194 protein-coding genes, 5 tRNA genes, 6 pseudogenes and 1 riboswitch (2 of these 206 only partly in view) are annotated in these 227,950 nt (G+C 70.3%); of the genes and pseudogenes, 130 read left to right on the top strand and 75 right to left on the bottom strand.

Annotated features, from left to right (window positions below):
- Together ACFYOY_RS01240 and glgX are read right to left on the bottom strand one after the other, a co-directional pair.
- Nucleotides 1–512: the 5' end (the start) of an ABC transporter ATP-binding protein gene (locus ACFYOY_RS01240; RefSeq protein ID WP_388584048.1), read on the bottom strand. 1,342 nt of this gene lie to the left of the window's left edge; the window shows 512 of its 1,854 coding nt (coding positions 1–512); the start codon lies at nt 510–512; its stop codon lies off the left edge, out of view.
- 34 nt (nt 513–546) lie between these two features.
- Nucleotides 547–2,874 (bottom strand): glycogen debranching protein GlgX, encoded by a 2,328-nt coding sequence (gene glgX / locus ACFYOY_RS01235; protein ID WP_351880471.1) that lies wholly within the window; start codon nt 2,872–2,874, stop codon nt 547–549.
- A 360-nt stretch (nt 2,875–3,234) separates the two neighbouring features.
- Here glgX and ACFYOY_RS01230 point away from each other — a divergent pair, with 360 nt between their 5' ends.
- From ACFYOY_RS01230 to ACFYOY_RS01210, 5 genes are all read left to right on the top strand, one after another.
- Nucleotides 3,235–4,446, top strand: a complete 1,212-nt coding sequence (locus tag ACFYOY_RS01230) for an Ig-like domain-containing protein (protein ID WP_351880474.1) — start codon at nt 3,235–3,237, stop codon at nt 4,444–4,446.
- Between the two features lie 158 nt (nt 4,447–4,604).
- Nucleotides 4,605–5,372 carry an enoyl-CoA hydratase/isomerase family protein gene (locus ACFYOY_RS01225; RefSeq protein ID WP_059144091.1) on the top strand — a complete coding sequence of 256 codons (768 nt, stop codon included), beginning with the start codon at nt 4,605–4,607 and terminating at the stop codon, nt 5,370–5,372.
- Between the two features lie 277 nt (nt 5,373–5,649).
- Nucleotides 5,650–6,153 (top strand): ATP-binding protein, encoded by a 504-nt coding sequence (locus tag ACFYOY_RS01220; protein ID WP_162953114.1) that lies wholly within the window; start codon nt 5,650–5,652, stop codon nt 6,151–6,153.
- Between the two features lie 462 nt (nt 6,154–6,615).
- Nucleotides 6,616–7,242, top strand: coding sequence for a peptidoglycan recognition family protein (locus ACFYOY_RS01215; protein ID WP_351880479.1), 627 nt, complete (start codon nt 6,616–6,618; stop codon nt 7,240–7,242).
- A gap of 144 nt (nt 7,243–7,386) precedes the next feature.
- Nucleotides 7,387–7,617, top strand: a complete 231-nt coding sequence (locus ACFYOY_RS01210) for an EF-hand domain-containing protein (protein ID WP_059144094.1) — start codon at nt 7,387–7,389, stop codon at nt 7,615–7,617.
- An 81-nt stretch (nt 7,618–7,698) separates the two neighbouring features.
- Here the strand turns inward: ACFYOY_RS01210 and ACFYOY_RS01205 are convergent, their stop codons facing one another.
- The 3 genes from ACFYOY_RS01205 to ACFYOY_RS01195 all read right to left on the bottom strand — a co-directional run bounded on the left by ACFYOY_RS01205 (nt 7,699) and on the right by ACFYOY_RS01195 (nt 10,058).
- On the bottom strand, nt 7,699–8,007 hold the full coding sequence (locus ACFYOY_RS01205) for a hypothetical protein (RefSeq protein WP_078643828.1): 309 nt from the start codon (nt 8,005–8,007) through the stop codon (nt 7,699–7,701).
- Between the two features lie 47 nt (nt 8,008–8,054).
- On the bottom strand, nt 8,055–8,723 hold the full coding sequence (locus ACFYOY_RS01200) for a glycoside hydrolase family 25 protein (protein WP_351880484.1): 669 nt from the start codon (nt 8,721–8,723) through the stop codon (nt 8,055–8,057).
- A 603-nt stretch (nt 8,724–9,326) separates the two neighbouring features.
- A complete protein-coding gene (locus tag ACFYOY_RS01195) occupies nt 9,327–10,058 on the bottom strand; it encodes a hypothetical protein (protein ID WP_351880487.1) in 732 nt (243 codons plus the stop codon).
- 158 nt (nt 10,059–10,216) lie between these two features.
- Between ACFYOY_RS01195 and ACFYOY_RS01190 the strand changes: the two genes are divergently transcribed.
- Entirely contained in the window at nt 10,217–10,729 is a 513-nt protein-coding gene (locus ACFYOY_RS01190) for a hypothetical protein (protein ID WP_351880490.1), read from the top strand.
- A gap of 47 nt (nt 10,730–10,776) precedes the next feature.
- Here the strand turns inward: ACFYOY_RS01190 and ACFYOY_RS01185 are convergent, their stop codons facing one another.
- A complete protein-coding gene (locus ACFYOY_RS01185) occupies nt 10,777–12,102 on the bottom strand; it encodes a hypothetical protein (protein ID WP_388584039.1) in 1,326 nt (441 codons plus the stop codon).
- A gap of 319 nt (nt 12,103–12,421) precedes the next feature.
- Here ACFYOY_RS01185 and ACFYOY_RS01180 point away from each other — a divergent pair.
- From ACFYOY_RS01180 to ACFYOY_RS01170, 3 genes and pseudogenes are all read left to right on the top strand, one after another.
- A pseudogene (locus tag ACFYOY_RS01180) lies at nt 12,422–13,744 on the top strand (diacylglycerol/lipid kinase family protein); the annotation flags it as partial.
- Between the two features lie 825 nt (nt 13,745–14,569).
- Nucleotides 14,570–15,394 carry a helix-turn-helix transcriptional regulator gene (locus tag ACFYOY_RS01175; protein ID WP_351880496.1) on the top strand — a complete coding sequence of 275 codons (825 nt, stop codon included), beginning with the start codon at nt 14,570–14,572 and terminating at the stop codon, nt 15,392–15,394.
- A complete protein-coding gene (locus ACFYOY_RS01170; protein ID WP_351880499.1) occupies nt 15,391–15,615 on the top strand; it encodes a DUF397 domain-containing protein in 225 nt (74 codons plus the stop codon). The genes ACFYOY_RS01175 and ACFYOY_RS01170 overlap by 4 nt, the downstream gene beginning before the upstream one ends.
- Nucleotides 15,616–16,224: 609 nt before the next feature.
- Here the strand turns inward: ACFYOY_RS01170 and ACFYOY_RS01165 are convergent.
- A complete protein-coding gene (locus tag ACFYOY_RS01165; protein WP_351880502.1) occupies nt 16,225–16,644 on the bottom strand; it encodes a hypothetical protein in 420 nt (139 codons plus the stop codon).
- Nucleotides 16,645–16,650: 6 nt separating this feature from the next.
- Nucleotides 16,651–21,852 (bottom strand): DUF6531 domain-containing protein, encoded by a 5,202-nt coding sequence (locus ACFYOY_RS01160; protein WP_388584034.1) that lies wholly within the window; start codon nt 21,850–21,852, stop codon nt 16,651–16,653.
- A gap of 193 nt (nt 21,853–22,045) precedes the next feature.
- Here ACFYOY_RS01160 and ACFYOY_RS01155 point away from each other — a divergent pair.
- Nucleotides 22,046–22,611 (top strand): annotated as a pseudogene (locus ACFYOY_RS01155) (Uma2 family endonuclease).
- Between the two features lie 4 nt (nt 22,612–22,615).
- On the opposite strand, the gene ACFYOY_RS01150 reads toward ACFYOY_RS01155, so the two are convergent.
- Nucleotides 22,616–23,242: a TetR family transcriptional regulator gene (locus tag ACFYOY_RS01150; protein ID WP_351880508.1), complete on the bottom strand. Its 627-nt coding sequence runs from the start codon at nt 23,240–23,242 to the stop codon at nt 22,616–22,618.
- A gap of 98 nt (nt 23,243–23,340) precedes the next feature.
- On the opposite strand from ACFYOY_RS01150, the gene mca reads away from it, so the two are divergent.
- Complete coding sequence (gene mca / locus ACFYOY_RS01145; protein ID WP_351880511.1) at nt 23,341–24,240, top strand: mycothiol conjugate amidase Mca; 900 nt, start codon at nt 23,341–23,343, stop codon at nt 24,238–24,240.
- On the opposite strand, the gene ACFYOY_RS01140 is transcribed toward mca, so the two are convergent.
- The 6 genes from ACFYOY_RS01140 to gcvT form a co-directional block, all read right to left on the bottom strand.
- Entirely contained in the window at nt 24,200–25,054 is an 855-nt protein-coding gene (locus tag ACFYOY_RS01140; protein WP_351880514.1) for an RNA polymerase sigma-70 factor, read from the bottom strand. The genes mca and ACFYOY_RS01140 overlap by 41 nt on opposite strands.
- A complete protein-coding gene (locus ACFYOY_RS01135; protein ID WP_351880517.1) occupies nt 25,051–25,608 on the bottom strand; it encodes a carboxymuconolactone decarboxylase family protein in 558 nt (185 codons plus the stop codon). The genes ACFYOY_RS01140 and ACFYOY_RS01135 overlap by 4 nt, the downstream gene beginning before the upstream one ends.
- A gap of 148 nt (nt 25,609–25,756) precedes the next feature.
- Nucleotides 25,757–27,139 (bottom strand): L-serine ammonia-lyase, encoded by a 1,383-nt coding sequence (locus ACFYOY_RS01130; protein WP_137967541.1) that lies wholly within the window; start codon nt 27,137–27,139, stop codon nt 25,757–25,759.
- A 107-nt stretch (nt 27,140–27,246) separates the two neighbouring features.
- Entirely contained in the window at nt 27,247–28,512 is a 1,266-nt protein-coding gene (glyA, locus tag ACFYOY_RS01125; RefSeq protein WP_351880520.1) for a serine hydroxymethyltransferase, read from the bottom strand.
- Between the two features lie 25 nt (nt 28,513–28,537).
- The gene (gcvH, locus tag ACFYOY_RS01120) at nt 28,538–28,918 is read right to left on the bottom strand and encodes a glycine cleavage system protein GcvH (RefSeq protein WP_059144105.1); all 381 of its coding nucleotides are present in this window, start codon (nt 28,916–28,918) and stop codon (nt 28,538–28,540) included.
- Nucleotides 28,919–29,123: 205 nt separating this feature from the next.
- Nucleotides 29,124–30,251: a glycine cleavage system aminomethyltransferase GcvT gene (gene gcvT, locus ACFYOY_RS01115; protein WP_388584027.1), complete on the bottom strand. Its 1,128-nt coding sequence runs from the start codon at nt 30,249–30,251 to the stop codon at nt 29,124–29,126.
- 169 nt (nt 30,252–30,420) lie between these two features.
- A riboswitch (glycine riboswitch) is annotated at nt 30,421–30,531 on the bottom strand.
- Nucleotides 30,532–30,700: 169 nt separating this feature from the next.
- Between gcvT and ACFYOY_RS01110 the strand changes: the two genes are divergently transcribed.
- The 11 genes from ACFYOY_RS01110 to ACFYOY_RS01060 all read left to right on the top strand — a co-directional run bounded on the left by ACFYOY_RS01110 (nt 30,701) and on the right by ACFYOY_RS01060 (nt 42,141).
- On the top strand, nt 30,701–31,399 hold the full coding sequence (locus ACFYOY_RS01110; RefSeq protein WP_351880526.1) for an AAA family ATPase: 699 nt from the start codon (nt 30,701–30,703) through the stop codon (nt 31,397–31,399).
- A 245-nt stretch (nt 31,400–31,644) separates the two neighbouring features.
- Entirely contained in the window at nt 31,645–32,451 is an 807-nt protein-coding gene (locus ACFYOY_RS01105; RefSeq protein ID WP_388584024.1) for an enhanced serine sensitivity protein SseB, read from the top strand.
- 111 nt (nt 32,452–32,562) lie between these two features.
- Nucleotides 32,563–33,357, top strand: coding sequence for an enhanced serine sensitivity protein SseB C-terminal domain-containing protein (locus ACFYOY_RS01100; RefSeq protein WP_351880529.1), 795 nt, complete (start codon nt 32,563–32,565; stop codon nt 33,355–33,357).
- A gap of 480 nt (nt 33,358–33,837) precedes the next feature.
- Nucleotides 33,838–34,842, top strand: a complete 1,005-nt coding sequence (locus ACFYOY_RS01095) for an ABC transporter permease (RefSeq protein ID WP_211123545.1) — start codon at nt 33,838–33,840, stop codon at nt 34,840–34,842.
- 134 nt (nt 34,843–34,976) lie between these two features.
- Entirely contained in the window at nt 34,977–36,737 is a 1,761-nt protein-coding gene (locus tag ACFYOY_RS01090; RefSeq protein ID WP_351880532.1) for an ABC transporter substrate-binding protein, read from the top strand.
- 160 nt (nt 36,738–36,897) lie between these two features.
- Nucleotides 36,898–37,872 (top strand): ABC transporter permease, encoded by a 975-nt coding sequence (locus tag ACFYOY_RS01085; RefSeq protein ID WP_351880535.1) that lies wholly within the window; start codon nt 36,898–36,900, stop codon nt 37,870–37,872.
- A complete protein-coding gene (locus ACFYOY_RS01080) occupies nt 37,869–39,011 on the top strand; it encodes an ABC transporter ATP-binding protein (protein WP_351880538.1) in 1,143 nt (380 codons plus the stop codon). The genes ACFYOY_RS01085 and ACFYOY_RS01080 overlap by 4 nt, the downstream gene beginning before the upstream one ends.
- Before the next feature lie 20 nt (nt 39,012–39,031).
- Nucleotides 39,032–40,108, top strand: coding sequence for a dipeptide ABC transporter ATP-binding protein (locus tag ACFYOY_RS01075; protein WP_351880541.1), 1,077 nt, complete (start codon nt 39,032–39,034; stop codon nt 40,106–40,108).
- 52 nt (nt 40,109–40,160) lie between these two features.
- Nucleotides 40,161–40,820: a trimeric intracellular cation channel family protein gene (locus tag ACFYOY_RS01070; protein WP_351880544.1), complete on the top strand. Its 660-nt coding sequence runs from the start codon at nt 40,161–40,163 to the stop codon at nt 40,818–40,820.
- Nucleotides 40,821–40,909: 89 nt separating this feature from the next.
- Nucleotides 40,910–41,266 carry a metalloregulator ArsR/SmtB family transcription factor gene (locus ACFYOY_RS01065; protein ID WP_351880547.1) on the top strand — a complete coding sequence of 119 codons (357 nt, stop codon included), beginning with the start codon at nt 40,910–40,912 and terminating at the stop codon, nt 41,264–41,266.
- A complete protein-coding gene (locus tag ACFYOY_RS01060; RefSeq protein WP_388584017.1) occupies nt 41,263–42,141 on the top strand; it encodes an SRPBCC family protein in 879 nt (292 codons plus the stop codon). The genes ACFYOY_RS01065 and ACFYOY_RS01060 overlap by 4 nt, the downstream gene beginning before the upstream one ends.
- A gap of 101 nt (nt 42,142–42,242) precedes the next feature.
- Here the strand turns inward: ACFYOY_RS01060 and ACFYOY_RS01055 are convergent, their stop codons facing one another.
- Nucleotides 42,243–43,097, bottom strand: coding sequence for an alpha/beta hydrolase (locus ACFYOY_RS01055; protein ID WP_351880553.1), 855 nt, complete (start codon nt 43,095–43,097; stop codon nt 42,243–42,245).
- A 133-nt stretch (nt 43,098–43,230) separates the two neighbouring features.
- On the opposite strand from ACFYOY_RS01055, the gene ACFYOY_RS01050 reads away from it, so the two are divergent.
- Both ACFYOY_RS01050 and ACFYOY_RS01045 read left to right on the top strand, forming a co-directional pair.
- Nucleotides 43,231–44,400, top strand: coding sequence for a cysteine desulfurase family protein (locus tag ACFYOY_RS01050; RefSeq protein WP_351880556.1), 1,170 nt, complete (start codon nt 43,231–43,233; stop codon nt 44,398–44,400).
- Between the two features lie 212 nt (nt 44,401–44,612).
- Nucleotides 44,613–46,049 carry a hypothetical protein gene (locus ACFYOY_RS01045; protein ID WP_351880559.1) on the top strand — a complete coding sequence of 479 codons (1,437 nt, stop codon included), beginning with the start codon at nt 44,613–44,615 and terminating at the stop codon, nt 46,047–46,049.
- Nucleotides 46,050–46,086: 37 nt separating this feature from the next.
- Here the strand turns inward: ACFYOY_RS01045 and ACFYOY_RS01040 are convergent, their stop codons facing one another.
- Nucleotides 46,087–46,764, bottom strand: a complete 678-nt coding sequence (locus tag ACFYOY_RS01040) for a peptidoglycan recognition family protein (protein WP_351880562.1) — start codon at nt 46,762–46,764, stop codon at nt 46,087–46,089.
- Nucleotides 46,765–46,983: 219 nt separating this feature from the next.
- Here ACFYOY_RS01040 and ACFYOY_RS01035 point away from each other — a divergent pair, with 219 nt between their 5' ends.
- From ACFYOY_RS01035 to ACFYOY_RS01025, 3 genes are all read left to right on the top strand, one after another.
- The gene (locus ACFYOY_RS01035) at nt 46,984–47,895 is read left to right on the top strand and encodes a TIGR03619 family F420-dependent LLM class oxidoreductase (protein ID WP_351880565.1); all 912 of its coding nucleotides are present in this window, start codon (nt 46,984–46,986) and stop codon (nt 47,893–47,895) included.
- A 70-nt stretch (nt 47,896–47,965) separates the two neighbouring features.
- Complete coding sequence (gene mnmA / locus ACFYOY_RS01030) at nt 47,966–49,117, top strand: tRNA 2-thiouridine(34) synthase MnmA (RefSeq protein ID WP_351880568.1); 1,152 nt, start codon at nt 47,966–47,968, stop codon at nt 49,115–49,117.
- Between the two features lie 130 nt (nt 49,118–49,247).
- Entirely contained in the window at nt 49,248–51,002 is a 1,755-nt protein-coding gene (locus tag ACFYOY_RS01025; RefSeq protein WP_351880571.1) for a methyltransferase domain-containing protein, read from the top strand.
- Between the two features lie 56 nt (nt 51,003–51,058).
- On the opposite strand, the gene ACFYOY_RS01020 is transcribed toward ACFYOY_RS01025, so the two are convergent.
- A complete protein-coding gene (locus ACFYOY_RS01020; protein WP_388584010.1) occupies nt 51,059–51,973 on the bottom strand; it encodes a MerR family transcriptional regulator in 915 nt (304 codons plus the stop codon).
- Nucleotides 51,974–52,462: 489 nt separating this feature from the next.
- On the opposite strand from ACFYOY_RS01020, the gene ACFYOY_RS01015 reads away from it, so the two are divergent.
- The 10 genes from ACFYOY_RS01015 (at nt 52,463) to gatB (ending at nt 65,400) form a co-directional block, all read left to right on the top strand.
- Nucleotides 52,463–53,677, top strand: coding sequence for a glycosyltransferase (locus tag ACFYOY_RS01015; protein ID WP_388584008.1), 1,215 nt, complete (start codon nt 52,463–52,465; stop codon nt 53,675–53,677).
- Nucleotides 53,678–54,325: 648 nt separating this feature from the next.
- Entirely contained in the window at nt 54,326–54,853 is a 528-nt protein-coding gene (locus ACFYOY_RS01010) for a TIGR00730 family Rossman fold protein (RefSeq protein ID WP_351881019.1), read from the top strand.
- 133 nt (nt 54,854–54,986) lie between these two features.
- Nucleotides 54,987–55,676, top strand: a complete 690-nt coding sequence (locus ACFYOY_RS01005; RefSeq protein WP_351880580.1) for an SDR family oxidoreductase — start codon at nt 54,987–54,989, stop codon at nt 55,674–55,676.
- A gap of 337 nt (nt 55,677–56,013) precedes the next feature.
- Nucleotides 56,014–57,030 carry a methionine synthase gene (locus ACFYOY_RS01000; protein WP_351880583.1) on the top strand — a complete coding sequence of 339 codons (1,017 nt, stop codon included), beginning with the start codon at nt 56,014–56,016 and terminating at the stop codon, nt 57,028–57,030.
- A gap of 15 nt (nt 57,031–57,045) precedes the next feature.
- Nucleotides 57,046–59,244, top strand: coding sequence for an NAD-dependent DNA ligase LigA (ligA, locus tag ACFYOY_RS00995; RefSeq protein WP_351880586.1), 2,199 nt, complete (start codon nt 57,046–57,048; stop codon nt 59,242–59,244).
- Between the two features lie 291 nt (nt 59,245–59,535).
- A complete protein-coding gene (locus tag ACFYOY_RS00990) occupies nt 59,536–61,644 on the top strand; it encodes a putative bifunctional diguanylate cyclase/phosphodiesterase (protein ID WP_388584004.1) in 2,109 nt (702 codons plus the stop codon).
- Between the two features lie 203 nt (nt 61,645–61,847).
- Nucleotides 61,848–62,144, top strand: coding sequence for an Asp-tRNA(Asn)/Glu-tRNA(Gln) amidotransferase subunit GatC (gene gatC / locus ACFYOY_RS00985; RefSeq protein ID WP_014055099.1), 297 nt, complete (start codon nt 61,848–61,850; stop codon nt 62,142–62,144).
- A gap of 5 nt (nt 62,145–62,149) precedes the next feature.
- Complete coding sequence (gatA, locus tag ACFYOY_RS00980) at nt 62,150–63,643, top strand: Asp-tRNA(Asn)/Glu-tRNA(Gln) amidotransferase subunit GatA (RefSeq protein ID WP_351880592.1); 1,494 nt, start codon at nt 62,150–62,152, stop codon at nt 63,641–63,643.
- Nucleotides 63,640–63,879: a hypothetical protein gene (locus ACFYOY_RS00975; RefSeq protein ID WP_014055101.1), complete on the top strand. Its 240-nt coding sequence runs from the start codon at nt 63,640–63,642 to the stop codon at nt 63,877–63,879. Before gatA ends, ACFYOY_RS00975 begins: the two co-directional genes overlap by 4 nt.
- 15 nt (nt 63,880–63,894) lie before the next feature.
- Nucleotides 63,895–65,400 carry an Asp-tRNA(Asn)/Glu-tRNA(Gln) amidotransferase subunit GatB gene (gene gatB / locus ACFYOY_RS00970; RefSeq protein ID WP_351880595.1) on the top strand — a complete coding sequence of 502 codons (1,506 nt, stop codon included), beginning with the start codon at nt 63,895–63,897 and terminating at the stop codon, nt 65,398–65,400.
- Nucleotides 65,401–65,488: 88 nt separating this feature from the next.
- Here gatB and ACFYOY_RS00965 read toward each other — a convergent pair whose 3' ends face one another.
- The gene (locus ACFYOY_RS00965) at nt 65,489–66,979 is read right to left on the bottom strand and encodes a M81 family metallopeptidase (RefSeq protein WP_388584000.1); all 1,491 of its coding nucleotides are present in this window, start codon (nt 66,977–66,979) and stop codon (nt 65,489–65,491) included.
- Between the two features lie 128 nt (nt 66,980–67,107).
- Here ACFYOY_RS00965 and ACFYOY_RS00960 point away from each other — a divergent pair, with 128 nt between their 5' ends.
- The 3 genes from ACFYOY_RS00960 to ACFYOY_RS00950 all read left to right on the top strand — a co-directional run bounded on the left by ACFYOY_RS00960 (nt 67,108) and on the right by ACFYOY_RS00950 (nt 73,050).
- The gene (locus ACFYOY_RS00960) at nt 67,108–69,435 is read left to right on the top strand and encodes an MMPL family transporter (RefSeq protein WP_351880601.1); all 2,328 of its coding nucleotides are present in this window, start codon (nt 67,108–67,110) and stop codon (nt 69,433–69,435) included.
- Nucleotides 69,436–69,584: 149 nt separating this feature from the next.
- Nucleotides 69,585–69,776 (top strand): hypothetical protein, encoded by a 192-nt coding sequence (locus tag ACFYOY_RS00955; RefSeq protein ID WP_351880604.1) that lies wholly within the window; start codon nt 69,585–69,587, stop codon nt 69,774–69,776.
- Between the two features lie 112 nt (nt 69,777–69,888).
- Nucleotides 69,889–73,050, top strand: a complete 3,162-nt coding sequence (locus ACFYOY_RS00950) for an AAA family ATPase (protein ID WP_388584562.1) — start codon at nt 69,889–69,891, stop codon at nt 73,048–73,050.
- Nucleotides 73,051–73,197: 147 nt separating this feature from the next.
- On the opposite strand, the gene ACFYOY_RS00945 is transcribed toward ACFYOY_RS00950, so the two are convergent.
- From ACFYOY_RS00945 to ACFYOY_RS00935, 3 genes are all read right to left on the bottom strand, one after another.
- A complete protein-coding gene (locus tag ACFYOY_RS00945) occupies nt 73,198–73,365 on the bottom strand; it encodes a DUF6191 domain-containing protein (protein WP_165449194.1) in 168 nt (55 codons plus the stop codon).
- A 165-nt stretch (nt 73,366–73,530) separates the two neighbouring features.
- Nucleotides 73,531–74,706 (bottom strand): PQQ-dependent sugar dehydrogenase, encoded by a 1,176-nt coding sequence (locus ACFYOY_RS00940; RefSeq protein ID WP_351880607.1) that lies wholly within the window; start codon nt 74,704–74,706, stop codon nt 73,531–73,533.
- A gap of 119 nt (nt 74,707–74,825) precedes the next feature.
- A complete protein-coding gene (locus ACFYOY_RS00935; protein ID WP_351880610.1) occupies nt 74,826–75,824 on the bottom strand; it encodes an aldo/keto reductase in 999 nt (332 codons plus the stop codon).
- 76 nt (nt 75,825–75,900) lie between these two features.
- Between ACFYOY_RS00935 and ACFYOY_RS00930 the strand changes: the two genes are divergently transcribed.
- The 8 genes from ACFYOY_RS00930 to ACFYOY_RS00895 all read left to right on the top strand — a co-directional run bounded on the left by ACFYOY_RS00930 (nt 75,901) and on the right by ACFYOY_RS00895 (nt 88,312).
- The gene (locus ACFYOY_RS00930; RefSeq protein WP_208905711.1) at nt 75,901–76,899 is read left to right on the top strand and encodes a 2-hydroxyacid dehydrogenase; all 999 of its coding nucleotides are present in this window, start codon (nt 75,901–75,903) and stop codon (nt 76,897–76,899) included.
- A 346-nt stretch (nt 76,900–77,245) separates the two neighbouring features.
- Nucleotides 77,246–80,167: a putative bifunctional diguanylate cyclase/phosphodiesterase gene (locus ACFYOY_RS00925; protein WP_388583994.1), complete on the top strand. Its 2,922-nt coding sequence runs from the start codon at nt 77,246–77,248 to the stop codon at nt 80,165–80,167.
- Nucleotides 80,168–80,391: 224 nt separating this feature from the next.
- Nucleotides 80,392–82,242: an acetolactate synthase large subunit gene (locus ACFYOY_RS00920; RefSeq protein ID WP_351880616.1), complete on the top strand. Its 1,851-nt coding sequence runs from the start codon at nt 80,392–80,394 to the stop codon at nt 82,240–82,242.
- Between the two features lie 34 nt (nt 82,243–82,276).
- Nucleotides 82,277–82,801, top strand: a complete 525-nt coding sequence (ilvN, locus tag ACFYOY_RS00915; RefSeq protein WP_037948468.1) for an acetolactate synthase small subunit — start codon at nt 82,277–82,279, stop codon at nt 82,799–82,801.
- Nucleotides 82,802–82,932: 131 nt separating this feature from the next.
- A complete protein-coding gene (ilvC, locus tag ACFYOY_RS00910) occupies nt 82,933–83,931 on the top strand; it encodes a ketol-acid reductoisomerase (RefSeq protein WP_059144139.1) in 999 nt (332 codons plus the stop codon).
- Between the two features lie 272 nt (nt 83,932–84,203).
- Entirely contained in the window at nt 84,204–85,805 is a 1,602-nt protein-coding gene (gene serA, locus ACFYOY_RS00905; RefSeq protein ID WP_351880621.1) for a phosphoglycerate dehydrogenase, read from the top strand.
- Nucleotides 85,806–86,015: 210 nt separating this feature from the next.
- Nucleotides 86,016–86,777 (top strand): TetR/AcrR family transcriptional regulator, encoded by a 762-nt coding sequence (locus tag ACFYOY_RS00900; protein ID WP_388583990.1) that lies wholly within the window; start codon nt 86,016–86,018, stop codon nt 86,775–86,777.
- 44 nt (nt 86,778–86,821) lie between these two features.
- On the top strand, nt 86,822–88,312 hold the full coding sequence (locus ACFYOY_RS00895) for an MFS transporter (protein ID WP_351880627.1): 1,491 nt from the start codon (nt 86,822–86,824) through the stop codon (nt 88,310–88,312).
- Between the two features lie 66 nt (nt 88,313–88,378).
- Here ACFYOY_RS00895 and ACFYOY_RS00890 read toward each other — a convergent pair whose 3' ends face one another.
- Entirely contained in the window at nt 88,379–88,906 is a 528-nt protein-coding gene (locus tag ACFYOY_RS00890) for a peroxiredoxin-like family protein (protein ID WP_351880630.1), read from the bottom strand.
- 113 nt (nt 88,907–89,019) lie between these two features.
- On the opposite strand from ACFYOY_RS00890, the gene ACFYOY_RS00885 reads away from it, so the two are divergent.
- Both ACFYOY_RS00885 and ACFYOY_RS00880 read left to right on the top strand, forming a co-directional pair.
- Entirely contained in the window at nt 89,020–89,634 is a 615-nt protein-coding gene (locus tag ACFYOY_RS00885; RefSeq protein WP_351880633.1) for a TetR/AcrR family transcriptional regulator C-terminal domain-containing protein, read from the top strand.
- Nucleotides 89,635–89,815: 181 nt separating this feature from the next.
- Nucleotides 89,816–90,328 (top strand): Uma2 family endonuclease, encoded by a 513-nt coding sequence (locus tag ACFYOY_RS00880; RefSeq protein WP_351880636.1) that lies wholly within the window; start codon nt 89,816–89,818, stop codon nt 90,326–90,328.
- 16 nt (nt 90,329–90,344) lie between these two features.
- On the opposite strand, the gene ACFYOY_RS00875 is transcribed toward ACFYOY_RS00880, so the two are convergent.
- Entirely contained in the window at nt 90,345–91,301 is a 957-nt protein-coding gene (locus ACFYOY_RS00875; RefSeq protein ID WP_351880639.1) for a glycoside hydrolase family 6 protein, read from the bottom strand.
- A gap of 219 nt (nt 91,302–91,520) precedes the next feature.
- Nucleotides 91,521–93,164, bottom strand: a complete 1,644-nt coding sequence (locus tag ACFYOY_RS00870; protein ID WP_388583985.1) for an MFS transporter — start codon at nt 93,162–93,164, stop codon at nt 91,521–91,523.
- A 96-nt stretch (nt 93,165–93,260) separates the two neighbouring features.
- Between ACFYOY_RS00870 and ACFYOY_RS00865 the strand changes: the two genes are divergently transcribed.
- A complete protein-coding gene (locus tag ACFYOY_RS00865; RefSeq protein ID WP_351880645.1) occupies nt 93,261–93,902 on the top strand; it encodes a helix-turn-helix domain-containing protein in 642 nt (213 codons plus the stop codon).
- Between the two features lie 6 nt (nt 93,903–93,908).
- Here ACFYOY_RS00865 and ACFYOY_RS00860 read toward each other — a convergent pair whose 3' ends face one another.
- A complete protein-coding gene (locus tag ACFYOY_RS00860; protein ID WP_351880648.1) occupies nt 93,909–95,150 on the bottom strand; it encodes a helix-turn-helix domain-containing protein in 1,242 nt (413 codons plus the stop codon).
- A 164-nt stretch (nt 95,151–95,314) separates the two neighbouring features.
- Here ACFYOY_RS00860 and ACFYOY_RS00855 point away from each other — a divergent pair, with 164 nt between their 5' ends.
- From ACFYOY_RS00855 to ACFYOY_RS00845, 3 genes are all read left to right on the top strand, one after another.
- A complete protein-coding gene (locus tag ACFYOY_RS00855) occupies nt 95,315–96,241 on the top strand; it encodes a proline dehydrogenase family protein (protein ID WP_351880651.1) in 927 nt (308 codons plus the stop codon).
- Between the two features lie 56 nt (nt 96,242–96,297).
- Entirely contained in the window at nt 96,298–97,929 is a 1,632-nt protein-coding gene (gene pruA / locus ACFYOY_RS00850; protein WP_351880653.1) for an L-glutamate gamma-semialdehyde dehydrogenase, read from the top strand.
- Nucleotides 97,930–98,471: 542 nt separating this feature from the next.
- Nucleotides 98,472–98,594, top strand: a complete 123-nt coding sequence (locus ACFYOY_RS00845; RefSeq protein WP_087684456.1) for a hypothetical protein — start codon at nt 98,472–98,474, stop codon at nt 98,592–98,594.
- Here the strand turns inward: ACFYOY_RS00845 and ACFYOY_RS00840 are convergent.
- The gene (locus ACFYOY_RS00840; protein WP_351880656.1) at nt 98,588–100,171 is read right to left on the bottom strand and encodes a metallophosphoesterase family protein; all 1,584 of its coding nucleotides are present in this window, start codon (nt 100,169–100,171) and stop codon (nt 98,588–98,590) included. The genes ACFYOY_RS00845 and ACFYOY_RS00840 overlap by 7 nt on opposite strands.
- A 128-nt stretch (nt 100,172–100,299) precedes the next feature.
- Between ACFYOY_RS00840 and ACFYOY_RS00835 the strand changes: the two genes are divergently transcribed.
- The 5 genes from ACFYOY_RS00835 (at nt 100,300) to ACFYOY_RS00815 (ending at nt 106,786) form a co-directional block, all read left to right on the top strand.
- Entirely contained in the window at nt 100,300–101,343 is a 1,044-nt protein-coding gene (locus ACFYOY_RS00835) for a 3-isopropylmalate dehydrogenase (protein ID WP_388583979.1), read from the top strand.
- Between the two features lie 200 nt (nt 101,344–101,543).
- Entirely contained in the window at nt 101,544–102,629 is a 1,086-nt protein-coding gene (locus ACFYOY_RS00830; protein ID WP_351880662.1) for a branched-chain amino acid aminotransferase, read from the top strand.
- Between the two features lie 346 nt (nt 102,630–102,975).
- Complete coding sequence (gene cimA, locus ACFYOY_RS00825; RefSeq protein ID WP_351880665.1) at nt 102,976–104,574, top strand: citramalate synthase; 1,599 nt, start codon at nt 102,976–102,978, stop codon at nt 104,572–104,574.
- A gap of 332 nt (nt 104,575–104,906) precedes the next feature.
- Nucleotides 104,907–106,490 carry an acyl-CoA carboxylase subunit beta gene (locus tag ACFYOY_RS00820; protein ID WP_351880668.1) on the top strand — a complete coding sequence of 528 codons (1,584 nt, stop codon included), beginning with the start codon at nt 104,907–104,909 and terminating at the stop codon, nt 106,488–106,490.
- Between the two features lie 56 nt (nt 106,491–106,546).
- Nucleotides 106,547–106,786: an acyl-CoA carboxylase subunit epsilon gene (locus tag ACFYOY_RS00815; protein ID WP_137967584.1), complete on the top strand. Its 240-nt coding sequence runs from the start codon at nt 106,547–106,549 to the stop codon at nt 106,784–106,786.
- 160 nt (nt 106,787–106,946) lie between these two features.
- Here the strand turns inward: ACFYOY_RS00815 and ACFYOY_RS00810 are convergent, their stop codons facing one another.
- From ACFYOY_RS00810 to ACFYOY_RS00775, 8 genes are all read right to left on the bottom strand, one after another.
- Nucleotides 106,947–107,525 (bottom strand): ATP/GTP-binding protein, encoded by a 579-nt coding sequence (locus ACFYOY_RS00810; protein WP_078610434.1) that lies wholly within the window; start codon nt 107,523–107,525, stop codon nt 106,947–106,949.
- On the bottom strand, nt 107,506–108,168 hold the full coding sequence (locus tag ACFYOY_RS00805) for a DUF742 domain-containing protein (protein ID WP_351880672.1): 663 nt from the start codon (nt 108,166–108,168) through the stop codon (nt 107,506–107,508). Before ACFYOY_RS00805 ends, ACFYOY_RS00810 begins: the two co-directional genes overlap by 20 nt.
- 82 nt (nt 108,169–108,250) lie before the next feature.
- Nucleotides 108,251–108,664, bottom strand: coding sequence for a roadblock/LC7 domain-containing protein (locus ACFYOY_RS00800; protein ID WP_020868201.1), 414 nt, complete (start codon nt 108,662–108,664; stop codon nt 108,251–108,253).
- A gap of 10 nt (nt 108,665–108,674) precedes the next feature.
- Nucleotides 108,675–111,707: a nitrate- and nitrite sensing domain-containing protein gene (locus tag ACFYOY_RS00795; protein ID WP_351880676.1), complete on the bottom strand. Its 3,033-nt coding sequence runs from the start codon at nt 111,705–111,707 to the stop codon at nt 108,675–108,677.
- Nucleotides 111,708–112,040: 333 nt separating this feature from the next.
- Nucleotides 112,041–112,625 carry an ATP/GTP-binding protein gene (locus ACFYOY_RS00790; RefSeq protein WP_078643928.1) on the bottom strand — a complete coding sequence of 195 codons (585 nt, stop codon included), beginning with the start codon at nt 112,623–112,625 and terminating at the stop codon, nt 112,041–112,043.
- Nucleotides 112,606–113,016 (bottom strand): DUF742 domain-containing protein, encoded by a 411-nt coding sequence (locus tag ACFYOY_RS00785; protein ID WP_014055140.1) that lies wholly within the window; start codon nt 113,014–113,016, stop codon nt 112,606–112,608. Before ACFYOY_RS00785 ends, ACFYOY_RS00790 begins: the two co-directional genes overlap by 20 nt.
- Nucleotides 113,017–113,122: 106 nt before the next feature.
- On the bottom strand, nt 113,123–113,536 hold the full coding sequence (locus ACFYOY_RS00780; protein ID WP_093464907.1) for a roadblock/LC7 domain-containing protein: 414 nt from the start codon (nt 113,534–113,536) through the stop codon (nt 113,123–113,125).
- 9 nt (nt 113,537–113,545) lie between these two features.
- Entirely contained in the window at nt 113,546–117,472 is a 3,927-nt protein-coding gene (locus ACFYOY_RS00775; protein WP_351880679.1) for a nitrate- and nitrite sensing domain-containing protein, read from the bottom strand.
- A gap of 592 nt (nt 117,473–118,064) precedes the next feature.
- On the opposite strand from ACFYOY_RS00775, the gene ACFYOY_RS00770 reads away from it, so the two are divergent.
- The 8 genes from ACFYOY_RS00770 to ACFYOY_RS00735 all read left to right on the top strand — a co-directional run bounded on the left by ACFYOY_RS00770 (nt 118,065) and on the right by ACFYOY_RS00735 (nt 121,346).
- The gene (locus ACFYOY_RS00770) at nt 118,065–118,280 is read left to right on the top strand and encodes a hypothetical protein (RefSeq protein ID WP_351880682.1); all 216 of its coding nucleotides are present in this window, start codon (nt 118,065–118,067) and stop codon (nt 118,278–118,280) included.
- A gap of 121 nt (nt 118,281–118,401) precedes the next feature.
- Nucleotides 118,402–119,193, top strand: a complete 792-nt coding sequence (locus ACFYOY_RS00765; protein ID WP_351880685.1) for a fumarylacetoacetate hydrolase family protein — start codon at nt 118,402–118,404, stop codon at nt 119,191–119,193.
- Nucleotides 119,186–120,673 (top strand): glutamate--tRNA ligase, encoded by a 1,488-nt coding sequence (gene gltX / locus ACFYOY_RS00760; RefSeq protein ID WP_388583971.1) that lies wholly within the window; start codon nt 119,186–119,188, stop codon nt 120,671–120,673. Before ACFYOY_RS00765 ends, gltX begins: the two co-directional genes overlap by 8 nt.
- A gap of 179 nt (nt 120,674–120,852) precedes the next feature.
- A tRNA-Gln gene (locus tag ACFYOY_RS00755) sits at nt 120,853–120,924 on the top strand.
- A 47-nt stretch (nt 120,925–120,971) separates the two neighbouring features.
- Nucleotides 120,972–121,044 (top strand) — tRNA-Glu (locus ACFYOY_RS00750).
- Between the two features lie 31 nt (nt 121,045–121,075).
- Nucleotides 121,076–121,148, top strand: a tRNA-Glu gene (locus ACFYOY_RS00745).
- 13 nt (nt 121,149–121,161) lie between these two features.
- Nucleotides 121,162–121,233: transfer RNA gene (locus ACFYOY_RS00740), tRNA-Gln, on the top strand.
- Nucleotides 121,234–121,270: 37 nt separating this feature from the next.
- Nucleotides 121,271–121,346 (top strand) — tRNA-Glu (locus ACFYOY_RS00735).
- A gap of 53 nt (nt 121,347–121,399) precedes the next feature.
- Here the strand turns inward: ACFYOY_RS00735 and ACFYOY_RS00730 are convergent.
- Complete coding sequence (locus ACFYOY_RS00730; protein ID WP_351880691.1) at nt 121,400–122,041, bottom strand: MerR family transcriptional regulator; 642 nt, start codon at nt 122,039–122,041, stop codon at nt 121,400–121,402.
- 94 nt (nt 122,042–122,135) lie between these two features.
- Here ACFYOY_RS00730 and ACFYOY_RS00725 point away from each other — a divergent pair, with 94 nt between their 5' ends.
- On the top strand, nt 122,136–122,627 hold the full coding sequence (locus ACFYOY_RS00725; protein ID WP_351880694.1) for a DUF4188 domain-containing protein: 492 nt from the start codon (nt 122,136–122,138) through the stop codon (nt 122,625–122,627).
- A 21-nt stretch (nt 122,628–122,648) separates the two neighbouring features.
- Here the strand turns inward: ACFYOY_RS00725 and ndgR are convergent, their stop codons facing one another.
- Nucleotides 122,649–123,365 (bottom strand): IclR family transcriptional regulator NdgR, encoded by a 717-nt coding sequence (gene ndgR, locus ACFYOY_RS00720; RefSeq protein WP_030834082.1) that lies wholly within the window; start codon nt 123,363–123,365, stop codon nt 122,649–122,651.
- Between the two features lie 142 nt (nt 123,366–123,507).
- On the opposite strand from ndgR, the gene leuC reads away from it, so the two are divergent.
- From leuC to ACFYOY_RS00700, 4 genes are all read left to right on the top strand, one after another.
- The gene (gene leuC / locus ACFYOY_RS00715) at nt 123,508–124,938 is read left to right on the top strand and encodes a 3-isopropylmalate dehydratase large subunit (RefSeq protein WP_388583966.1); all 1,431 of its coding nucleotides are present in this window, start codon (nt 123,508–123,510) and stop codon (nt 124,936–124,938) included.
- A gap of 6 nt (nt 124,939–124,944) precedes the next feature.
- A complete protein-coding gene (gene leuD / locus ACFYOY_RS00710) occupies nt 124,945–125,538 on the top strand; it encodes a 3-isopropylmalate dehydratase small subunit (RefSeq protein WP_237516568.1) in 594 nt (197 codons plus the stop codon).
- Nucleotides 125,539–125,662: 124 nt separating this feature from the next.
- Entirely contained in the window at nt 125,663–125,908 is a 246-nt protein-coding gene (locus ACFYOY_RS00705) for a hypothetical protein (protein ID WP_014055151.1), read from the top strand.
- 125 nt (nt 125,909–126,033) lie between these two features.
- Nucleotides 126,034–126,606 carry an HU family DNA-binding protein gene (locus ACFYOY_RS00700; RefSeq protein ID WP_351880701.1) on the top strand — a complete coding sequence of 191 codons (573 nt, stop codon included), beginning with the start codon at nt 126,034–126,036 and terminating at the stop codon, nt 126,604–126,606.
- Between the two features lie 290 nt (nt 126,607–126,896).
- On the opposite strand, the pseudogene cofC reads toward ACFYOY_RS00700, so the two are convergent.
- Nucleotides 126,897–127,511: pseudogene (gene cofC / locus ACFYOY_RS00695) on the bottom strand (2-phospho-L-lactate guanylyltransferase); the annotation flags it as partial.
- Between the two features lie 171 nt (nt 127,512–127,682).
- Between cofC and ACFYOY_RS00690 the strand changes: the two are divergent.
- The 3 genes from ACFYOY_RS00690 to ACFYOY_RS00680 are packed head-to-tail and all read left to right on the top strand — an operon-like array spanning nt 127,683 to nt 130,652.
- Nucleotides 127,683–128,447: a lysophospholipid acyltransferase family protein gene (locus ACFYOY_RS00690; RefSeq protein ID WP_388583962.1), complete on the top strand. Its 765-nt coding sequence runs from the start codon at nt 127,683–127,685 to the stop codon at nt 128,445–128,447.
- Nucleotides 128,444–129,445, top strand: coding sequence for an NAD(P)H-dependent glycerol-3-phosphate dehydrogenase (locus tag ACFYOY_RS00685; protein WP_351880707.1), 1,002 nt, complete (start codon nt 128,444–128,446; stop codon nt 129,443–129,445). The genes ACFYOY_RS00690 and ACFYOY_RS00685 overlap by 4 nt, the downstream gene beginning before the upstream one ends.
- Before the next feature lie 34 nt (nt 129,446–129,479).
- Nucleotides 129,480–130,652, top strand: a complete 1,173-nt coding sequence (locus tag ACFYOY_RS00680) for a D-alanine--D-alanine ligase family protein (RefSeq protein WP_351880710.1) — start codon at nt 129,480–129,482, stop codon at nt 130,650–130,652.
- Between the two features lie 11 nt (nt 130,653–130,663).
- Here the strand turns inward: ACFYOY_RS00680 and ACFYOY_RS00675 are convergent, their stop codons facing one another.
- Both ACFYOY_RS00675 and ACFYOY_RS00670 read right to left on the bottom strand, forming a co-directional pair.
- Nucleotides 130,664–131,107, bottom strand: coding sequence for a DUF3515 domain-containing protein (locus tag ACFYOY_RS00675; RefSeq protein ID WP_351881025.1), 444 nt, complete (start codon nt 131,105–131,107; stop codon nt 130,664–130,666).
- Between the two features lie 74 nt (nt 131,108–131,181).
- Nucleotides 131,182–131,415, bottom strand: a complete 234-nt coding sequence (locus ACFYOY_RS00670) for an Lrp/AsnC family transcriptional regulator (RefSeq protein ID WP_014055158.1) — start codon at nt 131,413–131,415, stop codon at nt 131,182–131,184.
- Between the two features lie 137 nt (nt 131,416–131,552).
- Here ACFYOY_RS00670 and ACFYOY_RS00665 point away from each other — a divergent pair, with 137 nt between their 5' ends.
- Entirely contained in the window at nt 131,553–132,521 is a 969-nt protein-coding gene (locus tag ACFYOY_RS00665; protein ID WP_078643951.1) for a thiamine-phosphate kinase, read from the top strand.
- Between the two features lie 139 nt (nt 132,522–132,660).
- Nucleotides 132,661–133,491 (top strand): bifunctional hydroxymethylpyrimidine kinase/phosphomethylpyrimidine kinase, encoded by an 831-nt coding sequence (gene thiD / locus ACFYOY_RS00660; protein ID WP_351880714.1) that lies wholly within the window; start codon nt 132,661–132,663, stop codon nt 133,489–133,491.
- Between the two features lie 111 nt (nt 133,492–133,602).
- Here the strand turns inward: thiD and rpmB are convergent, their stop codons facing one another.
- Nucleotides 133,603–133,788, bottom strand: a complete 186-nt coding sequence (gene rpmB / locus ACFYOY_RS00655; protein ID WP_009714771.1) for a 50S ribosomal protein L28 — start codon at nt 133,786–133,788, stop codon at nt 133,603–133,605.
- A gap of 265 nt (nt 133,789–134,053) precedes the next feature.
- Between rpmB and ACFYOY_RS00650 the strand changes: the two genes are divergently transcribed.
- From ACFYOY_RS00650 to mutM, 9 genes are all read left to right on the top strand, one after another.
- Entirely contained in the window at nt 134,054–135,820 is a 1,767-nt protein-coding gene (locus tag ACFYOY_RS00650) for a DAK2 domain-containing protein (protein ID WP_351880718.1), read from the top strand.
- Between the two features lie 128 nt (nt 135,821–135,948).
- Nucleotides 135,949–138,108: an ATP-dependent DNA helicase RecG gene (gene recG / locus ACFYOY_RS00645; RefSeq protein ID WP_351881028.1), complete on the top strand. Its 2,160-nt coding sequence runs from the start codon at nt 135,949–135,951 to the stop codon at nt 138,106–138,108.
- 197 nt (nt 138,109–138,305) lie between these two features.
- On the top strand, nt 138,306–138,893 hold the full coding sequence (gene rsmD, locus ACFYOY_RS00640; protein WP_059144173.1) for a 16S rRNA (guanine(966)-N(2))-methyltransferase RsmD: 588 nt from the start codon (nt 138,306–138,308) through the stop codon (nt 138,891–138,893).
- Nucleotides 138,890–139,399, top strand: a complete 510-nt coding sequence (gene coaD / locus ACFYOY_RS00635) for a pantetheine-phosphate adenylyltransferase (protein WP_059144174.1) — start codon at nt 138,890–138,892, stop codon at nt 139,397–139,399. The genes rsmD and coaD overlap by 4 nt, the downstream gene beginning before the upstream one ends.
- 107 nt (nt 139,400–139,506) lie before the next feature.
- Nucleotides 139,507–140,619: an ATP synthase F0 subunit B gene (locus tag ACFYOY_RS00630; protein ID WP_351880723.1), complete on the top strand. Its 1,113-nt coding sequence runs from the start codon at nt 139,507–139,509 to the stop codon at nt 140,617–140,619.
- Between the two features lie 169 nt (nt 140,620–140,788).
- Entirely contained in the window at nt 140,789–141,412 is a 624-nt protein-coding gene (locus ACFYOY_RS00625; protein WP_351881031.1) for a YceD family protein, read from the top strand.
- Between the two features lie 2 nt (nt 141,413–141,414).
- The gene (gene rpmF, locus ACFYOY_RS00620) at nt 141,415–141,588 is read left to right on the top strand and encodes a 50S ribosomal protein L32 (protein ID WP_009714764.1); all 174 of its coding nucleotides are present in this window, start codon (nt 141,415–141,417) and stop codon (nt 141,586–141,588) included.
- Nucleotides 141,589–141,607: 19 nt separating this feature from the next.
- Nucleotides 141,608–142,444 (top strand): ribonuclease III, encoded by an 837-nt coding sequence (rnc, locus tag ACFYOY_RS00615; RefSeq protein WP_351880726.1) that lies wholly within the window; start codon nt 141,608–141,610, stop codon nt 142,442–142,444.
- A 118-nt stretch (nt 142,445–142,562) separates the two neighbouring features.
- Nucleotides 142,563–143,483: a bifunctional DNA-formamidopyrimidine glycosylase/DNA-(apurinic or apyrimidinic site) lyase gene (gene mutM / locus ACFYOY_RS00610; protein ID WP_351880729.1), complete on the top strand. Its 921-nt coding sequence runs from the start codon at nt 142,563–142,565 to the stop codon at nt 143,481–143,483.
- Here mutM and ACFYOY_RS00605 read toward each other — a convergent pair.
- Complete coding sequence (locus tag ACFYOY_RS00605) at nt 143,411–143,872, bottom strand: helix-turn-helix domain-containing protein (protein WP_351880732.1); 462 nt, start codon at nt 143,870–143,872, stop codon at nt 143,411–143,413. The genes mutM and ACFYOY_RS00605 overlap by 73 nt on opposite strands.
- Nucleotides 143,873–144,018: 146 nt before the next feature.
- Nucleotides 144,019–144,963 (bottom strand): CAP domain-containing protein, encoded by a 945-nt coding sequence (locus tag ACFYOY_RS00600; protein WP_388583952.1) that lies wholly within the window; start codon nt 144,961–144,963, stop codon nt 144,019–144,021.
- A gap of 191 nt (nt 144,964–145,154) precedes the next feature.
- On the opposite strand from ACFYOY_RS00600, the gene ACFYOY_RS00595 reads away from it, so the two are divergent.
- The 4 genes from ACFYOY_RS00595 (at nt 145,155) to ACFYOY_RS00580 (ending at nt 151,917) form a co-directional block, all read left to right on the top strand.
- Nucleotides 145,155–145,436, top strand: coding sequence for an acylphosphatase (locus ACFYOY_RS00595; protein WP_351880738.1), 282 nt, complete (start codon nt 145,155–145,157; stop codon nt 145,434–145,436).
- A gap of 372 nt (nt 145,437–145,808) precedes the next feature.
- Nucleotides 145,809–146,018: a hypothetical protein gene (locus tag ACFYOY_RS00590; protein WP_351880741.1), complete on the top strand. Its 210-nt coding sequence runs from the start codon at nt 145,809–145,811 to the stop codon at nt 146,016–146,018.
- Nucleotides 146,019–146,256: 238 nt separating this feature from the next.
- Nucleotides 146,257–150,282, top strand: coding sequence for an AAA family ATPase (locus tag ACFYOY_RS00585; protein ID WP_388583948.1), 4,026 nt, complete (start codon nt 146,257–146,259; stop codon nt 150,280–150,282).
- A 216-nt stretch (nt 150,283–150,498) separates the two neighbouring features.
- On the top strand, nt 150,499–151,917 hold the full coding sequence (locus ACFYOY_RS00580; RefSeq protein WP_351880747.1) for a sugar porter family MFS transporter: 1,419 nt from the start codon (nt 150,499–150,501) through the stop codon (nt 151,915–151,917).
- Nucleotides 151,918–151,959: 42 nt separating this feature from the next.
- Here ACFYOY_RS00580 and ACFYOY_RS00575 read toward each other — a convergent pair whose 3' ends face one another.
- Nucleotides 151,960–152,946, bottom strand: a complete 987-nt coding sequence (locus tag ACFYOY_RS00575) for an LLM class flavin-dependent oxidoreductase (RefSeq protein ID WP_351880750.1) — start codon at nt 152,944–152,946, stop codon at nt 151,960–151,962.
- 203 nt (nt 152,947–153,149) lie between these two features.
- On the opposite strand from ACFYOY_RS00575, the gene ACFYOY_RS00570 reads away from it, so the two are divergent.
- The 5 genes from ACFYOY_RS00570 to ftsY all read left to right on the top strand — a co-directional run bounded on the left by ACFYOY_RS00570 (nt 153,150) and on the right by ftsY (nt 158,308).
- Complete coding sequence (locus tag ACFYOY_RS00570; protein WP_351880753.1) at nt 153,150–153,548, top strand: hypothetical protein; 399 nt, start codon at nt 153,150–153,152, stop codon at nt 153,546–153,548.
- 136 nt (nt 153,549–153,684) lie between these two features.
- A complete protein-coding gene (locus ACFYOY_RS00565; RefSeq protein WP_351880756.1) occupies nt 153,685–153,993 on the top strand; it encodes a hypothetical protein in 309 nt (102 codons plus the stop codon).
- Between the two features lies 1 nt (nt 153,994).
- Nucleotides 153,995–156,127 carry an ATP-binding protein gene (locus ACFYOY_RS00560; protein WP_351880759.1) on the top strand — a complete coding sequence of 711 codons (2,133 nt, stop codon included), beginning with the start codon at nt 153,995–153,997 and terminating at the stop codon, nt 156,125–156,127.
- 274 nt (nt 156,128–156,401) lie between these two features.
- Nucleotides 156,402–157,052, top strand: a complete 651-nt coding sequence (locus ACFYOY_RS00555; RefSeq protein ID WP_014055179.1) for a response regulator transcription factor — start codon at nt 156,402–156,404, stop codon at nt 157,050–157,052.
- Between the two features lie 35 nt (nt 157,053–157,087).
- A complete protein-coding gene (gene ftsY, locus ACFYOY_RS00550) occupies nt 157,088–158,308 on the top strand; it encodes a signal recognition particle-docking protein FtsY (protein ID WP_161559900.1) in 1,221 nt (406 codons plus the stop codon).
- A 154-nt stretch (nt 158,309–158,462) separates the two neighbouring features.
- Here the strand turns inward: ftsY and ACFYOY_RS00545 are convergent, their stop codons facing one another.
- The gene (locus tag ACFYOY_RS00545) at nt 158,463–159,134 is read right to left on the bottom strand and encodes a bifunctional DNA primase/polymerase (RefSeq protein WP_059144190.1); all 672 of its coding nucleotides are present in this window, start codon (nt 159,132–159,134) and stop codon (nt 158,463–158,465) included.
- 451 nt (nt 159,135–159,585) lie between these two features.
- On the opposite strand from ACFYOY_RS00545, the gene ACFYOY_RS00540 reads away from it, so the two are divergent.
- The 5 genes from ACFYOY_RS00540 (at nt 159,586) to ffh (ending at nt 167,640) form a co-directional block, all read left to right on the top strand.
- Nucleotides 159,586–161,100 (top strand): hypothetical protein, encoded by a 1,515-nt coding sequence (locus ACFYOY_RS00540; protein ID WP_388583941.1) that lies wholly within the window; start codon nt 159,586–159,588, stop codon nt 161,098–161,100.
- Between the two features lie 207 nt (nt 161,101–161,307).
- Entirely contained in the window at nt 161,308–162,594 is a 1,287-nt protein-coding gene (locus ACFYOY_RS00535; protein WP_208517716.1) for an ammonium transporter, read from the top strand.
- Nucleotides 162,591–162,929, top strand: coding sequence for a P-II family nitrogen regulator (locus ACFYOY_RS00530; protein WP_014055184.1), 339 nt, complete (start codon nt 162,591–162,593; stop codon nt 162,927–162,929). Before ACFYOY_RS00535 ends, ACFYOY_RS00530 begins: the two co-directional genes overlap by 4 nt.
- Nucleotides 162,930–163,031: 102 nt before the next feature.
- A complete protein-coding gene (locus tag ACFYOY_RS00525) occupies nt 163,032–165,611 on the top strand; it encodes a [protein-PII] uridylyltransferase (protein WP_388583937.1) in 2,580 nt (859 codons plus the stop codon).
- Nucleotides 165,612–166,095: 484 nt separating this feature from the next.
- Nucleotides 166,096–167,640 carry a signal recognition particle protein gene (gene ffh, locus ACFYOY_RS00520; RefSeq protein ID WP_351880771.1) on the top strand — a complete coding sequence of 515 codons (1,545 nt, stop codon included), beginning with the start codon at nt 166,096–166,098 and terminating at the stop codon, nt 167,638–167,640.
- An 88-nt stretch (nt 167,641–167,728) separates the two neighbouring features.
- On the opposite strand, the gene ACFYOY_RS00515 is transcribed toward ffh, so the two are convergent.
- Nucleotides 167,729–168,631, bottom strand: a complete 903-nt coding sequence (locus ACFYOY_RS00515; RefSeq protein WP_351880774.1) for a methyltransferase domain-containing protein — start codon at nt 168,629–168,631, stop codon at nt 167,729–167,731.
- Nucleotides 168,632–168,938: 307 nt separating this feature from the next.
- Between ACFYOY_RS00515 and proS the strand changes: the two genes are divergently transcribed.
- The 15 genes and pseudogenes from proS to ACFYOY_RS00440 form a co-directional block, all read left to right on the top strand.
- Nucleotides 168,939–170,354 carry a proline--tRNA ligase gene (proS, locus tag ACFYOY_RS00510; RefSeq protein WP_351880777.1) on the top strand — a complete coding sequence of 472 codons (1,416 nt, stop codon included), beginning with the start codon at nt 168,939–168,941 and terminating at the stop codon, nt 170,352–170,354.
- 178 nt (nt 170,355–170,532) lie between these two features.
- A complete protein-coding gene (locus ACFYOY_RS00505) occupies nt 170,533–171,126 on the top strand; it encodes a hypothetical protein (RefSeq protein ID WP_014055189.1) in 594 nt (197 codons plus the stop codon).
- A 155-nt stretch (nt 171,127–171,281) separates the two neighbouring features.
- Nucleotides 171,282–171,725 carry a 30S ribosomal protein S16 gene (gene rpsP, locus ACFYOY_RS00500; protein WP_093464964.1) on the top strand — a complete coding sequence of 148 codons (444 nt, stop codon included), beginning with the start codon at nt 171,282–171,284 and terminating at the stop codon, nt 171,723–171,725.
- A gap of 2 nt (nt 171,726–171,727) precedes the next feature.
- Nucleotides 171,728–171,967, top strand: coding sequence for an RNA-binding protein (locus ACFYOY_RS00495; RefSeq protein ID WP_003980229.1), 240 nt, complete (start codon nt 171,728–171,730; stop codon nt 171,965–171,967).
- Between the two features lie 81 nt (nt 171,968–172,048).
- Nucleotides 172,049–172,675: a ribosome maturation factor RimM gene (rimM, locus tag ACFYOY_RS00490; RefSeq protein ID WP_388583932.1), complete on the top strand. Its 627-nt coding sequence runs from the start codon at nt 172,049–172,051 to the stop codon at nt 172,673–172,675.
- On the top strand, nt 172,672–173,502 hold the full coding sequence (trmD, locus tag ACFYOY_RS00485) for a tRNA (guanosine(37)-N1)-methyltransferase TrmD (protein ID WP_351880784.1): 831 nt from the start codon (nt 172,672–172,674) through the stop codon (nt 173,500–173,502). The genes rimM and trmD overlap by 4 nt, the downstream gene beginning before the upstream one ends.
- Nucleotides 173,503–173,634: 132 nt before the next feature.
- Nucleotides 173,635–173,985: a 50S ribosomal protein L19 gene (rplS, locus tag ACFYOY_RS00480; protein WP_014055193.1), complete on the top strand. Its 351-nt coding sequence runs from the start codon at nt 173,635–173,637 to the stop codon at nt 173,983–173,985.
- Nucleotides 173,986–174,055: 70 nt separating this feature from the next.
- Complete coding sequence (lepB, locus tag ACFYOY_RS00475; protein WP_388583928.1) at nt 174,056–174,892, top strand: signal peptidase I; 837 nt, start codon at nt 174,056–174,058, stop codon at nt 174,890–174,892.
- Complete coding sequence (lepB, locus tag ACFYOY_RS00470; protein ID WP_388583925.1) at nt 174,885–176,075, top strand: signal peptidase I; 1,191 nt, start codon at nt 174,885–174,887, stop codon at nt 176,073–176,075. The genes lepB (ACFYOY_RS00475) and lepB (ACFYOY_RS00470) overlap by 8 nt, the downstream gene beginning before the upstream one ends.
- A 46-nt stretch (nt 176,076–176,121) precedes the next feature.
- Entirely contained in the window at nt 176,122–176,958 is an 837-nt protein-coding gene (lepB, locus tag ACFYOY_RS00465) for a signal peptidase I (RefSeq protein WP_388583923.1), read from the top strand.
- 96 nt (nt 176,959–177,054) lie between these two features.
- Nucleotides 177,055–177,825: a signal peptidase I gene (lepB, locus tag ACFYOY_RS00460; RefSeq protein ID WP_014055197.1), complete on the top strand. Its 771-nt coding sequence runs from the start codon at nt 177,055–177,057 to the stop codon at nt 177,823–177,825.
- Complete coding sequence (locus tag ACFYOY_RS00455; protein WP_351880798.1) at nt 177,818–178,348, top strand: NUDIX hydrolase; 531 nt, start codon at nt 177,818–177,820, stop codon at nt 178,346–178,348. Before lepB (ACFYOY_RS00460) ends, ACFYOY_RS00455 begins: the two co-directional genes overlap by 8 nt.
- Before the next feature lie 39 nt (nt 178,349–178,387).
- The gene (locus ACFYOY_RS00450) at nt 178,388–178,696 is read left to right on the top strand and encodes a DUF2469 domain-containing protein (RefSeq protein WP_004944840.1); all 309 of its coding nucleotides are present in this window, start codon (nt 178,388–178,390) and stop codon (nt 178,694–178,696) included.
- A gap of 93 nt (nt 178,697–178,789) precedes the next feature.
- Nucleotides 178,790–179,149, top strand: a complete 360-nt coding sequence (locus ACFYOY_RS00445; protein ID WP_351880802.1) for a YraN family protein — start codon at nt 178,790–178,792, stop codon at nt 179,147–179,149.
- Nucleotides 179,149–180,261 (top strand): annotated as a pseudogene (locus tag ACFYOY_RS00440) (YifB family Mg chelatase-like AAA ATPase); the annotation flags it as partial. The gene ACFYOY_RS00445 and the pseudogene ACFYOY_RS00440, both read left to right, overlap by 1 nt.
- 1,060 nt (nt 180,262–181,321) lie before the next feature.
- Here the strand turns inward: ACFYOY_RS00440 and ACFYOY_RS00435 are convergent.
- The gene (locus tag ACFYOY_RS00435; protein ID WP_388583916.1) at nt 181,322–183,076 is read right to left on the bottom strand and encodes an ATP-dependent helicase; all 1,755 of its coding nucleotides are present in this window, start codon (nt 183,074–183,076) and stop codon (nt 181,322–181,324) included.
- Nucleotides 183,073–184,809, bottom strand: coding sequence for an ATP-dependent endonuclease (locus ACFYOY_RS00430; RefSeq protein ID WP_388583914.1), 1,737 nt, complete (start codon nt 184,807–184,809; stop codon nt 183,073–183,075). The genes ACFYOY_RS00435 and ACFYOY_RS00430 overlap by 4 nt, the downstream gene beginning before the upstream one ends.
- An 810-nt stretch (nt 184,810–185,619) precedes the next feature.
- Here ACFYOY_RS00430 and ACFYOY_RS00425 point away from each other — a divergent pair.
- Complete coding sequence (locus tag ACFYOY_RS00425; protein WP_388583911.1) at nt 185,620–186,342, top strand: hypothetical protein; 723 nt, start codon at nt 185,620–185,622, stop codon at nt 186,340–186,342.
- A gap of 147 nt (nt 186,343–186,489) precedes the next feature.
- Entirely contained in the window at nt 186,490–186,699 is a 210-nt protein-coding gene (locus ACFYOY_RS00420; RefSeq protein ID WP_388583909.1) for a hypothetical protein, read from the top strand.
- 109 nt (nt 186,700–186,808) lie between these two features.
- On the opposite strand, the gene ACFYOY_RS00415 is transcribed toward ACFYOY_RS00420, so the two are convergent.
- From ACFYOY_RS00415 to ACFYOY_RS00340, 16 genes are all read right to left on the bottom strand, one after another.
- Nucleotides 186,809–187,216 carry a hypothetical protein gene (locus ACFYOY_RS00415; protein WP_388583906.1) on the bottom strand — a complete coding sequence of 136 codons (408 nt, stop codon included), beginning with the start codon at nt 187,214–187,216 and terminating at the stop codon, nt 186,809–186,811.
- Nucleotides 187,213–189,336: a hypothetical protein gene (locus ACFYOY_RS00410; protein WP_388583903.1), complete on the bottom strand. Its 2,124-nt coding sequence runs from the start codon at nt 189,334–189,336 to the stop codon at nt 187,213–187,215. The genes ACFYOY_RS00415 and ACFYOY_RS00410 overlap by 4 nt, the downstream gene beginning before the upstream one ends.
- Nucleotides 189,336–192,170, bottom strand: coding sequence for a hypothetical protein (locus tag ACFYOY_RS00405; RefSeq protein ID WP_388583900.1), 2,835 nt, complete (start codon nt 192,168–192,170; stop codon nt 189,336–189,338). The genes ACFYOY_RS00410 and ACFYOY_RS00405 overlap by 1 nt, the downstream gene beginning before the upstream one ends.
- Nucleotides 192,167–193,639, bottom strand: coding sequence for an integrase (locus ACFYOY_RS00400; protein WP_388583898.1), 1,473 nt, complete (start codon nt 193,637–193,639; stop codon nt 192,167–192,169). Before ACFYOY_RS00400 ends, ACFYOY_RS00405 begins: the two co-directional genes overlap by 4 nt.
- A gap of 63 nt (nt 193,640–193,702) precedes the next feature.
- Nucleotides 193,703–194,830, bottom strand: a complete 1,128-nt coding sequence (locus ACFYOY_RS00395; protein WP_388583896.1) for a hypothetical protein — start codon at nt 194,828–194,830, stop codon at nt 193,703–193,705.
- Nucleotides 194,831–194,933: 103 nt separating this feature from the next.
- A complete protein-coding gene (locus tag ACFYOY_RS00390) occupies nt 194,934–195,164 on the bottom strand; it encodes a hypothetical protein (RefSeq protein WP_388583893.1) in 231 nt (76 codons plus the stop codon).
- Between the two features lie 6 nt (nt 195,165–195,170).
- Entirely contained in the window at nt 195,171–195,620 is a 450-nt protein-coding gene (locus ACFYOY_RS00385) for a hypothetical protein (protein WP_388583890.1), read from the bottom strand.
- A gap of 222 nt (nt 195,621–195,842) precedes the next feature.
- Entirely contained in the window at nt 195,843–198,149 is a 2,307-nt protein-coding gene (locus ACFYOY_RS00380; RefSeq protein ID WP_388583887.1) for a hypothetical protein, read from the bottom strand.
- Nucleotides 198,150–198,241: 92 nt separating this feature from the next.
- Nucleotides 198,242–198,742 (bottom strand): hypothetical protein, encoded by a 501-nt coding sequence (locus ACFYOY_RS00375; RefSeq protein ID WP_383143341.1) that lies wholly within the window; start codon nt 198,740–198,742, stop codon nt 198,242–198,244.
- Between the two features lie 2 nt (nt 198,743–198,744).
- Nucleotides 198,745–199,416 carry a hypothetical protein gene (locus ACFYOY_RS00370; RefSeq protein WP_388583884.1) on the bottom strand — a complete coding sequence of 224 codons (672 nt, stop codon included), beginning with the start codon at nt 199,414–199,416 and terminating at the stop codon, nt 198,745–198,747.
- A complete protein-coding gene (locus ACFYOY_RS00365; RefSeq protein WP_388583882.1) occupies nt 199,404–199,604 on the bottom strand; it encodes a hypothetical protein in 201 nt (66 codons plus the stop codon). The genes ACFYOY_RS00370 and ACFYOY_RS00365 overlap by 13 nt, the downstream gene beginning before the upstream one ends.
- Nucleotides 199,604–201,157, bottom strand: coding sequence for a hypothetical protein (locus ACFYOY_RS00360; protein WP_388583879.1), 1,554 nt, complete (start codon nt 201,155–201,157; stop codon nt 199,604–199,606). Before ACFYOY_RS00360 ends, ACFYOY_RS00365 begins: the two co-directional genes overlap by 1 nt.
- Nucleotides 201,154–201,333: a hypothetical protein gene (locus tag ACFYOY_RS00355; protein WP_388583876.1), complete on the bottom strand. Its 180-nt coding sequence runs from the start codon at nt 201,331–201,333 to the stop codon at nt 201,154–201,156. The genes ACFYOY_RS00360 and ACFYOY_RS00355 overlap by 4 nt, the downstream gene beginning before the upstream one ends.
- A complete protein-coding gene (locus ACFYOY_RS00350) occupies nt 201,330–201,563 on the bottom strand; it encodes a hypothetical protein (protein ID WP_388583873.1) in 234 nt (77 codons plus the stop codon). The genes ACFYOY_RS00355 and ACFYOY_RS00350 overlap by 4 nt, the downstream gene beginning before the upstream one ends.
- Nucleotides 201,560–202,087 carry a hypothetical protein gene (locus ACFYOY_RS00345; RefSeq protein WP_388583870.1) on the bottom strand — a complete coding sequence of 176 codons (528 nt, stop codon included), beginning with the start codon at nt 202,085–202,087 and terminating at the stop codon, nt 201,560–201,562. Before ACFYOY_RS00345 ends, ACFYOY_RS00350 begins: the two co-directional genes overlap by 4 nt.
- Before the next feature lie 8 nt (nt 202,088–202,095).
- A complete protein-coding gene (locus tag ACFYOY_RS00340; RefSeq protein WP_388583868.1) occupies nt 202,096–202,461 on the bottom strand; it encodes a WhiB family transcriptional regulator in 366 nt (121 codons plus the stop codon).
- Between the two features lie 253 nt (nt 202,462–202,714).
- Here ACFYOY_RS00340 and ACFYOY_RS00335 point away from each other — a divergent pair, with 253 nt between their 5' ends.
- The 3 genes from ACFYOY_RS00335 to ACFYOY_RS00325 all read left to right on the top strand — a co-directional run bounded on the left by ACFYOY_RS00335 (nt 202,715) and on the right by ACFYOY_RS00325 (nt 204,655).
- Nucleotides 202,715–203,533, top strand: coding sequence for a GntR family transcriptional regulator (locus tag ACFYOY_RS00335; protein ID WP_388583865.1), 819 nt, complete (start codon nt 202,715–202,717; stop codon nt 203,531–203,533).
- 70 nt (nt 203,534–203,603) lie between these two features.
- A complete protein-coding gene (locus ACFYOY_RS00330) occupies nt 203,604–203,867 on the top strand; it encodes a hypothetical protein (protein ID WP_388583862.1) in 264 nt (87 codons plus the stop codon).
- A gap of 146 nt (nt 203,868–204,013) precedes the next feature.
- Nucleotides 204,014–204,655 (top strand): hypothetical protein, encoded by a 642-nt coding sequence (locus ACFYOY_RS00325; protein ID WP_388583859.1) that lies wholly within the window; start codon nt 204,014–204,016, stop codon nt 204,653–204,655.
- Here ACFYOY_RS00325 and ACFYOY_RS00320 read toward each other — a convergent pair.
- Nucleotides 204,644–205,240 carry a YdcF family protein gene (locus ACFYOY_RS00320; protein WP_388584557.1) on the bottom strand — a complete coding sequence of 199 codons (597 nt, stop codon included), beginning with the start codon at nt 205,238–205,240 and terminating at the stop codon, nt 204,644–204,646. The two genes, ACFYOY_RS00325 and ACFYOY_RS00320, sit on opposite strands and share 12 nt — an antisense overlap.
- Before the next feature lie 296 nt (nt 205,241–205,536).
- Here ACFYOY_RS00320 and ACFYOY_RS00315 point away from each other — a divergent pair, with 296 nt between their 5' ends.
- Nucleotides 205,537–205,875, top strand: coding sequence for a hypothetical protein (locus ACFYOY_RS00315; RefSeq protein ID WP_388583857.1), 339 nt, complete (start codon nt 205,537–205,539; stop codon nt 205,873–205,875).
- A gap of 107 nt (nt 205,876–205,982) precedes the next feature.
- Here the strand turns inward: ACFYOY_RS00315 and ACFYOY_RS00310 are convergent, their stop codons facing one another.
- The 7 genes from ACFYOY_RS00310 to ACFYOY_RS00280 form a co-directional block, all read right to left on the bottom strand.
- On the bottom strand, nt 205,983–206,714 hold the full coding sequence (locus ACFYOY_RS00310; RefSeq protein ID WP_388583854.1) for a hypothetical protein: 732 nt from the start codon (nt 206,712–206,714) through the stop codon (nt 205,983–205,985).
- Between the two features lie 74 nt (nt 206,715–206,788).
- Nucleotides 206,789–209,512, bottom strand: coding sequence for a hypothetical protein (locus tag ACFYOY_RS00305; RefSeq protein WP_388583851.1), 2,724 nt, complete (start codon nt 209,510–209,512; stop codon nt 206,789–206,791).
- A gap of 460 nt (nt 209,513–209,972) precedes the next feature.
- Nucleotides 209,973–211,103 carry a hypothetical protein gene (locus ACFYOY_RS00300; RefSeq protein WP_388583848.1) on the bottom strand — a complete coding sequence of 377 codons (1,131 nt, stop codon included), beginning with the start codon at nt 211,101–211,103 and terminating at the stop codon, nt 209,973–209,975.
- Entirely contained in the window at nt 211,100–212,035 is a 936-nt protein-coding gene (locus tag ACFYOY_RS00295; protein WP_388583846.1) for an NAD(P)-binding domain-containing protein, read from the bottom strand. The genes ACFYOY_RS00300 and ACFYOY_RS00295 overlap by 4 nt, the downstream gene beginning before the upstream one ends.
- The gene (locus ACFYOY_RS00290; RefSeq protein WP_388583843.1) at nt 212,032–213,246 is read right to left on the bottom strand and encodes a phosphotransferase; all 1,215 of its coding nucleotides are present in this window, start codon (nt 213,244–213,246) and stop codon (nt 212,032–212,034) included. The genes ACFYOY_RS00295 and ACFYOY_RS00290 overlap by 4 nt, the downstream gene beginning before the upstream one ends.
- Before the next feature lie 30 nt (nt 213,247–213,276).
- On the bottom strand, nt 213,277–213,732 hold the full coding sequence (locus ACFYOY_RS00285; protein ID WP_388583841.1) for a hypothetical protein: 456 nt from the start codon (nt 213,730–213,732) through the stop codon (nt 213,277–213,279).
- Nucleotides 213,729–214,178, bottom strand: coding sequence for an ATP-binding protein (locus tag ACFYOY_RS00280; protein ID WP_388583838.1), 450 nt, complete (start codon nt 214,176–214,178; stop codon nt 213,729–213,731). Before ACFYOY_RS00280 ends, ACFYOY_RS00285 begins: the two co-directional genes overlap by 4 nt.
- A 241-nt stretch (nt 214,179–214,419) precedes the next feature.
- Between ACFYOY_RS00280 and ACFYOY_RS00275 the strand changes: the two genes are divergently transcribed.
- Nucleotides 214,420–216,012, top strand: a complete 1,593-nt coding sequence (locus ACFYOY_RS00275) for a helix-turn-helix domain-containing protein (RefSeq protein WP_388583835.1) — start codon at nt 214,420–214,422, stop codon at nt 216,010–216,012.
- Here ACFYOY_RS00275 and ACFYOY_RS00270 read toward each other — a convergent pair.
- The gene (locus ACFYOY_RS00270) at nt 215,973–216,527 is read right to left on the bottom strand and encodes a GNAT family N-acetyltransferase (RefSeq protein ID WP_388583832.1); all 555 of its coding nucleotides are present in this window, start codon (nt 216,525–216,527) and stop codon (nt 215,973–215,975) included. The two genes, ACFYOY_RS00275 and ACFYOY_RS00270, sit on opposite strands and share 40 nt — an antisense overlap.
- 265 nt (nt 216,528–216,792) lie before the next feature.
- On the opposite strand from ACFYOY_RS00270, the gene ACFYOY_RS00265 reads away from it, so the two are divergent.
- Entirely contained in the window at nt 216,793–217,215 is a 423-nt protein-coding gene (locus ACFYOY_RS00265) for a hypothetical protein (RefSeq protein WP_388583829.1), read from the top strand.
- Between the two features lie 116 nt (nt 217,216–217,331).
- On the opposite strand, the gene ACFYOY_RS00260 is transcribed toward ACFYOY_RS00265, so the two are convergent.
- Nucleotides 217,332–221,447 carry a hypothetical protein gene (locus ACFYOY_RS00260; protein WP_388583827.1) on the bottom strand — a complete coding sequence of 1,372 codons (4,116 nt, stop codon included), beginning with the start codon at nt 221,445–221,447 and terminating at the stop codon, nt 217,332–217,334.
- A gap of 44 nt (nt 221,448–221,491) precedes the next feature.
- On the opposite strand from ACFYOY_RS00260, the gene ACFYOY_RS00255 reads away from it, so the two are divergent.
- The 5 genes and pseudogenes from ACFYOY_RS00255 (at nt 221,492) to ACFYOY_RS00235 (ending at nt 225,537) form a co-directional block, all read left to right on the top strand.
- Nucleotides 221,492–221,743, top strand: a complete 252-nt coding sequence (locus tag ACFYOY_RS00255; protein WP_388583824.1) for a hypothetical protein — start codon at nt 221,492–221,494, stop codon at nt 221,741–221,743.
- A 282-nt stretch (nt 221,744–222,025) separates the two neighbouring features.
- Nucleotides 222,026–222,541 (top strand): annotated as a pseudogene (locus ACFYOY_RS00250) (ATP-binding protein); the annotation flags it as partial.
- Complete coding sequence (gene dprA, locus ACFYOY_RS00245) at nt 222,541–223,941, top strand: DNA-processing protein DprA (protein WP_388583821.1); 1,401 nt, start codon at nt 222,541–222,543, stop codon at nt 223,939–223,941. The pseudogene ACFYOY_RS00250 and the gene dprA, both read left to right, overlap by 1 nt.
- Before the next feature lie 129 nt (nt 223,942–224,070).
- Nucleotides 224,071–224,904: an RNA polymerase sigma factor WhiG gene (gene whiG, locus ACFYOY_RS00240; RefSeq protein WP_351880811.1), complete on the top strand. Its 834-nt coding sequence runs from the start codon at nt 224,071–224,073 to the stop codon at nt 224,902–224,904.
- Between the two features lie 93 nt (nt 224,905–224,997).
- Nucleotides 224,998–225,537 carry a TetR/AcrR family transcriptional regulator gene (locus ACFYOY_RS00235; protein ID WP_078644001.1) on the top strand — a complete coding sequence of 180 codons (540 nt, stop codon included), beginning with the start codon at nt 224,998–225,000 and terminating at the stop codon, nt 225,535–225,537.
- 275 nt (nt 225,538–225,812) lie between these two features.
- Here the strand turns inward: ACFYOY_RS00235 and ACFYOY_RS00230 are convergent.
- Nucleotides 225,813–226,220: pseudogene (locus tag ACFYOY_RS00230) on the bottom strand (peptidoglycan DD-metalloendopeptidase family protein); the annotation flags it as partial.
- Between the two features lie 545 nt (nt 226,221–226,765).
- On the opposite strand from ACFYOY_RS00230, the gene rpsB reads away from it, so the two are divergent.
- Nucleotides 226,766–227,707: a 30S ribosomal protein S2 gene (gene rpsB, locus ACFYOY_RS00225; protein WP_351880814.1), complete on the top strand. Its 942-nt coding sequence runs from the start codon at nt 226,766–226,768 to the stop codon at nt 227,705–227,707.
- A gap of 110 nt (nt 227,708–227,817) precedes the next feature.
- On the top strand, nt 227,818–227,950 hold the beginning of the coding sequence (gene tsf / locus ACFYOY_RS00220) for a translation elongation factor Ts (RefSeq protein WP_351880817.1). Its footprint extends 704 nt past the window's final position; the window shows 133 of its 837 coding nt (coding positions 1–133); it begins with the start codon at nt 227,818–227,820; the stop codon falls past the right edge of the window.

Below are 227,950 nucleotides of genomic sequence, written 5' to 3'. Positions count from 1 at the left end.
ATGGCGAATCCGGCCAGGATGGTGACCCCGTTGACCACCAGGAAGGTGAGCGGGAAGGCCAGGAACATCCGCAGCAGCATCAGATCGGTCGTGGCCCGCGACAGCAGCTGGCCGGAGGCCCAGCGGTCGTGGAAGGAGACCGGCAGCCGCTGCAGATGGCGGTAGAGATCGGCGCGCATCCCGGCCTCGACGGAGGCCAGGGGCCGCCCCACCAGCCAGCGCCGCAGCCCGAAGAGCCCGGCCTCGGCCGTGCCGAGGGCGAGCAGCAGCACACCGCCCAGCCAGACTCCGCCCGGGTCCCGGTGGGCCACCGGCTCGTCCACCATCCACTTGAGGACAAGCGGGATGACCAGCCCCAGACAGGAGGCGACGACCGCCACCCCGGCCGCGCCGAACAGCCGCACCCGCACCGGGCGCACATATGGCCACAGCCGCAGGAGTGAACGCGTGGCGGAGCGGTGCCGCGGGGCGGCACCGCCTTCTTGGGCCCGGGGTTCACTCGTCACAGCCATCAATGGGGAGACTACGGTCCGCCACCGACAGCACTCACTCGGTTTTTTGGCGTAGGTCCGTGGCGTCGAGGGCGCGCAGCAGCAGAACCGAGCGCGCTGGAAGCTCGATGGGGGCGCCCGCCGCGAGCCGTGTGCCCGGGGGCGCCTCCTGGTTCTCACGGGCCGTGTCCAGAAGGAGCTCGTACCCCCGGGCCCAGGGCGGTCCGGGCAGGGTGAAGGAGAGCGGCCGCGGGCCCGCGTGCAGCAGTGCCAGGAAGCTGTCGTCCGTGACCGGGGCGCCGTGCGGATCGCGCTGGGGCAGATCGCGGCCCGACAGATAGGCCCCGAGGGCGGTCGTCGGCGCGTACCAGTCGGATTCGGTCATCTCGGTGCCGTGCGGGGTGAACCATGCCAGATCGCGCAGCCCTTCCGGAGGCCGGGCCAGGCCGGAGAAGAAGGCCGGGCGGCGCAGCACCGGATGGGCCCGGCGCAGCCGTATCAGCCGGGCGGTGAGCTCGGTAAGGGCGCGCCAGCCGGGGTCGTCGAGCAGCGACCAGTCGAGCCAGCCGGTCTCGTTGTCCTGGCAGTACGCGTTGTTGTTGCCGCCCTGGGTGCGGCCCAGCTCATCGCCCGCGACCAGCATCGGCACCCCGGTGGACAGCAGCAGGGTGGCCAGCAGATTGCGCAGCTGGCGGCGGCGCAGCGCGCGGATCTCCGGGTCGTCGGTCTCGCCCTCGGCGCCGCAGTTCCAGGCGCGGTTGTCGGGGGTGCCGTCGCGATTGCCCTCCCCGTTGGCCTCGTTGTGCTTGCGCTCGTAGGAGACCAGGTCGCGCAGGGTGAAACCGTCGTGCGCGGTGATGAAGTTGACCGAGGCGTACGGGCGGCGGCCGCTCCACGCGTACAGATCGCTGGAGCCCGAGAGCCGGTAGCCCAGATCGCGGGCGTCGGGCAGCGCCCCGCGCCAGAAGTCCCGCACCGCGTCGCGGTAGCGGTCGTTCCACTCCGCCCACAGCGGCGGGAAGGCGCCCACCTGATAGCCGCCGGAGCCCACGTCCCACGGCTCCGCGATCAGCTTGACCCGGCGCAATACCGGATCCTGCGCGATCACGGCCAGGAAGGGCGAGAGCATGTCCACGCCGTGCGCGGCGCGGGCGAGCGCGCTGGCCAGGTCGAAGCGGAAGCCGTCCACCCCCATCTCGGTGACCCAGTAGCGCAGCGAGTCGGTGATCAGCCGCAGCACCTGCGGCTGCAGGACGTGCAGGGTGTTGCCGCAGCCGGTGAAGTCGGCGTAGCGGCGGGGGTCCTGCTGCAGCCGGTAGTAGCCGCGGTTGTCGACACCGCGCAGCGAGAGGGTGGGGCCCAGCTCATTGGCCTCGGCGGTGTGGTTGTAGACGACGTCGAGGATCACCTCGATCCCGGCGGCGTGCAGGGCGCGCACCATCCGCCGGAACTCCCCGACCTGCTGGCCCCGGGTGCCGCCGGCCGCGTATCCGGCGTGCGGCGCGAAGTAGCCGATCGAGTTGTAGCCCCAGTAGTTGCGTAAGCCCCGCCGCAGCAGATGGTCCTCATGGGCGAACTGATGCACCGGCAGCAGCTCGACCGCCGTGACCCCCAGCCGGGTCAGGTGCTCGATCGCCGCCGGATGCGCCAGCCCCGCGTAGGTGCCGCGCAGTTCGGGCGGCACCCCTGGGTGGCGCATGGTGAAGCCGCGCACATGGAGTTCGTAGATCACTGACTCGGCCCAGGGCGTCTTGGGCCGCCGGTCCTCCGTCCACTCGTCGGGCGCGCCCTCCGTCGTGTCGTCCCCGACGACCACGCCCTTGGGGACGTACGGGGCGGAGTCGCGGTCGTCCCGGACGGTGTCGGCCACATGCTGCTGTGGCCAGTCCCGCATATGTCCGTAGACCTCGGCGGGCAGCGCGAAGTCCCCGTCCACGGCGCGGGCATACGGATCCAGCAGCAGCTTCGCCGGGTTCCAGCGGGCGCCGGTCCAGGGGTCCCAGCGGCCGTGCACGCGGTAGCCGTACCGTCGGCCGGGCAGCACACCGGGGACGAAGCCGTGCCAGACCTCATGGGTGAGCTCGGTGAGCGGACAGCGCAGCTCGTGGCCGTCGTCGTCGAACAGACACAGGTCGACGGCCTCCGCACCGCCCGCCCACAGCGCGAAGTTGGTGCCCCACACCCCGTCCGGCCCCCGGCAGGGGCGGGCACCGAGCGGCTCCGGGCTGCCCGGCCGGACGGCGGGGCCCGCCGCCGGGGCGGTGCTCCGGTCGGGCCGCGGGGCGAGCGCCGTGGGGCGGTGGCCGACGAGACGGCCCACCGCCGTCGCCGAGGGGCGTCCGGGGACGCCGTCGCGTGTCTCCTGCCCGGCTGCACTGGACACATCGGCCTCCGCGGCTCGTGGCCAACCGCCCCCGCCCCGACGGAGGGAAGACGGGCAGCACCTCATGGCGGGCCGGCGGGCCCCGCGGTGTCCCGTACCGCACGGACCCTGGCCCACGCTCTCCCACCTGTTCTGCCCGCAATCGCGCCGACTCGCACGTTTCCCCGCACTCCACCGCTGCCCGGCATGGGCCGATCGTCCCGTGCCCCGCTCCCGCCTGCGACTGAACCGTGACCAACGAGGGGAAGTCCACTGTCGGCGGCGTGTGATTACCTATCGCCAGGCGCGCCCTGCGCGTGATCGGGCTTGCCGCGGGGGCGCGGCTCCGGGGGAGGGAGAGCTGTTGTGACGGTGCGGTGGATGCCGAGGGCGGCGCGCGGCGGCCGTAAGGGGCTTCTCGCGCTGCTGCTCGGGGCGTTGCTCATGGCAGTGGCCGCGTGCGGCGGAGGCGGCGGCTCCGACGACGGTAAGAAGGGCAAGGACGGCAAGGGCGACGGCCGGCCCAAGACCTCGCGGGCCGTGGTGACGATCGCGCCCAAGGACGGCGCGAAGGGCGTGGACACCAGCGGTGCGCTGAAGGTCACCTCGGCCAAGGGCTCCCTGTCCTCGGTCAAGGTCAAGGACGCCAAGGGCGCCGCGGTCGAGGGGAAGGTCGGCGAGGACGGAAAGAGCTGGCTGCCCGCCGCCCATCTCCGCTCGGACACCACCTACACCGTGGACGCGGTCGCCAAGGACGCCGACGGCCTGACCACGACCAGGCACGCGACCTTCACCACCCTGCGCCCCAAGCAGACCTTCGTGGGCATCTACACCCCGGAGGACGGCTCGACGGTCGGCGTCGGCATGCCCGTCTCGCTCCACTTCAACCGCGGCATCACCCACCCGGCGGCCGTGGAGAAGGGGATAAAGGTCAGCGCCTCGCCGTCGGTGCCGCTCGCGAGCCACTGGTTCGGCAACGACCGGCTGGACTTCCGTCCGGAGAAGTACTGGAAGCCCGGCACCAAGGTGACGCTCAGTCTGGATCTGGACGGGGTGGAGGGCAGGCCGGGGGTGTACGGCGAGCAGCGGAAGTCCGTGACGTTCACCATCGGCCGCAGCCAGATCTCGGTCGTCGACGCCAAGTCCAAGAAGATGACGGTCAAGCGGGACGGCAAGACCATCAAGACCATCCCCATCACCTCGGGCGCGCCCGGCCATGAGACCTACAACGGCAAGATGGTGATCAGCGAGAAGCACCCGGTGACGCGGATGGACGGCGCCACGGTCGGCTTCGACGGGGAGTACGACATCAAGGACGTGCCGCATGCGATGCGCCTGTCGACCTCCGGCACCTTCATCCACGGCAACTACTGGGCGGGCCGGGCCACGTTCGGTTCATCCAATGTCAGCCACGGCTGTGTGGGCCTGTTCGACCAGCGCGGCGGCGGGGACTCCTCCACCCCGGCGTCCTGGTTCTTCCGCAAATCGATCATCGGCGATGTGGTCATCGTGAAGAACTCGCATGACGAGACCGTCCAGCCGGACAACGGGCTCAACGGCTGGAACATGTCCTGGGAGAAGTGGAAGGCATGACCCCGCGCCGGAGCCGGGGCGCCCTGGCGTCCCGCCTCCGGTCCCCAAGCGTGCCCGCGCCCCCGGCGTCCCCGCGTCCTTGGGCGCCCCCGCGGCCCCGCCTTGTGGCACCGCCCCCGGCTCACCGCTCCCGTGTTAGCGGGCGCTAACCTGCGCTCATGACTGTGAATCTCGAGGTTGCCGACGGCGTTGCCACCTTCCGCCTTGACCGCCCCCCGATGAACGCGCTCGACACCGCCACCCAGGACCGGCTGCGGGAGCTCGCCGCCGAGGTGACCCACCGCGACGATGTGCGCGCCGTGGTCATCTGGGGCGGCGAGAAGGTGTTCGCGGCCGGCGCGGACATCAAGGAGATGCGGGAGATGGACCACGCCGCGATGGTGGCCCGCTCCGGTGATCTGCAGGAGTCCTTCACCGCCGTGGCCCGGATCCCCAAGCCCGTGGTCGCCGCCGTCACCGGCTACGCCCTCGGCGGCGGCTGTGAGCTGGCGCTGTGCGCCGACTTCCGGATCGCCGCGGAGAACGCCAAGCTGGGCCAGCCCGAAATCCTGCTCGGCCTGATCCCGGGCGCGGGCGGCACCCAGCGGCTGGCCCGGCTGGTCGGCCCGGCCAAGGCCAAGGACCTCATCTTCACGGGCCGTCAGGTCAAGGCCGACGAGGCGCTCACCATCGGCCTGGTGGACCGGGTCGTACCGGCCGAGGAGGTCTACGAGCAGGCCCATGCCTGGGCGGCGAGGCTGGCCCGGGGCCCGGCGATCGCGCTGCGCGCGGCCAAGGAGTCGGTGGACCGGGGGCTGGAGACGGACCTCGACAGCGGCCTCGCCATCGAACGGACCTGGTTCGCCGGGCTGTTCGCCACCGAGGACCGGGAGATCGGGATGCGCAGCTTTGTCGAGGACGGGCCGGGTAAGGCCACGTTCCGCTGACATCCGACCGGTTCCGATCGTCTCGGCCGGGGTCACGGAGTCGGGTATGCCCCGTGCGAGCGAATTTTCTTCGCCAACGGTCGGCCCTTGGATGACCCGTTCCGGTACGCTGGGTGATCACGCGTACGCGCGGTGACATCGCTGGTCAGTCGGGGTGTTGTGGTGCCCCAACTGCCGTTGGCATATGTCGGATCGGGTTTGTGGAGCCTGGGGCTCCGGTGTTCGGGATCCCATGGTTCCGCCCCGGATGGCCTTTTGGGCGGCCATGATGGGGGGCATGGCGGGCTTGGAGGGAATGGAGCAGCCGCAGCAGCGCACTGGTACGGCTGCGGTGCGGGGGGTGCCGTCCGTCGAGGACGAGCGGGCCCGCAGGGCGCTTGACCTCTTTGGAAACCCCGCGGCCGAGGAGGTGCGGCTGCCCTCCCGTCCCGAGTCCGCGGCGACCGCCCGTCGGCTGGCCGAATTCGTGGTGGCGCGCGACTGGGGGCTGGGTCTTCAGCTTGCCGAGCACACCGTGTTGCTCGTCTCCGAGCTGGTGGGCAACGCCGTACGGCACACCGGCGCCCGCACCTTCGGGCTGCGGATGCTGCGGCGGCGCGGCTGGATCCGGATCGAGGTCCGCGACCCCTCCCGGGGACTGCCGTGTCTGCTACCGGTGGGGGAGCTCGACACCAGCGGGCGCGGGCTGACGCTGGTCGACCAGCTCTCCCAGCGGTGGGGGGTCGATCTGCTGCCGTGCGGCAAGACGACCTGGTTCGAGATGCGCGTGGCCGAAAACTGACCGGGATGAGCGCCGGTGCGGACCTCGGCGCCGGGCGTGCAAGGCTCCCAGCGTGTGAAAAGAGGTCCCCGTGTCGTCGTACGCCGACGACACGGGGACCTCTTTTCGTCCCCGGCCATGGCACGAAAGGGGTGTTCGTCATGGCATCCGGGGGAAGCGACCTCGCTCGGGTCAATGGGGCCGCGGCCCCGACTATCGCAGAGACGGTAGATCACTTCCAAGCCAATCCAAGGTGAGCTGCAACACTTGCCTTACTAATGGCGGGTAGAGGGGCAATTTTCCTTTGTTGTCGACCTCCTTCTGATGAATCTCCAGTGGTCCAGACCGTGACACGAAATCTTTCTTTGCTCGTCGGTTCTTGGCATGGCCCTGCCCAGCACTCACCATGGAACAGCGCTACGCGCGTCACACCCCCCACGTATCACCCCCCTTTGTCCCGGCTACGCCATTCGGGAGACCCCCATGGAAGCGCACGGCCGCACCTCCACCCGGCGCGCCCTGCTCCGCTCGGGCGCCTATCTCGCCACCGCCGCCACCGGACTCACCGCCACCGCCGCTACCGCCACCGCCGCCCACGCCGACGACAGACGTCGCCGCCGCGCGGCTGCCTATCCCCCCACCCACTGGATCCCCGCCTCCTCCTCCAACTACCGCGTCTCCAGCCGCCCGACCTCGTATCCGATCGACTTCATCGTCATCCATGTGACGCAGGAGACCTTCCCGGACGCGATGAAGATCTTCCAGGACCCGGCCAAGCAGGTCTCCACGCACTACATGGTCGCCTCGGCCGACGGCTACATCGGGCAGTTCGTCCGGGAGAAGGACGTCGCCTGGCACGCCGGCAACAAGGACTACAACAACCGCAGCATCGGCATCGAGCACGAGGGCTGGGTGGACGACCCCAAGTGGTTCACGGACGAGATGTACGCCTCGTCCGCCGCCCTGGCCTCGGCCGTCTGCGACCGCTTCGGCATCCCCAAGACCCGCGACCACATCATCGGCCATGTGGAGGTCCCCGGAGCCGACCACACCGACCCCGGTCCGCTGTGGGACTGGGACCGCTATATGTCCCTGGTCAACAAAGCCTGATCCGCGAACGCAGCGAACCTGGCGAACCTACCGAACGCCGCGCGTGCCGCTTATGTCGTGTACATCGCGACGCGGTCGAAGGGCCGGCCAACGCCGACCGCTAATCTGTGCGGGTCAAGCACACGCACGGAAGGGGCGGAACAGGTGGCGGATATCGAGGCGGCGCGCAAGGCGTTCGAGCGGTATGACCTCAACGGTGACGGCCAGATCACCGCGGCCGAATACAAGAGCGTGATGGCGCAGCTGGGGGACCCGTATGTCACGGAGCCCGTCGCCCAGGCCGTCATCAACGCCCACGACGGCAACGGTGATGGGCTGCTCACCTTCGACGAGTTCTGGGCCGCCCAGAACAAGGACGGCAGCAAGACCGGCTGACCGGGCCGCCTGGCGGCAAGGCAACGAGCCGCACGGCAGCCGTATGGCCGCAACGGGCCGCATGGCGGCACGGCCGGCGCGTCAGCGCCAGCCGCGCCGCTGTGCGCTCGCCCGCCGTCTGCGGTCGTTGCACAGCAGACAGCGGCCGTAGCCGGGCGGCAGCGGATCCTCCGGATCCCCGTACAGCGGATCGACGGCCCCGCGCGGATGCTCCGGGCAGCCCGTGGCACCGCGCTCGGCGGTCAGCGACCCCGCGGCGGCGAGCGCCCGGCGCAAGGCGTCGGTGAGCAGCTCGGTCTCCGGCCCGGAGGGCGCGGCGTCCAGCGAGAAGGCGATGTCCGACGCGGTGGTGAGCGCGCTGCGGAGTTCGCGCAGGTCTGCGTAACTCATACCGGGCAGCGTAGGCGCACCCACCGACAACACCCCCGAGGGCCCGGTCAGGCCCGGTCCTCCCGCGCCTCCTCGCCACTCTCTCCCGCGCCCGCGTCGTCCGCACCCTCCGCCAGGTGGACGTCCTCGGCGTCCTCCGTTTCCTCCGCGGTGAGCGCCGCCCGGCTGGGATCGGCCCACGCCTGCAGCGCGGCCTTGCTGGAGAAGTTCGCCACGTCCTTGTCCAGCGGGCGGTCGGTGTACTGGTGGATCCGCCACTTCGCCTTGATGCGCGGCTTGCCCGCCGTCACATAGTCCGCTATCCACAGGCCGTCCCCGGCGTAGGACGTGGTGTCGTAGTTGAGCCAGAAGCTCCGGTTGCAGTAGAGCATCACGCGGTGCGTGGGACGCAGCTTCTTGACCTCGCGGATGAACCGGTCCTTCTCGGCGTTGCTGGCGCGGGTGCCGGAACCGGTGGTCTCCCAGTCCACGGCAAGCAGATCGTGCTTCTGGGACGCGCACTTCTCGACGAAGTACTGCGCCTGCGCGGTGATGTTGCCCGGCCACAGGAAGTGGTAGAAGCCGACGACGCATCCCGCCTTCCGCGCCCGGGACGCCTGTGAGGCCTGCTTCGGGTTGATGTACGACCGTCCTTCGGTGGCCTTGATGAAGACGAAGGCCAGCCCGTCCGGGTCGAAGGTGGACTGGTACGAACTCACGTCGATGCCGTGCAGCATGGCGCCTACCTCGGGTCAAGAACGAGTGAATACACGGGTGTTATTCCCCCTCTCGTACGGAGGACCCTACTGGGATGGGATCTCGGTCCGCAGGCGTTCGGGGCCACGTCGGGGACGCCGGAGCAACGGACACACCAGAGAAGGGGACGGCCACAAAGAGAAGCGGACCCGAGGGTTTGGCCATCCCCCGGGCCCTGTGATGCCGCCCAACTGCGCACGCCCCCCGGATGGGAACGGGTCAATCTGATGTCGTCGTGTTCTTCCGTTGAACTACCGCTCCACGAAGCGGGGCGGGCCGGATTCGAACCGGCATCCGACGACCAAGCCCGTGCCCGGTCGGTGAGGCGATCGGCGGCGAATGCTGAGGCTGGAGCGAGAATCTGAGATTGAACGCGTGCCACGGGCGCACGGCCCGCTCGAAGACCGGGGGCTAATCCCGGCTATCTCCTGAGGCGGACCGTCCCCTCTCGTGACCAAGTGCTCGGAGAGGTGGTCAATACCTCCCAACGCAACCACGTGCATCACGACGAGCTTCAGTTTCAGCTTGCGCTCCTCGCGCACCCCGCACCGCCGCTTGACCCGGCGGCCGGGGAGTCCATGACGCTACCCGAACAGGTAGCCGAAGACCACCTCGCCCACGCGCTGATCGGCGACGTCGACGCCATTGGCCTCCTCGCGGGCGTACTTGACCGCCTGCTGGAGCTTCTCCACCCGGTCGAGCAGCTCATTGACGCGCCGCGCCGGGAGGGCCCCGGAGAACTTCACCGTCGTCCAGTAGCCGACGGGGATGTCCTCGTAGTACACCTCGACCTGCGCCGGGTGCTTCTCCGTGGCCTCCGCCTTCACGTGGTTCCTGGGCACCTTCTTCGTACGGACGGTCCGCACGGCCTCGGTCTTCCAGCTGTCCGTCGACGGGTCGAGCGACCACGACTCGGCGGCGTCCAGGGTCGGCAGCCTGCGGATGAAGGTGGCGAGATCCGTCAACTGCTTCTCCAGGAACAGCAGATACGAGACCGGCACATCACGCAGCAGCGTCCGCCCCTCGACCTCGATGTCCGCGCGGGCCTCGCAGTTCGTCCAGTCCTTGGTGGCGGTCACATCGAACAGCCGGGTCAGCGTCGTCGCGGTATCGCGAAGGACGTCCTCCGCCTTCACCTGCACCCGCGTCGACTCGGGCGGCAACTGCTCGCCCTCCTCGTCCTTCGGCTGATACGTACGGGAAATCCCCGCCAGCAGCGCGGGCTTGTCCAGACGGCGCTGGGACGCCGTCAGGTCGGCTTGCGTCTTGGACTTGACGCCCTTCTCCACTGCGATGATCTGATTGAGTTTCGCCACGTGAGGGACGCTAGCAGTGCGCGAGGGCCGCCCTCGAACGATATTCGAGTGCCCTCTGTTCGAGGGCACTCCGAGCACCCCGGGACCGGTCCCGCACGGGCCGTGCCAGCGTGATCCCGCTGAGGAAGGACCTCAGGTCGACCCACGGGAGCCGAGCCATGCGCGGGACACCCTTCACCCGACGACGCGGCACACTCGCCGCCTCAGCCGCCTGCGCCTCTTTCGGCGCGGCCGCCGTGCTGCTGCTCACGGGATGCGGCACCGATGACGCGCCAACCAAGGCGGCCTCGCACAAACCGCCCACGGCCATCACATCGGCGACCCCGAGCCCCAAGACCCCCAAGGCTTCTACGAGCCCCGCCACCCCCTCGGCTCCGCCAACCGACCACAGGCTTCCGGTACAGGTCCCCTCGGACGCCAGCGACCAGGCCAAGGAAGACTTGATGGGCCTCCGCGCACTTGAACTCCAAAGCGCCCTACGCGATATCGACCCCGCGCTCGGGGCCGCCGCGGATGTCAGCAAGGCTGGAGAGCAGTGCTTCGACCTCCGCCGAAAGGCGGCAAACCCCGATGAAACAGCGGCACGACGCTTCAGCACCGCACAGCACAAGGTGACCGTGGCCAACGGCAAACGCATCAACGCGCTGCTGCGCCAGGACTACTGCTCCTGAGAGGCGCTGACAGAGGCTGCGAGCGCCTCAGCACTACAAGGCGCGCATTACCGGCGTCCCACCAGGCCGTCCGCCGCGGGGCCGGACGCCCCGGCAAGAACGCCGAGCAGCGCCAGGACCCCCACGACGATGCCGAGGACGAGGCCGACGGACGCCGGGGTGGGGTGGTTCCACAGCATCAGGGCCAGTGCGCCGCCCGTGATCACGACGCCGGTGGTCCAGGCCCGGTGACTGTCCAGCCAGCGGCCGAAGCCCCCGGTGCGGGCTCCGACGCGGGCCAGGCCCCGGCCGATGGCGCCGGTGCCGCGCGCCGCGGCCGAGCGGACGGCGCGGGCTCCGCGCCCGGGGCCGTACAGATACGCGGCGAGCGCGGTGACGATCGCGACGACGAGAAGGGTGCGGGTGCTTTCGCGCAGGAAGCGTACGAGCGTGTCGAAGATGAACGCCGCCGGGCCCCGGGGCAGGGTCGCGGGCGGGACGGAGTCCAGGTAGACGCCGCGCACCACGGCCAGGCCGACCAGTAGCGCGACCATCATCACCGCCGCGCCGATCCCGGCGGCCAGCAGCATGAGCCGATGTGCGGGGGAGACCCACACGGCGAGCGCGGCGAGCACGATCGTCACGGCGGGCAGCCAGGTGCCGACGATGTCGAGGAGGCGCATCGCGCCTTGCGCCTCGTCCAGCTTGTCCGTCCGCACCAGCGTGAACTGCCGGTCGATGTGAGGGATCTTGGCGGCCTTCTCGTAGCCCGCCCGGACGAGGCGCTGTTTGACGTTGTCGACAAGGGTGCCGATGTCCAGGACGACCGCGTTCCCACGGGCCTGGACCGCGCTGGTGCCCTCGCCGGTGAGGACCTTCACGACGGCGGCGTGGGCGCGGCGGTTGGCCGCGTCCCAGACCAGCGGGAACTGATCGCTGGTGATCACCTTGTGCACCACGCGGTGCACGGCGTCGTTGAGGGCGCTCTCCAGCGGCCCGCCGAGCATCCGGGTGCCGTCCACGACGACGGACGGGGCTCCGGTCTTGTCGAGATTCCTGGCGAGCTGGGCGGCGATGGCGGGCACATCGACCTGGCCGACCACGCGTTTGGTGAGCCGGTTGGTGACGGTGGACTGGACGGAGGGGTTCCTGGCGATCGGGGCGACGGTCTGGACGTACCGGTGAGGGTCGGTGATCTCCTCGTGCAGCCAGGTGGCGACGACGGCGAGCGGGGAGAGCAGGACCGCCAGGACGAGCAGCACACACGCGCCCGCGTGGCGAAGCCGCCGGTGGCGTACGGTCGCGGCCCCGCGCAAGCGCTCGTACTCCCGTCGCTCGCTCCCGCTCAGCGGGTGGGGCTCGGCGGGGCCGGAGGCGTCGGCGGACGGATCCATGGGTCCTCCCTCGCGCGGGGCGGAGGGAAGCGCCACCGGACGGAGGCGTCGCCGGGGAGTGGCGGCGTCACGGCGCTGGTCACCCCGGCGGGCGTGGCATCTCCTCGATCCGCGGTCCGAGGTTCTGGAAACGCGGCGACGGGCCGTTTCGATTCGCGGCCGGGAGCCGGGAGCCGGGAGCCGGGAGCCGGGAGCCGGGAGCCGGGAGCCGGGAGCCGGGAGCCGGGAGCCGGTGCGGTGGCGCGGTGGCGAGCCCCGCGCGGGGTACCCGTCAGACCGCCCTACCCGACGCCTCACGCCCCGGCCCCCGGGAGGTCACATGACGTCGGCGGCACCCTGGACGGCACGCCTGGCCTTGGTCGCGGGCGCCATGGCGGTGATGATCCTTCTCCTGTTCGCCGGGGCGCGGAGCGTGGTGCTGGTCGCGGTGGGGGTGGGCGGGACGGCGGTCACGCTGGCGGGCGTGTGGTGGATGCTCGTCCACAGAGGGCCGGTCAGGGCGCTGGCCGCGGTCCTGGCGGTGGCGGCGCCGGTAGCCGTCCTGGTCCTCTACGCGCTGGCCGGGTTGTTGTGGGTGGTGCTGGTCTCCCTCGCGCTCTGGGTGCTGGCGGTTGCCTCGGGGCGGTTCGCGCTGGCGGAGGAGACCGGCCCCCGGCGGCCGAGGGAACGCCGGGTCGCACCGCCGGAACGACCGTTCCTGATCATGAATCCGCGCTCCGGCGGCGGGAAGGTCGACCGATTGGGCCTGCCGGAGAAGGCGGAGGCGCTGGGCGCACGGGTGTCCGTCCTGGACCCGGATCACCCCGACCCGGTCGACGGGGTGGTCGGGCTCGCACGCCGCGCCGTCGAGGAGGGCGCCGATCTGCTGGGCGTGGCGGGCGGCGATGGCACGCAGGCGCTGGTGGCGGGTGTGGCGGCCGAGCGCGGTGTCCCCTTCATGGTCATCCCCGCCGGGACCCGCAACCACTTCGCCCTGGACCTCGGGCTGGACCGGGACGATCCGTCGGCCTGTCTGGAGGCGCTCACCGACGGTGTCGAGCTCCGCGTCGACCTGGGGTTCATCGGTGACCGCGTGTTCGTGAACAACGCCTCGTTCGGTGCCTACGCGGCCGTCGTCCAGAGCCCCGCCTACCGCGACGACAAGGTCCGCACCACCCTTCAGCTCCTCCCCGACCTGCTGACCCACGAGACGGGGCCGGATCTCGTGGTGAGGGTGGGAGAGCTCGTCATGGACAGACCGCAGGCCGTCCTGGTGAGCAACAATCCCTACCGCGCGGGGGACCCGGCGGGCCTGGGGCGACGCGAGCGGCTGGACTCCGGAGTCCTCGGCGTGCTGGGCATCACGGTCGAATCCGCGACACAGGCGGCCGGGCTGCTGCGCGGCCGCAACGCGCCCGGACTGGTCTCCGCGACCGCCGGGGACGTGGCGGTCGAGGCGCGGGAGCCGGCCGTCCCGGTCGGCGTGGACGGCGAACCCCTCACCCTGCGGACTCCCCTCCACTGCCATATCGCGCCGGGCGCCCTGTGCGTACGGGTCCCGAGACACCGCCCGGGGGTACCGGCCGGCAGACCGGCCATGGACTGGCACAGGGTGCGGCGACTGGCGCTGACCACCGTCAGGACAGCGGCGGGGCGCGGACCGCACCGATCACGGTTACGGCGCGTGCGCGTGCCGCGCGTCTCCCTCCCCGTCCGCTCCCTCCCCGTCCGCCGGGAAACGGAGGGCCCCTGCGTCGGCTGTCCACTCGACCCCGCCTCGCTCCGGCCGGAGGAACGCGACGCGACCGCTGGTCATCTGGTGGTCGACGCACAACTCGGCGACGCCGTGCACCGCCTGCACCACGCCGGTACGGCCACTGGCCGGGTCGTACGCCACTTGGCCGGGGGCGGGCACTGGACGGTTGGGCTGTGGCTGATGGAGCTGGCGGTTCATACGGCTCGTCCTTCGGGCTGCCGTGGGATGCGGGCGGTGTGGGCGGGGTGGCGTCGGCGCAGTACCTCGTAGTCGGTGGCCTTGCTGTAGTCCCCGGCTTGTTTGGCCTGTTCGCGCAGTGCCGCGTAGTGGCGGCAGGTGGGGCAGGTGTCGTTCAACGGTCACTCTCCGGTGGGTGTGGGTGTGGGTGTGAGGGAGAGGCAGGGCGGCTGGTGACGCCGCGCGAGGTCTTCGGGGAGCGCCCCGCAGAAGAGGACGTACGGGGTCCCTCCCGCCGGTGGCTCGGCCGGGCCCACCGAAACCCAGCCACGTCGCCGCGCCACTTCCCGCATCTCGCGGGTGACTCGGTCCGCGACGCGGTGGCGGGTGGATTCGGTGATGTGTTCGGAGGGAAACACCATGGGGGGTTCTTCCTGACCTGGATGTGTCTTGCGAGCTTTAATCACTCTGTGTACTCCCAGCGTTGCCTTGCGGGGCCGCGCGCAACAGGGATCGGGGCACACCAAGAGGCTTGGGGTGAGGGGAGAACCACAGGTGAGCGAGGTCAGGGAAGGCCAGGAACTGCCCAGCGGGGCGGCGTTCCTCGGAGCCGAGGTACGGACTTGGCGGTTACAGGCGGAGCTGAGCCAGCGGGAGTTGGGCTTGAAGGCCAACTACGGTCAGCAATATGTGGCCAAGGTGGAGGCGGGGGAGCGCTTGGCCAGCCCCGAGTTCGCCGACGCGTGCGATCGGGTCTTCGGTACGCCGGGCACGTTCGTGCGCCTGCGAGAGCGGGCCAGTCAGCATGGCTATCCGGACTGGTTCGTGCCGTACGTGCAGTTGGAGCGGCAGGCGGTCAGCATTCTGGACTACTCGGCGACGCTCATCATGGGGATGGTGCAAACGCCCGAATACGGGCGGGCGGTGTTCCGGTCCGCACATCCTCGGGATACCGCCGACCAGATCGACGCAAGGGTGGCCAGACGATTGCAGCGACGAGAGGTGATGGAGCGGGATGCGCCCCCGTTGCTGTGGTGCGTCCTGAGCGAGGCGTGTCTACGCACCGAGGTGGGAGGAAGGGAAGTGATGCGCGCCCAACTCGTCCACCTCCTAGCCGAAGCAGAGTCTCCGCACATCACACTTCAGGTGCTGCCGTTCTCGGCCGGAGCACCTCCGGTGCCGGGTAGCTTCACTCTTCTGACGTTCGACGATGGACCGAGCATTGTGTACGCAGATACAGCCATGGCAGGTCAGACGATCGATTCATCGGCAGAAGTGGAACTCGCGACTGCCAGGTACGACCGAATCAGGGCTTCGGCTTTGTCGCCGGACGATTCGCTGGCCGTGATCCGCAGACTGATGGAGGACTACACACGATGAACACCGCCCTCGACCTGTCCGGTGCTGAATGGGTCAAGTCCAGCTACAGCAGCGGCGACGAAGGCCAGTGCGTGGAGTTCGCGCCCTCCATAGCCACCACTGCCGGTGTCGTCCCCGTCCGGGACAGCAAGCACCCGGCAGGCCCCGCCCTCGTCTTCCCTGTGGAGGCGTGGACTTCGTTCACGAGTGCCGTGCGCAGCGGAGAGTTCCCGGCCATCTGAAGCGCCGCACCGAGCGGCCTCGTCGTCCTCGCATGCCCACGCGAGCAACGGGGCCGCGCCCCATAGCACCTTCCATGTGTTAAGAGCTGTCGCGTCGTCGGCGTGGGGTATGTCGAGAATCCAGTCTCTTAGGCCTGCGCCACGAAGCCGTAAGGAAGTAGATCCACCACACCGGGTTGATGAAATTGAACCAGTTCTTCCTGCTCTTCAGGTGCTTTTCCCAGTAGGCATCTTGTTCTTCCACTGAGCCAGTGAGTTCGGCAGGGCAGTATCCAAAAGTCGGAACAAGGTCTCGTACGGTGGGTAGCCGCCACAGGTGGAGAACGTAGACCATCCAAGCGCCATGCGACGCTGACAGCCCGGAAGGTCTCACATCGACTCGTGCACCGTGGCAGCAGACTTCTACCCCTCTTGACATAAGACCGGGTCGCATGGAGCGCAGTGCTTCGAACACGTTGTCGCCCGCGGCTGTGGCTTCAACGCCATGAGGTGATTCCAGGCGCAAGTGCCATGGGCCGTCTCCCTCGACTGTTATGTTCCACTGCAACTCCCGCCCTTCGCGTTGCACATAGAGCGGACGCACTTCGTCAGGAGCGGCTCCCGAATTATTCACATTGAGTAGTAGCCTCGTGGAAAGACAGAGACCCCGTGTACCTCTTCATCCGGATCGTCCGGCGCGGGCGTGAAGAGGGCAAAGCCGAGGTCGGGGAACTCGATCCCCTGATCATCTTCTGTTCCCTCAATCCCGTGTTCTCTCAGGTCGCCGAGAACATGCCTGTAGGGGCGGCCAAAGAGCGAGATTCCTTGATGTGTCACCTGTGCTTCTGGCGTGACCTCGATGAATTCCAGTGAATCCTCTGGGTCGAAGGACAGGAGTAGCCCCTTCTCCGTGAAATGGTCAGTCGGGCTATCAGAGTCACCCCGCTGGAATGACGTGAAGGAGCCTAGCCTCTCGCGCAGGCCGGTCCTGGACTCACCGAATCGGGCAGAGTCGAGCCCTTCGTTCGGGACGATTGTGTAACGCGCCACTCTGTTTCACCAACCCTTGGGGAGGAAGTAGATCATTTCCTTGATCGCGCCGTCATATTTATTGCCGAACTGGCGCTTGATATCCGTGATGTCCATATTAATGGCATCGCGGTAGCGGTTCTGGCTAATGAGATTTCTCTGCTGTGCTCGATGTGACATCGCGGCCCTGCTGCGCCCCCAGCTGGCCGTCCTGTAATGATCCACCTTATCCATTTGAATTGCAGGCCCCCGATCGCGTGGGATGCCATTGATTGAATCTGGGGGCATGTGGTTGATCTCGGTCCCCGGAATGTTCCTCTTGTAGTCGGTGGCCGGGTCCTTGAGCTGCTTGTACCTACCTCCTCGGTATACGTGGCCTGACGGGGCGTAATCCGGGGCCAGGCCGAAGGGATCGATCCAAGTATGGGGGTTGTGGACGTAGGCGACCGGGTTCGGATCCGGTGTGAGGCCGAGGGGGTCGGGGGTGAGGTAGCGGGCGGTTTCGGGGTCGTAGTGGCGGTGGAGGTTGTAGTGATGGCCGGTCTCCAGGTCGTGGTACTGGCCGGGGAAGCGGAGGGGGGTGTAGGCGGTTGCGTCGGAGTTCCAGGTAGTGGCGCCCCAGAGGGTCGTGCGGGACTGCCAGGCGGTGTGGCCGGTGGCGTCCACGAGGTGGGTAGGGGCGCCGATCAGGTCGGTGATGATCGCGTAGAAGCGGGTGTCGATCTCGTGTTGGGGCGCGTTCGCGGTTGGGGCGTAGCGGGTTGTCTGGGCGAGCGGGGTCAGGCCGGACTCGTCGTGGTCCCAAGTGAGGTTCTGCTGGCCGGTCCACTCGGTTGAGGTCGTGCTCTGTTCGATTAGGGCGGCCGCGTGCCAGGTGAAGTGAGTCTCCTCGGCGACCATGCCATCGGGTGCCAGGCATTGTTTGGCGGTGCGCCGGCCGAGGGGGTCGTAGCGGTAGCGCCAGGTGGTGCCGTCGGGGGTGACTACGTGAGTGAGGCGGTCTTCGGCGTCCCAGGTGTAGCGCCAGGTGTCGGGCTTCTTCGACAGCCGGGTCTTCTGACGCAGGGTGGTGCGGCCCGCGGCGTCGTATTCGTAGCGGGTGGTGCCCGCGGTCTGTATTCGGGTGCCGGTGTAGGCGCGTTCGCCCCCCGCGTCCGCGCCCGGGTGTTGCTGCGGCCAGGTGGCGTGGGTCTGGTTGCCCGCCGGGTCATAGGCGTAGGACTCCTGCCAGGCGGCCGCCTGTACTTGGGTGACGCGGCCGACTGGGTCCAGGGTGTAGCGGTTGGGGCCGGTTGTGGTGTCCTCGATGCCGGTGAGGTAGCCGTCGTGGCGCCAGGTGTAGGTGCGCTGCAGCAGGGTCTGCGGACCTGCGGTGTAGGACTGGCCAATGAGGCGGTCTGCCGGGTCCCATGCCTGAGTCAGGGACAGTCCTCCGGTCCAACTCCGTTGGGTTTCGCGGCCTGACGGGTCATGGGTGACGGTCAGGTCCCTGCCGCCGGCGGTCAGGGTGGTGCGGTTGCCCGCCGCGTCGTAGGCGTAAGTAGTCTCCGCTCCGGCCGGGGTACGGCGGCGGACAAGCTGCCCTGCCGGGTCGTAGGCCAGGCGCAGGGTGCGGCCGCCCACCGTCTCGGACAGCATGCGGCCGACAGGGTCGTAGGCCCGGGTCAGCTCGGTGTCCGGGCCGATGGCCTCGAGTAGGTCTCCGGCCGGGCCCCAGCGGAAGGTCGATACCTGCCCGGCGGCATCCTGGGCCACCAGGCGGCCGAGCGCGTCGTAGACGTAGCCGGTCCGTTGGCCCAGCGGGTCGGTACGCGAAATGAGTTGGCCTGCCGCGTCGTGCTCGTAGGTCACTCTACGGTCGTCGAAGTCCGTCTCCGCTATCAGATGGCCTGCCGGGTCATAGGCGTAATCCCACGTCAGCCCCTGGGGGTTGGTGACCTGGGTCAGCCGTGTCGCCGCGTCGTGGGTGAAGGTGTAGCGAACCCCATCCGGACCCGTGCGGGCGGCCAGCAGGTCGAAGTGGGTGTACTCGTACACGGTCGTGCCGCCGACGGGGTCGGTGTGCGTGGTGCGGTTGCCCTCGCCGTCGTACGTCCAGGACTCCGCCGAGCCATCCGGCCCGGTGCGGCGCAGGAGTTTGCCTTCCGGACTCCATACGTAGCGGGTCACCGCGCCCAGCGGGTCGGTCTCGGCCACGACGCGACCGAACGCGTCCCGCTGGTAGTGGGTGGTGGCTCCCAACGGGTCGGTGATTTCGGTCGGGAGCCCGGCCCCGTCGCAGCGCACCCGGGTCGTCGCGCCCAGCGGGTCGGTGACGGCGAGCAGACCTCCGCGCTCGTCGTAGGTATAGCGGGTGGTGGCGGCGAGCGGGTCGGTGAGCGTGGTGCGGTTGCCCGCCGCGTCGAAGGTCTGCCGCCATACCGCGCCGCCCGGATCGGTGATCCGCAGAGGGTTGCCCTGTGCGTCGAGCACCGCGCTGATCTCGCTGCCGTCCGGCCGGATCACGGCCGTCAGATGTCCGTGCTCGTCGTAGCGAAAGCCGGTGGTGCGGCCCAGCGGGTCGGTCTCGGCGATCGTACGGCCGGCCTGGTCATACGCGGTGCGGCTGACCGCGCCGCCCGCGTCGATCTCCGCGACGACCTGGTGTGCCTCGTCGATCAGGTAGCGGGTGACCGCACCGTCCGGTGAGGTCAGGGTCGTGACCTTCAGGCCGGGGAAGGCCGGGTCCGCCCCGTCGTAGCCGATGCGGAGGGTGTAGTGGCCGCCCTCACCGCCCTCGGCGATCACCCGGTCCTGCTCGTCGTAGGCGTAGGAGTACCAGCGGTTGTTGGTGTCGATCCAGGACGTGATCCGCCCGGCCCGGTCGTAGACGAAACGTAGTGGAAGCCCCGAGGAGCCCGTTGTCCCGGTGAGATGGCCGTCGGTGTAGCCGTAGCCCATCACCCGGACCTCACCCACGTACAGGCCGGTGATCCGCTCGCCGTCCGACGTCAGACGCAGCCGGTATCCACCGCTGTGGACGATCTCGGCGGGCGCGCCGGAAGCGTCGTCGTAGGTGAAGGTGATGCGGTTGCCGTTGCGGTCGGTGATCTCCCGCAGGAGCGCGAGCGCCTCGTCGCGGTACGGGGTGAAGGTGCGGACGAGCCCGGCATCCGGGTCGGTGAGGGTGTACGTACCGCCGTCCGCCGTCCGTACCAGCGGCCACCGCGGACCCTCCGCGGGCATGACCGCGGCGCCGCCCGGCACCGGATGTGGATAGGCCAGCAGCAGACCGTCCTCGGTGAAGAAGATCACGCCCTGCTCGTCGAACTCCAGCCGCTGGTCGGCCGTTGAGGCCCAGGTCGGACCGAACCACCGCCCGGCGCGGTACCCGGAGTCCACCCGGCGGGAGAACACCAGCGGCAGCACACCAGGCAGCTCCACATCCGTCTGCGGCAGGAACATCCGCCCCGTCGCCACGTCCACCGGATCCGTACGACCATGCCGCACCCGGTCCCAGGTACGGGAGAACACCCCCCGGCCACGGCTGCGGAGAGCGCCGCGCGCCCATTGCGTCGCCTCACGCGCCGCCAGCCTGGCCCCGATGCGTGAGGCGATCGGGGCGAGGGCGCGCGGGGCGAGGCCCATCAGCAGGGTCTCCGCCAGCCCTCCGCCCATGGCGAGCTCCAGCGGCAGCGCGTAGGGCATGGCGAACATGGCGAGGGTGAGCAGGAGGGGGAGGCCGGTCTCGAGGAGCTTTTCCAGGAGGAAGCGGTCGGTGCCGAGGATGCGGTAGCCCGCCAGGGGAGCCTCGCCGTCCGCGATGGCCGACCAGCGGGACAGCAGCAGGACGCCGACGACCAGGGAGCCCGTGCAGACGGCGATCCGGAACTGGACCAGGGCGAGCGCCTCGCCCAGAGGGGACGCGCCCGCGGTCCGGTAGCCGCGTACGGCGGAGATCAGGCGCCACAGGGTCAGGACCAGCCCGGCCAGGCCGACACCGACGAGGATGCGCAGCCCGGCGCCCCCGGTGAAGTGCTCCTGCAGATCCTTCGTGGACGGGAAGGAGCCCACCGCCAGATACAGCAGGGAGGGGACGGCCAACAGCAGGCTGAGCACCAGAAGAACCTTCTCGTGGCGCGGCCAGCGGGGGCGCTGCTCCCGGGCCCGGCGCCACAACTGCCGTAAGGTCACGCCACGCCATGCCTCCTGACTGCGCGTCACGTCCATACGGCGGGTCTGCTGGGCGACCGACTCGCGCAGCGGCTCCAGCTTCTCCGCACGGGTTCGAGAGTGGGCCGTGGCGTACAGCAGCGCTCTGCGCTGCCGCGCGTAGCCCAGGGTGATGATCCAAGTAGCCGGTAGACGCAGCAGGGCGTACCCGATGAGAGCCTCGAGGGCGGTCCGGCCCTGGCGTTCGGCAGCCAGCACAACATCAGGCTGGTGCCGCCGGCCCAGGCGGGACCGGCGCAGATCCCAGATCCACGCGACAGCGAGGCACCCCAGGATGATCCACAGGCCCCAGTCCTCGGCCAGCCTCTCCCGCCACTCCATCGCGGTGTCGTCGCCCGGGAAGGCCGCGGCGTAATTGGTCACCCAGTGGATCGCCACCGCCCCGGCCAGTGGCACCAGGGCCGCGACCCGGGTCAGGACGCGGGCGCCACACCACAGCAAGCCCACCGCCAGCCCGCCGAGCGCGCTGGCGAAGATGTGTACCTCGTAGGGGAGTGTCGGCCCCCCGACGTCGACGGTGCCGGTAGATGAGGGGAACCAACTGCCGAGGATCTGTCCGAGGCCGGGAACGTACGGGGGGTCGAACAGTCCCCCCGCGATCTGCCAGCCCCCCTCATCCGTGGGAACGGCCTTACCCGCGGACTCGGCGTACATCAGAAGCTTTTCCAGCAGACCGAACCCCGCCCCGGCGGCGCCGCCCAGCACCACGAAGTCCGCCAGCCCCCACTGCATCCGCCTGCGCAGTGCCCACCCGGCGACCAGGAGCGGTGCGATCTTGACCAGCTCCTCCACCACCGGAGCCGTCGTCCACGACACCACATCCATGACGCCGGACAGCGATTTCTCCCGCGCGGTCGCCAACTGACGTGCCACCAGGAGTTCCAGGGCCATCGAGAGCACGCCGCAGCCGTACGCACCCACCCCGAAGGCGAGCAGCACCGTCGGCCACCGCACCGTCCGCACCGGCCAGGACAGCAACAAGAGTTGCAACACCGCCCATATGGACGCAGCAGCCATCCAGAACGCCACGCCCCGCAGCCCCCTCCGATGTTGTCAATGATCCGTCACGCTAAGTCGAACAGCAGTGACATACAAGGGGCGGCCAACCGGCCTGGGGCGAGGATCAGTGCGTCCCGAATAGGGGGCGCCTGCCCCGGTACGTTGAGGCCAGCAGAATCAGCCCCATCGCACAGGTTCAGGGAGGTGAGTCATGACCGCCGAGATGGTCGCCCCCGCGTGGATGCACGAGCAGATCACGGCTGAGCAGTACGACTCCTGGTCCGAGGAGCAGTGCGCGGGCATTGAGGTCGTGGACGGGATGGTCGTGGTGAGCCCCAGCGCGTCGAAGCGGCTCAACCGCCTGGCTCGGATCCTTGCCAACGCCCTGGAAGGCGCGGCAGGCCCTGGCTGGAACGCCGATACCCACTTCGACGTCCGGCTCCAGGACGTGCCGCTCACCAATCGTCGTCCGGACGTGGTCGTGTATCGGGCGGAAACGATCGACGTCACGCCCACCCGTCCCGAGCATGTGCTCTGGTCGCCGAGGTCGTGTCGCCCGGTTCGGAAACCACCGACCGCATGGTGAAGGTGGATCAGTACGCCAAGGCCGGCATTGCCTTCTACTGGCGGATCGAGCAGGCGGCCGCCGGTGTCCCGCTCGTCTACACCTATGTCCTCGACCCCGCGACGAAGACCTACCGGGAGGGAGACGTGTTCACCGGTGTGGTGAAGGTCGCGGCTCCGTTTCCGGTGCGGATCGATCTCGGTCAGCTCTGACGGTTCAGCGCACCGCGTACTCGCCCAAGGACGGCTCCAGCAGGGCGAAGACCTTCTTGGCTGAGCGGGTTGCCGCGGTGGCGATTTCCTCGTTGGGGTGGCCTGCTCGGGTCAGGTCCTGGACGTGGTGGAACAGGGTGCGGTGGGTGGCGGTGAGGAGGGCGGCGGCGGCTCGGGGGGTGGGGTCGTCGGGGGTGGTGGCGGTTTCGGTGGTGAGGACTTCGGCCAGGGCCTCTTCGCGTTGGTCGTGCAGTTCGCGGAGTCTCGCGGTCAGGGTGGGGCTGTCGGCGAGCATGCGGGCGAACTCCGGGCTGGAGAAGCCGACGACGGGGTCGTGACGTTCGACCGCGGCCAGGTATGCGCGGCGTAGTGCCGTCAGGGCCGATACGCCGGTCGGGCGGCCCGCGACCGTCCGGGCCAGGGCGGTGGTGATGGTCTCGTGGTAGTCGAGAGCCAGGTCTTCCTTGCGCGGGAAGTAGTTCGTGACCGTCATCTTGGCCACCTGGGCGGCCGTCGCGATCTCGGCGATCGTCACTGTCTCGAAGCCGCGCTCCATGAAGAGCCGGGTCGCGGTGTCGGAGATCATCTGGCGCGTCTGCCGCTTCTTCAACTCACGCAGTCCTGCTGTCATGGCCCCATCCTCGCATGGGCGGGCCTAAGATTGAGATTGACCTAAATTTAGGTTCGGGCTAATTTCCCTTTGTCGGTTACCACGAACCATCCCGAGGAGTGCGCTTGAACCTGCGTCTGATGAGCGTGCACGCCCACCCCGACGACGAGTCCAGCAAAGGTGCGGCCACGCTGGCCAAGTACGCCGCCGAGGGGGTGGAGGTGCTGGTGGTCACCTGCACCGGAGGGGAGCGTGGCGAGGTGCTCAACCCTGCCCTGGACCGGCCGGGTGTGCGGGAGAACCTTGCCGCGATCCGGCGGGCCGAAATGGTCGAGGCCCGTCGGATCCTCGGCGTGCGGCAGCACTTCCTGGGGTTCGTCGACTCGGGGCTCCCGGCGCCGGGCGAGCCGCTGCCCGAGGGCTGCTTCGCGCTGGCGCCGCTGGAGGAGGCGGCCGGGCGCCTGGTGGGGCTGATCCGGAGCTTCCGCCCGCATGTGCTCGTCACCTACGACGAGACCGGTGGCTATCCGCACCCGGACCACATCAGGACCCATCAGGTGACGGTCGCCGCCTTCGACGCGGCGGGGGAGGCGGGCCGCCATCCCGAGGCGGGGGCGCCATGGCGGCCGCTGAAGCTGTACTACCAGGGCGGCTTGTCGCGGCCGTGGTTCCAGGCCTTGCACGACGCCATGACCGCGCGGGGCATGGACTCGGGGATGGGGGCCGTGCTGGCGGAACTGCCCGAGAAGGCCGGGCTGGAGATCACCACGCAGGTGCCGTGCGCGGAGTACTTCGAGACCAGGGACCGGGCGCTGCTCGCCCATGCCACGCAGATCGACCCGAACGCCGGGTTCATGCTTCATGATCGTGACGTTGAGCGCGAGGTCTGGCCCACTGAGGACTATCTCCTCGCCCGGTCCCACGTCGACGTCGCCCTTCCCGAGGAGGATCTGTTCGCCGGTGTACGCCCCCAGCGGCCTACGGCAGTAGGTGGCGCAGCTTGTCCGGGTTGCGGATGATGCGGATCTCGGTGATGCGCCCGTCCTCGATCTCGGCGCAGGCGACGGTGTCCGGGCGGCCCGCGACGGTGAGGAGCAAGCCCGGGCGGCCGTTGACGTCCACCGCGTGCACCCGGGGGTCGTCCATGGGCTGGGCGATGACGGCGGCGAGGAAGCGGGCGACCTTGTCGGCGCCGTGCTGGGGGCGCAGGGCGGCCTTCACCTTGCCGCCGCCGTCGCTCCACGCCGTGACGTCGGGGGCCAGCAGCTCCATCATCCGGTTGAGGTCGCCGCCGAGGCAGGCGGCCAGGAACTCGTCGGTGATCTGGCGCCGCACCTCGACCGGTGTGTCGTAGCGCGGTCGGCGGGCCTGGACGTGTGATCTGGCCCGGTGGCCCACCTGCCGTACGGACGCCTCGCCGCGCTCCAGCATTCCGGCGATCTCCTTGAACGAGAAGCCGAAGACTTCCTTGAGGACGAAGACCGCCCGCTCCAGCGGGGAGAGAGTTTCGAGGACGACGAGCAGGGCGAGCGAGACCGACTCGGCCAGCTCCACCTCCTCGCCGGCGTCGGGCTGGGTGACCAGCGGCTCGGGCAGCCAGGGGCCGACGTACTGTTCGCGGGTGGCGGCGGCGGACGTGAGCCGGTTGAGCGCGAGGTTGGTGACCGTACGGGCCAGATAGCCCGCCGGATTGTCCACGGGGGTGGTCACCTGACTGCAGCGCAGCCAGGTGTCCTGCACCATGTCCTCGGCGTCGGCGACGCTGCCGAGCATGCGGTAGGCGATGCCGAACAGCATCCGCCGGTGGTGTTCGAAGGTGGTCGCGTCGATCACGTCCGTGACGGTACCTCGCAGGCGTCCGAGAAGCCCTGGCTGGTCAGGCCGAAGGCGCTGTTGATGCGCGAGCGGTAGTTCTCCAGGGCGACCATGGCGGTGAGTTCGACGAAGGCGGCCTCGCCGAGCTGTTCGATCAGGGTGGCCGCGAGTTCGTCGGTGACGCGGGGTTCGGTTTCGGTCATCGCTTCGGCGTAGTCCAGGACGAGCAGTTCCAGCTCGGTGAAGGCGTCCTGGTGGTCGCGCCACCGCGGGACCTTGGAGATCTTGTCCATCGGGAGGCGGAGGGCGTCGGCCTCCCAGTGGCCGAAGTCCATGCACCACGAGCAGCTGATCCTGGCCGCCGCGGCCATGACCGCGAGGTGCTTGAGGCCCGGCTCGAGGCGGTTCCACTTGGCGGCACCGCGCTCCTGCCGGACGTAGGAGAGGAGCACCCGCCCGTTGTGGCCGACGGCCAGGCCGGGGTCGAGCACCTTGCCGTAGGTGCGCCGGGAGTACCAGGCGCCTATGCGGTTGAGCAGCGTGCTGGGCGGTGTGAGCGAGATACGGGCCATGGCGGGTTCTCCATCGTGTCGCGGCTGGGGTCGAAAGACCTTCCGCAGGTGCGACAGAGCAGGCCGCCGGAGTGTGACATCCGGCGGGCACTCATCCGAAGCGGCCGGCTCCGGCCAGCTCAGCCGGACCCAGCCGGAGCCGCCGCCCTCAGCACTCGATGACGTTCACCGCGAGCCCGCCGCGCGCCGTCTCCTTGTACTTGACCTTCATATCGGCGCCCGTCTGCTTCATCGTCTTGATGACCTTGTCGAGCGAGACATGGTGGCGGCCGTCGCCGCGCAGGGCCATCCTCGCGGCGGTGACCGCCTTGACCGAGGCCATGCCGTTGCGCTCGATGCAGGGGATCTGGACCAGGCCGCCGATGGGGTCGCAGGTGAGGCCGAGGTTGTGTTCCATGCCGATCTCGGCGGCGTTCTCCACCTGTTCCGTGGAGCCGCCGAGGACCTCGGCGAGGCCGCCGGCGGCCATGGAGCAGGCGGAGCCGACCTCGCCCTGGCAGCCGACCTCGGCGCCGGAGATCGAGGCGTTCTCCTTGAAGAGCATGCCGATGGCGCCCGCGGCGAGGAGGAAGCGGATGACGCCGTCCTCGTCGGCGCCCGGCACGAAGCGCGTGTAGTAGTGCAGGACGGCGGGGATGATGCCCGCCGCGCCGTTGGTGGGGGCGGTGACCACGCGTCCGCCCGCCGCGTTCTCCTCGTTGACCGCCATGGCGTAGAGGGTGATCCACTCCATGGCGCGGGCGGCCGGGTCGCCCTCGGAGCGCAGGGCGCGGGCGGCGGTGGCGGCGCGGCGGCGGACTTTGAGGCCGCCGGGGAGGATGCCCTCCTGGGACATGCCGCGGGCCACGCACGCCTCCATGACGTGCCAGATCTCCAGGAGGCCGTCCCGGATCTCCTTCTCCGTGCGCCACGCCTTCTCGTTCTCCAGCATCAGGGCCGAGATGGACAGGCCCGTCTCCTGGGAGAGCCGCAGCAGTTCGTCGCCGGTGCGGAAGGGATGGGTGAGGACGGTGTCGTCGAGCTTGATGCGCTCCTCGCCGACCGCGTCCTCGTCCACCACGAAGCCGCCGCCGACCGAGTAGTAGGTCTTCTCCAGCAGCGGATGGCCCTCGGCGTCGTACGCGAGCAGCGTCATGCCGTTGGCGTGGTACGGCAGGGAGCGGCGGCGGTGCAGGATCAGCTGGGTCGACGCGTCGAAGTCGATCTCCTGGCCGGGGCCGATCTCGGCGCCGAGCAGCCGCAGCCGCTTGGTGGTGCGGATGCGCTCCACCTCACCGTCGGCCGCCTCGACGTCGACGGTGCGCGGGGAGTTGCCCTCCAGGCCCAGCAGCACGGCCTTCGGGGTGCCATGGCCATGACCGGTGGCGCCCAGCGAGCCGAAGAGCTCGGCGCGCACGGAGGCGGTGTGGGCCAGCAGGCCCTCGTTCTTCAGCCGGCGGACGAACATCCGCGCGGCCCGCATCGGGCCGACGGTGTGCGAGCTGGACGGGCCGATGCCGATCGAGAAGAGGTCGAATACGGAGATGGCCACCGGGGGACTCCTTCGTCTGCACGCAGGGGAGGCGTGCGGGCCGTGCGGGGGTGGTGCGGGCCGTGCGGCGGGGGCGCGCCAGGGCGGGCGCGCCCCCGTGTCCAGGGTTACTTGGACAGATGGGCGTACAGCGGGTGCTTGTCGGCCAGGGCGGTGACCCGGGCCTTCAGCGCCTCCGCGTCGTAGGACGGCTTGAGCGTCTGCGCGATCACGTCGGCGACCTCGCGGAAGTCGTCCGCGGTGAAGCCGCGCGTGGCCAGCGCCGGGGTGCCGATCCGCAGACCCGAGGTGACCATCGGGGGCCGCGGGTCGTTCGGGATCGCGTTGCGGTTGACCGTGATGCCGACCTCGTGGAGCCGGTCCTCGGCCTGCCGCCCGTCCAGCTCGGAGTCGCGCAGATCGACCAGGACCAGATGGACGTCGGTGCCGCCGGACAGGACGGCGACGCCCGCCTCGCGCACATCGGGCTGGGCCAGGCGCTCGGCGAGGATCCTGGCGCCCTCCAGTGTGCGCTCCTGGCGCTCCTTGAAGGCCGAACCCGCGGCGACCTTGAAGGAGACCGCCTTCGCCGCGATGACATGCTCCAGCGGGCCGCCCTGCTGACCCGGGAAGACCGCCGAGTTGATCTTCTTGGCCAGGTCGGCGGTGGAGAGGATCACGCCACCGCGCGGACCGCCCAGGGTCTTGTGGGTGGTGGTGGTCACCACATGGGCGTGCGGTACGGGCGAGGGGTGCAGCCCGGCCGCCACCAGACCCGCGAAGTGGGCCATGTCGACCATCAAGTACGCGCCGACCTCGTCCGCGATCCGTCGGAAGGCCGCGAAGTCCAGCTGGCGGGGGTAGGCCGACCAGCCCGCGATCACCAGCTTGGGGCGGTGCTCCTTGGCCAGCCGCTCGACCTCGTCCATGTCGACCAGACCGGTCTCGGCGTCCACGTGGTAGGGCACCACGTTGTAGAGCTTGCCGGAGAAGTTGATCTTCATGCCGTGGGTCAGATGGCCGCCGTGCGCCAGGTTCAGCCCCAGGATGGTGTCGCCGGGGGAGAGGAGGGCGAACATCGCGGCCGCGTTGGCCTGGGCGCCCGAATGCGGCTGGACGTTCGCCGCCTCGGCGCCGAAGAGCTCCTTCACCCGGTCGATGGCGATCTGCTCGACCACATCGACGTGCTCACAGCCGCCGTAGTAGCGGCGGCCGGGGTAGCCCTCGGCGTACTTATTGGTCAGGACCGAGCCCTGGGCCTCCATGACCGCCGCCGGGGCGAAGTTCTCCGAGGCGATCATTTCCAGGGTGGACTGCTGGCGGTGGAGTTCGGCGTCGACGGCGGCGGCGACGTCCGGGTCGAGCTCGTGCAGGGAGCTGTTGAGAAGCGACATCAGGGTCCCGATCGGAAGAGGAGGGTCAGTTTTCGGCGAAGGCGGTGTACGCGTCGGCGGAGAGCAGTTCCTCCGGCTCGCCCGTCACCCGCACCTTGAACAGCCAGCCGCCCTCGAAGGGGGCGGAGTTCACCAGCGCCGGATCGTTCACCACGTCCTCGTTGATCTCGGTGACCTCACCGGAGACCGGCGAGTACAGGTCGCTGACCGACTTGGTGGACTCCAGCTCTCCGCAGGTTTCACCGGCGGTGACGGTCGAGCCGACGTCCGGGAGCTGGACATAGACGACATCGCCGAGCGCGTTGGCCGCGAATTCGGTGATGCCGATCGTCGACACGCCGTCCTCGTCGGCGGCCGACAGCCACTCGTGCTCCTTGCTGTAGCGCAGCTGCTGGGGGTTGCTCATGGTCCGATTCTCCTGGATACGGGGGAGTGCTTGGGAAACGGGTCTTAGCTGGTGGGATGCGACACCGGTGGGTGTGGTGCCGGGGGTGTGACGCCGGTGGGTGTGGTGCCGGCGGGATGTGACGCCGGTGGGTGCGGCGCCGAGGGACTCGGTGCCGGTCCATGTGATGACGCCGGTGGGGCGCGACGCGTTGCGGCGGGACCGCTCAGCGCTCGCGCCGGTAGAAGGGCAGTGCCACGACCTCGTACGGCTCCCGGGTGCCCCGGATGTCCACCGAGACCCCCTCGGTGCCGGGCTTCGCGTACTCCGGGTCCACGTACGCCATCGCGATCGGCTTGCCCAGCGTCGGCGAGGGCGCGCCGGAGGTGACCTGGCCGATCTGTGAGCCGTCGGCGGCCACCACGGCGTATCCGGCGCGCGGCACCCGGCGGCCCTCGGCGACCAGGCCGACCAGCGTGCGCGGGCTGACGGTGTCCGCCTCGCGGGACGCGGCCTCCAGGGCCTGGCGGCCGACGAAGTCGCCGGGCTTGTCGAACTTCACCACCCGGCCGAGCCCCGCGTCGAAGGGGGTGGTGTCGGTGGTCAGCTCATTCCCGTACAGCGGCATCCCCGCCTCGAGACGCAGGGTGTCCCGGCAGGACAGACCGCAGGGCACCAGGCCCACCGGGGCCCCCGCCTCGGTCAACGCCTCCCAGACCCGCTCGGCGTCGTCCGGCGCCAGGAACAGCTCGAAGCCGTCCTCGCCCGTGTAGCCGGTGCGGGCGATCATGGCGGGGACGCCCGCGACGGTGCCCGGCAGCCCGGCGTAGTACTTGAGCCCCTCCAGGTCGGCGTCGGTCAGGCTCCTGAGGATCCCGGGGGACTCGGGCCCCTGGACGGCGATCAGCGCATAGGCGTCCCGGTCGTCCCTTACGGTCGCCTCGAAACCGCCGGCCCGCTCGGTCAGCGCGTCCAGCACCACCTGGGCGTTGGAGGCGTTGGCCACGACCAGGAACTCCTCGTCCCCGAGGCGGTAGACGATCAGGTCGTCCAGGATGCCGCCCTCGTCGTCGCAGATCATGGTGTAGCGGGCGCGGCCCACGGCGAGCGCGGACAGCCGGCCGACCAGTGCGTGATCCAGGGCCTCTCCGGCCTGCGCACCGATGAGAGAGATCTCACCCATATGGGAGAGGTCGAAGAGCCCGGCGCGGGTGCGCACCGCGGTGTGCTCGTCGCGCTCGCTGCCGTAGCGCAGCGGCATGTCCCAGCCGGCGAAGTCGGTCATGGTGGCGCCGAGCGCACGGTGCCGTGCGTCCAGCGCGGTACGGCGTGGGGTGGGCGGGGCGTCGGTCACGATTCAGGCTCCAGGAGATCGGGGTCGCGCGACGGCGAGGACGGACGACAAGGACGCGTGCGTCCTCCCCATCTGTCATCGGAACCTGAGAGGTTCGCCGTGACGCCCGTAAGGGGCCTGGCTTGCACCTTGGGTGGAGCCGCGCCCGCGGCTCGCTTTTCAGATCTGCCTCGTCCACGCGGTATCGGGGCCTGAGAGATTCAAGGGAGGACTTGCTCCTTCGGCGCCCCGGACACCCGGCACAGCTGCCGGTGACCAAGGACTCTCCCGCGCGGATTCAAGCGGCCGGTATGGAGTTGCGCGCACATCATCGCATGTGTGGCCGAGAAAGGAAGCCCCGATCGGGGCGGCTCCGGCCGGATCGGGCAGAGGCAGCCTTGATGGACATTACCTTTTCTTGACACTCTGCGGGTACGAGCAGCGTTGACCGACCTGGGAGGACGATCACGGTGCATGGGCAGGGAACATACGAGACCGCACAAAGGCTCCTGCCGGCACGGCGTGGCCGCATCCCCTCCGGGTCGACGGCCATCCCCGGCCGGCGCATCGCGGTGCACGATCTGCGCGGCCAGGTGCGAGGCGGCGGTGCGGACCGGCGTGAGCTGCGCTTCCCGGTGGGGGACGTGCTGGTCGCCTCGGGGCTGCCGGGCGCCGGCAAGAGCACGCTGATCAATCGGACGGTGCCCCTCTTGGACGGGACGGGCACGGTCGTCATCCGGGTCGACTCGCAGAACACCCGGGAGGCGTGGGAGCGCCGGATGCCCGGCTGGCTGCCGTACGCGCTCTACCGCCCGCTGGTCCGGTACGCCCACTACGCCGGGCTGCGCCGGGCGCTGCGCTCGGACGTCAGCGTCGTGGTGCACGACTGCGGCGCGCTGCCGTGGGTCCGCCGCTGGCTGGCCCGGGACGCGCGGCGCCGGGGCCGCAGTCTCCACATGGTGCTGCTGGACGTGGACGCCACGGTGGCCCTGGAGGGCCAGGCCGCCCGTGGCCGTGGGGTCTCCGGCTATGCCTTCGGCCGGCATCGGCGCGCGATGCGGCGGCTGATCGCGGGGATGGAGGAGGGGCGGCCGCCGGAGGGGTGCGCCTCGGCGGTGCTGCTGGACCGCTCGACCGCGAGCGAGCTGCGCTGCATCTCCTTCGAGTGAGCCCGGCACCAGAAGTGAGCCCCGCACGGGAGGGGATGGGGGGTTCCCGCTCCCCGGGGAGGAAGGGAAGACGCCGGGTGACCTTGGCCGGAAATCGGCCACCGGGGCATCACTCAGTGTGACGGTGGCCCGGGGCCGGGCGAGGTGGGGAAGTGCTGTGGAGATGACGCCGCCCCCGCTGGCCCCGGGCCGCCCAGCCGCTAGGGTGCTTTGGGCAGGTAGGACGAGATGGCGGTTGGACGAAGATGAGCTTCCCGGAGCAGTACGGCATGGCCCCGGCTCACGGAGGATTCCCCGACGGCGCGCAGACCGCGTTTCCGGCGTTTCCCGGCAATGAGCTCGAAGAGGTGATGGCCGCCTCGATCGACGTCCCCGGGGCCGGAGCGCGCATCGTCGAGACGCTCTCCCGCAGCCATGTCTGGGTTCCGCTGCCCAACGGCGGTGGCCCGGGCAGCCCGAGCCTCGATCTGCCCACGGTGGAGATCGAAGGCGCCGCGTATGTCCCGGTGTTCAGCTCCGAGCAGCAGTTCCTGCAGCTCGTCGGCTCCCATATGTCCTTCACCATCGCCCCGGCCGTGGAGTTCGCCCGCGGCCTGCCGCCCCAGCTCGGCATCGCGGTGAACCCCGGTGGCGCGGTGGTCGTACCGCTGCCTCCGCCCGCCGTCCGCGAGCTGTGCCGTGCCGGGCGTAGCGAGCTCGACGGCCCGGCCACCGGGGGCAGGGTGCGGCTCTTCGAACCGGACTGGCAGGACGAGCCGGTGGACTTCCTGGCCGCCGCCGGGATCGAGTTCGCCAAGGACACCGGGGTGCGGACCGCCCGGCGCGCGCTGGCCAGCGTCGAGGGCGACGAGCCGGCGCTCTTCGTCGGCGTGCAGCTCGACGCCCCCGGCCCCGAGGGCCAGGCGCGCGCGGTGGACGCGCTGGGCCGCGCCCTCGGCGTGGTGCCCGTGCGGTGGAAGGTCCAGCTGGTGCTGCTGGATGTGGCGCAGGGGGATCCGGTGGTCGACTGGATGATGGGGCGCGTACGGCCGTTCTACGACCGTGACCTGTGACTCACCCCAGGGTCCGCTACGGGGGCCCGTAAGCTGGTTTGATGACCAGGAGGGGTGCGAGCACGCTCCCCGGTGAGGTGCGGACAAGGGCGAGAGAAGGGGCGGACCCAGGTGAGCGCGGGCGCGGATTGGGGGGCGGCGGCCGGCCAGGTTGAGCGAGCGTTGCAGCAGGTCGCTCCCGGCCGGTACGACGCCTATGAGGCGCTGCTGCAGGCCATCGGAGAGGGCCAGGTCTGGATGCTGCTGTGGCACGGTGCGCCCGGCACGCCCGAGGCCCAGTACGGGAACATGGATGTGGACGGCCTCGGTTACGCCCCGTGCGTGACCTCCGCGCAGGAACTGGCCGCCAGTGGCTGGAACCGTGCGCATGAGGTGGTCGACGGACGCCTCATCGCCGACTCTCTCTACCGCGACCGCTACGGCCTCTGGCTCAACCCCCACGCCCGCGGCGGCGGAGTGGGCATCCCGTGGCCGGATCTGCGCCGGATCGCGGGCGGTCTGGACCGGCTGCCCGCCGGGCCGCTGCGGCTGAGCGAACCCGCCATCGACATCCCGCAGTTCTACGCCCTGCTGGGGCAGAACGCGCATCGCACCACCGCGGTGCGGTCGCTGCGGCGGGTCTGGGTGCAGCCCGCGCTGGGCGCTCCGTATCTGGCCATCGGGCTGGATCTCTACGACAGCAGCGCACCGGCGGTGCAGTCGGTGCGGGTGATGATGGAGCAGTCGATCACCGCCGTGCCGGACGGGCTGCCGGTCTCCACGGTCGCGCTCTCCGACGAGTACGACCCCGTCGCCCTGTGGATGCGGGCCAACGCCCGGCCCTTCTTCGACCGTGACGCCTATGGCACCGCCCCCGCCGCGCCGTCCTACGGCTACGGCTACCCGCCGCCGCGTCCCGCCTACTGATCCGCTGCCTCGCTGATCCGTCACCGACCGGCCGACTCGTCGACCCGCTGATCCGTCACCGACCGGCCGACTCGTCGACCCGCTGATCCGTCACCGACCGGCCGACTCGTCGACCGCTGATCGGCCACCGACCTGCTGGTCCGCGCACCGATTGACGGGATTGCCCACCCGGCCTTCCGGGCCTTTGGGGCCGAACATCCCAAAGCGGGCGCGAGGTTACTGCTGCGTTCTCGTGTCGCGACCGTCCGTATAGCGGAGCGGTACTCCCCACATCACGGTTAGGCATCCATTGCCCGGGAGTACTGGCGGGTGATCACAAACGCGTTGAAGACTCCCGCTCCAAGGGGTGCGGTTCCTGCGTACGACCCCTTCCTGAAGGGTTCCGTACCAGAACGCGACTTTCACCCGGGTTGTGAACAAAGCCGCTACAGCGGCGAGTCGTGGGCCGGTCACCACCGGTCGAGAGGGGTCTCCACCACGATGACGGCACCATTGCACGGCACGAGCACGGACAGCGATCCGGTCGCGACTGCCGATGTAGCGGCGGATGTGGTCAAAGCGTCCGTCGAAGGCAGATCGCTGCGGCAGATCGCCTGGACACGCCTGAAGCGGGACAAGCTCGCGCTGGCGGGTGGCATCGTTGTCGTCTTCCTGGTCCTGGTGGCGATCTTCGCTCCACTGATCGTGAGCCTGCTCGGGCATCCGCCCAATGAGTTCCACCAGGAGGAGATCGACCCGCTGTTCGGCACCCCGAAGGGGTCCATGGGCGGTATCAGCTCGGACTTCCTCTTCGGCGTGGAGCCGTCCAACGGCCGCGACGTCTTCAGCCGCGTCGTCTACGGCGCCCGGATCTCGCTGCTCGTGGCCTTCCTCGCGGCGGTGGTCGCGGTGGTCCTCGGCACCATTTTCGGCATCATCGCCGGGTACTTCGGCGGCTGGGTGGACTCGGTGATCAGCCGGGTGATGGACATGCTGCTGGCCTTCCCGCAGCTGCTCTTCATCATCTCCCTGGTCTCGGTGCTCCCCAACGACCTGCTGGGACTGACCGGCAGCGGGGTGCGCATCGCCATCCTGGTCTCGGTCATCGGCTTCTTCGGCTGGCCGTACGTGGGCCGCATCGTGCGCGGCCAGACGCTGTCGCTGCGCGAGAAGGAGTACATCGAGGCCGCGCGGAGCCTGGGCGCCGGCCGGCGCTACATCCTCTTCCGAGAGCTGCTGCCCAACCTGGTGGCGCCGATCACCGTCTACGCGACGCTGATGATCCCCACCAACATCCTCACGGAGGCCGCGCTCAGCTTCCTCGGCGCGGGCGTGAAGCCGCCCACCGCCTCTTGGGGGCAGATGCTCTCCAAGGCGGTCGGCACCTATGAGGACGACCCGATGTTCATGATCATCCCGGGTGTGGCGATCTTCGTCACGGTGCTGGCCTTCAACCTCTTCGGCGACGGCGTCCGCGACGCGCTCGATCCGAAGGGCACCCGATGACGGCGCGGCGCACGACACGCCCCGCGGACCGGTCGTACCCGAATGCATCAGCCCCTGCCGTATCCGGCAGCCGGCTCCCCGAAGAATTCCGCGGCGCCATGCCTAGGACCGCTACCCCGGAGGTTGCAACAGCTATGAAACAGCTCTCGAGAAGCAGGCGGATCGCCGGAGCGGCGGCTGTCGTCGGCGCCCTCCTGGCCACCGCCGGCTGCGGTGGTGGCAGTTCCGACGAGGAGGGCTCGGGCGCCGGGTTCAACGCCGCGGTGAAGGGTGTCGCAGCCAAGTCCGCCAAGAAGGGCGGCACCCTCAAGTTCATCAACAAGCAGGAGTTCGACTCCCTCGACCCGCAGCGTCAGTACTACGGGTTCGCCTGGGACTTCTCCCGCTTCTACGCGCGCCAACTGATCTCCTACGCGCCGAAGCCGGGCAACGCCGCGAACGAGCTGGTCCCGGACCTCGCCACCTCCACCGGCAAGATCAGCAACGGCGGTAAGACCTACACCTACACCCTGCGCGACGGGATCACCTGGGAGGACGGCTCCCCGATCACGTCCAAGGACGTCAAGTACGGCATCGAGCGCATCTGGGCCAAGGACGTCGTCTCCGGCGGCCCCGGCTATCTGCGCCAGGTCCTGGACCCCAAGGGCGAGTACAAGGGCCCGTACAAGGACAAGTCCAAGGACAAACTGGGCCTGAAGGGGATCCAGACGCCGGACGACAAGACGGTCGTCTTCAACCTCGCCAAGCCCAACGGTGACTTCGAGCAGATGCTCGCGATGCCGACCGGCTCCCCGGTGAAGGCGGACAAGGACACCGGCGCCAAGTACACCAACCGGCCGTTCTCCTCCGGTCCGTACAAGGTCCAGTCGTACAGCCCGGGCAAGAGCCTGTCTCTGGTCCGCAACAGCAGCTGGAAGAAGGCGTCCGACCCGATCCGCCCGGCCCTGCCGGACAAGATTTCGGTCACCTTCAACTCCAACCTCGAGGCGATAGACCGGCTGCTGATCAAGGGCGACTACGACGTCTTCCTCAGCGCCACCGGTATGACCCCCTCGGGCCGTAACGACGCCCTCAAGCAGCACAAGGGCAACGTCGACAACATCACCACCAGCTTCGTCCGGTACGTCGACTTCACCACCAAGGTCAAGCCGTTCGACAACATCCACTGCCGCAAGGCGGTCGTCTACGGCACCGACTACAAGTCGCTCCAGACCACCCGCGGTGGCCCGCAGGCCGGTGGTGACCTCGCCACCAACATGCTCCCCAAGAGCGTCAAGGGCTCGGACGACTACGACCCGTACGGCATCCTGAAGCGCGGCGGCAAGGCCGACCTGGCCAAGGCCAAGGACGAGCTCAAGCAGTGCGGCAAGCCGAACGGCTTCTCCACCAGCATCGTGGCCCGCAACGACCAGCCCGCCGAGGTCGACGCCGCGGAGGCGCTGCAGGCGTCGCTGAAGAAGGTCGGCATCAGCCTCAACGTGGAGCCGATCCAGGGCAGCACCTCCGCCAGCATCACCGGTTCGCCGTCGGTGATGAAGAAGCGCGGCTACGGCCTGTCCATGACCGGCTGGGGCCCGGACTTCCCCACTGGCCAGGGCTTCTCCCAGCCGCTGATCGACGGCCGTTTCATCGAGCAGACGGGTAACTACAACGTCTCCGAGACCAACGACCCGGCGATCAACCAGTACTTCGACGACGCGCTCAAGGAGACCGACCCCAACAAGGCCGGCGCGATCTACCAGAAGATGAACCACAAGGTCAGCGACCTGGCCGTGCAGATGCCGTTCATCTACGAGAAGAACATCACCTGGCGCAGCTCGCGGCTGACGAACGCCTTCTCGTCGGCGGCCTACAACGGCCGCTACGACTACTCCCAGCTGGGCGTCGTCAAGTGACGGCAGGTCACCTGACCCGCCGCACCCCCCTCCATCGCCGCACCCGATAGGCCCGAAGGGCAGGTGATGGCCGCGGGTGGTGGCCCGTGATACCCCTCAACCGGGGTATCACGGGCCACCGCCCGGGCCGCGCACAGTGCTTGCTTATCTCATCCGGCGCTTGTTCGCCGTCGTCGTGATGCTGTTGGTCGTCACCCTCACGACCTTCGCCATCTTCTTCGTGATCCCGAAGTGGGCCGGTGCCGATCCCGCGCTGCTGTTCGTCGGCAAGCAGGCCGACCCCGCGGCCATCGAGGGCATCCGGCAGAAGCTCAGCCTCGGTGATCCGGTTCTGGTGCAGTTCTGGCACTTCGTCCAGGGCCTCTTCGTTGGCCGGGACTACGCCAGCGGCACGGACGTCACCCACTGCCCGGCGCCCTGCTTCGGCTACTCCTTCCGCACTGAGCAGGCGGTGTGGCCGCAGCTCACCGACGCCATGCCGGTCACCCTCTCGCTCGCCGCGGGCGCCTGTCTGCTGTGGCTGGTCGGCGGCATCACCACCGGTGTCGTCTCCGCGCTGCGCCGGGGCACCCTGTGGGACCGCTCGGCGATGACGGTCGCGCTGGCCGGTGTCTCGCTGCCGATCTACTTCACCGGTCTGCTCTCGCTGGCGATCTTCAGCTACTCGCTGAAGTGGGTCAACGTGGACTACAAGGCGTTCGGTGACGATCCGGCGATGTGGTTCGAGAGCCTGATCCTCCCGTGGGTCACGCTCGCCTTCCTCTACGCGGCGATGTACGCCCGGCTCACCCGGGCCACCATGCTGGAGATCATGGGCGAGGACTACATCCGCACCGCCCGCGCCAAGGGCCTGCGAGAACGGGTGGTCATCGGCCGGCACGCGATGCGCTCGACCTGGACCCCGGTCCTCACCCTGCTCGGCCTCGACCTGGGCGCCCTGCTGGGCGGCGCGGTCCTGACCGAGACCACCTACAACCTGCCCGGCCTCGGGCGGCTCGCGGTGAACGCGATCACCGAGAAGGACCTGCCGGTCATCCTCGGCGTCACCCTGATCGCGGCCGTCTTCATCGTGGTCGCCAACCTCGTCGTGGACCTTCTGTACGCCGTCATCGACCCGCGAGTGAGGCTCGGATGACCGACCTGACCAAGCCCTCCGGACAGCCCGGGAACGGCGATCTGCCGGCCACCGGCACCGCCGCCGTGGGAGAGGTGGCCGCGGCGGGCTCGCCCGCCCCCACCGCCTTCCTCGAGGTGCGCGATCTGCACGTCCACTTCCCGACCGACGACGGTCTGGTGAAGTCCGTGGACGGGCTCAGCTTCCGGCTGGAGAAGGGCAAGACCCTCGGCATCGTCGGCGAGTCCGGCTCCGGCAAGTCCGTCACCTCGCTCGGCATCATGGGGCTGCACACCGCCGGGCAGTACGGCCGCCGCAAGGCGCGGATCTCCGGTGAGATCTGGCTCAACGGCCAGGAGCTGCTGGGCGCCGACCCCGACGAGGTGCGCAAGCTGCGCGGCCGCGAGATGTCGATGATCTTCCAGGATCCGCTGTCCGCGCTGCACCCGTACTACACCATCGGCCGCCAGATCATCGAGGCGTACCGGGTGCACCACGAGGTCACCAAGGACGTGGCCCGCAAGCGCGCGATCGAGCTGCTGGACCGCGTCGGCATCCCGCAGCCCGACAAGCGCGTGGACAGCTATCCGCACGAGTTCTCCGGCGGTATGCGCCAGCGCGCCATGATCGCGATGGCGCTGGTCAACAACCCCGAGCTCTTGATCGCGGATGAGCCGACCACCGCCCTGGACGTCACCGTCCAGGCGCAGATCCTCGACCTCATCCGGGATCTGCAGAAGGAGTTCGGCTCCGCGGTCATCGTCATCACCCATGACCTGGGCGTCGTCGCCGAGCTCGCCGACGATCTGCTGGTGATGTACGGCGGCCGCTGTGTCGAGCGCGGCCCGGCCGAGAAGGTCTTCTACGAGCCCCAGCACCCGTACACCTGGGGGCTGCTGGGCTCCATGCCCCGTATCGACCGCGACCAGACCGAGCGGCTCATCCCGGTCAAGGGCTCCCCGCCCAGCCTCATCAATGTGCCGTCCGGCTGCGCCTTCCACCCGCGCTGCCCGTACGCCGATGTGCCGAAGGACAACATCACGCGCACCGAGCGGCCGGAGCTCAGCGCAGCCGGGAGCGGCGGGCACTTCTCCGCGTGCCATATGTCGCAGGAGGAGCGCACCCGGATCTGGACCGAAGAGATTGCGCCGAAGCTGTGACCGACACGAAGGATCCGAAGATGACGGTCCCGGAGAAGGCGACGACGTCGCCCGAGCCCCTGCTCAAGGTGTCGGGTCTGGTCAAGCACTTTCCCATCAAGAAGGGGCTGCTGCAGCGGCAGGCCGGTGCGGTGCAGGCGGTCGACGGGCTCGACTTCGACGTCCGGCCGGGGGAGACCCTGGGCGTGGTGGGCGAGTCGGGCTGCGGCAAGTCCACCATGGGGCGGCTGGTCACCCGGCTGCTGGAACCCACCTCGGGCAAGATCGAGTTCGAGGGCAAGGACATCACGCATCTGAACACCGCTCAGATGCGGCCGATGCGCCGTGACGTCCAGATGATCTTCCAGGACCCGTACTCCTCGCTGAACCCCCGGCACACCGTCGGCGCGATCGTCAGCGCGCCCTTCCGGCTCCAGGGCGTCACCCCGGAGGGCGGCGTCAAGGCGGAGGTCCAGCGGCTGCTGGAGCTGGTCGGGCTCAACCCCGAGCACTACAACCGCTATCCGCACGAGTTCTCCGGCGGCCAGCGGCAGCGCATCGGCATCGCCCGGGCGCTGGCCCTCAAGCCCAAGCTGGTCGTCGCCGACGAACCGGTCTCGGCGCTGGACGTGTCGATCCAGGCGCAGGTGGTCAACCTGCTGGACGACCTCCAGGACGAGCTGGGCCTGACGTATGTGATCATCGCGCACGATCTGTCGGTCATCCGCCATGTCTCGGACCGGATCGCGGTGATGTACCTCGGGAAGATCGTCGAGCTGGCGGACCGCAAGGACCTCTACGAGCGTCCCATGCACCCGTACACCAAGGCGCTGCTGTCCGCGGTGCCGGTGCCGGACCCCAAGCGGCGGGCCAAGCGGGAGCGGATCCTGCTCAAGGGCGATGTGCCCTCGCCGATCTCCCCGCCGTCCGGCTGCCGCTTCCACACCCGGTGCTGGAAGGCGACCGAGGTGTGCAAGAGCCAGGAGCCGCCGCTGGTGACACTGGCCACCGGCCACCAGGTGGCCTGTCACCACCCGGAGAACGCAGCGGACCAGGCGCCGCAGGAGAAGCCCGGGGCCGAGGCGGCACAGAAGGTGACGAAGAAGACCGAAGGCTGAGACGGGACGGGGTCCGGACGGGACCGGGGTCATCCGCGGATAACAATGTCGGGTGCTCATCGAACTGTTCACCCCGTCCGTCCAGCACGCGCTCGAAGTCGCCGGGATCTTCGTCTTCGCGATGTCCGGCGCGCTGCTCGCCGTGCGGAAGAACTTCGATGTCTTCGGCATGGCGGTGCTCGCCGAGGCCACCGCGCTGGGCGGCGGTATCTTCCGCGACCTGGTGATCGGCGCGGTGCCGCCCATCGCCTTCACCGATCTCGGCTATTTCCTCACCCCGCTCGTGGCCACCGGCATCGTCTTCTTCCTCCACCCCGAGGTGGAGCGGATCACGGCGGCGGTGGGGGTCTTCGACGCGGCGGGCCTCGGGCTGTTCTGCGTCGAGGGCACGATGAAGGCGCATGACTTCGGGCTCGGCGTCACCGCGTCCGTCACCCTCGGCATGGCCACGGCGGTCGGCGGCGGTGTGATCCGCGACCTGCTCGCCCATGAGGTGCCCTCGCTGCTGCGCTGGGACCGGGACCTGTATGCCGTCCCGGCCATCCTCGGCTCCTCGATAGCGGCGCTGCTGCTCCACTTCGACGCCCTCACGGCGGCCACGAGCGCGCTCGCGGCCGCCGTGACCTTTGTGGTGCGGCTGCTGGCGATGCGGTTCGGCTGGCGGGCGCCGCGGGCCTGGAACCGGCGCAGTACGGCGACGGAGGAGACCTGACCTGCCTGAGGCGCTCGGGGCGGGTGCGCCGGGTGTGGCTCAGTCTGCATGCCCTTGCGGTTATATAGCCGGGTCGTTATGTTGAGGTCATGGCCATACCGTTCGATGTCCTCGCGGAGCCGAGTCGTCGGCAGATCCTGGACCTCCTGCTGGAGCGGCCCCGCCTGGTCGGTGAGCTGACCGAGCATCTGGGGCTCACCCAGCCGGGCACCTCCAAGCACCTTCGGGTGCTGCGCGAGGCCGGTCTGGTGCGGGTCCGCCGGGACGCCCAGCGCCGCTGGTACGAGCTCTGCCCGGAGCCGCTCGCCGAGGTGGACGCCTGGCTCGCGCCGTACCGTCGGCTGTGGACCGGCCGTCTCGACGCGCTCGAACGACACCTGGACACGATGCCGGAGTCCCTCGACGCGACCGGCGAACCCGACGTACCCGACGGAGAAGCGCCATGAAAGACACCCTTGCCCAGACCGGCGGCGGCCGCTCGGCCCTGCGCCTGGAGCGCCGGCTCGCCCATCCCCCGGAGAAGGTCTGGCGAGCGCTGACCGACCCGGCCCAGCTCGTCCACTGGTTCCCCTCCCAGGTCCAGGTCGAGCTCAAGATCGGCGGCCGGATGGGCTTCGTCTTCCCCGGGCGCGAGGCCCCGGACATGGACGGCGTCGTCACCGAGCTCGACCCGCCCCATGTCTTCGCCTTCACCTGGGGCGAGGACGAGCTCCGCTGGGAGCTGCGCCCGGAGGGCGACGGCTGTGTGCTGACCCTCACCCACACCTTCGGCGACCGCTTCGGCGCGGCCAGCTTCGCCTCCGGCTGGCACGCCTGCATCACCGGGCTGGCGGCCCTGCTCGGCGGCGAGGAGATCGCCCACGGCGACATGGCCGAGCTGCACGAGAAGTACGTCGAGGCGTTCGGCCTGGCCGAGGGGGCGGTGGAGACCACCGAGGACGGCGGCTGGCGGCTGCGCTTCGAGCGCCAGCTGGTCCGCCCCGCCGAGACGGCCTGGCGGGCGCTGACCGGCCCCGCCGACGACACCCCGGAACCGGCCGCCGGGGCACCGGTCCCCTTCGGCTTCCGTACGGACGCGGTCCCGGCGGGCCCGATCACCGAGGCGCATCCGCCCCGGGTGCTCGCCTATGCCTGGGAGCGCGCCGGCCGCCCCGCCGGGACGGTCCGCTGGGAGCTCACCCAGGGCACCGGCCACGGCGCCCGCCTCATCCTGACCCAGACGGGCCCGGCGGACGCGGAAACGGAACGCACCGAGGCCCAAACAGCTTGGCGCCACCACATCGGCCTCCTGGCCGCCAAACTGCTGAAGGTAAAGAGCTAGGTTGTGGGCAATCGTTCGTCCCCCAGCTACCGCTGGGAGGTGCCCCCTGGCGGAACGGGTGGGCACAACCCACCCGCCGGCCCGCACCCGCGAAGGAAAGCTCAGCCGAGGAACCCGCTGAGCGTAACGGCCAGCTCGGCAGGGGCGTCCTCCTGCACCAGGTGCCCCGCACCCTCGATCAGCCGAAACCGCGCTCCCGGAATGCGAGAGGCAAGCTCCCGCCCCCGCTCCACCGGAATCCAGGCATCCTCCGCGCCCCAGCAGACCAGCACGGGCAGGCGGATCTCCTCGTAGCGGCCCTCGACCTCATCCGTGAACCGCTGATCGTTCTGCGCGATCTGCCGGTAGAAGGCGGGCTGGTCCTCCGGACCGCACCAGCCGTCCACGATCCGCTCCAGCACCTGCGGAGGAAGTCCTGGGGCGCTTCCTGAGCGGACGTACTCGCGCACCAGACCCCGGTGCAGCTCGGGCGGCAGTTGCCCGAAGACCTCGTGGTGGGCGCCGAACAGCCGGTACGTAGGCGAGCCCCAGGGCGCCAACGCCACCACGTCCACCAACGCCAGCCGGCGATACCGCGCACCGTGCAGCAGATGCGCACGCAGCGCGACACACCCGCCGAAGTCATGGGCGACGACGGCCGGTTCCGCCCCGGCGCCGGTCAGCCCCCACACGTCGAGCAGCTCGCCGAAGACCCGGCCCTGGGCGGCCAGCGAGACGTCCTGGTCGGCCCGCTTCTCGGAGACCCCGTAGCCCGGCATGTCCCAGACGAACACCCGGTGCCGGTCGGCCAGCGCACGGGCGACGCCCCGCCACACATACGACGAGAACGGCGTGCCGTGCAGCAGCACGACCGGCGGCGCGTCCGGTGCGCCGAGCGCGGCCCAGCGGACCTCGCCGGAGGAGCTGCGGTAGGTGCGGTCCAGCGTCCACTCGGTCTTCCACTCAGTGCCTGTCATGAGTAAAAACGTAGACGGTCCTTACTTCCGCTGTCGAGGGCCCTCGCGATGCGGTGCGAAAGAGGCGGCGGGAAGACCGTGCGTACGCGCACCCGCTACGCACCCCACAACGCCTCGTAGAATCGAGGCCACCATGGTTTATCTCGACCACGCCGCCACCACTCCGATGCTCCCGGAGGCGGTGCAGGCGATGACCGCCCAGCTCGCCGTCACGGGCAACGCCTCCTCGCTGCACGCCGCCGGCCGGCGTGCCCGCCGTACCGTCGAGGAGTCGCGTGAATCCCTTGCCGCCTCGCTGGGCGCCCGCCCGAGCGAGGTCGTCTTCACCGCCGGCGGGACCGAGGCCGACAACCTCGCGGTCAAGGGGCTCTACTGGTCCCGCAGGCACGCCGATCCGGCCCGTGTCCGGGTGCTCGCCAGCCCCGTGGAGCACCATGCCGTGCTCGACGCGGTCGACTGGCTCGCGGAGCACGAGGGCGCCCGGGTCGAATGGCTGCCGGTCGACGCCCTCGGGCGGGTCCACCCCGACGCGCTGCGCGAGGCGATCACCCGCGACCCTTCGGACGTCGCCCTCGCCACCGTCATGTGGGCCAACAACGAGATCGGCACCATCCAGCCGGTCCGCGAACTCGCCGCGGTCGCCGCCGAATTCGGCATTCCGCTGCATGCCGACGCGGTCCAGGCGTTCGGTCAGGTCGAGGTCGACTTCGCCGCCTCGGGGCTGGCCGCGATGACCGTCAGCGGCCACAAGATAGGCGGCCCCTACGGCATCGGCGCGCTGCTGCTCGGGCGTGAGCACACGCCCGTGCCCGTGCTGCACGGCGGCGGCCAGGAGCGCCAGGTGCGCTCCGGGACCCTCGACACGCCGGCCATCGCCGCCTTCGCCGTCGCCGGTGCGTACGCCACCGAGCACCGCGAGGAGTTCGCCCGGGAGATCGGCGCCCTGCGCGACGCGCTGATCACCGCCGTCCGTACGGCCGTGCCCGACGCGGTTCTCGGCGGCGACCCCGATCCGGCGGGCCGGCTCCCCGCCAATGCCCACTTCTCCTTTCCCGGCTGCGAGGGCGATTCGCTGCTTCTGCTGCTGGACGCGCAGGGCATCGAATGCTCGACGGGCTCGGCCTGCACGGCCGGTGTCGCCCAGCCCAGCCATGTGGTCCTGGCCACCGGCAGCGACTCCGACCTGGCCCGCGGCACCCTGCGCTTCTCGCTCGGCCACACCTCGGCCAAGGCCGATGTCGAGGCCGTCGCGGAGGCGATCGGCCCGGCCGTGGAGCGGGCGCGCGGGGCGGGGCTCAGCTGACGGGGCGGGGCTCGGCCGATGTCTCCGCCCCGGACCGCCACATCATAACCACGGAATTCGAATTGTCCTGGCGGTCATTTCACATAACCTACGGAACACTTATCTCCGCTTGAAATGGCGGAGAGTCGTGGGAAAGGATTTCCCCGTCAACGGACCTGGCATGCGCGGAAAGCGCACAGGTTTTCTTCACGGGGAAATCCAGGAGTTCATCGATGTCGCAGCCTTCGCTGCCGCCGCACCACCCGTCGCACCAGCCCCCGCAGCCACAGGGGGCGCAGCGGCCGCCGTCGCGGGGGCGGCGTGCCAAGCCCGCCCTGAAGCTGATCGCGGGCGGAGCCCTCGCCGTCGCCCTGGTGACCGGCTGCGGGTCCGGAGACGATGACGACAGCGGTAAGAACGGAGGGTCGTCCCAGGGCGCCCAGGCGAAGACGCTGGGCAAGGTCGCCATGCCGAAGGTCGGCAAGGAGACCAACACCATGGGCACCTGGGTCACGGACACGACCTTTGTGAAGGGCGACGTCAACAAGATCGTCGGCTACTCGCTCGACGGCGCCAAGTCGCGGTGGGAGATACCGCTCGGCGGGCAGCTCTGCTGGGCCTCGCCGCATATGACCAGGGAGGGGCTGACCGCGGTCCTGTTCCGGGACGGCGCGGGCGAGGACGCGCTGTGCACCCGGGTCGGGCTGGTCGACCTGAAGAAGGGCAAGCTGGTCTGGCAGAAGGAGGGGTCGGACAGCGAGGGCAACGCCGGGGTGCAGTTCGACGAGGTCACCATCGGCGGTGGCACCGTCGCCGCGGGCGGCACCGGCGGCGGGGGAGCCTGGTCGCTGGACGGCAAGCCGCTGTGGAAGCCGGCCTACCTCGCGGACTGCGACGACAACGGCTACGCGGGCGGCGATGACAAGATCGTCGCGATCCGCGGCTGCGACAGCGAGGACTCCAGCACCGAGCGGCTCGAGGTCCAGACGGTGGACCCGAAGACCCGCGAGGTGACCTCGTCCTACAAGCTGGACGAGAAGGTCGAATACGCGCATGTGATCTCCACCGCGCCGCTCGTCGTGGCCGTCGACACCGGCGACTCGGACGCCGGGACGGGCACCACGGACATCCTGACCATCGACGACAGCGGCAAGCAGGGCAAGCTGCTCAGCACGATCGACGTCCTGGCCAAGGGATACCAGCCCAACTGCCCGGCCACGAGCGTGGAGGGCTGTGCCGAGCTCGCCCTCGACAAGGCGAGCAGCACCCTCTACCTCTCCTCCGAGGTGGACGTGGACCACGGCGGCCCGGGGGAACGGATCAGCGGCCTGAATCTGAAGACCGGCAAGGAGACCGGGAAGACGAAGATGGCGGAGAGCAGGTCGCTGATCCCCATCCAGACCGATGACGACGGCGCCCTCCTCGCCTATCTGGGCTCCATGTACAGCGAGGCCGGCGGGGTCGTGCGCGTCGACCCCAAGACCTTCGAGATGGAGACGCTCCAGACCCATCCGGACGACATGAAGGACGCGGAGTCCGGCATGGACGTCTACGGGGACTGCACCATGATCTACACGGGTAAGAAGCTCTACATCGGCGACAACCGGGCGAGCAGGCCCGCCAGCGGCGACGGTGCGGGCCGTCCGCTGGCCGTCGTCTTCGGCGTCTGAGCCGTCCTCGGCGTCTGAACCGCCGTTTCCGGGCCTCTTACGTCGATGTCCGCGCCACGCGCACCGCTCGCACCGCCCGTATATAGCGATCCCAGTCCCAGTGGCGGCCCGGGTCGGTGTGATCGGTGCCCGGCACCTCCACATGGCCGACGATGTGCTCACGGTCCCGCGGTATGCCGTACCGCTCGCAGATCGAGGCGGTCAGCCGTGCCGAGGCGCGGTACATCGCGTCCGTGAAGGAGCTCGGCTTGCTCACGAACCCCTCGTGCTCGATGCCGATGCTGCGCTCGTTGTACGGGCGGTTGCCCGCGTGGAACGCCACATCCAGCTCACGCACCATCTGGACGATATGCCCGTCGCGGCGCACCACATAGTGCGCCGCGGCGCGGTGTCCGGGGTCCCGGAAGACCCGCACCGCGTCGTCGTAGCTGCCCTGGACCACATGGATCACCACCCGGTCGATGGGGTAGTCGTCCGGCCGGTCGGCCCACCGCCAGTTCGCCCCCGAGGCCGCGATCCACTCCGCGCCCGGCTGGTCGACCGCGCCCGCCTTGCGCGGCTTTTCGATCCCGGGCAGCCGCCACCACATCCGGGACAGCTCGTCCCGCGCGGCATAGCCCGCGACCCCGGCCGCGCCGAGCCCGGCCGCCGTGCCCCCGATCAGGAGGGTGCGCCTGCTGACGCGGCGTCCACCGCCGGTCGTGGTCTCGCTCACGGAACGCTCAACGCGCGGGGGAGGGCATCCGGTTCCGGCCGACGGGATCATGGCCAGAAGCCTTCGTTCCCAGCGGCGGCCCTCTGGCCGTCCGGGTAGATGAACGTTGAACTGTCTCTGAGCTATCGCTGCGTCCGGGTCTCCGTACCTCGGAACGTGTCCATACCTTGGAACGTATCCACCGGAATGTGTCCATCCGCTCGACGAGGAGCTGACGGTATGCGCATCGGATTCGCCCTTCCCCAGTTCGGCCCCCTGGCCCATCACCCCGAGGACATCGCGCGGTTCGCGCGCCGGGCCGAGGAGCTCGGCGCGGACAGCCTGTGGGTCGGGGACCGCCTGCTCGCCCCGGTGGACCCGATCGTCGGCTACGCGGGCACCGATGTGATCCCGCCGGAATTCCGCGCCGCGCTGGATCCCTTCACCGTGCTGGCCACCGCCGCCGCGGCCACCGAGCGGGTCCGGCTCGGCACCGATGTCATCAACGCGCCCTGGTACCCGCCCGCGGTGCTCGCCCGCACCCTCACCACCGTCGATCTGCTGAGCGCGGGCCGGCTGCTGGTCGGGCTGGGCACCGGCTGGTCCCCCGAGGAGTACGAGGCGGTCGACATCCCCATGGCCGAGCGCGGACGGCGCCTCGACGAATGCCTCGACGCCCTGGACGCCTGGTGGACCCGGAACCCGGTCGAGTACCGCGGGGACCACTGGACGGTGCCCGCCTCCCACGTCGACCTCAAACCGGCCTCCCGCCCCCATCCGCCCGTCTACCTCGCCGCCTTCGCGCCCGCGGCCATGCGCCGGGTGGCCCGGCGCGCCGACGGCTGGCTGCCCATCGCGGTCGTCCCCGCGGCGCCCGGCGCCCCCGACCCCATCGCCACCCTCGCCGAGGGGCTGGGCGGGGTGCGGGAAGCGGTCGAGCGGGAGGGCCGGGACCCGGCGGCGTTCGACGCGATCCTGCGCGTCAACCCCAGCGCCGACGCCTCCGTGGACGACATCGCGACGACCCTGGTCCGGGCCGAGCGGGAGGCGGGCATCCAGCACGCCTTCGTCGATCTGATCTATCTCGGGAAGGACACCGACCAGACCCTCACCCTCGTCCAGCGGGTGCTGGAGGGGGCCCGCGCGAGCTGAGCCGGGCGGTGGCCGACCGCTACTTACCCATTTAGTCGTTGCACAGGGAGCGACTTATGCTGGTCGGGTTATGACTGACTTCCCCGGTGCGCCCACAGGTCCCCGCGACGGCCGTCGGCTGCGCGTCCTCGCCGCCATGTCCGGCGGTGTGGACTCCGCGGTCGCCGCCGCGCGAGCGGCCGAGGCGGGCCACGATGTGACCGGCGTCCATCTCGCGCTCTCCGCCAACCCGCAGTCGTTCCGCACCGGCGCCCGTGGTTGTTGCACCATCGAGGACTCGCGGGACGCCCGGCGCGCCGCCGATGTGATCGGCATCCCCTTCTACGTGTGGGACCTCGCCGAGCGCTTCCGTGAGGACGTGGTCGAGGACTTCATCGCCGAGTACGAGGCGGGCCGTACCCCCAATCCGTGTCTGCGCTGCAACGAGAAGATCAAGTTCGCCGCCCTGCTGGACAAGGCGCTCGCCCTCGGCTTCGACGCCGTCTGCACCGGGCACTACGCCATGATCGTGGAGCACGCGGACGGCGCGCGTGAGCTGCACCGCGCCAGCGACATGGCCAAGGACCAGTCCTATGTGCTCGGCGTGCTCGACGAGCGCCAGCTCGCCCACGCGATGTTTCCCCTCGGCGACACCCTGACCACCAAGGACGAGATCCGCGCGGAGGCGGAGCGGCGGGGCCTGGCCGTCGCCAAGAAGCCCGACAGTCATGACATCTGCTTCATCGCCGACGGCGACACCCAGGGCTTCCTGGCCGGTCATCTCGGCACGGCCGAGGGCGACATCGTCGACGAGGACGGGCGCAAGCTGGGCACCCACGAGGGCGCGTACGGCTTCACCATCGGCCAGCGCCGGGGGCTGCGCATCGGCCATCCGGCGCCCGACGGCAAGCCGCGCTATGTCCTGGACATCTCGCCGGTGGACAACACGGTCACGGTCGGCCCGGTCGAGGCCCTGGACGTCACCGCCCTGACCGCCATCAAGCCGCGCTGGTGCGGAGCCCCTCCGGCGGGCCCCGGCAGCTACACCGCCCAGCTGCGCGCCCATGGCGGCGAGACCGAGGTGACAGCCGAGCCGATCGGGGTATCCGGGCTTCGGGTGACCTTCGCCGAGCCGGTGCGGGGCGTGGCCCCGGGGCAGGCGATCGTGCTCTACGACGGCACCCGGGTCGTGGGCTCCGCCACCATCGCCACGACCGAGCGCGCCCCGGCGGTCGCCTCCTAGACGGGTCGCCGACCCCGGGGGATATCCGCTTTTGGTAAGAAAGAAGCTGAAAGTCAGGATGGGGTGGATTATCTCCGTTTGGCGCGATCGGTTTCTCTGAAATTAACGTGCGCCCGGCCATTCCGGTGGCATGCGTCACGTGAATCTGGGAATGCGCCACGCGGACACGGGTGCCGTGGTCCGCTGTCTCAGCACCGGAGGTTCCGTTATTTCTGCGCAACCTGTACAGAAATTTGGCAACAATCCAGTTGATGTCAGGGACACTGATCACTACACAGAGGAGTACGTACCCAGCTTCGTCGAAAAGTGGGACTCGCTGATCGACTGGGACCGAAGGTCGGAGAGCGAGGGTACGTTCTTCATCGACCTGCTGCGCGAGCGCGGCGTCAAGAAGGTCCTCGACGTGGCCACGGGGACCGGCTTCCATTCCGTCCGGCTGCTCGAGGCCGGATTCGAGACCGTGAGCGCCGACGGCAGCGGCGAGATGCTCGCCCAGGCGTTCGCCAACGGGCTCAAGCACGGTGACCACATTCTCCGCGTCGTCCAGGCCGACTGGCGCTGGCTCAACCGCGACGCCCACGGCGAGTACGACGCCATCGTCTGCCTCGGGAACTCCTTCACACATCTGTTCTCCGAGCGCGACCGGCGCAAGGCGCTCGCGGAGTTCTACGCCATGCTCAAGCACGACGGAATCCTGGTCCTGGACCAGCGCAACTACGACGCGATCCTCGATCGCGGCTACAGCAGCAAGCACGTCTACTACTACTGCGGGGAAGACGTCGCCGTCGAACCGGAGTACGTGGACGAGGGGCTGGTGCGCATGCGCTACAGCTTCCCCGACGAATCCGTCTACCACCTCAACATGTTTCCGCTGCGCAAGGACTACACGCGCAGGCTGATGCAGGAGGTCGGCTTCCAGCGGATCGAGACGTACGGCGACTTCCAGCACACCTACCGGACGGAGCGGCCCGACTTCTTCATCCACGTCGCGGAGAAGGAATACATCACGGCGGACGAGCCGGCCGGACCGGCCGGTCCGGCCACCGGCGACGGGGAGTACGCGGGAGCCGTCGGCACCGCCCGCGACTACTACAACTCCTCGGACGCCGACGCCTTCTACTGGCATGTCTGGGGCGGCGAGGACATCCATATCGGCATCTACGACCGGCCCGACGAGCCGATCGCCGAGGCCAGCAGGCGCACCGTGGCCCGGATGGCCGGGAAGCTCGACCTGACCGAGTCATCCGTCGTCCTCGACCTCGGGGCGGGCTTCGGCGGCTCCGCGCGCTATCTGGCGGAGACGTACGGCTGCCATGTCGTCGCGCTCAACCTCAGCGAGGTGGAGAACGAGCGCCATCGCGCGCTCAACGCCGAGCGGGGGCTGACCGAGGCCATCGAGGTGCTGGACGGCTCCTTCGAGCGGATCCCGCTGCCGGACAACAGCGTCGACGTCGTCTGGTCCCAGGACGCGTTCCTGCACAGCGGCAACCGCGCCCGCCCCCTGGAGGAGGCCGCCCGCGTCCTGCGCCCCGGCGGTCACCTCATCTTCACCGACCCCATGGCCGCCGACGGCTGCCCCGCCGAAACCCTCCGCCCCATCCTGGACCGCATCCATCTGGAGACCATGGGGTCGCCCGAGTTCTACCGCCATGAACTGGCGCGGCTCGGCTTCACCGAGGTCGGCGGCGGCTTCCAGGAGCACCGCGAGCAACTGATCACCCACTACGCCCGGGTTCTGGAAGAAACCCGCCGCCAGGAGGCCGACGGCCTGACGGAACACGTCAGCGCCGACTACCTCACCCATATGAAGAAGGGCCTCAGCAACTGGGTCGACGGCGGCACAAACCGCCATGTGACCTGGGGCATCTTCCACTTCACCCGCTGATCCCCGCCGGGTGGCCGGTGTGGCGGGTTGTCCCGCCACCGGCCACCCCCGGGCGCTCACCCGGTGTTCGTGGTCAGGGAGAGGCCCGAGACCTGCTGGTGCAGGGCGGCGAGCGGTGCCGCGAGGTGTCCCTGGCCGGAGGCCGCGGACGGTGGCGGGGTCTCGCCGGTGACGGCGAGGGCCTGTCGCCAGTAGCGCAGCGAGAACGAACCGGCGCGCGTGCCGCGGCGGAACAGGGCGCGCAGATGCGCGCGGAACGCCGGTGTGTCGTCATGGCCGTCGACGCGGGCGTAGGTGCGCACGAAATGGCCGAGCGCTTCGGCGCGCCGCTCCGGACAGCCGGAGACCAGGGCCTCTCCGGCCAGTGCGCAGGCGTCCAGGAGACCGGCGTAGAACGACGCGACGTCGCCGACCTGGTGGGGCTGCGGTTGCCGGCGCCGGTCGTCCGCGGTGGCCACGGCGTGGAGTTGGGCGTAGGCGAGGACGGTCGGGGCGGCCGGTGGCGCGGGCACCGCGCCGTCGACGACGGCCTGGGCCAGGCGGCGCGGCAGACCGGCCGGGAGCGCCCAATGCCAGTACCGCACGAGCCGATCGTGGGCGTCGTCCGGGCTGCCCACCCCGGCGAGCAGGGTGAGGCGGCGCAGCCGTTCCGGCGCGGGGCAGTCGTCCAGCGCGCGGAGCACCTCCCGGCGCCATGTCGCCTCACGCAACTGTTCCTGGACCGCGTCCAGTTCGCGGCTGACGAGTTCGGCCAGCGAGCGTTCCCCCGCCATGACCGCGGCGATCGCGGCGATGGGGGTGCCGAGCGCACGGAGGCGCTGGATCAGCCGGAGCCTGGGCAGCGCGTCCGCGGCGTATCTGCGGTGGCCGCCCGGGCTGCGTCCGCTCTCGGGCAGCAGCCCGATGTCCGAGTAGTAGCGGATCGTCTTCACCGGCAGTCCGGTGCGCGCGGCCAACTCGCCGATGCCCACCGTGTTCCCGCCCTGCGTGCTGCCCGTGTTCCTGCCTTGTGTGCCGGCCGTGTTGCCGCCTTGCGTGTCGCGCGTGTCCCCGCTCTGCGTGCCGCGCGTGTCCCCGGCTTGCGTGCTGCCCGTGTTGCCGCTCTGCGTGCCGCGCGTGTCCCCGGCTTGTGTGCCGGCCGTGTTGCCGCCTTGGGTGTCGCGCGTGTCCCCGCTCTGCGTGCCGCGCGTGTCCCCGCTCTGCGTGCCGCGCGTGTCCTCGCTTTGCGCGCTGCGCGTGTCCCCGGCTTGTGTGCCGGCCGTGTTGCCGCCTTGCGTGCTGGCCGTGTTGCCGCCCTGCGTGTCGCGCGAGTTGCCGCCTTGCGTGTCGCGCGTGTTCCCGCCCCGCGTGCCGCCCGTCACCGCCGCTTGAACCTCCCCCGCGCAGGAGCCCTTAGCGTCCGTCGCGAACGCCGTCGTCCGAGTATGCGCCGGGCCGCACTCGCCGAGGAGGATCATCACATGCGGATTCTGATCGTGACCGCCGGTTCGCGAGGGGACGTCGCCCCGTACACGGGCCTGGGGCGGCGTCTGCTGGCGGCCGGTCACGAGGTGGCCGTGGCCGCCCATCCGCCCTTCGCCGGGCTCATCGGCGGATGCGGCCTGGACCACCGGCCGCTGCCGGGCGATCCGCGGGAGCTGATCCGCACCAGGGCGCGGGCCGCGTCGTGGGAGGAGACGCGGGCGGCGATGGCGGCGTTCCTGGACCGGCTCGCCGACGGGGTGGTGGCGGCGGCGGACGGGGCCGAACTGGTGCTCACCGCGTTCGGCCCGGCGGCGCTCAGCCGGGCGGCCGGCGAGGCGTACGACGTCCCCGTCATCGGCACCTATCTCGTACCGGCCTGTGCCACACGGGAGTTCGCGCTGGCCGGCGCGCCGGGCGGCGACGACCTGGGCCCGGACGGCAACCTGGCGGCGGGCCGGAGGCTGTTGGCGGATGCCGAGGCGCTCCAGGCGGGGGCCGTGGCGGGGCTGCGCACCCGGCTCGGGCTGCCGACCGCCACCTCGCAGCCGACGGGAGCGGACATCCGGCCGGTCTTCCACGGCTTCAGCCCGCTGGTCGTACCGCGCCCGGCCGACTGGCCGCCCCAGGTCGAGGTGGCCGGCTACTGGTGGCCCGCCCGGCCGCTCGACTGGCGGCCCCCGGCCGAGCTGGTCGACTTCCTGCAGGCCGGTCCGCCGCCGGTGTTCATCGGGTTCGGCAGCATGGCGCCGGGCGAGGGGGAGCGGCTGGGCGAGCTGGTGACGGCGGCGGTGGCCCGGGCGGGAGTGCGCGCGGTGGTGCAGGCGGGGTGGGCCGGGCTGACCGCGGCCGGCGATGACGTCCTTACGGTCGGCGAGCTCCCGCACGACTGGCTGTTCCCCCGCACGGCCGCCGTCGTCCACCACGCCGGAGCGGGCACCACCGCGGCCGGACTGCGCGCTGGGGTACCCGCGGTGCCGGTGCCCGCCATGGCCGACCAGCCGTTCTGGGCGGCGCGGCTGCACCGGCTCGGAGTCGCCCCCCGGCCGCTGCCGCTCGACGCGCTGACCGCCGAGTCCCTCGGCACGGCGATCACGACCTGCCTGACCGAACCCGCCCTCCGGCGCCGGGCGGCCGAGCTCGCCGACGCGATCGGCGCGGAGGATGGCGTCGCGGCGGTGCTCGCCCATATCGGCGTGGTGGGCAGGGGGTAAGGCCGGGCACGCCGACAGGGCGGCTTTTCCTCGGCGGCCCCGGCTCCTCCTGGCCCAGCACGCACCATGACGAGGCCCGAGTGCGCTGTCCCGCACCAGCGGGTGTCCGACGGGTCTTGACGCCTGCGGCGGGCTGCTCCCCTCCCGCCCCTTCCCGAAACTGGGGCTCTGCCCCAGGCCCCGTAACTGGGGCTCCGCTCCAGGCCCCGAAATCGGGGCTCTGCCCCAGGCCCCGGTCCGGGGCTCCGCCCCTTCCCTCAGCATCGGTATGCGGCTCCGCCGCGTGACAGGCATTCGCCCCTGAGCCCCTGGTAACGGGAAGAGGCGGGAAGGGGAAAGCATCGCTATGCGGCTCCGCCGGACACCCCGTAGAACGCCGTCGCCGCGCCGCCTCCCTGACCACCCGCCTTCCCCGCGTCCCGCCTTGGGCGACTGCGGATGGCGAGCCCTGCGGTCTCTCCGCATACGGCCACGGTTCGGTGACCACTCCGGCCGACCGGATCGACGCCGTGTGGATCGGCCACGGGCGCGGGCGTGCCGCCCGTACCCGGCTGACGGCGGCCGAACCCACGGCGCCGCACGGTGCCGCACGGCGCGCTCCGCGCGCGGCGGCTGAGGGTGTCCGACCCGGCTCTTAGAGTGGCGGGCATGAATATCTGCGTCTTCTGCTCCGCCGCCGACCTCGACGACCGCTACACCGCCCCCGCCCGCGAATTCGCCGAGCTGATCGGCAAGGGCGGGCACACGCTGGTCTGGGGTGGGTCCGATGTCGGGCTGATGAAGGTGATGGCGGACGGGGTGCAGGAGCACGGGGGGCGGCTGGTCGGGATCTCCGTGGAGTTCCTCGCCGCCCAGGCCCGGGAGAGCGCCGACGAGATGGTGATCGCCAAGGACCTCGCCGAGCGCAAGGCGGAGTTGCTCGCCCGCGCCGACGCGGTCGTGGTCATGGTCGGTGGCACCGGGACGCTGGATGAGGCGACCGAGATCCTGGAGCTGAAGAAGCACGGGCTGCACATCAAGCCGGTGGTGCTGCTCAACGCGGCGGGGTTCTACGACGGACTGAAGCAGCAGTTCCAGCGGATGCAGGAGGAGCGGTTCCTGCCGATTCCGCTCAGTGAGCTCGTCTTCTTCGCGGAGAGCGGGGCCGAGGCCATGTCGTATCTGGAGTCCGTCTGAGCCCTGTTCCGTTACCGGACCCGTTACAGGATCGGAGCGCTCGGCGGGAAGTCCGCCCGGGTTTCGGGCATGGGATCGCGCCAAGCCGGGACGGTCGTCGGGGCACGTCCATCGGTGAGGCAAGCTGGGGAGCATGGGAACGCATCTGATCACTGGAGCAGGCTCGGGCATCGGCGCGGCGGTCACCGAGCGGCTGGCCGAGCGCGGCGAGGAGCTGTGGCTGCTCGCACGGGACGCCGGGCGGGCGAACGAGCTGGCGGAGCGGTTCCCGGGGGTGCGGACGGTCGTCGGCGACCTGGGCGACCCGGACCGGCTCTCCTGGGCGCTGGGCCACCAGACGCTGCCCGACCGGCTCGACTCGCTGCTGCACATCGCCGGGGTGGTCGACCTGGGCGAGGTCGGGGAGCTGACCCCGAAGGCGTGGACCCGCCAGCTCGCCGCCAACCTCGTGGCGCCCGCCGAGCTGACCCGCCTGCTGCTGCCGCAGCTCCGGCTGGCCCAGGGGCATGTCATCTTCGTCAACTCCGGGGCCGGGCTGCGCGCCAACGCCCAGTGGGCCGCGTACGCCGCCAGCAAGCACGGACTCAAGGCGCTGGCCGACGCGCTGCGCTGGGAGGAGAGCGGCAACGGCCTCCGGGTGACCACGGTCTACCCGGGGCGCACGGCCACTCCGATGCAGGTGAAGGTGCACCAGCAGGAGGGCAAGGAGTACGACGCGGAGCGCTGGATGGAGCCCGGGACCGTGGCGACGACCATCCTGACCGCGCTCGATCTGCCGCGCGACGCCGAGATCACCGACCTCCAGGTGCGGCCGCGCGGCTGAGCCCCTCTCGGCGGGGGAGGGGGCAGTCAGCCACCTGCCGCTGCCCGCTCCCGCCGCCCGGCCGCATACGCTCCCAGCGGATCGGCGGCAGTCGGCTGCGGTGCGGAGCGCTCTGAAGGGGCGCGGGGCTGTGTCGATGTGCGGCTCTGCCTCGCGGGAGCGACCAGCCACGACGGCGCCGCGGTCGATCGACGGCGCCTCGGCACGTCCAGCGGAGCGCTTAGGCTTCCCGGGTGAGCCAGAGGGGCGCGAAGAACTGCGGCGACCAGCCACGACGGCGCCGCAGACGAACGACGGCACGTCGGGGCACTCCCAGCGGAGCGCTTAGGCTTCCCGGGTGAGCGAGAAGAGCACCAATACGCACCACTGGGGCCCGGGGGCCGCGAGCGGCGTCGGGTCGATGCCGGGCGGCGACGCGCGGGAGGCCGTGAAGACCGTCACCGGGTCGCTGGAGGCCCTGCCGTATCTTCCGGAGCTGCCCGCGCGGGGGCCCGGCGCGGACATGATCGGGCGCACCGCCGGGATGCTGGTCGAGCTGTACGCGCATGTGGAGCCGAGCGGCTGGCGGATCAGCGACCGGCCGGGCCGGGACACCCGGCGGGCCCGTGCCTGGATGGGCGAGGACCTCGACGCGCTGGAGGAGTTCACCCAGGGGTACCAGGGGGCGCTCAAGGTGTCGGCCGTGGGCCCCTGGACCCTGGCCGCCTCCCTCGAACTGCGCGGCGGTGAGGTCGCGCTGAGCGATCCGGGCGCCTGCCGCGATCTGACGGCCTCGCTCGCCGAAGGGTGCCGCGCCCATCTGGCGGAGGTGCGCCGCCGGGTGCCGGGCGCCGAGGTGGTGCTGCAGCTCGACGAGCCGTCGCTGACCTCGGTGCTGCGCGGGAGCGTCCGCAGCGCCAGCGGCTACCGCACCCACGCCGCCGTGGACCGGGGCGTGGTCGAGGGCGCGCTGCGGACTCTGGTGGAGGCGGCCGGCGGGCCGGTGGTGGTGCACTCGTGCGCGCCTGCCGTGCCGTTCGGGCTGCTGCGGCGCGCGGGCGTCGAGGGGATCTCCTTTCCCCTGTCGCTGCTCACGGAGAGTGAGGAGGAGGCGATCGGGGAGGCCGTGGAAGGCGGTACGGCGCTGCTCATCGGCGCGGTACCCGGCACCGACGCCCCATTGTCGGACCCTGCCGGTAGCGTCAGTGGTGTCAGGACGTTGTGGCGCAGGCTGGGGCTGTCACCGGAGACTCTCGCGGAATCCGTGGTGATCACCCCGTCGTGCGGGCTCGCGGGCGCGTCGCCCGGGTACGCCCGCGCCGCGCTGGCCCACTGCGTCCAGGCGGCGAGATCGCTCGCGGACAACCCTGAGTAACGGGAGGACGACACGGTGGCCGGCGAACAGCAGTCGAAGGTCCCCGCCGAGGTGCGGGAGAGGCACGCCAGGCTCGCTGAGCAGATCGAGGAGCACCGCTTCCGGTACTACGTGAAGGACGCGCCCGTCGTCAGCGACGCGGAGTTCGACAAGCTCATGCGCGAGCTGGAGGCGCTGGAGGAGGAGACCCCCGAGCTCCGTACGCCCGACTCGCCGACCCAGAAGGTCGCGGGGGCGTACGAAACGGAGTTCACCGAGGTCGAGCACCGCGAGCGGATGCTCAGCCTGGACAACGCGTTCGACGACGAGGAGCTGACCACCTGGGCGGACCGCATCGCCAAGGAGCTGGGCAGCGGCGCGTACCACTTCCTGTGCGAGCTGAAGGTGGACGGCCTCGCGGTCAACCTCACCTATGAGCACGGGCGCCTGACCCGCGCCGCGACCCGTGGCGACGGCCGCACCGGCGAGGACATCACCCCCAATGTGCGGACGATCGCCAAGATCCCCAACCGGCTGACGGGCGACCGGATCCCGGCGCTGGTGGAGGTGCGCGGCGAGGTCTTCCTGGCCCGTGAGCGGTTCGAGGAGCTGAACGCCGGGCTGGTGGAGGCGGGCAAGCCGCCGTTCGCCAACCCCCGGAACGCGGCGGCCGGTTCGCTGCGCCAGAAGGACCCGAAGGTCACCGCGTCCCGGCCGCTGGACATGGTGGTGCACGGCATCGGCGCGCGCGACGGCTTCGACATCGACCGGCTGTCACAGGCGTACGAGCTGCTGCACGAGTGGGGGCTGCCCACCGCCGCCCACTTCAAAGTGGTGGACACGATCGAGGCCGTGCGCGAGTACATCGCGTACTACGGGGACAGCGAGCACCGGCACTCGGTGGAGCACGAGATCGACGGCGCGGTCGTCAAGCTGGACGAGATCCCGTTGCAGGGGCGGCTCGGCTCCACCTCGCGGGCGCCGCGCTGGGCGATCGCCTGGAAATTCCCGCCCGAGGAGGTCAACACCAAGCTGGTCGACATCCGGGTGGGCGTGGGGCGCACGGGGCGGGTGACGCCTTATGCGGTGGTCGAGCCGATCACGGTCGCGGGCTCGGAGGTCGAATTCGCGACGCTGCACAACCAGGATGTCGTCAAGGCCAAAGGTGTGCTGATCGGTGACACCGTGGTGCTGCGCAAAGCGGGCGATGTCATTCCGGAAATCCTGGGCCCGGTCGTCGATCTGCGGGACGGCAGCGAGCGGGAATTCGTGATGCCGGCCACCTGCCCCGAGTGCGATACGCCGCTGCAGCCCGCCAAAGAGGGCGATGTCGATCTGCGGTGTCCCAACAGCCGGTCCTGCCCGGCGCAGTTGCGCGAGCGGATTTTCTATCTCGCCGGGCGGAAATCCCTGGACATCGAGAACCTCGGCTATGTCGCCGCGGCCGCCCTCACTCAGCCGCTGGAACCGACCGATCCGCCGGTGAAGGACGAGGGTGATCTGTTCGACCTGAAGATCGAACAATTGCTGCCCATTCGGTCGTATGTACTGGACCCGGACAGTGGGCTGCCCAAGCGCGATCCGGAGACCGGCGAGGAGAAGGTCGTCACCTTCTTCGCCACCCAGAAGGGCGAGGCGAAGAAGAACGCCCTGGCGATGCTGGCCAATATCGAGGCCGCCAAGGAGCGCCCGCTGGCCCGGATCATCACCGGTCTTTCGATCCGTCATGTCGGCCCCGTCGCCGCCACCGCACTCGCCCGTGAATTCCGCTCGCTGGACCGGATCGCCGAGGCGGGCGAGGAGGAGCTGGCGGCCGTGGAGGGGGTGGGGCCGACCATCGCCGCCTCGGTCAAGGAGTGGTTCGCGGTCGACTGGCACCGCGAGATCCTCGAGAAATGGCGGCGGGCCGGGGTGCGGCTGGAGGAGGAGGGCGGTGAGGACGAAGGCCCTCGTCCGCTGGAGAGCCTCACCGTCGTCGTCACCGGAACGCTCCAGTCGTACACCCGAGATGGGGCCAAAGAGGCGCTGCAGAGCCGTGGTGCCAAAGTCACCGGATCGGTTTCGAAAAAGACCGATTTCGTGGTAGTCGGCGACAATCCGGGCTCGAAGTACGACAAAGCCATGCAGGTGAAGGTTCCCGTGCTCGATGAGGACGGATTTGGCGTCCTGCTCGAACAGGGACCGGACGCGGCGAGAGAGGTCGCGATGACGCCTCCGGAAGAGTCGGCGGAGTAGCACGGATGGCCCGTGGAGCGGAGGTTGGAGTAGCCGCTCCACCCATCCGGCGCAGTGGTCCGGCCATCTTGTCCGCCCGGTGGGTGCAAAGCTGGCCGGATTACGACTGGGAGCACTTCCCGGGTACAGCCGGCGGGCATCACCCTTACAGCGCATAGCAGAAGGTCATGGATCGTCGGGCGGCATTCGGGGAACCGTCGCCGATCGCCGCCCGTCTTCCCCTTCTGCCGCCTACTGTTGAGGTGTGCGCCCGCCGTGGCGCTGGCACCGCCGGCTGTGAGAGGGACGGGTATGAAACCGACCGAAAGCGCCGCCCCGGCGTCGCGGCTGCGCCGGGCCGTGCTGCCCGCGCTGCCGGCCGCGGCGGTCGCCATGGCGGCTTTCGCACTCGGCATCGGGGTATTCCGAGTGCTCGACGCGGGCAATGCGCTCTTTCCCGACGGCACCGTGGGCTGGTCGCTCGCCGTGCTCACCGGAATCATCGTCGGCCATCTGGTCGCCCTCGGGCGCGACCGCTGGTGGGGCGGCACCGGTTCCGGGGCCGCGTTAACCCTGGCCGCGCTGCTGCTCTACGGCTGGATTCCGGCCGTGCTGGTCAGCCTCGCCGTGGTCGTCCTGGTCGGCGCCGCCCGCCGGCACCGATGGCGGCAGGCCGCCCTGCACGGCGCGGTCGACATCCTCGGGGTCGGCGCGGCCGCTCTCACCCTCGCAGCCTTCGGCACCACCCCCTCGGTCGAACACCCCTGGCGCACCGACACCTGGGACGTCTCCGCCATCCCTCAGACGGCCCTGGCCGCCTTCGTCTATCTCGCGGTGACCCGCGCCCTGCTGTGGTGCTCCCTCGCCCCGCCCGGCGCCGGACTGCCCACCGTCGCCCGCACCGCCCTCTTCCGGCAGACCCTCGTCGGCATCGCGCTCCTCGGCATCGCCCCCCTCATCGTGGTCGTCGCCGGGGACACCCCGCTGCTGCTCCCGCTGTTCGCGGTGCCGCTGGTCGCCCTGGACTCCACGTTGTGGATCGCCCGGGTCCGCGCCGAGGAGCAGCTGCGCGACCCGCTCACCGGGCTGCCCAACCGCCAGTGGCTGCTGGAGCGCACCTGGACCGCGCTGGACGAGTCCGAGCGGGCCGGCACCCGCACCGCGCTGGTGCTGCTGGACCTCGACCGCTTCCGTTCGGTCAACGACACCCTGGGCCATCTGGCCGGTGACCGGCTGCTGCTGCAGATCGCCGAGCGGCTGCGGCTCGCCCTGCCCCGCGGGGCCGAGGTGGCCCGGCTCGGCGGCGACGAGTTCGCGGTGCTGCTGCCCACCACCGACTCGCTCACCAGCGCCCAGCGCAGCGCCCGCGTCCTCGTCGGCGACCTCGGCTCCCCCCTCGACCTGGACGGACTGACCCTGGTGCTGGAGGCCAGTGCCGGGGTCGCCGTCTACCCCGACCACGCACTGGACGCCGAGGGGCTGCTGCGCCGCGCCGACGTCGCGATGTACCAGGCCAAGCGGGACCGCAGCGGAGTCGAGCTCTACGAGGCCCGGCGGGACGGCAACACCCCCGACCGGCTCGGTCTGCTCGGCGATCTGCGGCGGGCCCTGGACGCGGGCGACGTCGAGCTGCACTACCAGCCCAAGGTCGGCTTCGACGGGCATGTGGCGGGCCTGGAGGCGCTGGTGCGCTGGGTCCACCCGGACCGGGGCAGGGTGCCGCCGGACGAGTTCATCTCCATGGCCGAGAGCTCCGGGCTGATGCCCCGGCTGACCGAGTATGTCCTGGAGACGGCGCTGGGCCAGGTCGCGCGCTGGCGCGCCGACGGCCTCGAGGTGCCGGTCGCGGTCAATGTCTCGCCGCGCGATGTCCACACCCCCGGCTTCGCGGGCGCGGTCGCCGGGCGGCTGGCCCGGCACGGCGTCCCGGCGGGCGCCCTGCAGCTGGAGATAACCGAGCACGTGCTGCTGGAGGACCCGCAGCGGGCCGCCGACACCCTGGCCGGGCTCACCGGCCACGGCGTGAAGATGTCGCTCGACGACTTCGGGACGGGCTATTCCTCGCTGGTCCATCTGCGGCGGCTGCCGGTGAGCGAGCTCAAGATCGACCGTTCCTTCGTGGCCCGGCTGGCCGTGGACAACGAGGACGCCGAGATCGTCCGCTGTACGGTCGACCTCGCCCACTCGCTGGGCCTGCTCGTGGTGGCCGAGGGCGTCGAGGACGACGAGACCTGGGAGCGGCTGCGGGATCTGGGCTGCGACGCGGTGCAGGGCTGGCTGGTGGCCGCCGCGATGCCGCCGGATGAGACGACGGCGTGGCTGCGGGCGCGAGGCGAGGGCGGCTGGCACCGCGAGACGGCGGAGCCGTCGGACCAGGCGTCCGCCCCCGCGGAGGAAGACGCGGATCAGCCCGTGACATGAGGGTGCTGCCCCCGGGCGTTTCGTCGTCGGCCGCGGGCTGGTGGGTGCGTTGTGCCCACCCGTTCCTCCCCCAGCTACCGCTGGGAGGTGCCCCCTCGCGGAGGGAGCCATGACGCGGGTGCACCAAAGCCTTTCGCGCGCCGTGTGTGGAGAGCCATAGGATTGGGGCCGAAACACTCCACACTCACTTTGAGGATCGCTGCATGCCTGGCATCACGCGCGAGGAGGTCGCCCACCTCGCCCGGCTGGCGCGTCTGGAGCTGAAGGCCGAAGAGCTCGACCACTTCGCCGGACAGCTGGACGACATCATCGGCGCGGTCGCCCGCGTCTCCGAGGTCGCCGACCAAGACGTACCGCCGACCTCTCACCCGCTGCCACTGACCAACGTCATGCGCGCGGACGAGGTCCGTCCGTCCCTGACCCCGCAGCAGGCCCTGGCCTGCGCCCCGGCCCAGGAGCAGCAGCGTTTCAAGGTGCCGCAGATCCTGGGGGAGGAGTGACCACCGTGACCGACCTGACCAGGCTCACCGCGGCCGAGATCGCCGCCAGGATCGCCTCCGGCGAGGTCACCGCCGTCGAGGTGACCGAGGCGCATCTGGCCCGTATCGAGGCCGTCGACGAGAAGGTGCACGCCTTCCTGCACGTGGACCGTGAGGGGGCGCTCGCCCAGGCGCGCGCCGTCGACGAGAAGCGGGAGCGCGGTGCGGAGCTGGGCCCGCTGGCCGGTGTTCCGCTCGCGCTCAAGGACATCTTCACCACCAAGGGGATCCCGACCACGGTCGGTTCCAAGATCCTCGAAGGATGGATCCCGCCGTACGACGCGACGGTGACCCAGCGGCTGCGGGACGCGGACGTGATCATCCTCGGCAAGACCAACATGGACGAGTTCGCCATGGGGTCCTCGACCGAGAACAGCGCGTTCGGCCCCACCGGCAACCCCTGGGACCTCACCCGCATCCCCGGCGGCTCCGGCGGCGGCTCCTCCGCCTCGCTGGCCTCCTTCCAGGCCCCGCTCGCCATCGGCACGGACACCGGCGGCTCGATCCGCCAGCCGGCCGCCGTCACCGGCACGGTCGGGGTCAAGCCGACGTACGGCGGGGTCTCCCGCTACGGCATGGTGGCCTTCTCCTCCTCGCTCGACCAGGGCGGCCCCTGCGCCCGCACCGTGCTGGACGCGGCGCTGCTGCACGAGGTCATCGCCGGGCACGACCCGATGGACTCGACCTCCATCGACGAGCCGGTCCCGGCCGTCGTCGAGGCCGCGCGCAGTGGCAGCGTGCGGGGCATGCGCATCGGCGTCGTCAAGGAGTTCGCGGGCGAGGGCTACCAGGCCGGCGTCATGCAGCGCTTCAACGAGTCGGTGGAGCTGCTGCGGGAGCTGGGCGCCGAGATCGAGGAGATCTCCTGCCCGTCCTTCGACAAGGCGCTGGCCGCGTACTACCTGATCGCGCCGTCCGAGTGCTCGTCCAACCTGGCCCGCTTCGACGCCATGCGCTACGGCCTGCGGGTGGGCGACGACGGCACGCACTCCGCGGAGGAGGTCACCGCGCTCACCCGCGCGGAGGGCTTCGGCGCGGAGGTCAAGCGCCGGATCATGCTCGGCACCTATGCGCTCAGCTCCGGCTACTACGACGCGTACTACGGCTCCGCGCAGAAGGTCCGTACGCTGATCAAGCGTGACTTCGAGAAGGCGTTCGAGCGAGTCGACGTGCTGATCTCGCCGACCACCCCGACCACCGCCTTCCCGATCGGCGAGCGCGCCGATGACCCGATGGCGATGTATCTGGCCGACCTCTGCACGATTCCCACGAACCTCGCGGGGAACGCGGCCATGTCACTGCCCTGCGGTCTGGCGCCGGAGGACGGTCTGCCGGTCGGACTGCAGATCATCGCCCCCGCCATGGCCGACGACAGGCTCTACAAGGTCGGCGCCGCGGTCGAGGCCGCGCTCGCCGACAAGTGGGGCCACCCGCTGCTCGAGGAGGCACCGTCACTATGAGTGCGATCAAGAAGGCCAAGGGCTTCAAGAAGTCCAGGCCCGGCACCTACCTGTCCATCGCGGGCTCGCTGTTCGGCGCGGTCAGCGTGGCGAAGCAGGTCAAGAAGGCCCGCTTCGAGAACGACAAGCTGCAGCTGGCCGACGCGGTGGTCTCGGCCGCCGCCATCGTCACCGGCGTCGCCCTGCTCGTCCGCGAGCTCAAGCGCATGGGCGACGACGACGTCCTCGCGGACTGAGAGGTTAGTTTTTCCGTGACCGTCACTGAACTGGTGTCGTACGAGGACGCCCTGGCCGCCTACGACCCCGTGATGGGGCTCGAGGTGCATGTCGAGCTCGGCACCAAGACCAAGATGTTCTGCGGGTGCTCCACGGCGCTGGGCGCCGAGCCCAACACGCAGACCTGCCCCACCTGCCTCGGCCTGCCCGGCTCGCTCCCGGTGGTCAACGCGACCGGCGTCGAGTCCGCCATCAAGATCGGGCTCGCGCTCAACTGCGAGATCGCCGAATGGTGCCGCTTCGCCCGGAAGAACTACTTCTATCCGGACATGCCGAAGAACTTCCAGACGTCGCAGTACGACGAGCCGATCGCCTACAACGGCTATCTGGACGTCGAAGTCGACGGGGAGGTCTTCCGCGTCGAGATCGAGCGCGCCCATATGGAGGAGGACACCGGCAAGTCCACCCATGTGGGTGGCGCGACCGGCCGTATCCATGGCGCTCAGCACTCCCTGCTCGACTACAACCGGGCCGGTATCCCGCTGATCGAGATCGTCACCAAGCCGATCGTCGGTGCCGGGGAGAAGGCCCCGGAGGTCGCCAAGGCGTATGTGACCGAGCTGCGCGAGCTCATCAAGTCGCTCGGGGTCTCCGAGGCGCGGATGGAAATGGGCCAGATGCGCTGCGATGTGAACCTGTCGCTGCGCCCGCACGGCGTCGAGAAGTTCGGCACCCGCTCCGAGACCAAGAACGTCAACTCGCTGCGGTCGGTCGAGCGGGCGGTGCGCTTCGAGGTCCAGCGCCATGCCGCGGTGCTGGGCGACGGTGGCACGATCATCCAGGAGACCCGTCACTTCCACGAGGAGGACGGCTCCACGACCTCCGGCCGGGTCAAGGAGGAGGCGGAGGACTACCGCTACTTCCCCGAGCCCGACCTGGTGCCGGTCGCCCCGTCCCGTGCCTGGGTGGAGGAGCTGCGCGGTGGGCTTCCCGAGCTGCCGCGGGTGTACCGCAACCGGCTGCGCGAGGAGTGGGGCCTGTCCCGGCACGAGATGCAGTCGGTGCTCAACGCGGGCGCGATCGACCTGATCACCGCCACCATCGACGAGGGCGCCCCGGCCGACCAGGCCCGTAAGTGGTGGATGGGCGAGCTGGCCCGTCGCGCCAACGAGGACGGTGTGGAGCTCGCGGCACTGCCGATCACCCCGACGCAGGTCGCCCGGGTGTGCGCGCTGGTCAAGGAGGGTTCGCTCAACGACAAGCTGGCCCGCCAGACGATCGAAGGCGTCCTCGCGGGCGAGGGCGGCCCGGACGAGGTCGTCGCCAAGCGCGGCCTGAAGGTCGTCTCGGACGAGGGTGCGCTCGGCACCGCCGTGGACGAGGCGATCGCGGCCAACGCGGCCATCGCCGACAAGATCCGCGGCGGCAAGGTCGCGGCGGCGGGTGCGCTGGTCGGCGCGGTCATGAAGGCCACGCGCGGCCAGGCGGACGCGGCGCGGGTGCGTGAGCTGATCCTGGAGAAGCTGGGCGTCGAGGGCTGACGCTCGTTCCTGGGTCCGTGACGGCGGCGGGGTGCGCGAGAGCGCACCCCGCCGCCGTCGTGTGTGCCCACCGCCGTCTCATGTATCGCTAGAGCAGCAGCGGCTCCAGATGCGGGACCTCGAACCCCTCGTCGTCGAACGGGTACAGCGGCCGTTCGAGGCGCCGGTGGCCCAGCCGCGCCAGATCCTGGTCGACGCCGCCGGGGGTGAGCGCGAGCCGCCAGTCCGCCGCCAGCTCATACAGCTCGGGCTCCAGATAGCCGATCTTGACGACGACGAGGTCATGGCCGCGCGGGTCCAGCTCGCCGAAGTCGGCCAGGGTGTGGAACGGTTTGCGGCGGCTGACCAGGACCACCGTGACGCCCCCGCGCCGTACCGCCGCGAGGTCCCCGCCGACCGGGTCGTCCCGGCGCAGGGCGATCACCTCGCCGGTCAGGTCGCAGGGCTCGGCGTGGTCCGCCGTCCCCCGGCTGATCCCGCCGCCGACGCGGAGCCGGACCGTCGCGCCCGGCCCGGCGGCGAAGCACTCCGCGACAGCCGCCGGATCGGTGATCCCGGTGTGCAGGGCGGTGGCGCGGCCGGCCGCCAGATCCTCGTTGGCCAGCAGCCGGCCGAGCATATAGGCGAGGTCCCCGGCGCCTCCGGCCGTGGGATTGTCGCCGGAGTCGCTGATCAGGAAGGGGCGGGCGGAGGAGGCGACGGCCTCGGCGATGCACGCGTCGGCGCCGCCGGCGGGGCCGACGAAGGCGAAGTCGCGGCGCATATCCCAGTACTCGCGGGCCAGGGAGCGGGTCTGCTCGACCGCGAGCACGGGGTCGTCGCCGGTCACCACCACGGCCGCCCGGCAGCGCGGCTCGTCCGCCCAGGCGTAGCCCACCCAGATGGCCGCGTCCAAGACACCGCCCATCGCCTCCACGGCAGCCAGCCGCTCGTACAGCGACTTGGCGGGCTCCAGACGGGTGCTGGTGCGCTCACCGGGCAGCAGCACCGGGATCTGCACCCAGGCCAGATGCGGGCGGCCCCGGCCGGAGTCGAGGCGCTCCACCAGCTTGCGGGCGGCGCGCTCGCGGGTCTCCCAGGCGTCCTCGTGCGGGGCGAGACGGTGGGCGGTGAGCAGATCGAGCCGGCCGGCGAAGCGGCGGGAGACATTGCCGTGCGGGTCCATGGCGGCGGAGATCAGCGCGTCGGGCCCGATCGCTTCCCGTACGGCCTCGGTGAGATCGCCCTCGGCGTCCTCCAGGCCCACCACGCTCATCGCGCCGTGGATGTCGTACACCAGCCCGTCGAGCGGACCGGCCCGGCGCAGCCGCTCGATCAGCTCGCCCTTGATCCGGTCGTAGGTATCGCGCTCGACCGGGCCGCCGGGGAGCGCGACGGCGTGGAGAAGGGGCACCCACTCGGCGCGCGCGGCCAGATCGCCGTCCGGCCGGGTCCAGGCGTAGCGGTCCAGCAGCTCCGCGTCGCGGGTGACGCGGAAGTCGTCGTAGGCGGTGCGGTGCGGGCTGAAGGTGCTGGACTCGATGTGCATACCGCCGATGCCGATACGCGGGCGGCGGCCTCGGGACGCGGCAGGAGTCATGCTCTCCGACTTCCCGCTCATTCATGTGGTGAAGCCCACAAACGGGACAAAGGATCTTATCCGCCTGACAGAGTGCTCAGGTCACAACCACATTACGCCGCCCCTGGCGCCCGAACCGGAAGGCAGCCATGGCCGCACTCGCCCGCTGGTGTCTCAGGCGCCGCGCCCTCGTCATCGCGCTGTGGCTGGCGGCCTTCGCGGGGGTCGCCGCGGCGGCGGCCGTGACCGGGTCCGCGTACTCGAACGACTACGACATCCCCGGCACCGACTCCTCCAAGGTCTCCGCCCTGCTGGAGCGGCGGCTGCCGGACCGGGCGGGGGACAGCGACACCATCGTCTGGCACACCGAGGGCGGCGCGGGCACCGTACGCGCGCCGGAGGTCGAGCGGCGGATGACGGCGGCGCTGCGGCAGGTCGCGGACCTGCCCGGCGTCGCCTCCGTGACCGGCCCCTACGGCTCCGGTGACACCAGCCGGATCAGCGCCGACCAGCGCACCGCCTACGCCACCGTGGTCTTCCGTGAACCCGCCGCCGACCTGGGTGAGGCGGAGGTCCGCCGGGTGCTGGACACGGCGCGCTCCGCCGCCTTGGGGGCCGGGGGCCTGGAGGTCGAGATGGGCGGTGCGGGCGCCGGACTCACCGAGCGGACCGGACCCGCCCATCTGAGCGAGGCCATCGGGGTCGGCGTGGCCGCCGTGGTCCTCTTCCTCGCCTTCGGCTCGCTCGCGGCGACGCTGCTGCCGATCGCCACCGCGCTCATCGGCGTCGGCACCGCGTACGCGGCCATCGGGCTGCTCGGCCACGCCATGACCATCGCCGACTTCGCGCCCATGCTCGGCATGCTGATCGGCCTCGGGGTGGGGATCGACTACGCGCTGTTCATCGTCACCCGGCACCGCAGGGGGCTGCGGCGCGGGCTGACCGTCGAACAGGCCGCACAGCGCGCGGTGGTCACCTCGGGGCGCGCGGTGGTCTTCGCGGGGGCGACCGTCTGTCTCGCGCTCCTCGGCATGCTGGTCCTGCGGCTGTCCTTCCTCAACGGGGTGGCGGTCGCGGCGGCGCTCACCGTCGCCCTTACGGTCGCCGCCTCGCTCACCCTGCTGCCCGCGCTGCTCGGCCTGATCGGCATGCGGGCCCTGAGCCGGCGGGAGCGCAGACGGCTCGCCGAGCGGGGGCCGGAATCCACGGCGACCAACGGCCTGTGCGCCCGCTGGGCGGTCTGCGTCGAACGCCGCCCCAAGCTGCTGGGCGCGGCCGCGGCTGCCCTCATCGCGCTGCTCGCGCTCCCCACCTTCTCGCTCCACCTGGGCACCTCGGATCAGGGCAACGGCCCCTCGGCCTCGACCACGCGACGGGCGTACGACCTGCTGGCCGACGGGTTCGGGCCGGGTTTCAACGGGCCGTTGACGCTGATGGGCAGCATCGACGGGGCCGACGACCGTATGGCCTTCACCCAACTGCCCGAGGTCCTGCGCACCATCGACGGGGTCGCCTCGGTGAGCGCCGCTGACCTGGGCGGGGGCGGCGACACCGGCGTCATCACGGTCGTCCCCACGACGGCACCGCAGTCGCGGGCCACCTCCGACCTCGTCGGACGGCTGCGCGCCGAGGTGCTGCCCCGGGCCGAGGAGGGCAGCTCGCTTCGGGTGTACGTCGGCGGGCTGACCGCGGGCTACGACGACTTCGCCGCGGTGATCGTCAGCAAGTTGCCGCTGTTCGTGGGGGTGGTGGTGGCGCTGGGATGCGCGCTGTTGCTGCTCGCGTTCCGCAGCATCGGCATCCCGATCAAGGCGGCGGTCATGAATGTGGCCGCCGTCGCGTCGTCCTTCGGCGTGGTGGTCGCGATCTTCCAATGGGGCTGGGGGAGTGAACTGCTGGGGCTGGGCAGGGCGGGCCCGATCGAGCCCTTCCTGCCGGTGATCATGGTGTCGGTGCTCTTCGGGCTCTCCATGGACTACCAGGTCTTCCTGGTCAGCCGGATGTACGAGGAGTGGCGGCGCACCCGCGACAACCGCACCGCGGTCCGGGTGGGGCTCGCCGAGACCAGCCGGGTCATCAACTCCGCGGCCGTCATCATGATCGCGGTCTTCTCGGCGTTCGTGCTCAGCGGTGACCGGATCATCGCCATGTTCGGCATCGGGCTGGCGGCCGCGGTCGCCCTGGACGCCTTCGTCCTCCGTACGCTCCTGGTGCCCGCGCTGATGCATCTGCTCGGGGGCGCCAACTGGTGGCTGCCGGGCTGGCTGGAGCGGCTGCTGCCGAAGATCAGCATCGAGGCGGAGGGCGACGGAGAGGGCGACACGGAGGGCGGCGGCGAGGGACGGGCGTCCGGACCGGTGCCGGTGCCGGCGTCGCTGCCGGGACAGTCGGGGAGCGGGGCGGCGCGGGCCGGTACGGCACGGTCGCCGGTTCCCCAAGGAGCCTCCTCTGCCCCTAAGGACCCGTCTCTGTCCTAAGGACCTTCCGCAGGCTTCCTCAGCCGTGCGGGCAGAGTGCCTAAGGCCCTGGGCGGAGCGAAGATCGGGCAGCCTCCCGATGTGCCGGACCCTCCTGCGCGACGAGAGTGGACCCATTCCACGAAACCCGCGTCACCAGGGAGAACACCATGCTGCACCACGAGTTGCACCGGATCCGCGAGGCCGAACTGCTGCGGGAGGCCGCCGCCCACCGGCGGGTCAGGGAGGCGGTGGAGGAGTCCGGCGGCCGGTCGGCGGAGCGTGAGTCCGGAGGGCGGGTGAGGCCGGTCCGGCGGTGGCGCGGCCATCGCTCACCACGGTCGTACCGCACGGTGGCTTGAGGGAGGCCGGGCCGTGCGGCTCGTCATGGGTGCCGGGGCAGGCGCTGAGGTAGCGGGAGCCGGGGCGGCGGGGACCGGAAAAGCCGGTGCCGCGGTGTCAGTGCCCTATGCGATGCTCGACGACGTGTTCACCACGTCTGTCAGCCCGGTGTTCGTCGGTCGTGCCCAGGAGTTGGCAAGCCTCGAGGACGCGCTGGCCCGCGCCACCGCGGGCGAGCCGCAGGTGCTGCTGGTCGGTGGGGAGGCGGGGGTCGGCAAGACCCGGCTCATCGACGAGTTCCTGGCCTCGGCCGTGGCCGCGGGGGCCGTCGCGGCGGTCGGCGGCTGTGTGGAAATGGGGGCCGACGGGCTGCCGTTCGCGCCCGTGTCCACCGTGCTGCGCTCACTGCGCCGCAAACTGGGCACCGAGCTGGACGGGGCCGCCGCCGGGCAGGAGGGCGAACTGGCCCGGCTGTTGCCCGAGTTGGGCGAGACCGACCGCGCGTCCCACGACGGGGACGGCCGGGCCCGGCTGTTCGAGCTCACCGTCCGGCTGCTGGAGCGGCTGGCCGCGGAGCGCACCCTCGTCGTCGCCATCGAGGATCTGCACTGGGCCGACCGCTCCACCCGCGAACTGCTCGGCTATCTCTTCCGCTCGCTGCTCAGCGCCCGGCTGCTGGTCGTGGCCACCTACCGCTCCGACGACATCCACCGCCGCCACCCGCTGCGCCCCTTCCTCGCCGAGGTGGACCGGATGCGCGAGGTGCGGCGCATCGAGGTGTCCCGCTTCACCCGGGGCGAGGTGCACGCCCAGCTCACCGGGATCAACGGGGCCGAGCCGGAGCGCGACCTGGTCGACCGGATCTTCAAGCGCAGCGACGGCAACGCCTTCTTCGTGGAGGAGATCGCCCGTTCCCTCAACGAGGGCTGCAGCACCGGGCTCAGCGAATCCCTGCGCGATCTGCTGCTGGTGCGGGTCGAGGCGCTGCCCGAGGAGGCCCAGGGGGTGGTGCGCATCCTCGCCGAGGGCGGCTCCTGTGTGGAGTACGAACTGCTGCGGGCGGTCGCCCGGCTGGGCGAGGACGAGCTGATCGACGCGCTACGGGCCGCGGTCGGGGCGAACATCCTGCGCCCCACGGCCGACGACAGTGGCTACCGCTTCCGGCATGCCCTGGTGCGCGAGGCCGTCGTCGACGATCTGCTGCCCGGGGAGCGCTCCCGGCTCAACCGGCGCTTCGCGCAGGCCCTGGAGGCCGAGCCCGCGCTGGTGCGGGCCGATGAGCGGGCCGCCCGGCTGGCCAGCTACTGGTACCACGCACACGACCCCGCCAAGGCCTTGCCCGCCGTGCTCCAGGCGTCCGTCGACGCCCGGCGGCGGTACGCCCACGCGGAGCAGCTGCGGCTGCTGGAGCGGGCCATGGAGCTGTGGGAGGACGCTCCCGAGGAGATACGGGAGGCGCAGCGGCCCGTGGACTACGCCGAGGTGTATCCCGCCTGCGGCTGTGAGGACCAGGCGCTGCGCCAGCTCGATCTGCTCGCCGAGGTGGTGGTGGCCGCGCATATGTCCGGGCAGCGGGAGCGGGCGCTGGCTGTCGCCAAGCGGGCACTGCGGGCGCTGGACGGAAGCGGTCATGACCCCTTGCGGGCCGCCTGGTTCTGGACCCAGCAGTCCAAGCTGATGGAGGGCCTGGCACGCGGGGACGGCTGGGCGGAGCTGAGCCGTGCCCAGGAGCTGGTGCGCGGGCTGCCGCCGTCCCCCGTGCACGCCGATGTCATGGCGCAGGTGGCGGGCTGGACGATGACGCATCGGCCCGGGCCGGAGGGCCTGGCGGCCGCCGAACGGGCGGTGGAGCTGGCCCGGATGGTCGGCGCCGAGAGCACGGAGCTGAACGCCCGGCTGACGCTGGGCTACTTCACCGGTGACTCCGGCGACACCGAGCGCGGGCTGGCCGAGATGCGCGAGGTCTGCAGGCGGGCCGTGGCCCTCGGCGACATCAGCGTCCTGGGGCGGTGCTATGTCAATCTCGCCTCGGCGCTGGAGGGGGTCGGCCGGTCGGCCGAGGCGGTGGAGACCGCCGAGGAGGGCGCCCGGATCCTGGACCGCGTCGGCCTGGTCGACTCCCGGGCCTGGGTGTACGGGAATCTGGCCGAGTCGCTGTTCTCCCTGGGCCGCTGGGCCGAGGCGGAGGCGGCGGCCCAGAAGACCCGGCGGCTCGCCCTCGGCACCAAGCCGCACGGCACCGCCGCCAACCGGCTCGCCCAACTGGCGCTGGCGCGCGGCGAATGGGACACGGCGGAGCGCGAGCTGGCCGCCGCCCGGGAGCACTACGGCGCCCACAACACCGAGCCGCAGTACACCCTCCAGGTCGCGGGCCGGGTCATCGAACTCGCGGCGGCGCGCGGCCGGATCCTGGAGGTCCGGGCCGTGCTGGACCAGGTCGTGGAGGCCGGTTTCCCGCCCGGGATACAGCGCTACGCCTGGCCGCTGCTGTACACGGCCGCCGCGGCCGAGTCGGCCGCACGCGGACTGCCCACGGCCGAGCCGGGCCGGGGCGAGGCGCTGGCCCGCCTCCGGGCCGCCGCGAAGCGGGTGGCGCAGCCCGTGCCGGTATGGCGGGCCTACGCGGCGATGCTCCAGGCCGAACTGGAGCGCGCCGAGGGCCGGGACCGGCCCGACCTCTGGGCCGAGGCCACGGACGCCTTCGCCGCGCTGGACCGCCCGTATCCGCTGGCCCGCGCCCGTCACCGCTGGGCGGAGGCGCTGCTCACCCCGGGCCAGGGCGCCCCGGCCCAGACCGATCGCGAGCACGCCGCCGAACTGCTCGTCCAGGCGCATGCCGTGGCCGACTGGCTGGGCGCGCGCCCGCTGCGCGAGGAGATCGAGCTGCTGGCCCGGCGCGCCCGGCTGCCCCTGACGTCCGCCACGACCCGCCCCGTGCTCGACGCGTCCCTGCCCCGCACCCCCGCACTGCCCCCGGCCCCGGGCTCCCGGACTCCGGGCTCTCCGGCCCCAGGTGCCCAGGCTCCCAGCTCTCCGGTCCCTGCAGCCGAGCCCGCCGATCCGGCCGAGGAACTGGGGCTGACACCCCGGGAGCGGGATGTGCTGCGGCTGGTCGCCGCGGGGCGCAGCAATCGCCAGATCGCCGGGGAGCTCTTCATCTCGCCCAAGACGGCGAGCGTCCATGTCTCCAACATCCTGGCCAAGCTGGGCGTCTCGGGCCGGGGCGAGGCGGCCGCCGTGGCCCATCGGCTGCGGCTGGTGGACGGCCTGACCGACGGCGCGGTGGCGCGCTGAGCGCGTGACAGGAGGCGCGGGGTGCCGGGATGGGCGGGCCGGCGGGACGCGCCCTGACGGGGTTCGCGGGGCGTTGACCGGACGCACGAGGCGCTGACCGGAGGCGCGGTGCTCACAGCCCGCGCTGCGCGCTGACCGTCCGCCGGGTCAGCCCTCTTCGCGGGGCCGGATCACCACCCGGCCGGAGTCAAGGTCCACAGGGCCCTTCCCCGGGTCGCTGCTGCCCGTCTCGTCGAGCGTGTACTCCAGCCGGTTGCGCTCTTCCTCGGTGTGCTTGCGGCCGGGCGCGAACAGCTCCTCGATGAGGTTGAACATGACGACCCCCGTAGGCGTGCGGCTGCTGCCAGTGTAGGCAGACCGCTCACAGAACGGGCACGCCGCGACATGTCCGCCGAACTCGATGCCATGATCGGCCGGTTCACCCTCCCCTCAGCGCCCCTCAGCGGACTCCCTCTCCGCTCAGCGGACCTCACGCTCCCCTCAGCGGACCTCCAGCCGCAGGATCCGGTCGTCCTGCTGACCCGGCTTGCCACGCCCATCGGTATTGCTCGTCGTCAGCCACAGCCCCCCGTCGTCCGCCGCCACCACGCTGCGCAGCCGTCCGTACTTCCCGTGCAGGAACGACTGCGGCTTCGCCACCGGCTTGTCGCCCTTCAGCGGAATGCGCCACAGCCGCTCACCGCGCAGCCCCGCCATCCAGATCGAGCCCTTGGCGAAGGCGATTCCGCTCGGCGAGGCGTCCTCGGGCTTCCACTGCTCGACCGGATCGACAAAGCCCTTCTTACCGGCCCGGCCCTCGACCTCCGGCCAGCCGTAGTTCTTGCCCGGCTCGATCGGATTGAGCTCGTCCCAGGTGTCCTGGCCGAACTCGGAGGCCCACAGCCGCTTGTCCGCATCCCAGGCCAGGCCCTGCACATTGCGGTGACCCCAGGAGTAGACGACCGATTGGGCGTCCGGATTGCGGGGCGCGGGCTCGCCGTCCGGGGTCATCCGCAGGATCTTGCCGCCGAAGGAGTCCATGTCCTGGGCGAGCCCGCGGTCACCGCTTTCTCCCGTGCCCGCGTAGAGCATCTTGTCCGGGCCGAAGGCGATGCGGCCGCCGTTGTGGATCGTGCCCTTGGGGATGCCCTTGAAGATCGTGTCCGGGGCGCCCAGCTGATCGCCCGCGGGGCGCTTGTCGTCGTACACCATGCGGACGATGCGGTTGTCCGAGTCGGTGGTGAAGTACGCGTAGACCATGTGGTCCGCGCCGAAGTCGGAGGAGACCGCCAGCCCCAGCAGCCCGCCCTCACCGGCGGCGGAGACGCCCGGGACGGACCCCACCTCGGTCTTCTTCCCGCTGTCCGCCGAGACCTTGAAGATCTTTCCGGTGTCCCGTGAGGAGACCAGCAGGTCCCCGCCGGGCAGCGGCGCGAGCCCCCAGGGGGAGTCCAGCTTCGTGGTGAGCGTGCGCACCACCTTCACCGAGCCCTTCGCGGGCGCCGCGGACTCCGTCGGCGAGGGCGCGCCCGAGGAGGAGCCCCCGCCGCCCGGCTTCGAGGGTGCGGACGAGCGGCCGCCCGGTCTGGTGATGCTGTCGCCGTCGGACGAGCAGCCCGCCACGAGCAACACGGCGGCAGCGGCGGCGAGTACAGAGGTCACGCGAGGACGTGGCACGGTCGGATTCCTCTCGATGGGCACGTGTGCCGCGGCACGGCACTGATTCTTATACACCGCTGCCTCGCGCCGGGTTCCCCTCCCCGAACCGGGCCCGGGCCGGAGCCCGCACGCGGCACTCAGTCCCACGACCCCCGCGCCGGCGGCAGCTCCGCGATCTCCGCGAGGTCCTCGTGCGAGAGCGGCACATCGGCCGCCGCGCAGTTCTCCGCGGCCCACCGCTCCCGCTTCGTCCCCGGCACCGGCACCACATGCGGCCCCTGCGCCAGCAGCCAGGCCAGGGCCACCTGCGCCGGCGTCACCTCGTCCCCGTGCCGCTGGGCGACCCGTCGCAGACCGGCCACGATCGGCTGGTTCGCGGCCATCATCTCCGCCGTGAACCGCGGATGCCGGGCCCGCATGTCGTCCGGCTCGAAGCCCTGCCCCGGGGTCAGCGTCCCGCTCAGGAAGCCGTTGCCGAGCGGCATCGCCGCCAGGAAGCCCACCCCGCGCGAGGCGCACCACGGCACCAGCGCCTCCAGCGCATCGGGCGACCACACCGACAACTCCGCCTGTACACAGCTGACCGGAAAGACCTGCTGGACCCGCTCCAGTTGGCGCACCGTGGCGTCGTGCATGCGCGCGCCCACCCTCCGCTGCGCTCGCGCACCAACGGCGCACAGCCCCAGCGCCCGCACCTTCCCGGCCGCGACCAGCTCCGCCATCGCACCCCAGGTCTCCTCTATGGGCACCTCCGGGTCGGCCCGGTGCAGCTGATAGAGGTCGATCACATCGGTCTGCAGCCGGCGCAGCGAGGCGTCGCAGGCCCGTTTCACATAGCCGGGCCGCCCGTTGGCCACGATGTGCTGGTCGCCCACCAGCAGCCCGCATTTGGTGGACACAAACGCGTCCGCCCGCCGCTCCTTGAGCACCCGCCCCACCAGCAGCTCATTGGTGAAGGGGCCGTACATGTCCGCGGTGTCCAGCAGGCTCGCGCCCGAGTCGAGCGCGGTGTGCACGGCGCGCACCGAAGTCTCGCCACTGCGCTGCGAAGCGGTGTACGCCCAGCTCATCGGCATGCATCCCAGGCCGATCGCACCCACTTCGAGCGCCGCCGCTCCGATTATCCTGCGCTTCACCTCGCCTGATCCCTCCCGTTCCCTCGGACCCCAAACTAACCTCTGCGGGCTGCCGGTGATCGCATAGCCTCCTGGCATGAGTGCAGATCACAGCGATACGTTCCGCCAGCACGATGCGACTCAGGGTTCATCCGAAGCGCGCGACCTGGTGTGGCTGCCCATCCCGCCCGAGGAGATCGACGGCCTGCCCGACACCCTCGAATACGCCCACTGGGACGGCGGCCCCGACTTCCCCACCGATCCGGCGCGTTGCGCGTTCTACTGCGTCCCGTACATGAAGCCGCCGCAGGTGTGCACCCGCCCGCTGCCGGCCATGACCAACCTGCGGGTGGTGCAGACCCTCACCGCCGGAATAGACCACATCAAGCCCGCGCTGGCGGACCTCGCGCCCGGGGTGCGGCTGTGCAACGCGCGCGGGGTGCACGACGCGAGCACCGCCGAGCTCGCCCTCACCCTCATCCTGGCCTCGCTGCGCGGTATCCCCGACTTCGTCCGGGGCCAGGACGCCGAGGAGTGGCGCTCCGGCTTCCGCCCCGCGCTCGCCGACAAGTCCGTACTGATCGTCGGCTACGGGGCCATCGGCAGCGCGATCGAGGACCGGCTTGTGCCCTTTGAGTGCGAGCGGGTGGCGCGCGTCGCGCGCTCCCCGCGCACGACCGAGCGCGGCCCGGTGCATCCGATCGACGAACTGCCCCGATTGCTTCCGGAAGCCGATGTGGTGGTGCTGGTGACCCCGCTCACCGAGGCCACCCGCGGCCTGGCCGGGGCGGAGTTCCTGTCGCGGATGAAGGACGGGGCGCTGCTGGTGAACGTCTCCCGTGGTGGGGTGGTGGACACCAAGGCCCTGCTCACCGAGGTGGAGTCGGGCCGGCTGCGGGCCGCGCTCGATGTGACCGACCCCGAACCACTGCCCGCCGGGCATCCGCTGTGGCACGCTCCAGGGGTGCTCATCTCCCCGCATGTGGGCGGCCCCACGTCGGCCTTCCTCCCGCGCGCCAAGCGGCTGTTGAGGGATCAGCTGAACCGCTTCGCACGCGGCGAGTCGCTGGCACATCTCGTCGCCACGACGGGGTAGACATGCCTCTGGCACCACATACAGGCACCGATTGACTCCACTGCGTATATACAACGCCGTAGTCGGTTACGGACCGTAGATGGCCTATGTCCCTGAGTGACCAGTCTGGTGTATCGTCCCGAGCGGGGGCTGCGCCACTGACCTGACGGCGTCAGCGTTGGACCGGAACTCGAGGGGGGCGACGGGCGATGTATGGCCGATGGACCGACAACCCGACGCAGCTCAGGCGTCGACCGCGACATTTCCGCGCAGCCGCGCGGATCTCCAACTCGATGAGGCCCGCGGGGATACCGCTCCCGGGGTCCCCGCGGCGCCAGTGGTCCGCCACGCAGTGGATGGCAGTCCAGTGAGCGCCACGGGAGCGGTGCTCGCCCGGCCGTCGGTCTCCGGCGGCGGTGCCGGGCTGTTACCGCAAGTGGTCCTCGCCCTGGTCTGTGGCGGTTATGCGGCGGGTGCGGTCCTCGGCTGGGGTTCGTCCCAACTCGCACTCTTCATGGGTGACTTCGGACTGAGCGCGGCAGCGCTCGCCGCCGCGCTGTCCTGTCTGTGGCACGGCCGCCGGCACGCCGGGCGGCTGCGCCCGGCCTGGCTGCTGTTCGCCGCCTCCTCGGCCATGGCCGCGCTGGGGAACGCCGTATGGGGCTGGTACGAGGTGGTGCTCGGCCGTCCCGTGCCGACCCCGTCGGCCGCCGACTTCTGCTTCCTGCTCTTCGCCCCGCCCGCGATCGTCGGGATGCTGGTGCTCGCCAAGCGCCCCACGAGCCGGGCCCGGTGGATCTGCCTGGGGCTGGACGCCTGGCTGATCGCCGGATCGCTGGTGACCCTCTCCTGGAGCCTCGCACTCGCCCACACCGGGCAGTTCGGCGGGGACGGCGCCTCCGTGGCCCGCGGGGCCCTGGCGCTCGCCTATCCGCTGCTGGACATCGTGCTCGTCAGCATGGTGATCGTGCTCCACTTCCGGCGCTCGACGGGCAACCGCTCCGCGGTCAACACCGCGATCGCGGCCTTCGCGCTCACCGTGCTGTGCGACGCGCTGTTCACCTCACCGCTGCTGCGCGAGCACTACCGCTCGGGGCAGATACTCGACGCCGGATGGTTCGCCGGTTCCGCGCTGCTGGCCTACGCCCCGTGGGTGGCCCGCCGCGAGGCCGTCCAGGAGCCGCCGTCGGCGCGCCGTCCCGCGCAGCAGAGCGTCCCCATCGCGGGCTCGCTCGCCGCACTCGCGCCGTATCTCGCCGCCGCCGTCTGCACCCTGGGGGTCCTGTTCAACGTGATGGACGGCCGGCCGATCGACGGGGTGGTGCTCTCCACCGCCTGCGCGGTCGTGCTCGCGCTCGTCGTCCGACAAGCGATCATGCTGATGGACAACATCAGACTCACCCAGGAGCTCGCCGAGAAGGAGAACCACTTCCGTTCCCTGGTGCAGAGCTCCAGCGATGTGATCATGATCGCCGCACCCACCGGAATCCTGCGCTACGTCAGCCCGGCCGCCACCGGGGTCTACGGCCGCGACGCGGACGAGATGGTCGGCTCCGAGCTGGCCTCCCTCATCCACCCCGAGGACCTCGGATCGGTGGTCCACGAGGTCCGCCGGTTCCTGGCCGCCTCACCGGGCGAGGAGCCCACGACGCGCATCGAGTGCCGCTTCCGCTCCGGCTCCGGTGACTGGCTCAACGTGGAGTCCACGATCAACCGCCACCACGGCGGGCTGATCTTCAACAGCCGCGATGTCACCGAGCGGGTCCGGCTCCAGGCCCAGCTGCAGCACAACGCCGAGCACGACCCGCTCACCGATCTGCCCAACCGCGCCCTGTTCACCCGGCGGGTCCGGCACGCCGTCGGAGGCCGCCGCCGTACGGACGCCGGCACCGCCGTGTTCTTCATCGACCTCGACGGCTTCAAGGCGGTCAACGACACCGTCGGCCACCACGCCGGTGACGAGCTGCTGGTCCAGGCCGCCCGCCGGCTCCAGGAGTCCGTGCGGTCCGGGTCCGGCGACTGCGCGGCCCGGCTCGGGGGCGACGAGTTCGCCGCCCTCATCATCGGCGACGGCGACGGCGCGGGGGACGTGGGCGCCCGCGAGCAGCGCATCATGGAGATCGCCGACCGGCTGCGGGTCCGGCTCTCCCAGCCCTACCGGGTCGAGGGCGGCACCGAGGTCCGCGTGGCCGCCAGCATCGGCGTCGCCTTCGCCGAGCCCGGCACCAGCCCCGGCGCCCTGATGCGCAACGCCGACCTGGCGATGTACCGCGCCAAGGCCGCGGGCAAGAACCGCGTCGAGCTGTACGCACCGCAGATGCAGGCAGAGGTGGCGCGTCGCGCCGAGGTCGCCACCAGACTCCGTGCCGCGCTGCACGACGGGGAGTTCGTGCTGCTGCACCAGCCCGTCGTCGAGCTGACCAGTGGCCGGATCACCGCGGTCGCGGCGCAGGCCCGCTGGCGCTCGGCCCAGGGGATCCTGTTCACCCCCGCCGAGTTCCTCCGGGTCGCCGACAACGGCCGTGGGGGCGGTGAGGACACGGCCCGCACCGCCGAGCTGTCCCGCTGGATGCTGGAGGCGGCCGTCGAACAGGCCGCCCAGCGGCGCCGCGATGGCCACCCGGTCCCGGTCTGCGTACGGCTCCCCGCGAGCCGGCTGGTGGACAAGTCGTTGCCGCCCAAGGTCGTGGAGACCCTGCTGGCCCGCCATGGGTTGCCGTCCGGCGCGCTGATCCTGGAGCTGACCGACAGCGATCCACGGGTGCCGCTCGACGAGCTCGAGCACCGCCTCGGCGCGCTGCGCCGCCTGGGGGTGCGGATCGCCCTCGACGGCTTCGGCAGCGGCTATGCCGCGATCAGGGCGCTGCGCAGGCTCCCCATCGATGTGCTGAAACTGGACCCCGGGCTGGTCGAGGGAGTGGTCGAGTCCTCACGGCTCCACAAGATCACCGCTGGGCTGCTGAGGATCGCCGGAGACCTCGGAATGCAGTCCATCGCAGAGGGGGTGGAGTTGCCCGAGCAGATCGTCACCCTGCGCGGTATGGGATGCACCCACGCCCAAGGGGCGGCCTTCAGCGGACCGCTGGACGAGCACCGGCTGCGCCGGGCCCTGCTGCGCGGCGGCTATCCCGTCCCGCGCTCGGAGCCGCCGCTGCTCGTCGGCGGCGCCCTGCCGATCCGGCACGGCGGTCACACCGGGCATGGCGGCTCTCATGGTCCGCGCCGTACGGAGCCGCACACCCACCCGCCGACCCGCTCAAATACTGAGACGCCCGTCCCACCCACTTGACACCCGATGTGCGCCGGGGGGAGGGTCGGAGCCATGCGCACCCGAATTCTCGTACTTGGACAGCGCGTCGGCTGAGCAGGGCTGGTTGAAGCCCTGCGGACCCTCACCGGCGCGCTCCCCTCGCTTGCCTTACGGCACGAGGGGTTTTTTGTTGCACCGGCACCCGGTGCACCACCCGCCCTCACCCTCCCGCACCGAACCTCATCTTCGAGAAGAGAATGCCGATGACCGAGCAGGCCCCCGGGTCCCATCACCCCCAGCCTCGGCCCCGTAGCGGCGGACCGCAGTCCGCCCCCGTCGAGCACGTCACGGGCGCGCAGTCCCTCATCCGTTCCCTCGAGGAAGTGGGTGCCGACACCGTCTTCGGCATTCCCGGTGGCGCGATCCTCCCCGCCTACGACCCGATGATGGACTCCTCGAAGGTGCGGCACGTGCTCGTCCGCCACGAGCAGGGCGCGGGCCACGCCGCCACCGGCTACGCCCAGGCCACCGGCAAGGTCGGCGTCTGCATGGCGACCTCGGGCCCCGGTGCCACCAACCTGGTCACCCCCATCGCCGACGCGCATATGGACTCGGTCCCGATCGTCGCGATCACCGGCCAGGTGGCCTCCAAGGCCATCGGTACGGACGCCTTCCAGGAGGCGGACATCTGCGGCATCACCATGCCGATCACCAAGCACAACTTCCTGGTCACCAAGGCCGAGGACATCCCGCGCACGATCGCCGAGGCGTTCCACATCGCCTCCACCGGCCGCCCCGGCCCGGTCCTGGTCGACATCGCCAAGGACGCGCTGCAGGCGCAGACCACCTTCTCCTGGCCGGCGCAGACCGATCTGCCCGGCTACCGCCCGGTCACCAAGCCGCATGCCAAGCAGATCCGCGAGGCCGCCCGCCTGATCACCCAGGCCGAGCGCCCGGTGCTGTACGTCGGCGGCGGCGTGATCAAGGCCGGGGCCACCGCCGAGCTGAAGGTGCTGGCGGAGCTGACCGGTGCGCCGGTCACCACCACCCTGATGGCGCTGGGCTCCTTCCCCGACAGCCACCACCTCCACCTGGGCATGCCGGGCATGCACGGCACCGTCGCCGCCGTGACCGCCCTGCAGAAGGCCGATCTGATCGTGGCGCTCGGCGCCCGCTTCGACGACCGCGTCACCGGCAAGCTGGACTCCTTCGCCCCCTACGCCAAGATCGTCCACGCGGACATCGACCCGGCCGAGATCGGTAAGAACCGCGTCGCCGACGTGCCCATCGTCGGAGACGCCCGCGAGGTCATCGCGGACCTGGTCGTCGCCGTCCAGGCCGAGCACGACGCGGGCCGCGCCGGTGACTACTCCGGCTGGTGGGAGGACCTGAACCGGTGGCGGGAGACCTACCCGCTCGGCTACGACCAGCCCGCCGACGGCAGCCTCTCCCCGCAGCAGGTCATCCAGCGGATCGGGCAGCTGGCTCCGGAGGGCACGATCTTCGCCGCGGGCGTCGGCCAGCACCAGATGTGGGCCGCCCACTTCATCGACTACGACACCCCCGCAACCTGGCTGAACTCGGGTGGCGCCGGCACCATGGGCTACGCCGTCCCGGCCGCCATGGGCGCCAAGGCCGGTGCCGAGGGCCGTACGGTCTGGGCGATCGACGGTGACGGCTGCTTCCAGATGACCAACCAGGAGCTGGTCACCTGCGCGCTGAACAACATCCCGATCAAGGTCGCGATCATCAACAACGGCGCGCTGGGCATGGTCCGCCAGTGGCAGACCCTCTTCTACAACCAGCGCTACTCCAACACGGTCCTGCACTCGGGCCCCGACAGCCCCGCCCAGCAGAACGCGGGCACCCGCGTCCCCGACTTCGTGAAGCTCTCCGAGGCCATGGGCTGCGTCGGGCTGCGCTGCGAGGACCCGGCCGACCTCGACGCCGTGATCGAGAAGGCCAACGCGATCAACGACCGCCCGGTGGTCGTGGACTTCATCGTCCACGAGGACGCCATGGTCTGGCCGATGGTCGCGGCCGGCACCTCCAATGACGAGATCCTGGCGGCGCGCGACACCCGCCCGGACTTCGGCGACGGCGAAGACGACTGAGACCAGGACCGAGAGAAGAAGAGAGACCGAGCCCATGTCCAAGCACACGCTCTCCGTCCTGGTGGAGAACACCCCCGGCATCCTCGCCCGGATCGCCGCCCTGTTCTCCCGCCGCGGCTTCAATATCGACTCGCTGGCCGTCGGCGTCACCGAGCACCCCGACATCTCCCGGATCACCATCGTGGTCAATGTCGAGGAGCTGCCGCTGGAGCAGGTCACCAAGCAGCTCAACAAGCTGGTCAATGTGCTGAAGATCGTCGAGCTGGAGGACGGCCAGGCGATTCAGCGGGAGCTCGTCCTGGTGAAGGTCCGCGCCGACAACGAGACCCGCTCCCAGATCGTCGAGATCGTCCAGCTGTTCCGCGCCAAGACCGTGGACGTCTCCCCGGAGGCCGTCACCATCGAGGCCACCGGCAGCAGCGACAAGCTCGAGGCCATGCTCAGGATGCTGGAACCGTACGGCATCAAGGAGCTGGTCCAGTCCGGCACCATCGCCATAGGGCGCGGCGCCCGCTCCATCACCGACCGGAGCCTGCGCGCGCTCGACCGGTCCGCCTGACCCGCCCCACCGGCGGAGACCATGGTCCGGCGCCCACCGCGCGCCGGACCGTATGGCGAGACCCCGAAACCTTCACCCGCCCGCCCGTCATACGGTGGGAAGCACAACCCACACGCTAGGAGATTCCCGAAGTGGCCGAGCTGTTCTACGACGACGACGCCGACCTGTCCATCATCCAGGGCCGTAAGGTCGCAATCCTCGGCTACGGCAGCCAGGGGCACGCCCACGCGCTGTCGCTGCGCGACTCGGGCGTCGATGTCCGGGTCGGTCTGCACGAGGGCTCCAAGTCCAAGGCGAAGGCCGAGGAGCAGGGCCTGCGCGTGGTCACCCCCGCCGAGGCGTCCGCCGAGGCCGACGTGATCATGATCCTGGTCCCGGACCCGATCCAGGCGAAGGTCTACGAGGAGTCCGTGAAGGACAACCTGAAGGACGGCGACGCGCTGTTCTTCGGGCACGGTCTCAATATCCGCTTCGACTTCATCAAGCCCCCGGCCAATGTGGACGTCTGCATGGTCGCCCCCAAGGGCCCGGGCCACCTGGTCCGCCGCCAGTACGAGGAGGGCCGCGGCGTGCCGTGCATCGCGGCCGTCGAGCAGGACGCCACCGGAAACGGCTTCGAGCTGGCCCTGTCGTACGCCAAGGGCATCGGCGGCACCCGCGCCGGCGTCATCAAGACCACCTTCACCGAGGAGACCGAGACCGACCTCTTCGGTGAGCAGGCGGTCCTGTGCGGCGGCACCTCGGCGCTGGTCAAGGCCGGGTTCGAGACCCTGGTCGAGGCCGGTTACCAGCCGGAGATCGCGTACTTCGAGTGCCTCCACGAGCTCAAGCTGATCGTGGACCTGATGTACGAGGGCGGCCTGGAGAAGATGCGCTGGTCGATCTCCGAGACCGCCGAGTGGGGTGACTACGTCTCCGGTCCGCGGATCATCAACGACTCCACCAAGGCCGAGATGAAGAAGCTCCTCGGTGAGATCCAGGACGGCACCTTCGCCAAGAACTGGATGGCGGAGTACAACGCCGGCCTGCCGAAGTACAACGAGCTGAAGAAGGCCGACGAGAACCACCTGCTGGAGACCACCGGCAAGGAGCTGCGCAAGCTCATGAGCTGGGTGGACGAGGAGGCGTAACCGCGCCTGGCGGCGCGGCGGCCGTGCCCCGGGTGCGGCGGGGGTTCCCTGAACCCCCGCCGCACCCGGTTCGCGCTTTGTCGACCGCGCACCACCACGTGCGGGTGATCCTGCCGCAACGGCACATGACGTAGGCCCGACCGCCACTACACTCAACAACAGCAAGCGCGTCAGGCTCACAGCGTCGTGCGTCTTCCACGCGGCTGACCCCTTCACCGCCAGCGGCCGTCGGGACGGCCGTCCGCTGAGGACTAGTGAGGACTGAAGACCACGTGAGCACTGCTTCCACTGGTAAACCCGTCGTACTCATCGCCGAAGAGCTCTCTCCGGCGACGGTCGACGCCCTGGGTCCGGACTTCGAGATCCGGCACTGCAACGGGGCCGACCGAGCCGAGCTCCTTCCCGCCATCGCCGGTGTGGACGCGATCCTCGTCCGCAGCGCGACCAAGGTCGATGCCGAGGCCATCGCCGTGGCGAAGAAGCTGAAGGTGGTCGCTCGCGCGGGCGTCGGCCTGGACAATGTGGACGTCTCGGCCGCCACCAAGGCGGGCGTCATGGTCGTCAACGCGCCGACGTCCAACATCGTCACCGCCGCCGAGCTCGCCTGCGGTCTGCTGGTGGCCACGGCCCGCAACATCCCGCAGGCCAATGCCGCGCTGAAGAACGGCGAGTGGAAGCGCAGCAAGTACACCGGTGTGGAGCTGAGCGAGAAGACCCTCGGCGTCGTCGGCCTCGGCCGCATCGGCGTCCTGGTGGCCCAGCGGATGTCCGCCTTCGGCATGAAGGTCGTCGCGTACGACCCGTATGTGCAGCCGGCGCGGGCCGCACAGATGGGCGTGAAGCTGCTCTCGCTGGACGAGCTGCTCGAGGTCTCCGACTTCATCACCGTCCACCTCCCCAGGACCCCCGAGACGGTCGGCCTGATCGGCGACGAGGCGCTGCACAAGGTCAAGCCGGAGGTCCGGATCGTCAACGCCGCGCGCGGCGGGATCGTGGACGAGGTGGCGCTGGCCGCCGCCCTCAAGGAGGGCCGGGTGGCCGGGGCCGGGCTGGACGTCTTCTCCCAGGAGCCGTGCACCGAGTCCCCGCTGTTCGAGTTCGACAATGTGGTGGTCACCCCGCATCTGGGCGCCTCCACCGGTGAGGCCCAGGAGAAGGCGGGCATCGCGGTCGCCCGCTCGGTGCGGCTGGCGCTGGCCGGCGAGCTGGTCCCGGACGCGGTGAACGTCCAGGGGGGCGTCATCGCCGAGGACGTGCGCCCCGGGCTGCCGCTGGCCGAGAAGCTGGGGCGGATCTTCACCGCGCTCGCGGGCGAGGTCGCGGTCCGCCTCGATGTCGAGGTGTACGGCGAGATCACCCAGCACGACGTCAAGGTGCTGGAGCTCTCGGCGCTCAAGGGTGTCTTCGAGGACATCGTCGACGAGACCGTGTCGTATGTGAACGCGCCGCTGTTCGCGCAGGAGCGTGGTGTCGAGGTGCGGCTGACCACCAGCTCGGAGTCGAGCGAGCACCGCAATGTGGTCACCGTGCGCGGCACCCTGTCGGGCGGTGAGGAGGTCTCGATCTCCGGCACGCTGGCCGGCCCCAAGCACCAGCAGAAGATCGTCGCGGTCGGGGAGTACGACGTGGATCTGGCGCTCGCCGACCACATGGCCTTCCTCCGCTACACCGACCGCCCGGGTGTGGTCGGCACGCTCGGCCGCATCCTGGGCGAGGCGGGTATCAACATCGCCGGGATGCAGGTCTCGCGGGCGGCGGCGGGCGGTGCCGCGCTGGTGGCGCTCACGGTGGACGACACCATTCCGCAGCCGGTGCTCACCGAGATCGCCGAGGAGATCGGCGCCTCCTCGGCCCGCTCGGTCAATCTGGTCTGAGCCGCATAGGCAGTCACCCATCTGGGCCCGGTCCCCGCTTCGGCGGGGGCCGGGCCCAGATCGTTGTGCGCCCCTGGCGGCAGGGCCTGCCGGAGGGGTTCCGGATCTTTTTCATCGTGTGTTGAATAATGCGGGTCGGCTCGCTACGCTCATTGCTATGTGGAGAAAATTTCTCCACATAGCTTTCGTATGCGCTGTCAGGAGAGCCCCGTGTCCGCAGACACCGACGCCGACGCCCTCGCCGACGTCCCGCCCATGCGCGCCGACGCGCGGCGCAACCGGGAGCAGATCCTGCGCGCCGCCCGCGAGGTCTTCGCCGATCAGGGGCCCGATGCCCCGCTGGATGAGATAGCCCGGCGCGCCGGGGTCGGCATCGCGACCCTCTACCGCCGGTTTCCGCACCGCGACGATCTGCACCGAGGGGTCGCCATCGAGGTGCTGAGCGCGCTGGTCGAGGCCGGGAGCCGGGCCGCCGCCGAGGAGGCCGACGCCCATCTCGCGCTGCGCCGCTTTATGCACGCCGCCCTCGATCTCAAGATCGGCTCGGTGATGCCCGCGCTGCTGGGCCGTTTCACCGTCGCCGAGATCCTCGACGGCGTCCCCGGCGATGTCGTCGACCCGGTCGACGCGCTGCTTCTGCGCGCCCAGGCCGAGGGGCTGATCCGGCTCGATGTCGTCTTCGGCGATATCACGATGATGATCATGCGGCTCTCGCGGCCGCTGCCCGGCGGTGGCCGGTTCGCCGCCGATGACGCTCTCGCCCATCGCCAACTGGATGTCTATATCGACGGGTTGCGCCCCACCGGCTCCCCGCGGTCCACCACTCCGCTCGGCGGCCCGGCCGTCGACGCCGCGGCGTTCAAGCTCCTCCGGGAGCGAGTGATCGACGACGCCCGCGCCGCCCGCTCCGACGCCCGCGAAGCCCACCCCGAAGCCCGCGCCGACCACTCCGGCGACTCCGACGCCGACTGATCTCCCGCTCCGCTCGCCTTCCGCAGGACCAGAAAGGCATGGTCATGTCCCAGCCCTCAAAGACGCCGCCCGAGGCGAACCCCCGGCGCTGGCTCGCACTCGTCTTCATCGGCCTGGCCCAGCTGATGATCGTCCTCGACATCACCGTCGTGAACATCGCCCTGCCGTCGGCCCAGAAGGACCTCGGCATCTCCGACGGCGACCGGCAGTGGGTCATCACCGCCTACACCCTGGCGTTCGGCAGTCTGCTGCTGCTCGGCGGGCGGATCGCGGACTACACCGGCCGTAAGCGCACCTTCCTCATCGGCCTGCTGGGGTTCGCCGGGGCCTCCGCGCTCGGCGGCGCCGCCTCCGGGTTCGAGATGCTGCTCTCGGCCCGCGCCCTGCAGGGCGCGTTCGCCGCGCTGCTCGCCCCCTCGGCGCTGTCGCTGCTCGCGGTGAACTTCACCGAACCCCGTGAGCGCGCCAAGGCGTTCGGCATCTTCGGCGCGATCGCGGCGGGCGGCGGTGCGATCGGGCTGGTCGTCGGCGGACTGCTGACCGAGTACCTGGACTGGCGCTGGTGCCTGTACGTCAATGTGCCGATCGCCGTCGTCGCCGCTTTCAGCTGGTCCGTGCTGCCCACCGACACCCGTGCCGAGGGCCGGGCCCGCTTCGACATCCCCGGTGTGCTGCTGGCGGTGTGCGGACTGGTGGCCGTGGTCTACGGATGCAGCGAGGCCGAGTCCGAGGGCTGGGACTCCCGGCTGGTGACCGGACTGCTCATCGTGGGCGCGGTGCTGCTCCTCGCCTTCGTCCTGGTGGAGCGGAGCGTGGCGCGGCCGCTGCTGCCGCCGCGCGTGGTGGCGGACCGCACCCGCGGCAGCGCCTATCTGGCGGTCGGCCTCTCGGTGGTCGGCATGTTCGCGATGTTCCTCTTCCTCACCTACTACATGCAGCTCGTCAAGGGGTACTCGGCGCTGCTCACCGGTGTGGCGTTCCTGCCGATGACCGGGGCGGTGCTGGTCGGCGCGGGCGGCGTTGCCTCCCGCCTCATCCCCAAGGTGCCGCCGCGCCTGCTGGTGGCGCCCGGTCTGCTGATCGCGGCCACCGGTGTCGCGCTGCTGGTGCCCCTGGACGTCGACAGCTCGTACGCGGCGGGGGTGCTGCCCGCCGAGCTCCTGGTCGGCTTCGGCATGGGTCTGGTGATGGCGCCCTCGATGAACTACGCGACCCATGGGGTGGGGGAGGGGGACGCGGGCGTCGCCTCCGCCACCGTCAACACCGCGCAGCAGATCGGCGGTTCGATCGGCACGGCGATGCTCAACACCATCGCCACCAGCGCGACCTCCGACTACATGGCGTCGCACGCCGCGCGGATGACACCGCGGACCGCCAAGGCGGGTCTCGTCGAGGGCTTCTCGCACGCCTTCGTCGTCTCCTCCTCGATTCTCGTGGGCGCCGCGGTGGTCGTCGCGCTGCTGATGAACACCCCGCGCCCCGTACGGGTGCCGGGCGCCGAAGGCGCCACCCCGCTGCCCGCGCACCTGGGCTGACGGCACCTCGCCTCCCGCAGGCCCTTCGTTCCACCGCCGGAGCGGAGGGCCTGCGGCGGTGGTGGATCAGGGGGTGGGGTCGGGGCGCGGGGCGCGAGCGGCCAGCGCCAGCAGCTCGTCCACCGACCACTGGTCGTAGGCGTGTTCGCCGTGCTTCGCGGCGATGACGCGGCCGTCCCCGCCGATCAGGAAGTCCGCTGGCAGCCCCAGTCTGCCCCCGGGCTGGCTGGGCGCGGGGAGCTTCTCCCGGCCACGGACCACCGCCCACGCCCCGGTCAGCAGGGCCCGCGCGATCGGCCCCCAGGCGCGCGGGCTGAGCAGGGCTCTGGGCGCCTGCTCCACCCCGAACTCCCGGTACAGCCGCTTACCGGGGTCGGCGACCACGGCGAACGGCAGCTCGTCCGTATGCTCGCGCAACTCCTCGGCGGGGGAGTGGAAGACCACCACCTCCCGGACTCCGGCCGCCTCGATCTCCTGATGGCGCCGCACGATCGACCGCAGGTGGAGATTGCAGACGGGGCATCCGGCGAAGCGCCGGAACTGAAGGTGGATCAGCCGGCCGGGGTCGGGGACGGCGACGTCCGGGCCGGTCACGGGGGTGAGGGTACGGGCTGCGACGACGGAACCGGGCTCCACAGGAGCCCCCTTTCGTAGGCGTACGGCATACGCCTACTAGCGTAGGCGTATGCCGTACGCTGTCAACCGCCATGCCACGTCCCCGCTCCCTCACCCCCGATCAGCCGGCCTCGGCCGCCCTCGCCGTCCTCGACCGCGAGGGGCTCGCCGGGCTCTCGATGCGCGCCGTCGCCAAGGAACTCGGGATGAGCACGATGGCGCTCTATCGCTATGTCCACGATCGCGAGGAGCTCGAAGGGCTGGTGGTCGAGCGCGTCCTCAGCGCCGTCGACACCACGCCGCCGGAGCCCGGGGCCCCCTGGGACGAACGGCTCCGGATCATGGTGGGGCGGCTGCGCGACACGATCATCGCCCACCCCGCGGTCCTCCCGCTGACCCTCACCCACCGGCACCGTTCCCCCAGCGGACTGCGCTGGTCGGAGACGGCGCTGGCGATCCTCACCGAGGCGGGCCTGGACGGCGAACGGCGGGTCCTCGCGCTGCGCGCCCTGCTCGGCTATGTGATCGGGGCGATCCAGCTCGAACACCTCGGTCCGCTGTCCGGTGCGGGCACGGTCACGATCGCCGAGCTGCCGTCCGACGCGTTCCCGTACATGGCCGAAACGGCGCGCCAGGCGCGGAGCGTGGGGGTGGAGCGGGAGTTCTTCGGGGGGCTGGAGGTGTTCCTGCGCGGGCTGGGCGCATAGTCGGCACGGGTCAACGCTGAAAGCTGCCTCCACTCGAGTGGGTGGCGTCTCTGCCGTCCCTGTCCGCTCCCCTTGGCCGCGCGGCCAGAATCCCGTCCATGGGAGGGACCATGACTGCTGAACCGCTTCCGGCCTGGGGTTTTCCGCCCCGGGCGGATTCGCTGCAGATGATCTTGACCGCATGCCGGAGCTCCCGCCGCACACTGAGCTGATCGACGGGAGCCTCGTCTTCGTGGGCCCGCGGAAGTATTTTCATTCGCTGGCCATGTACTTGCTGGAGAAGGGGCTCCGGGCATCGGTGCCCGAGTCGCTCCGGGGCTGTCGCGAGATGACCACTGCCGTCGATAAGCGCAACCGCCCCGAGCCCGATATCGCGATCCTGCGCGCCGAGGCGGTGACCACCGAGGCGCAGGAAACGGGCTTCCAGGCGGCCGACGCCGTGCTCGTGGTGGAGGTCGTCTCGCCGGAGTCGGAGTCACGTGACCGCAAGCGCAAGCCACAGCTCTACGCCGAGGCGGGAATTCCGCGCTTCTGGCTGGTCGAGCACGGTGAGGGGCGCCGTCCGGTCGTCCAGGTTTTCGAGCTCAACACGGTGACGCGTACGTATCTGCCGACCGGCATCTACCCCGAGCGGATCAAGCTTCCGGTGCCGTTCACCATCGACATCGACCTCACCGGGACCGATCACCTGTGACCGGGGTCGCGTGCGCTCAGCCCGCCAGCTCGTACGCGTAGTCCGGTGAGAAGGTGCCCGCCGCGCCCGCGCAGCCGTCCAGTTCGCCCGGGGGTTTGATCCATAGATAGGCGTCGATGGCGGGATCGCCGGTGTTCGCCGTCGGGTTCTCGCCGACCTTGCGGCCGTGGGGGTCGCACCAGGTGTTGTCGGGGGCGGGGCCGTTGCCGTTGCGGCTGGTGTCGATGACGGCGGTGAGCCCCGAGGCCGTGCCGAGTTGGGCGAGCACGCTCTTGGTGAAGGCCACCTCGTCGGCGGTGCGGCGGAAGTTGGAGACATTGCTGTAGATGCCGTCGCCGCTGGTCAGCGCCCCGGCCGAGCGGAGCCGCGACGCCTGGACGGCGGCGCTGTTCCAGGCCGAGTGCCCGGCGTCGAAGTACACCCGGGCGTTGGGGTTCGCGCCGTGGATGGCGGTAGCCGCGCGGCCCAGTGAGGCATAGCGGCCGCTCAGTTCGGAGGGGGAGAGGCAGCTGATGAGCGCGATCGAGTCGGGTTCGAGGATGACGATCGCGGGCCCGCTGCCAAGACCGGCGGCGAAGGCGCGCACCCATGCGTCATAGCTCGCGAGGTCGGGCGCGCCGCCCGCCGAGGCCCCGCCGCAGTCGCGGTTGGGGATCTGATACGTCACCAGGACAGGCGTCTGGCCCTTGGCGGAGGCGGCGGAGGTGACCTTGCGGACGTCCTCGGTGACGGTGGCGGGGGAGTACCGGGAGAACCACAGGGCCTGGGGCTGACCGGCGATCCGCGAGGCGATGCGTGGCTGCCGGGAGTCACCCGGATTGGCGGCGACCCACTTGTTGACGAGCGAATCGGGATCGTTGAAGAACTGTGTGGCGCCCGGCAGTTCGCCTGCGGCCGCCTGCGGTGTGTGGGCCGCGCCGATCAGGAAGGCGACGGCGAGCCCGGCCGCCGCTAACGCTCTGGTGATGCGCACGGTGCGTCACTCCTCTCGCGTGGGGCTGCTCAGCCCTCGGGCGGCCGTGTCGTCCGGCCGCCGTCCTCTGGTTGCCGCCGGGCGGGAGATGGTTGCCGCCGTGTTCGATACGGATGCGACGCGTACGGCCGTGACGCGCCGCGCGCAAGGTCAACTCAGCCCGCGCGTAACGCCGGAGGGGACCTCACGTCGGTGAGGTCCCCTCCGGCGTGCCAGGGCTCAGCGACCCGGCGCCGCCGCCTCGCCGCGCACGGCCGTCCCGTCCGCGCCGGTCGAGGGCACACCCGCGCCGGTCGAGGGCACACCCGCGCCGGTCGAGGGCGCATCCCCAGCCGCGGGCGCCGCGGCCTCCACCCGACGCAGCGTCACCAGAGCCAGCGCCGCGGCAGCCACCAGGACCACCGCCCCGGCCCCGCACGCGATCCGCATCCCGTGGGTGAACGCCTCGCGCGCCGCGTCCAGCATCTGCTCCCCGGCCCGCCCCTTCACCGCTCCCGCCACCGCGACGGCGGCGCCCAGCGTCTCGTGCACCTGGTCGAGCGCGCCGCCGGGCAGCCCCCCGCCCAGCGAGTCCTTGACGTCGCTCCGGTAGACCGCGGTGCCGACACTGCCGAGCACCGCCATGCCCATCGCCCCGCCGAACTCCTGGCCCGTCTCCAGCAGCGCGGCCGCCGAACCGGCCCGCTTCGGCGGGACGGTGCCGATCGCCATGTCGGTGACCAGCGACATCACCATGACGATCCCGCTGGCCAGGACGGCGGCGCCGATCAGCACCGTCCACAGCGCGTCCGTGCCGGCCAGGGCCAGAATCCCGTAGCCGATGGCCCCGGTCGCGAAGCCGGCGCCGATCACATGGGCCCGGTCGCCGCCGCGCTGGACCGCCGCGGCCGCCGCCGGTCCGGCGATGCCGACGCAGACGGAGGGGGCCAGGCTCCACAGCGCCGCCTCCAGCGGGCCCTTGCCGAGCACCGACTGCAGATACTGGGTGGTGAAGTAGGCCGAGCCCATCACGGCGAAGGTGGCCAGCGCGTTGAGCGCGATCGACGGGCCGAAGCCGCGGTGGTGGAAGAGCTCCGGGCTGATCATCGCGTCGCGGCGGGTGAGCTGACGCCGCAGGAAGACGGCGCCGATGGCGAGACCGGCCACGATGGACAGCAGCGGGATCAGGCTGACGCCGTTGTCGGCGGCCGTCTGCTTCAGCCCGTAGATCACCGGAAGCACGGCGGCCATCGACAGCGGCACGCTCGGCAGATCGAACGCCCCGGGCTTCGGGTCCTTGAACTCCGGCACCAGGAGCGGCACCAGCGCCAGCAGCAGCACCATCGCCGGGACGTTGATCAGGAAGACCGAGCCCCACCAGAAGTGCTCGATCATCACCCCGCTGAGCACCGAGCCCAGCGCGATACCGCCCGCCATGGCCGACGACCAGATCGCGATCGCCGTGGCGCGCTGCTTCTCGTCGAGGAAGAGGTTGCGGATCAGTGCCATCGTCGACGGCATCAGCGTCGCGCCGCCGATCCCGAGCACCGCCCGTGCGGCGATGAGCATCTCGGCGCTCTGCGCGTACGCCGCCGCGACGGACGCGGCGCCGAAGGCCGCGGCCCCGAACAGCAGCAGTTTCCGCCGTCCGAAGCGGTCGCCCAGCGCTCCCATGGTGATGAGCAGCCCGGCAAGGGCGAAGGCGTAGATGTCGAAGATCCACAGCTGCTGGGTGGAACTGGGGTGCAGCTCCCGGCTGATGGCCGGCACCGCGAAGTACAGCACCGACACATCCATGGAGACCAGGAGGAGCGGAAGCATCAGGACCACGAAGGCGGTCCATTCCTTGCGCCCGGCGCGCGGGCCGGTGGAGGTCGAGGTCATGGCGGTGAATATACGAGCGTCTTAAACGAGTGTCTAGTACGACTGTGTAAAACGCATGTCTAGGACGGTCGTATGGGATCGGGATACCCTGGCGCCATGGGACATCGAGAGGATCTGCTCGCCGGGGCCAAGCGCTGCATTGAGGAGAAGGGCTGGTCCCGTACGACGGCGCGGGACATCGTGGCCGCCTCGGGCGCCAACCTGGCCTCCATCGGCTACCACTACGGCTCGAAGGACGCCCTGATGCGGGAGGCGCTCTTCGCGGCCATGGGCGACTGGGCCGATGACGTCCAGCGGTCCCTGGAGACGGACGACCCGGCGGGCGGCGATCAGGACACCGGGCTGCGGGAGCGGTTCGAGACCCGCTGGACCCGGGTGCTCGAGCTGTTCGGCAAGCACCAGGCGATGTGGCAGTCCCAGTTGGAGGCCATCCTCCAGGTTCGACACGACCCCGAGCTGCGCGCGGCCTTCGGCCGGGCCCAACCGGAGGGACGCCAGGGGCTGGTGGGGCTGATCCACGGCATCGACGAGCGCGACGTCGACGAGGAGACCTCGCGGGTCATGGGCTCGTTCTATATGACCCTGGTGAGCGGCATGATCGTCCAGATGGCCATCGACCCCGATCTCATGCCCAGCGCCCATGACCTCGTCGAGGCGATGCGGCGGATCGTCGGCGACGCCCCCGCGGCCCCCGACGCACTCCCGGCGCCCGACGCCCCCGCGTCCCCCGCCGGCTGAAGGGACTCAGCGCCGCGGCGGCCCGAGGCGGGCGGCCTTGAGGGTCATGTGGAGCAGCAGCCGGTCCTCGCCCGCGTCCAGATCCAGACCGGTCAGCTGCCGCACCCGGGACAGGCGGTAGTAGAGCGTCTGCCGGTGGATGCCCAGCCGCGCGGCGGTGCGCCCGGCCTGACCCGCGCAGTCGAGGAAGGTCTCGGCGGTGCGGGCGAGTTCGGCGTGGGCGGGCTCCAGCAGCGGGCGTACGGCGGCGTCGGGCTGCACCGCGGGCAGGGCGGCCAGCAGACGGTACGGGCCGATGGCGGACCACTCCGCGACCGGCCCCAGGCGCCTATCGGCGTGGGCCGCCCGCGCGGCGGCCAGGGCCTCCTGCCAGGCGGCGGGCAGCTCGTCCAGCCCGCGCCGGGGAGCGCTGACCCCCGCGGCCGCCCTGGGCTGTACCCCGTCCAGAGAGCCGGTGGTGGCCCGGGGGGAGCGCAGCAGCTGTTCGGCCGTCGTACGGGCCGGGTCCAGAGCGGTGGCCGCGCGCAGCCGGACCAGCGTCGCCAGCCCCGCCCCGGTCGCCGCGGTCCCGGGCAGCGCGCACGCGGCCACGATGCCCGGGAGATGGGGGAGTCCGGGGTGGTCCGCGTCCTCGCCGGTCCCCGGTGTCCACGGCACCACCGCCACCAGCGCCAGCGGCCCGTCGCCCGCTCCGCGCAGCGCGGTCCGCAGCCCGGCGCGGGCGGCGTCCCGGCCGGCCGGCGGCCCGGTCAGCACATCGCGCAGCAGCTCGCCGAGCTCCTCCCCGGCCCGCGCCTCGGCCGCCAGCAGCGCCCCGATGCGGTCCGCGGTCTCCATCGCGCGGGCCAGCCGGGGGTCCGGCGTACCCGTGGGGCCGCCCAGCTCCAGATCGGAGAGGTGGCCGTCGTCCAGTAGCCAGACATAGCCGTGCACCACCCCGCGGTGCCGGACGGGCAGGCAGATACGGCCCATGAACACCCCGGCCGCCGGGTCGGGCGGAATCCGCAGCGGCGCCTGCGCCCGTGCGATCCCGAACGCCTCGAACCAGGCCCGCACCGCCGCCGTCGAGCGGCGCTGGAGGATCGAGCGGGTGCGGACCGGGTCCAGCGCCGGCTCCTCCGTGTCATCGCGGTCCTCGCTGTCCTGGGCGCCGAAGGCGATCAGCGCGAAGTCGCGGTTCTCCAGGGTCGCGGGTGCCCGCAGTACCGCCGTGATCTCGTCCACCAGCTGCTGGTAGTCGTCGCGCATGGGTCCCGCCTCTTCCCGGTTTCACCCCTCACATTCTCATACAGATGTCTGAGATCCCGGCCACGGATGCGTGACAGCTGTCGATGGTCCGGGATCCGAGCCATCCTTAAGTTTCACGGTGAGTTGTTGATGCCGTTCGTCGGCCGTCATCGTGGAGGTGCCCCGTGCTGGGACCCGTGCTGCTCGCTGCTTCGCGCAGTGCCGCCATCCGCCGTCTCGTCTCGGCCGCGCCGGTCACCCGCCCGATGGTGGACCGTTTCATCGCCGGGGAGCGGCTTACCGAGTCCCTGGGCTCAGTGCGGTCCCTGACCGCCCGCGGCCTGGACGTCACCCTGGACCATCTGGGCGAGGACGTGACCGACCGGGCCGAGGCGCTGCGCAGCCGTGACGCCTATCTGGCGCTGACCGAGGCGCTGGCCGCCGAGGGGCTCGCCGGGCGGGCGGAGATGTCCGTGAAGCTCTCCGCCTTCGGACAGGCGCTGCCCGGGGGCCACGATCTGGCCCTGGCCAACGTGACCCCGGTCGTGGAGGCCGCCGCCGCGGCGGGCACGACGGTCACGCTCGACATGGAGGACCACACCACGGTGGACTCCACCCTCGCCATCCTCGGCGAGCTGCGCACCCGCTTCCCGCAGACCGGCGCGGTCCTCCAGTCCTATCTCTTCCGGACCGAGGACGACTGCCGGGCGCTGGCCGGGGAAGGCTCCCGGGTGCGGCTGGTGAAGGGCGCGTACAACGAACCGGCGAGCGTCGCCTACCAGGACAAGCGCGAGGTGGACCGCTCCTATGTGCGCTGCCTGAAGATCCTGATGGCCGGTGAGGGCTATCCCATGATCGGCTCGCACGATCCGCGCATGGTCGCCATCGCCCAGGATCTGGCGCACCGGCTCGGGCGCAAGCTGGACGAGTACGAATTCCAGATGCTGTACGGGATCCGCGTGGCCGAGCAGGAGCGGCTGGTGGCGGAAGGCCACCGTATGCGGGTTTACGTCCCGTATGGCACAGACTGGTATGGGTACTTCATGCGCCGCCTCGCGGAGCGCCCCGCCAACCTCACATTCTTCCTGCGCTCGCTGGTCGGCCGTCGCTGACCGCTCTCGGCATCGCAGACCTCGCAACCCGACGATCGAAGGAGACAACGGCCATCATGGACGCCGTCACCCAGGTCCCCGTGCCGGTGAACGAGCCGGTGCACACCTACGCGCCCGGCACCCCGGAGCGTGCCCGCCTCGAGACCAAGCTCAAGGAGCTCGGCGAGAACCCCATCGACCTGCCGATGACCATCGGCGGTGAGAAGCGGATGGGAGCGGGGACGCGCTTCGACGTCGTCCAGCCGCACAAGCACTCCGCCCGCCTGGGCACCTACGCCAACGCCACTCAAGCGGACGCGCAGGACGCGATCGACGCCGCCCTGGCCGCGGCCCCGGCGTGGCGCGCGCTCAGCTTCGACGACCGTGCCGCGGTCATCCTCAAGGCCGCCGATCTGCTCTCCGGCCCCTGGCGGGAGACGCTCGCGGCCTCCACCATGCTGGGCCAGTCGAAGACCGCCCAGCAGGCCGAGATCGACACCCCCTGTGAGCTGATCGACTTCTGGCGGTTCAACGTCCACTTCGCGCGCCAGATCCTGGCCGAGCAGCCGGTGACCAACTCGCCGGGGGTCTGGAACCGCAGCGACCACCGGCCGCTGGAGGGGTTCGTCTACGCGATCACCCCCTTCAACTTCTCCGCCATCGCGGGCAACCTCCCCACCGCCCCCGCCCTGATGGGCAATGTGGTGGTGTGGAAGCCGTCCCCGACCCAGACGCACGCCGCCGTGCTGCTGATGGAGGTTCTGGAGGAGGCCGGGCTGCCCAAGGGCGTGATCAACCTGGTCACGGGCGACGGCAAGGACGTCTCCGAGGTGGCCCTGGCCCACCCGGACCTCGCGGGCATCCACTTCACCGGTTCCACCCGGACCTTCCAGTACCTGTGGAAGACGGTCGGCAACAACATCGAGAACTACAAGACCTATCCGCGGCTGGTCGGTGAGACCGGTGGCAAGGACTTCATCGTCGCCCACCCGTCCGCCGACCCGGCGGTCCTCAAGACGGCGATGACCCGTGGCGCCTTCGAGTTCCAGGGCCAGAAGTGCTCCGCGGCCTCCCGCGCCTATGTGCCGCGTTCCCTGTGGGAGAACGGTCTCAAGGAGGAGTTCGCCACCGAGGTCAACGGGCTGACCATGGGCGATGTCACCGACCTCGGCAACTTCATGGGCGCGGTCATCGACGAGCGCGCCTTCGCCAAGAACAAGGCCGCGATCGACCGGGCGAAGTCCGACCCGACGGTCGAGGTCGTCGCGGGCGGCACCTACGACGACAGCGAGGGCTGGTTCGTCCGCCCGACCGTGCTGGCCTCCACCGACCCGGAGAACGAGATCTTCAAGGACGAGTACTTCGGCCCCATCCTCGGGGTGTTCGTCTACGAGGACGATGAGTACGAGGCGATGCTCCAGCAGATGGAGTCGGCCGCCCCGTACGGGCTGACCGGCGCCGTCATCGCCCAGGACCGCGCGGCGGCCGCCGCCACCTGCGAGGCGCTGCGCTTCGCGGCCGGCAACTTCTACATCAACGACAAGCCGACCGGTGCCGTCGTCGGCCAGCAGCCCTTCGGCGGTGGCCGCGCGTCCGGCACCAACGACAAGGCGGGCGCCAAGCAGAACCTGATGCGCTGGACCTCCACCCGCTCCATCAAGGAGACCCTGGTCCCGCCGACCGACTACCGCTACCCGCACATGGGCTGACCGCCCATGCGGACGGGCCGAACCCGTCCGCCCCGCGACCCCGCCCCCGGACCGCTTCAGTGCGGTCCGGGGGCGGCGTGCTGTCCGGGGGCGCGGAGGGGGAAATCTGTGGACGCCCGACGCGCGGCGGTGCTAGCGTCAAGCAGTCAAGTAGGCACTATTTACCGCAGTTTACGTGGGTAACCAGGCGCGGGATCGCCCACGACGACCTGCGATCGGCCGCCGTGGTCGAGGTCGGACGGGGGTCGGCCTCGACTATCGGCGCGGTGCCGAGATGTGATCACCGTGGGTCAGTGGCCGATGTCACCCTGTTCGCGTCTCAGATAGTAGGACGTCCGACTAATTGTGCAGACACTGACGCTCCGCTGCCTTACTTTTGTGGAAGCCGAACGTCTCGCTGCATCCAGCGATGGCGGCCGCGGCCGGTGCACAGGCGCAGGTGACCCCTGCCGCACCCAGGCCCCCGCCCCTTCCGGCAGCCACCTTCTCGGGGAGCTTTCCTTCCTCCCGGTCCACCGGGGTTCAGCAGAGGAGATGTGATCATGGCCGAGACGACTGTCCGCAGGATCCGCCGCAAGACCGACGACACCGACCGCAAGAAGGCCGCAGCCGCGCTGCAGCGCGCCCTCGACCGCCGTGACAACGGCGGTGCCACCGGTCACTGACGCCGGGGCCGGGTGACCTCGAAGCGGTCCACCCGCGCTCCCGACTCCGCCAGGGCCGTGACCGTGAGCCTGGGGCGGGGGCCCGGCTCCACCTCCACGGCGAGGAAGGAGAAGCCGGTGTAGCGGACCCGGGACCAGTCAGCGCTGTCCCGGTTCTTCTCCCCGCCCTCCGTCCAGTGGTAGGTCTTCACCTCGTCGACGTCCTTGATGTGCCCGTCGTAGCTGTCGGGCACCGGGAACTCGTAGAGCTTCGCGCCCGCCCCGCCCGCCGTCACATAGACGATCCCGTCGCGCACCGCGTCGGCGCTTCCCTCGACGGGGACCCGGCGGGCGACCTTGCCACCCCGGATCGCGTCGGTCCGCTCGTAGACGTGGTTGTGGCCGTTGATGACCAGGTCCACCTGGTGCTTCTCGAGCAGCGGCACCCAGGTGTCGCGCACCCCGCCGTCCGAGGCGTGGGCGCTGGTCGTGGAGTAGGCGCAGTGGTGGAAGAAGACCACCAGGAAGTCGATGCCGGGCCGCTTGCGCAGCTGCCCCAGGCGTCGGTCCAGCCAACGGGTCTGCGCACCGTCGGTGTACCCCTTGTTGGGGCTGATCTCGTACGAGACGTCATTGGCGTCCAGGGCGACCACGCCCACGTTCCCGTAGACGAACGAATAGACGCCGGGCGCCTTGCGCGGGTCGGGGCCGTTGTCCGGCAGGTACCAGCGGGCCAGCTGGCCGCCGTAGCCGTCGGGGGAGTACCACGCCTCCATGTCGTGGTTGCCGGTCGTCACCATCCACGGCACGCTCGCCGCGACCGAGTCGGTCTGGGCGAGGAAGGAGTCCCAGACCCGGGCGTCGTACAGGTCGGTCTTCTTTCCGTGGCCGGTGGTGTCCGCGTAGCACAGGTCTCCGGCGTGCAGATGGAACGACGGATTCTGGCCAAGGATCAGCTGGTCGTTGGCGAGCGCGTCATAGCTCACCCCCTGGTCGCCGAAGGCGGTGAAGACGAACTTCCCCGGCCGCTGTGGCGCGGTGCGGAACGTGCCCACGGACGAGAAGTGCCGCGGCTCGGCCGGGTCGCGGTCCGCGTGACCGAGGCCGTAGTAATAGGTGGTCCCGGGGCGCAGATCGTCCACCGCGGCATGCAGATAGAACTGGTCGACCGCGGGCAGCTTGTCGCTCAGCGACGGGGTGCGCAGATGGCGGACCTCGGCCTCGACCTTGTGCGTGAGCTCCAGCGGGCTCGTGCCGATCCGCACATAGGGCTTCCGCACGGCGAACGGCACCTGCCAGGAGACCCGCATCTGCGTCCGCGGATCGGCGCCGAAGGCCAGATGGCGGCCGAACGGGGCGACCAGCGCGCCGTCCACCCTGGCGGTCACCGGCTTCGGGCTCGCGACGGGCGCCGGCTTGGCGTCGGCGGCGCACGCCGCCCCGCCCAGCAGCCCCGCGCCCGCGACCGTCCCCGCCGTGGCGGCGCCCCCGCGCAGCACCCGGCGCCGGGAGAGCCGGGCCCGCAGATACTCATGCTGCTCCGCCATGGTCATCCGCTGGGCGAGCCGCTCGGGTACGCCGAACCGTGGTGTGTCCATGGACCGGAATGTCCCCCGGGCGGTCAACAGCGCACCATACGGGGGGTGAACGGGTGATTGCCGCTGAGCGGATGTCCGAATGGCGGAACGGCTATGTCAATCCATGGGACGAGCGGTAGGGTCCCGGTATGTCTCGCAGCATTCGCCTCGCAGTGATCCCCGGTGACGGTATCGGCCAGGAAGTCGTGGCCCAGGGCCTGAAGGTCCTCTCCGCCGCCCTTCCGCAGGACGTCAAGCTGGAGACCCAGAGTTACGACCTCGGCGCCCAGCACTGGCACGCCACCGGCGAGACCCTGCCGGACGCGGACCTGGAGTCGCTGAAGAACCACGACGCGATCCTGCTCGGCGCCATCGGCGACCCGTCGGTGCCCTCGGGCGTGCTCGAGCGCGGGCTGCTGCTCAAGCTGCGCTTCGCCTTCGACCACTACGTCAACCTGCGTCCGTCGAAGCTCTTCCCGAACACCCCGACCCCGCTGGCCGGCCGCCCCGACATCGACTTCGTGGTCGTCCGCGAGGGCACCGAGGGCCCGTACGTGGGCAACGGCGGCTCGATGCGCACCGGCACCCCGGCCGAGGTCGCCACCGAGGTCAGCCTCAACACCGCCTACGGTGTCGAGCGCGTGGTCCGGGACGCCTACGAGCGCGCCAACGCCCGGCCGCGCAAGAAGCTGACCCTCGTGCACAAGAACAACGTCCTGGTGCACGCCGGCCACCTGTGGAAGAACATCTTCGACCGGGTCGGCCAGGAGTACCCCGAGGTCACCACCGACTATCTGCATGTCGACGCCGCGACGATCTTCTTCGTCACCCAGCCGGAGCGGTTCGACGTGATCGTCACCGACAACCTTTTCGGTGACATCCTCACCGACCTCGCCGCCGCCGTCAGCGGCGGCATCGGGCTCGCCGCGAGCGGCAACATCAACCCCTCCGGCGCCTTCCCGTCGATGTTCGAGCCGGTCCACGGCTCCGCGCCGGACATCGCGGGCACCGGCAAGGCCGACCCGACGGCGACCGTGCTGTCGGTGGCCCTGCTCCTGTCACACCTCGGCTACGGGGACGAGGCGGCCCGTATCGAGGCCGCCGTCGCCGAGGACCTCGCCGGGCGGGACGCGGCCGCGCCGCGCACCACCGACGAGATCGGCGACGCGCTCGCCGCCCGAGTATCCGGCTGACCCCAGCCTGTGCCACCGCGCGGCTGGGTGCGACCATCGACCTGGGCCGCGCGTTGCACAACGCTCCTTCCCGGCCTCACCTAGGAGATAATCCCCGGTGGGGCCGCTGTGTGAAGAAGAGCTTGGACGTCCTAGTACCGATCACGGGCAGGATGGTGTGAGCGCGGTCCGCCACAACCGAAGGTGAAGGACTACCTGCCATGACGACGCCCACGATCGAGCTCAAGCCCTCGTCCCACCCCCTCCCCGCCGCCGAGCGGGAGAAGATCCTGGCCAACCCCGGATTCGGCCGCCACTTCACCGATCACATGGTGACCATCAAGTGGACCGAGGGCCGTGGCTGGCACGAGGCCCAGCTCGTGCCGTACGCCCCGCTCTCGCTCGACCCGGCGAACATGACGCTGCACTACGCCCAGACCATCTTCGAGGGGCTCAAGGCGTACCGCCGCCCCGACGGGTCCGTGGCGACCTTCCGCCCCGAGCAGAACGCCGAGCGGTTCCAGGCGTCCGCGCGCCGCATCGCCATGCCCGAGCTCCCCGTCCAGACCTTCATCGAGGCGTGTGACGCGCTGGTCACCCAGGACAAGGAGTGGGTGCCGGGCCACGGAGAGCAGTCCCTCTACCTGCGGCCCTTCATGTTCGCCACCGAGGTCGGGCTGGGCGTCCGGCCCTCGAACGAGTACCTCTTCGTGGTCATCGCCTCCCCGGCCGGGGCCTACTTCCCCGGCGGTGTGCAGCCGGTCTCGGTCTGGCTCTCGGAGGAGTACGTCCGCGCGGCGCCCGGCGGCACCGGCGCGGCCAAGGCGGGCGGCAACTACGCGGCCTCCCTGGTCGCCCAGGCCCAGGCCGCCGAGCAGGGCTGTGACCAGGTGGTCTGGCTGGACGCGATCGAGCGCCGCTGGATCGAGGAGATGGGCGGGATGAACCTGTACTTCGTGTACGGGAACCGCATCGTGACCCCCGAGCTGTCCGGTTCGCTGCTGCCGGGGATCACTCGCGCCTCGCTGCTGCGGATCGCCGCCGACCTCGGCTACGAGGTCACCGAGGGCCGGATCTCCGTCGACGACTGGCGCCAGGGCAACGCCGACGGGACCCTCACCGAGGTTTTCGCCTGCGGTACGGCGGCCGTGATCACCCCGGTCGGCTCGGTCAAGTCCGCCCGGGCGAACTGGACGGTGGCCGACGGTGAGCCGGGCGAGGTGACGATGCGGCTGCGCAAGGCGCTGCTGGACATCCAGACCGGCGTCGCCCCGGATCCGCATGGCTGGATGCACCCCCTGGGCTGATCACGGATGTCACCTCTGGGCTGATCGTGGGTGTCACCTCGTTGACGCCGATGGTTCGCATGATGAGACGGATGAGAGCGCGGGGGCGGAATGTGTCAGACTTCCTCCGTGCTCTCGTTCGTCATGATTATTGACAGCAGGCGCGCCGGTCCGCAGTGACCGCCCGTACGACCCGGTACGGCGCGGCCACCGTGCCCCAGACCCGCGCGCAGACCTCTCGCACCCGCGAGGGGTCTTTTCGTTTTCCGGACCATCCCGCCGGACGCGAAGCGTGAGGGACCATAGGAGGGCGCGGAACCGGATATTCCGGTAGACCGAGATCCATCCGACAGGAGCCAGACCAACCATGAAGGATCTGCCCGACGACGGCTTCCATGTCTTCGACACCACCCTGCGCGACGGAGCGCAGCGCGAGGGCATCAACCTGACGGTCGCGGACAAGCTGACCATCGCCCGTCACCTGGACGACTTCGGCGTGGGCTTCATCGAGGGCGGCTGGCCCGGCGCCAACCCGCGCGACACGGAGTTCTTCGCCCGGGCCCGCGCCGAGATCGACTTCCAGCATGCCCAGCTGGTGGCGTTCGGCGCCACCCGCAAGGCGGGGGCACGCGCCGAGGACGACCTCCAGGTCAAGGCGCTGCTGGAGTCCGGGGCGCCGGTGATCACCCTGGTGGCGAAGTCCCACGACCGCCATGTGGAGCTGGCCCTGCGCACCACGCTCGAGGAGAACCTCGCGATGGTCCGCGAGACCGTCGCCTACCTGCGGTCCCAGGGCCGCCGGGTCTTCCTCGACTGCGAGCACTTCTTCGACGGCTACCGCGCCAACGCGGACTACGCCAAGCGGGTCGTCTCCGCCGCCCACGAGGCGGGCGCCGAGGTGGTGATCCTCTGCGACACCAACGGCGGCATGCTCCCCGGCCAGATCGACGCGGTGGTCCGCACCGTACTGGCCGACACCGGCGCCCGGCTGGGCATCCACGCCCAGGACGACACCGGCTGCGCGGTCGCCAACACCCTCGCCGCCGTGGACGCGGGCGCCACCCACGTCCAGTGCACGGCCAACGGCTACGGCGAGCGGGTGGGCAACGCCAACCTCTTCCCGGTCGTCGCGGCCCTCGAGCTCAAGTACGGCCGCCGGGTGCTGCCGGAGGGCGCCCTGGAGGAGATGACCCGGATCTCGCACGCGATCGCCGAGGTCGTCAATCTGACGCCCTCCACTCACCAGCCCTATGTGGGCGTTTCCGCCTTCGCCCACAAGGCCGGACTGCACGCCTCCGCGATCAAGGTCGACCCGGATCTGTACCAGCACATCGCCCCCGAGCGGGTCGGCAACACCATGCGGATGCTCGTCTCCGACATGGCCGGCCGGGCATCGATCGAGCTCAAGGGCAAGGAGCTGGGCATCGACCTCGGCGACGACCGCGCGCTGGTGGGCCGGATCGTCGAGCGGGTCAAGGAGCGCGAGCTCGCGGGCTACACCTACGAGGCCGCCGACGCCTCCTTCGAGCTGCTGCTGCGCCAGGAGGTCGACGGCCGCCCCCGCCGCTACTTCCGGGTCGAGTCCTGGCGGGCGATCGTCGAGGACCGCCCGGACGGCACCCACGCCAACGAGGCCACCGTGAAGCTGTGGGCCAAGGGCGAGCGCATCGTCGCCACGGCGGAGGGCAACGGCCCGGTCAATGCCCTGGACCGGGCGCTGCGGGTGGGGCTGGAGCGGATCTACCCGCAGCTGGCGACGATGGAACTGGTGGACTACAAGGTCCGCATCCTGGAAGGCAAGCACGGCACCGAGTCCACGACCCGGGTGCTGGTCTCCACCGCGGACGGCCAGGGGGAGTGGTCGACGGTCGGCGTCGGGGAGAACGTGATCGCCGCGTCCTGGCAGGCCCTGGACGACGCCTACGCCTACGGGCTGCTGCGGGCCGGGGTGGACCCGCAGGAGTGACCTGGGCCTCACGGCCCCGTGGGCCCGGTGCGCGTGGCGCCGGCCGCCGTCGGAGTAGGGTACGGGGAGCGGAGCGCGGCCGACGTGTTCCGTTCCCCGATCCGGCCGCGGCGCCGCTCCAGCGGACGCCGCCCATCCGGGTGGTCGAGCCCGCCCCTGGCACGGTCGCCGCCTGGAGGTTTGTCGGATGCCGACAGGGTCGATAGTCCTTTAGGACACCAGGTAGTGGGAAAGCCGCTGTCCAGTTCTGTTCCGCCTGCCCACCAAAACGCCCTTGACGTTGTAGGGAATTGACATGCGTTTCCGGGGGTCCGGGAACGTACCGTCATTGCATGACCAATCTCGAAGGTGCGCCTGCTGAGGCGAGTGACGTTCGCGGGCGCGTCGCCGAGCTGCACGCGATTCGCGAGCAGGCTCGGCGCGGCCCGAGCGAGCGGGCGACCGAGGCCCAGAAGGCCAAGGGGAAGCTGACGGCTCGCGAGCGGATCGATCTGCTGCTTGACGAGGGGTCCTTCAACGAAGTGGAGCCGCTGCGGCGGCATCGTGCGACCGGGTTCGGCCTGGAGGCGAAGAAGCCTTACACCGACGGGGTCGTCACCGGCTGGGGGACCGTCCACGGACGGACGGTGTTCGTCTACGCACACGATTTCCGGATCTTCGGCGGGGCTCTGGGGGAGGCCCACGCGACCAAGATCCACAAGATCATGGACATGGCCATCTCGGCCGGGGCGCCGCTGGTGTCCCTCAACGACGGCGCCGGTGCCCGCATCCAGGAGGGCGTCTCGGCGCTCGCCGGATACGGCGGCATCTTCCAGCGGAACACCAAGGCGTCCGGCGTCATCCCCCAGATCAGTGTGATGCTCGGCCCGTGCGCGGGCGGGGCGGCGTACTCCCCGGCCCTGACGGACTTCGTCTTCATGGTCCGGGAGACCTCTCAGATGTTCATCACCGGACCCGATGTGGTCCAGGCGGTGACGGGCGAGAAGGTCAGCCAGAACGGACTGGGCGGCGCGGATGTGCACGCCGAGACCTCGGGTGTGTGCCACTTCGCCTACGACGACGAGGAGACGTGCCTGGAGGAGGTGCGCTACCTCCTGTCGCTGCTGCCGCAGAACAACCGGGAGAACCCGCCGACCGTCGAGTCCGACGACCCGGTCTCCCGGCGCGGCGATGCGCTGCTGGACCTCGTCCCGGCCGACGGCAACCGGCCGTACGACATGCGCAAGGTCATCGAGGAGATCGTCGACGACGGCGAGTACCTCGAGGTCCACGAGCGCTGGGCGACCAACATCATCTGCGCGATGACCCGGCTCGACGGCCAGGTGGTCGGCATCATCGCCAACCAGCCGCAGTCGCTGGCCGGCGTGCTGGACATCGAGGCGTCGGAGAAGTCCGCGCGCTTCATCCAGATGTGCGACGCCTTCAACATCCCGCTGGTCACCTTCCTCGACGTGCCCGGCTTCCTGCCCGGTGTGGACCAGGAGCACGGCGGGATCATCCGGCACGGCGCCAAGATGCTGTACGCGTACTGCAACGCCACCGTGCCGCGGATCTCCGTCATCCTGCGCAAGGCGTACGGCGGTGCGTACATCGTCATGGACTCCCAGTCCATCGGTGCCGACCTGACCTACGCCTGGCCCACCAACGAGATCGCGGTGATGGGTGCCGAGGGCGCCGCCAACGTGATCTTCCGCCGTCAGATCGCCGACGCCGACGACCCCGAGGCCATGCGCGCCCGCATGGTCAAGGAGTACAAGTCCGAGCTGATGCACCCGTACTACGCGGCCGAGCGGGGGCTGGTCGACGATGTGATCGACCCGGCCGAAACCCGTGAGGTCCTGATCCGGTCGCTGGCGATGCTGCGCGACAAGCACGCCGACCTGCCGTCCCGTAAGCACGGCAACCCGCCGCAGTAGCCTCTGAGTTCGTGTCCTCGCGCGAAACCCGCGCGACAAGGGAGAAGAGACAAACCGTGAGCACACCGAGCGATATCGCCGATCCCGCCGCCGCGGCGGCGGCCACCCTGGTCCGGGTCGAGAAGGGCCACGCCGACGCCGAGGAGCTCGCCGCGGTCACCGCGGTGCTGCTCGCCCGCGCGGCCGCCGGCACCTACCGCACCACCGGCTCCACCCGCCCGGGCCGCAGCGCCGCCCGCTGGCGCCGTCTGGAGCGCCGCCCGGCGTTCAGCGCGCCGCACAGCTGGCAGGGCTGAGCGCGAGCGGCACCGCCGCCTCCGGACGGCCGCACACCGCCCGGAGGCCGCCGGCCCCGCGCCGAGCGTCCTGAACGCACTGGACGCCCCGGGCTGGAACGCACAAATCCCCTGTTCTCCTCGGAGAGCAGGGGATTTTGGCTTCTGTCGCCGGTCTCGGCTACCGCAGCCGGGCCATCAACGCGTGCTCGACCAGCGTGATGAGCGCGCTCTTGGCCTCGCTGCGGTGGCGGGCGTCGGTGATGATGATCGGCGCGTCGGGGCCGATCTGCAGGGCCTCGCGGACCTCTTCGGGGGTGTACGGCTGGTGTCCGTCGAAGCCGTTGAGGGCGATGACGAAGGGCAGTCCGGAGTTCTCGAAGTAGTCGACCGCGGGGAAGCAGTCGGCGAGGCGGCGGGTGTCCACCAGGACGACCGCGCCGATGGCACCGCGGACCAGGTCGTCCCACATGAACCAGAAGCGGTCCTGGCCGGGCGTGCCGAACAGGTACAGGATCAGGTCCTGGTCCAGCGTGATGCGGCCGAAGTCCATCGCCACCGTGGTGGTGGTCTTGTCCGGTGCGTGGGTCAAGTCGTCGATCCCCGCCGAGGCGGAGGTCATCACGGCTTCGGTGCGCAGCGGGTTGATCTCCGAGACCGCGCCGACGAACGTGGTCTTGCCCACGCCGAAGCCGCCCGCCACCACGATTTTCGCGGAGGTGGTGGAGCGGGCTGCACCGCTAGAGCTTGCGAAGTCCACTGAGCACCCTTTCGAGCAGTGTCACGTCAGGCTGACCGCCGGCGGACTCGTCGCCGCCCGGCTGATGAATGGCGACGAGCCCCGCCTCGGCCAGGTCGGCTACGAGGATCCGGGACACGCCGAGGGGAATGGCGAGCAGTGCGGAGATCTCGGCGACCGACTTGATCTCGCGGCACAGATGGCAGATCCGCTGGTGCTCGGGCAGTTGGCCCTGGAGCTGAGCGGGGTCGGCCGTGGTGTGCACCAGCGCCTCGATGGCGAGCTGGTACCGGGGCCGGGTCCGGCCCCCAGTCATGGCGTACGGGCGCACCAGAGGGTTATGAGTGCCGCCCGCGGGGGAGGAAGGTTCCGGAGCGGGGCGCTCAGGCGGCTGTACGGGCTCGATACGCGGCGCGGAGGGCGCGTCGTACCAAGACCCCTCCTGCGGCCCGGGAGGCGCGTAGGAGGGCGTGTACGGCTGTTGCTGAGGCCGCTGCGGCCGCCGCCGCGGGGGCTGCTGCTCCTGCTGCGGCTCCGGCTGCTGTGGAGAGCGGGCCTGACGGCTGGGCGTGGAGGGGAAGTTGAAGCGCTTCATCGGGGCCTCTCCGCGCGGCTCGGACGGCTGCCCGTGGGCGTACGGATATCCGCTAGGGGGCGTTGCCACGTGTCCTCCTCCAACTCGCCTGTCTTGCCGGTCGCGCCACCGCACCCTATGGCGCGGTGGCGCGAAACGCACTCCATGTTTGCTAGTTGAGAAGACTGCCCTGCAATTCCGCGCGGAGATCCGGGGTGAGGACGTTGCCCGCGCGATCGACCAGCAGGGCCATCTCGTAGCCGACGAGGCCGATGTCGCACTCGGGGTGAGCGAGCACGGCGAGGGATGATCCGTCGGAGATCGACATGATGAAGAGGAAGCCTCGTTCCATTTCGACGACGGTCTGGTTGACCACGCCGCCTTCGAAGATGCGCGAGGCTCCGGATGTGAGCGAGGTCAGGCCGGAGGCCACCGCCGCCAGTTGATCGGCTCGGTCACGGGGGAAGCCTTCGGACATCGCCAGAAGGAGTCCGTCGGCGGAGACCACCACGGTGTGGGACACCCCGGGGGTGTTGTCCACGAAGTTGGTGATCAACCAGTTCAGGTTCTGCGCCGCCTGGCTCATCGGGCTCACACTAACGCTCCTGATCGTAGGTGCTGCCGGGGCCGAAGCCCTGTTGGTCATGCTGGTCACGCCCGGGGGTCCCGGATCCCGCGCTGCGCCCCCGCTGGACGCCGCGGCGCAGGTTGCTCAGCCTGCCGCGGATGTCCTCCGGGGCGCGGGAGACCTGGGGGCCGCCCTGTCCGGTCGGCTCCGCGGAGCCCTCGACCAGATTGGCCTTGGGCACCCGGCGGGGCAGGCCGGACGTTGTGACCCCACCGGCCTTCGGGTCGCGCAGCCGCTCGGCACGGTGCCAGCGCTGGTCGTTCTCCGACTGCCACGGGGCACTGTCCTCCTGCTGCTGGGGTGTCTGCCGGGGTCGCTCCGGCGCCGTGGGCGCCGCCGGGTCCCCGGCCATCCCCTGTGTCCCTGCTTCCCCGGACGGCTGCCACTGCCTGTCACGACGCGGAAGCCCGGCGTCGGTCATCGAGTGGATTCCGCTCGGGGAAGGGCCCGGACGGTGGAACTCTACGCGGTCCCGAGAAACTTCGGGAGCGCTGGGTCCTGATTCCGCTTCGGTCCCGAACTGCGACGCGTAGGGCATCTCGAAAGATCCGGAATCGCCCCACTCTCCCTGTTGAGAGGGGGAGTTGTAGCCGATGTACGGCTGCTGTTCGGGTTCCGTTTGAGTTGTGTAATCCGCTTCCGGTTGCGAATAGCCGGAATTCTGGTACGAGGACTGCGTCAGCGGATCGGCAGGCGGCTGGCCGGGCCGCGGATCCCGCTCGGACCCGGTGGCCCCCATTCCGCTGTACTGGCCCTGAAACTGGTGATGTCCCTGGTCCCGGTCGTAGGCGGAGTCGTCGAAACCCAGCTCGGCGGCGGTCCGCGAGGACAGCTCGCTCACGTCCTCGAAGGCCGGGGCGGGCCGCGGCTCGGGGACGATCCGGGAGACCGTGAAGTCGTCCTGCGGCAGCTCCTCGCCGCCACCGCCGTGGGTGATCGCCTCGGGCAGCATCACCAGCGACGTGGTGCCCGCCTGCTCCCCGGAGGGGCGCAGCTGGACCCGGATGCCGTGCCGGTCGGCCAGGCGGCCGACCACGAAGAGCCCCATGCGCTGGGAGACCGTGGCATCCACCGTCGGCGGATTGGCCAGCTTGTGGTTGATGTCGGCGAAGTCCTCGGCGGTCAGGCCGATGCCCTTGTCGTGGATCTCCACCACCACCCGGCCGTCGGGCAGCCGGGTCGAGGTGACCCGCACCTTGGTGTGCGGGGAGGAGAAGGTGGTGGCGTTCTCCAGCAGCTCGGCCAGGAGGTGCACCAGGTCGGTCACGGCGGTGCCGTGGATCTCGCTCTCGGAGATGCCGGCCAGCTCGATGCGCTCGTAGGACTCCACCTCCGAGGAGGCGGCGCGCAGCACATCGATCAGCGGTACCGGCTGGTTCCAGCGCCGGCCGGGCTCCTCGCCCGCGAGAATCAGGAGGTTCTCGCCGTTGCGCCGCATACGGGTGGCCAGGTGGTCCAGCCGGAAGAGGTGCTCCAGCTGGTCCGGATCGGCCTCCCGGCTCTCCAGCTCGGAGATCAGGGTCAGCTGCCGCTCGATCAGTCCCTGGTTGCGACTGGAAAGGTTGGTGAAGATCGCGTTGACGCCGCCGCGCAGCATCGCCTGCTCGGCCGCGAGCCGGATCGCCTCCCGGTGCACCTGGTCGAAGGCGCGGGCCACCTCGCCGATCTCGTCCCTGGTGTTGATCGGTATCGAGCTGACCCGGGTGTCCACCCGTCCCGGGTCGGTGCGGGAGAGCTGGTCGACCACCGCAGGCAGCCGCTTCTCGGCGACATCGAAGGCGGCGTTGCGCAGTTGCTGCATGGAATGGCTCATCGAGCGGGCCATCCGCCCGGCCACGAAGAAGGCGGCGAGCAGTGCCAGCACCACGATCGCGCCGTTCACGATCGCATCGCGGCGGGCGTCCGAGGAGATCTGCGCCGCCTCGTCCACGGCTCTGTTCACCAGGGTCTGCTCGACGTCCCGGTAGGCGTTGAACTTGATCGTGGAGGCGTTGAACCAGGCGTCCGGGGTGACCCCCTGACCGGCCAGCGCGGTGGGCGAGGCGCCGCTGCCGATGGCCTTGAGCATCCGGTCCATGCCGGGCGGCGCCACGAACTTCTTGCCGTCCGCCTCGGCCTTCCGCTTCGCCTCGGCGATTTGCTCCTGCGCACGCTTCTCGGCCGCCGTGAGGGTGTCCTCGAGCCGGGTCACGTCCTGCGGTGTGCCGGCCGCCTCGAACTCCCCGAGCGCGATGCCCTCGAGATAGACGTACGAGGTGAAGGAGGTCAGCTGGGTCTTGCGGTCGGTCGCGGACGGACCGGGCTTGACCAGCAGATGGGTGCCGATGGAGCGCTGCAGCGACTCCGCGCCCTTGGCCAGGGATACCGCGTAGACGGTACGGCCGTACGACGTGATATTGCCGGTGCCCAGGCCCAGTTCATTGGCGAACTCGATCAGCCCGTGCTCGACGGCGACATAGCCCTCTTCGGTCTTCACACCGTTCAGGCGGTCGGTGTAGGCGTTGCGGCGCAGGGAGGCCAGCTGCGGTTCGGCGGATCTGAAGGCTTTGAGGCGGCGCTTCATGGTCGGCGTCTGCGGCATATCGGCGACGGCCTTGTCGAAGTCCTTCTTCGCTGCGTCGCTGGTGGCCCGCGCCTTGGTGACCGTGGCCTCGTTGGTGCCGCTGAGCAGGGGCCCCGCGCTCAGGTCGCGCTCGTTGACCAGGGCGTGGGCGTAGGTCGTGGCGGCCCGGACGACCTGGGCGGTGCGCTCGGCGTCCCGCGCCTCGTTCCAGGTGGAGACCGAGGAGGCGACCTGGAAGCCACCGAAGACCAGGGCGACGAGCACGGGGATGAGCAGGATCGCGTACAGCCGGCCGCGCACCCGCCAGTTCCGAGGGGAGATCCGGCCACCACTGGGTGGATCCGATGCCTCGGCGGGCGACGCCGCTGTGCCTGAACGCGGCGGCGGGGTGAAGTTCCCTCGCGCGTCTTGCGCGGGGTCCGGCTTGCTTCGCCTCACTCGACCAACAACCTCTCGGCGTCGGCACCATTTGTGCCGTTCCCAGCTGAGCCCTGACTGCCCAGTTCAGCGAATTCCAGCACGCCCCGCAGGTGCTTTCCAAACAGTGCGCAAAGCGCTCAGTACGTTGTCTGGACCAGAGAAAAAAGGGGCGTTATGGATGAGATATGTCGAATACCGAAGTATTTGAGTGCGCAATGGAGCGACACGACTGCGCTCCGTATCGGGAGTCGGGTCATATCTCTGTCGAAACGTTATGAACGGCGAGCGGGCCGCGTCGTTCGACACGGCCCGTCCTCCGTCCGATATCCGACAACTTCCGGACGGCGTTCCCTACTTGAGCCGGGCCATCAGCGCATGCTCGACCAGGGTGATGAGCGCGCTCTTGGCCTCGGTGCGATGGCGCGCGTCCGTGGTGATGATGGGGGTGTCCGGGCCGATCTGCAGAGCCTCGCGGACCTCTTCGGGGTTGTAGGGCTGCTGGCCCTCGAAGCCGTTGAGGGCGATGACGAAGGGCAGCCCGGAGTTCTCGAAGTAGTCGACGGCGGGGAAGCAGTCGGCGAGCCGGCGGGTGTCGACCAGCACCACGGCACCGATCGCGCCGCGCACCAGGTCGTCCCACATGAACCAGAAGCGGTCCTGACCCGGCGTGCCGAACAGGTACAGGATGAGATCGTCGTCGAGCGTGATGCGGCCGAAGTCCATCGCCACGGTCGTCGTGGTCTTGTCCTGGACATGGCTCAGATCGTCGATCCCCGCCGAGGCAGAGGTCATCACGGCTTCGGTGCGCAGCGGGTTGATCTCCGAGACCGCGCCGACGAACGTGGTCTTGCCCACGCCGAAGCCGCCCGCCACCACGATCTTCGCCGAGGTGGTCGCGCGGGCGGGGGGAGCGCCGCTAGAGCTTGCGAAGTCCACTGAGCACCCTTTCGAGCAGTGTCACATCCGGGGTACCGCCCGCTTCCGAACCGCCCCCGGGCTGGTGGATCGCCACCATGCCGGCCTCTGCCAGGTCCGCCACCAGGATCCGTGCCACACCCAGGGGTATGTTCAGCAGCGCCGAGACCTCGGCGACCGACTTGACCTCCTGGCACAGATGGCAGATCCGCTGGTGCTCGGGGAGCAGCCCCTGCAGATGCACGGGGTCGGCCGTGGTGCTGACCAGCGCCTCGATGGCGAGCTGGTAGCGCGGCCGGGTCCGGCCACCGGTCATGGCATACGGGCGCACCAATGGCTGGTCGCCTTCACCCCCGTACGGCGATTGGTGATGGCCGCCGTACGGGCCGGGCGAGGCGGGGGGCGGGGTCATGGATCCTCCGGTCGGACAACAAGGTGACGGGCGTGCCGTCGGTCGGTGCCGGTGGGGGCCCGCCCGGCCGTGGGGCCGGGGGGACAGGCGTCGGATGGTCGATGGATCAGTTCAACAGGCTGCCCTGCAGCTCGGCACGCAGGTCGGGGGTGAGGACGTTGCCCGCGCGGTCGACCAGCAGGGCCATCTCGTAGCCGACGAGGCCGATGTCGCACTCAGGGTGGGCGAGCACGGCGAGGGAGGAGCCGTCGGAGATGGACATGATGAAGAGAAAGCCTCGTTCCATTTCGACGACGGTCTGGTTGACCATGCCGCCTTCGAAGATGCGGGAGGCCCCGGCGGTGAGCGAGGTCAGACCGGAAGCCACCGCCGCCAATTGATCGGCTCGGTCACGGGGGAAGCCTTCGGACATCGCCAGAAGGAGTCCGTCGGCGGAGACCACGACCGTGTGGGACACACCGGGGGTGTTGTCCACGAAGTTCGTGATCAACCAGTTCAGATTCTGCGCCGCCTGGCTCATCGGGCTCAACTAACGCTCCTGCTGGTAAGTCGGGCCAATGCCGCGATCATGGTTGCCGCCGAGTCCGGTACCGGCCCGGCGACCCTGCTGAATTCCACGGCGGAGGTTGGTCAGCCTGCCGCGTACATCATCGGGCGCGCGGGACACCTGCGGCCCAGCCTGGTCGGGCTGCTGCGGCTGGTGTGCGGCACCCTCCACGAGGTTTGCGCGCGGCACCCGCCGTGGCAACCCGGACGACGTGATACCGCCGGCCGCGGGTTCGCGGACCTGCTCGGCGCGGCGCCAGCGCTCGTCGTTGTGGGGCGACGTACGCCAGTGGGAACCCGCGCTCCGGCCGCCCGGACCGGCCCCGTTGGTGCCGGGACCCGCCGCGGCACCCGATCCGGCGAACTCGCCCGTGCCCTGGGCACCGGCGAAGTCGCCCATGCCCTGGGCCGCCGGCAGCGGCTCGTGGGCCGAGGGGGGCGGCACGGCGGAGGCGGGCCGGCCGGGGGTGGGCTCGGGGGCGGAGGGCGCGGACGGGTACGACCGGCCACTGTCCTGAGAGCCCGGTATGCCCGGGTTCTCGGCCTGGTTGTGATGCCAGGACGACTCGATGGTGTCGAAGATCGGGGTACGGCCGTCGCCGGGACCGGCGGGCGGCAGCGGATCGTTCGGCCGCCCACCGGACCGGCCCTGGGGACCCTGGGGCAGCGGGTACTCACCGGTGCCACCCATGTCGGGGCGGACGTACTCGCCGGTGTCGCCCATGTTCGGCCGCGGGTACTCGCCGGTGTCGCCCGGGCCGCCCATGGTGGGGCGGGGGAATTCGCCGGTATCGCCGGGGCCGCCCATGTTCGGACGCGGGAACTCGCCCGTGTCCCCGGGGCCGCGTCCGCCGCGCGGGGCGGCGTCCTCGAACCGGGGCTGGGCGTACTCACCGGTGTCACCCGGGCCCTGGCCGAGCTCCGGACGGGCGAACTCGCCGGTGTCGCCGGGGCCGCGGCCGTAGTCGGGCCGGTTGAACTGGCCGGTGTCGGCCGGTCCCTGCCCGCCCTGCGGTCCATTGACTCCGCGGCGCGGCTCGAACAGGTTGGGGCTGTCGCTCAGCTGCGGCAGCTCACCGGTGTCCCCGGGGCCGCGGTTGCCGAACGGGTCGCGCCGGTCCCCGGAGCCGCCGAGGTCCGGACGGGCGAACTGGCCCGTGGAGTCGTACTCCTCATGCCCGCGCGGGGTGTCCACCGCGTCGCGCGGCGTGCCCGGCCAGTCGTCCTCGCCGGCCGCGGCGCGCGCGCCCCAGCTGGTGCCGGGCTGCGACGGGGCCGGAAGCTCGGGCGCGGGGCCGCGGGTGGGGAGCTGAGGACGGCCGTCCTGGTCGCCCCCGTCGGCACGGGCCGGGGCGCCGGTCGGCGGAGCGACGGTCGGGCCCTCGCTGCGCTGCGGAAGCGGGGGACGGCCGGAGGGGGCTCCGGGACCGCCCTGACCGCCGGGGCCGCTCTGACCACCGGGAGCGCCGGGGCCCGCGGGGGCGTTGCTCCGGGGGCCCGGAGGCCGCCCGCCCTCGAAGAAGTTGGTGCCGCTGGACGGGGCGCCGCCCGCGGGGCCCGCACCGGCGCCGACCGGCCGGGTCGGCAGTCCGCTGCCGCCGTTGCCCGGCAGCGCGGCGCGCGAACCCGAGCCCGAGCCCGGGACCTGGCGCCGCGAGGGCGCCGAGCCGAGCAGCCCCGCCGAGCCGTTGCCCTGGCCGCCGCCTGCGGCCGGTGCGCTCTGGCCCGACTTGCCGCCGGCGGCCTGCGGCGCCGGCTTCCGGCCACCTTGTGCGACATCGACCGGCAGCATGACCAGCGCCGTCGTACCGCCCGAGTCGGACGGCCGGAGTTGGATGCGGATGCCGTGGCGCAGCGACAGCCGGCCGACCACGAACAGACCCATGCGCCGGGACACCGACACATCGACTGTGGGCGGGGAGGCCAGCCGCTCGTTGATCGCCGCCAGGTCCTCGGGCGAGAGCCCGATACCGGTGTCGTGGATCTCGACCAGCACCCGCCCGTCGGGCAGCGCATGACCGGTGACCTTGACCTTGGTCTGCGGCGAGGAGAAGGACGTGGCGTTCTCCAGCAGCTCGGCGAGCAGGTGGACGAGGTCGTTGACGACCCGGCCGGCGACCTCGGTCGCCGGGACCGAGCTGAGCTCGATGCGCTCGTACTGCTCCACCTCGGAGGCGGCCGCGCGGAGCACGTCCACCAGCGGCACCGGCCGGGTCCACCGGCGGCCGGGCTCCTCGCCCGCGAGGACCAGGAGGTTCTCGCCGTTACGGCGCATACGGGTGGCGAGGTGGTCCAGCTTGAAGAGCGAGGAGAGCTGGTCCGGGTCGGCCTCGCGGCTCTCCAGCTCGGAGATGAGCGAGAGCTGGCGCTGGATGAGGCCCTGGCTGCGGCGCGAGAGGTTGGTGAACATCGCGTTGACGTTGCCCCGCAGCAGCGCCTGCTCGGCGGCGAGCCGGACCGCCTCGCGGTGCACGTCGTCGAAGGCCGCGGCCACCTTTCCGATCTCGTCCCGGCTGTGCACACCGACGGACTCGACGGAGGTGTCCACATCCTGCGGATCGGACTCGGAGAGCTGCTTGACCAGTTCGGGCAGCCGCTTCTGGGAGACCTCCTGCGCGGTGTCCTGGAGGCGGCGCAGCGAGCGGACCATGGAGCGGGCGACGACGAAGGCGCCGACCAGGGAGACACCGAGGACCAGCAGGATCAGCGCACCGTTGAGGATCGCGTCCTGCTGGGCGGAGTTGCGGAGCTCACGAGCCTTCTGCTGCATCTCGCTGAGCAGCGTCTCCTCGATCTTGCCCATCTCTTCGATCTTGATACTGTCCTGGTCGTACCAGTCCAGATCGGTGCGCTTCTCCGCCTTGAGCCCCTCGGGGTCGCGCACCGCGCGGTCGGCGTACATGGTCGCCGCCTTGATGTCGGGGCGGCTGTCCAGCGGTTCGAGCAGATCCTCGGAGTTGCCCTGGCGGATCTGCTTGAAGCGACCGAGCGCCTCGTTCTCCTTGTCCACCGCGGTCCTGGCGAAGCGGCGGTCGTTGGCGGAGAAGTCGGCGCCCTTGGGGTCGGCGAGCGCGGCGCTGATGAGCGCGCGCTGGATGGAGGCGTACTCCTTGGCGGAGGAGAAGGTGGCGAGCGCGCGGGTGTTGTTGATCATCGCGCGGTTGCTGGTCGCCTGCGCCATGTCCTGGGAGAGCAGCAGCAGCGAGTTGATGAGCTCGTTGTAGTTCTGGACCGTCAGCGAGTAGTACTGGCTGTTGTCGTAGGCCGTGTCACGGACCTCGTTGATCTTGCCGAGCTGACGGTCGATGTTGACGAGCGTGGACTGCACACCGGCCAGCGACTGGTCGCCGGGGTCGATCTGGTGGGTGGCCTCGCGGAAGGCCGTGATGGCGCGGTTGGTGTCCTCGCGCGTGGAGACGACCCGGTCGTCCTTGTCGTTGCCCTTGCCCGCCAGCGGGCCGGCCGACTTGTCCCGCTCCTCCTGGAGCGCGCTGGCCAGCTGGGTCGCCTGCTGCGTCATCTTGGTGAGCAGCTTCATCTGGTCGAGCTGCTGGATGTTGTCCAGCGAGCCCTCGATGCGCAGCGCCCCCAGGGTGGTCGCCGCGACCACCGGGAGCGTGAGCAGGGAGACGAGTCGGGTGCTGATGCGCCAGTTGCGCAGGGCCATGCGATTGCCGGGCCCGCTGGGGCCGGAGGTCTTCGGCTTGGCCGGCTGCTCCGCGTCTCCGCCGCCACTGGGCGCACTGATCCGGGTAGCGCTCTGCGTACCGGCCTCGGGGCTCTGATCACCCAGAGTCCTGCCGCTGCTCCCCTGGGCGCGCTGGGGCGAGGAGCCGCGGTCGGTCCCGCCACGCGGCTCCGGGTCCGCCGAAGCATCCCCTCGGCCCTGGCGGGCCTGGGGAGCCCCCATACCATCCCTCTTGATACGTCCCTGCACTAGCGTCGCAACCTCTGGACCAGGCGCTCCTCCGGAGGACCGGCGGAGCGGTGTCGAGTCGTGGGGGACCGCGATCCCCCCTGTCGGTCGTGAGTGACCGGCGCGCTTCCTTTCATGTCGACAAGAGGAGCCCCCCGCCGCTCGGCGCCTCTGTGCTGCGCCCCCGTGCGCGCCGGCTGATTCCCGCGGCGGTCCCGGGAATTCCAGCACAGTGCCGGATGCTGCAACAAGGGCAATGGATAAGGCTGTGATCCGTGTGACGCTCAGTGCGGACTTTATTACGGGACGTAGAAAGTCATGTCGGCGATAACGGACTTTCGTGTACGAATCGAAGGTCGCAATCGAGTGTCCGGCTAGCGATGATCAAGAGCGGAACGTCGGGTTCAGGTAGGCGATGTCCGTTTAGGGCGATTGCGTAACTGTCTCCTATGCGGCTTTTGCCTGATCATTCGTGAGCAATATCACATGCTGGCGGTGACTTTTCCTGCGAATCGATGGGCAAGGCCGCCTCTAGCCTGACGCTTTACATAGCCGGTACGGACGACAAGATCGAGGCGTAAACCACGTGAAGACGACGATGATGTTCCACTCCATAGCCAACCCGCGGCGCACCACCCTGGCCCATCTCAAGGACGTCCAAGAGCTGGGGGACGCCCAGGACATCAAGGGCGCCGACGACCTGTCGGCCGCGCCCGAGGAGCAGCCGGAGCAGCGCGTCGACCTGCCGAACCGGACCGCGAACCCCAAGCGCACCGTGCTGACCGAGGCCCCGGGCCACTGATTCCCCGGGGCTGTGGCGGACGCCACCACTCCCGGCAGGCGGGACGGCGGCGCGCGGGACGCGGAGCGATAGCCTGGAGCGTCAGTCTCCAGCGAGTTCAGTCAAGGAGCCAAGGCTTCCCGTGCGCATCGCCAGATTCTCCATCGACGGCAACGTCGCCTTCGGCGTGGTGGAGGGTGAGCCGTCCGATCAGGACGGCCCCGTCATCGACATCATCAAGGGCCACCCCTTCGCCGAATTCGAGCGCTCGGGCCAGAAGGTCCCGCTGAGCAAGGTCCGGCTGCTGCCGCCCGTCCTGCCGAACAAGGTCGTCGGAATCGGGCGCAACTACGCCGAGCACGCGGCGGAGCTGGGTAACGAGGTCCCCGACGTCCCGGTCGTCTTCTTCAAGCCGTCCACCTCCGTGATCGGCCCCGGCGACCCCATCACGTATCCCTCCTTCTCCTCCGAGGTGCACTACGAGGCCGAGCTGGCCGTGGTGATCGGACGGATGTGCCGTGAGGTTCCGCGTGAGCGCGTCAAGGACGTCATCCTCGGCTACACCTGCGGCAACGACATCACGGCCCGCGACGCCCAGCGGAGCGAGAAGCAGTGGGCGCGGGCCAAGGGCTTCGACGCCTCCTGTCCGCTGGGCCCCTGGGTGGAGACCGATATCGACCTGACGCGCGCCGCCGATCTCGGCATCATGTGCACCGTCAACGGTGAACAGCGTCAGCTCGGCCGGACGAGCGAGATGGTGCGCCCGATCGAGGATCTGATCGTGCACATCACCGAGGCGATGACGCTGCTCCCCGGCGACGTCGTGCTCACCGGCACTCCGGCGGGCGTCGGCCCGCTCTCCGTCGGCGACGAGGTCGCCGTCACCATCGAAGGCATCGGCACTCTCACCAACAAGGTGATCAAGCGTGGCTAGCGCATCCCCCTCCGCCCCCGTGCGAGTTCGTTTCTGTCCCTCGCCGACCGGCAACCCCCATGTCGGCCTGGTCCGCACGGCCCTGTTCAACTGGGCCTTCGCCCGTCACCACGGCGGCACCCTGGTGTTCCGCATCGAGGACACCGACGCCGCGCGCGACTCCGAGGAGTCCTACACCCAGCTGCTGGACGCCATGCGCTGGCTGGGCTTCGACTGGGACGAGGGCCCCGAGGTCGGCGGACCGCACGCGCCCTACCGCCAGTCGCAGCGGATGGACCTCTACCGCGAGGTCGCGGACAAGCTGCTGGAGGCGGGCCACGCCTACCGCTGCTACTGCACCGCCGAGGAGCTGGAGGAGCGCCGCGAGGCGGCCCGCAAGGCCGGCCGGCCCTCCGGCTACGACGGCACCTGCCGCACCCTGACCGCCGAGCAGATCGCCGCGTACGAGGCCGAGGGGCGCGTCTCGATCGTGCGCTTCCGGATGCCGGACGAGCCGATCATCTTCACCGACCTGGTGCGCGGTGAGCTGACCTTCACCCCCGAGAACGTCTCGGACTACGGCATCGTGCGGGCCAACGGCGCGCCCCTCTACACGCTCGTCAACCCCGTGGACGACGCGCTGATGGAGATCACGCATGTGCTGCGCGGCGAGGACCTGCTCTCCTCCACCCCGCGGCAGATCGGGCTCTACCGGGCGCTCGCCGAGATCGGTGTGGGCCCCGGCACGGTGCCCGCGTTCGGCCATCTCCCGTATGTCATGGGCGAGGGCAACAAGAAGCTCTCCAAGCGCGATCCGCAGTCCTCGCTGAACCTCTACCGGGAGCGCGGCTTCCTCCCCGAGGGGCTGCTCAACTACCTCTCCCTGCTGGGCTGGTCGCTCTCCGCCGACCGGGACGTCTTCTCGCCGGCGGAGATGGTCGAGGCGTTCGACATCTCGGGGGTGAACGCCAACCCGGCGCGTTTCGACCTCAAGAAGGCCGAGGCGATCAACGCGGACCACATCCGGCTGCTGGATGTGAAGGCGTTCATCGAGGCGTGCGAGCCCTGGCTGAAGGCCCCGCACGCGCCGTGGTCCCCGGACGCCTTCGACGCGGACGCCTTCGCGGCGCTGGCCCCGCTGGCCCAGACCCGGCTGACGGTCCTGGCCGACATCACCGCGAATGTGGACTTCCTCTTCCTCGACGAGCCCGTCCAGGACGAGGCGTCCTGGACCAAGGCGATGAAGCCGGGCGCGGACGCGCTCCTGGCCTCGGTCCGTACCCGGCTCGCCGAGGCGGACTGGGACGCGGAGACCCTGAAGGCCGCGGTCCTCGCGGCCGGCGAGGAGCACGGCCTCAAACTGGGCAAGGCCCAGGCCCCGCTGCGGGTCGCGGTCACCGGCCGCACGGTAGGGCTGCCGCTGTTCGAGTCCCTGGAGGTCCTGGGGCGCGAGCGCACGCTGGCCCGGGTGGACGCGGCGCTGGCGAAGCTGGCCGGATAGGGGGGCGCGGGGCGCCGCTCACGCCCGTGAGGGCCTGTGAGGCGGCGCCACTCGCGGTGCTACTCGTTTTGGTGGCCCGTCCACCATCGGGTAATGTTCTTCCTGCGCCGGACGGGCGGGCCGAGAGGCCGGGCCGGGGCGCAAGCCAAACAAAACCCCTTACGGGGGTGGCGTTTTGGTGGGGTATGGTGTAATTGGCAGCACGAGTGATTCTGGTTCACTTAGTCTAGGTTCGAGTCCTGGTACCCCAGCAAGAGATCCCTCGAATGACGGGATCTCTTGATCAAAGCAGGACCAAGCCCCCGTTGTGTAGCGGCCTAGCACGCTGCCCTCTCAAGGCAGTAGCGCCGGTTCGAATCCGGTCGGGGGTACGGATCTCTTCGCAAGACGGAGATCGCTAGAGCCCCCGTTGTGTAGCGGCCTAGCACGCCGCCCTCTCAAGGCGGTAGCGCCGGTTCGAATCCGGTCGGGGGTACTGGTCTATACCATGGGCTATGGTGTAATTGGCAGCACGAGTGATTCTGGTTCATTTAGTCTAGGTTCGAGTCCTGGTAGCCCAGCGCGGTACATGAAGTCCAGTAGCATGTGCTGACTCAGGCCCCCGTTGTGTAGCGGCCTAGCACGCCGCCCTCTCAAGGCGGTAGCGCCGGTTCGAATCCGGTCGGGGGTACCAGCGAAAAGCCCTCCGCGACAGCGCGGGGGGCTTTTTCGTGCCCTGGTCACGGGTCACTCCGTGAAGCGGCGCCCGGATTCCTCGGTTTGCGCGAGCCGTCGCAGGCTGAGCAGCACCGGCTCATAGAGCACCGTCAGCGCCACCACCGCCTCGATCCGCTCGGGCGGGGTGTCGTAGGTCTCCACCAGGTCCAGGTCGGCGACGGCCAGTTCACCCGCCAGCCGGGCGTGCACCAGAAGGTGCTCGGTGTCATGGGGGTATCCCAGGCGGTCCAGCGAGGCGATGGCCGCCACCAGCATCCGGTACGCGGGGGAGGTGTCGCCCAGCTCCTGGCCGTAGGACCAGTCCATCCGGCGCAGCACGGTGTCCACCTGCTCCCGGGCCCGCGCCGCGTGCGGATCGTCCTCGTCGGGCTCGGCGCCGTGCGGCAGCGCCCAGACCGCGGCCCCCATCCGGGCGTTCTGGCTGAGCGACTCGTCCTCGGCGGCCTCCAGCACCTCGCGCGCCGTGGCCACCGGCATCCGGCCGACCTGGATCAGCGAGCGCACCAGCCGCAGTCGGCGCAGATGCTCCTCGCCGTACTCCGACTTGGTGGCGGTGATCCGCTCTCCTGGCGGCAGCAGCCGCTCGCGCAGGTAGTACTTGATCGTCGCGGTGGGCACTCCGCTGCGCTCGCTGAGCTCCGCCAGTCGCATCCCTGTTGCACCTTCCGTTGGAGAGTGGCACTATCCAAGCAATGGATAGTGTCGCTATCCAAGACTATCCCGATGCGGGGACAAGGGGATCACCATGGGTACCGAGCTGTTCGCCGGCCGTATGACCGCCGAGGCCGAGGGGGAGGTCACCGTCTTCCTGATCGGCATGCGCGTCAACCGCTTCCGCGCGCTGCGCAGCTGGCTGCCGGTCTTCAAGGCGATGCCGCGGATGCTCCGCGAGCTGTCGCGGGACAAGGGGAGCGGGATGCTGGGCTATCAGCTGCTGTTCGGCCCGCCCCGGGTGCTCTACGTCGTCCAGTACTGGGACTCGCACGAGCGGCTGCTGGAGTACGCGTCGGCCCAGGACAAGGAGCACCGTCCCGCCTGGGCGGCGTTCAACCGGCGGATGCGGGAGGGCCGGGGCAAGGTCGGCTTCTGGCACGAGACCTATGTCGTACCGGCCGGGGCGCACGAGGCGATCTACATCAACATGCCGGCGTTCGGCCTGGGCAAGGCCACCGGGGTCGTCCCGGTCGGCCGCCGCGGTGACCGCGCGGCCGACCGGCTGGCGCTGAAGGGGGCGTAACCCCCCCCGGGCGCGGCATGATCAATTCCCTCGGCGGAGGGCGTCGGTCAGGCGGGCGGCCGCGTCGATGACGGCCTGGGCGTGCATCCGGCCCGGGTGGCGGGTCAGCCGCTCGATCGGTCCGGAGACCGAGACGGCGGCGACCACGCGGTTGGACGGGCCGCGCACGGGCGCGGAGACGGACGCCACGCCGGGCTCCCGCTCGCCGATCGACTGGGCCCAGCCCCGCCGTCGTACGCCCGACAGGGCCGTGGCGGTGAAACGGGCCCCCTGCAGTCCGCGGTGCAGTCGCTCCGGCTCCTCCCAGGCCATCAGGACCTGGGCGGCCGAGCCGGCCTTCATGGGGAGGGTGGAGCCGACCGGCACGGTGTCCCGCAGTCCGGACAGCCGCTCGGCCGCGGCGACACAGATGCGCATGTCTCCCTGGCGCCGGTAGAGCTGTGCACTCTCGCCGGTCACATCCCGGAGATGGGTGAGCACGGGACCGGCCGTGGCGAGCAGCCGGTCCTCGCCCGCCGCCGCTGCCAGCTCGGCCAGGCGGGGGCCCAGAATGAAGCGTCCCTGCATGTCGCGTGCCACCATCCGGTGGTGCTCGAGTGCGACCGCGAGCCGGTGTGCCGTGGGGCGGGCGAGACCGGTCGCCCCGACCAGTCCGGCGAGGGTGGCCGGGCCGGACTCCAGGGCGCTCAGGACCAGAGCCGCCTTGTCGAGAACGCCGACGCCGCTAGTGTTGTCCATGGGACGATACTCGCGTCTCACAGTGTGAAACGCAAGTTCAATTTCCCGGGAGACCCGCCACTCTGTAAATGGCGGGCCCGCAGACCAGGGCACGCAGTCGAGACAAACTGGGCCGGCACTGGCGCCGGCCGGAGGGAATGCGATGGGACGGACACTCGCGGAGAAGGTCTGGGACGACCATGTCGTCCGGCACGCCGAAGGCGAGCCTGACCTGCTCTTCATCGATCTGCACCTGCTGCACGAGGTGACCAGCCCGCAGGCGTTCGACGGCCTGCGCAAGGCCGGCCGCACGGTCCGTCGTACCGATCTCACCCTCGCGACAGAGGACCACAACACCCCCACCCTCGACATCGACAAGCCGATCGCCGACCCCGTCTCCCGCGCCCAGTTGGAGACGCTGCGCAAGAACTGCGCGGAGTTCGGTGTCCGGCTGCACCCGCTCGGCGATGTCGAGCAGGGCGTCGTCCACGTGGTGGGACCGCAGCTGGGACTGACCCAGCCCGGTACGACCGTGGTCTGCGGTGACAGCCACACCTCGACCCACGGCGCCTTCGGCGCGCTCGCGTTCGGCATCGGCACCAGCCAGGTCGAACATGTGCTGGCGACCCAGACGCTGCCGCTCGCGCCGTTCAAGACCATGGCGATCACCGTCGAGGGCGAGTTGCCCGAGAGCGTCACCGCCAAGGACCTGATCCTGGCGATCATCGCGAAGATCGGCACCGGCGGCGGCCAGGGCTATGTGCTCGAGTACCGCGGCCCCGCCATCGAGAAGCTCTCGATGGAGGCCCGGATGACCGTGTGCAACATGTCCATCGAGGCGGGTGCCCGTGCGGGCATGATCGCTCCGGACGAGACGACCTTCGCCTATCTGGAGGGCCGCCCGCACGCCCCCCAGGGCGACGACTGGGACGCGGCCGTCGCGTACTGGCGCACCCTGCGCACCGACCACGACGCGGTCTTCGACCGTGAGGTCGTCATCGACGCCTCCGAACTCGCCCCGTTCGTCACCTGGGGCACCAACCCCGGCCAGGGAGCTCCGCTGTCGGAGTCGGTCCCGGACCCGGCCTCCTTCGAGGACGCCAGCGAGCAGTTCGCCGCCGAGAAGGCCCTGGAGTACATGGGTCTGACGGCAGGTCAGCCGCTGCGCGACATCGCGGTGGACACGGTCTTCGTCGGTTCCTGCACCAACGGCCGCATCGAGGATCTGCGCTCCGCGGCCTCGGTGCTGTCCGGCCGCTCGGTGGCCGACGGCGTACGGATGTTGGTGGTCCCCGGCTCGGTGCGGGTCGCCCTGCAGGCCGTCGAGGAGGGGCTGGACAAGGTGTTCACCGCCGCCGGCGCCGAGTGGCGGCACGCGGGCTGCTCGATGTGCCTGGGCATGAACCCCGACCAGCTCGCGCCCGGTGAGCGCTCCGCGTCCACCTCCAACCGCAATTTCGAGGGCCGGCAGGGCAAGGGCGGCCGGACCCATCTGGTCTCGCCGCAGGTCGCCGCCGCCACCGCGGTACTGGGCCATCTGGCCTCGCCCGCCGATCTGTCCGACGCGGCCGTATCGACTCCTGTGGGGGCCTGAGCAGTCATGGAAGCATTCACCACGCACACCGGCCGGGCCGTTCCGCTGCGCCGCAGCAACGTGGACACGGACCAGATCATCCCGGCGCACTGGCTCAAGAAGGTCACCCGCGACGGCTTCGAGGACGGACTCTTCGAGGCCTGGCGCAAGGACCCGGAGTTCGTGCTCAACACGGCCGAGTACAAGGGCGGAACGGTTCTGGTGGCCGGTCCCGACTTCGGCACCGGCTCCTCGCGCGAGCACGCGGTGTGGGCGCTGCAGAACTACGGCTTCAAAGCGGTCATCTCGTCCCGCTTCGCCGACATCTTCCGCGGCAACTCCCTCAAGAACGGGCTGCTGACCGTCGTCCTGCCGCAGGAGACCGTGGACCGGCTGTGGAAGCTGGTCGAGGCGGACCCCGCAGCGGAGGTCACCGTGGACCTCGTCGACCGCCAGGTTCGAGCCGAGGGCATCACGGCTGATTTTGAGCTTGACGAGAATGCCCGGTGGCGACTCCTGGAGGGGCTGGATGACATCAGCCTCACCCTCAGGGAGGACGAATCCATCGCCGCGTACGAGGCGCGTCGTCCCTCCTTCAAGCCGAGCACGGTGGAGGTCTGACCCCCCGGTTCTCCCTGTACAGAGCGGGTTTGGCAAGATGCGCCGCCGGTCCTTCGACCGGCGGCGCATCGGCATGTTGAGGCCCCGTGAAGCGACAACTCGCCTCAGATGGCACAATCAGTGCATGGAACGCGACGGCCAACTCGAGCTCTACGGCATCGTCGCCGACCGGCTCAAGGAAGCGCACGCAAGGGTGCGCGCACTGCAAGTCCCGGAGGGCGTACGGATGGCGCTGTCCCGGAAGCTGCTGGTCATCACCTCAGCGGCGAAACACGATCTCGCAGATGCGGCAAAGCGTCTGGAGCGGTTGATGAACGACCTCGACGAGGGCCGTTTCCCCCAAGATCCCGACACCGACGGAAGTCCGTGACGATCGAGTGTGTTGCGGCACAAGGGTGATTAGCCCGTTTCGTGTTTGATTTGCGGTATATATCTGCCTAACGTGCGAAAAGGCTTGAACACATTGATTCCGGCAATGTCTCCGAAGGGGAAGACGTGAACAAGGCGCAGCTCGTAGAAGCGATTGCCGACAAGGTCGGCGGCCGTCAGCAGGCCGCCGAAGCCGTCGACGCAGTTCTGGACGCCATCGTCCGGGCGGTCGTCGGCGGGGAGCGAGTTTCAGTCACGGGTTTTGGTTCGTTCGAGAAGGTGGAACGGCCCGCCCGGTACGCTCGTAACCCGCAGACCGGGGAGCGCGTGAGGGTCAAGAAGACCTCGGTGCCCCGCTTCCGTGCCGGCCAGGGGTTCAAGGACCTGGTGAGCGGCTCCAAGAAGCTCCCGCGCGGCGGTGAGGTCGCCGTGAAGAAGGCTCCCAAGGGCAGCCTCCAGGTGGCGGCGAAGAAGGCCGCGGCCAAGAAGGCGACCGCCAAGAAGGCTCCTGCGAAGAAGACGACGGCCAAGAAGGCGGCGGCCAAGAAGGCCCCGGCCAAGGCCGCCGCCAAGAAGGCCCCCGCCAAGAAGACGACGGCCAAGAAGACGGCGGCCAAGGCCGCCGCGAAGAAGGCCCCGGCGCGCAAGACGAGCGCCCGTAAGACCACCACGAAGAAGACCACCGCCAGGAAGCGCTAGCCGGCGGCGCACAGGCGCCGCACTGTTCACGCGCCGGGCCGGGCTCCCCGAGGGAGCCCGGCCCGCGGTGCTGTCCGCGGTGCTCAGAACGTCTGCAGCGTGACGAAGACGACCCGGCGCTGCTCGCCCTCGCCCTCCACCTCGATCCGCACCCGCTGGCCCGGGCGCAGCATCCGCAGCCCCCCGGCGTCGAAGGCCGCGGTGTCGAACGGCAGCGGGGTGCCGTCGTCGAGCAGCACGCTGCCGGCGCGGGTCTCGGGGTCGTACGTATAGGCGGTTCCCTGCATGTCCGCCAGCCTAGCCCTGGTGTGGGCGCCCACGCCCAGGGCCACCGCCGCGTGCAGATCCGCGGCCGTGTCCACGTCGCGCCGCACCGAGTCCACCCCCGCCAGCTCGATCTCCCGCGCCCCCGATGCCCGGTGCCGGGCCCGTGAGGGGCCCCCGAAGCCGGGCGCCAGATCGGCACCGGGCGCCGCCGAGAGGAGCGTCGTGCCCACCCCCGCGGCATCCGCCAGAAAGGCGCGTGCGAAGCCGGACGCGGCCTCGAGCACCAGGTCGAGCTCGACGGTCCGCAGGGCCGGGAGATCGGCGTTCATCGCCGCCACGGCGGCCCCCGGGCGCTCCCCGCGGACGGCGAGGGCGCCGTGCGCCAGCGCCGCGTTCAGCCCGCGCCCCGGGGAGTCGGGCAGGATCCGGGCGCCGAGGGCGGACAGCTCACGCCCGGCGAGCGGGTCGTCGGTGACGACGGTCACCCCTCGCACCCACCGGCTCGCCAGCGCCGCACCCACCGTGTCCTGAGCGAACGCCAGCGCGAGCGAGGCCCGGAGGCCGTCCCCCGCGGCGTCGGAGAGCCTGGTCTTGGCCCGTGACAAGGGCTTCAGCGGCACCACGAGGGTCCAGGTCACAGGGGCTCCGTTTCTTCCCACGGGCCTCATTCTGACCTGCTGCCCGGCTCGCCGAAGACGTGCGGGGTTACGGTGTTCTCGACAGACAGGGTGCCTGGAGCGACACTTGTGCGGCTGCAGGGGACGACAGCAAGCCAGCAGGTCAGCAGGGTCCAAGAGAGGATGTTCCGAGTGTCCGGCCGCAGAATCGGCTTCTGGTACCGCATGGCAGCGGTCTTGTGCAAACCGCCGCTGGTGGTTCTGTTCAAGCGGGACTGGCACGGAATGGAGCACATTCCCGCCGACGGTGGATTTATCACCGCGATCAATCACAACTCGTATCTCGACCCCCTCTCCTACGCGCACTTCCAGTACAACACCGGAAGGGTGCCGCGCTTCCTCGCCAAGGCCGCCCTCTTCAGGGGCGGCTTCATGGGCTCCATGCTCCGCGGCACCGGCCAGATCCCCGTCTACCGCGAGTCCACCGACGCCGCCAACGCCTTCCGGGCCGCCGTGGACGCCATCAACAAGGGCGAGTGCGTGGCCTTCTATCCCGAGGGCACCCTCACCCGCGACCCCGACATGTGGCCCATGCGCGGAAAGACGGGTGCGGCGCGGGTGGCGTTGCTCACCAAGGCCCCCGTCATCCCCGTCGCCCAGTGGGGCGCCAACGAGGCCGTGCCGCCGTACGCCAAGGAGAAGCGGGTCCGCCTCTTCCCGCGCAAGACCCTCAAGGTGCTCGCCGGCCCACCGGTGGACCTGTCCGGGTTCTACGGCCAGGAACCCACCGCGGAGGTTCTCCGGGCGGCCACCGACGTCATCATGGACGCCATCACCGACCTCCTCTCCGAGGTGCGCGGAGAGCCGGCGCCCGTTCACCGGCACGACCGGCCCACCAGCACCAACACCAGCACCGACGGCCCGCCGCTCCCGCTGGCCGATGAGGAGAGCAAGTGACGCGCTGCGCCGTCTTCGGCACCGGCTCCTGGGGCACCGCCTTCGCGATGGTGCTCGCCGACGCCGGCTGCGAGGTGACGCTGTGGGGCCGTCGGCCCGGTGTCGTCGAGGCCATCAACACCGGCCGCACCAATCCCGACTACTTTCCCGGGGTGCGGCTCCCCGAGGGCGTGCGAGCCACCACCGACCCGGCCGAGGCCGCGGCCGGCGCGGAGTTCACCGTCTTCTCCGTGCCCTCCCAGACGCTGCGCGGCAACCTCTCCGAATGGGCCCCGCTGCTGGCCGGTGACACCGTGCTGGTGTCCCTGATGAAGGGCGTCGAACTCGGCACGGCCAAGCGGATGAGCGAGGTCGTCCAGGAGGTCGCCAAGGCGCCCGCGGAGCGCGTCGCGGTGCTCACCGGGCCCAACCTCGCCAAGGAGATCGCCGCCCGGCAGCCCGCCGCCTCCGTGGTGGCCTGCCCCGACGAAAGCGTGGCCCGCCGCCTCCAGACCGCCTGCCACACCGCGTACTTCCGCCCGTACACCAACACCGATGTGGTCGGCTGTGAGCTGGGCGGCGCGGTGAAGAACGTCATCGCGCTGGCCGTGGGCATCGCCGACGGCATGGGGCTCGGTGACAACACCAAGGCGTCGCTCATCACCCGCGGCCTCGCCGAAACGACCCGGCTGGGCCTGGCGATGGGCGCCGACGCGCACACCTTCGCGGGCCTGGCGGGCATGGGCGACCTCGTCGCCACCTGCTCCTCCCCGCTCTCCCGCAACCACACCTTCGGCACCAACCTGGGGCGCGGGATGACGCTGGAGGAGACCATCGCGGTCACCAAGCAGACCGCGGAGGGCGTCAAGTCGTGCGAGTCCGTGCTGGATCTCGCCCGCCGCTTCGACGTCGACATGCCCATCACCGAGACCGTCGTCGAGATCGTGCACGACGGCAAACAGCCGCTTGTCGCACTCAAAGAGCTGATGTCCCGCAGCGCCAAGGCCGAGCGGCACTGACGCCGCGCGGACCGCAAGGTAACCTCAACGCGATATGAGCAGCCAGACCCCTTCCTCAGGCCCTGTCCCGGCTTCTTCCGGAGGCGAGCGGCACAAGCCGCGCGTCGCCGTCGTCTTCGGCGGCCGCAGCTCCGAGCACGCCATCTCGGTGGTCACCGCGGGCGCCGTGCTGCGCGCCATCGACCGCGAGAAGTACGACGTGCTGCCGATCGGCATCACCGCTGACGGCCGTTGGGCGCTGACCGCCGACGAGCCCGAGCGGATGGCCATCGCCAACCGCGAGCTGCCCAGCGTCGAACGGCTCGCCGAGTCCGGCGAGGGTTCGGTCGTCCTCCCGGTCGACCCGGGGAACCGCGAGGTCGTCTACAGCGAGCCGGGGTCGGTGCCCAAGGCGCTGGGCGACGTCGACGTCGTCTTCCCCATGCTGCACGGCCCGTACGGCGAGGACGGCACCCTGCAGGGGCTGCTGGAGCTGTCCGGCGTGCCGTATGTGGGCGCCGGGGTGCTCGCCTCCGCCGTGGGCATGGACAAGGAGTACATGAAGCGGGTGTTCGTCTCCTTCGGGCTGCCCGTCGGCCCGTACGAGGTGATCCGCCCCCGGGAGTGGCAGCAGGAACCTTCCGCCGCCCGCCGCAGGATCGTAAAGTTCGCCGCGGAGCACGGCTGGCCGCTCTTCGTGAAGCCCGCGCGGGCCGGCTCGTCCATCGGCATCACCAAGGTCGAGGACCCGGCGGACCTGGACGAGGCCATCGAGGAGGCCAGGCGCCACGACCCGAAGGTCATCGTGGAGGCGCTGCTGCACGGCCGCGAGATCGAATGCGGGGTGCTGGAGTACGAGGACGGGCCGCGCGCCAGCCTGCCCGCCGAGATCCCGCCGGTCTCCTCCCACGCCTTCTACGACTTCGAGGCGAAGTACATCGACTCGGCGGCCGGTATCGTGCCCGCGCCGCTCACCGAGGAGCAGACCCGGCGGGTCCAGGAGCTCGCGGTGGCCGCCTTCGACGCGGTGTCCTGCGAGGGGCTGGTCCGGGCCGACTTCTTCCTGCTGGACAACGGCGAGTTCGTGATCAACGAGATCAACACCATGCCCGGCTTCACGCCGATCTCGATGTACCCGCGCATGTGGCAGGAGAGCGGCGTGAGCTACCCCGAGCTGGTGGACCGGCTGCTGCAGGCCGCGCTGCGTCGCTCGACGGGGCTGCGCTAGGGCCCAGGCCCCTAGGCCACGCCCTTGGGCACCGTCTTCTTGACGGCCTTGGCGAGGTCGAGCAGGGCGTTGATCTCGGGGGCGTACTTCCCGGGCACGGTCACCTCGACATACGCCCGGCGAAGTACGGTGGTGAAGCGGTAGCCGTCCTTTTGCTTCTCTGGCAGCCACTCGACGCCGTTCACCTCGGCCGACTCGGTCGTGGAGCCCATGGCCCCCGGCCGGGGGACCCCGCAGCGCAGCTGCACGGCGGGGTCCCCCCACACGGCTGTGTAGTCCGAGGCGGGCTCGGCGGTGCCCCGCTTCAGCCCGTTCACGGCGGTGGGCAGTTCCTTGTGGAGCGCCCGGCACACCGCCGTCGACTGCGCGGACGGCGTGGGAACCGTGAGCGCCACGCTGTCGTCGGAATCCCCGGTGAAGGTGCAACCGGCTATCGGCACCAGGGCCAGCGCCATGGTGGCGGAGAGCGGAACGAGACGTCGGGTGAGACTACGGTGTGCGCAATTCACCGGCCGAGCATACGGGGGAGCTAGAGATGGACGACCGGGCAGGTCAGGGTTCGAGTGATGCCTTCGACTTGCTGGACTTTCGCGACCACCATGCGGCCGAGCTCATCGACCGTGTCGGCCTGGGCGCGGACGATCACGTCGTAGGGACCCGTGACGTCCTCCGCCTGTATCACCCCGGGGAGCTTGGCGATGACGTCGGCCACGGTCGAGGCCTTGCCGACCTCGGTTTGGATCAGGATGTACGCCTGTACCACGGAACCTCCAGGGCGGCTACGAGGATCATGTGGAGAGAAGGGACGCCACGGTACCGCGTCGCCATGCGGCGCGGGGAGACCCGCGCGGGGAGCGCGGCGTGGTGGGCAAGCGGCCACGAGCACGAAGGGGCGATGGGATGAAGGGCACCGTGGGCGAGTTGGGGGAGTTCGGGCTCATCAGAGAGCTCACTTCCCGGCTCACCACCACCCCGGCGGTGAGGTTGGGGCCCGGTGACGATGCCGCGGTCGTGGCCGCGCCCGACCGGAGGGTCGTGGCCAGTACGGATGTCCTGCTGGAGGGCAGGCACTTCCGCAGGGACTGGTCCACCGCCTATGACGTCGGCCGTAAGGCCGCGGCCCAGAACCTGGCCGACATCGCGGCCATGGGCGCGGTGCCGACCGCGCTGCTGCTCGGCCTGGTGGTCCCTGCCGATCTGCCGGTGACCTGGCCGGCCGAGCTGATGGACGGGATCCGCGACGAATGCCAGGTCGCGGGCGCGGCCGTGGTCGGCGGTGATGTGGTGCGCGGGGACACCATCACCGTGGCCATCACCGCCCTGGGCGATCTGCGCAACCATGAGCCGGTCACCCGATCCGGTGCCCAGCCCGGCGACGTTGTCGCCGTCACCGGGTGGCTGGGCTGGTCGGCGGCCGGGCACGCGGTGCTCTCCCGCGGCTTCCGCTCGCCGCGGGCTTTCGTCGAGGCGCACCGCCGGCCGGAGCCGCCGTACCACGCCGGTCCCGCCGCCGCCGGGCTCGGCGCGACCGCCATGACCGATGTGAGCGACGGGCTGGTGGCCGACCTCGGGCATATCGCGGAGGCCAGCAAGGTCCGCATCGACCTGCGCTCGGGGGACATCGACGTCCCCTCGCAGATGTCGGACATCGGTCAGGCGGTGGGCGTGGATCCGCTGCAGTGGGTGCTCAGCGGGGGAGAGGACCACGCGATCGTGGCCACCTTCCCGCCCGACGCCAAGCTGCCGGCCCGCTGGAAGGTGATCGGCGAGGTGCTGAACCCCTCGGCGCTCCCCCAGGTGACGGTGGACGGGGCCCCCTGGGCCCACGGGGGCTGGGACCACTTCGGCGACGGTGAGGGCGCCGAGTGACGGTAGGGGAGCCGCGTCGGCGGTAAGAGCGTCGAGTCCGCCGTAAGGGCGTCGAGTCGTTGGCAAGGGAGCAGAGTCGGCGGTAAGGGCGTCGAGGGGGGACATCGGGGGCGTGGGGGCGGCGAGTAGATTCGGCCCCATGGTCCTGCCTCCTCGCATCCCCCGCCCCTCCCATGACGGCTCGGCGCCCGTGCGCGTCCTCACCGTCGCCGGATCGGACTCCGGCGGCGGTGCGGGTATCCAGGCCGACCTGAAGACGATGCTGGCCCTGGGCGCCCATGGCATGAGCGTGATCACCGCGGTGACGGCGCAGAACTCCCTGGGCGTCCAGGGCGCCTGGGAGCTGCCTGCCGAGGCCGTACGGGCCCAGTTCAGCAGCGTGGCCGACGACATCGGCGTCCAGGCGGTCAAGACCGGCATGCTGGCGACCGCCGAACTGGTCGAGACCGTCGCCGCGCTGCTCGCCGATCTGCCCGCGCCGGTGGTCGTCGATCCGGTCGGGGTCTCCAAGCACGGCGATCCGCTGCTGGCCACCGAGGCGCTCGACGCGGTCCGTACGAAGCTGCTGCCGACCGCGACCGTCGCCACGCCCAACCTGGACGAGGTGACTCAGCTCACCGGCGTCCGGGTGGAGTCGGAGGACGATCAGCGGCGGGCGGCCGGGGCGGTGCTGGGCCACGGCCCGCGGTGGGCGCTGATCAAGGGCGGCCATCTGCCCGGCGGCGAGGCGGTGGATCTGCTCACCGACGGCACCGAGGAGCACTGGCTGCGGGCGCCCCGCCACGACAACCGCCATACGCACGGCACGGGATGCACCCTCGCCGCGGCGATCGCCACGTATCTGGCGGGCGGCTACGAGGTCCCTCAGGCCGTCACGGCGGCCAAGGACTACGTCACGGGCGCCATCGCGGCGGGCTTCCCCCTGGGCGCGGGCATCGGCCCGGTCGACCACGGGTGGTTGCGGGAATGACGGGCGCAGTGCGTGCGTAGGGGCACACGAAAAGGCCGGTCCACATCCATGGTGGACCGGCCTCGGCGTACCGGATCCCGCTTGCGCGGGGAGGCCGTTGCGACTAGACGACTAGCGCGAGACCTTGCCGGCCTTGATGCACGAGGTGCAGACGTTGAGCCGCTTCGGGGTACGACCGACCACAGCGCGCACCGTCTGGATGTTGGGGTTCCAACGACGGCGGGTGCGGCGGTGCGAGTGCGAGATGTTGTTGCCGAAGCCCGGCCCCTTGCCGCAGACGTCGCAGTTGGCAGCCACGGGTTACTCCAAAGACGGGTCACCCTCGCTTCCCGCGAGGAGACAGGACACTGAACGGATGCCCCGGACGTTGCCTGGATCGCGGTGGATCGGCGGCGCCTGGGGGGAATGGCCCGATTCGCATCGGGCAACCGGAGCAGCATACAACGGCCACTCCCGTACAACGAAACTATCATGGCTGGCCCGGCACCCGCCGAGGGCGGCGACTACCCTGCGGTGACGCGATGCCCGCCCCCGCCCCAGCAGCCTCCGAGGAGGACGTTACGTGCCGCACACGCTCGACGCCGATGCGGTACGGACCTGGTGCGGGCTGGCGCTGGACGCGCTGGGCCGGGCCCGCGCGGACATCGACGCGATCAACGTCTATCCGGTCGCGGACGGGGACACCGGCACCAATCTGTATCTGACCGTCGAGTCCGCCGCCCGGGCCGTCGACGCCGCCTTCGACGGCCATGCCGCCTCGGCCGCCGCCTCCCGTCCCACCCTCGCCGATGTGGTGCGCGCCATGGCCCATGGCGCCCTGATCGGCGCGCGGGGCAACTCCGGCACGATCCTGGCGCAGCTGCTGCGCGGCATGGCGGACGTCCTGGCCGACGGCTCGGCGGAGGGAGGTCCGGGCGCAGACGAGGCGGACGGGCTGCGGCTGGCGCTGCGGCGCGCGGCCGACCTCGCCTACCTGGCCGTCGCCCACCCCGTCGAGGGCACCGTCCTTACGGTCGCCGTGGCCGCCGCGGAGGGCGCGGAGCGCGCCACGGGCGACGCCGCCACGGTGGCCCGCGCCGCCTACGAGGGCGCTCGGACGGCGCTCCAGGCCACCCCCGGCCAGCTCGACGTCCTCGCCCGCGCGGGGGTGGTCGACGCGGGAGGCTACGGCCTGGTGACGGTCCTGGGCGGGCTCGCCGAGGCCCTGTCGGGCGAGGCGCCCGCGGCGCTCGCACCCGTCCGCTCCCGCGGTGACGGCCTGACGCGTGACGCCCTGGCACCCGCTGGGACGCATGGGCAGGACCCCGCGGGCTGTCCCGCCGACGGCGCCGCGGACGGCGGGCCCGCCTTCGAGGTGATCTACCTCCTGGAGGCGGGCGACATGGCCGTGGCCGCCCTGAGGGAGCGGCTGGACACCCTCGGCGAGTCCTTGGTGATCGTCGGCGGCGACGGCCTGTGGAATGTGCACGTCCATGTGGACGACGCGGGGGCGGCCGTGGAGGCGGGCATCCAGGCCGGGCGCCCGTACCGCATCCGGATCACCCACTTCGACGGCGCCGCCGTCCGTAAGGCGGGCGCCGAAGGCCCGGACCGGCCGGGCCCCGTCGTCGTCCTGCCGGATCAGCCCGGCGCCAAGGGCCCCACCGGCGCCCCGCGTACCGAGCGCGCGGGCCGTGCCGTGGTCGCCGTCGTCCCCGGGGACGGACTGGCCGCGCTGTGCGCCGAGGCGGGCGCGACCGCGGTCGCCACCCGCCCCGGGGAGCCGCCCGGCAGCGGTGAACTGGTCGACGCGGTCCGCCGGGCCGGTGCCCGGGAGGTCGTGCTGCTGCCGAACGACACCGAGCTGCGCCACACGGCCGCCGCGGCCGCGGCCCAGGCCCGCGCCGAGGGCGTACGGGTCGCGGTGATCCCCACCCGCTCCGCCGTCCAGGGCATCGCCGCGCTCGCCGTCCACGAGCCCGGCCGCAGCTTCGACGAGGACGTGGTCGCCATGACCTCGGCCGCGGGCGCCACCCGCTACGCGGAACTGGCCGTCGCCGAACGCCAGTCCTGGACCATGGCCGGGGTGTGCCAGGCCGGGGACGTCCTGGGCATGATCGACGGCGATGTGGCGGTGATCGGCTCGGAGCTGGCCGCGACCGCCGAGACGGTGCTGGACCGGATGCTGGCCTCGGGCGGCGAGATGGTCACGCTGGTGCTCGGCGCGGGCCTGCCGGACGAGGTCGCCGAACGGCTGGAGCGGCATGTGCGGGAGGGGCACTTCGCCGTCGACACGGTCGTCTACCGCGGCGGTCAGCCCATCGCGCCGCTGATCATAGGCATCGAATGAGACCGGCGGCCGGCCGCTGAATCACCCCGCTCGTCACCCGCTTTGTCACTCCCGTGGTGTGCAATGGACGCGTGCCCGTGCTGGATGAACCACTGAAGAAGGTCCTGGGCGGCAACACCGCGAAGGTGATGGCCGACCATCTCGACCTGCACACCGTCGGCGATCTGCTGCACCACTACCCGCGGCGGTACGCGGAGCGAGGTGAGCTGACCCGGCTGTCCGACCTGCCCCTGGACGAGCATGTGACCGTGGTGGCGCAGGTCGCCGACGCCCGGGTGCACACGTTCAACGGCGGCCGGGGCCGCCGGCTGGAGGTCACCATCACCGACGGCAGCGGCCGTCTCCAGCTGGTCTTCTTCGGCAAGGGTGTCCACAAGCCACGGTCGGAGCTCCAGCCCGGCACCCGCGCGATGTTCGCCGGGAAGGTCTCGGTCTTCAACCGCAAGCGGCAGCTGGCCCACCCGGAGTTCAAGACGCTGGGCGCGGAGAGCGGCGCGGAGGCCGTGGAGGCGTTCGCCCATCAGCTGCTGCCGCTCTACCCGGCGTGCAAGCAGATGGAGTCCTGGCAGATCCAGCAGGCCATCGACACCGTGCTGGGCCCGGCCGGCCACGAGGAGGCCGCGCTGGCCGGGCTCGTCGACCCGCTGCCCGACAGCCTCCGCGAGGGCCGGGGGCTGGCCACGCTCCCCGAGGCGCTGCGCAAGATCCACCGACCGGCCACCAAGACCGATATCGCGATGGCCCGGGACCGCCTGAAGTGGGACGAGGCGTTCGTCCTGCAGGTGGCGCTCGCCCGGCGGCGGCGGGCCGATGCCCAACTGCCCGCGGCGCCCCGCAAGCCCGTCCCGGACGGTCTGCTGACCGCCTTCGACGCCCGGCTGCCCTTCACCCTCACCGAGGGCCAGCGCCGGGTCAGCGGGGAGATCTTCGCCGACCTCGCCACCGACCACCCCATGCACCGGCTGCTCCAGGGCGAGGTCGGCTCGGGCAAGACCATGGTCGCGCTGCGCGCGATGCTCGGCGTCGTGGACGCCGGGGGACAGGCGGCGATGCTCGCGCCCACCGAGGTGCTCGCCCAGCAGCACCACCGCTCGATCACCGAGATGATGGGGGAGCTGGCCGAGGGAGGAATGCTCGGCGGCGCGGAGCAGGGCACCAAGGTGGTGCTGCTCACCGGTTCCATGGGCGCCGCGGCCCGCCGTCAGGCGCTGCTGGACCTGGTCACCGGCGAGGCCGGGATCGTGATCGGCACCCACGCCCTGATCGAGGACAAGGTCCAGTTCCACGACCTGGGGCTGGTGGTCGTCGACGAGCAGCACCGCTTCGGGGTCGAGCAGCGTGACGCCCTGCGCTCCAAGGGCAAGCAGCCCCCGCATCTGCTGGTGATGACGGCCACCCCGATCCCGCGCACCGTCGCCATGACCGTCTTCGGCGACCTGGAGACCTCCGTCCTGGACCAGCTGCCCTCGGGCCGCTCCCCGATCGCCTCCCATGTGGTGCCCGCCAAGGACAAGCCGCACTTCCTGACCCGCGCCTGGGAGCGGGTGCGCGAGGAGGTGGCCGCCGGGCACCAGGGGTATGTGGTGTGCCCGCGGATCGGGGACGACGTCGGCGATGACGGGGACGCGCCCAAGGGCGCCGCGAGCCCGTCCCCCGAGGACGAGGCCGAGAAGCGCCCGCCCCTGGCCGTCGTCGAGGTCGCCGAGCAGCTCACCAAGGGGCCGCTGAGCGATCTGCGGGTCGAGGTGCTGCACGGACGGATGCAGCCCGAGGCCAAGGACGACGTGATGCGCCGCTTCGCCGCGGGCGAGGTGGACGTCCTGGTCGCCACGACCGTCATCGAGGTCGGTGTCAACGTCCCCAACGCCACCGCCATGGTGATCATGGACGCCGACCGGTTCGGCGTCTCCCAGCTGCACCAGCTGCGCGGCCGCGTCGGCCGTGGCTCGGCCGCCGGGCTGTGCCTGCTGGTGACCGACATGCCCGAGGGCAGCCCCGCCCGGGCGCGGCTGGGCGCGGTCGCGGCCACGCTCGACGGCTTCGAGCTGTCCCGGATCGACCTGGAGCAGCGCCGGGAGGGCGATGTGCTCGGCCAGGCCCAGTCCGGGGTCCGCTCCTCGCTGCGGGTCCTCGCCGTCATCGACGACGAGGAGGTCATCGCGGCTGCTCGGGAGGAGGCGGCCGCGATCGTCGCCGACGACCCGGAGCTGACCGGATATCCGGAGCTGCGCACCGCGCTGGACGCCCTGCTGGACAAGGAGCGCGAGGAGTACCTCGACAAGGGCTGAGGCAAGGGCTGAGACAAGAGCCGGGACAGGGGCCGAGACGAGGGCCGGGACGAGCGCTGCGGGCGGGGCCGGGCCCCGCGAACGGAGCGCGCGGCCACCGCCCGCCGCCGTACGCCATATCGTGGAGGTGCGGCGGCCCCGCCCGGACGGGCGCGGCGCGCCGCAGCCCCGACCACCGCGAAGGACTGCCAAGACCCATGACCCGCGTGATCGCCGGAGCGGCCGGCGGACGCCGCCTGGCCGTGCCGCCGGGAAACGGCACCCGACCCACTTCGGACCGGGCGCGCGAGGGCCTGTTCTCCACCTGGGAGTCGCTGCTCGGCTCGCTGGACGGGGCCCGCGTCCTCGACCTGTACGGCGGCTCCGGCGCGGTCGGCCTGGAGGCGCTGTCCCGCGGCGCCGTCCATGTGCTGCTGGTCGAGTCGGACCCGCGGGCGGCCCGCACGATCCGTCAGAACGTCCGGGCGCTCGGACTGCCGGGCGCGGAGCTGCGCACCGGCAAGGCCGAACAGACCATCACCGGACAGGCCCCCGTCACCGGCCCGTACGACGTCGTTTTTCTGGACCCGCCCTATGCCGTCACCGACGCCGAACTCCGCGAGATCCTCCTCACACTCCTGGGGAATGGCTGGCTAGCGGCCGACGCGCTGGCCACCGTTGAGCGGAGCACACGAGGTGGGGAGTTCGTGTGGCCTGCCGGATTCGAGGGGCTACGGGCCCGTCGCTACGGCGAGGGCACGCTTTGGTACGGTCGCGCCGCCTCGACGTGCGAGAACGCGTCATGACCGGATCCGAGAGCGAGGAACTTCCGTTGCGCCGCGCAGTCTGCCCGGGGTCGTTCGACCCCGTCACCAATGGACACCTCGACATCATCGGCCGTGCCTCCAAGCTCTATGACGTCGTGCACGTCGCCGTGATGATCAACAAGTCGAAGCAGGGCCTGTTCACGGTGGAGGAGCGGATCGATCTCCTCCGCCAGACCACCGAGGAGTACGGAAACGTCAAGGTAGAGGCGTTCCATGGACTTCTGGTCGACTTCTGCAAGCAGCGGGACATCCCCGCGATCGTCAAGGGGCTGCGGGCCGTCAGCGACTTCGACTACGAGCTGCAGATGGCCCAGATGAACAACGGCCTCTCCGGCGTGGAGACGCTGTTCGTGCCCACCAATCCCACCTACAGCTTCCTCTCCTCCAGCCTGGTCAAGGAGGTCGCGGCCTGGGGCGGCGACGTCTCCCACCTGGTGCCCCCGGTGGTGCTGGAATCGCTCTCCGAGCGGCTCGGCCGGAAGTAGCGGCTGACGGGACGTCAGCGGCTGTCCGGGAGCGGTCCGCTCGCCGTACAGTCGTCCCGTTCGTTCTCCGTTCCCATCCGCATCCAGACAGTCTGCGAGCACCCACAGTGGACGTGCAGAAGAAGCTCGACGAGATCGTCGATACCGTCGGCGGCGCCCGGTCCATGCCCATGTCGGCCTCGTGCGTGATCAACCGCGCCGAGCTGCTCGCCATGCTCGAAGAGGTGCGCGCGGCACTCCCGGACTCCCTGGCCCACGCCCAGGAGCTGATCGGGGGCCGGGACCAGATGGTGGAGGAGGCCCGCCGGGAGGCCGGGCGGATCATCGAGTCCGCGCACGCCCAGGGCGCCTCGCTGATCTCGGACACGGAGATGGTGCGGAAGTCCCAGGAGGAGGCGGACCGGATCCTCACCGAGGCTCGCCGCGAGGCCGAGGAGATCCGGGCCGAGGCCGACGACTACGTGGACAGCAAGCTGGCCAACTTCGAGGTCGTGCTCACCAAGACCATCGGCTCGGTGGGCCGCGGCCGGGAGAAGCTGCTCGGTCGCGCTCCCGGCGCCGAGGACGGCTTCGAGCAGTCCGACGAGGGCCCGGAGCGCAGCGCCGACCCGGCGACCCTGCGGCAGCGCGCCGACGAGTACGTGGACACCAAGCTGGGGGCCGTCTCGGCGGTCCTCTCCAAGACCCTGGAGGCGGTCGGCCGGGGCCGCCAGAAGCTGCTCGGGGCCCGGCCCGCCGATGAGCTCGGCGCCCATATGGCGGCCCAGGACGAGGCCGGCATGGCCCTGCGGACCACCGACGACGACTATCTGGCGGACCTCGCCCAGTCCCAGGCGGCCGTCGCCCAGCCCGTGGCCCAGCCCGATCAGGCGGCCGCCGACGCCGCGTACTACGCCGCCACCGCGGGCTATCAGCAGCAGGACGCGTACGGCTACCAGCAGCAGACCTACGTACCGCAGCAGGACCAGCAGGCGTACGTACCGCAGCAGCAGGACCCGTACGCCATGCAGGGCGGCTATCAGCAGGACGCCTACGCCTGGCAGCAGCACGCCCAGGCCCAGGGCTACGACCCGAACGCGGGCTATGTGCCCCAGCAGCCCCAGCAGCCGCCGCAGCACGATCAGCAGCAGCAGTCGGGCGCCGCGCTCGACGAGACCAGCCTGTTCGACACGAGCATGATCGACCTCGATCAGCTCCGCCAGTACGAGCAGGGCCGTTAGGTCCCCGTACGCCCCGGACCGCGAGAACTCCGCCCCCACCGGGCGGATTGGGTCTACGGCGGCCTGTCCAGTATCCTGGCTCTTCGGTCGCGTGTACGTCCGCGATCTAGGCTGCCCGTTTCGTAGCGAATGATCGGGTGGCCCGCCGCAGCGTAGAAAGCAGGAAGCCCTGAACGCCCGCCTCGACCACCGTGCCCCTCTCGTGTTCGACACGCGCGAGCTGGGCCGCCGTCCTGGTGCGCTGAAAAGGATCTCCCGTTCCGTGGCGGCGCCGAAGGACCTCGGCATCGAGGTCATCGGGGTGCCGGAAGGCGCGACCGTCGAGCTGGACCTCCGCCTGGAGTCGGTCATGGAAGGGGTGCTTGTCACAGGCACCGCCCGTGCACCGCTGACGGGGGAGTGCGTAAGGTGTCTGGAGCCGCTGGAGCGAGAGCTCGAAGCGGATTTCCAGGAGATGTACTCCTACCCCGACGCCGACGACCGGAGCCGCGACGCGGATACCGGCGACGACGCCGAGGAGGAGGACAGGCTCTTCCTCGAGGCCGACCTGTTCGACCTCGAACCCGTGCTGCGTGACGCGGTGGTGCTCGCACTGCCGCTGCAGCCGGTGTGCCGGGAGGACTGCCCGGGGCTGTGTGCCGAATGCGGCGCCCGCCTCGCGGACGACCCCGACCACCACCACGATGCCGCCGACATCCGTTGGGCGGCACTGCAGGGACTCGCCGAGACCATGAGGGACGGCGAGAAGGACAACGCACCCCGCCAGCGCGGGGATGACCCACAGGAGAAGTAGCCGTGGCTGTTCCGAAGCGGAAGATGTCGCGCAGCAACACGCGCCACCGCCGGTCGCAGTGGAAGGCTGCGGTCCCCACCCTGGTGGCGTGCGAGCGCTGCCACGAGCCGAAGCAGCAGCACATCGCGTGCCCGAGCTGCGGCACCTACAACCGCCGCCAGGTCCTCGAGGTCTGATCGGCGGGTGACAGGCTCTATGTCAGACGCCACTACGCCCCCGCGTAAGCGCGGTGAAGCGTCCCAGGCGGACACGGCCTCGTCTCACACGATCCTGGAAGGGCGGCTCGGGTATCAGCTCGAGTCCGCCCTTCTGGTGCGTGCGCTGACCCACCGCTCCTTCGCGTACGAGAACGGCGGGCTGCCCACCAACGAGCGGCTGGAATTCCTCGGGGATTCCGTGCTCGGCCTGGTGGTCACCGATACGCTGTACCGCATCCACCCCGACCTGCCCGAGGGCCAGCTGGCCAAGCTGCGGGCCGCGGTGGTGAACTCGCGCGCGCTCGCGGAAGTGGGCCGCGGTCTGGACCTCGGCGCCTTCATCCGGCTCGGCCGGGGCGAAGAGGGCACCGGGGGCAGGGACAAGGCTTCCATCCTCGCCGACACCCTTGAAGCGGTGATCGGCGCGGTCTATCTCGACCGGGGGCTCGACGCTGCCGCCGAGCTGGTGCACCGGCTCTTCGACCCGCTGATCGAGAAGTCCTCGAACCTCGGCGCCGGCCTGGACTGGAAGACCAGCCTCCAGGAGCTGACCGCCACCGAGGGTCTCGGGGTCCCGGAGTACCTGGTCTCCGAGACGGGTCCCGACCACGAGAAGACCTTCACGGCTGCTGCCCGCGTCGGTGGTGTCGCGTACGGCACCGGCACCGGCCGCAGCAAGAAGGAAGCCGAGCAGCAGGCGGCCGAGGCCGCCTGGCGCGCGATTCGCGCGGCTGCCGACGAGGCTCAGGCGAAGGCCAAGGCGGCCGACGCCGGAACCGCCACCACGGCGGCGGACGGCGGAGCCACCGCCGACACGGCCTCCTCGGCACGCTGATCGGCCTTCCCCGTACCGTCCGTCACGTCCGTAACACCCCTCACCGCCCCCGTGGCGGACGGCCCGCCCGGCCGTTCCGCCCGGGGGCGGTGAGGGCTCAAGGCCAAGGAGGCCCCCGTTGCCCGAGCTGCCCGAGGTCGAGGTGGTCCGCCGCGGACTGGAGCGCTGGGTCAGCGGCCGTACGGTCGCCGAGGTCCAGGTGCTGCATCCGCGCGCGGTCCGTCGCCACCTCGGCGGCGCGGAGGACTTCGCGGCCCGGCTCAGGGGCCGCCGCACCGGGATCGTCCGCCGCCGCGGCAAGTACCTGTGGCTGCCGTTCGACGATGACGCCGCCGCCGAGTCGATCCTGGCCCATCTCGGGATGAGCGGGCAGCTGCTGGTCCAGCCGGCCGAGGCACCCGACGAGAAGCATCTGCGCATCCGGGTCCGCTTCGCCGACGACGCGGGCACCGAGCTGCGCTTCGTCGACCAGCGCACCTTCGGCGGGCTCTCACTGCACGACACCGTCCCCGGCGACCTGGAGGGGCTGCCGGACGCCATCGCGCACATCGCCCGCGACCCGCTGGACCCCGCCTTCGACGAGGCGGCCTTCCACACCGCGCTGCGCCGCCGCCGCACCACGATCAAGCGCGCCCTGCTGGACCAGTCGCTGATCAGCGGGGTCGGCAACATCTACGCCGACGAGGCGCTGTGGCGCGCCCGGCTGCACTACGACCGGCCGACCGCGACCCTCGCCCGCCCGCGCGCAGCCGAACTCCTCGGCCATGTGCGCGAGGTGATGACCGCGGCGCTGGCCGTCGGCGGCACCAGCTTCGACAGCCTCTACGTCAATGTGAACGGCGAGTCGGGGTACTTCGAGCGCTCCCTGGACGCGTACGGCCGCGAGGACGAGCCGTGCCGCCGCTGCGGCACCGCGATGCGCCGCCGCCCCTGGATGAACCGCTCCAGCTACTTCTGCCCGCGCTGTCAGCGCCCGCCGCGCCCGGCCATCGCGTCCCGCCCGGCCGCCTCGCCGCTCTCGGCGCGCACGGTGTCGTAGCGCTCCTGGGCGCTCAGCACCTCGGGCATCCGGTCCTCGACGAGATTGATCAGGGCCAGCAGCCGCTCGGCGACCGCGCTGCCCAGCGGGGTCAGCCGGTAGTCCACGCGGGGCGGGTTGGTCGGCTGGGCCTCGCGGTGCACCAGGCCGTCGCGCTCCAGCGCGTGCAGCGTCTGGGACAGCATCTTCTCGCTGACGCCGTCGACCCGCCGCCGCAGCTCGTTGAAGCGGAAGGTGCCCTCGTGGAGCGCGCCCAGGATGAGGCCGCCCCATTTTCCGGTGACATGCTCCAGCGTGCCGCGCGAGGGGCAGGCGCGGGCGAACACGTCGAAGGCCAGGCTCTCCGCGTCCACCGTGGAGGACACCGCGCCAGTGCGTTCACAGTCCATGCACACACCATACGCGCACTCAGCGCTGACTCCAGGGCTGCGCTTTCGCTTGGTGAGTATGCAGCTGTGGGCGCATGCGAAGCCCGGGGCGTGTGGGTACGCCCCGGGCTCGGCGGGTGACGGGCTGTGGTTGCCCGCTCAGGGGCTCAGTAGCCGAAGTCCTGGGTCCACCAGGGGCCGCCGGTGCCGAAGTGGGTGCCGACGCCCAGTCGCTTGAACGAGCAGTTGAGGATGTTGGCGCGGTGGCCGGAGCTGTTCATCCAGGAGTCCATGACCGCCTGTGCGTCCGACTGGCCGCGGGCGATGTTCTCCCCACCCAGGTCCAGGATGCCCGCGCTCTCGGCGCGGTCCCAGGGGCTCTCGCCGTCGGGGCTGATGTGGTCGAAGAACTGGCGCAGGGACATGTCCTCGCTGAAGTCCTCGGCCAACTGGGCGAGTTTGGGGTCGGCCGTCACGGGGGCGCAGCCGGCCTTCTCCCGCTCTTCGTTGACGAGAGTGAGGACCTCGGTCTCCGAGGCGGTCTCGCGGTCGGCCGACTCCGCGGGAGGCGCGGGTGCGGTCGGTTCCGTCGTGGGCGTACGGGACGGCTTCCCGTGCCCGCCGCCCTTGGAGCCGCCCTTGGAGCCGCCCTTGCCGTTGCCGCCCTTGCCGTTTCCGCCCTTTCCGCCGTTCCCGGCGGGGGCGGAGGACCCCGGCTGCTCCGGCGGTGTGGTGGAAGGCGAGCTGGAGGGCTTGGAAGGGGTCTTGGAGGGAGTTGTGGAGGGTGCGTGAGGGCGGTCATCGCCACGGCTGGGCGGTACCGAGCTGCGGCCGGTGGGGGCCGCGGACTGCGAGCCCTGTGTCTCCAGGCCCGAGTCGGTGGGACCGCCCGCCTGGACCTGTCCGGCGGAGTCATTGCCCCCGCCCAATTTGTAGCCGTCTCCCGGAACGAGTCCGGAGGCCATCGCCACCGCGCCAACCGCGACGGCGGCGGACACGCCCAACAGTCCGGTCCGGACCGGAGCGAGGGGGCTCCGGTGCGGTCCCCGGTGGCGGCCTGCGACGGCGTCGTGCGCCACGGCCCCGGGGGCAGATCGTCGATGGCGGCCCATCTCCTGCCTTCCTTGTTTTCTCGGCGTCAAAAGTCGCTCGAAATGTGTCACTCGTGTGTGCGAGCCATGTATCACTCGTGTGGGTGAGTCTCGTTGAGCCGGGACTGTACGCCATTCGGGCCCCAACGCGCGTGCGCAGTGGCTAATTGGATGGTTTAGCGCCTGCTCGCGCGTGGGGTTAGCGTGCGCGTATGAACGAGAGAGTCCGCCTCACCGTGTGGGTCCGCGGCCACGTCCAGGGCGTCGGCTTCCGCTGGTACACCCGGGCCAACGCGCTGCGCATCGGGGCCCTCGTCGGCTTTGCCTCCAACCTCGCCGACGGGCGGGTGCAGGTGGTCGCGGAGGGCCCGCGTACGGAATGCGAACAGCTGCTCGAATGGCTCCGGGATGGCGACACGCCCGGGAAAGTCGAGGGAATCACCGAGATCTGGGACACACCGCGCGGTGGTTACGGCACCTTCGAAATCCGTTGATCAACTCACCGGAGGCATCCTCCGCGGTACCCCGCTGACCATGCCTTCCCTGCGCACGGTGAGCAGAAATCGGCTGATGGTTGCCAACGGCGCCGCGCCGTGGAAGGCTGCGGTGTCACGGAAGATCCCCGACCGCCATGGGTCCTCTGGAGAGGGGTGGGCACAGTCCGCCGCCCGTGTGCTCTCGACCCCTGCGGCCCCGTCGGCATGTGATCGTGTTGACCCTCAAACCAATTGGTGAGACGCTGGAAGCCCCGCGCACCTTAACTGTTTGCCGCGCAGCACGGTAGTAATTCGGCAGGCAACGCGGGTGCAAATCCCTCACGACCCAGACCGCTTCGGTCGGTCACTCAGTGTGGAGGACCATCCATCATGGCAAAGGCGCTTCTCGGTTACGTCGGCGGTTCCGACCCCCGAGTCCTCGCCGAGATGCGACGGCTTCAGCAGCGCGTCCAGGACCTTGAATCCGAGCTCGTCCGGATTCAGGCCGAGAACGACGCACTGTCCGCCGCCGCTCATTACAACGGCGACTCGCTGCTCGAAAGCATCGACGTATCCCAGGCGGAGCCTGCGCTCGCCTGACCCAGCCCAAGGGCCGGTCGGGCTGCATCGTCAGCCGCTTGAGAATCTTCAAGGGACGCCTCGGCGTCCCTTCGTCGTCTCCCAAGTGGTCTCCGAGCCACCCTTACCGACTGATGTGCCCCTCTCTCACAGCGGTGAAACCGATCATTGCTGAAACCGAGAAAAACCCGGGACGGGGGCGCGGCACCACCGTCACGGGACGGTGCCGGAAGAGGGGTGGCGGGTAGAGTCCAAAGGCGTGCATCTCAAGAGCCTGACCCTGCGAGGGTTCAAATCCTTCGCCTCCGCCACGACGCTCCGGTTCGAGCCGGGCATCACCTGCGTCGTCGGCCCCAACGGCTCGGGCAAGTCCAATGTCGTGGACGCCCTTTCCTGGGTCATGGGCGAACAGGGTGCCAAGTCCCTGCGCGGCGGCAAGATGGAGGACGTCATCTTCGCCGGGACCACCGGCCGTCCCCCGCTCGGCCGCGCCGAGGTCTCGCTCACGATCGACAACGCCGATGGCGCGCTGCCCATCGACTACGCCGAAGTCACCATCACGCGGATCATGTTCCGCAACGGCGGCAGCGAGTACCAGATCAACGGGGACACCTGCCGGCTGCTGGACATCCAGGAGCTGCTCTCCGACTCCGGCATCGGCCGTGAGATGCACGTCATCGTCGGGCAGGGCCAGCTCGACGGGGTGCTGCACGCCGACCCGACCGGCCGCCGCGCCTTCATCGAGGAGGCCGCGGGCGTCCTCAAGCACCGCAAGCGCAAGGAGAAGGCGCTGCGGAAGCTGGACGCCATGCAGGCCAACCTCGCACGGGTCCAGGACCTCACCGACGAGCTGCGCCGCCAGCTCAAGCCGCTCGGCCGACAGGCCGCGGTGGCCCGGCGGGCCGCCGTCATCCAGGCCGATCTGCGCGACGCCCGGCTGCGGCTGCTCGCCGACGACCTGGTGACTCTGCGCGAGGCGCTGCGCGCCGAGATCGCCGACGAGGCCGAGCTCAAGCGGCGCAAGGAGGCCGCGGAGGCCGAGCTGCGGACCGCCCAGCAGCGCGAGGCGGCGCTGGAGGAGCAGGTGCGGCAGCTCGCGCCCCGGCTCCGGGACGCCCAGCAGACCTGGTACGAGCTCTCGCAGCTCGCCGAGCGGGTGCGCGGCACGATCAGCCTGGCGGACGCCCGGGTCAAGAGCGCCACCTCCGCCCCCGGGGAGGAGCGGCGTGGCCGCGACCCGGAGGACATGGAGCGCGAGGCGGCCCGCATCCGGGAGCAGGAGGCCGAGCTGGAGGCCGCCCTGGAGGCGGCGAGCCGGGCGCTGGAGGACACCGTGGCGCACCGGGCCGAGCTCGAGCGCAGCCTGGCCGACGAGGAGCGCCGCCTGAAAGACGTGGCGCGCGCCATCGCGGACCGCCGCGAAGGGCTCGCGCGGCTCCAGGGGCAGGTGAACGCGGCCCGCAGCCGGGCCGGTTCGGCGCGCGCCGAGATCGAGCGGCTGGCCGCGTCCCGAGACGAGGCACAGACCCGGGCGGTCGCCGCGCAGGAGGAGTACGAGCAACTCAAGGCGGAGGTCGACGGACTCGACGCGGACGACGCGGAACTGGCGGAGCGCCATGAGGCCGCCAAGCGCGAGCTGGCCGAGGCGGAGGCCGCGCTGAGCGCGGCCCGCGAGGCCGCGACGGCCGCCGAGCGTGAGCGCGCCGCAACCTCCGCCCGCCATGACGCCCTCGCCCTCGGTCTGCGCCGTAAGGACGGCACGGGCGCCCTGCTGGCCGCCGCCGACCGCCTCGGCGGGCTCCTGGGTCCCGCCGCCGAACTGCTCACCGTCACCCCGGGCTTCGAGGTCCCCGTCGCCGCGGCCCTGGGCGCCGCCGCCGACGCGATCGCCGTCAGCGGCCCCCGCGCGGCGGCCGAGGCGATCCGCCTCCTGCGCGCCGACGACGCCGGCCGGGCCGCCCTCCTCCTGACCACGACCGCCCCCGATCGCGCGGAGCCCCCGGCCGCCGCCTCGGAGCCGGGCGGTTCCGGCGCCCCGCGCGCCGCCTCCGGTGAGCCCGCACCGGGCGGCGCCGCGCTCGTACCGGGGACGCGCGCCGAGGGGACGGTGCCGGGCGAGCCGGGCCAGGTGACCCCGCCGCGATCGGCCGCCGCCCCGGCGGCCGCGTCCTCCGGCCCCGATGGCGGCTCTCGGCCGGGCGGGATCGGCGAACTGTCGGGCGGGGCGGACTCCTGGGGCGCCGCGTCGGGGCCCGGCGGCCCGGGCACGCCGCAGGCCGCCTCCGAATCCGCGGCGGCCTCATCCGCGCCGGGTGATGACGCCCCACACCCCGGTGCCACCGTCGCGGCAGTCGGTGGGCCGTCCACGTCGGCCGTTTCCGCGCGGGTGCCGCACCCCGCCGGGGGAGAGACGACCGTGCCGGGTGCCGTACCCGAGGGGTCCGTCACCCGCGATGGGCCCGGTAAGGCCGCGGTGGCCGAAGAATCCCCGCGGGTTGCGGATTTGGTGGCCGGGCCCGCGGCGCTGCTGCCTGCCGTAAGGCGGTTGCTCGACGGCATGGTGGTGGTCGGGACCCTGGAGGAGGCCGAGGAACTGCTCACGCGGCGGCCGGAGTTGACGACCGTGACCGCCGAGGGCGATCTGCTCGGGGCGCACTTCGCGCAGGGCGGGTCGGCCGGGGCGCCCACGCTGCTGGAGGTGCAGGCGTCCGTCGACGAGGCGGCCGCGGAGCTCGAGCGGCTCGCCGTACGGTGCGAGGAGCTGGCCGGGGCACAGCGCGCGGCGCAGGAGCGGCGGGCCGAGTGCCTGGCGCTCGTCGAGGAGCTGGCGGGCCGCCGGAGCGCGGCGGACCGGGAGAAGTCGCGGGTCGCGCAGTCGCTGGGCCGGCTGGCCGGGCAGGCGCGCGGGGCCGCGGGGGAGGCCGAGCGGTCGGCCGCGGCCGTCGCCAGGGCCGAGGAGGCGCTGGAGCGGGCGACCGAGGAGGCGGAGGAGCTGGCCGAGCGGCTGGCTGTGGCGGAGGAGCAACCGGGCGAGGAAGAGCCCGACACCTCCGTACGGGACCGGCTCGCGGCCGACGGTGCCAACGCCCGGCAGACCGAGATGGAGGCGCGGCTCCAGGTCCGTACGCATGAGGAGCGCGTCAAGGGGCTCGCGGGGCGGGCCGACGCGCTCGACCGGGGCGCGCGCGCCGAGCGCGAGGCCCGGGCCCGTGCCGAGCAGCTGCGCGCCCGGCTGCGCCATGAGGCCCAGGTGGCCTCCGCCGTGGCCTCCGGCGCCCGCCAGCTGCTCGCCCATGTCGAGGTGTCGCTGGTACGGGCCGGGCAGGAGCGGGACGCCGCGGAGCGCGCCAAGGCCGCGCGCGAGCGGGAGCTGGACACCGCCCGCGGCCTGGGGCGTGACCTCAAGAGCGAGCTGGACAAGCTGACCGACTCGGTGCACCGGGGCGAGGTGCTGGGGGCGGAGAAGCGGATGCGGATCGAGCAGCTGGAGAGCAAGGCGCTGGAGGAGCTGGGCGTCGAACCGGCCGGGCTGATCGCCGAATACGGCCCCGACCAGCTCGTCCCGCCCTCCCCGCCCGCCGAGGGCGAGGTGCTGCCGGAGGATCCCGAGCATCCGCGCAACCAGCCGGTGCGGTATGTGAGGGCGCAGCAGGAGAAGCGGCTGAAGGCCGCGGAGCGCGCGTACCAGCAGCTCGGCAAGGTCAATCCGCTGGCGCTGGAGGAGTTCGCGGCGCTGGAGGAGCGGCATCAGTTCCTGAGCGAGCAGCTGGAGGACCTCAAGAAGACCCGGGCCGATCTCCTGCAGGTGGTCAAGGAGGTCGACGAGCGGGTCGAGCAGGTCTTCACGGAGGCGTACCGGGACACGGCGCGCGAGTTCGAGGGCGTCTTCTCGCGGCTGTTCCCGGGCGGGGAGGGGCGGCTGGTGCTGACCGACCCCGAGAACATGCTGACCACGGGCGTGGACGTGGAGGCCCGGCCGCCGGGCAAGAAGGTCAAGCGGCTGTCGCTGCTGTCGGGCGGTGAGCGTTCGCTGACGGCCGTGGCACTGCTGGTGTCGATCTTCAAGGCGCGGCCGAGCCCGTTCTATGTGATGGACGAGGTCGAGGCGGCGCTCGACGACACCAATCTGCAGCGGCTGATCCGGATCATGCAGGAGCTGCAGGAGGCTTCCCAGCTGATCGTGATCACGCACCAGAAGCGGACGATGGAGGTCGCCGACGCGCTGTACGGCGTCTCCATGCAGGGTGACGGTGTCTCAAAGGTCATCAGCCAGCGCCTGCGGTGACCGATTCAATACTTGAAGTCAAGACATGCTGCTGCATGTCGCCGTGCTGGAACGATTTCTTCGTCACACTCTCTTGACTTCGAAACTTGAAGGAATAGTCTCTGCAACATTGCTTTTACCTTCAAGTGGTGGTCGACGCCTCAGCAGCCTCCGCTGGAAGGGCCAGCCGTCCCCCCACGTCCGGCAGCGTTGCCGGACGGGCGTCAGGAGTTCACGTTGTCCACCACCGTGCAGGCAGAGGGAGCCGAGGGCCGCAAGGCCCAGCCGGATCACCTCGGCCATGTCATCTTCATCACCGCCGCCGCCGCGATGGGTGGCTTTCTCTTCGGCTACGACAGCTCGGTGATCAACGGAGCGGTCGAAGCCATCCGGGGCAAGTACGACATCGGCTCCGCGGCCCTCGCCCAGGTCGTGGCCATCGCCCTGATCGGCTCGGCCATCGGCGCCGCCACCGCGGGCCGGATAGCCGACCGGATCGGCCGGATCCGCGTCATGCAGATCGCCGCCGCCCTCTTCACGATCAGCGCGGTCGGTTCGGCGCTGCCCTTCTCGCTGTGGGACCTGGCGATGTGGCGGGTGCTCGGCGGTATCGGCATCGGCATGGCCTCGGTGATCGGCCCGGCCTACATCGCCGAGGTCGCCCCGCCCGCCTACCGTGGCCGGCTCGCCTCGTTCCAGCAGGCCGCGATCGTCGTCGGCATCGCCATCTCCCAGCTCGTCAACTGGGGCATCCTCAACCTCGCCGACGGCGACCAGCGCGGCCAGATCGCCGGCCTGGAGGCCTGGCAGTGGATGCTCGGCGTCATGGTCATCCCCGCCGTCCTCTACGGGCTGCTGTCCTTCGCCATCCCCGAGTCGCCCCGCTTCCTGATCTCCGTCGGCCGGACCGAGCAGGCCAAGCAGGTTCTCGAAGAGGTCGAGGGCAAGACCGTCGACCTCGATGTGCGGGTCGCCGAGATCGACCGGGCCATGCGCAGTGAGGAGAAGTCCACCTTCAAGGACCTCCTCGGCGGCCGGTTCGGTCTGCTGCCCATCGTCTGGATCGGCATCGGGCTCTCGGTATTCCAGCAGCTCGTCGGCATCAACGTGGCGTTCTACTACTCCTCGACGCTGTGGCAGTCCGTCGGCGTCGACCCGAGCAGCTCGTTCTTCTACTCCTTCACCACGTCGATCATCAACATCCTCGGCACCGTGATCGCGATGATCTTCGTCGACCGGATCGGCCGCAAGCCGCTCGCGCTCATCGGCTCCGTGGGCATGGCCGTCTCCCTCGGCCTGGTGGCCTGGGCCTTCTCGGCCCACCTGGTCGACGGCAAGCTGCCGCACGCCCAGGGCGTCCTCGCGCTGATCGCCGCCCACGCCTTCGTGCTCTTCTTCGCCCTCTCGTGGGGTGTGGTGGTCTGGGTCCTGCTCGGCGAGATGTTCCCGAACAAGATCCGCGCCGCGGCCCTCGGTGTCGCCGCCTCCGCCCAGTGGATCGCCAACTGGGCCATCACCGCCAGCTTCCCGAGCCTGTCGGAATGGAACCTGTCGGCCACGTACGTCATGTACACAGCCTTCGCCCTGCTCTCGATCCCGTTCATCCTCAAGTGGGTGCCGGAGACCAAGGGCAAGGCGTTGGAGGAGATGGGCTAACCCCCCCGCCGCCCACTCCTCGCACAGGAGAACTGCCCCGCCTCAGTCCTTGAGGCGGGGCAGCACTCGTTCCGCGAACAGCCGCAGGGACCGCCAGCCCTCCTCGACCGGCATCCCCCCGCACAGCGGATGGAGCACCAGGCTCGCCATCTCGCCGCCCTCCGCCGCGTACGCGACGCATTCCTCGGGGGTCACGATGCGATAGACGCCCTCGCGGCGCAGCGCCTCCGCGTCCTCGGCCCGTGAGCGCACCGCCGAGCGCACCGTGCCCTGCTGCCAGGAGGCATACCTGCGCGCCTCGTACAGCAGATGGGTGCCGTACCGTGCCCAGGCCCGGTCGGGGTCCTCGGACAGATGCAGCAACGGGGTGGCCGCCGGCGGCATCAGGCACCAGCCCTCGGTGCCGTACTCCGCCCGCCGTGCGTGGTAGTACGCCTCCAACTCCGGCAGATGCGCGCTCGGGAAGAACGGCAGCCCGAGGCGGGCCGCCCGGCGGGCCGCCGCCTGCGAACTGCCGCCGACCAGCAGCGGCGGATGCGGCCGGGTGTACGGGCGCGGGGTGATCCGGACGGTGCGGCCCCGGTAGTCGAAGGGCTCGCCCGTCCAGGCCGCGAGCAGCGTCTCCAGCGCCTCGTCCTGCAGCGCGCCGCGCCGCTTCCAGTCCTTGTCCTGGGCCGTGTACTCCTCCGGCCGGTAGCCGATCCCCGCCACCGTGATCAGCCGCCCGCCGCCGGCCAGATCCAGCACGGCGAGGTCCTCGGCGAGCCGCAGCGGGTCGTACAGCGGCGCGATCAGCGCCGAGAGGGTGACGGTGATCCGGCGGGTGGCGCCCAGCAGCGTGCCCGCGAAGGGGAGCGGGGCGGGCAGCCAGTTGTCGGGGGAGCCGTGGTGCTCCTCGGTCTGGAGGGTGGAGATGCCCCGCTCATCGGCGAAGGCCGCCATCTCGAGGGCGGCACGGTACCGCTCGGACAGGCTGCGCGGGGTCGCGTCGGGATCGACGAGGTTGAGGCGTACGACCGTGACCGGCATGGCGGATGTCCTCCTTCGTCGCGGATGCGGCAGCCGGACCGTAGCTGACGGATCGTCAAATCGCCACCCGCATGGGCCGTTCGGCCCACCGCCCGGGCGCGGCCGGGACGGATGACTCATGTGCCTGGGACGCGGGGCGGCCGATCGTAAGGGTCGGCCCGCCCCATGGGCCGCAGCCCACAACGCCAACTGAGGAGGGGTGCGTGACAATCAGCACGGGGGAATCACTCATCACCGCGGCCGACATCGACGACCTCATCGTCCGGGTCCGGCTGACCGCGGGCGACCCCGGGGACCTGGAATCCGCCAAGGCCGCGCTCTTCTCCGGCGCCGCCCCGGACCCCGAGGCCGCGCGGCTCATCCGGCAGCGGCTGCTGGTGACCGCCCTGCACCACGGGGGCGCGCTGCTGGCCAAGCTGCTCAGCCGGCTGAGCCCCCGCGAAACCGCGATGGTGCGCCGGTACGCACACCGGCTCGCCGACTTCCTGGACACGCTGGAGGTCTGGGCGGCGCAGCCCATCATGCTCGCCCTGATGCGCTTCGGACTGCCTTACGAAGAGGCCGAGACGATCGCCGTCGCCGTCCTGGTGCTCGTGTGGTGAGCATCCGGCCCCGGCGCCGCCGACGGGATACGGAACGGGGGTGCTAGGAGGTCACCGGTTCGGGTGGGGCGCGGCATCCGCGCACTTCACGGCCGCTGCGGCGGGTAGGGCTCGGGCGAGACCAAGGAGAACGACCATGCGCCCTACCCGAATCCGCACGGCGATCGCACTCGGCCTGAGCGCCGGGGCCGTCGTGTGGACCGCGGCCGCCTCACCCGCCACCGCCTCCTCCCCGGCCGCCACGTCCGAGGACACCGCCTGGCGGGAGGCGGGGCACTACGACACCACCGCGGCCTGCAAGCGCGCGGGTAAGGCGGGCATCGAGCGGCACAAGTGGAACGAGTACAAGTGCCGCCCCGGCCGCAACGACAACTACGTCACGCTGTGGGCCAGAAGCGGCCCCGGCGCGGCGCACGCCCTGACCGCCGGGCCGGCCGCCGGCTGAGATGCGACATGCCGCACTGCCGAAGGACCGCGCCGTGCGCGCCGCGGGCGGGGTATCGGCACTGATCGTGGTGGTCCTGGCCGGATGGGTGGCCGGGATGCTGAGGGTCAACGACCAGTGGCTCGCGCTCGCCTATCCCCACCCCCGGGGCGCCACCGTGCTGACCCGGGTCGCCGTGGGCGTCCCGGTGCTGGGCGTCGGAGTGCTGCTGCTGGCCGAGCGCGAGGCCCGGCGCTACGGCGGCGTCCTGCTGGTGGCCGGCGGCCTGTGGCTGCTGCCGTCGGCCGCGGCCGGTCTGCTGGGCCTGGCCGACCTGGGCACCACGGGCGCCGTACTGTCCCTGCTGCTCGCCGCCGCCAAGATGGCCTGCCGCCCGCTGACCGTACTGCTGCTGCCGCTGTGGCTGTTTCCGCGGGGCGGGCGTCGGCGGTGGCAGTGGTGGGTGATCAGCCTGGGCGCGTCCGGCTACTGGCTCGGGTACGCGGGGCTGTGGCTGATCAGCGAGCCCCGGGTGGGCTCCGTGCTCAACCCGGCGTTCGCCACCGCGGGCGGCCAGTGGGCCTTCGACCACCTCGACACCTACGCCGAGGCCGAACCCTGGGTGCTGCGCAGCGTCGCGGCGGCCGTGACCGCCGCCCTGTGCTGCCGCGCCGCCCTCTCACGCGGCGCCGAGCGGCGCGACTGGGCGCTGCTGGCCACCGCCTATCCCGCCTGCGTCTCGCTCCTCCTGTCCCAGTGGGGCGAGGGCGTGCCCACCATCGTGACCCGCACCGTCGGCAGCGCCGTATGGGCCGCCGCGATCTGCCTCGGCGTCGCCCGCACCGGCATATGGCGGCTGGACCGCTCCACCAGCCACCGCCTCGCCCGCGCCTTCGTGCTCACCTCACTGGCCGCCGTGGTGGTCTGCGCGGTCGTCGCCGTCCAGGCCGGACTCCCCTCCGTGCGGAGCGGGGCCACCACCGTCACCGCCGGGTGCGCCCTGGTGCTGGGCTGGGGGCTGCGGCCCAGCGCCCGCTGGCTCACCCTCTGCGTCGAGCGCGCCTTCTACGGGCCCCGGGCCCGCCCGCACGAAGCCGTGAGCGCCCTCGCCGTACGGCTGCAACAGGCCCCCCACCCCGGCGAGGTGCCCCAGCAGATCTGCCGCAGCGCCGTGGAGGACCTCGGCGTCTCGGGCGCCGCCGTCAGCGTCGACACCCGCGCGGGGCCCCGGCGGCTGGCCTCCGAGGGTGCCCAGCTGACCGGCCCGGTTCAGACGTTCCTGCTGCGCCACCACGGCCGCACCGTCGGTCGCCTTGAGGTTTCCCGCGACGGCTCCGGCACCCCGGCGGAACGCGACAGCGGGCTGCTCTCCCTCCTCGCCGACCAGGCCGCCCCCGCGCTCGCCGCGCTGCGCCTGGCCGAGGAGGCCCAGGCCGCCCGGGAGCGGCTGGTGCTCGCCCGCGAAGAGGAGCGCCGCAGGCTGCGCCGGGAGATCCACGACGGGCTCGGCCCCCAACTGGCCGCCGTAAGGCTGCGCCTGGACATCGCGCAGACCTCCTGTCCGCCCGGCCACCCCGCCACCCCGCAGCTGTGCGAGGCCGCCGAGACGCTCGCCGAGGCGCTGGTCGAGGTGCGGCGGATCACGGCGGGCCTGGCCCCGGCCGCACTGGCCGAGCGCGGACTGGCCGGTGCGGTCCGGGACCTGGCGCACCGGCTGGGCGTCGCCGGGCTACGGGTCAGCGTGGCCAGCCTCCCCGCGGCGCTGCCCCCGCTGTCGCCCGGCGTCGAGACGGCCGCGTACCGGATCGCGGCGGAGTCGCTGACCAACGCCGTACGACACGCCAGGGCGCGCCAGGTGAGCGTCGAGCTGACCGCGGGCCCGGACACCCTGGAGGTCAAGGTCACCGACGACGGGAGCGGGCTGCGCGAGACCGCGGTGCCCGGGGTCGGCCTCGCGTCGGTCACCGAACGGGCCGAGGAGATCGGCGGCTCCTGCTCGGTGGCCGGATCGGCGACCGGCACGGTGGTGCACGCGGTGCTGCCGCTCGCCGGACCGGGCGAACACGGGAACCCCGAGGAGCACCGGAAGCCCACGGGGCACGAGGCGTGCCGGGCACTGCTCAGGACAAGCAGACCGATGAGCCGGGCGCCTTAGGGCGGCATGGAGCTTCCGGGCGCTGGGGGCGTGCGGCCGGGCGTCGCCGTGGACTGGCTTAGCCGAAGGCCGCCGTAGCGCATCGGGGGCTGGGGTCTTCCGGCTGGGGGCACCTCCCAGCGGTAGCTGGGGGCGAGCCGAAGGGGCGCGTCGCCGTCGAAGGGGAGACGCGCGCAGGGAGCGGGGAACGAGCGACCGAGCACGTCGACCGTCGACAGCGACTAAGGCGCCCCGGAGGCGAACCGAACCTAAAAAAGATAAGGAGCTACAGAGCGTGCCGCAGTGGCGGGTACTGCTGGTGGACGATCACCCCCTCTTCCGCGAGGGTCTGGCCGCCGCCGTCAATCTCGATGACGCGTTCGCCGTGGTCGGTCAGGCGGCCTGTGCGGACGGGGCGATAGCCGAGGCCGTGCGCACCGGTCCGGATCTGGTGGTGATGGATCTCGGGCTGCCGGGCCGGTCCGGTCTGGAGGCGACACGGCGGATTCTGTGCGATCACCCCGAGATCCGGGTGCTGGTCATGACGATGTCCGAGGACGACGACAGCCTGCTGGCCGCCGTGCGCGCGGGGGCCCGCGGCTATCTGCTCAAGGGCGCGGGCCGGGACGAGATCCTGCGGGCGCTGCACACCGTGGCGCGCGGGGGCGCGGTCTTCAGCCCGCGGATGGCCGAGCGGCTCGGTGCGCTGGTCGGGGCCTCGGGTTCGGCGTCCGCCAAGGAGGCGTTCCCGACTCTGACGGCCCGGGAGCGGGAGGTGCTGGACCTGCTCGCGGCCGGTCTCGGCTACCGGCAGATCGCCCAGCGGCTGGTGGTCACCGACAAGACGGTGCGCAATCACGTCGGCTCGATCTTCGCCAAGCTCCAAGTGCGCGACCGCGCCCAGGCGATCGTGCGCGCCCGGCAGGCCGGGCTGGGAGGCGAATGACTCGCTCCCCCTCGTGGCTGATACTGGGGGGCGTTATGGAATACCTCATCCTTGCCGTAGTCATCGCTGTGGTCGCGGTCGCCGCGATCAGCGGGCTCGTGATCAGCGGCCGCAAGAAGAAGCGGCTGCCCCCGCCCCCGCCCAGCAGCCCCACCGTCACCGCGCCGCCCGCCGAGCCGCACGTCGGCGAGGAGGCCGAAACCCCGCGTGAGGAACCACGCAGAACCATCGAGGAGGTGGACCTTCCGGGGACCGAGGCCCCGGCCGCGGAGGCACCCGCAGCCGCCCCGCCCGAGGTCCCGCCGATCGAGGTCCCGGAGCCGACCGCCGGTCGGCTGGTCCGGCTGCGCGCCCGGCTGTCCCGCTCCCAGACCACTCTGGGCAAGGGGCTGCTGACGCTGCTGTCCCGGGAGCACCTCGACGACGAGACCTGGGAGGAGATCGAGGACACGCTGCTGACCGCCGACGTCGGTGTGGCGCCGACCGAGGAGCTGGTCGAGCGGCTGCGGGAGCGCGTCCGGGTGCTCGGCACCCGTAGCCCCGAGGAGCTGCGCGCTCTGCTGCGTGAGGAGCTGCTGCGCCTCATCGGCACCGAGGCCGACCGTTCGGTGCACACCGAGAGCGGTGTGGGCGCGAACGGCGAGGAGAAGCCGGGCGTCGTCATGGTCGTCGGCGTCAATGGCACCGGTAAGACCACCACGACCGGCAAGCTGGCCCGGGTGCTCGTCGCCGACGGCAAGTCCGTGGTGCTGGGCGCGGCCGACACCTTCCGCGCGGCTGCCGCCGATCAGCTGCAGACCTGGGGCGAGCGGGTCGGCGCCCGTACGGTCCGGGGTCCGGAGGCCGGCGACCCGGCGTCGGTCGCCTTCGACGCGGTGAAGGAGGGCATCGCGGAGAGCGCGGATGTCGTCCTGATCGACACCGCCGGGCGGCTGCACACCAAGACCGGTCTGATGGACGAGCTGGGCAAGGTCAAGCGGGTCGTGGAGAAGCACGGCGCGGTGGACGAGGTGCTGCTGGTCCTCGACGCCACGACCGGGCAGAACGGCCTGGTGCAGGCGCGGGTGTTCGCGGAGGTCGTGGACATCACCGGCATCGTGCTGACCAAGCTGGACGGCACCGCCAAGGGCGGCATCGTCGTCGCGGTCCAGCGTGAGCTGAAGGTCCCGGTCAAGCTGGTGGGGCTGGGCGAGGGCGCGGACGATCTCGCGCCGTTCGAGCCGGAGGCGTTCGTCGACGCGCTGATCGGCGGCTGAGGCCGTGGTGGGGGGATCACCCGTATCGCGCCGGACGGGCCGGGGTTGACTCCCGGCCCGTCCGGCGTTCGTGTACGGCTTTCACAGCGTCCGCGTACGGGGCGTCGAGAGACAGCCCTCGCGTACGGGGCGCTCGGGTAAGAGGAGAGCTGTCTCAGGCCCCGGCCCGGTGGCTCAGATAGGCGAGGGTGCCCAGGACCAGCCGGGCGTGCGGCGGGCGGCCCGCGGTGTCGAGGGTCGGCGGGCGCAGCCAGCGGACCGGTCCGAGGCCGCCGAGGTCAGAGGGAGGGGCGGTGATGTGGTCGCCCGGGCCCAGACAGCGCAGATCGAGGTCGGCGTCGTCCCAGCCCATGCGGTACAGCAGCTCCGGGAGTTCGGCGGCGGCGCCGGGGGCGACGAAGAACTGGGCGCGTCCGTGCGGGGTGACGGCCACCGGGCCGAGGGGCAGCCCCATCCGCTCCAGCCGGACCAGCGCGTGTCCGCCCGCGTACTCCGCGACCTCCAGGACGTCGAACGAGCGGCCGACGGGCAGCAGCACGGCCGCCCCCGGGACCTGCTCCCACGCGGCCGCGGCGGCGTCCAGCGTGGCGCCCGCCGGGACGCCGGGGGCGAAGGAGAGCGGATGCGCGCCGGGGGAGGGACAGCCGTGGTCACCGCATGAACATTCGTTTCTGCCGCCCCCCGAGCTCCGTGCCGCCCGCGCGCCCGGTACTACGTCCCAGCCCCACAGACCGGTGTACTCCGCCACCGTCGTGGACTCGGACGTACGGCCGCGGCGCCGTGAGCCGGACCGCATGTCCCGGTTGCCGCCGATCGTGAAGCCCATGCCCCCTCCAACGGGTCCCGCTCTGGATGGTTACGAGCCGGAACGTCGCGATGACGCTCCGTCGTCGATGAGGCGCGGCAGAGTGCGCTCCGATGTGACGGAGGTGGTGAGGCGCGACCCGTGCGCCCCCGCTTGCACCCCTTCACCTGTTTCCCGTCGCCCCGGTGTCAAGTGAATCGTGCGAACCGGCAACCGGGTTCATTCGAAGGGGTGGCGAATGGTGGCGTTTTCGGGAACCGCCTCGCCGGAGGCGTGATCGTAGGATTACTTTCAGTGCACAGTCCCTGGATGTGGTGCTCGCTCGAACGCGAGCTGACGACGGGCGGAGTACGGATCGGTACATGCCCCTGGCATGAGGCGGTTCCCTGTCGGGACGGTTGATACGTCGCATCCCGGGGACAACTGACCGTGACAGAAGGCATTCTGGTGGCGGTTCGGGAAGATTCGTGGGATGGGGGCGTTCCGGGTGGGCGACAGCGGCGGCGGTGCTGGGAAGCGCCCCAATGCGCAATTGCAGTCGTGGTTCGTGCGCAGCGGCTGGTCGAAGGGGGAGCTGGCGCGCCAAGTCAACCGCAGAGCACGGCAGTTAGGCGCCCACCACATCAGCACGGACACCTCGCGGGTGCGCCGCTGGCTGGACGGCGAGCAGCCCCGGGAGCCGATTCCGCAGATTCTCTCGGAGTTGTTCTCCGAGCGCTTCGGCTGTGTGGTGGGCATCGAGGACGTCGGGCTGCGCGCCGTCCACCGGTCACCGTCCGTGTCCGGTGTGGATCTTCCCTGGGCCGGGCCCGAAACCGTGGCGCTGATCGGCGAGTTCTCCCGTAGTGACCTGATGCTCGCCCGCCGCGGCTTCCTCGGCACCTCGCTCTCGCTGTCCGCGGGCCCCGCCCTCATCGAGCCCATGCAGCGCTGGCTGGTGCCCTCCACGAGCGGACGGCCCGGCGGCGCCAAGGCGGCGGACGGCGGGCGCGCGCGCCGGGTCTCCCGGCTCTCCGAGCCCGAGCTGGAGCTGCTGGAGTCCACCATCGTGATGTTCCGCGCCTGGGACGCCCAGTGCGGCGGCGGGCTGCGCCGCAAGGCGGTGGTCGGCCAGTTGCACGAGGTCACCGACCTGCTCCAGGAGCCGCATCCGGAGGCGGTCTCCCGGCGGCTGTTCAAGGTCGCGGGCGAGCTCGCCCAGCTCGCCGGATGGATGAGCTATGACATCGGGCTCCAGCCCACCGCGCAGAAGTACTTCGTGCTCGCCCTCCACGCCGCCAAGGAGTCCGGGGACCGCCCCCTCGGCTCGTACATCCTCTCCGGTATGAGCCGCCAGATGATTCACGTCGGCCGGCCCGACGACGCGCTGGAGCTGATCCACCTCGCGCAGTACGGCAGCAGGGAGAACGCCACCCCGCGCACCCAGGCCATGCTGTATGCGATGGAGGCCCGCGCCTACGCCAATATGGGCCAGCCCAGCAAATGCCACCGCGCGGTGAAGATGGCCGAGGACACCTTCGCCGACTGCGCCAAGGGCGACTGCGACCCGGACTGGATCCGCTTCTTCTCCGAGGCCGAGCTCAATGCGGAGAACGCCCACTCCTACCGCGATCTCGCCTATGTCGCCGGCCGCAGCCCCACCTACGCCAAGATGGCCGACCCGGTGATGCGCCAGGCCGTGAAGCTCTTCGGCCAGGAGACGGAGAACGACGCGGGCCCCCAGCGTTCGTATGCGCTCAACCTGATCGGCATGGCCACCGTCCATCTCCTCCAGAAGGAGCCAGAGCAGGCCGCCGAGGTCGCCCGCCAGGCGCTGCCGCTCGCCAAGCGGGTGCGCTCGGAGCGGGTCAACAACCGGCTGCGCAAGACCGTGGACACGGCGGTGCGCCAGTTCGGCGACGTGCCTCAGGTCGCCGATCTCGGCGAGCGGCTGGCCACCCTCATGCCCGACACCCCGGGAGCCGCGGGGCCCGGCCAGGCCGTCTGAGCGGTCCCGGCGGTGGTTGCGACACGGTAACGGAGGGCTCCGCCCTGACAGCCGCGGTTCATCGGCACGTAACACTCCCGCGGCCTTCGTCACTGCGGTGAAACATCGGGCGGCATCGGCTGAAACGGTGCTGCGCCAACCTCGAGGCGAATACCGGCCCCCCGATGTCCTGCCCGCACGGGCCGTCGTTTCGAGGAGACGTCCACATTGAATGGCGCAAATACCGCGTTCGTATTGATCAGCGCCGCGCTCGTGATGCTGATGACCCCCGGCCTGGCCTTCTTCTACGGCGGCATGGTGCGGGTGAAGAGCGCCCTGAACATGCTGATGATGTCCTTCATCTCGCTCGGCGTCGTCTCGCTGCTGTGGGTGCTGTTCGGCTACTCGCTCACCTTCGGCGATGACATCGGCGGCGGGCTGCTGGGCAATCTCGACCACATCGGCTTCAAGGGCATCGAGCCGACGTCGCTGTGGGGCGAGAAGCCCGACGCGATCCCGGTGCTGGCCTTCGCTCTCTTCCAGCTGATGTTCGCGGTGATCACCCCCGCGCTGATCAGCGGAGCCGTCGCCGACCGCGTCAAATTCGGCGCCTGGGCACTGTTCATCACCCTGTGGACCACGGTCGTCTACTTCCCGGTGGCCCACTGGGTCTGGCAGGCCGACGGCTGGCTGTTCAAGAAGGAGGTCATCGACTTCGCGGGCGGCACGGCGGTCCACATCAACGCGGGCGCCGCGGGCCTGGCCGTGGCCCTGGTGCTCGGCAAGCGCATCGGCTTCAAGAAGGACCCGATGCGCCCGCACAACCTGCCGCTGGTGATGCTCGGCTCCGGTCTGCTGTGGTTCGGCTGGTTCGGCTTCAATGCAGGCTCCGCCCTCGCCGCCAACGAGACCGCCGCCAACATGGCCTTCAACACCCAGGTCGCCACCGGGGTCGCGATGCTCGGCTGGCTCGCCTACGAGCGCATCCGGCACGGCGCGTTCACCACACTGGGCGCCGCCTCCGGCGCGGTCGCGGGCCTGGTCGCCATCACCCCCTCGGGTGCGGCGGTGAACGCCTGGGGCGCCATCGTGATCGGCCTGGTGGCCGGTGTCGTCTGCTCCTGGGCCGTCAGCCTCAAGTACAAGCTGGGCTACGACGACTCGCTCGACGTGGTCGGGGTGCACCTGGTCGGCGGTGTCATCGGCACCCTCCTGGTCGGCGTCCTGGCCACCGATGGCGTCGGCGGCGCGGCCCAGCTGGGCAAGCAGGCGCTCGGCGCCTTCACGGTGCTGCTCTACTCCTTCGTCGTCTCCTGGATCCTCGCCAAGCTCATCGACGTGACCATCGGCTTCCGGGCCAGTGAGGACGAGGAGCTCGGCGGCATCGACCAGGCGTTCCACGCCGAGACCGCCTATGACTTCAGCGCGGTGGGCGGATCCGCCCGTAGTACGGTGCCCGCCGCGACCGGCGCGTCCGCGCCGCAGAAGCCGCACAACAAGAAGGTGGACGCGTGAAGCTCATCACCGCAGTCGTGAAGCCGCACCGGCTCGACGAGATCAAGGAAGCGCTGCAGGCGTTCGGCGTCCAGGGCCTGACCGTCACCGAGGCCAGCGGCTACGGCCGTCAGCGCGGCCACACCGAGGTCTACCGGGGCGCGGAGTACACCGTCGACCTGGTGCCCAAGGTCCGCATAGAGGTGCTGGTCGAGGACGAGGACGCCGATGACCTCGTCGATGTCGTGGTCAAGGCCGCGCGCACCGGAAAGATCGGGGACGGCAAGGTCTGGAGCGTCCCCGTCGAGACCGCCGTCCGGGTCCGCACCGGGGAGCGCGGCCCGGACGCCCTCTGAGGGCCGGGGCCGGGCCGCTGCCCTCCGAGGGCCGCGGCCCGGGCGCCCTCTGAGGGCCCGGCACGAGCCGGACAACCAGTCGCACGCTGACAGGGAGCCGAGTTGACGGAAAGCCTCGAGACCACGACCCACACCACCGACTCGGGGCCCGGCGGCTACGCGGCGGCCCGGCTGCGACTCCTCCAGGAGGGGGCGCGGTCCGGGCCGCCGCGCCGTTCCGCCCTGGCCGAACTCACCGACCAGTGGCTGGCCGCGCTGCTCACCGGCGGGGCACAGACCGCCGGGATCGGCCGGGGCGTCGCCCTGGTGGCGGTCGGCGGCTACGGACGCGGCGAACTGTCCCCGCGCAGCGACCTCGATGTGCTGCTGCTGCACGACGGCTCCGCCGACCGCTCGGCCCTCGCCGCGCTCGCCGACCACGTCTGGTACCCGGTCTGGGACCTGGGCCTCGCCCTCGACCACTCGGTGCGCACCCCCGACGAGGCCCGCGCGACCGCCGCCGAGGATCTGAAGGTCCAGCTCGGCCTGCTCGACGCCCGCCACATCGCGGGCGATCAGGCGCTCACCGCCGATCTGCGCACCACCGTCCTCGCCGACTGGCGCGCCCAGGCCCCGCGGCGGCTGCCCGAGCTCCACGCGCTGTGCCGGCAGCGCGCCGAGCGCCACGGTGAGCTGCAGTTCCTGCTCGAACCCGATCTGAAGGAGGCCCGCGGCGGGCTCCGCGACGCCACCGCGCTGCGCGCCATCGCCGCCTCCTGGCTCGCCGACGCCCCCCGCGAGGGCCTCGACGACGCGCGGCGGCGGCTGCTGGACGCCCGCGACGCGCTCCATCTGTCCACCGGCCGCGCCACCGACCGCCTCGCGCTCCAGGAACAGGACCAGGTCGCGGGAGCCCTCGGGCTGCTGGACGCCGACGCCCTGCTGCGCCAGATCTACGAATCCGCCCGGATCATCTCCTACGCGAGCGATGTCACCTGGCGCGAGGTCGAGCGCGTACTGCGCGCCCGCTCGGCCGCCCGGCCCCGGCTGCGCGGACTGCTCGGCGGCCGCGGCGGGCGCTCGGGCGGACGCGGGGGTGCCGCGGACGCCGCGGAGCGCAGCCCGCTCGCCGAGGGCGTCGTGGAACAGGACGGCGAGGTGGTGCTGGCCCGCACCGCGCGCCCCGACCGCGACCCCGTGCTCACCCTGCGGGCCGCCGCGGCCGCCGCCCAGGCCGGACTTCCGCTGTCGCCGCACGCCGTGAGGCGGCTGTCCACAGCCGCCCGGCCGCTGACGGTGCCGTGGCCGCCCGAGGCCAGGGAGCAGCTGATCACGCTGCTGGGCGCGGGCGAGTCCACCGTCGGCGTGTGGGAGGCCCTGGAGGCCGAGGGGCTGATCACCCGGCTGCTGCCGGACTGGGAGCGGGTGCGCTGCCGTCCGCAGCGCAACGCCGTCCACCGCTGGACCGTGGACCGGCATCTGGTCGAGACCGCGGTCCGGGCCAGCGCCCTCAGCCGCCGGGTCGGCCGCCCCGATCTGCTGCTGGTCGCCGCGTTGCTGCACGACATCGGCAAGGGCTGGCCCGGCGACCATTCGGTGGCCGGGGAGACCATCGCCCGCGACGTCGCCGCCCGCATCGGCTTCGACCGTGCGGACGTCGCGGTCCTCGCCACCCTCGTACGCCACCATCTGCTGCTCGTCGAGACCGCCACCCGCCGCGACCTGGACGACCCGGCCACGGTGCGCTCGGTCGCCGAGGCCGTCGGCAACGCCACCACCCTGGAACTGCTGCACGCCCTCACCGAGGCCGACGCGCTGGCCACCGGCCCCGCGGCCTGGAGCGCCTGGCGCGGTTCCCTCGTCGCCGACCTGGTCAAGCGAGTCGCGGCGGTGCTCGCGGGCGAACCCGCCGACGACTGGTCCACCCCGCAGCAGACGACGGCCGAACAGGAACGCCTCGCGATCGAGGCATGGCGCACCGGCGGCCCGGTGCTGGCCCTGCACGCACGCTCCGAGGCACTGGTGCCGAGCGAGGCGGACGGCCTCCTTACGGGCGCCGCCGAAGGGCCACCGGAGGAGGGGGCCACAGGCCCCGAGCCAATCGGCGTGGAACTGCTTATCGCCGTCCCCGACCAGCCCGGCGTCCTTCCCACGGCGGCCGGCGTCCTGGCCTTGCACCGCCTTACGGTGCGCGCGGCGGACCTGCGCGCCCTCGAACTGCCGACGGAGCTGGACGCGGCGGGCGCGGCGGCCGGGGTGCTGCTGCTGAGCTGGCGGGTCGCGGCCGAGTACGGTTCGCTGCCACAGGCCGCCCGACTGCGGAACGACCTGCTCCGTGCCCTGGACGGCTCGCTCGACATCGTCGCCCGCCTGGCCGAGCGCGAGGCCGCCTACCGCAAGTACCCACGCCGCCGCGGGGTGCACGCCCCGCCACCAAGGGTGACGGTCGCGCCCGGCAGCTCCCAGCTCGCCACCGTGATCGAGGTCCGCGCCCAGGACGCCCCCGGTCTGCTGCACCGGATCGGCCGTGCCCTGGAGGACACCGGCGTGGCGGTCCGCAGCGCCCACGTCTCCACCCTCGGCGCCAACGCCGTGGATGCGTTTTATGTCACGGACAACTCCGGCGCACCCCTGAAGCCCATGCGAGCGGCCGAGGTGGCCCAGAAGGTCGAACGAGCGCTGACCAGCCCCTCCGACGCCTGAGAAGCGGGACCCGGGCGGATGAGCGCCGCCTCCCGGCCAAGGTGCCACTGCCTCTCCGGCGCTTTCCCAGCCTTTCCGCTTCCCAGGCTCTCCGGCGTTTGAGGAGCGGGTCTGGAGCGGGCAGGCCGCTTCCCAGCCTTTCCGCTTCCCAGGCTCTCCGGCGTTTGAGGAGCAGGTCCGGGGCGGTCAGGCCGCTTCCCAACCTCTCCGACGCTTGAGGAGCGGGTCCGGGGCGGACAGGTGCCACTCCCCAGCCCCTCTGGCGTTTGAGGAGCGGGGTCCGGGGCGGAGCACCGGCGGGGGTCCGGGGGCGGAGCCCCCGGAATGGGGCCCGGGGCGCAGCTCCGGTTCGGGAAGGGGCGGGGTGGGGAAAGACAGCCCGCCCGGGCGTCGCACGCCCGGGGGCAGACCGTTCCCGCGACGGGCGGATACCCTTGGAGGCCGACCACCGACCCGACATCCGACCGAAGGATTCGCGACCACCGTGTTCGATACCCTCTCCGATCGCCTCGCAGCGACTTTCAAGAACCTCCGGGGCAAGGGACGCCTCAGCGAGGCGGACATCGACGCCACGGCACGCGAGATCCGGATCGCCCTGCTCGAGGCCGACGTGGCGCTGCCCGTCGTCCGGTCCTTCATCAAGCAGGTCAAGGAGCGGAGCCTCGGGGCCGAGGTCTCCCAGGCGCTCAACCCCGCCCAGCAGGTCATCAAGATCGTCAACGAGGAGCTGATCGGCATCCTCGGCGGCGAGGCGCGGCGCCTCCGCTTCGCCAAGCAGCCGCCGACCGTGATCATGCTCGCGGGTCTGCAGGGTGCCGGTAAGACCACGCTCGCCGGAAAGCTCGGCCGCTGGCTGAAGGGCCAGGGCCACGCCCCGCTGCTCGTCGCCTGTGACCTCCAGCGCCCCAACGCCGTCAACCAGCTCTCCGTCGTGGCGGAGCGGGCCGGTGTCGCCGTCTTCGCCCCCGAGCCGGGCAACGGCGTCGGCGACCCGGTCAAGGTGGCGCAGGACTCGGTCGAGTTCGCCCGGACCAAGCAGCACGACGTCGTGATCGTCGACACCGCGGGCCGCCTCGGTATCGACGAGGAGCTGATGCGGCAGGCCGCCGACATCCGCGACGCGGTCCGCCCGGACGAGGTCCTCTTCGTCGTCGACGCGATGATCGGCCAGGACGCGGTGAACACCGCGGAGGCGTTCCGCGACGGCGTCGGCTTCGACGGCGTGGTGCTCTCCAAGCTGGACGGCGACGCGCGCGGCGGTGCCGCGCTGTCCATCGCGCATGTCACCGGCCGCCAGATCATGTTCGCCTCCAACGGTGAGAAGCTGGACGACTTCGACGCGTTCCACCCGGACCGCATGGCGTCCCGCATCCTCGGCATGGGCGACATGCTCAGCCTGATCGAGAAGGCCGAGCAGACCTTCAGCCAGCAAGAGGCCGAGAAGATGGCGGCCAAGCTGGCGAAGGGCCCCAAGGAGTTCACGCTCGACGACTTCCTGGCGCAGATGGAGCAGGTCCGCAAGATGGGCTCCATCTCCAAGCTGCTCGGCATGCTGCCGGGCATGGGCCAGATGAAGGACCAGATCGCCAACCTGGACGAGCGGGAAGTGGACCGCACAGCGGCCATCATCAAGTCGATGACCCCGGGCGAGCGCCAGGACCCCACGATCATCAACGGCTCGCGCCGCGCCCGTATCGCCCGCGGTTCCGGCGTCGAGGTGAGCGCGGTCAAGAACCTGGTGGAGCGGTTCTTCGACGCGCGCAAGATGATGTCGAAGATGGCCCAGGGCGGCATGCCGGGGATGCCCGGGATGCCGGGTATGCCGGGCGTCGGTGGCGGCGGCAAGCGCAAGGGCAAGCAGCAGAAGAAGGCCAAGGGGAAGCAGCGCTCGGGCAACCCGATGAAGCGCAAGGCCGATGAGCAGGCCGCGGCGGCGCGCCGTGAGCAGGGCGGCGCGTTCGGGCTGCCCGGCGGACAGGACGGACAGGACTTCGAACTCCCCGACGAGTTCAAGAAGTTCATGGGCTGAGCCGCCCCGGCCTCCGAGGCCGTCCCCCGTACGAACGAACCGTAAGGCCCCTGCACACACCGTCAGGGGCCTTACGTGACGGTCCCGTTCAGATGCGGCAGATCAGATAGCGGAAGACGTTCGGCATCCACACCGTGCCGTCCGCGCGCTGATGCGGATGGAGCGCCTCGATGATTTCCTTGCGGACCTGGATCGGATCCGTGACCCGCTCCGCCGCGTCGAACAGCCCCGTCGACAGCAGCCCGCGCACCGCGCTGTCCATGTCGGCGTACCCGAACGGGCAGGCCACCCGGCCCGATCCGTCGGGCCGCAGTCCGGCCAGCGCGGCCAGTTCCTCCAGGTCGTCGCGGCCGTACGGCCACCAGCGCGCGGCAGGGGGCACCTCCCGGCGCTGGCCGGGGGAGTCCATCGGATCGGCGAGCCGGGCGCCCGCTCGCAGCACCCCGGAGGTGGCGCAGCGCTCCGGCGGGCCCCATCCGGCGAGCACCACGGCCCCGCCGTGTCCGGTGCGCGCCGTGGCGGCCGCGAGGTTGGACGCCGCCGCGGACACCGCCGCCCCGGGATCTGCCGCGCCCAGGGCCGACAGCGGCTCGAAGGCGATCACCACCGTGAAGGCCGACTCCGCCGCGGCGTCCCGTACGCAGGGGCTCTCGGGGCCGCCGAGGCCCAGCCGGGCGGGCAGCGCCGGGCCGCCCGGCGCGCCCACGGCCGTCAGCCGCTCGCGCGCGAGGTCCAGGCGCCGCTCGTCCGTGTCCACCCCGCAGACCGTGGCGCCGCGCGCGACCGCCATGAGGAGGGCGAGCCCGGAGCCGCAGCCCAGGCCCAGCAGTCGGGTCCCGGCGCCGACGTCCAGCCGTTCGTACACGGCCTCGTACAGCGGGACCAGCATCCGCTCCTGGATCTCCGCCCAGTCGCGGGTGCGAGCGTGGGCGTCCGTCGTCCGCGACGAGGAGGGGTGCGGGCGGTGCCGCTGTACGAGCGTAAATGTCATCGAAAGGGCCCCAATCAGCGAAGAGCAGTGCCGTCGTCAGATTCGGTGTCACATCCGCCGTTGTGCGTGGTGACGTCCCACCCCCAAATGCCAGGGAACTCCGCATCCGTCCACGCGTCCAGAGGTTTCACGGCCGTGCTTGCGTGCCCCCTTTGTGCGCCCCCGCACACCTGTGCGTGCGTCTCGCTCCCCGAACCGCCCCCGACCTCCGCCGGGCTCGTGGCCGGTGTCGGGCGATGGCCGGCACTGACCGGCTCGTTTTTGCTTGATTCACGGTTCGCTACCCCGCCGCCGTACGATCGGCGCCATGGCCAAGACGCCCGTGCTCACCCCGCGGTCGGAGGACTTCCCCCGCTGGTACCAGGATGTGATCAACAAGGCCGAGCTGGCCGACAACGGCCCGGTGCGCGGCACCATGGTGATCCGACCGTATGGGTACGGGCTGTGGGAGCGGATGCAGCAGGACATGGACGCCCGCATCAAGGCGGTCGGCGTCCAGAACGCGTACTTCCCGCTCTTCATCCCGCAGTCGTATCTGGCCAAGGAGGCCGATCACGTCGAGGGGTTCGCGCCGGAGCTCGCGGTCGTCACCCATGGCGGCGGTAAGGAGCTCGAGGAGCCGGTCGTCGTCCGGCCCACCTCGGAGACGATCGTCAACGAGTACTTCTCCAAGTGGGTGCAGAGCTACCGCGATCTGCCGTTGCTGATCAACCAGTGGGCCAATGTGGTGCGTTGGGAGCTGCGGCCGCGGCTGTTCCTGCGGACGACCGAGTTCCTGTGGCAGGAGGGGCACACCGCGCACGCGTCGTACGAGGACGCCAGGGACTTCGCCGCCCGGATCCACCGCGAGGTCTACGCCCGGTTCATGGAGGACGTCCTGGCGATGGACGTGGTCCTGGGCCGCAAGACCGCCCGGGAGCGGTTCGCCGGCGCCCTCAACACCCTCACCCTCGAAGGGATGATGGGCGACGGCAAGGCGCTGCAACTGGGCACCAGCCATGAGCTCGGCCAGAACTTCGCCCGGGCCTTCCACACCAGCTATCTGTCCAAGGACGGCGAGCAGGAGCTGGTCTGGCAGACCTCCTGGGGCAGCACGACCCGGATGGTCGGCGCGCTGGTGATGATGCACGGCGACGACAGCGGTCTGCGGATCCCGCCGAGGCTGGCCTCGATCCAGGTGGTGGTGCTGGCGATCAAGGGCGACGACGCGGTGCTCGCCAAGGTCCGCGAGATCGGCGAGTTGCTCACCGCGGCGGGCGTGCGGGTCCACGTCGACGACCGTACGGACACCCCCTTCGGCCGGCGCGCGGTCGACTGGGAACTCAAGGGCGTGCCGGTCCGGGTCGAGGTCGGCCCGCGCGACCTGGAGGGCGGCACCGCGATGGTGGCCCGGCGGATCCCCGGCGGCAAGGAGCCGGTGCGCACCGAACTGCTGCCGGAGCTGCTGCCCAAGGTTCTGGAGGAGGACCAGGCGCTGCTGCTGCGGCAGGCCCGTGAGCGCCGTAAGGCGCGCACCACGGAGGTGGCGACCATGGAGGAGGCCGCCGAGGCCGCGGCCGCGGGCGGCTGGGCCCGCATCCGGTGGGCGGACCTGGGGCCGAAGGGCGAGGCGGCGCTCGCCGAGCGATCCGTGTCCGTCCGGTGTCTGGTCACCGAGGACGGGGCGGTGCCGGACGCCGATGACGCTCCGGGTAACGTCGCAATCGTCGCGAGGGCCTACTGAGACGGCGAGGGCCTACAGAGACGGTACGTACCGGCTTGATGCACGGTGCGTGGCTCATCCACACATTTACGCACCCGCCCCTCGTCGTCGTACATCACCGTGAACTGACTGGTACGTGCAAATTATTTGGGATGCCCCGGAATCGGAACACCGGACCGGTCCTGCTCGTTAGCACGACGTGAGCACGACACCACCTGTTCTCGCCGCAGAGCTGGCGCAGGCGTGGGCCGACATTCAACGGCACCACTCCGAGCTGCCGGATCTCGCCGCGCCCGAATCGCTGATCGGAGAGTCGTCGTCCGCATGTGGCGCCGAGCTCTCCTTCGAACGGCTGCTGCATGAGGCAGTCCATGGGATCGCCGCCGCCCGCGGTGTCCGTGACACCTCACGCGCCGGTCGCTACCACAACCGCCGGTTCCTGGCGATCGCCGAGGAGCTGGGGCTCGACCACCCCGAGGAGCCGCATCCCAGCAGCGGCTTCTCGCTGGTCACCCTCAGTCCCGAGGCGAGAAAGCGGTACCGGACCACGATCGACCGCCTCCAGCGCGCACTGAAGGCGCACACCGTGGCGACCACTGCCGAGACCTCCCGCACCTTCCGCGGGCCCGCCGCGCGACACGGCTCGTCCGGTGGCGGTGTCCGGGTCAAGGCGGTGTGCGACTGCGGGCGCAATGTCCGGGTCGTCCCGTCGGTGCTGGCCCAGGCGCCGATCATGTGCGGTGGATGCGGTAAGCCCTTCCGTATTCCGGAGGCGGTGGCCGCGGTCGGCTGACCTGTCCCGGTGTGGCAGAATGGTCTGCTGTACTCGACAGCCGACCAGGACCCCTCTCTCCTCCGGCTGACGCGTCCATCGGGCACTCGGGTACCGCAACCCCACGCGGCACCTCGCAGTGCTCAACCACGTCAAGACCAGGAGACACCACTTCCGTGGCAGTCAAGATCAAGCTGAAGCGTCTGGGCAAGATCCGTTCGCCTCACTACCGCATCGTCGTCGCCGACTCCCGCACCCGCCGTGATGGCCGGGCGATCGAGGAGATCGGTCTGTACCACCCGGTGCAGAACCCGTCGCGCATCGAGGTCGACTCGGAGCGTGTGCAGCACTGGCTGAAGGTCGGCGCGCAGCCGACCGAGCCCGTGCTGGCCATCCTGAAGGTCACCGGCGACTGGCAGCAGTTCAAGGGCCTGCCCGCCCCGGCTCCGATGAAGGTCGCCGAGCCGAAGGCCGACAAGCGCGCCCTGTTCGAGGCGGCCGCCAAGGACGCCGGTGACGAGCCGAAGGGTGAGGCGATCACCCAGAAGGCGAAGAAGGCCGAGAAGAAGTCGGACGAGGCGGCTGAGTCCGCTGAGTCCACCGCGTCGACTGAGGCCTGAGGATGCTCGAGGAGGCCCTCGAGCACCTGGTGAAGGGCATCGTCGACAACCCCGACGACGTGCAGGTGGCCTCGCGCACCCTGCGGCGTGGGCGTGTGCTGGAGGTCCGGGTGCACCCCGATGACCTCGGCAAGGTGATCGGCCGTAACGGCCGCACCGCACGCGCGCTGCGCACCGTCGTGGGCGCCATCGGCGGCCGCGGGATCCGCGTCGACCTCGTCGACGTCGATCAGGTCCGCTGAGGCGATCAAGAAGAGCACCGGCACGGGCCGGGGAGGGCTTTGGGCCGTCCCCGGCCCGTGTGTGTGAAGGGACATCGCATCGTGCAGTTGGTTGTCGCGCGGATCGGCCGTGCCCATGGCATCAAGGGCGAGGTCACCGTCGAGGTGCGGACGGACGAGCCGGAGCTGCGGCTCGGCCCGGGTGCCGTGCTGACCACCGAGCCCGCTTCGGCCGGGCCGCTGACCATCGAGTCCGGCCGGGTGCACAGCGGCCGGCTGCTGCTGCGCTTCGAGGGCGTACGCGACCGCAGCGCCGCGGAGGCGCTGCGCAACATCCTGCTGATCGCGGAGGTCGACCCCGAGGAACTCCCCGAGGACCCCGAGGAGTTCTACGACCACCAGCTGATCGACATCGATGTGGTCACGGTGGACGGCACGGAGGTCGGGAGGGTCTCCGAGATCTCCCATCTGCCGTACCAGGACCTGCTGATCGTGAAGCGCCCCGACGGGAGCGAGGTCATGATCCCGTTCGTCTCCGAGTTCGTGCCGGAGATCGATCTGGAGGCGCAGCGCGCCGTGATCGACCCGCCGCCGGGCCTGCTCGACGAGGCCGAGGCGGAGATCGCGGGCAGCCGTAAGGACGACACCGCGAGCGGCCGTGAGACGGACGAGACCGACGGCAGCCGTAAGGGCGACACCGGGGGCGGCCGTGAGGACGAGCCGTCATGAGGCTCGACGTCGTCACGATCTTCCCCGAGTACCTGGAGCCGCTGAACGTCTCGCTGGTCGGCAAGGCGCGCGCCCGCGGACAACTCGACGTGCGGGTCCACGATCTGCGCGGCTGGACGCACGACCGGCACAACACGGTCGACGACACCCCGTACGGCGGCGGCCCCGGCATGGTCATGAAGCCCGAGCCCTGGGGCGAGGCGCTTGACTCGATCATGGAGTCGGGCGAGGCGGAGGGGCTGGTCAAGCCCACGCTGATCGTGCCGACCCCGAGCGGCCGTCCGTTCACCCAGGCCCTTGCCGTCGAGCTCGCCGAGCGTCCCTGGCTGGTCTTCACGCCCGCCCGCTACGAGGGCATCGACCGTCGGGTGATCGAGGAGTACGGCGAGCGGCTCGAGGTCCACGAGGTCTCGATCGGCGATTATGTGCTGGCCGGCGGCGAGGCCGCGGTGCTGGTGATCACCGAGGCGGTGGCCCGGCTGCTGCCGGGTGTGCTGGGCAACGCCGAGTCGCATCGCGACGACTCCTTCGCCCCCGGCGCCATGGCCGACCTCCTGGAGGGGCCCGTCTACACCAAGCCCCCCGAGTGGCGCGGCCGCTCCATCCCGGAGGTGCTGATCAGCGGACACCACGGCAAGGTCGGCCGCTGGCGCCGCGACGAGGCGTTCCGCCGCACCAGTGAGAACCGCCCCGATCTGATCGAGCGCTGCGACCCGGCGACGCTCGACAAGCACGACCGCGCGCTCCTGGCCGAGCTGGGCTGGGAGGAGCTGCCCGGGACCGGTGGGGCCCGATTTGGGCGGCCGGACCGGGCCGTGGAAGAATAGGCCGCTGCCGTACGTCCGGGTGTGCGCCCCTGCCACAGGGGGACCGACGCCCACCCGATGAGGGCGGCACTCCGAATCATCATCCGATATGCCGCTGATGACCTGTGGCATCAGCGAGGAAAGCAGACGATCATGTCTCACCTGCTCGACACCGTCGACTCCGCGTCGCTGCGCAGCGACATCCCGACCTTCCGCCCCGGCGACACGGTCAACGTCCACGTCCGCGTCATCGAGGGCAACCGCTCCCGTGTCCAGCAGTTCAAGGGCGTCGTCATCCGCCGCCAGGGCTCCGGTGTCCGCGAGACCTTCACCGTCCGCAAGGTGAGCTTCAGCGTCGGCGTGGAGCGCACCTTCCCGGTGCACACCCCGATCGTCGAGAAGATCGAGGTCGTCACCCGCGGTGATGTGCGCCGGGCGAAGCTGTACTACCTGCGCGACCTCCGCGGCAAGGCCGCCAAGATCAAGGAGAAGCGCGACAACTGATCGCGGCGATTTTGCGCGACTACTGAGCTACCGCCGGATCATCCGGCCGGGCCGGATAGGCTCTGGCCCGATGAACACCGAAGGACAGCTCGCGGAGCGCGACCGCTCCCCGGGCTCCGAGAAGGAGCCCGGGGAGCGGTCGCGCTCTTCGCGTGCTCCGGCGCGGGCCGGGGAGCCCTCGTCCGCCGGGCGGCTGCCGGAATGGCTGGCCGGCGGCGGGCGATGGCGGCGCGGGGTGCTGCTCGCGGCGGCCTGCGCCGCGCTCGTGCTGCTGGTGAGCGGCTTTGTGCTGCAGCCGTTCCTGATCCCCAGTGGTTCGATGGAGAACACCCTCCGTCCCGGGGACCGGGTGCTGGTGAACAAGCTCGCCTACCGTTTCGGGGACGATCCGCGCCGCGGCGACGTTGTCGTGTTCGACGGAGCCGGTTCCTTCGGCGAGGAGGAGCCGTCCGGAAACCCGGTGACCGGTCTGCTGCGCAAGGCTGCCGCGGCGGTCGGGCTGGCCGAACCGGCCGAGTCCGACTACGTCAAGCGCGTGGTGGGCATCGGTGGTGACCGGGTCACCTGCTGCGACAAGCGGGGGAGGATCGAGGTGAACGGCCGGCCGGTGGACGAGCACTATCTGCACCCCGGGGACAGCCCCTCGCGGGTGCCCTTCGACATTGTCGTGCCCGAGGGGCGGCTGTGGGTGATGGGCGACCACCGCGACGCCTCCCGGGACTCACGCGACTACCTGGGCGCACCGGGCGGGGGCACGGTCCCCGTCGACAAGGTGATCGGCCGTGCCGCATGGATCGGCTGGCCGTTCGGCCGCTGGTCCGGCGTGCCCCGTACGGACGCCTTCGCGGGCGTGCCCGTGGCGCCCGGCGCCATACCCTCCGACGCCCCCGGTGGTGCGCGTGGGTAGCCGCGGGCGGCCTCGTGCCAAGGCGCGCCGGGCGGGGGGCCCGCCCGCAGGTGTGGACACCACCCGTGCGCCGGGCGAGCGCCGGGTGGGCGGGCGCGCGGAGCGGCGCAGGATCCAGCGCCGTATCAAGCGCAGGCGGCGTCGTTCGGCCGTCAAGGAGATACCGATCCTGGTGGGCGTGGCGTTGGTGATCGCGCTCGTCCTGAAGACCTTCCTGGTGCAGGCGTTCGTCATTCCGTCCGGTTCGATGGAGCAGACCATCCGGATCGGTGACCGGGTGCTGGTGGACAAGTTCACCCCGTGGTTCGGCTCGAAGCCGGAGCGCGGCGATGTGGTGGTGTTCAAGGACCCCGGGGGCTGGCTGGATGACGAGCGCAAGCCCCCCAAGGACGACCCGCCGGTCATCAAGCAGGGCAAGGAGTTCCTGACCTTCATCGGCCTGCTGCCGTCCTCCGACGAGCAGGACCTGATCAAGCGGGTGGTCGCGGTGGGCGGCGACACGGTGGCCTGCTGCGATACGAACGGTAAGGTCACCGTCAACGGGACCCCGTTGAACGAGCCGTATCTGCACCCCGGGAACCCGCCGTCGCAGCGGCAGTTCAAGGTGACCGTCCCTCAGGGGCGGATGTTCGTCATGGGCGACCACCGGTCCAATTCGGCGGACTCCCGCGTCCACCTCGACGAGCCGTATCAGGGCACGGTCCCGGACAACATGGTGGTCGGCCGCGCCGTGGTGATCGCGTGGCCGTTCGGGCATATGCGGCGGCTCGAGGAGCCGGACACCTACGCTTCCGTCAAGGACGCGCCGAGTGGGGCGACACAGGCCGAAGGCGCGGCGCATAGGCTGTCCCCCATGGATCAGCAAGGAATGGTCCAGCTCCCGACCCCTGCGGAACTCCCGCTCGTTATGGGAGTGGTGATCCTGCGCCGTTCGTGGGGCAGGCGGCAGTCAGGCGTGAGGAGTGGATGTGGGGGATTTGGCGGTCGGCGCACGATCCGGTCACGAAGAGCCCGAGAGGCAGCCCGGGACGACGGGAGAGCACCCCACGGACGGGACGGACGAGGCGCCCGAAGCCGGTGCACCCACGGACAAGGCGGCTGCCCGCCCCAGGGCGTCGGACCCACACGGAGCCGATGGCGGGGAGGAACCCTCCGGCCCCCCGGACGGACCCGGCGCCACTGACCCGTCCGGGCCCGAGGACGGGGCACCGGCGAAGCCGGGCCCCGGGATGCCCGGCGGGCCCGGGAAGCTCGGGAAGCCGAAGAAGGTGCGCTCCTTCTGGAAGGAGCTGCCGATCCTGGTCATCATCGCGCTGGCTCTGGCGCTGCTGATCAAGACCTTCCTGGTGCAGGCGTTCTCCATCCCGTCCGACTCCATGCAGAACACCCTGCAGCGGGGCGACCGGGTGCTGGTGGACAAGCTCACCCCATGGTTCGGCTCCGAGCCGCAGCGCGGCGAGGTGGTCGTCTTCCACGACCCGGGCGGCTGGCTCGGCGAGACGCAGACGAGTGACTCCGGCCCGGTCGCCGAGGGCATCCAGAAGGCGCTCAGCTTTATCGGGCTGATGCCTTCGGCGGAGGAGAAGGACCTGATCAAGCGGGTCATCGCGGTCGGCGGGGACACCGTCTCCTGTAAGCGTGGCGACAAGGTCATGGTCAACGGCAAGCCGCTGGACGAGCCGTACATCTTCCCCGGGAACACCCCCTGTGACGAGAAGCCGTTCGGCCCGATCAAGGTGCCCGAGGGCCGGATCTGGGTGATGGGCGACCACCGCCAGGACTCCCTGGACTCCCGCTACCACCAGAACCTGAACAACGGCACGGTCTCGGTGGACGATGTCGTCGGGCGCGCGTTCGTCGTCGCCTGGCCGATCGACCGCTGGTCCACCCTGCCGGTGCCGAGCACCTTCGACCAGCCGGGTCTGGGCGCGGCCGCCGCGATGGCCCCCTCTGCCGTGGGGCTCGCGGGTGCGCTGCCGATCGTGCTGTGGCGCCGCCGCAGGCTGATCGCCAAGGCCCGGGCCGAGTCCGAGGCCCGGCCGGATCGGCTGACCGCCGACTGCTGACGGGGCTCGTACCGCCGGGTAAGGTGCGGTTCCGTGTGCCCCAGGGCACACGGAACCTGATCTTCTACGTCTGTTGCGTACGGCGGGAGCACTGGAATGAGCGGAGCCCAAGGGGTCGGGGGCGGCACACCGCGGCGTACGCCGGGCAGCGTGCTGTCCGGGGTGGCGGTGGCCCTCGGGTGTGTGCTGTTCCTCGGAGGTTTCGTCTGGGGCGCGGTGCTCTACAAGCCCTACACCGTCCCGACCGACTCCATGGCGCCGACGATCGCCAAGGGTGCCCGGGTGCTGGCGCAGCGGGTCGACGGCGGCGAGGTGCGCCGCGGCGATGTGGTGGTCTTCCGCGACCAGGTGTGGGGCGACCTGCCCATGGTGAAGCGGGTCATCGGGGTCGGCGGCGACCGGATCGAGTGCTGTGACAAGCAGGGTCGGCTGCGGGTCAACGGAAAGGTCTTCGAGGAACCGTATCTGCGCTCGGGGGAGCAGGCGTCCTCGACGGTCTTCTCCACCACCGTGCCCAAGGACCGGCTGTTCCTGATGGGCGACCATCGCAGCGACTCCCTCGACTCGCGGGTGCATCTCACCGACGAGGCGGGCGGCGCCGTGGAGCGCGGCGCGGTGGACGCCCGGGTGGACGCCACCGCCTGGCCGCTGGGGTCCTGGGGGACCGTGGGGCGGCCCGATGCCTTCAAGGCGCTGCCGGGCGGGATCTCGCAGCCGGGGCCGCTGGGGCCGATCCTGATCGCGGTCGTCACCGGCGCCGTGCTGATCCTGGCGGGCGCGGCCTACGGGCCCGTCGTCCGGCGCAGGGCGGGCGGCGGCGCACGGCGGGACCAGGCGGCGAAGGGGAAGGTGGCCGCGCGTGGCTGAGGGGGCCGGTGGAGCCGGGCCGACCGGCACGGACGAGCGGCGGCTGCGGAAGGTCGCACGGGTGGTGCTGCTGGATCCGCAGGACCGCATCCTGCTCCTGCACGGCTTCGAACCGGATGATCCCTCGTCGACGTGGTGGTTCACTCCGGGAGGCGGCTTGGAGGGCGAGGAGAGCCGGGAGCAGGCGGCGCTCAGGGAGCTCGCCGAGGAGACCGGGATCACCGATGTGCGGCTCGGACCGCTGCTGTGGCGACGGATCTGCTCCTTCCCGTTCGCCGGGCGGCGCTGGGACCAGGACGAGTGGTACTACCTGTGTCGTACCCGACAGACCACGGCACGGACCGGCGGCGGGCTGACGGAGCTGGAGCGGCGCAGCGTGGCCGGGCTGCGGTGGTGGACGGCGGATGAGCTGGCCATGGCCACCGAGCCGGTGTACCCGACGCGGCTGCCGGAGCTGTTGCGTACGCTGCTCGTCGAGGGACCCCCGGGTGCACCGGTGATCCTGGAGACTGAGCGCGTCTGACGCACAATGGGGGGACGCACGGCTGAAGGGGAACATGCCATGAGCGCCGAGGACCTCGAGAAGTACGAGACCGAGATGGAGCTGAAGCTCTACCGGGAGTACCGCGATGTCGTCGGTCTGTTCAAATATGTGATTGAGACCGAACGCCGCTTCTATCTCACCAACGACTACGAGATGCAGGTGCACTCGGTTCAGGGTGAGGTCTTTTTCGAGGTATCGATGGCCGACGCCTGGGTCTGGGACATGTACCGGCCGGCCCGTTTCGTGAAGCAGGTACGGGTTCTCACGTTCAAGGACGTGAATATTGAGGAGCTGAACAAGAGCGACCTCGACCTTCCGAGTGGCTGAGTTGTCCACAGCCGGGCGGTCGTCCACAGGAATTCTCCAAGATCCCTGAGCGGGGCGCGGGGGCGTCACAGTCGGTGCCGGAGGTGGTGCCGAATGAACGCCCGAGGAGCGCTGGGCCGCTACGGCGAGGATGTGGCGGTCCGCAGGCTGGCGGAAGCCGGGATGACCGTCCTGGAGCGCAATTGGCGGTGCCGGGACGGCGAGATCGACATCGTCGCGCTCGACGCCGGTGCGCTGGTGGTGTGCGAGGTCAAGACGCGCCGCGAGGGTGGCTACGAGCATCCGATGGCGGCCGTCCGACCGGACAAGACCGAGCGGCTGCGGCGGCTGGCGGCGTGCTGGCTGGAGCGGCACGGCGGCCCGCCGCCGGGCGGAGTGCGGATCGACGTGGTGGCGGTGGTGCTGCCCCGCCGGGGCGCGCCCGTGGTCGAGCATGTGCGAGGGGTGGCCTGATGGGGTTCGCCCGCACCTGCTCGGTGGCGCTGGTCGGGGTCGAGGGCGTCGTGGTCGAGGTCCAGGCCGATCTTGAGCCGGGAGTGGCCGCCTTCACCCTTGTCGGGCTGCCCGACAAGAGCCTGGTCGAGAGCCGGGACCGGGTCCGTGCGGCCGTCGTCAATTCCGGCGGCGAATGGCCGCAGAGGAAGCTCACGGTCGGGCTCAGCCCGGCATCCGTCCCCAAGGGCGGCAGCGGCTTCGACCTGGCCGTGGCCTGTGCCGTGCTCGGCGCGGCCGAGCGCGTGGACCCGCGTGAGATCGCCGATCTGATGATGATCGGGGAGCTGGGCCTGGACGGCCGGGTCCGGCCGGTCCGCGGGGTGCTGCCCGCCGTGCTCGCCGCCTCCGAGGCGGGATACCGCCAGGTCGTGGTCCCCGAGCAGACGGCGGGGGAGGCGGCCCTGGTGCCGGGCGTCTCGGTGCTGGGCGTGCGGAGCCTGCGCCAGCTGATCGCGGTGCTGACGGACGAGCCGGTGCCCGAGGAGGAGGAGACCCAGGAGCTGGGCCGCCCCGATCCGATGCTGGCGGGACTCACCGTGCCCGGCGCCGGTATGGACACCGGTGTCGCAGCGGTGGCCGGGAGCGGGGCGGGGCGGCCCGATATGGCCGAGGTCGCCGGGCAGCGGGCCGCGCGCACCGCCCTGGAGGTCGCGGCCGCGGGCGGCCACCACCTCTTCCTCAGCGGGCCTCCGGGCGCCGGGAAGACCATGCTGGCCGAGCGGCTGCCGGCGCTGCTGCCGCCGCTCACCCAGCAGGAGGCCCTGGAGGTCACCGCGGTCCATTCGGTCGCCGGGGTCCTCCCGCCGGGTCAGCCGCTGGTGGAGAGCCCGCCGTACTGCGCCCCGCATCACTCGGCCACCATGGCCGCGCTCGTCGGCGGGGGCAACGGCCTGCCCAGACCCGGCGCGGTCTCGCTCGCCCACCGCGGAGTGCTCTTCCTGGACGAGGCTCCCGAGTTCAGCGGGAAGGCACTGGACGCCCTGCGGCAGCCCCTGGAGTCGGGGCATGTGGTGGTGGCCCGGTCCGCCGGGATGATGCGGATGCCGGCGCGCTTCCTGCTGATGCTGGCTTATGCGGGTGCGGACATGTTCAGTGGCGGGTGAATGAGTTGTCCGCCCTCTCTCAAGGAGGCGAGTCCCCTTCTTGGTGGGCAGAAGCCTTCTCATACGGTCGTTACTGTGTGTGCGGAAGTGAGATGCTCTCGGCTTGCGCGCCGTCCCTGTGGGGTGCCGCAGGCATATCGGTTCTGTGCGTGACCTGATTGGTCCTCGCGCCCGTTACTTGAGGCCGCCTCAGTCAAGCTGCTCCCGCCCGTAGCCAGACGGCCGTCAAGTCGCCTCTGCGCTTGCATCCGTGACGGCGGGGCTGGTCACACGCTCAGGTCCGATTCTGACCCGGCAGAGGGCCGTTCAGGCCCCGCCAGGCCCTCGTACCCCAGCGTCGGGTGATAGCCGGTGTCGACTGGCGTGTCACACAGGTGCGGCCCGTCGGGCCACGCTCTGGCTGGCCGAAGCATTTGGCGTCGGACGAGGAACGCTGACCATGCGCCGGTAGCTCGTTGCCGAGCTTGATCGGGTGATGTCGGGTGATTGCCTGACAGGTGACGGATGGGTCCGGTAGATCTCTGCGGGTGAATACGTCTATGCCTAGCGAGCCCGCCCCCGAGGATGGGGAGGCCACCTCCTTCGCCGAGACCGCGAAGAACCTGTTCAAGAAGCACAAGCCGAAGATCCTCGCCGTCGGCCTGGCTGTCGTCGGTGTAGTCGCCAGTCTCGCCGAGGGTCAGGACGCTTTGGACACCAAGGGCTCTCAGCCTGTCCCTGCCCCTATAGCCGTGCGCCAGCCCCGCCGCCCTCCCGTCTTGCATGAAGTAGCCGAGCACCTGGTGAAGCTCGCGGCCGGTCGTCAGGCTAGCGAGGCAGCCGCGACCGCTTACAAGGACGCCACGGGGGAAGACCTTCCCACTGACTGCACCTGGCGCAGAAGGTCTTCCCGGGGCGGTTCCTCGGAAGCTCGGACTCCCGTCCAACCCTCAGCCTGAGCACCCGGGCGAGCGCCATTCCTGAGCAATGCCAGCGGACGCCCTGCAGGACGGTCGGATCGCCGCTGAAGCGTCAGTGCTTGTCCCCGTTACACGAGCCTCATTTGACGCAGGAATCTGCTTGGTCCGCTTGGGCGGCTATTGCCAGTGGTTAGCCATTCAATCCGTTCAGAATAGTAGATGTGTGTTTCCTGGCGAGCACGTGTGACGGACACATAGAATTTGCGCTGATCCTCTGCCATCTTTGATGCGGAGTACTGTGAAGAAAAGTGAGGGATCATGCCATCGTTGGCGCCGACTATGAAGACGTAGTCGAATTCAAGTCCCTTGCTTGATGACATGGTGCACACCTGTACCTGTCCTTTTCTTCGACCGCGCTCGCTCAGCTCATTTGTGGTCCACTGAGCCAACTCGCCGTCGGGTGCGAACATTTCCCTCAATTCTGCGCACGATGCCTGATCTTCGGATCGAAGCAGACCGGATTCGTTGCCAGGCCCACTGGACATTAGGCGCTGCAGGAAGGATGCGGCAGATTCGCCAGCGGTGGACTCGCGTATGGCTTTCAGTAGTGAAACTTCCGAGTCAAGCCCATCCTGTGTACTCTCGTGAAGATACTTCCAATCAAGAAGTAGTCGAGAAGGATCAACTGTATCCTCATCCCCGTACACCACCCAAACAGCCAGCTGCTCAACCAGCGCTGTAAAGACAGTGGGTACGTAAGGGGATCCTTGATTTACGGCTGGTATACCGAGGCTGCGACACACTTTCACAAAGAGAGCGGAATGCTCATTCGTTGGGCAGAGCACAGCTATCTCGTGTTCAGGTTCCCCTGAAGCGATTAGGTCAGCGATGGTGTCAGCTACCTTGTCGTACTGCCTCAGGATTCCTCCTGGGCAATAGTGCGCTTCGACGGACCCGCCGCTGCGTGTTCCTTCCACACCGCCGACTTCCAGGAGCCTATTGGCGGCATCGATGATTTCTTGAGCGCAGCGATAGTTTACTTTGAGTTCAATAGGTGATACGCCCTCTAGTTGACCTATTTCTTTCAGGAGTTCTGGCCTACTTCCAAGCCACCCATAGATGGCCTGGTTGTAGTCGCCCACAGCAAAGAGAAGCGATTTCTTGCCTTCCCCAAAGCACAATAGGCGAACTATCTTGTCCAGGGCTGGCGCTAGATCCTGATACTCGTCGACATAGATTCGGGGGAACTTCGCGACTAGCAGATTTCGGACGAATCTGTTCTGTTCCGTAATGCTCAACGCAGCTCGAATGAGTGAGTCGAAGTCGACGAGCCCTTGGTCCGCCAAGATCTCCGAATAACGTTGAGCTACCCGCTGAATCCGTGCCCCTGCTTTTCTCCATTCGTCGGCCGTCGCTAGCATCGTGAGATGCTGCTTGGCGGTTGAGATTACATTTCTAGTATCTTCGCCCCGAGGGTAAATCTCTGCGACAGCCGATCGGTAGGCGGCATTCACCTGCTTGTTCGTCGCAATCTTCCGAGTCAATAGATCGGGGAAGCCGCATACTCGGGCGAACGGGCGAATGATTTCCTTAAGTGCGAATGCGTGCACCGTGCCAATGAATTGATTTCTTCGGCTCTGATCTGTTAGGGAATTGACTCGGCGAGCGAGTTCGCCGGCGGCGGCATTGGTGAGTGTTACGCACGCTACCCCTTGGGGGGGCGATATGTGCGTGGCGAGGTCAAAAGCGATGCGAGTCGAAAGTAGCTTGGTCTTTCCGCTGCCCGGTGGCGCAGTTACCACGCAGTGGCCTTCTGTGTTGAATGCCTCCCATTGCCGTTCGTTCGTCTTGAGCTCTTCGATGGAAGCTGATAGAGGCTTCACTGTGTCACCAGGTGCTCAATAGCGTTTTGAATGTAGGCGGGACAATCCAGTTCGTGGCCTAGAATGGTATTGGCGTAGCGGCCCTTTCCGCCGACACGTCTGATCATGCCGAGGTACTGCTTATAGGTTGGCAGCAGGCCTCCCCATGCAGTGATGTCCTTGAGGGTCTGTTGGGTTCGCGCAAGGCCTTTTAGTGTGGCGATTCCTGCTTGAAGATTGGCATCCGACGCTGAGGCCAGATCGAACTCAAACGTTGTCTTGCCTACAAAGATTCCGGACTCTTCCGCGGTGCCGCTTTCTTTGAGGGCAGTCAGCCATCTACGCGCCCGAAGATTTCCGGTTACCACCTTCCTTCCTTTTGCTTTCGATGTGGTTTCATCACCGTCGGTGATGACGGCGTAAGGGATGCCTACGGCCTTGCAGAACGAAATATAAGGAAGGAAGTGGGTGCCATGGATCGCGCATACCGTGATGCCGTATTTATCCAGGTCGTACCCTAGACCTTCAGCCAAGGCAGGCACGATGGCCTGCTCCGCGTACCCCTCGACAAGCAGCACGCGCTTAGCGAAGATCATTTCCGCGCGGGTCACATCCAGGTACCTCGCGATGTCTTCCCAGTCTTCGTCGCTTAGATTCGCGTCGGCTGCGGAAAGTGCATCGGTGGACTTTCCGTTATCTCTGAGGAAGATGATGTTCTGTGGCCCGGCGGCACTGGCAATATGAGGAGATTGGGTGGTCACGAAAACGGTGTGAGTGTCGCTTGCGTTCTCCAGTAGGCGGCGAAACACTAGACGTTGTAGATGAGGGTGGAGATGGGCTTCTGGCTCTTCAATAGTTAGGATTGAGTGGGCGATTTCCTTACTGAGTCGCCGCTCTAGCCCAAGCTCCATAAGCGTGAAGTACAGAATGTTGAGGCTGCCGAGGCTGGCGCTTGAAAGGGGTCGTTTGTTATCGCCGTCGACGAAAAGCCGTAGCGTCCTGATTAGCCTCTGCGGGTCCGGTGATGCAACACCAAGCTCTGACTGGAGAGCGTGTGAGGCCCCCACCATATCCGTCATGAGTCTTGTGATCTTATCGCCCAGATCCTTAATGGAGGGCAGGTCGCTGACTTGACTATTGGCTTGCTCGATAGAGTCGGCAATCTTAGTGAGCTCGGTCGCGGTGGATGACTCGGCTGCGGCTTCCAGGAGCTGACGTAGTGGAGAACGGCGCCAATTCGTTACGTCTGATTCAACATCTCTGAGGGCGTGTAGAAATGCCAGATGCAAGAATGAGCGAAGCTCTGAAGGCATGAAGTTGCTTTCATCGTCGCCCTGGAAGATGAAAGCGCGATAAGCGGAAACGTCTGTCGTGTCGCCCGGGAGTTCTTTTGGCGCGTACTTAAATGTGAGCCGCGCTTTGACGGGGGATCTGCTGACGAGAGCGCCCGCCAGGACCGCTGAGGCCCGGTCGTCATCTTCGAAGTCTTCGATGTCTACAGAAACAGAGATTTCAGCCTTCTCCGTGAACGGGTCCCAGTCTATCCGGCCGTTCGCCAGTCCATCCCAAAAATCTTCTCGTCGGAGATTCCGGTCGCTGTTTGGAAGTGAAGGGTCAAAAAGCAGACGCAATGCGTGGATGAGGTTGGATTTCCCAACTCTGTTCTCACCCACGAATACGTTATAGGCGCTTAGTGGAACATCGACCGAAGCAAGATTACGAAAGTTCTTAATCCGCAGTCTTGTGATGCGCATGGCCGATGTCCTCCGAATGGTGAGCACTCCAAAGCACGAGCGCCTCATTTTAGGTGGCTACCCCACGCTGGGGAACAGGTTTCCCAAAACTCACTTCGACATCAAACTGACGTTCGGTTGCGGGGTGTGGGTGCGAGTCTCCTCGGGTCTTGCTCGCCATGCGGACAAGCCCGCTGACGGTCGGTGATGGCGGGCATAGCAGTAGTTTCAGTCTGCTGACTCGTGTGGCTCCGTCTCGAACATGCGGAGCCGATAGTGAGTCCCGTCCACAAGCTGCTCTCCGGGCGGAAGCCTTTCTTTGTCTCGATGATGACTTCCTGGCCGTCGTGTGGACCACCCTCGGTCGCGAACCCAACGTCGTGCCAAGCCCAACGGACGCTGGAAGAATCCGTCATCCACGCTGCCTGGTGTCGACTGCCTGCACAGGTGCGAGGATGATCATTTCGCCTCTCAGTCCTACCCGCCCGCTCGCCCCCGAGGCCTGGCGGGCCGGCGGTCATTCGCTGTCTCCTGCCCTGCCAGAGGTTCGCGTTCCCATCGACGGAGCAACAGCCTGAGCGTCTCCCGAGCGTCGCTACGCCGTTTCGGTGCGCTTGCGATCACGAAAATGATGGCGACTACTGTCACGGTGGCCCCATACAGCACGGCGCTTGTACCGGCCACGAAGACACCACCTGTGGTCAGTTGATGGACAAGAGCACCCACGACCAGTCTCCCTCTACTTGAGTGCACGACGCTGCGTACATCGTGACCGGGATGGGTGCTCCGACTGGTAGCGTCCCCTCGCTCGTGTCCACCTAAGGTGGACAGATGCCCAACGATGACGCGTTGCCCGTGATGCCCTCGGACTCCTGGCGCTGGATTTCGTACAGTGATCCGGCCTGGGGCGAGGTTGACGCGTACAAGTACAACGGTGATCCCTCAGACTTTGCCCAGGCTTGCGTACGCCGCGCGGTCGACGAGGTTCGTCGGGCGTTGGGCGTCTCCACTATTGAGGCAGCGGTGATGGTGGAGGGAGAAGCCAAGACAGTGCTGACCGACGTTGTGACCGAGTCACGTTGTCAGCCGCGAAGGATGACGTGGGCAGAGATCGGGGCGAAGCTCGGCGGGGCGGCCCGCCAGACTGTTCAGAAGCGATTCGGGCGTGGAATCTCCCCGCGGCGTGTCGGACAGCTACAGCGTCAACTCGTCCGGTTCCGCGAGGCGTACCTAGACGAGGGCAGGTCTGAGAGTCAACCGCAGGCACGGGACCGGAGACTAATTGCCGAGGCCATCCATGGCCTTGCGCTATCGCGGAGCTACGGCGTGAGCGCCTACCTTGACTCGCAAGCGGGAGGCTACGACCTTCCACAAGCCCACACGCAAGCCGTGCAGCAGGCCGAGCAGAATCCCAGACCGGAAGTCACCTTCGTGGTCACACGTGATCGGTGGGCAGAGATGAAGTCTTCCGTGGCGACCCAAGACCAGACCCTTCGGGTTGAAGGCGACCGACTCGTCCCCTTGGAACCGAACCGCGATGCCGCAGAGGATTGATCCATCCGTTGCAGGGGCTTGCGGTGGGGCCTGGCGGACTCTGCGCTGGGAGACTCGTTGGGGTGATCTTTCCAAGGGCCGTGAACTGTGCCATGGCCAGCGGTGTCTCCTCGACTGACCGTGTTGCCGACCGTGCGAGGAGTTCCAATGACCGCCGCTGACCCCTGGGCCGCACTTCGGGAGGACGGAGTGGCCCACCTCATGATCACGGCTGCGGACATGAGCACCATCCGTGCCGTTGTTGCCAGCCTCGGCCGACACCACACGGCGCAGGACCCCGACGTGCGGCCGACCAGCGATGGTGTCATCGAGTCACACCTCTACCTGCATGTTGGGGGACAGGACCGGCGATCCTGAGTCCTCGACGCCAGGGGCAAGGCTCGCTATCTGCCGTTGATCCAGATAGCGCGGAGGCGCCGCCCATCCGTTGGGCGGCGCCTCCGCGCCGTTGGTCTTGAACTCGGAATCAGTGCCGACGGTTTCGGTGGGACGTGAGGTCGGTTACCTCCGCTGATTGCTGGACATGGCTGCGTACTTCCTCGTAGTCGAGGGTGAGCTGGCGCAGGGCCTCGGCGTAGATGACGAGCGTGCGGCGGAGCTGTGTGTTCTCGCGGCGGAGGTCGGCGATTGTGCCTTCCGGGGCGTTCTTCCGCTCGATGTCCTGTTCCGGCTTGAGGGCGTTGCGCTGGGCGTCGGCCTGTTCCTGGAACCAGGTGATGAGGCCGGGGAAGTTCCGGTAGAAGGTGGCGTGCTTGACGTCCAGGCGCCGTTCCACGGCCGTGATGGTGGCGCGTCGGCCGTTCTCATGGGCCTCGCGGAGCACCAGGTTCATGGCGAGCTGTACTTCGTCGTCGGTGAGGGTCGGCCGGGTCACCGTACGGTCTCCTTGGTGTCGCTGGTCGGAATGTTGTTGGCTTCGAGGAACTCGGCGAGTTCGGTACGGCGCTGTTCCATGCGGTCACGGACGTACGGCGCGATCATGACGCCGTTGGCGAGGGCGCGTTCGAGCCGCTGGAGCCAGGCGAGGAAAGCGCTGGCGTTCTCTGCGGTCAGTGCGACATTGCGGCACTTGAGCGGCTTGCAGTCGGGCAGGGACGGTCCGTCGGAGTCGCTTCGTCGGCACAGGGCCCGGTCGGGGTTGTAGACGCAGGTGACGAACTCGCCGGGGTAGATGTGCGGGTCGTGGCGGCGCATGTAGCGGTCCAGGCGCTTGCGGTCGGTGATGACCTTGCCGAGGAACTGGACTTCGCTCTGCATGGCTGTGAGGCGGGTTTCGGCCTCCTCTGCGGCTGGGCCGGTGAGCCGCTGTGGTGCGGGGTTGAGGATTATGTCGCCGAGCTTCTCGCCGCGTGCGATGGCCGCTTCGGCCTCGACTTCGGGTCGGAAGCCGGAGGCGGAGGTGCCGGCGTATCCCTCGAACATCTGGATGGAGTGGTGGCGGTACTGAATGGCGCCGGCGATCGAGCCTCCCGGCTGCCGGGCGACGGACCAGGCGAGGGTGCGGCGGAACTGGCGGGTCTCCAACTGCCATGTACGTCCGTTGACCTGTGGGATGCCGTCGGTGCGGTTGTGTTCCGTGCAGTAGGTGTTGACCCATTTCATGAAGCTGGCCATAGCTTTGACCGTGGTGGAGCTGGTCTGTACGGAGCCTTCTCGGGTCCGGCGGTGGAAGCGGGAGGTCGGCGGGAGGGCGAAGAGGAAGTCAAGGTCCTCGGGCTGCATGGCTTCCAGGACCCGTACGGCCTGGGCCGCGGCGGCGTTGACGACCCAGGTGGCTTCGACGCCCTCGGGGCTGTCCTCGCCCTTGAATGCCTGGCTGGTGATCTTGTGGCGGATGGGGCGGTCCTCGTCGTCGCGCCAGATGGTCAGGCAGCCGCGCTTCATGTGCTTGACCTCGCTGTCGCGCATGCCGGACAGGTAGGCGATCACGATGTAGCAAGCGGCCTGCAGCAGCCGCACGTACTCGGTGATGTCGTCCCAGCGCAGGGCGGGCATCCAGGTCTGGTTGTCGAGCAGGCCGTGGACTTCGGCCTGGAAGCAGGCGTCGCCCACGCCGAGTTCTGCGGCGGCTGCCCGGACCATCTCCCGGTAGGTGCCCTGCTGCTTGATGCTGCTGACGTGCATCTGCGCTTCGCGGGCGAGGTGCGAGACGTTGACCGGGAGGTCGAGATCCGTGCCCACCATCTGCAGGACCTGCTGGGTCAGGCGGGGCAGCGGTCGGCCGATGGCCCGATAGCGGTCGAGGACCGCGGTGAGCCGTTCCAATGGGGTGGTTCCGCCGATGATCCCCGTGCGTGAGTAGGTCTGCGTGCGCGCAGAGATCCACTCTCGCTGGGCTCGCAGGATGTCGTCGCTGAAATCCTGGACCCAGCGCAGGGCCCAGGTCAGCAACGGGGCCAGCACCTCCTCGGGAATGCGCGCGGTGCTGTTCTCGCCGTGCCGGTCGGTCGAGGGGCGGGTGCCGGCCGAGGCGTCGTCCCAGATGATCTGAGGGTCGCTGCACAGCGTGTCACCGCTGATCTTGCTCCGGTAAATCCACAGCGCGCGGGCCGCCGAGCGCTTGGCGGCCATGACGCTGGCGGACAGACGCTGGTCGGTGACGTGCTGGTCGTACGCCTCGAAGTCGCTCTGGCCGAGGTCGCCGAGGGCCTGCATGCCGCGCTTGTCGACCCATACCAGGAATGCCTTGACGCGACTGAAGAGGCTGTGGATGGTCTGGATGCGCTGCTCGCGTTCGCCGTATGGGTGGTCGTTGCGGAGCAGCGCGAAGAACAACTCCTTGGCCGTGGTGCGGAACCGGGGCGGCAGCGCGGTGAAGTTCAGCTTCAACAGCCGCTGGTGGGCCATGTGCAGGGCCGGGCTCAGGTCCCAGATGTCGTCGCGGAAACGGGAGGTGGAGGCGCGATCGGCTGTGCCTGCCAGGGTGCGGGCAGCCAGGATGAGTTCGTCGTCCAGGTGGTGTCCGTCAAGCGCGCGAGAGGTGGCGGCGGTCATCAGACTTCCTTGGGGTCGTCGAGGAGGTCCAGGCCGAGGGAGACGGGCTTGGCCTTGGCAGCCTCGGCGCGTTCGGCGTCGGTGAACTGAGGGAGAATCAGGCGGGTCAGGGAGAGCCAGGTGCGGCCGTGCTGGTTGGTCCAGGCATCGATAGGCATGCTCTGGCGGGCGCGGTCGAGTTCGTCGATGAGCGCCAGCAGCGCGGGCAGGTGCTGGTGCGTGACGAGTGCGTTGGGGCAACGCAGGCAGGTCAGGAACGACACGTCGCACACGCCGTCGCTGAACGGGCTGTGCAGGATGTCCAGGCATGAGCTGGCGATGGTGGTCAGCTTGCCGTCCAGGGCCTGGTGCAAGGTCTCGGTCGTCGTGCCCAGTTCGGCGGCCGTCTGCTGGGGGGTGTCGACCGCCTTCTGGGCCTGGGCCGGGGTGATGACCTTGGGCCGGTAGCTGCGGGCGTTCTGCTCGGCGTCGTCGATGGCGGTGGTCAGGATTTCGTCGGCCCACTCCCGCACGACAGGGTCACCCTGCAGGTAGTGCGCGAAGGAGACATCGAGCGTGTTGGTCCTGGATGCTGAGGGCAGGTGCCCGCCCATTGCCTTGGTGTGCCGCACCTCCACGGTGGTCTTGATCCGGTTGAGGGAGACCGGCAGCGGGTTGCCGTTGTCGTCGCTCAGGCCGTGGCGGTCGGTGATCCCCCTCAGGTTCAGGGTCCGGCCGAGTCGCTGGGCGAAGGCGTCGATGTGACCGGCGGCGGCCAGCTTGATGTCCCAGTTGCGGCCGCGTCGCCCGCTGGTCCCGGCCCAGATGGACCACATCCGGGTGGAGCCGGAGAAGCGCCGGCTGCGTTCGGTGAGCTGGTGCAGCAGGAGGTAGAAGCCGCCGGGGGTGTGCAGCTGGCGGCTGTCGCTCCCGCCGGTCTCCCAGTGGACGGTCTCCCGGCTCTTGGTCTTGCCCCTTCGGCGCTTGGACAGGTTGACCGCGACCGCGCGGTCTTCCAGGAGCCGGTGTTCGGCGGGCAGGTCTTTGAGAGTCTCGGCGTTACGGCCCGTGAGACCTGCCGCCATGATGATCAATGGGGCGAGGTCGGTCTGGGTGAGGAACAAGTGCCGGGCGAGCCGCAGGCGGCCCTCCAGGACCGGGCGGCGAAGGTCGGTGCGGACGAGTGGGACATGGCCGGTGCGGTCCATGGTGTCCAGGTGCGAGGCGAGAGTGTGCTCCTCCGGGGTGAGCGCGTCGGGGTTGGTGCGCAAGGTGTCCAGCAGGCGTTCGCCCGTGCGGATGCGGTCGCGGATGGCCACCACTTCGCTGCGTGCGGCGGCCATCAGCTCGCGGAACTCGCGGTCGGAGTACCCGGGCACCGCGCCGCCCTTTCTCCCGGCTCCGCGGCCCAGGTCGGGGTGGCCGAGATAGTCGCGCAGGTCCTGTGAGAGGACGTCGAATGGTGTGATGTGCCTGAGCAGGAGTCGGACCGCCATCAGGTCATTCAGCGCACACCGGTTGCCGGTGGACTCCAGCCGGTGCATCCGGAACCGCTCCAGGTGGCGGACGGTCAGCTCGCCGAGCGCCTTTGGCGGGTGTGCGAGGGTGTCCAGGAAGGTGAGGAACCGCCGCAGGGCGCCGTAGGTGTTGGTGGCGCTGGCCACGGTGCGCAAGGCTCCGGTGGGGCCGGTGCGAGCGGCGAACGCTGAGGCGAACTCCGCGTGGAAGGCGGGGAAGGGCAGCGCGGAGAACTCGAACACCGTCCGGCGGCCGTCCTCCCCGGTGAAGGCGACGGACAGCCTCTGGGCGTTCTGAGGGGAGGGGACTTCGGCTTCGTAGGGGCCTTCCGGCATGGCGGAGGTGCGGCCCTTACCCGGACGCGTCGCCGGTGCCGGAAGCGTGCTGGCTGTCGGTATCGGCGTGCTGCCAGCATCCGAGCCGGGAGCGCACAGGGCGCGTTCCAGGTCGTGCCGCAGCTCGGCGGACAGCTTGCCGTACGGCTGCACATTGCCGAGCACGTTGAGGATGGTGTGGAAGGCGAAGGCGGCGTGCCTTTCCGTTCCTGTCTGGTGCAGCATGAGCTGTACAGGCTCCAGGTGGGCGGGCACCAGGTCGGCCACGGAGGCGGGCGGCTCCTCCAACTCCGCGAGGTGCGTGAGCAACCGCCGCACGAGCCCCCACAGGTACGTCGCGCCGGACAGCGCGACGGGCTGGCCGTCCCGGTACAACAGCGTTGTGAAGGCAGGGGCGAGGTCGGTGTGCAGGGCGGGCAGCGGCAGTTCGTGGAAGTCGAACAGCCGCTGCTGGCCGTCGCGGGCGGTGAACACCACCCGCAGCGGGTCGCTGAGATCGTCCTCGATCCGGTGCGGGTCGAAGCCGTCCGGGACGCCTTCCCACTGGGCGGCAGCCCGGGAGTAGGACAGGTAGACCCTCAACGGGTGGCTGAGCTTGTCGACGGGGCTGACGTTCCGCAGCAGGCGGCAGGCGTCCCACAGCCTGCTGTTGCGGGTCTTCGTCCCCGCCTTGTCGGCGCGGAAGACGTGGTAGGCCCCCATGTGCCTGGGCGTCAGGTCCGCAACGCTCGCCGGGGCCGGCGTGAGATCGGAGAGGAAGGCGAGGAACAACTGGGTGGAGACAAAGAAGGCCTTGGCGGTCTTCACCGAGGTGATCTCTCCGCTGTCGCACCGGGCCCTGAACGCCGCGGCCAGATCCGCGTGGAAGCCGGAGGCCGCAAGGGCTGCGAAGGAGAACGTGTGCTCGCTGCCGTCAGCTGCGACGAAGCGCACGACGAGCGAGGCGGGATCGGTGAACTCGGCGAATGGGCCGACCGGCCGGGCGGCGAAGGTCTCGGTCATACGGAAGTCGCCTCCAAGGCGGGATCGTCGAGGTCGGCCGGGGCGGCGGTGGGCTCCCAGTCCTGGGGGATGAGCGCCAGGCGAGTCTCCATCTCCAGCTCCTGAAGGGCATGCAGGTACCGCATCGTGGTGACGACGCTGCGGTGACCGAGCCTGAGACGCACCCAATTGAGCGGGTCGCCGAAGACCATCTGGTGGGTCTGGCGCTGACCGGGGTTCATGGCCGTCATGTCCTGGATGTGGCCGCGCCAGAGCTGTTCGAGGGTGATGACCGCGAAGCTGTGCCGCAATGCATGGGGATGGGCTCGCAGGTTCAGCCGGTGCCTGGCGCATCTCCGGTTGGCCGCCTTGAACGCCTCCTGCCAGCAGGAACGGGCACTGGGCAGGCCCTGTTCGTTCAGCCATAGGGCGGCGGGCTCCAGGCCGTCGCGCGTGTCGATCAGCAACCGCCGCCGCTCGGCGTGATCGAGCTTGTCGACGGTGATGCGCTGGCCGTCGATCTCGACGAACGGATCGGAGGGATTGGCGATGATCAGCGGGTTGCGGATACGGTCGTACACCCCGGCGTCCCGGGCGGTCTCGACTGCCTCGGCACGCTCTTCCTCTACGTAGTCCCAGATCGCCATCAGCGACGAGGACGGCAGGTAGACCCAACGGGCGGAGCCGTACTTGGCGATGGCCGCCGGCAGCCAGGTACGGACGTTGGCCATACCCGGCACCAGGTGCGGCAGCTCGAACAGCGACAGCGACGTCTGCTCGCACAACCGCATCCCCGTGCGGACCATCAGGTCGGAGTAGGTTGCGTTGCGGGCGCCGAACCGGCCCCGGAAGGACCGGTCGGCAAGGCCAGCGGGCGTGTAGCCGCGCAACCCCACGTCCCGCCAGGTCCGGTACATCTCCGGCGTCAGCCACACGACCTCGTTGCGCGGGCCGGTGTGGGAGGACTCCGCCGGGGTCATGGCCGTTGCGCGATGCCCACGCGAGGGATGGGCACGCGCCTCGCGCTGGAGGATCGGGTTCTCGGCCGCATACGCACGCCGGGGGTGGACGGCCCACTTGTAGAAGGCGTTGACGGTGGCCACCTCACGGTCCCACGTGGGCCAGTCCACGTGCGGGCCACGCGGGTCGACCGTGCGCCACTGCTTGTACGCGGCCCGGTCGTCGGGGGTGGCTTGACGCCAGTCCTTGCGACTGCGGCTCCTCCACAGGAACGTCAGCCACACCTTCAAGTCGAATGCGTGCGCGCGCTGGGTGTCCTCCGGTGAGGCCGCCAGTTTGGCCGTGAAGTAGGAGTTCAGCTCGGTGTCGTAGGTGCCCTCGGGACTGATCAGGTACGGCGTGCCATCGAGGACGGCGTGGGCGTCCAGCCACTCGTCCAGATCCCACAGCGTGTCGATCAGCGGGTCTGCCGTCTGCGGCCGGGGCAGCTCGCGGCGGGTGAAGAACACCCGCCAGTCAAGATCGTTCATGGTTCCTGTCGTTGCGTTGCTCGAAGAGGGCGGAGCCGGGCAGCTCCGCTGGTGCGCGAAGGGTCAGCCGTGGGCGCGGGCGGTGGCCCGCAGGCGGGGCATCTGGACGGTGAGGGGGCTGCCGTCGTCGGCGGTCAGGTAGTGCCGGTGGGCCCAGGTGTTCAACAGCGGCGAGGCGGCGTGGCGGGAGAGCGGGGCATGACCGCTGAGGTTGGCGCTGCGGCCGGTCCACAGGTTCCACAGGCGCGGGGAGCTGGAGAAGCGGCGGCTGCGCTCGGTGAGCCGGTACAGCAGGAGGTAGAAGTCACCGGCGCTCTCCAGCGGGTCGTGGCCCTCGCCCCGGATCTCCCACCGGCACGGCGCAGTGCTCTCCTTGCGCTGGTTGATGCGGAAGACCACGTCGCCGTGGTTCACCACGTGCTCCGAGGGCAGGTCGGCGGTCTCGGTGACCCGCAGCCGGCCCAGGGCCAGGGCCAGGACGAACAGCGGGGCCGTGTCGGCCAAGGTGAGGAAGAGCAGGCGGGCGGTGTCCTGCTTGCCCTGGCCGTCGACGTGGGGGATACGGCCGGTGCGGTCCATCACGTCCAGCAGCCGGGCCGTGGCCTGGTCCTCTTCGCTGAGCGTGTTCGGGGCGGTGCGGAAGGCGGCCAGGAGCTCCTCGGAGGCGGTGAGGCGGGCGATGATCTCGGCCGCGTCGGTGCGTGCCGTCTGGAGCAGCGCGGTGTACTCGCGGTGCGAGTACGGCTGCACCGCGGTGCGGGGCGGCTGCGGTCCGGTGATCTTCCGGGGTGCCTTGATCAGGTCCCAGACGCTGGAGTGGAGGGAGCCGTAGGGGGCGTCCTGCAGCAGGCGGCACAGCTGGGCGAGTTCACGCCCGATGCCCGCCGCCGTGCGGGTGGCCCCCTCGACGTCCCGGTAGGTGTACAGGTGGCCGGGGCGCACGTCATCCAGGCTGGCCAGCGGCTGGTCCTGCATGCTCAGGAAGGCCAGGAAGCGGCGGATGGTGCCGAAGTAGGTGTCCGCGGCGGCGAGCGTGAGGATGCTGCCGGTGTCCGGTGCGAGGCGGGCCGTGAGAGCGGCGGCCAGCGGCGCGTGCAGCGGCGGGCAGGGCAGCGGGGCGAAGTCGTAGGTGCGTTCGTGGCCAGTCATCGGGGTGAAGCGGACGACGGGTCCGGTGGTGTTCTCGGGCATGGTGGGCCTTTCCGTTGGGCGGCAAATGCCGCGGTTGGGGTGGTTGGCTGGCCCGGTCAAGGTCGCCGGGCACTCTGGGCGGTGGCTGTGGGCGGCCTGTGGGTCACGTGGCCGACGCGGGACCGGCGGGGACGATGACTGACAGGTAGGCGCGGGTGCCGTGGCTGTCGCGCATGGGTTTGTAGGTGGCCGGGCCGAAGGCGGCGGACTGCTGCAGGGCGGCGACCAGGGCGCGGACGGCGCGGTCGTCGCCCATGAGCCGGACGTCGACCGGCTGGGCGCTGCCGGGGATCGTAGAGACAGAGGGGGCGCGGGAGTTCACGGTGTTCGCCATCCGGGGTCAGTGGTCGGGGATGAGGTCCAGGACGGCCTGGTGCTCGGCGGCGGTCAGTCCGAGGTGGTGGCCGCTGAGCGGCTCGGCCTGGTAGAGGCGGTGCTGGCCGTCGGCCCAGTCGCGCAGGAGTTGCTGGGCGGTGGGGATGTCGGTGTCGAGGGCGTCGGCGATCTGCTGCCAGCTGGCGCCGCGGAGTTGGGCGTCGTGGACGAGCGAGCCGCGGTAGTGGCCCAGATCGGTGCGGATCGCCTCGCCCAGGGCGAGGCAGGCCAGGGCGTCGGTGGGGCCGTGCCGGTCGGGGTCGTGGCGGCTGAGCAGGAGTGCCAGGGAGTGATCAGCCCGGCGGCTCTCCAACCACGCGATGGGCGTGGTGATCGGTACGTCACCGGGGCGGGTGATGGGCTGGAGCGACGTCCACGTCGCGTACGCGGTGTCGGTGGAGGGGTGGTCGGTCACGGGTTCCTCGCAGCAGGGACGGGGCTCGGTCGAGCCGGGGATGGTGGGCCGGTGAGCCGGGCGGTCACGGTGGGCCCGGACGTGGGTCCGGGGCCGCTGAAACCGGCCGGATGCGGGGGTGGGCGGATCGGCCTGCGGAACCTGTCCTCGCAGGTCAGGTCCTGTACGGCGGCCTGCCGCCGGCCAGCCGGTGGTGTGCCGGGACGGCAGGCCGAGGGCAGGTCACGAGTACGCCTGCAGAGCTGCTTTGACGTCGGCCAGGAGGTAGCCGGTGCGCTCTCCGGGCAGGTGCCGCAGCCGGGTGGAGGACAGCTCCACGCCGGCGTCGGTGAGGGCCTTGCGCAGGTGGCGGCCGATCATGGCGAGCCGGTCGGCGCGGTCGTCCCACCGGCTCCACCGGTCTGCGTCGTCGGCGATCAGGTGCTCGGCGAGCTGAGCGACGGTCAGCGCGTCGGGGTCCTGCTCGGCGCGGAAGGCCTCGCGCAGGATGAGCAGGATGGCGGGCGGCGCGGGCGGCAGCGTGCTGTCGGCGCGGCAGCGGGTGAGCAGGTCCTGGTACTGCTGCCACAGCCCGGCCTCGGTGAGGGTGTGGGTCAGGTCGGGCAGCCCGGCGGCGGCGCGTTCGGCGCCGAGCTGGGCGGCCTGGGCGTCGGTGACCTCGCGGACCTGGTAGCGGATGGGCCGGTTGGGCATGCCGGGCAGGCCCTGGGCATAGATCTGGCCGGCGTCGTTGACCTGGGTGTGGGTGGCGGCCTGGAGGAGGTCGGCGCGGTAGCCCTCGGCGATGGCGCCGCCGCCGAGGAGTTCGGTGACATCCACGCGGCGGCAGGCGCCCAGCAGGCGGGCGGACAGCTTGGGGCCGATGGCCTGGCCGAGGTAGTCGCGGGTGCCGAACTGGCTGCCGGCCTCGAACCAGACGGCCTCCTTGCGGCCCAGCAGCAGCCCGCGCACCAGTTTCGCCTTGGCCTCGTCGCTCAGCTGCGGCCACTCGTCGGTGAACACCACGATGGCCGGATGCTCTTCACTGACGCGCCACTTGTTGCCCCAGCCGTAGCGGGCACGCTGGCGGGCGCGGGCCGAGCACAGGGCCAGCAGGAAGTCCAGGACGTCCTGGATCAGCTCGTCGTCCATGCACGCCGACAGCGTGATCGCCTCGCCCAGGGCGCCGACGCCAGTGCCGACCGGATCGAGGTTGAACGCCACGGCGTCTCGGCAGGCGGTGACGGCCTCGGCGAGCGCGAGCATCACGCCGGACTTGCCGCCGCCGGAGTCGGCGACCATCAGCAGCATCAGCCCGGCCAGGGAGAAGACGAGCGGGGCGCCGTCCATGGCCACGCCGAAGTCGGCCGCGTCCACGATCGACATCGACAGCGGCGGCCGGTACGGCCGCGGGCCGACCACCTCCGGAGAGAAGGGGTCGCGCAGCAGCGCACGGACGAACGCACTGTCCCCGGCGTCCGGGTCGCCCTCGATCAGCAGCCCGTTGCGGCGCAGCCGCAGCCGGGTGATCAGGCCCTTGTAGATGTCGTCCTTGTTCAGCTCGTCCGGGCTGCCGGTGGAAAACTGCAGGTAGAACGACCAGCCCCATGGCTCCTGGACCGCCTTGGCGACCTCGGCGAGGTCCCGGCCCTCGGCTCGGATGGCGGCGGCGAGGACGGCGGCGGCCTGTTCGGACGTGGCGGCCTCGGCGAGCGAGCCAGGGACCGGCTTGTGTGCGGCCGTGGCGTCGTCGGCCGGGGGCTCGGCGGGCGTGTCCTGGCCTTCGCCGTTGTCCTTATCGCCGGGGTGGGGCTCGTCGAGCTGGTGGTCGGCGGGCGCGTCGAGTTCGGGGATGAGCAGCTCGGCGGGAACCGGCCGGGTGGTCAGCGAGATGGGGTGGCGGGTGAGCCACCAGCCGCCACCGAGCAGGGCCGGGCCGGTGATCAGCGCGGACACGGGTGCCGTGGTGGTGACGGTGGCCAGGGCACCGAGAACGGGCACCACGACACAGGTGAACCGGACGGCGCCGCGCGTCCCGCGCCACCGGCTGATCTGCTCGGCCGTGGGCTGGGCCGGGGTGAACGCCATGGCGTTGAGGACGGCCAAGCCGTTACGGCGGCGGTCGGCCTCGGCCCCCAGATCGCGCAGCCGGTTCTTCTCCGGGCCGCTTAGGCCGTCCTCGGCCGCCTTGTCCACCAGTTTGGACATCTGCTTGAGCGTGGTGTCCCGGGCGGTGCGGGCGTCGTCGCGGCGCTCGCTGTAGTGGTCGAACTGCGTCTTCACGATGCGGCGGCGGATCTCGTCGCCGGTCATGTAGCGCAGCGCGGCCCAGTGCACCGTCAGGGCCCAGATGTTGCGCAGCCCAAGCAAGGTGCGGCCAGCGATGAAGCGGGCGGCGGTGGCCGTCGCGTGGGCTACACGCCGGGTCGTCCGGCGGCGGGAAGCCGCCTGGGCCGGTCCGGGCTTCGGCTGCGGCTCATCGTCGTTGACGAACTCGCCTTCGTACACGATGGCTTCGGGCAGGAGGTCGCCGTTGTCACGGCTGGTCATGGGCGGGGTACTCCAAAAGCGGGAGAAGGAAGGGAAAGGGGAAAGAAGAGGGGCGCGGTCCTGTGGCTCGGCGCCGTGGGCGCCTTCGCAGGTCAGCCGCCGAAGACGTAGAGGCCGAGGTTGTTGCCGGTCAGCGTGGTGGCGCCGACGATCCAGCCCATGAATCCGAGGCTGGTGCCGTAGCAGATGGCCACGAGGGTGCCGCCGGCCATTTCCTTCCAGTCCTTGGGCTTGCCGCGGGCGGCAATCAGCTTGATGACGTACCAGGTGATGCCGGTCAGGCCGATGGCCGCGCCTCCGGCGGAGACCGGGGTCACTGCGGTGCGGGGCGGGTTGGCGGCCGCATCTGCCCCGGCGGTGCCTTCTACGGCCTTCTGCCCGGCGACGTTCATGCCGTGGCGCAGGGTCCCGGCGATCTCGCCGAGGAAGCCGCCAGAGTTGACGGTGATCAGCAGCATGAAGAAGCCGACCAGGATCAGGGTCTTCTTGTTGCGCAGCAGCTTGTACTTGAACCCGGCGATGATCGCGACGGTGGCGATGGCGCCGAAGACCAGGGCGCCGAACCCGGCATTGGCAGGGGAGTTGTCGAACATGGTCAGGAGGCTCCAGTCAGGAAGTGGGTGACAGCGCGCCAGGAGACGATCAGGACGCCGATTCCGGCGGCCCACAGCGCGGGGCGGGTGACGATCCAGCTGCGGGGCGAGCGCACCAGGCGCACGAGGCCACGGCCGGTGTGCACTAGTGCTTTCCAGGCCAGTTCGCAGACGAGGCCGGGGAAGCCCGGGACGAGCTGACCGAGGAAGACGGCGCCGGTGCCGGCGAGGACGAAGCCGAGCGGGGCGAGGACGGGGGCGGTGATGCCGCCGCTGCTGATGCTGTCCGCGACCCAGCGGGCAGCAGTCGTGCCGCCGACGGGTACGAAGTTGACCACCGCGATGGACAGCAGGTTGCGGACGGGCTGCAGCCGCCCCCAGTCCACGTCGTTGCCCTTGTCGTCGCGACTGGGGGCCCGCTCGGCGACGGCCACAGTGACGTCCGCCCAGCTGGCCGTCTCGGCGACGGCCTCGGCCAGGTCCGGGGCGATGCCGGGCGGCGGCGAGGGCGGCTGGTCGCCGGTCACCGCGCACCGCACCGCACTCTCCGAGCGCAGCGGGCAGCCGGAGGCCACCGGGCAGACAGAGCAGCAGCCCACCGGGGTCGGCTCGGCCTCATGCCCGCCAGCCCACCACGGCTCGTCGGCGCCGGTGTCCTTGTTCAGCGAGGCCATCGCACGACCTCCCCGAGCAGGGCCAACAGCCGCTCACGCACCTTGACCTCGTCCTCGTCCGGCTCGGCACCGGCTACCGGCTCGGGCTGCCAGCCCTCGGGCAGCGACGGCACCGGGGGCAGCGGCCGGGACCGGCGGCGGGGGAGGACCAGCCGGACCGATGGGCGGTGGGAACGTCGGAAGAACATCAGGCTTCCTCCTCGTCCGTGGCGGGGCGGGCAGGGACGGTGGCCGGCTGGGCCGGAAGGTTCTTCTTCACCGCACGAATCTGGTTGCGAACCCACTCCGCGTCCGCGCCGAACTCGCGGCCGAGCTCGGTAGGCGACGGCGTCTGACCGTCGGCGAACAGAGCGGTGATCCGTGCCCGCACCGCATCGCGCAGCTCCTCACGCCCGGCACCGCGCGATGCGCGGGCACCGGCCTTCCGCGTCGCCTGGCGTTCGGTACGGCGCTGGCGGTTGCCGCTCGCCGCACCGGGCTTGCCGGACGGGGCAACGCCGGTAGCGGAGGCGGGGCTACCGGGTGCGGACCCGGCGGTGTTACCGCTGCCCTTACCGCTCGCCGGTGCGGAGTTACCGCTACCGGTAGCTGGTCTCTCACCGCTCGTGTTACCGGTGCCGGTACCGGGCGGCAGAGCGGGCGATACGGAGGTGGGCGCTACCGGTGCCGCCTGCTCTGCAGCAGCCGGAGGTGTGGCTGGTTCGGTGGCGGGGTGGTCGCGCAGCGCGTGGACCCGCCATAGCACGAACGGGCCGATGGAGACGATGAGGGCGACCAGCCACCAGGTGGGTCGGACATCGTCACCGGTGCCGGTGACGCCGAACAACCCGGCCTCGGCGAGGTGGACCAGCACGTTCGCGATCACCATCAGGCTGATGGCGGTGAACGTGTCGCGGTGGCGCCGGAACGCTGCGATCACGTACACGTCGATGGCGATCGGCAGCAGCGGTGCCACCGGGAGCGGGAAGCCGACCAGCACAGCCAGGGACCATTCGCCCGAGGCGGTCAGTCCGATCGCCGCGAATAGCGCGAACGTCGGTAGTTTCTTCGTCAGCTTCTCGTCGCGCTCTTGGCGCTGCTCGGCCTCCGTGCGGGCCTGCTCCAGCAGCTCGTCCGCCTTGTCCTTTTCGCGGCGGGCCTGGGCTAGGGCCGCGTCCATCTTCTGGCCGGTGGCCTCGGCCTGCTTCAGAGCGTCGTTCACCAGGGCCTCGGCCTGGCGGCGGGCGTCCTCAAGCAGCCGGGCGGCCTCCGCCTCGGTGGTCTGGCGGAAGGATTCGGCGTCCTGCTCGCGCCGGCGGGCCCGGGCGTCGGCCTGCCCCCGCAGCATCTTGGCTTCCTGCTCGATACAGCGGAGCTCCTCCTGGCTGGCCTCCCGCACCCGCGAGGCCGTAGTGCGGGCGTCGGCCAGCAGCTCCTCGGCCGCCTCGCGGGCCTGGTCCAAGACCGACTGGGCGGCGGCGATCTGCTTCTCGGCTGCCTGATGGGACTGCTCGGTGTGCAGGTCGGCGACGAGTTTGCGCTGCTGGGCGCCCTCGGCGTCGGCCTCGGCCTGGGCGGCGGCGGTGGCCGCCTCCCGCCGCAGGGTCTGTGCCTCGCGGCGCGCTCCGGCTAGCAAATCGGCCGCCTCGGCGTGGGCCGCCTCCAAGACGTCGGCGGCCTTCGGCTCCGGGGCCAGGGTGTCGGTGAGAAGGTGGGCGCGGTGCGCGCCCGGGATGCTCGGTACGCGGTGGTGCTCGGTCACCGGGGATCTTCTTCCTGCTGGGTCCAGGTGGCGGCGAGCCGGTCGGCGGCCTGGGCCGCATCCGTCCTGTTCAGGGCCTGCTTCATGCGGGCGGTGGTCTGCTCTGCGGCGGTGTCGGCTTCGCGGGCTGGCTCGGCCCGGCCGATGGCCGCCTGCCAGGTGCGCACGCGGGTCACGAGAGCCACCCCCGGCGCCCTCCGCGGCCCTCCTGCCGCTCACGCTGCTTGTCCGCCCAGTTCCAGCCGTCGCGGTCGGCCTGGGCGGTGCTGCGGTGGTGGCGCTCACGGCGCCTCGCGGACCGCTGCGCTTCCTGGCGCTGCCGCTTCTCGGTGGCGGACTCCTTGCCCGCGTAGGTGGTGGCGGCCATCTGCCGGTCGTTGCCGAAGAGCCCGAAGAGCGCCATCATGCACCCCCGCTGGTCAGCGCGGTGATGTGGATGGTGGAGCTGCCGCAGATGCCGCGAGCCTCCAGGTAGTCGCCACTCGGCTGCAGCCCGGGGGCATGGATCGCCTGGGCGAGGGTGTCGATGAGCGGCGCGGGCAGCGGGCGGCCGACGTGGACGGCCACATCGGCGTCCAGCGGGGCGGCGTCGCTGATCAGGTCGAGCAGGTGGGCGACCAAGTCGGCGTCGTCCAGCACGGTGCCGGTGGACGGCGAGGGCGGGATGGCGGCCGGGATGGTGGCGGCCAGCAGCCGGGCCAGACCGGCCCGCAGCTGCAGGATCGCCATCACCAGCGCGTCGGCGTCCATCTCCTGCAGCGGCAGCGTGATGGCCTCGGACAGCAGAGCGCGGGCGCTTTCTGCGGCCTCGACCCGGCGTGCGGCCGGGGACGCGGCAGACAGGCCATTCCACGCCATCCGCATGTAGTCGACCAACTCCGGGAACACCGGCAGCGGCAACTCCCACGAAGAACGGGGAAGTTCAGGCATCTGCGCGTTCACGCCGCACCCCCGTTACTGGCGGCCTGGCGGGCCCGGTACATCTCCCGCCGCTCCTCCTGGCGCACGCCGCCGAAGACCCCGTTGATCCGCGTGATCTCCGACTGGGCCAGGTCCCGCTCCAGGCACACTGAACGGACCTGGGCCGGGCACGCGGCGCACACGGCCAGCGCCGCCCGCTCGCCCTTGTTGGGTTGCTGGTCCAGCTGGGACGGGCGGGCGAAGAAGATCTGCGTGTCCAGGCCCGTGCACGCGGCCCGCGGCCGGCCATCAGCATCCACAGGGGAGGCACCGAACAGCAGTCGCAGTAACGGACCGGGCGAACGCCGTACCGCGACGACGGGCGCACTCGTACGCTTGGGCATGCGGAAGTCACTCCTTGAAACGGGTGGGCTCTCCGCGCGAGGACCCCTGAGATCGGTGGAAGGAGATCGGGGGTCCTTTGCGCGTTTCGGGCAAGGCAGTGCTACGGACGCAGGGGAAAACAGCCCCAACACCCCGCCGACTTCACTAGCGAAGTTGGTGAGATTGACCGTAGGCGAAGATCCGCAATCCCGTCAAGGCTTCACTAGTGAACTACTCGTGACTTGCCTAGTGAAGATGCTCTACTCTGAGCCCATGACGGCAAAGGACCCGAGGCCGCGCGGAGCGCAGCGGATCGCCGACGATCTCAGAGCGGAGATCGAATCCGGCGTCATCGAGCCGGGAGAGAAGCTCCCGACTACGCGTGAGCTTGTGGCGAAGTACCAGGTGACGGGTGAGACCGTGCGCCAGGCGATCCTCCGGCTGAAGAACGCCGGGCTGGTCACCAGCAGGCAGGGCGGCGGCGTCTACGCCCGCGACCGCCCACCGCTCAAGCGACTCGGAACCCAGCGCTACGACAAGGCGAAATGGCGGGACAGCGATGAGGTGGCGTTCATCGCGGATCGGGTCGCTTCGGGCCGCGAGTACAGCCGCACCGACCAGACACAGACCGTCAGCCGGGTGCCGGCCAACCGCGAGATCGCCGCCGCCCTGGGCATCCCGGAGGGCTCGGAGGTCTACGCACGCGCCCGCCTGGTAAAGGAGAAAGGCCAGCCCACCCACACGCTGACCAGCTACTACCGGCCTAGCCACGTGGAGGGCACCCGGCTGGTCGACCCCGCCCCCGGCCCGGCAGGAAAGGGCGGAGGCTTCCGCGTGTTCTACGAACTCGGCCTGGAACCCGACCATATGACCGAGGAACTGCGGGCCCGCATGCCCACTCCCGCCGAGATAGAGCAGCTTGAGCTGCCGCCTGGCGAACCGGTCGTGATCCTCAAACGGACCACCTACACCGCCGACGAGACCGTGATCGAGTACGCCCTCGGCGTCCATGCCGCCAGCCGCTTCAGCTGGAGCTACAGCTTTCAGATGCCCGACTCCGCCCGTGACCAGGCCGAAAGGCAGGAATCATGACCAGGGAAGGAAGGCCCCGCGCGCTCGACGTGGCCGAACTGACCGCGCCCGGCGACGTGCCGGTGTCGGCGTGATCGAGATGGCCCACAGCCGCCAGCGGCACCAGGACCGCATTGCGGGCGCCGTCCGCGGCCTGCCCCTACAAGGGACCGTCCCCGCAGACGGCTCCGACGCGATCGCGGCCCTGGTCCTGGGCACCGCGATCACCGTGCAGATTGACGACGAGCAGCCGCCCCTGACGCGCCAGGCCCGGCAGCAGGGCCGTACCTGGAGCGAGATCCCCACAGCCGCCGGGCTCACCGTCGACCAGGCCCGCACCGCCTACACCGCCTGAGCGGCAGACCTCGACGAGGCCGACCGCGCCGAGGGACTCCAGCTGGCCGGATAGCACTCGCTCTCTGCAGGTATCGGTGCCCCATGAAGGGATATTTCCTTCATGGGGCACCGTCCATTTGCGGGCGTGCGGCATGATCAGCCGTCATGGACCCTGCCGTCATAGCCGCACTCGTCTCCGCACCGACTGCGGTCTTGGCTGCCGCAGCCGCCTACGCCGCAGGGAAGGCACAGGGACGCGCCAGTCTCGACGCCGTACGACGCCAGGCCCAACGCGATGCATACGCCCAGTTCCTCGACGCCGCGTACGCGTTCAGTACGTCGTCGCGCTGGCCGTCCTGCGTGGCCCGGGCCGAACGCGAGTTAGCCGAATCAGGAGCGTCGCCGGACACCGAGGGCATCCATCGCCGTGCTGCCGAACTCCGGGTCGGTGTCAGCATCGGCCCGCTGCACCTCGCGAACATCGTGGTCGGCCTCGAAGGGCCAGTGCACGTCGCGGCCGTGGCCGGCGAAGTCGTCCGCCGCGCTCACGCCGTCCACGATGACGCCGCCGTCATAGGCACGGGTAGCACCGAAGAGCTCGCGCAGATGGACCTGGATACCTTCGAGAGCAGGGAGGCGGATACCCGAGTCATCAGGGCCATGGCCATCTTCAGCAACGTGGGCCGCCGTCACCTCAACGGTGAGGCACCCCCGCGCGATCCATGGGCTACCGAACGAAACCTTGCCGACTCTGACGGCGCGATCAGCCCGCTCCTCCAGTCCTTTCTGGGCAGGTCAGCGCGGTAGGAGACGGCTGTCGAAACCGCTGTCGGCCAGCCGCTGAAAAGCCCCGACCACGTCCTCCGGGACCTCCTGGGGGATTGTGAAGCCCGGCTCGGGATACACCATCACCCGCTGCAGCGCACCCACCAGCATGTCGACGACCAGCTTCGCGTCCCCGATCCCCTCGGCATACGCGGCCAGCCCCACCGGCTCCGACGCGCACACCACGTCAACCTCGGGCCACACCTTCTTGAACGTTGCGTACGAGCGGCGCTCCTCGTACGGCTTGCACACCACCAGCACCGACTCTGGCACGATCCCGGCCTCGGCCAGCACCTGGCGGGAGAAGACGGCGTTCTGCCCAGTGTTCGCCGCCCTCGGCTCGACCAGCACCGCCTCCTTGGGCACGCCGAACTCCAGGGCGTACTCGCGGTAGTGCACAGCCTCGCCGCGCGGGAAGCGTTCCTTTGTCGTCGGGCTGTTGGCGCCGGTGAAAACCATCACCGGGAACAGGCCCTGCCGGTATAGGCCAACGATGTGCGAGGCGACCCCGAGATCGTGGCTGCCCAGGCCGATCCCCACCGAGCACGGCCGCAGCTCGTGGCGCATCTGGTGGTAGTCCCAGATCAGCTCCGCATCCCGCCACGCCTGGGCGGAGATCACGCCCTGCTGTCCTTCGGCCTCTGCCACGGTCGCTACTCCCTGATCGCTCTGTGTCCGGCGCACGGTGCGTCATTCCGCCGCATCGTGATCGGCGGCGGGCCCGTACCCCCTCTGTAGGCAAATTAGTGAATGCCCCTATGGGGAGGGTACGTCGGGCACCGCCACCCCTCTCCCGCCCGCCGACTTCATCGAACCGGCTGTATGGGCAGGTCAGGGGCGGCAGACTGAGATCTCTGACCACCGTGAGCGGGAGGAAGCAGACGGTGCCGTACGACCTCAGCCCCCTGTCACGAGACGCCGTGAAAACCCTGCGCGAGATCGCCCGGGACCTCGAAAGCGGCAAGGCTGAGTACGACAGTCCCCGCAGCGTGGCCCGCGTTCTGCGCGATCTCCATGAGCTCGCCGAGCACCTACCCCAGGTCCTGCTGCAGACCTCCGCCGCCGTGGACCGGATGGCGCGAGACAGGGACGACGCCACCACCGTGGCCCGCGTCATCGGCGAGGCCGCTACCACCGCCACGAACCTCACCGACCAGCTCCGCCGCGCGCACGAGGCTGCCCAGGACGTCCGCGGGCGCTGAGGGCCTGAATCGGGGAACCGACGAACTGCGGACTGCGGGGTGACGGAATGGCATGGCCGGTGAGGCCCCCTCGTCTCACCAGCGCTCGCCGCGCGGCGGGCGGGCCTTTACTGGTCTTGCTGGTCACCGCGGATCTGCCACCTTGAATGTGCCTCGTTCCAGACCAGACGGATCCGACCACGGTCAGGCCGCTGAGCGGTCAGCTCGTCGAGATTGAGAGAAGCCAGGGCACGCAATGCCTCGTCCGAGACGTCTGACCACAAGCACAAGGTGATGTGTGCGTCGGGGTCGTCCGCGATGAGCAGCATCGCCCCGTTGTCGGCCTCCCTCTGGGCGGGAGGTCGGCGGAGCATGCGTTGGACCAGCGCACGGGCCTGCCCGTACGCGTCCTCGGCTGCTTTGGACATCAGGGCCTGCACGAAGGGGACGACAGCGGTCGCGACGACGGCGGTCACCACGACCGTTTCCCCGGCCGATCGCCTGAAGAACGCGCGATTTACGGCTGCCTCCATGTTGCGGACGCGCTTGGCTCGGCCGCGCCACTGGTTTGCCTCATCGAGGCGGCCCTGTGCGGCCAACAGAGCCACGAGAGCAAGGCATGCCTGGTGCCGCGGGCCGAGGCCAGCTTCGGTCTCGACCAGGTCGAGTGGCTCGACCCACTGCTGGCCGTCGTCCTCGGCTGCTACGCGAAGGCAGCGTTCCGCCTCTTGGGGCGAGTTCCGATCACGCAGCGCGCGACCGAGCACCAAGTTCGCTTTGACGTCTCGACTCTGGGCAGCGCGTCGCAGCCATCGGCCGCGCTCCTCGAGGCCATCGCCGGTCCTACTCATCGTGTACATGGCTCGTACGTGCCCCGCTTCTGCGGCCCGCCGGTACCAGTGGCGGGCCTGGTCTGCCCGTCGTCCGGTGGGGCTCATCTCGTGCGGTTGTGGCGTGAGCAGTTCACGGGTGATGGCGGGGTGGGGCTGTTGGTAGTCGGCCCCAGGGACAGCGACCATGCTTTGCGGATGGTGTCGATCATGAGCCGGGCGCTGTAGGGCGAAATGCCGAGTTCCTGGCGTGCGTCGGCAAGCCGCTCCGGGTCGCCATCCGGGCCCTGTTCAGCGGCCAGTTGAGTGCGGCGTTCGAGCCCTTCGGTGCTGAAGATGTCGAGCAGGGTGAGCGAGAAGTAGGCGTACGCGGATGCTTCGTCGATGAGCTCACGTGCGTCGCTGGTGAGTTCCTGCCTGGCTGCAGTGTTCGGTTCGCCGTCGGCGGCTGGTGTGTCTGGTCTGGGGCCGTGAGAGTGGAAGGCGAACTGCTTCAGGGTGTGCAGTACCTCGGCTTGAGTGCAGGGGCAGGGGTCGCGCAGATAGCCGCACAGGGTGCGGAAGGAGGCGAGAATGTCGCTGGTGTCGTGGGTCCAGTGCTGCTTGCTCAGCAGGGTCCGGAAGCCTGCGAACGTCTCTGCCAGTTCTTCCAAGATGAGGTGGCGGGAGATGTGAGTCAGCTCGTAGGACTGTGTCTTGTCCTGTGTTTCCCGGAGCTGCAGGCCGTAGCGGAGCAGGTCGCGCAGGATGCCGCCCGACAGTGCGTGGGCGAGCATGACATGGGGGTCTTTCAGCCTCTGTGAGCGCTTGACGAGGATGGCGCTTGATTCCTTCAGGGTGCTGGGCTGGACGTGGATGATGTCGTCCAGAGAGCTGTCGGTGACGTCCCGGTGCGGCAGACCCCGTCGAACGAACGCGGCCCCGACGTCTTCGGCTACTGAAATCAGGTAGTGGACCAGCGGCACGCCGAGGATGGCCTTGATCTCTCGGAGGAATGCCAGTGCCTGACTGTCCGTGCCGAGGCGGTCCACCTCGTCGATGGCGATCACGACGGTCTTGCCCCGTCCGACCTTCTCGGCGGCGATGCGCTTGAGCAGGTCGCGGAACTCTTCCACCAGTTCCGGGTAGTTCGGGGGGACTGTGGAGACGGACGTGGTGTGGTTGGTGCCCAGGCTGAGGATCTGGGCAGCGCCGCCGGTGGTCAGTCCGTGCGTGGACTGCTGGATGGTCTGAAGACGGTAGAGGTGGTTGCGGCACTGGGTTACCAGTTCCGGTTCCTCCGGCCGGGGGCTCCAGCCTCCAGCTTTGGACAGCAGGACTCCGGTGATGATGCCGGCGAGCCTCAGCGGGTTCTCGGGGTCCGACAGGAGAGTGTGCGTCTGCGGGTTGTTGATGAGGTACAGCAACAGGTACGTCCCGGCGGCAGCGGCCAACGGGCGGAACACCTTCTCCAGGGAGACATGCCACCTGCCAAGGGGAAACTCGACGCCTGTATCGCGGGTCAGGCGCAGGAGCCACCACACGATCGCCAGCCCCCCGGCGTAGCCGGCGGTTTGGATCAGCGCCTCCTGCTGGGTGCGGTAAAGGTGCAGGATCTGCTGACGGATCTGTCCGTCCAACAACACCGTCGCGGCGGATCCCCAGGGCAGAAGACCACCGAGAACTTCGCTGCCGCGCACCCACAACCGCCCCAGCAAGCGTGGCAGCCAAGCTGCCCCCCGCGCCTGCCACCAGGCGATCCCGGCGATGACAACGGTGATACTGGCGACGACTGCGTGGCCCTGCCAGATGTCCATCGCATCATCGCGGATCGACCCGGCATGTGCGCGTACGAAGTCGGCGACCGATGCCGCGTACTGCGTGTACAGGGAGCGCACCGAGGCGGAAAGGCCCAGCACCAACAGAGCAGCGGCGGGCACCGCGAACGAACTCCACCGTCCCAGCCGCTTGGCCTGAGACCTCACTCGCCGCAGCAGCCTGCGTGCCGGAGACAGCCGCGTGAACTCGGGCGGAGCATAACCCTCGTCACGCATGTACTTCTCGCACAGCCGCACCGAGAGCGACAGCAGAAAGTCGTGTGGAGTGTAGGTGGCCGGTGCCTGGACGATCACACCGAAGCCGGCTTTCTTCACGCACTGCTCCAGCAGCGTCGTTTTACCTGCACCTCGCGGACCGCAGACTGCGATAGTGCCGTCCTCGATGTGCGACAGCTTGCGCTCCAGCTGCCGCCGGGCCCCGTTCTCGACGACATACCCCGGCGCCCGCGGCGCACGCAGACCCCAGTCGTAGTCGTCCGGAATGAACAAGGAGTCGGGATCTTCACCCAGCATGTGCAGGACCAACTGGGGAACCACCCGGCCGGTGCCCTCCGCCTGTAGGTCTTCGCCCCAGCGGACGGCGCACACCCCTACCTCGAAGCGCTGCACCAGCCATGCGATGCCTAACGCCCCCGCAGCCAGGCACTGCCTCAGGTTGAACCATGCCGCGATACCGCGCCAGACCAAGGTGAACATCACGGCTGCCGCGACCACTAACGCCACGAGCAAGGCAAGCGGACCGCCGAACACGAGCAGGGCCAAGGTACCGAACAGGATCAGGGAACAGACCAGCCGCCAGTCCCACGGCGTTTCGTCCGCCGCTCGCTCCAGCTTGTCCTGAATCTCATCCAGCTTCTCCTCCGCCTCGTCCAAGGCGGTGGATGGGCACCGGATGGTGGCGTAGCGGTGATACGTCTCCGTCTCCATCCGCTGGAAAACGGTGCCCCAGGTCACGCCGTGCCGTTTTCCCAGCAGCCGTTCCGTCTCCGGTTCGGTGAGCGCGGCCTCCACGCATCGGTCGTATATCTCGCTCTTGTCGGCCCCGCTCCGGAAGTCCTGTGCCTTCGCCACCCAGAGGTCCAGCCTGGTCCGTAACGGCAGCATCCGCCCACCCTTCCCCCGAGTGTCAGAACCTGCGGATGCTAGCGCCCCGAAACAGAGCGACGGGGGGCGTTCCCGCGAAGGTGGCTTGGTTCGTGTGCACCTCGTGCCTGCGGCTCGTCCTCGCGATGAGCGGTGCGGATGCTGGCCTCCAGCGCGGCCATCAGATCCTGTGGCGGTTCGAGGGGGCCCACCGGGGCGTCCTGCCCCTGCCCGTGCGTTCGAGCGGGACGGGCGGGGGTCGGGGTTGCTCTGCCGCCCGCCCCATTGTGTCCGCCGTGTTCCACTGGCCTTCTTCGCATACCCAGGGAGATGGCGGAGTGTGTCCCGCCGGGCGCGGGGAGGCCAGCGCCCGGCGGGGGCCTGTGTGCTAGTCGCTGAGCAGTTGGTGGAGGAAGGCGGCGTTAGCTGCCAGGTCGTGCCCGAGGACCACGGTGTGCTGAGGCAGCTTGGCGAGGTGGTAAGCGACGCTGAGCCGGGCGTCGCTGCTGCCGCTGCCGCCAGCCGGGGCGAGGCCGAGGATGTCGGGGTAGCGGTCCTCGGTCGCGCCGTGCATGAAGTCGGCATCGCTGAGCGCGCGGCGGCAGCCTTCGACGGCCGGAGCGGCGTCGCGCTGGATCTGCGGGAACAGCACGGAGTGGCCGAGGCCGCCGGTGGCCAGTTTCAGGCCGAACCAGTCGGCGAACTGGTCGGGGTAGACCTGCACCTTGCGCTCGCGCTTGCCGCCGGGCTCCCACAGTGGTTCGCGCCGCCCGGCCAGAACGGCCTTGGTGACCTCGGGGTGCTGGGTGGGGTGGAGGGATTCCCCCGCCCGCAGGCGCTTGCGGGCGACGTCGTACCAGCCCAGCGCGTCCAGCAGGCCCAGGCCGATGGCGGCGGCCGACGGCCAGGGCAGGATGCGCAGCTGCCCGCCCTCGTCCGGCCGGACGAAGATCCGGTCGTTGGCCAGCAGCTGCCAGCCCAGATTCGCCAGGGCGAGCGCGGTGGTGGTCTTGCCCGCGCCCTTCTCGCCGAAGGTGAGCACGGTGCGGCAGTTGTCGGTCACGGCCGAAGCGTGCAGTAGTGCCCAGCCGTCCCGCAGCAGCATGCCGCGCACGGCATCCCGAGCGATCCGTGCGGCGGCCAGTGCCACCGGCTCGCTCGTCGTGCCGATCACGGACAGGCGGCCGGTGGCCGGCTCGTGCCGGTAGGCCAGCTTCTGGGTGGGGCTGACCGCGATGATCGTGCCCTCGGTATCGCGGGCCACGAGCGTGGCCGCCTTGGCGTAGGTGGTCTCCTCGTGCGGGCAGGTCTCCACCAGGGCCTGCAGCGTGGCGTACTGGTCGGCGTCGACGTCGGCGAAGACCACCGGGGCGGCACACACACTCTCGGGCAGCACCTCGAACGCGTTCCACCACGAGCCGAAGTAGCGGCGCGCGTAGTCCGTGACCGTGGGGGTGTTACTGATCATCGTGATGTTGACGTCGGCGGCGTGCAGCCGCGTCGCGGTGAGGGTGTTCATGAAGCCCTTTCGCTGTCGGGAGATGGGAGTTCGGGCAGGGACCGCAGGGCCTGGTAGGCGGTGCGGAGTTTGGTGTCGGCCGCGGTGAACTGCCGCTGCTCGGCCGCGTCGAGGGAAGGCAGGCACGCTACGGGCCAGCCTTGGGTGAAACGCAACGGAATTCCCAGCCACCCGCCCCTGTACGGGGCGGACAGCTCCTCGATCCCGTCGTCCACCGCGAGGGTCCTACACAGGGCGGAGAGCACAGCGCCGGCGGGCCCGGAGCGGGTGCGGCCTATGCCCGCACTGATCCGCCCGGCCCGGATGGCGAGCTCGTCACGCAGCTGCTGCAGCGGCAGCGGTACACGCTGGTCATTGACGGTGGTGGACGAAGCGCACACCACAGCGGCGTCCCCGTGCTCGCCGATCACGTGTCCCGCTACAGCGGCGGCTGGGACGTGCAGGTGGCGGGCGAGGGCGGCCCGGTAGCGGGCGCTGTCCAGGTTCGAGCCGATGCCGAACACCCGCTCGCACCTGGAGAGTTCGGCGAACAGCCGGGCCATCACGTCGACCGGGTTGGTCACCACCAGCACCGTTCCGCGATAGCCGCGGAGCGCGGCGGCCAGCTGGCCGATGACCGGTGCGTTCGCGACCGCGCCGGCCATGCGGACATCGGTGCGGCGGGTGTTGGTGAAGGACGCCCGCACGGCGATGACCACCGCCTGGCAGTCGGACAGGTCAGCCAGTCGGCCGGGGTGGGCGTGCAGCGGGGACGCGGTGGCCTGCCGCATGTCGTCGATGTCCGCGGCCAGGGCGGTAGCCTGCTCCGCAGTGCGGCTGGCGATGACCAGACGGTGGCAGAAGCCAGCCGTGCACAGCGTGGTGGCCACGGCCTGGCCGACCGCTCCTGCTCCGACCAGACCGACTGCGTCCACTGCGGCGGCCCGGGTCATTCGGCCGCCGCCTTGGCCTGGGCCAGCGCGGTGTCCCACACGCTGTGCGCGTCCAGCCCGCTGCCCAGAGCGATGCTGATGCAGTCGGCCATGGTGCACACCGCCACGGCCCGCTCCACCAGCGGGCGCCCCCGCGGCGGCAGCGGCAGCGCGGCAGGGGCGGACAGAAAGGTGGTGAGAATGTTGACGGTATCCATCAGCCACACGATCAGCAGCTCGCGCAGCCACGAGCGGGCCGCCTTGGGTGCCATCGGCCGCATCCGTTGCTCGGCGAACGTCCTCAGCCCCTCCATCACGTGTTCGACGACCTGGCCTGCGGGGCAAGCGGAGGCGAGCAGGAGCACGGTGCGACTGGTCAGCTTGGCGGCGTCCACCGACGCCCTGGCCTGCAGCAGGCCGGGATCGATGAGGACAGGCCGCCCGCTAGGCCCGTCGGGAAACACCAGGTGCTCTGGCTTGAGATCGCCGTACGTCAGCACGGCTTGGCCCGGCGCGAGTGCGGTCGGCCGCATCCGGTGCAGCCGGGCGACCACCGCCCGCAGCAGCGCGGCCACCTCGGCCCGCTCGGCCTCGGCGCACTGCTCGGCGCCCAGGCGGGTGAGGTAGGTCTGGCCGCTGATGCCGTTGAACTTCCGCTGGAACGTCGCCGCCACACTCCGCTCGGAGATCGCCCCGGCCGGTGCCAGCCGCTGGGCGGTCCGCGAGCGGTGCAGCCGGTGCAGGTCGGCGAATACGGACTCGAACAACCCGGCCGTGCTCGCCGGGTCACGTAACAGCAGAGCGGCCAGCGTCGGCCCGGGCACCGGCGCGGTGAACAGCACTCCGCGCGCAAGGCCGGCGACCTCGCACACCCGGGGCCTGCCCAGGTCGGCCAGCAGCCGCAGCTGCGCGGCCTCCCGCACCAGCAGCGCATCCGGCCGCTGGACATATACGGCCTGGTCGCGCTGCACCTCGGCCCAGTCACCGGCAACGCCGCGCAGGATCGACACCAGCGACATCCCCAGGAATGAGTGCTTGGCGTACAGCTCCCGGCCGCCGACCCAGATGCGGTGCACGTAGCCGGTGACGCTCGGGATGTGGGAGGACAGCTCCACGCGGGCGCCGGGCCACAGTTCGGCGGCGGCCGAGCGGATCTCGTCCTGGGCGAAGGCGAAGACCTCGGCCACGTCCGGCACCGGCCCTGGGGAGGTATGTGCTGCGGCTGTGCTCACGAATGACTCCTTCGCACTCGGCGGGCCGCGTCAGCGGCGTGCGGGTAGACGGGTGTTCTGCGAAGCCAGGGCCGCCCGCAGCGTGGCGGGCTGCGCCCACTCCAGCGCGCACGGCGGCAGCGCACGGCCGGTGCGGTGGGCCAGTGGCAGGAAGCCGACGGGCCGCGCACTCCAGACCAGCCGCAGCTGCTCGTGCCGCAGCGCGATGGCGAACGGCTCGCCGCGCTCCAGCGCGGCGGCGGTGGGATTCGAACCGAACAGCAGCCACTCGTGGACCGGCTCGGTCTCGGCCTCGTCGACCACGGAGACCAACATGCGCACGGCGATGCGGATCCAGCGCACCGCATCGGGAGCGGCATAGGCGTCTAAGGAACCGACCAGCACCGTGCTGTCCGACTCCGCGGACGTCAGCAGGCACTCGCACCAGAACCCCGGCCGCGCGTCGGCGGCGGTCAGCGGGCCGCTGCCGCTGGCAGACGCCGTCATGCCGCACGCCCCGAGGGCGCGGGGAGCGACGCCCACACCGTTTTGCCGCCGCCCTTGCGATATCGCCAGCCCCACTCGGCGGCTAGGGCCTGCACCAGGAACAGACCGCGGCCCTCCTCCATCTCCGTGTCGACCCGGCGCGCTACCGGCCGCTGCATGGAGCTGTCATCGACCTCCAGCAGCGCCTGGCCCTCCACCAGCTGCAACCGCACGGTGGCGTCACTGCCGGCGTGCTTGAGCGCGTTGGAGGCCAGCTCGGACGCCACCACCGCCATGTCGTCGGCGATGGCGCCTGCGCCCCAGGACGTCAGCGTCGCCCGCACCGAGTGCCGTACCTCGGCGACCAGCGCCCTGTCCGCAGCGATGCTTATCTCCAGGGCCCGGACCGTGGCGGAGGAGGAACCGGCCTGTGTCAGGCCCGAATCGGTGTGGGTAGTCAGACGCATGACGCTGCATCACCCCGAGGCACGTCGGCGGGAACAGGCGACACCGCGAACCAAGTTCGCTAGTGAAGCGGGGCCCCAACTGTTGCGCCGTCGCAGCACACAGGGCCATCCCGTCCAGCCGCCAACATGAGGCCGCGATCTCCCGGTTCAACCGGGAAAGAACATACGCGTGTTGACGCGCCCCGCGCCGCGCTACCGTGCTGAACAAGGTGCGATCCACACACGGCCGAGAGGGGGCTGGGTGGAAGCAAGACCCCGTAGCCGCAGGCAGGAACAGGTGCAGTTCGCCACCCAACTGCGGGCGGCCGGCAAGACCTGGCCCGAGGCGGCTGCCGCAGTCCGGCACCGCTACCGGGTCAACGCCCGCGTGGCGCCCCGGCTGGCCCGAGGCCTGAGCCAGCGCCAGGTCGCCGAGCTGTGGAACCAGCGGTGGCCGGACGACCTCAAGACCTTCAAGAACATCTCCACCTGGGAACTCTGGCCCGCCAGCACCGGGCACGCCCCCTCGCTCGACACCCTGGACCGGCTCGCCCAGCTCTACGAATGCTCCGTCCCCGACCTGCTCGCCGACCTCCCCAACCACGGCCACCCGCCGCCACACCCGTCACCGGCCCCGGCCAGCCCTGCCCCCACAGTCGGCACCGACGTCCTGGACGGCCTGGCCGCCGAACCGCTCTTACTCACCCCCCAGCTGGCCGGCACCCTGGTCCACCGGCTGCACGACGTACGCTTCGAGGAACTGGCACAGGCACTGATCATGTGGGTACAGCAGGCCAACCCCGGGCTCAACCGCCGCGAACTGCTCCTGAAGATAAGCACCGCGCTCACCGTGGCCGCCGCCGCGCCCCTGCTGGATATCGCCGACGCCGACGAACGCGACCGCGTCGCCGCCGTCCTCGACGACCCCAGCCGCCTGGACCTCGCCACCATCACCCACGCCGAACGCGTCCTGCAGCACTACCGCCGCCAAGGCGACGTCCTCGGCCCGCAGATCGCCCTGCAGACCGCCCTCGCCCAACGCCAAGTCATCGCCGACCTCGTCGCCAGCGCCCCTGAAGAACTCCGCACCCGGGTGCTGACCGTGTACGCCGAGCTCAGCCAGATGGTCGGCTGGCAGCTGTACAACCTCGGCGACTACCGGGCCGCCCAGTACTACTACGACGACGCCCGCACCGCCGCGCACGACGCCGAGAACACCGAGCTCGTCACCTACGTCCTGTGCACCATGAGCCAGCTGGCCACCTGGCAGAACAAGCCCCGTGTCGGCATCGACCACGCCATCGCCGCCCAGGCCTGGGCCGCCCAGACCGACAGCCCTGCCGCCCGCGGCTACGCAGCCGACGTCGCTGCCCGCGCCTTCGCCGCCGCCCAGCAGCACGACAAGGCGCACCGCGTCCTCGAACAGGAACACGCCGCCGTACGCGACCTGACCAGCGGCGCCCCGCTCGCCTCCTGGTGGTACTTCTACGACGAGTCCTTCTACTGGGGCACCAAAGCCGAATGCACCCTCGTCCTCGGCACCCCCGACAAGGCCCTGGCCGCCGCCCGCGCTTCGCTGCCGAAGATCGACCCCACCAATGTGCACAACTACGCCCACACCCTCGCCTTGCAGAGCCAGGCCCACCTCCAACAGGGCGACATCGCCGAAGCCAGCGCCATCGTCGGCGACATCGCCCACATCTCCGGCGTCAACCGCTCCCCGCGCATCACCCAGCGCATCGCCGACCTCCGCACAGCCCTCACCCCCTGGCAGCGCAGCCGGGCCGTCCGCAAGCTAGACGACCTCCTGGCGCACTACCGGCTGACTGGCAGCTCCACCACGAACAAGTCGTAGGCCGAGTAGTAGTCCCCCTCATCTCCGGGAATCCGCCCCACTCGCCTCCACCCCCAGGACTCATACACCGGCTGCGCCGCAGCATCCGGACCCGTCGCCAGCGTCGCCCGCTTCTCACCCCGCGCGCCCAGCGCCGCGTCATGCAGCGCCCTGCCCACCCCCTTGCCCTGCCAGGCCCGCCGCACCTCGATCTCGGAAAGTACCCACGTCCGTGACCCCGTCTCCTCCAAGAACTCCGCCATGGGCTCCGGCTGCACCCCGCCCCACCAGTGCGTGTCCCCGGCCGGGAGGGTGAAGCCGAAAACGAAACCGACCATCTGACCTTCGGCCCGCGCCGTGACCAGCGAGAAACCGGGCCGCGTGAACTGCTTCTGCGCCCGGCGGCGGAACGCGGCCGTCTTGTCCTCACCAGGCCCCACCCCGTACGCGTCGGCGTACGTGTCGCACAACTCCTCCAGCAGCGCGCTGGCCTCCTCACCGCCATGGTGCGTGAGGGAAACATCGTTGATCGGCATGGCGGTCAGGCTAGTCGCGCTTGCGATTCAGTACGGTCATATGTACACGGCTGTAAGCGCCGCCTACGCCTCCCCAGTCGTGACGGGATTCACGACCTACTCGACATCGAGACCCCAAGAGCGACCGCTGAGACTCTCACCACCCTCCACGACGACCTCGCAGCTGGCTTCGGTGTCTCTGGGCCCGCTGCCAAACGCGGCGTGCAACCCTGATGATCGCCGCGGCCGCCGTGCGTTGGCCGGGCGCTTGTGAGATGGTCGCTGTATGAATGATCAGAGCGTCGTGGCCGTGGAGCTGACCGACTCCGGTGACGCTCGCGGCAGTAGCTTCCGCGTTCCGGCGGAGTTGTTTGCCGGGGAGTTCCCGGTGGCGGACATGCACATCGCCACCATCGAGTCCGGTGCCGTGCGCGGGAACCATTTTCACGCTGCACGGCGTGAATTGCTGGTCATCATGGCTGAGGACCGCTGGTCGCTTCATTGGGACGAGGGTTTTGGCACGCCCATCCAGCAGCGTACTTTCGACGGTATTCGAGTCGTCCTAGTGACCGTCCCCACTGGCATGTCGCACGCCATCCGCAATGACGGGAAGGTCCCCCTGAAGATGCTCGGGTTGACTGATGGCCCCTTTGGCGCAGAAAACCCCGATGCCTATCCGCGAGTTGTGGTTGAAGTCAGGGGCGAGTAGGAGTGTTAAGGCTTGTCTCATCGGACTGTACATCGGGTCTCACAAGCCGCAAATGACTGTGTGTCGATGCGGTATCGAGGGCGGCATTGTGGAGATCTCAGCTGGGCGGCGGAGGATCATATGATGCCGTACTCCCTTGCCTGTCGCTTCAGTTCGGCCACAATTCTACGGCGGCGCCCGTAGCCGAGGGAGTTAACCCGCCTGGCGGCCTGGGTGACCGTGTCAGCGACTTGTGCCCTCAGGTCTGTCTGCTGCTCATGCGTCATATTTGGCCAGAAGGTGAGGTGGCACGCAGCCATTTGCAGGTACACGTCGGCAGCTAGCAATTTCATATTGCCGTGGGTGGTTTCGGCGAGTGCCTCGTCAAGGTCGTCGAGAACACGCGCATAGTCCTCGGGCTCCCGCCGAATCCGCAGCAGGTGCGCGCGTTCGAGGAGCCCACGCACGATGTAGTCGGTGTAGCCAGCGCCGCGGAACCTCACAATCGCATCGTCCACGTCTGTGCAGGCTGTCGTTAGGTGCGTCGGGTCCAGTGCTCCTTGCTCCACTTGCTGGCGGCGGGCGGCGCCGAGGATGAGCTTCTGGATGGCCCGCGACAGTTGGGACGACTTGGCGCCAGCTAGACCCCGCCCGGGATGTTGCTCTGCCTCGGCCAGCAGTGTTTCGGCACCGTCGGTCTCAATAATGAAGTAGCCGTAGCGGTAGAGGTTTTGGGAATAGAGGAACGGCAGATCTGCGCCCTGCTCCGTCGCGATTTCCGCCGCCTCCTCGAACAGGTCTTCTGCTTGCTCGGGGGCGCCGACCATGAAGTCCACCTCGGCGAGGCAGGCCCGGGCGTACATCTTGTGGTATGGGTCGTCGCAGCGGTCAGCGAATTCGATGGCGGCTTCGGCGCTCTCCCGAGCAGTGGACAACTGCCCAGCGATCACCGATAGCTCGCAGTGGAGGTACCTCACGTAGGCAGCGTCCGCCGCCAACTCGTCGTCCAACAGCTCGTCATCGCTGAACACCCCGCAGCTGTCCCGGGCATCGTCGAGCCGGCCGAGCTGCCGAAGCCGCAAGGCGGCACTACTTATCACTTGGAGCTGGGTCTTCTTGGACAGCGGGGTGTCGTCCCGCAGCCGGTTCCAGGATGGCATTTGGAAGTAGTTGGACAATGCGACGACTTCGGAGCCGGTCATGCCCAGGATCCGAGTGGAGTAGCTTTCGCGCGGACCCCGCCACACGCGGGGAAGGAGCACTGTATCGAAGACTTCCTGGTGCTGCCCGATGGCACAGCCATGGTTCACAGCCGCGTACAACAGAGTCATCTCTGCCGCATTTGACGGGAGCTCCGGAGCGTGGCGCTTGTAGTAGTCGTAAAGTGCGCGGTTTCCCGCATGCCACAGGTCTTTCGCCGTTGTCCGCAGCCGGTCGCGGAAATGCTCGCGGACCAGTGGATGGGCGTCGAGGGTTCCCGGAAGGCCCGCTGTCTCACTGCTGAGCAGCCCCATCCGCCTCAGTTTCGTGACGCTCTGCTCCCACTCGACGCTGCCGATTTCGTTGAGGCCTGGCGCAGACTGGCCCAACTCGGTATCGGCAAGGACGGCTGCCATTGCAGCGTACGGGGCTGGCCGGTCGAAGAGGCCGATGATATCCAGGATGGCAAGCTCGCCGGACCTTTCGTCGTCTTCCAGCCACTTGGCGTAGGTCTCCGTGATCCGCCTGGCGTGCCCGCCATCGTCGACCGCGACGCTGAGTTCCTGAAGTTCGAAGCGGCCGCTGAGCTGTCCGCCATGGACGTCCCGCAGGTAGCGCCCGAGCAGGTTAACCGCGAGTGCGTGACAGTGGACCTCCCGGACCGCCTCCCTAGCCTCCGCGGCGTTAGGTTGGGGACCGATCAGAGACTGGAGGAGATCGGCGCCGGCATGTTCGTCGAGGTTGTCCAACTCTAGTTCGGCGACGGTCGAAGGTGCTCTTCTTCCGGGGGGCGTGAGGTCCGTCAGTGGCACCCGTGTGGTGATGAGGCACAGCCCAGCCCATCCAGGCTTCACCAGCTCATGGAGGAGGCTCCGGATCGACGAGTCCTTGAGATTGCCAGCGACGTCCGGCGCAGTCTCGGGGTGCTGGAGTGGTTCCAACCCATCCAGTACAAGCAGCAAATGATGTTCACGGATCAACTTGGCCAAGCGCTCGCCCGCAACCGAGGGGACCATGCCAGGCGGAGGGTCGTCGCCGAGCCACTTCAACGCTGACTGAACGAACGCGTCGGCGGAAACCCAGTTTTCCTTCGTTCCCTGGCTGTAGAAGGACCAAGCGAACACTTTCTGCGCGCCCAGGTAGTCCTGTTTGCGTAGCTTTCGCAGCCAGCGGTTGACCAGCGCTGACTTCCCAACACCACCAAAGGCGACAACCGACAGGACCTGAGTCTCGTCGGACAACCAGGCGTCCCGCAACGTCACCAGCTCCTTCTCGCGACCGAATAGGTGCGGCGCGGTCGTCGGTAGCCCCTGGTTGAAGATGTCCTCCGCTGTAAGCGAGAGGCTGGTCATACTCTCTGTGGAGACGTCGGTACGCTGGTGTGGGTACGGGCGGCCCTGCACATCAAACGGGTCAATCTCTATCGACGACTGCATGATCCCGTCCGCGAGTTTTTCTTGCTGCACCGTGCCGCCGATGATGAGGACCGGATCGGGGTTCTCCTGCGTGCTCTCGTACCGGTGGACACTGTCCCGTGCCTCGGACAGCTTGATCCAGCCGGCGTCGAGCCGGTGAGTCGGGAGGTCCACGGGGATAAGGGCCGGTTCCACCGGGAGGTCAGCGAGGCCCAACTCGGCGATGACTTCTGCAGCCAGGTCAAGATTGCGACCGGGGTCGTAGACGGTGCGGCCTGCAGACCGAGCTCGTGAAATCACAGCGAGCAGCGCCTTGCTACGGACCGGCCCGGGCTCGCCGACAATCCAGAAGACTTTGAGGCTGCCCTCACCACGGCCCCGGCGGCAGCCATCGACCCAGTCATCGAACTTCTGGCCGAGGCTCTCGAACTGTCGTTGCAGATTCGGCAGTCTGTCGCCTTGCCCTAGGAGGACCCAGTTGATGTTCTCGTTCTGCTGCAGCGGTGGAGGTGTCCTGTTGGGGTCATTCGTCGCCATACCGGCGTCGAACAACTCACTCGTCCAGATATGCAGTCCCTGTCTCTGGAGCCTGGTCCGCCAGCCTGGGGCACTCGGTGTCCCGCTCTCTCGGTGACCAGCGGTGATCGTGCCGGCGAGTCTATTGAGCAGTGTGAAGAGCACTTCGGCTGAAGCCTTCGCGGCGAATTCTTTGTACCGATCGTCGCGCTCTGGGTTGGCGTGGTCTATGACGCCCTTGGCGACAAGCCAGAAGGGAATCCCCTGCTGTTCGGCGACCGTAGCTATGTGCGCAGCTTCCATCTCCAGGCCGGTGATCTTTCGAACACCCATCTCGCGGATTTTCTTCCAGATGCTTGGGTCCTCGTTGACCGCGCTGCCGCTTGCCATCGGACCCACCACAATGCCGAACGGAAGCTGAAACGGCCCCTGGTAATGCTCGTAGATGGCTTGCGTGATGTAGGCGTGCCCGGCGTCGGTCAACGATGATCTTTCTCCCTGCCGGACGATCAGACCATCGGTCACTAGTGCATTGAGCTGTTCTGCCCACCTAGTTGGGGGAAGGTAGCGTTTTAGGGCATCGTGCCTTCTTGGCTCCTGGCCAAACAAGAGCTGTCCCAGGAACCAGAGCCTGGCCTCTTCGTCGGTCGCCTCGCCAAAGCTCTGCAATGTCGAGGGTTCCAAATCTTGCGCTGTGCGGAGCACCTCGTCGTCCAGACTGTGTTGGCGATAGTCTCCTTCGAACCCCTCCGCCCTCTGTTTGCCTTCGTCGTACGCGAACGTCATGTCCGCAACAACAACGTCGCCCAGTGCAGACTTGGTTGGCTCGCCGGCACACACCCCGCTCATGGACAGGCAGGCTGGCTTCAACTGTGCGGCCAAGGTCGTCGCGAGCGGCGCAGTTCTGCGGCCACCCATCCAGACTGGGCGTGCGAGCGCCACTGAAAGGTGGACATCGTCCAGACCGGTATATTCGCCGATCACATATGGAGCGCGACGTCCGACGTCTCTTCTTGGTTCCCACCTGACGACGCCAACCTCGCCCCCAGCGGGTGCCAGCCCAACCGAGTACGCCGCGTCGTACTCTTCCTTCAATGCGGTGATGATCAGTACGTCGACCATGTCGCCCCCTGAGAAGAGGCATTGGTAGACGGAGAACCCCCGTGATGCCCGTCGCGGTGATCCACCACATTCCATTCTGCGCGCCCGATATGTGTTACGCATTTCGGGTGATCGAGGCGTTGAAGAGCCGGACCGCGGCGCGATTCGACCCGATCATCCACCACGAGACATCCACGCCCGTCTACTGGACCGCATCCGCCCAACCGGAGCGCGGAGGGGGCAACAAGGCTGTGACCCCACACCGTGCCATCGAGGTCACCCTGCCCGGCGGGCCACCAAAGTTCGTCCGTCGCTGACCTGGCTGTATTCGCCGTTGCAGAGGGCGCCGGCCTGGGCGGACATGAGTGCGTCAGTGAACGTCTTGAACCCCGCACGCAGTACCGCGGGCACGGCTCTGATCTCGGGGCTCGTCTGGTGGGCGCAGAGGCGATAGGGACTCTGGCGCCGGTCACATTGAGTGACAAAGAACAAGAATGAGGGCCCGTACATCTCGTAGTTGCGGGCCCTCGTGGGCTGAGCTGAGTCGGTGGTGGGTAGCGGTACGTGGACAACGGACAGGAATGAAGGACCCCCATAAGCTGGCGGCCAACCCCTGCCCCTGCGGGCGCTATGGGCTGGTGGGCGACGTCTGCGAGTGCACACCCACCACGGTCCGCCGCTATCAGGCGAGGCTGTCGGGGCCGCTGCTGGACCGGGTGGACCTGCGTGTCCATGTCGAGGCGGTGAGCCGGGCCGAGCTCACCGGGGCGCGTGCCGGAGCGGAGAACAGCGCGTCCGTCGCGGCCCGGGTCCGGGAGGCCCGGGAGCGGGCCGCCGCCCGCCTCCAGGACACCCCCTGGCGGCTGAACAGCGAAGTGCCGGGCCATGAGCTGCGCACCCGCTGGCAGCCGTTCCCCGGCGCGCTGCGCGAGGCCGAGCGCGATATGGAGCGCGGGCTGCTCACCGCCCGAGGGCTCGACCGGGTGCTGAGGGTCGCCTGGACCGTCGCCGACCTGGCCGGGCACGACCGGCCCTCGGCGCCGGACATCGCCCAGGCGCTGCAGCTGCGCACCGGGGTCAGCCGCGGGGTGCCGGTCGCGGCGGGGGAGTGCTGATGTCCGCGCCTTCGGCAGGCGGCCGCGGCGCCGCCGTCCCTGCCTTGTTCTCAGAGCCCTGGCAGGGGCAGGGCGTCCCGGGTGAGGGGCGCGGAGCCCTGAATGAGGGGCGTGGCGCCCCGTACAAGGAGCACGGAGCCCTGGATGAGGGGCACGGCGTCCCGGGCGCGGGACAGGGCGTCCTGGACGAGGGGCAGGGGGTCGCCGAGCGGTGGGGTGTCCCGGACGAGGAGCGGCTGGCGCGGGCGGCGCTCACCCGGCTCGTGGAGCCCGGAGACCAGGCCGTGGGGCGCTGGCTGCGCCGCATGGGGCCGGTGGCGCTGTGGCGGGCGCTCACCGGGAAGGGCAAGCCCCCGCCCGGGGCGACCGGGGACCGGCTGGCGGGATGCGCCCTGCGGGCAGCCGGGCTGGACCCGGCCGCCGACCTCGCGTTGATCGCCCGGTGTGGAGGGCGGTTCATCTGCCCCGGGGATCTGGACTGGCCCGGTCAGCTCGACGATCTCGGGGACACTCGCCCGGTCGGGTTATGGGTGCGCGGCCCGGCCGGCTTGCGGATGTGGGCGCTGCGCTCGGTCGCCGTGGTGGGCGCGCGGGGCTGCAGCGACTACGGCGCGCATGTCGCGGCGACCCTCGGCGCCGGGCTCGCCGAGCGGGGCTGGGTGGTCGTCTCCGGTGCGGCCCACGGTGTGGACGGCGCGGCTCATCGAGGGGCGCTCGCCGCGGGCGGGGCCACCATCGCGGTGCTCGCCTCCGGTGCGGACGTCCCCTATCCGCGAGGACATGCCGAGTTGATCGAGCGCATCGCGGAACAGGGCCTGGTGCTGGCCGAGTTGCCGCCCGGAGCGCATCCGACGCGCCCCAGATTCGTGCTCCGCAACCGGGTCATCGCCGCGCTCACCCGGGGCACGGTCGTGGTCGAGGCTCAGTTCCGCAGCGGATCGCTGGTCACCGCGCGCCGGGCACAACAGCTCGGGCGGTCCACCATGGGGGTGCCGGGTCCGGTGACCAGCGGGCTGTCCGCCGGGGTGCATGAACTGCTGCGCGGTGAGGCGGTCCTGGTCACCGACGCCGCCGAAGTGGCCGAGCTCATCGGCGGCATCGGAGACCTCGCGCCGGAGCGGCGGGGCCCGCTGGTCGAGCGGGACCTGCTCGATCCCGTGACGGCACGGGTGCTGGAAGCGTTGTCGGCACGAGGCGGCAACGACCTGCGGGAGGTGGCCCGGGGATCCGGGACCGGCTGCGACGAGGCCCTGGGCCGGCTTCATGAACTGCTCGCCCTGGGCTTTGTCGAACGTCATGGCGATCGATGGGAGTTGGTCCGTCCCGTGAGCCCGAGCGACGGCGCACGGCGAGGCGATCCCCCGAATCGGGGCAATCGGGTGAAAGGGTTGAGGCGATGACCGTATCCGCACACCGCCGAGCCGAAGCCCTTCGCATACCGCGACGCCGTAGTCACGCTACGCTCACAAGGTTTCCGGCGGAAGCGTACGTCCTCACCCATGTCATGGCAGAACGGCTCAAGGCGACGAATGCCCCAGCACATCTCCGGGTCTGACAGCGCGGCGCCGCCCGCGGCTCGCGGCGCGGTCCGCCCTGCCGCGCCCTCATCGCTCGACGAGCTGTGGCGGTCGTACAAGACCACGGGCGACGGCCGGCTGCGGGAGCAGCTGATCCTGCACTACTCACCGCTGGTGAAATATGTGGCCGGCCGGGTCAGTGTCGGGCTGCCCTCCAATGTCGAGCAGGCGGACTTCGTCTCGTCCGGGGTCTTCGGACTCATCGACGCCATCGAGAAGTTCGACCCCGAGCGCGCCATCAAGTTCGAGACCTACGCGATCACCCGGATCCGCGGCGCGATGATCGACGAGTTGCGGGCACTGGACTGGATCCCGCGGTCGGTCCGTCAGAAGGCCCGGGCCGTGGAGCGGGCGTACGCCACGCTGGAGGCCCAGCTGCGCCGCACCCCCTCGGAGGCCGAGGTGGCGGCCGAGATGGACATCAGCGTCGAGGAACTGCACGGTGTTTTCAGCCAGTTGTCGCTCGCCAATGTGGTCGCCCTGGAGGAGCTGCTGCATGTCGGCGGCGAGGGCGGCGACCGGCTCAGCCTCATGGACACCCTCGAGGACACCGCCGCGGACAACCCGGTCGAGGTGGCCGAGGACCGGGAGCTGCGCCGGCTGCTCGCCCGAGCGATCAACACCCTTCCGGAGCGGGAGAAGACCGTGGTCACGCTCTATTACTACGAGGGGCTCACGCTCGCCGAGATCGGCCAGGTGCTCGGCGTCACCGAGAGCAGGGTCAGCCAGATCCACACCAAATCGGTGCTCCAGCTACGGGCGAAACTCGCCGACGTAGGACGCTGAATCGTCCCTCCGGCATCGCCCTTCCGGAGGCCTCTTCCGTAGAGTGGTCGGGTGCCCAGGATTCGAGCGGCCTCAGTGGCCGAGCACCGAACGATGCAGCGCGCGGCCCTGCTGGAGGCCGCCCGCACCCTGCTGTCCGAGGGCGGCACGGAGGCGCTGACCTTCCCCGCCCTCGCCGAGCGCACGGGACTCGCGCGGTCCTCCGTCTATGAGTACTTCCGCTCCCGCGCCGCCGTGGTCGAGGAGCTGTGCGCCGTCGACTTCCCGGTCTGGGCCGCCGAGGTCGAGGCCGCCATGGAGCGGGCCGACGGGCCGGAGGCGAAGATCGAGGCGTATGTCCGCCGGCAGCTGGCGCTCGTCGGCGACCGCCGGCACCGCGCGGTGGTGGCGATCTCCGCCGGTGAGCTGGACTCGGGCGCGCGGGAGAAGATCCGCGCCGCCCATGGCGGACTGATCGCCATGGTGGTCGAGGCCCTCGCGACCCTCGGGCATGAGCAGCCGCGGCTCTCGGCCGTGCTGCTCCAGGGCGTGGTGGACGCCGCGGTCCGGCGCATCGAGCTCGGCGCGGCCGAGGACCCCGAGCGGATCACCGAGGCGGCCGTCGCGATGGCCCTGCGCGGCGTCCGGGGCTGACCTCCGCCGGTCCCTTCCACCCGCCTGGCGCGCGGGGCGCGGCCCAGGCGGATCCGGGCCCACAGGCACGCCGCCACCAGCGCCGCGGCCGTCGGCAGCCGGGTGTCCCCGGCGGGGGAGGCGAGCGCGGAGACCGTGGGCGCGTCGCGCACCCCGAATACCGGAAGCAGCCGGGAGGGCCCGCCCCGCAGCATGGACGGCGGCAGCAGCGACAGGGGATCGAGATAGCGGTCCGCGCGCCGCAGCCCCCAGTGCAGACAGCCGGACCGGCAGTGGAAGGGGCCCGGTGCCACTACGCCGACCACCTGCCCCGCGGCCACCCGCTCACCCTTGGCCACGGTGGCGCGCACCGGTTCATAGGTGGTGCGCAGCGGAGGGGAGCCGGTCCCGGACATCTCGATCACCAGCACACCACGGCCCGCGACCGGCCCCACGAAGCTCACCCGCCCCGCGCCCGCCGCCCTGACCCGCTCGCCCGGGCGAGCCGCGAGGTCGACTCCGCGATGCCCCGCCGCCCAGGGCTCCGGAGGCGGCTGCCAGCCCCTCAGCACGGCCGGCCGCACCGCGCCCGGCCCACCGTCGACCGGCCACGACCGCTCCTTGCCCGGCCTCGGCCCCGGCGCGGGCCCCTCAGCCGGACGAGAGGCCACGGCCGTCGCCGATACCCCGCCGGGATCTGGCATCCGGCTGGGATCCGGCATCCGGCCCGGACCCGGCACCCCGTCCCGACCCGGCACTCGACCCAGTCCCGGCACCCGCCCCGAACCCGGCGCCGCGCCCGGGCCCGCCGCCGCGGCCCGCGCCGCCCAAAGAGGCACCGCCGGAAGAGGCGCCGTCGTCACCGGCAGCACCGACAAGATCGGCAGCGCCGGAATCACCAGGGCAAGAGCCCACCCCACCACAAGCCTTCGCATGTCCTCCACGATGGCCCGGCGCCCCGAAACCGGTGGATCATGGACGGAATCGGGGGACTACTCACGGGTTGTGGATAACGCCGTCACCCGGCACCGTACCCGTCCCGTACACTTCTTATGGCGATCCGGGTCACCGGATCGACTTCGCACGCCCCGCCACCGACGCTCCGATCGCGCATCGGTCAGCTCGGTGGCCGCGCCCCTCGGTCCTTGGACGACCCCCGAAAGGGCCTCGTCCGTGGCAGGCGCGTCGGGACGTCAGGAGCGGCGGCCGCCCGGCCGCCGTGGAACCGAGTACCTCAAGGAGTACGGCCATGGCCGTCGTCACGATGCGGGAGCTGCTGGAGAGCGGCGTCCACTTCGGGCACCAGACCCGCCGCTGGAACCCGAAGATGAAGCGCTTCATCTTCACCGAGCGCAACGGCATCTACATCATTGACCTGCTCCAGTCGCTGTCGTACATCGACCGCGCCTACGAGTTCGTCAAGGAGACCGTCGCCCACGGCGGCTCCATCATGTTCGTCGGCACGAAGAAGCAGGCGCAGGAGGCCATCGCCGAGCAGGCGACCCGCGTCGGCATGCCGTACGTCAACCAGCGCTGGCTGGGCGGCATGCTCACCAACTTCTCGACCGTCTACAAGCGCCTGCAGCGCCTGAAGGAGCTCGAGCAGATCGACTTCGAGGATGTGGCCGCCTCCGGCCTCACCAAGAAGGAGCTCCTGGTCCTGTCCCGCGAGAAGGCCAAGCTGGAGAAGACCCTCGGCGGTATCCGCGAGATGCAGAAGGTGCCGAGCGCCGTCTGGATCGTCGACACCAAGAAGGAGCACATCGCCGTCGGTGAGGCGCGCAAGCTCCGGATCCCGGTCGTCGCGATCCTCGACACCAACTGCGACCCGGACGAGGTCGACTACAAGATCCCGGGCAATGACGACGCGATCCGCTCCGTCACCCTGCTCACCCGGGTGATCGCCGACGCCGTCGCCGAGGGCCTCATCGCCCGTTCCGGCGCCGCCACCGGTGACGAGAAGGCCGACAAGGCCGCGGGCGAGCCGCTCGCCGAGTGGGAGCGCGACCTGCTCGAGGGTGAGAAGAAGGCCGACGAGGCCGAGGCCAAGCCCGCTGAGGACGCCAAGCCTGCCGAGGACGCTGCGGACAAGCCCGCCGAGGCCGCCGCGGACAAGCCCGCTGAGGACGCCAAGCCCGCCGAGGACGTCACTCCTGCCGAGGCCCCCGCCGCGGGCACCGAGCAGGGCTGACCACTCAGACGTCACTCAGACGGTGTATGACGGCGGGGGACGGTGCCGATGGCGCCGCCCCCGCCGTTCACCCGTAGAGCTTTCGACTTTCGAGAAGAGATTCACAGATCATGGCGAACTTCACCGCCGCTGACGTCAAGAAGCTCCGTGAGCTGACCGGCGCCGGCATGATGGACTGCAAGAAGGCGCTGGACGAGGCCGAGGGCAACGTCGACAAGGCCGTCGAGATCCTGCGCGTCAAGG

The sequence above is a fragment of the Streptomyces sp. NPDC007875 genome (genome assembly GCF_042868035.1).
Classification (GTDB): domain Bacteria; phylum Actinomycetota; class Actinomycetes; order Streptomycetales; family Streptomycetaceae; genus Streptomyces; species Streptomyces antimycoticus.
The sequence above is the reverse complement of the archived record's forward strand: the minus strand, read 5'-3'. Positions and strand labels throughout refer to the sequence as shown.

What these genes read in the sequence shown, in the direction of transcription:
- ACFYOY_RS01230 (WP_351880474.1), top strand. Translation starts at nt 3,235, where the DNA reads ATGCCGAGGGCGGCGCGCGGCGGCCGTAAGGGGCTTCTCGCGCTGCTG.
- ACFYOY_RS01225 (WP_059144091.1), top strand. Translation starts at nt 4,605, where the DNA reads ATGACTGTGAATCTCGAGGTTGCCGACGGCGTTGCCACCTTCCGCCTT.
- ACFYOY_RS01220 (WP_162953114.1), top strand. Translation starts at nt 5,650, where the DNA reads ATGGCGGGCTTGGAGGGAATGGAGCAGCCGCAGCAGCGCACTGGTACG.
- ACFYOY_RS01215 (WP_351880479.1), top strand. Translation starts at nt 6,616, where the DNA reads ATGGAAGCGCACGGCCGCACCTCCACCCGGCGCGCCCTGCTCCGCTCG.
- ACFYOY_RS01205 (WP_078643828.1), bottom strand. Translation starts at nt 8,007, where the DNA reads ATGAGTTACGCAGACCTGCGCGAACTCCGCAGCGCGCTCACCACCGCG.
- ACFYOY_RS01200 (WP_351880484.1), bottom strand. Translation starts at nt 8,723, where the DNA reads ATGCTGCACGGCATCGACGTGAGTTCGTACCAGTCCACCTTCGACCCG.
- ACFYOY_RS01190 (WP_351880490.1), top strand. Translation starts at nt 10,217, where the DNA reads ATGCGCGGGACACCCTTCACCCGACGACGCGGCACACTCGCCGCCTCA.
- ACFYOY_RS01185 (WP_388584039.1), bottom strand. Translation starts at nt 12,102, where the DNA reads ATGGATCCGTCCGCCGACGCCTCCGGCCCCGCCGAGCCCCACCCGCTG.
- ACFYOY_RS01170 (WP_351880499.1), top strand. Translation starts at nt 15,391, where the DNA reads ATGAACACCGCCCTCGACCTGTCCGGTGCTGAATGGGTCAAGTCCAGC.
- ACFYOY_RS01160 (WP_388584034.1), bottom strand. Translation starts at nt 21,852, where the DNA reads ATGGCTGCTGCGTCCATATGGGCGGTGTTGCAACTCTTGTTGCTGTCC.
- ACFYOY_RS01150 (WP_351880508.1), bottom strand. Translation starts at nt 23,242, where the DNA reads ATGACAGCAGGACTGCGTGAGTTGAAGAAGCGGCAGACGCGCCAGATG.
- ACFYOY_RS01135 (WP_351880517.1), bottom strand. Translation starts at nt 25,608, where the DNA reads ATGGCCCGTATCTCGCTCACACCGCCCAGCACGCTGCTCAACCGCATA.
- glyA (WP_351880520.1), bottom strand. Translation starts at nt 28,512, where the DNA reads ATGTCGCTTCTCAACAGCTCCCTGCACGAGCTCGACCCGGACGTCGCC.
- gcvH (WP_059144105.1), bottom strand. Translation starts at nt 28,918, where the DNA reads ATGAGCAACCCCCAGCAGCTGCGCTACAGCAAGGAGCACGAGTGGCTG.
- ACFYOY_RS01105 (WP_388584024.1), top strand. Translation starts at nt 31,645, where the DNA reads ATGAGCTTCCCGGAGCAGTACGGCATGGCCCCGGCTCACGGAGGATTC.
- ACFYOY_RS01095 (WP_211123545.1), top strand. Translation starts at nt 33,838, where the DNA reads ATGACGGCACCATTGCACGGCACGAGCACGGACAGCGATCCGGTCGCG.
- ACFYOY_RS01090 (WP_351880532.1), top strand. Translation starts at nt 34,977, where the DNA reads ATGAAACAGCTCTCGAGAAGCAGGCGGATCGCCGGAGCGGCGGCTGTC.
- ACFYOY_RS01080 (WP_351880538.1), top strand. Translation starts at nt 37,869, where the DNA reads ATGACCGACCTGACCAAGCCCTCCGGACAGCCCGGGAACGGCGATCTG.
- ACFYOY_RS01075 (WP_351880541.1), top strand. Translation starts at nt 39,032, where the DNA reads ATGACGGTCCCGGAGAAGGCGACGACGTCGCCCGAGCCCCTGCTCAAG.
- ACFYOY_RS01065 (WP_351880547.1), top strand. Translation starts at nt 40,910, where the DNA reads ATGGCCATACCGTTCGATGTCCTCGCGGAGCCGAGTCGTCGGCAGATC.
- ACFYOY_RS01060 (WP_388584017.1), top strand. Translation starts at nt 41,263, where the DNA reads ATGAAAGACACCCTTGCCCAGACCGGCGGCGGCCGCTCGGCCCTGCGC.
- ACFYOY_RS01055 (WP_351880553.1), bottom strand. Translation starts at nt 43,097, where the DNA reads ATGACAGGCACTGAGTGGAAGACCGAGTGGACGCTGGACCGCACCTAC.
- ACFYOY_RS01050 (WP_351880556.1), top strand. Translation starts at nt 43,231, where the DNA reads ATGGTTTATCTCGACCACGCCGCCACCACTCCGATGCTCCCGGAGGCG.
- ACFYOY_RS01045 (WP_351880559.1), top strand. Translation starts at nt 44,613, where the DNA reads ATGTCGCAGCCTTCGCTGCCGCCGCACCACCCGTCGCACCAGCCCCCG.
- ACFYOY_RS01035 (WP_351880565.1), top strand. Translation starts at nt 46,984, where the DNA reads ATGCGCATCGGATTCGCCCTTCCCCAGTTCGGCCCCCTGGCCCATCAC.
- mnmA (WP_351880568.1), top strand. Translation starts at nt 47,966, where the DNA reads ATGACTGACTTCCCCGGTGCGCCCACAGGTCCCCGCGACGGCCGTCGG.
- ACFYOY_RS01025 (WP_351880571.1), top strand. Translation starts at nt 49,248, where the DNA reads ATGCGTCACGTGAATCTGGGAATGCGCCACGCGGACACGGGTGCCGTG.
- ACFYOY_RS01015 (WP_388584008.1), top strand. Translation starts at nt 52,463, where the DNA reads ATGCGGATTCTGATCGTGACCGCCGGTTCGCGAGGGGACGTCGCCCCG.
- ACFYOY_RS01010 (WP_351881019.1), top strand. Translation starts at nt 54,326, where the DNA reads ATGAATATCTGCGTCTTCTGCTCCGCCGCCGACCTCGACGACCGCTAC.
- ACFYOY_RS01005 (WP_351880580.1), top strand. Translation starts at nt 54,987, where the DNA reads ATGGGAACGCATCTGATCACTGGAGCAGGCTCGGGCATCGGCGCGGCG.
- ACFYOY_RS00990 (WP_388584004.1), top strand. Translation starts at nt 59,536, where the DNA reads ATGAAACCGACCGAAAGCGCCGCCCCGGCGTCGCGGCTGCGCCGGGCC.
- gatC (WP_014055099.1), top strand. Translation starts at nt 61,848, where the DNA reads ATGCCTGGCATCACGCGCGAGGAGGTCGCCCACCTCGCCCGGCTGGCG.
- ACFYOY_RS00975 (WP_014055101.1), top strand. Translation starts at nt 63,640, where the DNA reads ATGAGTGCGATCAAGAAGGCCAAGGGCTTCAAGAAGTCCAGGCCCGGC.
- ACFYOY_RS00965 (WP_388584000.1), bottom strand. Translation starts at nt 66,979, where the DNA reads ATGACTCCTGCCGCGTCCCGAGGCCGCCGCCCGCGTATCGGCATCGGC.
- ACFYOY_RS00960 (WP_351880601.1), top strand. Translation starts at nt 67,108, where the DNA reads ATGGCCGCACTCGCCCGCTGGTGTCTCAGGCGCCGCGCCCTCGTCATC.
- ACFYOY_RS00955 (WP_351880604.1), top strand. Translation starts at nt 69,585, where the DNA reads ATGCTGCACCACGAGTTGCACCGGATCCGCGAGGCCGAACTGCTGCGG.
- ACFYOY_RS00950 (WP_388584562.1), top strand. Translation starts at nt 69,889, where the DNA reads ATGCTCGACGACGTGTTCACCACGTCTGTCAGCCCGGTGTTCGTCGGT.
- ACFYOY_RS00945 (WP_165449194.1), bottom strand. Translation starts at nt 73,365, where the DNA reads ATGTTCAACCTCATCGAGGAGCTGTTCGCGCCCGGCCGCAAGCACACC.
- ACFYOY_RS00930 (WP_208905711.1), top strand. Translation starts at nt 75,901, where the DNA reads ATGAGTGCAGATCACAGCGATACGTTCCGCCAGCACGATGCGACTCAG.
- ACFYOY_RS00920 (WP_351880616.1), top strand. Translation starts at nt 80,392, where the DNA reads ATGACCGAGCAGGCCCCCGGGTCCCATCACCCCCAGCCTCGGCCCCGT.
- ilvN (WP_037948468.1), top strand. Translation starts at nt 82,277, where the DNA reads ATGTCCAAGCACACGCTCTCCGTCCTGGTGGAGAACACCCCCGGCATC.
- ACFYOY_RS00895 (WP_351880627.1), top strand. Translation starts at nt 86,822, where the DNA reads ATGTCCCAGCCCTCAAAGACGCCGCCCGAGGCGAACCCCCGGCGCTGG.
- ACFYOY_RS00885 (WP_351880633.1), top strand. Translation starts at nt 89,020, where the DNA reads ATGCCACGTCCCCGCTCCCTCACCCCCGATCAGCCGGCCTCGGCCGCC.
- ACFYOY_RS00880 (WP_351880636.1), top strand. Translation starts at nt 89,816, where the DNA reads ATGCCGGAGCTCCCGCCGCACACTGAGCTGATCGACGGGAGCCTCGTC.
- ACFYOY_RS00870 (WP_388583985.1), bottom strand. Translation starts at nt 93,164, where the DNA reads ATGACCTCGACCTCCACCGGCCCGCGCGCCGGGCGCAAGGAATGGACC.
- ACFYOY_RS00865 (WP_351880645.1), top strand. Translation starts at nt 93,261, where the DNA reads ATGGGACATCGAGAGGATCTGCTCGCCGGGGCCAAGCGCTGCATTGAG.
- ACFYOY_RS00860 (WP_351880648.1), bottom strand. Translation starts at nt 95,150, where the DNA reads ATGCGCGACGACTACCAGCAGCTGGTGGACGAGATCACGGCGGTACTG.
- pruA (WP_351880653.1), top strand. Translation starts at nt 96,298, where the DNA reads ATGGACGCCGTCACCCAGGTCCCCGTGCCGGTGAACGAGCCGGTGCAC.
- ACFYOY_RS00845 (WP_087684456.1), top strand. Translation starts at nt 98,472, where the DNA reads ATGGCCGAGACGACTGTCCGCAGGATCCGCCGCAAGACCGACGACACC.
- ACFYOY_RS00840 (WP_351880656.1), bottom strand. Translation starts at nt 100,171, where the DNA reads ATGGACACACCACGGTTCGGCGTACCCGAGCGGCTCGCCCAGCGGATG.
- ACFYOY_RS00835 (WP_388583979.1), top strand. Translation starts at nt 100,300, where the DNA reads ATGTCTCGCAGCATTCGCCTCGCAGTGATCCCCGGTGACGGTATCGGC.
- ACFYOY_RS00830 (WP_351880662.1), top strand. Translation starts at nt 101,544, where the DNA reads ATGACGACGCCCACGATCGAGCTCAAGCCCTCGTCCCACCCCCTCCCC.
- cimA (WP_351880665.1), top strand. Translation starts at nt 102,976, where the DNA reads ATGAAGGATCTGCCCGACGACGGCTTCCATGTCTTCGACACCACCCTG.
- ACFYOY_RS00820 (WP_351880668.1), top strand. Translation starts at nt 104,907, where the DNA reads ATGACCAATCTCGAAGGTGCGCCTGCTGAGGCGAGTGACGTTCGCGGG.
- ACFYOY_RS00800 (WP_020868201.1), bottom strand. Translation starts at nt 108,664, where the DNA reads ATGAGCCAGGCGGCGCAGAACCTGAACTGGTTGATCACCAACTTCGTG.
- ACFYOY_RS00785 (WP_014055140.1), bottom strand. Translation starts at nt 113,016, where the DNA reads ATGACCCCGCCCCCCGCCTCGCCCGGCCCGTACGGCGGCCATCACCAA.
- ACFYOY_RS00780 (WP_093464907.1), bottom strand. Translation starts at nt 113,536, where the DNA reads ATGAGCCAGGCGGCGCAGAATCTGAACTGGTTGATCACGAACTTCGTG.
- ACFYOY_RS00775 (WP_351880679.1), bottom strand. Translation starts at nt 117,472, where the DNA reads ATGGGGGCTCCCCAGGCCCGCCAGGGCCGAGGGGATGCTTCGGCGGAC.
- ACFYOY_RS00730 (WP_351880691.1), bottom strand. Translation starts at nt 122,041, where the DNA reads ATGCGACTGGCGGAGCTCAGCGAGCGCAGCGGAGTGCCCACCGCGACG.
- ACFYOY_RS00725 (WP_351880694.1), top strand. Translation starts at nt 122,136, where the DNA reads ATGGGTACCGAGCTGTTCGCCGGCCGTATGACCGCCGAGGCCGAGGGG.
- ndgR (WP_030834082.1), bottom strand. Translation starts at nt 123,365, where the DNA reads ATGGACAACACTAGCGGCGTCGGCGTTCTCGACAAGGCGGCTCTGGTC.
- leuC (WP_388583966.1), top strand. Translation starts at nt 123,508, where the DNA reads ATGGGACGGACACTCGCGGAGAAGGTCTGGGACGACCATGTCGTCCGG.
- leuD (WP_237516568.1), top strand. Translation starts at nt 124,945, where the DNA reads ATGGAAGCATTCACCACGCACACCGGCCGGGCCGTTCCGCTGCGCCGC.
- ACFYOY_RS00705 (WP_014055151.1), top strand. Translation starts at nt 125,663, where the DNA reads ATGGAACGCGACGGCCAACTCGAGCTCTACGGCATCGTCGCCGACCGG.
- ACFYOY_RS00680 (WP_351880710.1), top strand. Translation starts at nt 129,480, where the DNA reads ATGAGCAGCCAGACCCCTTCCTCAGGCCCTGTCCCGGCTTCTTCCGGA.
- ACFYOY_RS00675 (WP_351881025.1), bottom strand. Translation starts at nt 131,107, where the DNA reads ATGGCGCTGGCCCTGGTGCCGATAGCCGGTTGCACCTTCACCGGGGAT.
- ACFYOY_RS00665 (WP_078643951.1), top strand. Translation starts at nt 131,553, where the DNA reads ATGAAGGGCACCGTGGGCGAGTTGGGGGAGTTCGGGCTCATCAGAGAG.
- thiD (WP_351880714.1), top strand. Translation starts at nt 132,661, where the DNA reads ATGGTCCTGCCTCCTCGCATCCCCCGCCCCTCCCATGACGGCTCGGCG.
- recG (WP_351881028.1), top strand. Translation starts at nt 135,949, where the DNA reads ATGGCCGACCATCTCGACCTGCACACCGTCGGCGATCTGCTGCACCAC.
- rsmD (WP_059144173.1), top strand. Translation starts at nt 138,306, where the DNA reads ATGACCCGCGTGATCGCCGGAGCGGCCGGCGGACGCCGCCTGGCCGTG.
- coaD (WP_059144174.1), top strand. Translation starts at nt 138,890, where the DNA reads ATGACCGGATCCGAGAGCGAGGAACTTCCGTTGCGCCGCGCAGTCTGC.
- rnc (WP_351880726.1), top strand. Translation starts at nt 141,608, where the DNA reads ATGTCAGACGCCACTACGCCCCCGCGTAAGCGCGGTGAAGCGTCCCAG.
- ACFYOY_RS00605 (WP_351880732.1), bottom strand. Translation starts at nt 143,872, where the DNA reads ATGGACTGTGAACGCACTGGCGCGGTGTCCTCCACGGTGGACGCGGAG.
- ACFYOY_RS00600 (WP_388583952.1), bottom strand. Translation starts at nt 144,963, where the DNA reads ATGGGCCGCCATCGACGATCTGCCCCCGGGGCCGTGGCGCACGACGCC.
- ACFYOY_RS00595 (WP_351880738.1), top strand. Translation starts at nt 145,155, where the DNA reads ATGAACGAGAGAGTCCGCCTCACCGTGTGGGTCCGCGGCCACGTCCAG.
- ACFYOY_RS00590 (WP_351880741.1), top strand. Translation starts at nt 145,809, where the DNA reads ATGGCAAAGGCGCTTCTCGGTTACGTCGGCGGTTCCGACCCCCGAGTC.
- ACFYOY_RS00575 (WP_351880750.1), bottom strand. Translation starts at nt 152,946, where the DNA reads ATGCCGGTCACGGTCGTACGCCTCAACCTCGTCGATCCCGACGCGACC.
- ACFYOY_RS00565 (WP_351880756.1), top strand. Translation starts at nt 153,685, where the DNA reads ATGCGCCCTACCCGAATCCGCACGGCGATCGCACTCGGCCTGAGCGCC.
- ACFYOY_RS00560 (WP_351880759.1), top strand. Translation starts at nt 153,995, where the DNA reads ATGCGACATGCCGCACTGCCGAAGGACCGCGCCGTGCGCGCCGCGGGC.
- ftsY (WP_161559900.1), top strand. Translation starts at nt 157,088, where the DNA reads ATGGAATACCTCATCCTTGCCGTAGTCATCGCTGTGGTCGCGGTCGCC.
- ACFYOY_RS00545 (WP_059144190.1), bottom strand. Translation starts at nt 159,134, where the DNA reads ATGGGCTTCACGATCGGCGGCAACCGGGACATGCGGTCCGGCTCACGG.
- ACFYOY_RS00540 (WP_388583941.1), top strand. Translation starts at nt 159,586, where the DNA reads ATGGGGGCGTTCCGGGTGGGCGACAGCGGCGGCGGTGCTGGGAAGCGC.
- ACFYOY_RS00515 (WP_351880774.1), bottom strand. Translation starts at nt 168,631, where the DNA reads ATGACATTTACGCTCGTACAGCGGCACCGCCCGCACCCCTCCTCGTCG.
- proS (WP_351880777.1), top strand. Translation starts at nt 168,939, where the DNA reads ATGGCCAAGACGCCCGTGCTCACCCCGCGGTCGGAGGACTTCCCCCGC.
- ACFYOY_RS00495 (WP_003980229.1), top strand. Translation starts at nt 171,728, where the DNA reads ATGCTCGAGGAGGCCCTCGAGCACCTGGTGAAGGGCATCGTCGACAAC.
- trmD (WP_351880784.1), top strand. Translation starts at nt 172,672, where the DNA reads ATGAGGCTCGACGTCGTCACGATCTTCCCCGAGTACCTGGAGCCGCTG.
- rplS (WP_014055193.1), top strand. Translation starts at nt 173,635, where the DNA reads ATGTCTCACCTGCTCGACACCGTCGACTCCGCGTCGCTGCGCAGCGAC.
- lepB (WP_388583928.1), top strand. Translation starts at nt 174,056, where the DNA reads ATGAACACCGAAGGACAGCTCGCGGAGCGCGACCGCTCCCCGGGCTCC.
- lepB (WP_388583923.1), top strand. Translation starts at nt 176,122, where the DNA reads ATGCCCGGCGGGCCCGGGAAGCTCGGGAAGCCGAAGAAGGTGCGCTCC.
- lepB (WP_014055197.1), top strand. Translation starts at nt 177,055, where the DNA reads ATGAGCGGAGCCCAAGGGGTCGGGGGCGGCACACCGCGGCGTACGCCG.
- ACFYOY_RS00450 (WP_004944840.1), top strand. Translation starts at nt 178,388, where the DNA reads ATGAGCGCCGAGGACCTCGAGAAGTACGAGACCGAGATGGAGCTGAAG.
- ACFYOY_RS00445 (WP_351880802.1), top strand. Translation starts at nt 178,790, where the DNA reads ATGAACGCCCGAGGAGCGCTGGGCCGCTACGGCGAGGATGTGGCGGTC.
- ACFYOY_RS00430 (WP_388583914.1), bottom strand. Translation starts at nt 184,809, where the DNA reads ATGCGCATCACAAGACTGCGGATTAAGAACTTTCGTAATCTTGCTTCG.
- ACFYOY_RS00425 (WP_388583911.1), top strand. Translation starts at nt 185,620, where the DNA reads ATGCCCAACGATGACGCGTTGCCCGTGATGCCCTCGGACTCCTGGCGC.
- ACFYOY_RS00420 (WP_388583909.1), top strand. Translation starts at nt 186,490, where the DNA reads ATGACCGCCGCTGACCCCTGGGCCGCACTTCGGGAGGACGGAGTGGCC.
- ACFYOY_RS00410 (WP_388583903.1), bottom strand. Translation starts at nt 189,336, where the DNA reads ATGACCGCCGCCACCTCTCGCGCGCTTGACGGACACCACCTGGACGAC.
- ACFYOY_RS00405 (WP_388583900.1), bottom strand. Translation starts at nt 192,170, where the DNA reads ATGACCGAGACCTTCGCCGCCCGGCCGGTCGGCCCATTCGCCGAGTTC.
- ACFYOY_RS00400 (WP_388583898.1), bottom strand. Translation starts at nt 193,639, where the DNA reads ATGAACGATCTTGACTGGCGGGTGTTCTTCACCCGCCGCGAGCTGCCC.
- ACFYOY_RS00395 (WP_388583896.1), bottom strand. Translation starts at nt 194,830, where the DNA reads ATGCCCGAGAACACCACCGGACCCGTCGTCCGCTTCACCCCGATGACT.
- ACFYOY_RS00390 (WP_388583893.1), bottom strand. Translation starts at nt 195,164, where the DNA reads ATGGCGAACACCGTGAACTCCCGCGCCCCCTCTGTCTCTACGATCCCC.
- ACFYOY_RS00380 (WP_388583887.1), bottom strand. Translation starts at nt 198,149, where the DNA reads ATGACCAGCCGTGACAACGGCGACCTCCTGCCCGAAGCCATCGTGTAC.
- ACFYOY_RS00375 (WP_383143341.1), bottom strand. Translation starts at nt 198,742, where the DNA reads ATGTTCGACAACTCCCCTGCCAATGCCGGGTTCGGCGCCCTGGTCTTC.
- ACFYOY_RS00370 (WP_388583884.1), bottom strand. Translation starts at nt 199,416, where the DNA reads ATGGCCTCGCTGAACAAGGACACCGGCGCCGACGAGCCGTGGTGGGCT.
- ACFYOY_RS00365 (WP_388583882.1), bottom strand. Translation starts at nt 199,604, where the DNA reads ATGTTCTTCCGACGTTCCCACCGCCCATCGGTCCGGCTGGTCCTCCCC.
- ACFYOY_RS00350 (WP_388583873.1), bottom strand. Translation starts at nt 201,563, where the DNA reads ATGATGGCGCTCTTCGGGCTCTTCGGCAACGACCGGCAGATGGCCGCC.
- ACFYOY_RS00345 (WP_388583870.1), bottom strand. Translation starts at nt 202,087, where the DNA reads ATGCCTGAACTTCCCCGTTCTTCGTGGGAGTTGCCGCTGCCGGTGTTC.
- ACFYOY_RS00340 (WP_388583868.1), bottom strand. Translation starts at nt 202,461, where the DNA reads ATGCCCAAGCGTACGAGTGCGCCCGTCGTCGCGGTACGGCGTTCGCCC.
- ACFYOY_RS00335 (WP_388583865.1), top strand. Translation starts at nt 202,715, where the DNA reads ATGACGGCAAAGGACCCGAGGCCGCGCGGAGCGCAGCGGATCGCCGAC.
- ACFYOY_RS00325 (WP_388583859.1), top strand. Translation starts at nt 204,014, where the DNA reads ATGGACCCTGCCGTCATAGCCGCACTCGTCTCCGCACCGACTGCGGTC.
- ACFYOY_RS00320 (WP_388584557.1), bottom strand. Translation starts at nt 205,240, where the DNA reads ATGCGCCACGAGCTGCGGCCGTGCTCGGTGGGGATCGGCCTGGGCAGC.
- ACFYOY_RS00310 (WP_388583854.1), bottom strand. Translation starts at nt 206,714, where the DNA reads ATGTACACGATGAGTAGGACCGGCGATGGCCTCGAGGAGCGCGGCCGA.
- ACFYOY_RS00300 (WP_388583848.1), bottom strand. Translation starts at nt 211,103, where the DNA reads ATGAACACCCTCACCGCGACGCGGCTGCACGCCGCCGACGTCAACATC.
- ACFYOY_RS00295 (WP_388583846.1), bottom strand. Translation starts at nt 212,035, where the DNA reads ATGACCCGGGCCGCCGCAGTGGACGCAGTCGGTCTGGTCGGAGCAGGA.
- ACFYOY_RS00285 (WP_388583841.1), bottom strand. Translation starts at nt 213,732, where the DNA reads ATGACGGCGTCTGCCAGCGGCAGCGGCCCGCTGACCGCCGCCGACGCG.
- ACFYOY_RS00280 (WP_388583838.1), bottom strand. Translation starts at nt 214,178, where the DNA reads ATGCGTCTGACTACCCACACCGATTCGGGCCTGACACAGGCCGGTTCC.
- ACFYOY_RS00270 (WP_388583832.1), bottom strand. Translation starts at nt 216,527, where the DNA reads ATGCCGATCAACGATGTTTCCCTCACGCACCATGGCGGTGAGGAGGCC.
- ACFYOY_RS00265 (WP_388583829.1), top strand. Translation starts at nt 216,793, where the DNA reads ATGAATGATCAGAGCGTCGTGGCCGTGGAGCTGACCGACTCCGGTGAC.
- ACFYOY_RS00260 (WP_388583827.1), bottom strand. Translation starts at nt 221,447, where the DNA reads ATGGTCGACGTACTGATCATCACCGCATTGAAGGAAGAGTACGACGCG.
- ACFYOY_RS00255 (WP_388583824.1), top strand. Translation starts at nt 221,492, where the DNA reads ATGCCCGTCGCGGTGATCCACCACATTCCATTCTGCGCGCCCGATATG.
- dprA (WP_388583821.1), top strand. Translation starts at nt 222,541, where the DNA reads ATGTCCGCGCCTTCGGCAGGCGGCCGCGGCGCCGCCGTCCCTGCCTTG.
- whiG (WP_351880811.1), top strand. Translation starts at nt 224,071, where the DNA reads ATGCCCCAGCACATCTCCGGGTCTGACAGCGCGGCGCCGCCCGCGGCT.
- ACFYOY_RS00235 (WP_078644001.1), top strand. Translation starts at nt 224,998, where the DNA reads ATGCAGCGCGCGGCCCTGCTGGAGGCCGCCCGCACCCTGCTGTCCGAG.
- rpsB (WP_351880814.1), top strand. Translation starts at nt 226,766, where the DNA reads ATGGCCGTCGTCACGATGCGGGAGCTGCTGGAGAGCGGCGTCCACTTC.